Source organism: Plantibacter sp. VKM Ac-2880 (assembly GCF_015351235.1).
In the GTDB taxonomy this organism is placed as follows: Bacteria; Actinomycetota; Actinomycetes; order Actinomycetales; family Microbacteriaceae; genus Plantibacter.
In genome coordinates, this window is the sequence record NZ_JADKSJ010000002.1 from 966,554 (window position 1) to 1,191,178 (window position 224,625).

The window sequence follows — 224,625 nt, forward strand, 5'->3', positions numbered from 1 at the left end:
ACGAGACCTCGATCCGCGAGGTGACCTACCTGTTCCGCGGCCCGACCCGCCTCGCCCCGTAGAGAGGACGCCCATGAAGATCGTCATCCTCTACGGAACCGAGTCCGGCAACGCCGAACGGCTCGCCAACGACCTCGGCAAGGCCATCGGGTCGCAGCACGAGTGGCGCGTCGTCGACCTCGGCGACGTGTCCCCAGACGAACTCTCGGCCGACGAGATCCACATCTTCATCACCTCGACGTACGGCGACGGTCTGCTCGGTGAGACCGGTCAGATCTTCTACGAGGCGCTCGAGGAGTCGGGCACCGACCTCGACGGGATCCGCTACGCCATCTTCGGGCTCGGCGACAGCAGCTACGAGGACACCTACAACCAGGGCAGCTCCCTGCTCGACGCCCTGTTGACGGAGAACGGGGCCACCCGCTTCGGCGAGTTCGGGCTCCACGACGACGGTGGCTTCGAACGCAAGAAGGACGTCGCGCTCGCCTGGCTGCCCGGCGTGCTCGCGGCAGCCGAACAGCTCTGACCACAGCCGCGACGAGTCCGACGGTCCCGACCGTGACTCGGACACCGCCGGCCGGGTAACCTCGATCATCTGATCGAGGGGTGCGATGTGATGGGTGCAGCGACCGACGCCGTCGTCCGACGCTTGCGCGACGCGGGCTGCGTGTTCGCCGAAGACGAGGCGGCTCTGCTCCTCGCCGAGGCGAGTGACCCGCAGCAGCTCGAAGCGATGATCCGTGCTCGGGTCGACGGACGTCCGCTCGAACAGCTCCTGGGTTGGGTGGTGTTCCGCGGCCGTCGGCTCGTCGTCGACGAGGGGGTCTTCGTGCCGCGCCAGCGGACGGGTCTCCTGGTGGAGCTCGCGTCGGCGCGCCTGCACGAGGGCGCGACGGTGGTCGAACTCTGCTGCGGTGTCGCGCCGGTCGGCGCTGCGCTGCTCGCGGAGTGGCCGGGCCGCCTCGAGCTCTGGGCGTCGGACATCGATCCGACCGCAGTGCGGAGCGCCCGTCACAACCTGGAGCCGCTCGGCGGTGCCGTGGTGGTGGGCGACCTCTTCGGAGGCCTGCCGGACCACCTCCGCGGATCCATCGACGTCCTCGTCGCGAACGCTCCGTACGTGCCGAGCGCTTCGATCCCCCTGATGCCGAGGGAGGCTCGTGACCACGAGGCGGCGACCGCACTCGACGGCGGCACAGACGGCCTCGACGTTCAGCGACGACTCATCGCGGCATCGTCGGAGTGGCTCCCCGCAGGCGCCCACCTCATCGTCGAGACCAGCACGCGTCAAGCGGAGCGGACGGCGGGACTCATGGAGTCGGCGGGCTACTCGGCCGTCATCCGGCGCGACGAGGAGCTCGACGGCACAGCCGTCGAGGGGGTCCGTCGCTGACGACTCAGGGGCGCGCGAGCTCGAAGTCGACGGCGGACCGCTCGACGACGAGCTGACGCACGATCTGCACCACGCGGACGTGCTCCGGGTGCACCTGGTAGCGCTCCAGTGCCTCGAGGCTCGGGTAGTCGCCGACCAGGACGACGTCCCAGTTGCTCTCGGGGTACGCGATGTTGCGCCCGACCTGCAGGCTCTCGATGTCGTCCGGCATGACCGCGGCGAGGCCTTCCAGCTCGGCCTGCATCGTGGCGAAGGCGGCGTCGCGCTCGGTCTCGTCGGTGGCGGCCAGCTTCCAGCTGACGATGTGGCGGATGGTCACGGGGACTCCAATGGGTCGGGACGGTGGCGGCTGGTCCGACGACTCAGCCGGCGAGCAGGGCCGCCCGCAAGCGGTCGGGATCGATGCGCCAATAGTTGTGGACCTTGCCGTCGATGAGGACGACGGGGATCTCCTCCCAGTGGCGGTCGTGCAGGATCGGGTCGTCGACGATCGACAGCTCCTCCCGCTCGATCGCCGGGGCGTCGGCGGGAAGACCGGCGACGACTTCGTCGATCACGGCGCGCGCATCGTCGCAGAGGTGACAACCGGGCTTGCCGATGAGCGTGAGATGCAGAGAGGACACGCTTCCACTGTACGGGGTGGCCCACGGCCCGGCCGCGGTCCTCCGACGACATCTGTCGCTTTTCCGGCGGGTGTCTGCGACGATGCTCGGGTGCCACGTGACGAGACGGACAGCGACAGAAGCATTGATGCCGAAAGCATCGGTGCCAGACGCTCTGGCATCGGCCGGTCGAGGTCCGTTGTCATTGAGTGATGCCTGCACACTCTGAAGCCGCCACCATCCTCGGCGAGCGCCTCCGCGCCGCCCGCAACGAGCGCCAGCTGACCCTCGAGGACCTCGGCGTGCTCGCCGGCATGCACTGGACGAACATCGGCAAGATCGAGCGCGGGCAGGTGCACCCGAGCGTCGAGACCCTCGTCCGCCTGAGCACCGCTCTCGACCTCGACCCGGCGCAGTTCGTCACGGGTCTCGACGCCGACATGTACCCGGGCCGGACGCACAAGCTGACCGCGCGCGACCTGCTCGCGGCACGACGGGACCAGGAGCGCTGAGGCCTCACCCTGGGGACGCCCTTCAGAAGGTGATGGGCCACAGGTACTGGTGACCGCCAGGGCGGAACCACGACACCTGCACGCTGCTCGCCCGCGCGAGCGTGCTGCCGAGCACCTCGAACTCGAGCGCGCTGCCCGGCGTCAACCGGCACGGCTGCAGCGGCGACAGGAACCCCGGCCCGATCATCCGGAGGACGACCCAGTGGACGGTTTCGTCGCTGACGTTCCGCAGTCGGTAGCGCGGGGCGTCGTCCCGCTCGACGATGAGCGGCACCCGGTAGGCGGGTTCGCGACGGTTGCGGCGGGCGATGGGCGGGAGATCACGGGTCATGGGACGACGGTACGAAGGACCGCCGACGATCTCGGGCCGAGGGGCCGCGTGCCGCGACGTGCTGTGGACCGGTCGCTGCCTGGCTCGCTTGTGGAGGAGCGTCGTCGCCCTGAGCGCGAGCGTTGCCCGATCACCGCGCCAACGCCAGAAAGCGCCATGCCCTCGAGGGCCGGCGCTTCCGGTGGACGCGATGTCCTTGAGCGCTCCTGACGGAGCGGCCCGCTACTTCTTGTTGCGGCGCTGGTGACGGGTCTTGCGAAGCAGCTTGCGGTGCTTCTTCTTCGCCATACGCTTGCGGCGCTTCTTGATAACAGAACCCACGGATTTACCTCACAGAATTGGGGGGCTTGGCCGCAGGGATCGCGACCGAAGAGAACAAGTCTTGGTTCCAGTCTAGCCGATTGCGGCGCGCGTCGTTCACACGTCGTTCGCCTGCAGGCTGGTAGGAGCGGGAGACCGCTCAGCCGGCGTCGGCGACAGGACGCTGCCTGACCGCCTCGACCGCCGTCTCCGGAACCCGGAACGACTTCCCGAACCGGATGGCGGGGAGCTCCCCGGAATGCACGAGCCGGTACACGGTCATCTTGGACACGCGCATCATCTCGGCGACTTCGGCCACGGTGAGGAAGCGGACGTCTGCAGCATCCTGCGTCATCGAACCCCTCCGGTACGCCTGGGAACACTCTGGAACGGCGGTCCGAGGTCCGGATCGCCGCATGGCAACTCTAGAGGGACGACGACCACCTGTACATCCCCTGGGTGAACGGTATGGAACCGGTAGACCTACGGGCGCAGCTTCTTCGTGACCGACTGCACCGCGTGCGTGACGTCCGCCGCGACCTTTCCGACCGAGCCGGCGACCGCCTTCGCCTGCTCCGGGAGGGAGAGGGCGGCGAAGTCGACGTCGTCGTCCGCGTAGTCGACGCTGAGGAACGGGATGAGCCAGTCCTCGACGTCCTCGAGGGGCGCGTAGTCCAGGCTGTAGTAGCGGTGCTGGCCTTCCTCGCGGACCTCGACGAGCTCGGCTTCGCGGAGGACCTTCAAGTGCTTCGACACGGTGGGCTGGCTGAGGCCGAGCTGCGCGACGATCTCGGAGACACTCGTCCCCGCTCCGCCGTGCCGTTCGAGCAGCAGTGCGAGGATGTCCCGCCTGGTGGTGTCAGCGATCACGTCGAAAATGTCGGCCATGCTCCAACGATAGTGATCGAGCGCGCGGAGTACCATTGCCTCCGGCGCAGTCCAGAGGTGTTGAGGGGTCAGATGAGCGGCAATGCCATGGGTCGTCGTCCCGAGATCATCGTCCGGCACGGACTCGCACGGATCAGGGAGGCCGTCAGCGACTTCGCGGCGAAGTCCACCTCGCGATTCGCCATCCTCGTGTTCAGCTTCCTGATCTTCGTGTTCACGATGCTGTTCTCGCTCCCCATCGCGAGTGCCGACCGCCAGGTCACCCCGATCGCCGACGCCCTGTTCACCGCGGTGTCGGTCATCTGCGTCACTGGACTGTCCACCGTCGACATGGCGACGCACTGGTCCCTGTTCGGTCACGTCCTGGTGTTCATCGGCGTCCAGATCGGAGCCCTCGGCGTCCTGACGCTCGCCTCGATCCTCGGCTTCGTCATCGCACGACGACTCGGACTGCGCCAGAAGCTCATGGCCGCGAGCGACACCAACCCGCTGCGGTCCCATCACGGGCCGGTGGCCGAGGGCCAGGCCGTCCGCCTCGGTGAGATCGGCAACCTCCTCGTCACCGTCGCCGTCAGCGCCCTCGTGATCGAGGCGGCGCTGGCGGTCCTCCTGTTCCCGCGGATGCTGCTCGACGGCATCAACCCGTGGGACGCCGCTTGGAACAGCGTCTACTACGCCGCCATGGCGTTCACGAACACCGGCTTCACGCCGAACGCCGAGGGCCTCGCGGCCTTCGAGAACGACTACTGGTTCCTGAGCATCCTCATGCTCGGGGTCTTCCTCGGCAGCATCGGCTTCCCCGTCATCTACGCGTTGAGCCGCAACTTCCGGCGCCCGAGCCGCTGGTCGCTGCACGTCAAGCTGACCCTCGTGACCACGATCATCTTGTTCTTCGCCGGCGCGCTCGCCTTCATCCTGCTCGAGTTCAACAACCCCGAGACGTGGAACAAGTGGAACCTGTGGGACACGATCTTCCAAGGGTTCTTCCTCTCCGCGATGACGCGGTCGGGCGGGTTCTCGACCGTCGACATCGGTGACCTCAACGGCTCCACCCTGCTCGTCGCCGACATGCTCATGTTCATCGGCGGCGGCTCCGCCTCCACCGCCGGCGGGATCAAGGTGACGACCCTCGCCGTCCTGTTCCTGGCGGCGTTCGCGGAGGCCAGAGGCCGCGAAGGGGTCGAGGTCTTCCGGCGCCGGATCCCGCAGGACGTGCTCCGCGTCGCGGTCAGCGTCGTCCTCTGGGGTGCGACCATCGTCGCCCTGTCCACCATCGTCATCCTCCAGATGACCAAGGCACCGCTCGACCACGTGCTCTTCGACGTCATCTCGGCGTTCGCGACGGTCGGCCTCAGCACCGGCCTCGTGTCCGACCTCCCCGACGCCGGGGTGTACGTGCTCGCGGTCACCATGTTCCTCGGCCGCGTTGGTACAGTGACACTCGCTGCAGCCGTGGCCGCGAGCCAGAGCGGCCAGCTGTTCAAGCGACCCGAAGAGAGGCCCATCGTTGGTTGACCGCATCAAGCACGACGCCCCGGTCCTCGTCATCGGACTCGGACGGTTCGGCGCCGCCTGCGCCGGCGAGCTCGACCGGCTCGACCGCGAGGTGCTCGCGATCGACGACAACTCGGACCTCGTCCAGAAGTGGTCCGACCGGGTCACCCACACCGTGCAGGCCGACGCGAAGAACATCGAGGCCCTCCGCCAGATCGGTGCCCAGGACTTCTCGGTCGCCGTCGTGGCCGTCGGGTCCTCGATCGAGGCGAGCGTGCTCATCACCGCGAACCTCGTCGACCTGAAGATCCCGCAGATCTGGGCCAAGGCCGTCTCCCAGTCGCACGGCAAGATCCTCGCCCGCGTCGGCGCGAGCCATGTCATCTATCCCGAGCGAGAGGCCGGCGAGCGCGTGGCGCACCTCGTGTCCGGACGCATGCTCGACTTCATCCAGTTCGACGACGACTTCGCCCTCGTGAAGATGTACCCGCCGAAGCCCATCCGCGGCCTCAACCTGACGGAGTCGGGCGTCCGCACGAAGTACCGCATCACGGTCGTCGGCGTGAAGTCGCCCGGGAAGCCGTTCACCTACGCGACCGCGGACACCGTCGTGTCGAACCACGACCTGATCATCGTCTCGGGCACCTCCGCCGACATCGAGCGATTCGCGTCCCTCGAGGGCTGACGACTCAGTCGAGCCGACGCGCGTAGCAGCGCGACTGGGGTTCGTCGACGTAGGGCCCGAACGCGGGGATGGGCGCGTATCCCTCGCGCTCGTAGAACCGCATGGCGTCGGGTTGCGCGGTGCCCGTCTCGAGCAGCAGCTCCACGACGCCGAGCGATCCTGCTTCGGCTTCGAGCGCCCGGAGCACGGCGACGGCGACGCCGGTGCCACGCGCCCGCGGAGCCACGAACATGCGCTTGATCTCCGCAAGCTGCTCGCCGAGGAGCCGCAGTCCTCCGCAGCCGAGCGCAGTGCCCGCCTCGTCCCTCGCCACGAGGAAGACCGCGATGTCGGCCTCCGACGGCGGAGTTCCCGGCTCATGGTCGTCGCTGCCGTAGCGGGCGTCGAGCTCGGCACGCTGCGCTCGGCGGAGTTCGGTTCCAGCCTCGTCGGCCCAGTCGACCCGGTCGATCGTGATCGTCATCCCACATCCCTACTTTCCGTAACGTTCATTACGGTAACATCTGTAACGAGGTGAGGTGGACATGGCCAGAACGAAGGATCCTGCGGCGCAGGCGCGCATCTCCCACGCGGTCTGGGAGGTGCTCGGCGAGCATGGCCCACAGGGGTTGACCCTGCGCGCCGTCGCAGACCGGGCCGGGTGCACGACCGGTCTCGTCCTCCACCGCTTCCCGGACAAGCGGGCGCTGCTCCTCCACGCGCGGGACCTCCTCCACGACCGCACCGCTGCGCGCACGGCCCAGCTCGAAGCATCCGCCGACACCCCGCGACTCGCCCTGCGTGCCGTCCTCCGCCAAGCCCTCTCCCTCACCGAGGAGACCCGCCAGGAGGCCAGGGTGTGGCTGGGGTACCTCGCAGCGGCGCTCGACGACGACGTGCTCGCCGAACGGCATCGCGCAGGTCACGCGGTGTTCGTCGCCCGCACCCGGCGCCTCGTCGCCGAGATCCGGCCCGAGCTGAGCGCGGACGAGGTCGCGGCGACGGCCAGTGTCGTCGTCGGATTCATCGAGGGCGTGAGCACCCTGAGCACGGCCGACGACGACCACTACGACGCCACAGCCCAGCTCGCCGCGCTGGACCGACTGCTGCTCGTCCTCGGGCTCGACGAGACGAGCGGCGCATGATCGTCGTCCACCGATGGACGGAGGCGACCACTCACCACCGCGAACGGTTCGCCGAGCTCCTCGAGGAGTACCACCGGCGGACCGAGCACGAGAAACTCCTCGGCCGGGAGCCGCGTGCGGACGAGGCCCTCCCGACGACCGCGCTCCCCGCGCGCTACCGGGCCGAGATCACCGACCCGGGCACCGCCTTCGCCGCCGACGAGATCCTCTTGGCCGTCGAGGACGGTCGGGGGCTCGGCTGCGTCGTGCTGACGGCCGGCCCGTCGCCGGAGCTCAAGCGCCTCTGGGTCGACCCTCGCGCCCGCCGCCGGGGTGTGGCCGCGACCCTGCTCGAGGCTGCGACGACCGCCGCCAGGCGACGGGGCGACGACACCGTGCGCCTCTCCGTGTGGCGCTGGCGTGCCGCAGCGATCGCCCTCTACCGGCGGTCCGGCTTCGTCCCCGTCATCTCATGGGACGACAGACCCGGACTCGACTGCTTCGTGCGGTCGCTCGACTGATCAGGTCCTCGGCGGGTCAGGAAGCCGACAGCTCCTCGGCACGTGCGATCGCGGCGGCCGCGGCGCGGTCGAAGGTTTCACTGAAGCCCGCCTCGGCGAGGACCGCGAGCGCCCGCTCCGTCGTCCCTTTCGGGCTCGTGACGTTGATCCGCAGCTGCTCCGCGCTATCCCCCGTCGTCGCGAGCAACTCGGTCGCGCCCCGGAAGGTGCCGTTGACCATCAACGACGCCTGCTCCGACGTGAAGCCGAGGCCGATCGCCGTGCGGGTCAGCTCCTCGACGAGGTAGTAGACGTACGCGGGGCCGGACCCGGAGATGGCGCTCAGCGCGTCGATCTTCGACTCGGGGATGACGACGACCTGGCCGACCGTCTCGAAGAGCGCGGTGACCAGGGCGAGGTCCTCCTCGGAGGAGCGGGTGCCCGGGGCGAGCCCGGTGACCCCCAGGCCGACGTAGGACGGGGTGTTCGGCATGGACCGCAGCACGGACACCGACTCCGGCAGGGCGGCTTCGAACGCGGCTCCGCGGATGCCGGCGGCGAGGCTCACGACGATGGTCCCCGGCTGCAGCGCGTCTGCGACCTCCGCGAGGAGGTCGGCGACCAGGTAGGGCTTCACCCCGATGAGGACGATCTTCGCCGCGGCCGCCGCGCGGCGGTTACCGTCGGCATCCTGCTCGAGGGCGATCGACGTGACACCTGGTAGCTCGGCGAGCGCCTCGGCCTTCGCGATCGTCCGGTTCGTCACGGTGATACCACCGTCGACCTCGACACCCGGTTGGACGAGGCCACGCAGCACGGCCCCTCCCATCGAACCGGCTCCGAGGATGGCGATGCTGGGCAGGCTGATCGTTTCACTCACCCTGCGAGTCTAGGGACCCGTGTGCTCGTCGGCACCTGCCCGAGTCGGCTCAGTCGGCGAGACAGGCGCCCGACGGCACCGTCGACTGGAGGGAGGTCGCGAGCGCGACGACCGGCAGGACCTCGTCCATCGCCAAGGCGTAGCCGATCGGCGCGGAGTCCGCGTCCCGAGCGAAGATGACGCCCTCCACCTCGCCGGACTCGGTGAGGAGCGGACCGCCGGAGTTCCCCGGTTGCACCGTCCCCGAGAGCGTCACGACCTGCCGGCTCGTCGGGTTGGCTCCGGTGATGTCGGCGACGAGGCTCGGCCCCACGACGATGACCTGCGCGCCGCCCGCGGTGTACGGGCCGCCGAACGGGTAGCCGGCGACGACCGCCTTCGCCCCTGGCGCCGGGTTCGGGGCGAGTGGCAGCACCCGGGCGCCGAGCCCGTCGACGCGGATGACGGCGAGGTCGTCGACCGGATCGAAGTAGACGATCCGCCCCGGCTTGGGCATGGACCCCGGCACCTCGACGACCGGCTCGCTGACGCCGGCGAGGACGTGCGCGTTCGTCATGACCAGGTCGTCGGCGAAGACGAAGCCGCTGCCGGTGAGGCTCCGCGCGCAGGACTCGGCGGTGCCGCTGATGCGCACGACGGACTCGGACGCCGTCTGCAGCGCCGGCGTCGAGGTGTCGAGCTGCGGGGCCGCCGGAACGTCCGCCGTTCCACCGAAGGCCTCGATGACGCGCTGCGCACCGCCGTCGACCACCGTGGACCGCAGCTGCGCGAGCGTGCTCTTCACCTGGACGGGCGTGACGCGGTCGATCGTGCCGATCACGGCCGAGGACCCCACGGCCTGCGCGAGGAGCGGGATGCCGAGTGACCCGACCCCGAGCGCAGCGGTGACGAGGACGAGCGCGGTGACGACCAGGTTGAGGCCCGCGCCCAGGAGTCGCTCCAGCCCGCGCAGCGGGGTCTTCCGGACGACCGAACCGACGGCACCGCCGATGACGGCACCGATCGTGTACCCGATGCTCAAGAGGACGACGGCGGCGGCGACCGCGGCCCAGCCCCGCCAGGCCGCGTCGGGAACCCAGGAGGCGACGAGGGGGATCGCGAAGAACGCGCCCACGCCACCCGCCACGAGGCCGACCAGTCCGCCGAGGCTCCCGAGGAGCCCGGCGCGCCACCCGCGGATCACGAACACGATCAGGATGACGACGAGGACGATGTCGAGGATCACGCCGGGTTGCATCCTGCGATCCTGCCATCACCGACCGACAGTGGCCTCCGGAAGTGCTGGGAGCCCTTCGACAGGCTCAGGGACCGGAGGCGGTTCAGGGACCGGAGGCGGTTCAGGGACCGGATGTGGCTTGGGGACCGGAGGTGGCTTGGGGACCGGAGGCGGCTCAGGGAGTTGCGACGCCGCTCGGCCCGCGGAAGAAGTCGGTGAGGAGCGTCGAACAGCGCTCGGCCTCGACACCCGCGTAGACCTCCACGCGGTGCTGCAACCGCCGGTCGCGCAGGACGTCGTAGACCGATCCGACCGCCCCGGCCTTCTCGTCCCAGGCACCGAACACGACCCGCGGGATCCGGGCCGCCAGGATCGCTCCGGCGCACATCACGCACGGCTCGAGGGTGACGACGAGCGTGAGTTCCGTCAAGTGCCAGTCGCCGAGCGCGCTCGCGGCCGCGCGGATCGCGACGACCTCGGCGTGGGCCGTCGGGTCGGTGTGCAGCTCCCGCTCATTGCGACCCGTGGCGACGACGGACCCGTCCGGAGCGACGAGGACGGCGCCGACCGGGACGTCGTCGGTCTCGAGCGCCGCCTCCGCCTCGGAGAGCGCGAGGTCCATCCAGGCGACGAACTCGGCCGGTGCGTGCATCCGTCATCTCCCCGAAATCCTCGTCACCACGCGAGCGACTAGATTGATCGTATGCGAGTGCACGTAGCCGACCACCCTCTCATCACCCACAAGCTCACGGTGCTTCGCGACAAGACGACACCGTCGCCCGTGTTCCGGGCCCTCACCGAGGAACTCGTCACCCTGCTCGCCTACGAGGCGACCCGTGGCGTCACCGTCGAGGAGATCACGATCCAGACCCCGGTCACCGAGACCGTCGGTGTGAAGATCAGCGAGCCGCGTCCACTCGTCGTCCCGATCCTGCGCGCCGGACTCGGCATGCTCGAGGGCATGGTGAAGCTGCTCCCCACGGCCGAGGTCGGGTTCCTCGGCATGGTGCGCAACGAGGAGACGCTCGAGCCCACCACGTACGCCGAGCGGCTGCCTGACGACCTCTCCGACCGCCAGTGCTTCGTCCTCGACCCGATGCTCGCCACCGGCGGCTCGCTCGCTGCAGCGATCGACTTCCTCTTCCAGCGCGGAGCGGTGCACGTCACCGCGATCTGCCTGCTCGCCGCACCCGAGGGCCTCGAGCGCCTCGAGGCCGAGACCGCGGGCAAGGACGTCACCATCGTCCTCGGCGCCCTCGACGAACGCCTCGACGAGAACGGCTACATCGTGCCGGGCCTCGGCGACGCCGGTGACCGCCTCTACGGCGTCGTCTGAGCCGCGACCTCCCGCTCACCCGAGGCGGATCGGCGTCCTGACGGGCGGCGGTCCGCCTCGTACCGTTCCACGGGGACGCAACACCCCCACGCAACAATCCGTCATCTGACGCAGATACTTGACAGGATCCGGGCCGTTCCTGTTGTATTGCGGACTATGACGACCAACGCGCCCACCCTGACCTCCTTCGAGGCCCCTGGGGACGCCGGCATGATGATGCCCGGCCGCGCGGTCATGTGCTGCCGAATGTGTCGCTGATCCGACACCTCCAGCATCGGTAGCGGTCCAGAAGGATCCGCTCCACTGCTCCAGCACGACAGAGTCCGCCGCTCCCCCACCCGGTGAGCCGACTCCCGGACGCACCCCGTCCGTACCCGGCCGAAGCGCCACCCTCCCGGATCGCGGGACCGCCACTGCCCACCGGCAGGCGGGATCACCCCGAGCGCACCGCGCACGATCCGCCGCAGCATCATCACCCCGAGGACTTCCCACTCATGTCTCTTGTAGCCGTTCAGACCACCCGCCCCGGCCGCCAGCTCGCCGCCGTCGAAGACGCCCCTCGTGCCGCGACACCGCACGTCCGCGCCGTTCCGGCCGGTCCGGAAGCCCGCGGCTTCGTCCTCTACGTCGGACTCGACGAGGCGAAGGCCCAGGCCGCCGGCACGAGTCTCGGCGAGATCGTCGAAGCCATCAAGGCGCTGACCGCCCAGTTCGCCCCTGAGGCCGAGACGCATGCCGCCGTCGCCCTCGCACCACGCGGTGCCGGCGGACGCGACCTCGACGTCGTCCGCCTCGCCCTCCAGGACCCGTCGGCCCTCGCCGCCCACCGCGACGAGGTCGACGAGGAGGAGCAGGACGTCGCCCACGCCGGCGTCGTCGTCGACATCTCCCGCAAGCGCCTCGTGCTCGACAACGAGCCTGCGGCCCTCACCTACAAGGAGTTCGAGCTCCTGCAGTACCTCGTCCTCCGCGAGGGTCGCACCATCGAGCGTGCCGAGCTCATCTCGTCCCTGTGGCGGGCCGGCGACGACGAGGAAGTGCCCAACGAGCGGACCATCGACGTCCACGTGCGTCGCCTCCGTGCCAAGCTCGGCCGCTACGAGGACATCGTCCGCACCGTGCGCGGGGTCGGCTACCGTTTCGACCGCCACGCGGACGTCTCGATCCGGTACGCCAGCACGCCTTCGCCCGACCTCTTCTGAGCCGCAGCGGGGCAGCGCACACGAACGGGCCCGTGGGGTGGACATCCACCCGCCGGGCCCGTTCCCATGCCACCGGTCACTGCACGCGTGGGCGCTTCGGGGTCTCACCGGGAGCGGGCACCGGACGCATCGCGAGCTTCCAGACACCGAACACCGCGATCGCTCCGGCGACGACGAACAGGACGAGCGCGTACCAGGGGGCACTCGAGGCCTCGCCGAGCACCACGATGCCGATACCGACGGCGACCAGTGGATCGACGACGGTCAGGCCGGCGACCACCAGGTCGGGCTGACCGCTCTGGTGCGCCTTCTGGACGAAGAAGCCACCGAGCCCGGCTGCGACGAGCAGGGCGACGATGCCGACCACCGTGAGGCCCTCGAAGTTCTGCGTGATGACCCGGTTGATGACGACCTTCGCGAGCGTCACGACGAAGCCGTAGAGCACCCCGGCCGCGACGACGTAGAACACGGTGTGCAGCTTCCGGCGCCACAGCGCGTAGGCGCCGGCGAGCGCGAGCGTCACGACCGCGAGCATGATGAGGATGATGATCAGCTGCGGCTGGCGGATGGGTTCCTCGATCGCGTACAGGGCTGCGACGATCACGAAGAGCCCGATACCCGCAACGCAGAGCACCATGGCGCGGGTCTGCTCCTTCGTCACGCGGACCTTCGTCACCCTGGCGTTCAGGAGGGCGGTGATCACGAGGGCGATCGCGCCGAGCGGCTGGACCACGATGAGTGGTGCGAAGGCCAGGGCAACGAGCTGGAAGACGATCGCCAGTGCCAGCAACGCCGTGCCGATAAGCCACGACGGACGCCCGAGCAGCTGCGGCAACTGCTTCAGGCCGAAGTCCGAGGAGGCGGCCTCGACCTTGCCGACGCCACGGGACTGCAGCTGCGTCCCTACCGCGAGGAAGAACGCACCAACGAGCGCGATCGGGATACCGATGGCCTGGTACGGCGTGACGGAGATCGTCGGCAGGTCGAGGTCTCCGGCCGTCCGGAGGGACTCGGCCACGAGACCGGCGGAGCCCGAGAGCACCAGGACGCCGGCGGCGAGGGCCGGGAACGTCGCGATCCCCATCACTTGGCCGCCACACTCGTGCCGACGGCCGCCGTCTCGGCGTCTCCGAGCTTCTGCTCCGGGACGACCTTGGCGTCCTGGCTCGGGAAGACGACCTTCTGGACGATGATGATGATCGACGCGGCGACCGGGATCGCGACCAGCGCACCGAGGATGCCGCCGAGCGCGCCGCCACCGAACGCCGCGATGACCACGAGGGCGCCGGGCACGGCGACGGCCTTGTTCATGATGCGCGGGCTGAGGACGTACGCCTCGAGCTGCATGTAGATCAGGTAGTAGATGATCGCGATGAGCGCGGTCACCGGCGAGGCGAAGAGGCACAGTGCGCTGTTCACGATCGACGCGCTCAGCGTTCCGACGAGCGGGATCATCGATCCGATGAAGGCGAGGAGCGCGAGGAGCGGCGGGAACGGGGCCCCGATGATGCTGAGGAAGATGAAGCTCAGCACACCGTTGACGAGCGCGAGCCCGACCTGGCCGACGACGTATCGTCCGACGGCCTGGGTGATCTCCTCGAGCACCTGCGCGAAGCCCTCGCGGCGGTAGGCGGGGAGGAAGCGGTACGTGACCGCCTTCATCGAGCGGAGCGACGCGAGGAAGTACAGCGTCAGGATGAGGACGATGATCGCACCGGTGATGCCCGATGCGACGCCGGCGCCGACCGCGACGATGCCGCCGCCGATGTTCAGGAGGTTGTTCGGGTCCTTGAAGAACGCGAAGACGTCGTTCAGTGCGGAGTCGATGTCGAGGGTGTTGCCCACGGTGTTCTGGACCCAGCCGACGAAGTCGCTGTTCAGGAACTGCTGCGAGATCCGCGGGTAGTCGTTCACGAAGTTCGTGATCTGCGTGACGAGCAGCGGGACGATGGCGAAGATGATGCCGACGAAGGCACCGATCACCGCGAGGAAGACGACGGCGATCGCGAGGCCGCGGGGCAGCTTCTGTTCCAGCCACGACACGAGGGGGTCGAGGCCCAGGGCGATGAAGAGGGCGACGCCCACGTAGATCAGCGTGGTGCTCAGCTGGGTGACGATGCTGCCCAACACGAGCGCGACGAGCACCCCGATACCCCCGACGAGGCCGATGCGGAACGCGTTGATCCGGACGCTCGGTGCCGAGGGCTGCAGGGCGGCGACCACCGCGGCGGAGGGCGGCGAGGACGCCGCCGCCTTCGCGGCCCGTTCCTGCTTCGCCTGCTCGTGCTTGGCGCGCCTGGCTTCGCGCTCCTCCGGGGTGGAGGAGAACCCCGGCAACCGGAGCTTGGGGGTCTTCATCGTGCGGTCTCCTCGGTGGTGGTACGGGTTGGAGCTGGTCGGAAATGGTACATCCTGCGTCTCCTTCGTACGGCGGTCGCTCGGACCGCCGCTCTGTGCCTACAGTAGTGAGACGGAGCGTGGCCCGCTGATGTCACGCACCCTTCTGGGGAAAGCGGTCACACGATGTCGCGGGTCGGATCAGAGAGGTGGCTGCACGGTGGGAACTGAGCCTGCGCGGACACCCGTGAGCCTGCTCGACCAGGCGACGGACCGCACCCTCGTCGAGCGCTGCGTCGACGGCGACACCCGCGCCTTCCAGGTGCTCATCACCCGCTACGGCCGGATGATGAAGGCCTACGCCGTCCGACTCACCCGTTCCTCCGCTGACGGCGACGACGTCGTGCAGGAGGCGCTCATCTCGGCTTGGAAGCGCATCGACACGCTCGAGGACGGCGCGATGGTGAAGAGCTGGCTCATGCGCATCGTCAGCCGACGCGCGATCGACCTCATGCGGCAGCGCAAGGACACCGACTCGACCGACGACGCCATCATCGAGGCGCCGGAGCGCGACGGTCCGGAGCGGAAGGCCGAGGCGTCGTCACAGCTGGGAGCCCTGTCAGCCGCGCTCGACAGACTGCCGCACGGACAGCACCAGGCCTGGGTGCTCCGCGAGATCGGTGGGTACTCCTACGAGGAGATCGCCGAGCAGCTCGGGCAGAGTGTCGCCAGTGTGCGAGGGAGCCTCGCCAGGGCGAGAGCGAAACTGATGACGGAGATGGAGGGGTGGCGATGACCGACGGGACGCAGAGCGGCGGGCTCGAGCCGGGCGGGTGCGCGCACGGCATCGACGCCCTCACCGACTACCTCGAGCGGGACATGCTGCCCGCCGACCCCACGATCGACGACTCGCCCGAGTGCCAGCGGGTCCTCCGATCGTTGCGGCGGGTCCGCTCACTCGCGGCGCCGCTGCTCGAGGCCGACGAGGCCGCGGTCACGACGCTCGACCAGGACTGGATCCGCGGGATCATGGAGAACATCGGTCGCGAGGCCAAAGCAGGCCGCGACATTCCGTTCGCCGCGGCCGACGACGATGCGGCGCTCGTCATCACGGAGGGCACGGTCCGCGGCCTGGTCCGCGGCGCCGGCGACCGGACCCCCGGCGTCCTGGTGGGCCGATGCGTACTCGACGGTGACGTGACGGTGGCCGGAGAGCCGATCACCCTGCACGTCACGGTCAGCATCGGCTGGGGTCGATCGGTCGCGGAGGCGGTGGCGCAGTTCCGCGAGGAGGTCCGCGCGAGTCTCGTGCAGCACACCGACCTGGTGGTGGCCGGGCTCGACGTCGTCGTCGACGACCTGCACTTCGAGGCCGAGCAGCACGGAGAGGTGGGGGACGATGAGTGACCTGACGGACACGGGCGACGCGCTCGACACGCTTGCGATGGTCCTCGACGCGGCTGTCGAAGCGGTGCCGGGGGTCGTCCGACTCACGGCGGCCGAACCGACGCTGGTGCGCGCCGCGCGGGAGGGCGTCGGTGCGCTCTTCGGCGCGCCGGACCAGAGCGCGCGAGTGAGCGTCAAGCGGGTCCGCGGCGCCGTGGCCGTGCACGCGAACATCGCCGTCGCTGCGGAACACGCATCGCCCGCCGTCGCGCAGGCGGTGCACCACGCGATCGCGGAACTGCTCCCCTCGGCGGACGACGCTGCGGCTCCGTCCATCACGGTGCGCGTCGTCGACGTCGTGCCGAGCGGCTCGCAGGAGTGAGCCCGGGCGCTCCGCTCAGGTAGCGTCACTCGGGGAACTCCCAGTAAAAATAACAGTTCGATAACTACCGCTCGTTACCGATCCGTTATATGGTTTTGGAACGTCAGATGTTTGCTGTGGCAGCTGACGGAATGTGATTGCAGGACACTCTTGGTGCAAGGGAAAGAGACCCGGTCGTAGCCTCTGCGACCGGGTCTCGTCATGTCCGGGGTTCGACCGATGCGCAAGCACCCCGCTCCGACGTGCTCCTCATGCGCCGTCCAGGATAGATTCAGGTGGTGGATCGTCGGACAGCACCAGGAGACAGCATGGATGAGAGGCGACTCGCGATCGCCGCATGGGAATCGCTCTTCCGCGCCCAGGTCGAGGTCATGCGTCACATCTCGCACGACTTCCCGAGCCACGGCATCTCCCTGAACGAGTACGACGTCCTCCACACGATGTCGCGCGAGCCCGACCACCGCATCCGTTTGCGCGATCTCAACTCCAGCGTGCTGTTGTCGCAGCCGAGCATCAGCCGCCTCGTCGACCGGCTCGTCGCCCGCGGCCTCGTCGGCAAGTGCCCGGACCCGGACGACGGACGCGGCACGCTCGTCCGCATGACGGAGGCCGGCTACGACGTGTACCGCACCGTCGCCATCGCCCACGGCGCGACGATCGCGGAGCGCGTGACCACCTCGCTCAGCCCCGAGGAGATGACCACGCTCGCGACGCTCAGCGACAAGCTGCGCGGCGTCTGACCCCGTCGGGCGGCGAACCCACGCCGCCCCACTGCCGTGTCCGATTCCCGCTCGTCCGGGTCGGTGCCGCGTGTCAGACTCGGGTCATGAACGACACACGGCGCGCGGACTTCGCGGAACGCTACCGCGCGATCCAGGCTCGCGACCAACGCTTCGACGGGCAGTTCATCACGGCCGTCAGCTCCACCGGGATCTACTGCCGTCCGTCCTGCCCGGCGCGGACGCCGAAGCCCGAGAACGTCACCTTCTACGCCACGAGCGCTGCCGCGCACGAGGCCGGCTTCCGAGCGTGCAAGCGATGCCTGCCCGAGGCGGTGCCGGGGACTCCGGCCTGGAACCTCGGCAACGACGTCGCCGCTCGCAGCATGCGGCTCATCGCCGACGGGGTCGTCGAACGCGAGGGCGTCCCCGGACTCGCCTCGCGCCTCGGCTACTCGACCCGCCATCTGACGCGCATCCTCACCGCCGAGCTGGGCGCCGGCCCCCTTGCGCTCGCCCGCGCCCACCGTGCCCAGGGGGCACGCCAGCTCCTCACCGGCACCGACCTCCCCTTCGGTGACATCGCGTTCGCCGCCGGGTTCTCGAGCATCCGCCAGTTCAACGACACGATGCGCGAGGTGTTCGAGCTGACCCCGGGCGAACTCCGGGCGAAGCACCGCAGGATCGGCGAACCGGACCCCGGCTCCATCACCCTGTCGCTCCCGTTCCGACGCCCCTTCGACGCCGCAGGGGTCTTCGCCTGGCTCGCACCACGAGCCGTTCCGGGCGTCGAACTGGCCGGGCCCGACCATTACTCCCGGCTCCTCGCCCTCCCCGGCGGCACGGCGTGGTTCGAGGTCCGGCAGCTCGGCGACGAGCTCCGACTCACCGCCGAGGTGACCGACCTCGCCGACCTCCCAGTGCTCGTCTCGCGGGTCCGTCGGCTCTTCGACCTCGACGCGGACCCGACGTCCACCGACGCGGTGCTCTCCACCGACCCCCGGCTTGCTCCGTCGGTCGCGGCCACACCGGGCATCCGACTCCCCGGGGCGGTCGACCCGGAGGAGATGTTGGTCCGGGCGATGGTCGGCCAGCAGATCACCGTGGCCGCGGCGCGCACTCAACTCCGCCGTCTCGCGGACGAGGTGAGCACGACGGTCCCCGAACGGCACGGACTGCATCGCCTCTTCCCGACGGCGACGCAGATCGCGAGCGGCGGGGAGGCAGCACTCGTCGGGCCCCGAGCGCGGATCGACAGCCTGCTCGGTGTCACGCGGGCACTCGTCTCCGGGGAGCTGGCCATCGGGTTCGGCGACGACCGCGACGAGCTCCGGACCAGCCTGCTCGCCATGAAAGGGATCGGCCCCTGGACGGCCGACTACGTCAGCATGCGGGTGCTCGGGAACCCCGACGCGTTCCTGCCCGGCGACGTCGCCGTCCGCACCGGGGCCGGCCGGCTCGGGTTTCCCTCCGACGCCCGAACCCTCACCGCGGAGGCGGAGGCGTTCGCCCCGTGGCGCTCGTACCTCTGCCTCCACCTGTGGAAGGCGGCGTCCACACCGGCCTCCACGCCGGCGCCGACCGCCAGACCGTCAGCCCTCGAGAAAGGCCCAGCAGCATGACCACCATCATCTCCAGCACGAGCGTCCGCCGCGGCGACGGTCGGCCGTCCGGCGCGCAGCTCACCGCGACCAGCCAGACCGTCGACACCCCGGACGGTCCCTTCACCGTCCTGGCGAGGGAGGACGGCGCGGTGCTCTCCTCCGGGTGGTCCGACGACATCGGCGTGATGCTCGAACGGATCCGGCCCGCCGACCGGCCTGGCGAGACGGTGGCGGGGACCGTCGAGGCGATGGACGCCGTCCGCGCGTACTACGACGGCGACCTGACGGCGATCGACCTGGTGCCGGTCGCCCAGTTCGGCGGCCCGTTCCGCACCCACGCCTGGACGGTACTGCGCACGATCGCGGCAGGACACCCCGTGACCTACACGGAGTTCGCGGCAGCGAGTGGCCGGCCGTCGGCGGTACGCGCCGCGGCGAGCGCCTGCGCGACGAACGCACCCGCGCTCTTCGTCCCGTGCCACCGTGTGTTGCGGACGGACGGCTCGCTCGGCGGCTTCGCGTGGGGACTCGACGTCAAGCGGTCGTTGCTCGACCGCGAGGCCGCGCTGAGCTGAGCACGCACTTCGACAGCGGGGACCCGGTCCCTGAGCCTGTCGAAGAGCGGCGTCAACCCCGTGGGCACTTCGACAAGCTCAGTGACCGGAGGATGGGACAGTGACCGGAGGATGGGACAGCGACCGGAGGATGGGACAGCGACCGGAGGAGGGTCAGCGACCGGAACGCACGGGCGCGGTCAACCCTGCAGCTCGGAGGGGCGCGCCGCGTAGGCTGACGGGATGCCCGATGCCCCCACGATCGTATGGTTCCGTGACGACCTCCGCCTCGCGGACAATCCGGCGCTGCACGCCGCCGTGGAACTCGGCGCTCCCGTCCTGTGCCTGTTCGTCCTCGACGACAGCGAGGAGTTGCGGCCTCTCGGTGGCGCCTCCCGTTGGTGGTTGCATCACAGCCTCGAGGCGCTCGGTGAGGACATCCGCGGGCTCGGCGGTACGCTCCTCCTCCGTTCGGGGAGTGCGGCCACGATCGTCCCTGCCGTCGCCACCTCCCTCGGTGCCGGCGCGGTGCTCTGGAACCGTCGCTACGGTGCGGCGGAACGGGAGATCGACGCCGGGATCAAGACGGAGCTGAAGGACGCCGGTCTCGACGCGAGAAGCTTCGCCGCGAACCTCCTCGCCGAACCCTGGGAGATCGTCACCGGGCAGGGCCAGCCGTACTCGGTGTTCACCCCGTTCTGGAAGGCGTCGTTGCAACGTCACTCGGCGAACCCACCGAGGCATCCGCTCCCCGCTCCGAGCGAGCTGACCGGCGTCTCGGACGCGCCCGACGGTGACGAGCTCGGATCGTGGGACCTCCTGCCGACGAAGCCGGACTGGGCGAGTGGGCTCCGCGAGCACTGGACGCCGGGTGAGGCCGGAGCGGACGCCCGACTCGCGGACTTCCTCGACGGTGGGGTGACCGGGTACGCGGAGGATCGTGACTTCCCCGCCCAACCGTCGACCTCCGGGCTGTCGCCGCACCTGCGTTTCGGGGAGATCAGCTCACCGCAGATCTGGCATGCGGCTCGCGACCACCGACGGCACCTCGGCGACGACGGCGCCACGTTCCTCAAGGAACTCGGCTGGCGCGACTTCGCCTACCACTGCCTCTTCGCGTTCCCCGACCTCGCCACCCGCAACTGGCGTCAGGCCTTCGATCGGTTCCCCTGGCCGGACGTCGACCAGGATGCCTTCACCGCCTGGACCACCGGCCACACCGGCATCCCCCTCGTCGACGCCGGCATGCGCGAGCTGTGGACGACCGGCAGCATGCACAACCGGATCAGGATGGTCGTGGCATCGTTCCTGACGAAGAACCTCCTCATCCACTGGCGGCTCGGCGAGGAGTGGTTCTGGGACACCCTCGTGGACGCCGACCCGGCCTCCAACCCGTTCAACTGGCAGTGGGTCGCCGGCAGCGGCTTCGACGCGTCGCCGTACTTCCGGATCTTCAACCCCGAACGCCAGCGGGAACGGTTCGATCCCGACTACGCCTACATCAAGCGGTGGGTACCGGAGTTCGGGACGCCCGACTACCCGGAGCCGATCGTCGACCTCGGGGAGACGAGGCACGCGGCCCTGGCCGCGTACGAGCACGTCAAGGGCGCGTAGCCCGGCCCGTCGTCCTGTGGCACTTCGACAGGCTCAGTGACCGGATGCGGCTCAGTGACCGGATGCGGCTCAGTGACCGGATGCGGCTCAGTGACCGGATGTGGCTCAGTGACCGGGTGGGCAGCCGGGGACGCCGGTCGGATCGGTCCCTGAGCCTGTCGAAGGGCGCTCAGCGGGTGCGGAACAGGCCGGCGCGTTGGGCCGCTGCGATGGCGGCCGAACGGTTCGACACGTCGAGCTTCGTGTAGATGTGGGCGAGGTGCGACTTCACCGTCGTCTCCCCGACGTGGAGTCGTCCGGCGATCTCCAGGTTGGTGAGCCCCTCGGCGGCGCGCGCGAGCACCTCGATCTCGCGCGCGCTCAAGGCCTGCTGCGGCGCACTCACCCGTGCGACCAGGCGCGTGGCGACGGCCGGGCCGAGCACCGAATTCCCGCCTGCGGCCGAGCGGATGCCGTCCACGAGGTCCTCCGGTACGGCGTCCTTCAGGAGGTACCCGGCGGCGCCTGCCTCGATCGCACCGAGGATGTCGGCGTCGGAGTCGTAGTTCGTCAGCACGAGGACCGACGGCGGTACCGGCAACGCCCTGATCTCGCGCGTCGCGTCGATGCCGGTCGGGCCGTCGCCGAAGCTGAGGTCCATGAGCACCAGGTCGGCTCGAGGTGCCGCTGCGACCGCCTCGGCCGCGGTCGCAGCCGTCCCGACGACCTCGATGTCGTCGATCGGCGCCAGGACGGCCTGCAGACCGGCTCGGACGATCGGGTGGTCGTCGGCCACCAGGACCCGGATGACCACCCGGCCCCCGGGTTCACCCACGCCCTCAGACATCGGTCCCATTGTCGCGCATCGTCGCTGCCTCCCTGGTCGTGTCCGGTGCCGGCGTCGAGTCCGACGACGGTGTCGCTGTCGGTGCGGCGAACCGGACGGTGACCGTCGTCCCGGCGCCTGGCGCGCTGCGGACGTCGACCGCGCCGCCCAACTCGGTGATGCGACGACGCATGGACACCATGCCGAACGAGCCGCCCGCAGCCCGCTCGACGAGCGTCGCCGGATCGAAGCCAACGCCGTCGTCGTCGATGTCGAGGAGCACCTCGCCGTCGAGGTAGCTGAGGGTGACGTCCGCGCGGCTCGCCCCGGCATGACGCACGACGTTCGCGAGGCTGCTCTGCGCGGCCCGGAGGAGGGCGGTGGTCACCGGGGTTCCGAGGACGAATGCGTCGCCCGTGACGGTCGTCGAGACCGGTGTTCCGCTCTCCGCGGTCGTCGTCTCCGCAAGCCGACCCAGCGCGTCCGCGATCGTGGCACCCACGAGCGCCGGTGGGCTCAGCTCGTCGATGAGGCTGCGTGTCTCGGCGAGCGCGGTCGCGGCGGCGTCCCTCGCCAGGCCGATGTGGGAGCGCAGCTGTCCCGTGCCAGGCCCTTCGCCCGCGGAGCGTTCCGCGGCGTGCAGGAGCAGTTGGATGCTCGAGAGGGCCTGCGCGACCGTGTCGTGGAGTCCCGCGGCGAGGCGCTCCCGCTCCGCCAGCTTGCCGGCCTCCTGCCCCCTCCTGGCGAGCTCCTCACGAGCGGCGACGAGGTCGGCGATGAGTCGCTCACGCTCGGCCGCCTCCCTGGCCAGCGCCTCGTAGCCGAGGCCGATCGCCACGGCCACCGCCGCACCGACGAGCGGACCGACGACGCCTCCGACACTGAACCCGGCATGCAGACCGATCGCGACGATCGCCGAGCAGGTGGCGATCACGACGGCGGGGACCGCGACGGCCCGCGGAAGCAGGTGGAGGTAGAGGAAGAACAACGGGAAGACGAGGTAGGCCGCATCGGGGCTGAGCAGGACGAGGACCACCCACTCGACGCTGAGGAAGACCAACCAGGCGAGGACGAAGGAGCGACCTCGACGAGCCCCGGTCGCCGCGACACCGTGGTCGGTGGGCGCGGTGGCCGTCCGGCGGAGCCGACCACCGACGACGGCGCCGGCGGCGTAGGTGACGAGCATGACGACGGCGAACACGAGCGCCGCGGACATCGTCGGGCCACCGACCGAGACGGATCGCACGATCACGAGCGCGATGAGTGCGGTGACGAGGCCGTGGAGGCCGAGCTGCAGGCCGGTGAAGACGGGGCTGAGTGCCGAGTGCTTCATCCGCCCAGCGTACGGCGCGGGGCGTCGGGGCGAATCATCAGAAAGATGGAACGTCGCCTCCATCCGACCGCGCGCCGATACCCTCCCGTCCGACGATGCCGAGTGGCTCCGGCTCGACGACGCTGAGAGGGTGCCGCACCACGGAGACGCCGTCGGGCGGCCGACAAGGAGTCCCCATGTTCGTCGCCTGGCGCGACATGCGCTTCGCCACCGGTCGCTTCGTGCTGATCGGGGCGGTCGTCACCCTCATCACCCTGCTCGTCGGGTTCCTCAGCGGCCTGACGGCGGGCCTGGCGAACCAGAACATCTCCGCCATCACCGGGCTGGGTGCGTCGAGCATCGTCCTCGCCGGTCCGGCCGACGGCGGACCGGCGACGTACGCGGACTCGGCGATCGACGATGCCGCTGCGACCAGGTGGGCCGCGGTCCCCGGCGTGGACCACGTCCTCGAGCTCGGGATCAGCCAGACGCGCCTGACGACCGCCGAGGCGCGCACCGCGGTGGCGCTGTTCGGGACCGCCGATGTCACGGCGACCCGGAGCACGACAGACGCACCCGCCGACGGGACGGCCAGGCTCAGTCGGACCGCGGCGGAAGCCCTCCATGTGTCCCGCGGCGACACGGTCTCGATCGGTGCTGAGACGCTCACGGTCGGTGCGGTCGTCGACGACCAGTGGTACAGCCACACGCCGGTCGTCTGGACGAGCCTCGCGACCTGGCGGTCGGTCCAAGGGGCCTCTGGTGCCCCGACGGACGGTGCGACGGCCCTCGCCCTCTCCGGCACCCTGACCGCCGACGCCGTCACAGCTGCGGAGCACGCCACCGGCACGGTGTCGGAGGACGTCCTCTCCTCGCTGCTCGCGATCGGCTCGTTCCGCTCCGAGATCGGCTCCCTGCTGCTCATGGTCGGCATGCTGTTCGGCATCTCGGCGCTCGTGATCGGCGCGTTCTTCACGGTCTGGACCATGCAGCGCGCGGGTGACGTCGCGATCCTCAAGGCCCTCGGCGCGACCACCGGGCGGCTGGCGCTGGACGCGCTCGGTCAGGCGTCCGTCCTGCTGCTCCTCGGCGTGGGGCTCGGCATCGGGCTGACCGCAGTGCTGGGCTCCGCAGCCGGGAGCGCGCTGCCCTTCGTCCTCAGCCCGCTGACGACGCTCCTGCCCGGGGTCGTCATGATCGGCCTCGGGCTCGTCGGCGCCGCGTTCGCCCTGCGGTCGATCCTGTCGGCCGATCCGCTGACCGCGCTCGGCGGCAACCGGTGAACCCGGGCTCCACCACCGCGTCCGCTCCTGCACCAGCACCCACCCCCGTCACCATCGGAGTCCCCGCATGATCTCGCTCACCGACGTCTCCCTCACCTTCCCCGACGGCGACCACCGCGTCACCGCCGTCGACCACGCGACCCTCGTCGTCCCGGCCGGGACCGTCGCCGCACTCACCGGGCCGTCCGGCTCCGGCAAGTCGAGTGTCCTCGCCGTCGCGGCCGGGCTCATCCGCCCCGACAGCGGCACCGTCGAGGTCGCCGGGATCGACGTGACCTCACTCGACCGTCGAGCCGCCACCGACTTCCGCCGGACGAACCTCGGCATCGTCTTCCAACAGGCCAACCTCCTGCCGTCCCTCACCGCCCTCGAACAGCTGTGCGTGCTCGGGACCCTCGGCGGCCGCGCCTCACGGGCCGACCGGGCACGGACCCGTGATCGGGCCACGATGTTGCTCGCTGCGGTGGGACTCGCGGACCAGGCCGGCAAACGGCCGCACCAGCTCTCCGGTGGTCAGCGGCAGCGCGTCAACATCGCCCGGGCGCTCATGAACGAGCCGGATGCGCTCGTCGTGGACGAGCCGACCAGCGCGCTCGACCACGAGCGTGGTTCCGCCATCATCGAGCTCATCCTCGAACTCACCGCGTCATCGGGCGCAGCGACCCTGCTCGTCACCCACGATCGGAGTCACCTCGACCGCATGGACCAGGTGCTCGTCATGGAGGACGGGCGGCTCAGCAGCGCCGCGGACGCGCTGGCCCAGCGGTCCTGAGGCGCGTCGCTGCCCGACGGTAGGGTGAGGTCACGCCGAGAGAGGATCACCATGCGCAGCGCCACCCGAGGGCTCACCGTGATCGCGATCGTCGGGGCGCTCCTCGGCACCAGCGCATGCGCCGGCGGTTCGGACGAACCCTCCGACCAGGGCTCCGCGAGTGCCGCCGGCGTGATCGCACCCGTCATCGTCCAGCTCGTCGATCAGGACGGGCGCACCCTCTCCGTCGGCCTCGACAACGTGGTGGACCTCGTCGCCGTCGACCCGACCGTCTGGTCCGCCGAGATCGAGGACCCGTCGATCGCGGAGTACGTGCCCGGTGGTTCCCGGGGCGGCGCCTCCTTCAACCCCGGCCTGCAACCCCTCGCCGTCGGCAGCACCGAAGTCACGCTGACGAACCGCTCCGACGACTCGACCGTCGTCTTCACCCTCGAGGTCGTCGCAGGACCCTGAGCGGACGCTGCCCGTGAGCGGACCGGTCCCTGAGCAGACCCGGTCCCTGAGCCTGTCGAAGGGCAGCCGAACCCACCGGTCCCTGAGCCTGTCGACACTTCGACAAGCTCAGTGACCAAGGCGCTCCGGTCCCTGAGCCTGTCGAAGGGCAGCCGCTCAGCCGCTCAGATGTCCAGGTACCGGCAGAGGTAGGCGGTGGCGACCTCCACGTGGACCTGGAAGCTGCTGCTCCCCGGGACGCTGAACTGGGCGTCCGGGCCGAAGTCCTGCCAGGCGCTGGTGTTGGGCAACAGGACGCGGAGCCGGCCGGAGATGACGGACATCTCCTCGGCCTTCCCGGTGGTGAAGGTGTACTCCCCCGGCGCCATGACCCCGATGCTCGCCGACTCGGCTCCCGGCTCGTGCGTGGCGAAGCCGATCGACTTCACGTTGCCGTCGAAGTACTCGTTGCTCGTCAGCATCAGGGGCCTCCCTCGTGGTCCACGACCGCGGTGGCCGATCCGCCATTCATCGTATCGGCTCGGCGAAGAAGGCCTCCTCGTGTGCAGCAGAGGCCAGGAACGCCCGGCGCATCGCCCGCCGTCCCGTCGCGTCCGCGCGCTCCGCCGCCTCGGCGACGATCTCGATCGCGCGGGCGGTGGCGACCGCGAAGGCCGGGTCGGCGTAGGTGTCGAGCCACGCGGCGAACGGGTGCTCGGCATGCGACGCCTGGACGAGCCGCTCCCCCAGATCCTGATAGATCCAGTAGCAGGGCAGAACCGCGGCGATCACCCGACCGTAGTCGCCGTCGACACCCGCGGCGTGCAGGTGGTCGAGGTAGGCCGTCGTGGTCGACGACGGTTCCGCCTCCTCCCCGGCCGCGGCGGAGGCGTCGAGCCAGGTGCGGTGGAGTTCCATCTCGGCCTCGATCGAGCCGGCGGCGCCCGTCGCCCAGAACACCTGTTCCTCGGGGGTCGGGGCCAGCGCGCTCGCTCGCGCGAGCACCCGGGAGTAGGCGCGGAGGTAGATCGCATCCTGCTGCAGGTACCACGCGAACCGGGCCGGATCGAGGGTGCCGTCGGCGAGCGTGGCGACGAACGGCAACCGGTCGATCCGCGCCCGCAGCTCCGCGATCTCGTCCCACCATCCCGCGACGAGCTCAGCACCGTCTGCTGGGCGCACACCGAGGCCCGCCGACTCCCACAACGTGGCGAAGTGGTTGATGGGCCCGCTCCCCGCACCGACCTCGAGCGCGTCCGCCGCCTCCAGACTCGAGGTGAGCCACGCCTTGGCCGTGCCGAGCGCCTCCGACCAGGACCCGGTGCGTGCGAGGAGGGTCGCCATCGCGCTCGACAGGGAACAGCCGGTCCCGTGGGTGTTGGTCGTGGAGACCCGCGGTCCGTCGAACTCGATCAACGAGCGGCCGTCACCGAGACCGCCGCGGGCGTCGACGAGGGCGTCCGGGCAGTCCACCACCCCGGACAGGTGCCCGCCCTTCACGAGCACGATCACCCCGGCCCGTTCCGACACCCGCCGCGCCTGCGCGAGGGCGTCGGCCCAGCGCTCCGCCACCGGTTCGTCCGCGAGCACGGCGAGCTCGGGGAGGTTCGGGGTGACGAGGTCGACGAGCGGCAGGAGCGCGCGCATGGCGGCTTCCGCGTCCTGCCGGAGGAGGCGGTCACCGCTCGTCGCCACCATGACGGGGTCGAGGACGACGGGTCCGGTCGTCGTCTCGCGGAGCCACGTGGCGACGGTCTCGATGATCCGCGCGCCGCCCAGCATGCCGACCTTGACGGCGTCGATGACGACGTCGTCGGCCACGGCGTCCAGCTGCGCCCTCAGGAATCCGACGGGCGGGGTGTGCACGGAACGGACGCCGCGGGTGTTCTGCGCGACGAGCGCCGTCACGACCGCCATGCCGTATCCGCCGTTCGCGGCGATGCTCTTGAGGTCGGCCTGGACACCGGCGCCGCCGGTCGGGTCGGTGCCGGCGATGCTCAACACCCGCGGTGTGGTCCTCGTGACGAGCGGGCGTCGCCCGATCCCGGCATCGACGGACGAGCGGGCCGGGGCTGTCCTCAGCGAGTCGGTGGCGCTCACGCGGGCGCCTCGTCCCACGCGGCACGGAACGCGCGAGCCGCCGCGGCCGGGTCGTCGGCGGCGCAGATGGCGGACACCACCGCGAGCCCGGCGGCACCCGCCGATCGGAGGGCCGCGGTGTCGGCGAGGCCGACCCCGCCGATCGCGACGCAGGGCAACTCGGTCGCGGCGGCGATCGCGGCGAACCCGTCCACGCCGAGCGGCTCCGGGTGGTCCGGTTTCGTCGCGGTCGGGCGGATCACGCCGACGCCGAGGTAGTCGACGGTCCCCCCGGGCAGGGCGGCCACCGCGGCGAGGTGGGCGGGCGTGTTCGCCGTCAGCCCCACCACCGCCGCGTCACCCACGATCCGGCGGACCGCGTCGACCGGGAGGTCGCTCTGCCCGACGTGGACACCGTGGACGACGGCTCCGGCGGAACGGGCGGCGAGGAAGACGTCGACCCGGTCGTCGACGAGGAGCAGGGCTCGACCGGAGACGAGCTCGGCGGCACGGAGCGTGAGGTCGAACAGCTCGCGGGCCGTCGCGGTCTTCTCACGCAGTTGCACCGCGGTCACCCCGCCGTCGACGGCCCGGCGCACGACGTCGAGGACCCCCCGAGCACCGCTCGCCGAGGCGTCCGTGACGAGGTACGTCACCATGGCCCGGCGGACGAGGGCGGCGTGCGAACGGGCGGCGTCCACCCCGTCGGACACTGTCTCGGCGCTCACGCCACCACCGCCAGTCGGCGGACGGTCTCCGCGTCGAGGAGGTGGAGGTGGTCGAGGAAGGCCGGGGCGAACGACCCGGGCCCGCGGCTCTCCGCCGCGGCCAGCTGAGCGGCGACCGTGTACACGCTCGTGGCGGCCACCGTCGTCAACAGCCGGTCCTCGCCGAGCGAGGCGAACGCGGCGAACACGGCACCGAGCGCGCACCCGCCGCCCGTCACGAGGGTGAGCCACGGGTGTCCGTTCGAGCAGCGGACGATGCGCTCACCGTCGGTGATGACGTCCGTCGGTCCGGAGATCGCCACGACGGCTCCCGAAGTGCGCGCGATCGCGGTCGCCGCCTCGATCGCGCTGTCGACGGAGTCGGTGCTGTCGACACCACGACCGCCGGCGCCCAGGCCGGCGAGCGCGATGATCTCGCTCGCATTGCCCCGGACGATCGTCGGCCGGAGCGCCAAGAGCTCCGCGGCGAGCGCCGTCCGGACGGGGAGGGACCCGACCGCGACGGGGTCGAGCACCCACGGGGTGCCCACCTCGTTCGCGGCGGTCGCCGCTTCGATCATGGCCTCGCGCTGCTCCGCCTGGGGCGTCCCGAGGTTGAGGAGCACGCCGGAGGCGATGCGGGCGAACGGACCGGCCTCCGTGGGGATGTCGGTCATCGCCGGGGCGGCGCCGACGGCGAGGAGGACGTTCGCCGTGAAGTTCGTGACCACGGCGTTCGTGATCGATTGGACGAGCGGGGTGCGCTCGCGCAGCCGGTCGAGGAGGTCCCCCGCGGCGGTCGCGAACCCGCCGGCGGCGGACTCGTCGGTGGACGGGTGGACAGACTGCTGCGGTGTGCGAATGCTCATTCGCGACATCCCTTCGCTCGGACTAACGAGATCAGGTTCGACGGGTGTGTTCTCAGCCGGTCGTCTTGCGATCGGCACCCCGTGTCACTCGCGACCACCATAGCGGGTCGGTGCCGCTTCCCGTCCGTCGAGGCGACGAGGATGATGGGCGCATGGACTTCTTCGAGCTCGTCACCATCGTCTTCGAGGTCGCCGGTGTCGGGGCGATGGTCGTGGGGTTCGTGATCGCCGTCGCCCTCTCGGCCCGCCTGTGGCTCCGCACCCGCGACGGCGGGCGGGCCTTCCGGATGCTGCGGGAGACGATCGGCTCGGTGATCCTGCTCGGGCTCGAGATCCTCGTGGCCGCCGACCTCGTGAAGACGGTCACGTCGACCCCGTCGCTGACCGATGCGCTCGTGCTGGCGATCATCGTCGTCATCCGCACGCTGCTGAGCTTCTCCCTGCAGATCGAGATCGAGGGGACCCTGCCCTGGAGACGCCTCGCGACGACGGGACCGCAGGCGTTCGGCCAGGCCGTCGCGCGCGGCGGCGAGCGGCCACGGCGGTCCACCGAGGAGCAGCCCGTGACGGCGCCGGTCGCCGACCAAGCAACGCACATGCCGGATGACGACAGCCGGTTCCCGGAACTCCGCAGTCGCGGCTAGCGCGTCGCGGCGGTTTCCGCCCAGGTGTCGCGGATGAGGTCGGGCAGCTCACGCATGTCGTCGAAGACGTGGGTGCCGTCGCCGACGAGCCGCTCGGCCGGGGTCATGCCACCGGCGTAGGCGTACACGATCATTCCCGCGGCCCGGGCGGCGAGGACGCCGACGACGCTGTCCTCGACGACCGCGCACCGCTCGGGGGCGGTGTCGAAGTCGGCGGCCGCGTGCAGGAAGAGGTCCGGGGCCGGCTTACCGACGGCGACGTCGGTCGCGCTGAAGATCCGCCCGGCGAACCGGTCGTGGATGCCCACCTGGCCGAGGTTCCGGACGACGTCGTGGAGCATGCCGTTCGAGGCGACGCACAACGGCACCCCGGTCGCCGCGATGCCGTCGAGCGCGTCGACGACGCCGTCGACCGCTTCCAGCTCGCGCTCGCAGATGCCGCGGAACATGTCGCTCCAGCGTTGGATCCAGTCGGCCTCCAACGGCTTGCCGAGCCGTGCTTCGACGAGCGTCGCGTAGGTCTCGAGCGATGCGCCGACGAACAGTTCCCGCACCTCGGCCTCGGTGTAGTCGCCGCCGACCTCGTTGAGGAGCTGCAGGTTCACCCGCACCGAGATGCGTTCCGTGTCGACGAGGGTGCCGTCGCAGTCGAAGATGACGAGGTCCGGATAGTCGACTGGCATGCTCCGAGCCTAAACGACGCCGCCTGCGTCCACGCCGGGCGCGTCTCCGGGAAGCGGCCGGCATCGTGACCGACGGCGATCAGCGGGAGACGCCGACACCCTGCCGCTGCCAGGTGACGATCATGCGTCGCGCATACTGAGTCGCCGCGACGAAGTGCCCGACGAGCCCGAGGAGGATCGCGACGAACCCGATGCCGCCGAATACGCGGGACAGCGCCGACGCCGGATCACCACCGCCGAGGGCGAGCCCCGTGAGCAGCGCGAAGAAGCCGACGAAGAGGAACACCGTGCGGATCTTGCCGGCGAGGCTCACCGGCACCTCGGGTGTCCCGCGGAACGCGACGACCGCGATGAATGCGAGGAGGAGGTCGGGCACGATCATGACCACGAACACCTGCCACGGGATGATCTGCGCGACGGCGAAGGAGGCCGCGACCACGACGACGGTCAAGCGGTCGGCGACGCCGTCGAGCCAGGTGCCGAGCGCCGAGACGGTCCCCATCCGGCGCGCGATCTGCCCGTCGGCGACGTCACTCAGGAACACGACCGCCCCGACGACGAGCGCCGCCAGGGAGGAGCCGGTGATGACGAGGACTGCGAAGACGGGGAGCAGGAGGATGCGTCCCGCCGTGATCGCGTTGGGCAGGTTGCGCCAGTCGTCGTCCGCGAAGAGCTGGGTGCGGAGGCGCGCGATCGGCGTCTTCTCGTGCAGGGTCACCGGGATCATCGCCTCGTCGCCCGGGATCGCGAGTCCCCGGCGAGCTCGGACGATCGCGACGATCGACACCACGACGACGAGTGCGAGCAGAAGCACCCACCCGGCGGAACCGAGGTACTGACGGACTCCCTCGAGCACGGCGCGCACGAGCGAACCGACGCCGACGAAGACGGCGGACCACAGGAGCGACCCGAGCACCGACGCGAGGAGGAACGACCGGTACGGTACGCGGGCGACCCCGGCCGCGGCCGGCGTCAGGCACCGGAGCACGGGGACGAGCCGGGTGAGGAAGACGGCCTGGGCTCCGCGCCGCTCGAGCGCCTCGACCGCGCGGTCCCATCCGCCGACGCCGAGCCGCCGGACGACGGTCGTGTCGCGGAGACGCCCGCCGCTCCGACGACCGATGAGGAAGCCGAGGTGGTCTCCCAGCGATCCACCGAGGGCGACGGCGAGGAACAGGACGAGCGCGGCAGGGCCGGAGTCGAGCATCGCAGAGAGGAGGAGCACGACGGGCTCGCCAGGCACCAGCAGACCGAGCCAGAGCCCTGACTCCGCCACGGCGAAGAGGAGGCCGACCAGCCAGATCATCGGATCGGGCAACACCGTCGTGGCGCCGTCCACCCAGCCGATGACGTCCACGGGTCCCCGTTCACGAATACGATCCGCGCCCTGGTCGGAGCGCGGCTCGCCCAAGTCTACGGACGAGCCGGGTGCTCCGATCCCCTTCGGGACGACCGGGCGGCCGATCAGCGAGGCACGCCTGCCGACGGAGCACACCGGGATCTCCGGCGGCAGGGCTCAGCCACCCGTGGCACGTGCCCGTGGCACCGCCGACCCACGGACCGTGCATCAGGGGTGGTCCCGCAGGACGACGGAAGATCGGGCGCGCGGGCGATCCGCCACGGACCCGATCGGAGGAGGCTTGCAGCATCAACCGAAGAGCTCCGCAACCGCGGAGGAAGGAACGAAGCCCATGTCCGCCTCAGCCACCACCGAGTCCCCCACGACCTCGCCCGCCGAGGACGTGACCCTGGCCGACGCCCCGACCGAATCGTTCGGAACGGACCCGCTCGCCCAGACGACGCCCCTCCCGGATCCGACGACACCCGTCGAGACGGTCCCCACCAACCAGACCACCGCGCTCGCCGCCGTCCCACCGGTGCCACCCACCGCGGAGGCCGACCGCGAGAGCTCCACGCAGACGCTGTCGATCATCGCGTTCGCGCTGTCGATCGCGGCGATCGTGGCCCCCTCGTTCGTCCTCCTCCCGATCGCCTCGCTCGTCATGGGCATCATCGCCCTGGCCCGCAAACCGCGGTCGAAGGGCTTCGCGCTCACCGCCGTCATCATCTCGGGCACCATGCTCGCGTTGGCCCTGATCGTCGCCGCCGGTGCCGCCCTGCTGCTCGGCGTCTCGATGGTCGCCTCCATCAACTGATCCGACAACCCGACGGCGCCCGCCTCCTCCTCGAGTCGGCGGGCGTCGTCGCGCGCGGACCCCATACCTCGGGCGTTGATTGTTACACAATCCTCCGCCAGGCTGTCCTCATGACCCGATCGACGATCTCGGCCGACCTGAGCGCTCCAGCCCGGGCGCAGCGCCTCCCGGTCGCGGCCGCGATCCTCGCCGCCGTGTGCTTCGGCACGACGGGGACGGTGCACGCCCTCCTCCCCATCGAGGTCGACTCGGTCGCCTTCGGCGCCGCACGGATCGTGTTCGGTGGCGCTCTACTCGTCGTGGTGTGGGCCATTGCGGCGAAGCGGGCGTCGGCGGCCCACACCGGCTCACCTTCCTCGCCTCGTCCGCGGGTCACGGCACTCGGGCGGCCGGCGCTCATCGCGGCGATCGTCCTCGGCACCGTCGGCGTCGCCGCGTACCAACCGTTCTTCTTCCTCGGCGCGGAACGCAACGGCGTCGCGATCGGCACCCTCACCGCGCTCGGCTCGGCGCCCGCGATCACCGGACTCCTCGAATGGGCGATCCGTCGACGTCGCCCGAGCGCCCGCTGGTTCCTCGCGACCGCGGTCGCGGCCGCCGGCGTCGCCGTCCTGTCCGGCGTCACCGGCGGCGTCGGGGAGGTCACCGTGGACGGACTGCTCGCCTCCGTGGGCGCCGGTGCCTCGTACGCCCTCTACACGCTCTGCAGCAAGGCGCTCATCGACCACGGCTGGAGCCCCCTCGGCGCCATGGCGACCCTCTTCGGCTCGGCCGCGGTCGTCTCCCTGCCCGTGCTGCTCTCCACCGAGGTCGCCTGGATCGCCACCGTCCCCGGAGCGCTCGCGGTCGCCTGGCTCGCGCTCGTGAACACGCTCGCCGGATACCTCCTCTTCGGCTACGCGCTCGGCGGACTGCCCGCATCACGGGTCGCGACGCTGACCCTCTTCGAACCCATGACGGCCACCCTGCTGGGCATCCTGCTGCTCGGCGAGTCGTTCGGACCGACCACCGTCGTCGGTGCCGCGCTCCTGCTCGTCGGGCTGGCGATCCTCGTGACGCCGGCGCGCGGGAGCCGTCGCCCGGGCATCCGATGACCGCCGTCGAGACCGTTGCGCACGCGCTGCGAGAAGGCATCCTGGACGGCCGACCCGGCGCGGGTGAGCCCCTCCGGGAGGCCGCCCTCACCACCCGGTTCGGCGTCAACCGGCACACCGTCCGCGCGGCGCTCCAGATGCTCGCGGCCGAACGGCTCGTCACGTTCGAGGCCTACCGCGGCGCACGGGTGCGGTCGTTCAGCGACGCGGACGTCCTGGCCCTCATGGAATACCGCACGGCGATCGAGGTCGAGGCGCTCCGGCTGCTCCGGACGCGATCGGCGTCCGAACCGCGACCACCGGACGCGGTCATCGCGGCGAACGAGGCGCTCCGGCGGGCCTGCGCTGCACGACCCCACGACCAGCGCCGCATCGAACAGACCCACGCCGATCTGCACCACGCGATCGTGGCCGCCGCGGGCAGTCCGAGGTTGCTCGAAGCCCACGCCGGGCTGCTCGCCGAACTCGGGCTGTTCATGGTGCAGCTCCGCAGCGTCCTCCCACCGGAGGAACTCATCAGTCAGCACGACCGGCTCGTCGACGCACTGCTGAGGGACCACGCCGAGACGGAACTGCGCGCGCACCTGACGCACTCGGCCGAGCAACTCGTGGCGCTCCGCTGCACCGCCGGCTGAGGCCGCACCTCGACAAGCTCGGTGACCGGGGTGGGTGGGTCGGTGACCGGGCTGGGTGGGTCGGTGACCGGGTGGGGACGATGGTCCCCCGGCCCCTGAGCCTGTCGAAGGGCTGGGACGGGTCAGGGGCGGGCCGAGGAGACCTCGCCCGGGCGCACCGCGGCCGCGCCACCGGCCGACGACCGGACGGCCGGGTGCTCGTCGGACGGCCCCGACCACGGCAACGTCACCGTGAACGTGGTGCCGGCTGGCGAGGACGCGACCTCGATCGCCCCTTCGTGCCCTTCGGCGATCGACAGCGCGATCGCCAGGCCGAGTCCCGTGCTGCCTGCGGCCCGCGACCGGGACGAGTCCGCCCTCGCGAAGCGGTCGAACAGCTCCGGGAGGAACGACTCGTCGATGCCGGGGCCGTCGTCCGCGATCGTCAGGGCCGCGCGCTGCGGCTCGTCGACACTCTTCGGCGCGGCGATCCGCGTCACCACCGAGGTGCCCGCCGGGGTGTGGACCGCGGCGTTCGACAGCAGGTTGACGACCAGCTGGTGCAAGCGCTCGCGGTCGCCTCGGACGATGATCGCGCGCTCCGGCACGTCGACCGACCAGTGGTGCCCGGGAGCCGAGACGGCCGCGTCGCTCACCGCGGCGGCGACCAGGTCGCTCAGGTCCACGTCGTCGAGGTGGAGGTCCTGACCCTCGTCGAGCCGCGCGAGCAGGAGCAGCTCGCTCACGAGCGAACTCATGCGGGTCGCCTCCGACTCGATGCGGGCGAGGGCGTGCTCCGTCATCGGCGGGAGGTTCTCGCTGTCCTGGCGCGTGAGCTCCGCGTAGCCCTGGATCGCGGCCAGCGGCGTCCGCAGCTCATGGCTCGCGTCGGTGACGAAACGCCGCATGCGCTTGTCCGTGGCCGCGCGCACGGCGAGCGCCCGGTCGACGTGATCGATGAGGCCGTTGAGCGCCTCGCCGACCTTGCCGATCTCCGTCCGTGGGTCGGTGTCCGCCTGATCCACGCGCACGTCGATCCCCGTGTCCCCGCGCTCGAGTTGCAGCGTCGAGACCTCGGCTGCGGCTGCGGCGACGCGTGACAGCGGACGGAGCGCGAGTCGGACCACGATGATCGCCCCGACGATGGTGACGGCGAGGGCGAGGACGGCGAGGATCGCGATGACGATCGCCTCCTGCTGCACGGCCGCGCGAGGTGTCGCGAGGGAGACCCCGGCGACGAGGGTCTCGCCGTCGCCGTGGTCGAGGAACTCGAGCCGGTACCCGCCGAGCGACCCGAGGCCGATGTTCTGCCGTTCGGAACCCCCGGCGGCTGCGGCCTCCTCGATGAGCGCCTGCGTGCGGACATCGAGCGCCTTCGCGTTCGACTGGGTGAACCGTGCCGAGTCGACCACTTGGCCGTCGGCGATGAGGGCGATGAGGGTCCCCGGACCGTGACCGACGTAGTCGACGAACGGTTTCACGTAGCCGGGCTCGCCCCGCGTCGCGTCCGGGTCGGCGACGGCGCCGTCACGAGCCTGCTGGTCGTGGAACTTCACGACGGAGTGCTCGAAGGCTTCCATGGAACCGGTGAGCTGCGTGTCGACGACCTCGGTGACCGACGCCTCCACCGTGATGACGGTCAAGACACCGGAGACCGCGAGGACCGCGGCGATGACGGCGGCGATCCCGGTCACCAGGCGGCGCTGGAGGGTCCACGGGTGTCGCTGCTTCGGCGGGGACGTCGGGACGCCCGCAGTCGGAACCGCTCCGGTGCTCATTCGACGGGCCGCAGCACGTATCCGACACCGCGGACGGTGTGGATCATCGGCGCGCGGTCGGCGTCGATCTTCTTCCGCAGGTAGGAGACGTAGAGGTCGACGATGCTGGCCTTGCCCGCGAAGTCGTAGTTCCACACCCGGTCGAGGATCTGCGCGCGGCTCAGCACCCGCTTCGGGTTGCGCATGAAGTAGCGCAACAGTTCGAACTCGGTGGTGGTGAGCGCGACCGGCTCGCCGTCGCGGCTGACCTCGTAGCTGCGCTCGTCGAGGAAGAGGCCGCCGATCGTGATGCGCGAGTCGTCGTCGGACACGACGTGTGCGGTCCGGCGCAGCAGGCCGCGGAGGCGCGCGACGAGCTCCTCGAGCGAGAAGGGCTTCGTCATGTAGTCGTCGCCGCCGGCGGTGAGGCCCATGATGCGGTCGTCCACGGAGTCCCGCGCCGTGAGGAACAGCGTCGGCGTCCCAGACTCCGGCTCACCCTGCGAGAAGCTGCGGAGCTGGCGCAGCACGCTCAAGCCGTCCATGTCCGGCAGCATGATGTCGAGCACGACGACGTCGGGTCGCTCGGCGCGGTACCGCTGCACGGCCTCGCGACCGTTGGTGGCGACGTCCACGACCCACCCCTCGTAGCCGAGGGCGAGGCTCACGAGGTCGGTGAGGACCGCCTCGTCGTCGACGAGGAGGACACGGATCGGCGAGCCGTCGGCCCGGTACATCCGCGGAAGCTTGGCGAGGACCGCCCGGCGGCGCCCCGAGTCGACGATCTGCGTCGGCAGGTCGGAGGGCATGGTTCGATTATCCGTCGTCCGGTGGCGGGAACGCGCAGCGACCGGCGATTCATAGAGGGCTCATATCTTTTCAGGCCGAGCGCATGAGCGAGGTGCCTACCGTGGAGGGCATGACCCGAGCAGAGCCCCTGGGCACGCCGTACACCTCCCGCCCTCGCAGGCGGCTCGGTGACGCGCCGGGAGCCACGGAGCGCGTGCGGGTCACCCTCGGTGGGGCCGTGCGGGCACTCCGTCCGCTGATCCCTGCGGTGGTCTCGCGCCCCCGATTCCTGCGTGGCCCGCGGATCCAGGCGCCGGTCGATGCGCACCCGATCCGCACCGAACGCCTCGTCCTGCGTCGTCACCGCCTGGAGGACGCGGACGCCTGGTACCGCATCCAGTCCTCCCCCGAGGTCGTCGAGCACCTCCCGTGGCCGGTGCGCGACCGTCAGGCGTCCCTGGAGCACCTGCGTCATCGCATGGGGCACCGTCGCCTGTGGCAGTCCGGCGACTTCCTCGCACTGGCCGTGGAGCGGGACGGGTATCTCGTGGGTGACGTCTCCCTGCACCTGCGCGACGTGCAGCCGGCCGAGCGCTCGGTGGAGATCGGCTGGGTGTTCGACCCGGCGGCCGGCGGCCGTGGGTTCGCGAGCGAGGCCTCGGCCGCGATGCTCGACCTGGCGTTCACGGAGGTCAAGGCGAAGACGGTGACGGCGGTCATCGAACCCGGGAACACCCGGTCCATCGCCCTCGCGGAACGCCTCGGCTTCCTCCGGGAGGACGCACGGCGCCGCTCGTCGAGCATCACCTTCGCGATCACGCCGTCCCTGCTCGCCGCTCGCCGTGCCGAACGCGCCGCCGCCGGCATGCCGCAGGGGGACGACCGCGCGGCACGTCGCCCCTGACGCTCGCCGTCCCGATCGCCGAACCTGTCGGGGCCGTGTCTCCCCCACACTGGCCCCGGCAGGTTCAGCCATCGGGACGGCGATGCGTGTTCACAACGCAGGAGCGCCTCGGCGTGCCGCCGCAGACCGACGCCCGTCGTCGGCGACGCACCGGCGGCCTCCTGAGTTGCGCCCATAGGGTTCCGGTCGGTTCCAATATCCTATAGGATTATCGCGATGTACCGGCTGGTGCCGGATCGACGGACTCGATGACGAGGAGATGCAGATGACCAGGCTCTGGAACCGGCCGGCGGACTTCGCCGATGAGATGGTGGACGGGTTCGTCCGAGCCAACGGTCGTTGGGTGCGCAAGGTCTCCGGTGGCGTCTCCCGGTCCACGCGATCCGCCGAGCCCGAGGTCGCGCTCGTCATCGGCGGCGGGTCGGGGCACTACCCCGCGTTCGCCGGCCTGGTCGGCCCCGGCCTCGCCCACGGTGCGGCGATGGGCAACCTGTTCGCCTCCCCCTCGGCCCACCAGGTCGAGAGCGTCATCCGCGCGAGCGAACAGGGCGAAGGCGTCCTGCTCAGCTACGGCAACTACGCGGGAGACGTGCTGCACTTCACCGCCGCGCAGGACGCCGTGCGCGCCGACGGCATCGACTGCCGCACGGTCACCGTGACCGACGACATCTTCAGCGCCCCGCCGACGGAACTCCAGAAGCGCCGCGGGATCGCCGGCGACCTCACCGTCTTCAAGGTGGCGGGCGGGGCAGCCTCCAGCGGCTACCGCATCGACGACGTCGAGCGCGTCGCGATCCTCACGAACGCCCGCACCCGCTCGATGGGCGTCGCGTTCTCCGGGTGCACCCTGCCTGGTGCCGACGAGCCCCTGTTCTCCGTCCCGGAAGGGCGTATGGCCGTCGGGCTCGGCATCCACGGCGAGCCCGGCATCGACGAGACCGACATCCCGTCCGCCGACGGCCTCGCCGAGCTGTTCGTGCAGCACCTGCTCGACGACGCCGAGATCCCCGAGGGCGTCACGGTGGACGGCGCGCGCGTCGTCCCCATCCTCAACGGCCTCGGCTCGGTGAAGTCCGAGGAACTCTTCGTCGTCTACGACCGCGTCGCGACGCTGCTCGAGGACGCGGGCGTCACCCTCGTGGACCCGCAGGTCGGTGAATTCTGCACAAGCTTCGACATGGCCGGCGTCTCCCTGACGCTGCTGTGGGTCGATGAAGAGCTCGAACAGCTGTGGAGCGCGCCCGCCGACACCCCGGCCTACCGCACCGGCGCGGTGGACACCGGCGCCCTCGAGACCGTGACCGCCGAGGACACCGAAGCCGCCGAGTTCGTCGTTCCGGAGGCGTCCGCCGAGTCACAGGAGTCCGCAGCCGTCGTCGCCACGGCCATCACGGCCATCCACGAGCTGATCGCCGAGCACGCCGACGAACTCGGCCGACTCGACGCCATCGTCGGCGACGGCGACCACGGCATCGGGATGGACCGGGGGGCGACCGCAGCCGCCGAGGAGGCCGAACGTCTGCGAGCGGCCGGCGCCGGCGTCGCGACCGTGCTCGACCGAGCGGGCGACGCCTGGTCCGACCGGGCCGGCGGCACGTCCGGAGCCCTCTGGGGCGTCATGCTGCGCACCCTGGGCGAACGCCTCGGCGACACCGAGCGCCCGTCGGCCACCGCGGTCAGCGAGGGCGTCACCGCCGCGAAGGACGCCGTCATGCGCTACGGCAAGGCCTCCGTCGGCGACAAGACCCTCGTGGACGCCCTCGTGCCCTTCGCCGACACCCTCGCCGAACGGGTCACCGCGGGCGACGACCTCCCCACCGCCTGGGCCACGGCGGCCGCAGTGGCCACCACCGCCGCCCACGACACGGCCGGACTCATGCCCGGCATGGGCCGCGCCCGCTCGCACGGCTCGAAGGCCGTCGGCGTCGAGGACCCCGGAGCCGTCTCCCTCGCCCTCATCGTCGAACGCGTCGGCGCCCTGCTGTCCGACCACTGACCCGTCCCACCCACCGACCCTCGAACGGCATCCCCGGTCCCTGAATCGACACCCCGGTCCCTGAGCTTGTCGAAGGGCCACCCACGAAAGGCACACCATGACCCGCACCTGGCGAATCGTCATCGGCTCGGATGACGCCGGCTACGACTACAAGGAGATCCTCAAGCGTGACCTCGAGGCGAGCGACCTGGTCGCCTCCGTGGTCGACGTCGGGGTCGACGCCGACGGCCACACCAACTACCCGACCGTCGCCGTGACGGCCGCAGAGATCGTCGCCCGCGGCGAGGCCGACCGGGCCCTGCTCATCTGCGGCACGGGCCTCGGCGTCGCGATCGCGGCGAACAAGGTCCAGGGCATCCGGGCCGTCACCGCCCACGACGGCTTCTCCGTCGAACGCGCCGTGCTCTCCAACGACGCCCAGGTGCTCTGCATGGGCCAGCGCGTCGTCGGCATCGAGCTGGCCCGCCGCAACGTCCGCGAATGGCTCACCTACGAGTTCGACACCACCAGCGCGTCGAACGACAAGGTGCAGGAGATCAGCGCGTACGAAGCCTCCTGATGACCGACCACCCCCGCCCCATCCTCGTCGGCGTGAGTCTGAAGATGTACTTCGGCCACGTGCAGACGCTCGACTGGTGCTCGGCCGTCGCGGGGGTCACGGCCGAGCACCACGCCCTCCGGAGCGGCGCCGCCGAGCTGTTCGTCATCCCCGGTTACCTCTCGGTGACCGGAGCGGTCGAACGGCTCCGCGGCGTCGCGTCCGTCGGCGGTCAGGACCTCGCCACCGAGGACGCCGGTGCGTTCACGGGCGAGGTCAGCGGCGCGGCGCTCCGCGAGGTCGGCTGCGAGGTCGTCGAGGTCGGGCACGCCGAGCGTCGTCGACTGTTCGGCGAGACGCCCGACGTCGTCCGAGCGAAGACCACCGCCGCCCTCCGCAACGGGCTCGCTCCCGTGCTGTGCATCGGCGAGGCCACTCAGGAGGCCCCGGAGGACGCGGCCGCCTCATGCATCGACCAACTCGACGACGCCCTCGCCGGAGCGGTGGCCGCGGGGATCGTCGGGCGGGTCATCGTCGCCTACGAGCCGCACTGGGCCATCGGCGCCGCCGAGCCCGCCGCCCCCGACCACATCAGGACGGTGTGCGCACGGCTCCGCGGCCATCTCGACGCGCTCGCCGAGCAAAGAGCGGTCAGCGCGTCCTCGGCCGTCATCTACGGCGGCAGCGCCGGCCCCGGACTGTTGGCCACCATCGGCGACGCCGTGGACGGCCTCTTCCTCGGTCGCTTCGCCCACGACCCGGCGGCGCTCGCGCTCGTCCTCGATGAAGCGGCCGCCCTGCGGAGCACGGACGCCGACCTGCCGCGATGACGCCTGACGGCCCCGTAAACTGGACCTCGACGATCATCGCGGCAGCTCGACCGGGGGTCCCCCTCCGTGACGACGCCCCGAGCACACATTTCGGAGACCGCCGTGGTTGATGCCGTCTTCCCGCTCGGCGCCTCCTCCTCGCTCGAACGCCGCGGGCTCCGCGACCGGGTCTACGAGCTCGTGCTCGACATGCTCCTCAGCTCGGGCATCGAGCCCGGCGCCCGGCTGTCGATCGACGCCATCGCCCGCGACCTCGACGTCTCCCCGACGCCCGTCCGCGAAGCGCTCGTCCAGCTGGAGCGCACGGGCCTCGTCACCCGCGTCACGCACAAGGGCTACCGCGTCGCCCCGCCCCTCGCCGACGACCAGCTCGAGTCGCTGTTCGACGCACGCATCGTGCTCGAGAGCGGCGCGACCGCCCTCGCCGCAGCCCAGGCCGACGACCTCGTCCCAGCACTCGAGGTCGCCCTCGCCCGACACGTCGAGATGACCGCCAGGGTGCGGGCATCGGCGTCGACCGGCGAGATCCCTGTCGCCCTCCTGCGGGAGTACTTCGCGGTCGACTGGAACTTCCACCACCTCATCTTCGAAGGCACCCGCAACCCGTTCCTCCTCGACATGTCCGAGGGCATCTCGACCCGCGTGCACCGCATGCGCCAGACGGTGGAGACGGGCGTCACCGACGCCGACCAGGCCGTGGTCGAGCACCGGGCGATCCTCGACGCCTTCTCCGAGGGGCCGGAGGCCGCCGCGGCCGCCATGCGCTCCCACATCGAGCTCGTCCGGATGCGCGCCCGGAGCGACGCCGAGCACTGAGCCACCCTGCCCCGCCCGGTCCCTCAGCCACCCTGCCCCGCCCGGTCCCTGAGCCACCCTGCCCCGCCCGGTCCCTGAGCCACCCTGCCCCGGTCCCTGAGCTTGTCGAAGGGCGCGCGAAACGGGGCCGACCGCGTGAGCGATCGACCCCGTCCGGGTGCTGCCTCGTGACTAGTGCGTACGGTTCGCCGTCGTCTCGAGCAGATCGTCCGCCTTCGCCCCGCGGAAGTACCTCGTGCAGTACAGCATCGCCGCCGCGAGGAACGCGAACACACCGAGCGACACCACGCCCCACGCGCCGCTGTCGGTCGGGACGCTCTCGTTGATCCCGGTGCGCATGATCGGCGCCACGAAGCCGCCGAGGTTACCGAGCGAGTTGATGAGGCCGATGCCGGCCGCTGCAGCGGTTCCGGTGAGGAACGCCGTCGGGTAGGCCCACGTGATCGGCCCGACCGAGAGGAAGCTCGCCACGGCGATCGTGATGAACAGGATGCCGAGGAACGGCTGGTTGTTCGCGCCGGCCCAGGCCGAGGCCAGGATGAAGACACCGGTCGAGATGTAGAACATCGTTCCCCAGGTGCGGCGGCGGACGACGGTGTTCGCGTTGCGGCCCACGTAGTAGCACGCGAACAGACCCACGAGCCACGGGATGGCCGCCACGAGACCGACCTGCCAGCCGACGTCCTGACCGATGAGGTTGGAGACCTGCTGCGGCAGGTAGAAGGTCGTCCCGTAGACCGCGATCTGGAGGCAGAAGTAGATGATGGTGAAGTACCACACCTTCCAGCTCGTCATCGCCTTCACGATGCCGGTCGGGCCGTCCGACTGCCTCACGGTGTCCTCGCGTTCCATCGCGGCCGTCAACGAGTCCTTCTCCGACTGGTTCAGCCACTTCGCCTGTTGTGGCGAGTTGGTGAGGAAGTAGAGCGCCGCGAGTCCGGCGAGGACCGCGAGCATGCCCTCGGCGAAGAACATCACCTGCCAGCCGTGCCACGGGGTCAGGGCGTCCCCGAAGCTGATGAGGCCACCGCTGAGCGGGGCTCCGAGCATCTGCGAGAACGGCTGCGCCAGGTAGAAGATCGAGAACATCTGGACACGGACCTTGTTGGGGAACCACTCCGACAGGAACATGATGACGCCCGGGAAGAGACCGGCCTCGGTCACGCCCAACAGGAACCGCAGGATGATGAACATCGTGTCGCCCGTGGTGAACGCGAACAGGGCCGCCACGATGCCCCAGGTCACCGCGATGCGGGCGAGCCAGAAGCGGGCGCCGAACTTCTTCAGCAACAGGTTGCTGGGGATCTCGAAGATCGCGTAGCCGATGAAGAAGATGCCGGCACCGAGGGCGAAGGCGCCGTTGGAGATGCCTCGGTCGACGCTGAGCGCCTCTTCGGCGAATCCGACGTTCGTGCGGTCGAGGAACGCGACGAAGTACAGGATGACGAGCATGGGCATCAGGTGCTTCGACGCCTTGCGGATCGCCGACTTCAGGGCCGGATCGTTGGTCGATCCGATCGCCGGCGGATTGGGTGTGGACAAGACACTCTCCTTTGAGATGACTGGTGCGGGTGGGTGCTGCTGGTACTGCTGCTGCTGCGTGAGGTGGTCAGGAGACCAGTGACGGGATGATCATCCAGAGGCCGATGCCGACGAAGACGATGCCGAGACCGAGGAAGATCAGCCGAGACTTGGTCCACTGACCGGTGAGGTGCTGCATGGTGCTGCTCCGTTCGCTCGTGGTGCGGGGTGGTGCGTGCACCGGCCGCACCCGGGATCGGGGCGGCCGGCTCGGTGCGGGAGACGACTCAGTGCATGTAGAGGCCGCCGTCGACGTTCAGCGTCTGGCCGGTGACGAAGCCGGCGTCCTCACTGATGAGGTAGGCGATCGCGGCGGCGATGTCGCGCGGGGTGCCGATACGCGGGAGGACGCCGTCGGCGGCCATCGCCGTCTTGCGCTCCTCCGTCAGGGTGCCGCCCATGATGTCGGTGTCGATGGGGCCGGGCGAGATGGCGTTGACGGTGATGCCGTCGTGACCGAGTTCGCGCGCGACGCTGCGGGTGAAGCCGATGACGCCGGCCTTCGCCGCCGAGTAGGCCGTCTTGCTGAACGTGCCGCCGCCGCGCTGGGCGGAGACGGACGACAGGCTGACGACGCGCCCGACGCCGTTCGCCACCATCGACTCCACGGCACGACGGGTCGTGTAGTGGACGCCGTTGAGGTTGATGTCGATGACGCGCTTCCACTCGTCCGCGCTCACCTCGAGGTACGGCACTGGCGAGGCCACACCGGCGAGGTTGACGAGCGCGACGAGCTGCGGGAGGGCTGCCTCGAGGGCGTCGAACGCGGCACGCACCTGCGCCTCGTCGGCGACGTTCGCGCCGGCGCCGGCCGCCTGCACACCGTGCTGCTCCGCGATCTCCGCGGCGACGGCTTGCGCGGCCGCCTTGTCGAGGTCGATGATCCCGATGTTCCACCCCAGCTCGGCGAGGTGGTGGGCGGACGCGCGCCCGATGCCGCGCGGGGAAGCCGCCCCGGTGAGGACGACGGTCTTGGACTCGGGGAACGTGGTGGCGGTCATGGCCGGCCTTTCTGCGTGAGGGGGTCGAGGGCTGCGGTGTCCGGCTGGACCGGACGGCCTGCTCAGTGGATGGGGGCCGGCCCGAGCTCGTCCATGAGCTGCTTGATCGCGACGTAGGCCTTGTTGCGGTAGGCGATGAGTTCCGGCGTGCGGTCGGCGGGCACGTCGAGGTAGCCGGCTCCGGACTTGGTGCCGAACTTGCCGGCGTCGACGAGCTCCTTGAGGGAGTCCGGCGTGGCGAAGCGCTCGGGCCAGCGGGTCTGGAGCGAGGCGTAGCAGAACGAGTACACGTCGAGCCCGGCCATGTCGGCGATCGCGAACGGCCCGAAGACGGGCAGCCGGAAACCGAACGTCGTGCGCACGATGGTGTCGATGTCCTCCGCCGTCGCGACGCCTTCCTCGACGAGCTGCGTCGCCTCGTGGAACAGGGCGTACTGCAGGCGGTTGAGCACGAAGCCGGTGGAGTCCTTGACCCGGGCGGTCTCCTTGCCGGTGGCGGCGACGATCTCCTCGACGGTCGCGATCGCCGCGTCGGCGGTGGTCTCGTGGGGGATCAGCTCGACGCCCGGGATGAACGGTGCCGGGTTCGAGAAGTGGACGCCGAGGAACCGTTCCGGGTTCGTGACGGCCTCGGCGAGCGAGCCGATGAGGATGGTCGAGGTGTTCGAACCGATGATCGCGTCGGGCGAGGCAGCCGCACTGATGCGGCGGAGGGTCTCGTGCTTGATCTCGATCTTCTCTGGGACGGCCTCCTCGATGAAGTCGGCACCGGTCACGGCCTCCTCGATGGACGCGGCCGGCGAGACGTTCGCGCGGATCCGCTCGACGGCGTCGGCGGGGAAGAGGCCGTCGGCGACGAACTGCTCGGCCTCGGCGATGAGGCGGTCGTAGTTCTTGCGCGCGATCTCCTCAGAGATGTCGGCGATGCGGACGGTGGCGCCGGACAGTGCGAGCACCTGGGCGATGCCGCCGCCCATGTAACCCGATCCGACGACGGCGATGGTGTGTGCAGTCATGGGGTTGCTCCTGTGATCGTTTCGGTCAGGCCTGCGGCAGCAGGGTCCTGATGTACTTCTGGTTGGTGGAACACATGCCGAGGCTGTCGCCGCCGTAGTGCTCGGCCAGGATGATGCCGTTGAAGCCGAGTTCGACGGCGTCGCGGAAGACCTGGCGGTAGTTGATGAGGCCGGCCTCCATGGTGGAGGGGACGGACGTCGCCCAGCTGCCGTCGGCCGCCTCGTCACGCGTGTAGTTCTTCACGTGCATGTAGTTGGCGTACGGCAGGGTCTTGGCGAACAGCTCGCGCCAATCCTCGACGGGGCGGTGCAGGCGGATGAGGTTCGCGACGTCGGGGTTCAGGCCCACGTTGTCAAGGCCGACCTCCTCCACGAACCGGACCGCGCTGTCGGCGGTGCCGAGGTAGGTGTCCTCGTACAGCTCGAGGGCGAGGGGCAGCCCGACGTCCGCGGCGTGCTTGCCGAGCTCGCGGATGCGGCTGACGGCGGCGTTCCAGACCTCCGGGTCGTCGGGGTCCTTCGGCCCCTGCGCCGTCCAGAACCAGAGCGCCTTCCGCTGCGCCTCGCTGAAGGGCTGGTGCAGGCCGGTGGAGAAGACCCGCATGCCCCACTCCGCAGCGGCGTCGATGGTGCGGTGCGCGTACTCGAGGTTGCGCTCCTCGTGGCCGGGCATGATGACGCTCTGGCGCTGCAGGTGGACGGAGGGGACACCGACGCCGTGCGACTTCGCGATGGCGAGGAACTCGTCACGACGCGAGGGCTCGAGGTCGGCCGGGCGCACGTGGCTGTCCGGCAGCTCGGCGAGGGTGAAGCCGACGCCGGCGACCTGCGCGAAGAGGTCGTCCCAGGCTTCCGGCTCGGCGTCGTGCAGCGAGACGCCATTGCGGTCGACCGGCGGGATGCCGTGGAGGCAGGTGGCGATGGGCCAGGTCTCAGCGGTCCAGGTGGTCTTCGACGACGCCGGGTTCGGCGATGCGGTCGCGTTCGTATCCGTCATGATGCTCCATTGCGCTCAGGGATTGCTGCCCGGGGGTGATGCTCCCGGTGAAAAAGATCCTATAGGAAATAGTAAACCGTTTCCGGGAATACGCAAGAGCACCTCGACAGGCTCTGTGACCGGTCGTGCTGACGACCCCGCCGACCGCCGGGTTCCGGGGTCACCGAGCCCGAACCGGTCACCGAGCCCAACCCGGTCACCGAGCTTGTCGAGGTGCGGCCGCCTCAGCTGTCGAGGATGTCCCAGTCCTCGTCGTCCGCGTCGGCGATGCCGCCCGCGATGAACGCCTCGCCGGCCTCGGTCGCGCGATCGCGCACCGCGAGCAGCAACTCCTCGAGGGAGCCTGCCGAGAGGAACCGCATCTGGTCGAGCTCGCTCACGGGCGCGATGCCCGCGAGCTGCCATGACGACTCGAGCGGGTCGTCGGCGAGCTCGACCACCGAAGCCCACTGCTGCTCACTGAACTCACTCGCCACCGCGAGCGAGCGACGGACGGCCGCCTCGGTCTCGCCGCGCAGCGACTCGAACCGGTCGTCCCACTCCAGGTCGTCGAGCGTTCGGATCTCGGCACGTGGATACGGGTCGTCGGGCAACCAGTCGGTGACCTCGAAACGCTGACCACCCTCGGCGATCACCGCGACGAACCCCTCGCCGCCGTCGACCTCGACGATCTCGGCGACCGTGCCCGTCCGGAAGCGGTGTTCGCCGCCACCCGTCTCCCGGCCGCGCTCGATGAGCACCACGCCGAACGCCGGGTCCTCCGCTTCGAGGAGGTGGGCGAGCATCGTGAGGTAGCGCTCCTCGAACAGCCGGAGCGCGAGCGGCATGTGCGGGAACAGCACGGAGCCGAGCGGGAACATCGGGAGTTCGAGGACGGGGAGTCCTGAGGCCCAGGGCTCGGGACTGAGGGGGTCGGTCATGTCAGCGTCCCTTCGTCCCGTCGACCGGCGGCGCTGCCGGAGCTTCCCCGGCGTCCTGCCCGAATCGTCCTGCGATCATAGCCGCCGGACGCCGGAGCGGACTCAGGCGGCGAGGAGGGCACGTAGCGCCTGGTCGAAGCGGATGGCGCGGTCGACCTCGACGGCCGTGTCGTATTCGGTTCCGCGGAGGGCGACGTGGAGCGGCCCGTCGACGTCGATGAACCCGATGCGACGGTCGCCGATGAACACCCCGAAGCGGTCGGCCGCGAGCTGTTCGACCCACGCTCGTCGGAGGTCGGGGGTCGGCCCGTCGGCGGAGTCCATGGAACGCCCTCTCTCGACGGATGCGGGATCGGGACGAGACATGTGGTTCACGATACCTCGACTGTCTAGCTATCTCCGCCGGGGTTCATCATGACAGCCGAGCGCGGCTTGGACAACTCCCCCAGCCGGCGCCGGTCGAGGCCCCCGAGGACATCGTTGCGAGATCGTGGCGCGATGGTGCGCGGATCTTCAGGAACCGTCCGTAGGATGCTGATCGTGGGGTGGAAGTGGCCGTGGGGACGCAAGCGCATCGTCGATGCGCCGGTCGATGCCGGGTCCGATCCCTACCTCCAGTACCTGGAGTGGGTGCGTCTGGGCAAGCCGTCGCTCGCCTCTCCCGACGATCCGCCGCTGACCTTCGACCCCCGGTTCGCACCGAGGCTCGCCTCCGACGCGGTCAACTCCTCTCGAGCTGACGGCGTCTGACCCACCAGGCCTGGAGCACCCCGGGCACCGCACAGCGCCCGACACCAGTGGTGCCGGGCGCTGCGATGGAGACTACGCGGTGGCCTGCTCCGTGGCCGCCTCACGACGCGGGAGCTTCCAGCCCGGGCGCACGAAGTGGCAGGTGTAGCCCCACGGGATGCGCTCCAGGTAGTCCTGGTGCTCGGGCTCGGCCTCCCAGAACTCGGACACCGGCTCGACCTCGGTGACGACCTTGGCCGGCCACAGCCCGGAGGCGTCGACATCGGCGATGGTGTCGCGTGCGACGCGCTCCTGCTCGGGCGAGGTGAAGAAGATCGCCGAACGGTAGCTCAGACCGACGTCGTTGCCCTGACGGTTCTTCGTCGACGGGTCGTGGATCTGGAAGAAGAACTCCAGGAGCTCACGGAAGGACAGCCGGCTCGGGTCGAACACGACCTCGAGCGCCTCCGCGTGGGTGCCGTGGTTCCGGTAGGTGGCGTTCGGGACGTCGCCGCCGCTGTAGCCGACACGCGTTGAGATGACGCCGGGCATCTTGCGGACGAGGTCTTCCATGCCCCAGAAACATCCGCCGGCCAGGACGGCGCGCTCGGTGGTCCTGCCCTGCTCGTCTGCTGCACTCATCGTGACTCCTCCTTCGTGCCGAGCACCGTGCGGGGTCCCCGCGTGCTCCGGTCTTCGGCTCCATGGTATGCAACAGCAGGTGCTTCCGGACTGTTCCGCGCGGGGGTTGCACTCAGGAGTCCCCCAGGTGCGCGGAGGCGGCCGTTCTCAGAGGTTCGCCTTGCGACGAAGCTGCTTGATCGATTCGTGGATCTCGGGGGCCAGCGCAACGGCGCCCGCGCGCTCCGACTGTTCGAGCGTGACGGCCTGGGCCTCGTCGGCCGCGGCGAACCAGGAGGCGATGGTCACCCCGTGGCCGGGCTGCCGGACGATCTCGATCGCGTCGCCCGCCTGCACCGTCCCGCTCTTGACGACTTTGAGGTAGGCACCGGGCCGGGCGGCGTCGGCGAAGCGCTTCACCCAGCGCGGCTCGCGGAGCCGGCGCTGGAACGTGCCGCACGGGGTGCGCGGGCACGTCACCTCGACGACGAGGGTGTCGCCGATGCGCCAGCGTTCGCCGATCTCGGCGCCGTTCACATCGAGCCCCTGCGTGCGGAGGTTCTCGCCGAACAGCCCGGGGGTGATCTCACGACCGAGCTCGCCCTCCCAGAACCGCGCGTCCTCCTCGGCGTAGGCGTAGAGCGCCTTGGTGAGGCCGCCGTGGTGCTTGCGGTCGGCCTGCACGTCGCCGTAGAGCCCCATGGGCCGGACGTGGAGCGGCTCCTCGACCGCGCGCTTGTCGATGGCGGTGACGCCGATCGACCCGTCGTCCATGTGCAGGGCTTCGACACGGCAGAGGGCGAGGAGTTCAGGCATGGGACCAGTCTGCCGTGTCCTCGCCACCGGCAGCGGCACGGCGCCCGGCAGACCTCAGGCGGACTCGCGCACGACGAGCGAGACGCCCACCGTCCGCCGGACCGTCGGCCCCGTCAGCGGGAGCGCGCCGGACATCATGCCGTCGAGCAGCTCCAGGCTCAGTCGGGCGAGGTCGCGCTTGTCGACGGCGACGCTCGTCAGCTCCGGGGTGACGAATCGACCGAGATCGAGGCCGTCGATGCCGATCACCGCGACGTCCTCCGGCACGCGGACCCCGGCGCGCGCGAACCCCTTGAGCACCCCGACCGCCATGACGTCGTTGAAGACGAGGACCGCGTCGACCTCGGGGAAGGCGTCGCGACAGCGGAGGGCCGCGGCGACACCGCCCTGGTGGGTGTCGTCCGCCCACGTCTCCGAGGCCTCCGACCAGGGCAGGTCGTGCTCCGCGAGGAACGCCCGGTAGGCGAGGCGGCGCCCGGACGGCTCGGCCGAGGCGTCGATCATCGCGATGGAGCGCCGACCGGTGGCTGTGAAGTGGGCGATGGCCTGACGGATGCCGTCGTCGAAGTCGATGTCGACGCCGGCCACCGGTGCCGCAGCCGATTCCCCCGCCGCAGCGTGATCGTCGTGCTCACGGGCGCGCTGGTCGCCGAGGGACACGAAGGGGATGGCCGCGAACGCCCCCTGCAGGGCTCCGTGGTCGGCGCCGTTGCGTCCGACGACCGCGTCGACCTGTCTCGCGAGTTCGGCAAGCTGCGCGCGTTCGGCGTCGGGGAGCTCCGGCCCTCGATCCGCCGCGGCCGATCGCTCACCCGAGGCGACGCCCGCTCCCCCGACCTCGGCGACCAACACGGTCCACCCGCGCTCGGCGGCCTGCTGCACGAGCGCCGCGGCGAGTTCCGGGTAGTAGGGGTTCCGCAGGTCGTCGACGACGAGACCGAGGGTCGTCGTGCGCCCGCTGACGAGATGCTGCGCAGCCCGGTTCGGTCGGTAGTTGAGTGACGCCGCGACCTCGATGACGCGCTGCCTGGTGGCCTCGCTGACGTCGCGCATGCCGTTGAGCGACCGGGTCACGGTCTGCCTGGAGACCCCGGCGACCCGGGCGACGTCGATGATCGTCGCTCGCGCGGGAGCCTGATCGTCGCGGGGTCTGGTCATGGACACATCGTACTGATACCATCGCCGTGAACGTTCACGGTAGCGTTCACGAGGACCACAGAACCGCCGATCAACGTCGAGGAGCATCACCACATGGAACACGTCGCCTGGGGAATCATCGGACCCGGAACCATCGCGGAGCGCTTCGCGACGCAACTGCGCGAGAGTCGCACTGGGCGCCTCGCGGCCGTCGCCAGTCGCGATGCCGCACGCGCGCAGGACTTCGGCGATCGCTTCGGCGACGGTACGGCACCCGTCCGCGCCTACGGCTCCGTCGCCGAGCTCCTGGCAGACCCGGACGTCGACGCCGTGTACATCGCGACCCCGCACACCGAGCACGTCCGGCTCGTCATCGAAGCCGCCGAGGCCGGCAAGCACATCATCAGCGAGAAGCCGCTCTCGGTGAACCGCGCCGGAGCGATGCTCGCCGTGGAGACCGCCCGCCGCGCCGGGGTCTACCTCGCCGAGGCGTTCATGTACCGCTTCCACCCGCAGACGGCCAAGCTCATCGAGCTGGTGTCCTCGGGCACCATCGGCGAGGTCCAGCACGTCGAAGCCTCCTTCGCCTTCGCCGCGGACCTGCCCGCCGACCACCGACTCATGAACCCGGACCTCGCCGGCGGCGGCATCCTCGACGTCGGCGGGTACCCCGTCTCGATCGCGCGCCTCATCGCCGGTGCCGCCGTTGGCGCACCCTTCGCCGACCCGACGGAGGTCACCGGCACCGGGACCATCGGTTCGACCGGCGTCGACGAGTGGGCCAGCGCGTCCCTCGTCTTCCCCTCCGGCATCACCGCGCACGTCACGAGCGGTGTCCGCGTGCAGGACGACAACCGTGTCGTCGTCACGGGGTCGGCCGGTCAGCTCATCGTCGCCGACCCGTGGCTGCCCTCCGTCGAGGACGGCTCGACGATCGAGGTCCGCACCGTCACGGGCACCGAGTCGATCCTGATCCCCGGAGCGCCCCAGTACGCCATCCAGGCCGACGCTCTCGCCGAGTTCGCCGATGCCGGACAGGCGCCGCAGATGCGCTGGGCCGACTCGATCGGCAACGCCGCCACCCTCGATCGCTGGCGCGCCGCGATCGGCCTCGAGTACCCCTTCGAGTCGATCGAAACGGACGTCCCGACCGGCTCCGGCCGCCCGCTCACCGTGCGTGCCGAACTGCCGATGCCCACCGGTCGGATCGCCGGCATCGACCACGACATCTCGCGACTGGTCATGGGCGTCGACAACCAGGAGACCCTGCCGCAGGCCTCCGCGATGTTCGACGACTTCTTCGAGCGCGGCGGTAACGCCTTCGACACCGCCTGGCTCTACGGCGACGGCCTCCAGGAGCAGCTCCTCGGGCGGTGGCTCGCGAACCGTGGCGTCCGCGACGACGTCGTCGTGATCGGGAAGGGTGCGCACACGCCGTTCTGCGATCCCGAGTCGATCTCACGTCAGCTGTTCGAGAGCCTCGAGCGGCTCGGAACCGACCACCTCGACCTGTACCTCATGCACCGAGACAACCCGGAGGTGCCGGTCGGCGAGTTCGTCGACGTGCTGAACGAGCACGCCGAGGCCGGCCGCATCCGCGCCTTCGGCGGGTCGAACTGGTCGATCGAGCGGTTCGAGGAGGCGAACGCGTACGCCGCAGCACACGGGAAGCGCGGCTTCGCGGCGCTGAGCAACCACTTCGGTCTCGCTCGGGCGCTCGACGTGCCGTGGGCGGGTTGCGTGGAGGTGACCGACCCGACCAGCCGCGCCTGGCTCGAGGAGACGAAGACGCCGTTGCTGCCGTGGTCGTCGCAGGCTCGCGGGTTCTTCACGGGCCGTGCCGAGCCCGAGGACCTGTCCGATCCCGACCTCGTGCGCTGCTACTACAGCGACGACAACTTCGAGCGCTTGGCCCGTGCCCGTCAGCTCGGTTCGGAGCTCGGTGTCGCGCCGACGGCGATCGCCCTGGCGTACGTGCTGGCGCAGGACTTCCCGACCTTCGCGCTCATCGGGCCGCGGTCGATCGAGGAGACCCGCTCGTCGACCGATGCCCTGTCCTTGCAGCTGACGCCGGAGCAGGTCGCCTGGCTCGACCTCCGCGTCTGAGCGGGTCCCTCGGGTGGTGCCAGCGCGGTGCGCTGACGCGAGCGCGGGTCTGTGGCGGGGCGCCAGCGCGGTGCGCTGACGTCACCGCGGTTCATGGGCGTGAGCGCGGGTCTCCAGAGACCCGCGCTCAGTCGTGCGGGACGCGCCCACGCCGAGTCACTCCATCTCACGTCAGCGCACCGCGCTGATCCGAGCGCGGGGTGCGGGGCGCGACCACGCGTGACCCGGCGCCAGCGCGGCGCGCTGGGCCTCACCGCGGGTCGTGGGCGTGAGCGCGGGTCTCCGGAGACCCGCGCCCACGCGTGTGGGGTGCGCTCACGCCGAGTCGCGACGTGTCACGTCAGCGCACCGCGCTGGCCCGACCAACCACCCGAGCGAGACCCGGCGGACGTCAGGTGAGGGGTTTGCGGGCTCGATCGCGCGCGAGGAGGACACCGAGCAGCAGGATCAGGATGAGGACGACCCCGCGCGCGAGGCCCTGCCAGTAGAAGGACAGGCCGATGAGGTTCATCCCGTTCGTCAGCAACGCGAAGATGAGCACTCCGACGAGCGTGCCGAAGAGGTTCGGCCGCCCGGTCCGGCTGAGCGTCGTCCCGATGAACACCGCACCGATCGAGTCGAGCACGTAGAGCTGCCCGCTGTTCGCGACGAAGCCGTTGCTCCGCGCCGCGAGGATCAGTCCGGCGATCGCCGCGATCCCCGCCGCGAAGACGAACGCGGTCGCCATCGACGTCCCCGCCATCCGTCCGGCGATCCGCGTGGCGGTCGGCTGCTCCCCGGCGGCCGTCAGCACGCGCCCCCAACGACTCCGCTCGAGCGCCGCCCACACGATGAGGAGGACGATCACGGCGATGACGATGGGCGCGGCCACCCCGAGCACCGATCCGGCGCCCAGCCACGCGAACTCGTCCGGCACACTGCTGCGCGACAGGTAGATGGGCGAGCCGCCGTCGGTCGCGACCTGCTGCACCCCGCCACCGATGAACCAGACGCTCAACGTGGCGAGGAACGGCCGGATGCGCAGCACGACGACGAGGAACGCGTTCACCGCACCCACGAGGAGGCCGACGACCAGTCCGCCGACGATCGCGACCCAGGCGACGTAGTCGTCCGCGAGGAGCGCCGAGGCGGTCAGCGCCGCGAGGTCGATGGCGACCCCGATCGACAGGTCGATGCCGCCGGCCCGCACGACGACCGTCATCGCCACCGCCGCCAGCAGGAGCAGGGCGTTCTGGTTGAGCACGCCAAGGAGGTTGTCGGCGGTCAGGAACGACGGCGACAGGATCGCGAACACGATGAGGAGGACGGCGAGCACGGTCGGGGCGAGGGCCTGCGGGACGGCCGCCCCGAGTCCGCTGACCGTCAGCGTGGAGAGCGGACCGCCGGCCCGCTTGTCCGAGCCGCTCCCCCGGCGCCCCTGGGTGTCGCTCCGCCGGCGCCCGCCGGTGGTGGTGGACGAGTCGGCGGCGGGCGTCGCATCCTCCCGGGTGTCGATGCTCATCGCTTGACGCTCCGTTCACGGATCGCGGCGACCGCGAGGACCAGCAGGATCAGCACACCCTTGGTGATGCCGATCCACTGGCTCGGGACGCCGAGCTGACTGAACCCGTTCGTGAGGATCGCGACGAACACCGCACTGAAGAGCGTGCCCGTGATCGTCACGACCAGACGACGGGAGAAGGCGATCGAGAGGAAGGTCGCGAGCAGGATGTCGATCAACGACTGCTCCCCGATCCCCGGGAGGGCAGCGGAGAGCCGGCTCGTCATCAGCACACCGGCGATGCCCGCGAGCACGGCGGCGAGCACGTAGCTGCCGACGAGATGGCGGTTCACGCTGATCCCGGCGACCCGCGCGGCGGTGGGGTTCTGACCGACGGCCGCGTTCCGCACACCCCAGCTGGTGCGACCGGTGGCGAAGGCGACGATCGCGAAGACGATCACCAGCACCACGACCGCGGCAGGGAGCCCGAGCACGTGACCGCTGCGCAGCCAGACGAGTCCACCGTCGGACACGGGCACCTTCACGTTGTCGGTGATGACGATCGTGAGACTCGTGACGATGCTCATCATGGCGAGCGTGACGAGCAACGGCCGGATCCCGGCGACCACGACGAGCCCGTTCACGAGTCCGATGAGCGCGGTGGCACCGAGCCCGAGGAGCAGGGCGAGCGGTAGGCCGAGCTGGGCCTGCAGCAGGACCGCGACGAGTGCACCGGAGAAGCCCAGGACGGCGCCGATCGAGAGGTCGATGCCGCCACGCACGACATCCTCGCCACCCGTCACGACGACGACGGACAAGCCGAAGGCGGCGATGGCGTAGACCGCGGACTGGGTGAGGATCGTCGCGAGGTTCGCGGGATCGAGGAAGCCGGGCGACGCGACGGCGAAGACGACGATCTCGATCACGACGATCGCGTAGCCGATCAGCCCCAGCCGGGACACCGGTCGGCGCTTCGTCGTGGACTCCGCGGCCGCCGAGGGGGCGGCGGGCGGTGCGGACAGGGCGGTCATGCGGAGGCTCCTCGGGTGGGCGATGCTGCGTTCCGGGAGGTGGTCGAGTGCCCTTCGACAGGCTCAGGGACCGGGGTCGACTCAGGGACCGGGGTCGACTCAGGGACCGGGGTCGACTCAGGGACCGGAGTGGGCTCGGGAGCGTCGGAGACCGGGGCGAGCTCGGCGACGCCCGTCGACCACGCGAGGATCGTGTCGGCGGTCGCCTGCGCCCGCTGGAGTTCGGTACGGATCGTGCCGCGGTACAGCACGAGCACGCGGTCGGCGAGTCCGATGAGTTCCTCGAGGTCGACGCTCACGAGCAACACGCCGGCCCCCTGGGCGACGAGCGCGTCGATCTCCGCATAGATCTGCTGGCGCGAGCCGATGTCGACCCCGGAGGTGGGCTGATCGAGCACGAACACCGTCGATCCGGCGGCCAGCCAGCGACCGAGGACGACCTTCTGCTGGTTGCCGCCGGACAGACTGCCGGCGACGGCGGCGTCGTTCGCCGGTCGGATGTCGAGACGGTCGACGAGGTCGGCGGCGATCGCGCGCTCGCGTCGACCGCGCAGGATGCCTCCGAGGCCCGTGATGCGGTCGAGCGCGGCGAGCGTCAGGTTCTCCCGCACGGACTGCCGGTTGAGGATGCCGTCGCGGTGGCGGTTCGCCGGCACGTAGGCGCCGCCGGCACGGACGAAGGCGCGCGGCGAGCGGATCGTGCCGGCGGCGCCGAGGCGCACCGTTCCGCCGTGGGCGCGGAGGCCGACGACGGCGTCGGCGAGCTCCTCGAGCCCCGAGCCGACGAGCCCGGTGACCCCGACGATCTCGCCGGGCCGAACCGTGATCGAGACGCCGTGGAGGCGGTCCGGCACCATCAGCGCGTCGATCGCGAGGACCGGCTCGCTCCCGGCGTCCGCCGCGACGCGTTCCCCGTCGCCGAACTCCGCGACACTCCGGCCGACCATGAGCTGCACGATGGCGTCGAGCGTCGCGTCGGGTTCGGCGAGATCGAGCGCACCGACGCGTTCGCCGTTGCGGAGGACGACGACACGGGACGCGATGTCGCGCACCTCCTGGAGGTAGTGGGAGATGTAGATGACGGCGACGCCCTCGGCCTGCAACGCGCGGACGGTGCGGAACAAGCGCTCCACGTCCCCCGCGGCGAGCGGGGCCGTGGGCTCGTCGAGCACGAGGATGCGCGGGCGCGTGATCGTCGCGATCGCCAGCTGCAGGAGTTGCTGCTCGGCCACGCTGAGTTCGTCGACGAGGGTGCTGCCCGGGACGTCGAGTCCGACGAGGTCGAGGAGCTCCTGCTCCGCCCGGCGGTCGAGCTGCCGGCCGGTGAGGAACGCGGTGCGCGAGCCGAGGAACAGCTGCTCGGCGACGGTGAGTCGTCCGGCGAGGTGGCGGTCCTGGTGGATGACCCGGATGCCGAGGCGTTCGGCGTCGCCGGGGTTCCGGATGACGGCGGGTTCGCCGTCGATCTCGATGGATCCCTCGCTCGCCGTGTAGAGCCCGGTGAGGATCTTGATGAGCGTCGACTTGCCGGCGCCGTTCTCGCCGACGAGGGCGACGACCTCTCCCGGCAGCACCTCGAGGTCGACGTCGTGCAGCACGCGGACGCCGCCGAAGTCCTTCGCGATGCCCCGCATGGTCACCGCCGGCGCGGGTGAGCCGGAAGCAGCCGCGCCGGGTCGACCGTCCAGCGTGCGCTGGGCGGTCGACTCGTCGGTCGAGGTGCGGTCCGTCATTCCAGGCCGAGCCGCTTGCGCTCGTCGGCGACGTTCGCCTTGTCGATGAACACGGCGTCGAGATAGGTGCTCAGTGGCACCTCGTCCTGCTGTCCACCGAGGTACCGGGCGACGTTGTCCGCGCTCGTGGTGCCGAACAGGGTCGGCTGCTGCGCCACGGTGAACTGGTAGACCGAGGCGGGGTCCTCGATGAGGTCGAGCGCACCGGGCTCGGCGTCGACGCCGTACACCTTGATCTCGTTGCGACCCGCTGCGTCGATGGCCTGCGCGGCGCCGATCGCGGGGAGGTCCCAGCACGACCAGACGGCCGAGATCTCACCCTTGGGGTAGCGGGTCAGGGCGTCGTTCGTCTTCTGCTTGGCGTCCTCGATGGTGCCCTCGTAGACGTCCTGCAGCTCGGGCTCGATGACCTCGATGTTCGGGTAGTTCTTCAGCACCAGCTTGAACTCGTCGTAGCGGATCTGGCAGGGGGTGACGTCGTAGAAGCCGTTGAAGACGAGCACCTTGCCCTTCCCGCCGATGTCCTCGGCGAGCGTGCGGGCGAGCGTGGAACCGATCTGCCAGTTGTCGGAACCGATGTTGTTCACCGAGTTCTCGCTGGCGTGGTCGATGGTGAAGACGGGGATGTCGGCGTCCTTCGCCTGCTGCAGCGCCGGCGCGAGCGTCGTGGCGTCGCCGAGGATGACGACGATCGCGTCGACCTTCTGCGAGACGAGGTTCTCGACGTTGGCGAGGTGCTTGTCGTCCTGCGCGTCGGCCTGGGTCGCGACCACCTTCGCGCCGAGCTCCTCCAAGCGGTCCTGGACGCCCTGGTAGGTGAGGCGACCGAAGTCGCGCACGACGTCCTTCGCGGCCACGCCGACGGTCTTGCCCTCGAGCGAGGGGACGTCGGCGTCGGACGCCGCGGCGCTGGCGGCGGGTCCGCTCGTCGACCCGCCGGACGAGGACTGCTTCAACGAACAGCCGGTGGCGAGACCGGCCACGACGGCCAGCGAGATGATGGACAGCGCGAGGCGCGATCGACGACGCATGGGGACTCCAGAGGACGGTGGGGCGCGGGACGGTGCGGGGGGAGGGGGTGGGTCGGGGCCGCCGTCCGCTGTCGGTGCGGTGGTGACCTGCACCGGGACGTCGGGGTTGCAGTAACAGTAGGGACGGACGGGGAGGGCCGCGAGAGGGCGCTCAACCTGACGTAACACAACGCCTGGCGGGGACCAGCAGCGGGGCCCGCCCAACCGAAACGTCGGATGTATCATGGCGCGAGGCGGTGCGACCGACGACCGCCGCGCATGAGCAGGGGGTCTCCATGGCAGTCACCGACGAAGCGATCGCGAGGATCCAGGCGATGATCGTCTCGGGCGATCTCAAGCCGGGCCAACGGCTCCCGCCGGAGAAGGAACTCAGTGAGACGCTCGGGTTGTCGCGCAGCTCACTCCGCGAGGCCGTGAAGGCGCTGGAACTCATCCGCGTGCTCGATGTGCGTCGCGGCGACGGCACCTACGTCACGACGCTCGAACCGAGCCTGCTGCACGAGGCGATGTCGTTCGTCATCGACATGCACGCCGACGGCTCCCTCATCGAGATGTTCGAGGTGCGCCGGATCCTCGAACCGTCCGCGTCGGTCATGGCGATCCAGCACCTCGACGACGCGAAGATCGCCGAACTGCGCAGCATGGTGGACGAGGTGGACGAGTCGACCACGGTCGAGGACCTCGTCGCGCACGATCTCCAGTTCCACGCCCGCGTGATCGAGCTGAGCGGCAACGCCTACCTTGCGAGCCTGCTCGCCGCCCTCGGCAGCAAGACGGTCCGCGCCCGCATCTGGCGCGGCCTGACCGAGGAGAAGGCCGTCGCCCGAACGCTGCAGGAGCACCACGCGATCGTCGACGCCCTCGAGCGACGCGACATCGAACTCACCCGGGCCCTGGTGACGGTGCACGTGAGCGGCGTGGAGAGCTGGCTCCGCCGCTCGATGTGACCGAGGCCCGCGACCCGGGGCGGGTAGCGTGTGGGCATGGACGGCACGATCGACACCCGAGCGCTCATCGACCCCATCGACGGCGAGGCCATGGCGAAGGCGCCCGCATACCACCGCACGCCGTCCGCGCGGCTGTTCATCGGCCTGATCGCGGGCGTCATCGTGGTCGCCGTCGCCTGCCTCGTCCTGTTGGGGATGCTGTCGTCTTCCTCACGAGGCGGCTCCGGCCCGACGCCGCTGCTCGGGATCGGACTCCTCGCGGCCGCCGCCGTCGCGGTCGTCGCAGTCCTCTCCTGGCGCACGAGACGCATCAAGCGCTTCCGCCTCTCCCAGTTCGCCGCAGCCAACGGGATGACGTACACCTCCGACCTCAGCTACCCGCCGTTCCCCGGCATGATCTTCGGGATCGGATCGTCGCGGCAGGCCACCGACGTGCTGCGGGGCGGTCGTCCCCGCCCCGTGGAGTTCGGCAACTACCGGTACACGGTCCGCCACGGGAAGAGTTCGACGACGCACCACTGGGGGTACGTCGCGGTGAAGCTCGACGTGCCGCTGCCGAACATCGTGCTCGACGCGATCGGCAACAACGGCTTCGGCTCGAACCTCCCGGCGGCGTTCCAGCGTGCCCAGCGGCTGTCCCTCGAAGGCGACTTCGACCAGCACTTCACGCTCTACTGCCCTGCGGGCTACGAACGCGATGCCCTGTACCTGTTCACGCCGGACATCATGGCGCGGTTCATCGACCATGCCGCCGAGCTCGACGTCGAGATCATCGACGACTGGATGTTCCTGTACACGAAACGGGAGGTGTCGACGCTCGATCCCGACACCTGGGCCTGGCTGTTCAGCGTCGTCGACGCGCTGATGACGAAGTTGGACCAGTGGGCGCGGTGGCGAGACGACCGCCTCCTGCCGCCGTCACCAGGAGCGCTGGAGCAGCCGCCGGCATCGCGTGCTCGGAGCGGTTCCCCCGCGCTCGGACTCCTCAAGCCGCCGCCGGGGGTCGCTCCGTCCGGCCGCAGGTTGCGACGATCCGGCACGTGGATCCCGGTCGCCTTCGTCGTCGGAACGGTCATCGTCTGGATCGTCATGCGCATGAACTGACCCCCTGGTCCGCGCGCATGTCGAGGACGTCTGGTGATCGACAGACGAGGACGGAACAGCCCGGTTGCTGGGATGGCTGGGTGACCGACACCGGTCACTCGTCAGAAAGGACCATCCCATGCGCAGATCAGCCGCCCTCGGCTTCGCCGTCCCCGTCCTCGCCCTCATGCTGGGGCTCACCGCCTGCTCCGGGACGTCGGACGCGCCGTCCGGCGGTGGTGGGTCGCCGTCGACCGCCGACGCCTACGCCCAGGCGTTCGACGACTACACGATCTCCCTCGCGGGTTGCCTGCGCGACCACGGGGTCGACGTCACGGACCCGGAACCCGGCACGGCGACACGACCGACGGCAGCGACGCGATGAACCAGGCCTACGACGCCTGCACCACCGAACTCGGCACACCGCCAGTGAACCCCGATCAGCCCAGCAGGGCGGAGATCTCCGACGAACTGCGACTTCGCGCCCAGTGCCTGCGCGACCAGGGCTTCGACGTCCCCGACCCCGACGCGGACGGCGCCTGGGACCTGCCGGAGGACCTGTTCGACGAGGCCAGGGCCTGCGCCGTGCAGTGACGACCGCTCCGACCGGAACGGCCGACCGATCCGTTGATCGGTCGGCCGTCTCGTCGTTCCGGGGTCAGGCGTCGTCCGGCTCGGGAGCGTGCACGGCGGGCAGCAGCACGGTCACCTCGAGCCCGCCGGCAGGCAGCGGCGCGAGGCGCAGCGAACCTCCGTGCAGCTCGACGATCCGCGCACCGAGCGTCAGCCCGAGCCCGTTGCCCCGGTCGGCCCCGGCGGCGCGCGCGATCCTCGCGTCGTGGCGATCGAACGGCTCGACGAACCGAGCGACCTCGTCGTCGCCGAGGAGCGGTCCTGAGTTGCTGACGACCACGACCGCGCGGCCAGCCGCGGACGGGTCGGCGTGCGGATCCCCGCCCACCCACACCGAGACCCATCCGCCCGGACCGCTGTTGTACCGCACGGCGTTCGACAGCAGGTTCGTCAGCAGCTGCTGGAGGAGCACGCGATTGCCGAGCACGGCGGTGCTCCTGAGGGTCGAGGAGATCGTGACGCCGGCGTGGGCGACGTCCGGTGCGACGAGCTGCGACGCGTCGCGGGCCACCGCCGCCAGGTCGACGGGCGAGGTCACGAGCGGTCGGCGGTCGAGCTGGTTCAGCTGCAGCAGGGCTTCCACGATCGCGATCCCCCGCTCGTTCGTCTCGTGCAGTCGGCGGAGCGCGCGGTCGACGTCACGGCCCTCCGGGTCGGCCTGCGCCACCTCGATGAGCATCTTCATCGTCGCGAGCGGCGTACGCAGCTCGTGCGAGGCGTTGGCCGCGAAGCGCTTCTGCGTGAGGAACGACTGCTCCAGGCGCGCGAGCATGTCGTCGAAGCGGTCGGCGAGCTCACGGAACTCGTCGCGCGGACCCGTCATCGCGATGCGGTGGTCGAGCGAGCCCGCCGCGGCAGCCCGCACTGCGTCGTTGAGATCGCGCAGTGGTCGCAGGACCCGACCGGCGACGATCCAGCCGACACCGGTGCCGATCACGGCCATCGCGATGAGCGCGAGCATCGAGTAGTTGATGAGCGAATCACGGATCTCGCCACGGGTGATGCCGGACAACTGCTCCGGATCGCCGGCTGGCGCGATCGGGTAGTCGGGGAAGCGCCAGATGATGACGTTGATGACGATCAGTGCGACGAGACCCGTGACGACGGTGAAGGCGGCATACGTCGCAGTGAGCTTGACTCGGGCCGTGATGCGTGCCGGTCGGGACGAGACCGGGCGAGCTGGCGAATCGGTGGTCATTCGCCGTCCGCCCTCGTGAGCTCGTCCTCGCCCGGCGGGAGCACCCGGTACCCGACGCCCGGCACAGTATGGATGACCCACGGCTCGCCGAGGACCTTCCGCAGCGTCGACATCGTCACCCGCACGGCGTTCGTGAACGGGTCCGCGTGCTCGTCCCAGGCCCGTTCGAGCAGGTCTTCAGCACTCACGACACCCCCTCTGGCCGCGAGGAGGATCTCCAGCACGGCGAACTGCTTCTTCGCCAGGCGCACGTAGCGCCCGTCGCGGTACACCTCGCGGCGGAACGGGTCGAGCCGCACCCCGGCGTACTCGAGCACCGGCGGCAGGGAAGCGGCCGGCCGGCGAGCCAGCGAGCGCAGCCGGAGTACGAGCTCGCGCAGCTCGAAGGGTTTCGTCAGGTAGTCGTCGGCGCCGATCTCGAACCCGCTCTCCTTGTCGTCGAGCTCGGCGGCGGCGGTGAGCATGAGCACGCGGCAGGGCAGCTCCCGCGCGACGATCCAGCGGCAGACGTCGTCGCCGTGCGTGCCGGGGAGGTCTCGGTCGAGGACGACGACGTCGTAGGTGTTGACCGCGAGCCGTTCGAGCGCGGCGTCGCCGTCGAACACGAGGTCGGCGGCGAGCCCCTCGTGCTGCAGCCCCTCGAGGATGCTCTCGGCCAGGTACTGCTCGTCCTCGGCGATCAAGACACGCATGGAACCTCCGGTCGTCTGGGCGTGTGTCGATCGTAGGCGGCCGGATGTTTCGGAACCGTCTGGCGATCGCCCGACGCCCACGAGACCCCCGGGCGGCTGGACTGGGACCACGATCATCGGACGTCGACCCGCGACGATCCGTGGAGGAGGAACCATGCGACACCACGACCTCGACCGGCGGCGACAGCAGGCGACGCGACAGCCTGCGCCCGCCCGGCGCACCTCGAACCGGGCCGTCATCGTCCTCGCGGTCTCCGCCGTCGCCCTCGCCGCCGCGATCGCCCTGGTCGCGTGCTCCGGTGTCGCGCCCGCGATCACGCGTGCGATCACGTCCTCGGCCGGGCAGCCCGATCCGGACGACGGCGCTGGAAGCATGACCGACGGCCGGTTCGGGACTGCCGACGGCGTGCTCGACGAGAACCGCTTCACGGTGGACGACGTCGAGCTGCCCGGCATCGCGAACCTCGACCCGGACCTCCTCGAGGCCGTCCGTCAGGCGACCGAAGCCGCTGCCGACGACGACATCACGCTGTTCATCAGCTCGGGATGGCGGAGCACGGCCTACCAGCAGCATCTGCTCGACGAGGCGATCCTGCGGTACGGCAGCGAGGAGGCGGCACGGCAGGTCGTCGCCACCCCCGAAGGTTCCTCGCACACTCGCGGAGCCGCCGTCGACATCGGTGCGACCGACGCCGACTACTGGCTCATTGAGCACGGTTCCGCGTTCGGCCTCTGCCAGACCTACGCGAACGAGATCTGGCACTTCGAACTGGCGACCACCCCGGGCGGCGAATGCCCGGAGCTCCTCCCCGACGCCGGCTGAGCCTTCGTCAGGCCGGCCGGTCCAGCGACTCGGCGCGAGGCTCCGCGGGCACCGGCGCCAATCGGCTGACGAACTCGTCCACCCGGATCCGGAGGTCGCGGAACGCCTCGTCGAACGCCTCATCGGTGGCCGACAGGGCGGGGTCTGGGACGGACCAGTGCAGGTCGTCGTGCCCGGCGAGTTCCTCGTGCGCCCGGTTGCAGACGGTGATGATGAAGTCGTCCGGCTGGAGCACGTCCTGCGTCCCGCGCGGGTGCTGCGAACCGATCCGGACGCCGTGTCGCGCTGCCGCCCGCACTGCTCCCGGGTTCACCTCGTCGGCGGGGCGGCTGCCCGCCGAGGCGACGGGCACCGTGCTGCGGTCCAGCCACAGCGCCTCGGCCATCCGGGACCGCGCGGAGTTGGCCGTGCAGACGAAGACCACGCGGCTCGGGACGCTGATCGGTTCCGGTGCAAGGCGGTCGAAGGCGCCGGGGACGAGGCGGACGTAGTTGCGACGCCCGTCGGATTCCGAGCGCGACCGCGACAGGATCCCCGCCTTCTGCAGGACGCTCAGGTGATGGGCGACCAGGTTCGAGCTCATCCCGAGCACCGCCTGGATCTCTGTCGGCGACAGGTCGCCGAGCGCGAGGAGGTCCACGATGCGCAGGCGGGCTGGCTCGGCGAGCGCAGCGAACTTCGACGCCCTTACCGCCAGCGACTCCACCGACACAACCCCCGTTGACTCAACCACGATTGACTCAATAATAGGCTGAGGTACCCGTCGGTCACGCTCGAGCACACCCGCTCGACGCCCGGGTCACCTGGAGAAGGAGCTTGTCATGGGTATCGGAACCGGAATCGCCCTGATCGTCATCGGAGCCATTCTCGCCTTCGCCGTCGACGTCGACGTCCCCGCCGTGGACCTCACGCTCATCGGGTACATCCTCATGGCGGCCGGCGCCGTCGTGTTCCTCATCTCGCTCGTCCTCGTGCTGCGTCACCGCCAGGTGTCGTCTACGACGCGTTCCGCCGTCGACCCGAGCAGCGGCGAGCGCGTGACCCGCCGGAGCACCACCGACAACGACGGTCCCGTCCTCTGAGGACCGGGCGGACCGCAGCACCCATGGCCGAACCAGGCGTCGACGACCCGCGCACCGGCGACCTCCTCGACGGACGCTATCGCCTCGGAGGACGCATCGGTGCCGGTGGGATGGCGACCGTCCATCTGGCGACCGACGAGACGCTCGGACGCCAGGTCGCGGTGAAACTGTTCCGCCCCGGCACGACCGACGCGTCACTCGGGGCGCGGACCGCCTCGGAGACGCGTCTGCTCGCGTCGCTCAACCATCACGCCCTCGTCACCCTCTTCGACGCACGCGTCACCTCCGGCGACGGCTCCTACCTCGTCATGGAGTACGTCGACGGGCCGACGCTGTCGCAACGCATCAGCCGGTCGCCGCTGCCCGCTCATGAGGTCGCTGCGATGGCGGTCGATCTCGCGGAGGCGCTGCACACGGTCCACGCGGCCAGGGTCGTCCACCGCGACATCAAGCCGTCGAACGTGTTGTTGCGCCGATCGGTCCTCCCGCATCAGGAGTATCGGGCGAAGCTCGCCGACTTCGGCATCGCCCACCTCATCGACAGCACCCGCATGACCGCGCCCGGCTCCCTGATGGGCACCGTCGCCTACCTCAGCCCCGAGCTCGTCCGCGGCGCCGATCCGGCCACGCCCGCCGACGTGTACGCCCTCGGACTCGTCCTGCTCGAAGCCCTGACGGGCCGCCGCGCCTACCCGCAGACCAGCACCCACGAATCCCTCATGGCGCGCCTGAACGCGTCGCCGACGATCCCCGGTGCGCTCGGGTACCAGTGGAAGTCCCTGCTGACGGCGATGACCGCGTCGGATCCGGCCGCGCGCCCGACGGCACTCGAGGTCGCCATGGCCGCGCGCGACCTCGGCCCGCTGCTCGACCAGGCGACGGACCCGGCGACCGCGACGATGGCGATGTCGGCCGGGTCGGCGTCGCCGACGGACGCGACCACTCCTGCCACCGCGATGGCGTTGGCCCCGACGGCGACGACGGAACGGTTCGACGCGCCGGCCCCGACGGCGACGACGGAGCGGTTCGACGCGCCGGGCCCGCCCGTCGATCCCACACTGGTGCTCCCGATCGGGCCGCGCGGCGGTGAAGGGCTCGCCACGACGACCGTGCTCGATGACTCCCCACGCTCGACACATCGGGTCGACGAGCGCGCTCGACGCGCCGCCGTCGAGCGGCGTTCGCGAACGATCCGGGTCTGGGTGCTCCTCGGCGTGATCCTGCTCGTGGCGGCTGTCGCCCTCGTGTGGTTCCTCGTCTCGTCGGCGCAACCCTCCGTGCCGGCCCTGCCTGAGCTGCCGGATCCGCTGTCGACGCACCTGGACGAGCTGATGCGGGAGGTGACCCCGTGACGCGGCCGGGGAACCGCGCTCGGGTGCTGTTCGCAGCTCCCCTGCTCGTCGTGGCGCTGCTCGGCGGTTGCGCGTCGCCGGACGCCGGACTCGAGGCGGACACCGGTCGGGAGCTGCAACAGGGGGTCGTCCTGGTCGCCGATGCCGCCGCAGCCGGCGACATCACCGGTGCCATCGCGGCGTTGGACGCCCTCGAGGCGCGGCTGGCCGAGGCGGAGGCGGACGGTTCCGTCTCCGCGAGTCGGCTGACGGACATCCGCGCGGCCATCGCCGCCGTCAGGGCCGACCTCTCCCCCGTCGTCGAGACGCCCACGCCCACCCCGCAGCCCAGTTCGGTCGAACCGGCGGAGCCTGTCGCTCCGGTGGACGACGGCGCGGACGAGCCTGGAGACGACGACGACAAGGGGAACGGCGACGGGAACGACGGCGACAAGGGTGACAACGGCAAGAACGGTGACAAGGGCAACAACGGCAAGGGCAACGGGAACGGCAAGAAGGACAAATGAGACGACGAGGCATGTCAGCAGCGGCAGCGGACGACGAGCCCGGCACCGGGCCGGACGATGAACAGTCGGCGAAACGCGACCGCCGGGATAGCGACGGGGTGTCGACCGTGCAGCACAGCGTCGTCGTCGACCTCCCCATCGCCGCCGTCTACAAGCAGTGGGTCGACTTCGAGTCGTACCCGGAGTTCCTGCCGGCGGTGCGCGAGGTGACGACGACCGGCGAGGTCTACAGTCGCTGGACCGTCGCGATCAGCAAACTCTCGCGGCAGTTCCTCGTCGAGATCCTGGAGCAGCTTCCCGAGGAGCGTCTGGTCTGGCGCACCATCGAGGGCGACGTCTGGTTCAGTGGTGACGCCGCGTTCGAGGCGGTCGACAAGCAGCACACCCGCGTGGACGTCACGGTGCACTGGAAGCCGGTGACCGCGGTGGAGCGGACCGCGGCGGCGCTCGGGCTCGCCGGGCGGGCCGTCCGCGGGACGCTCGAGGCGTTCAAGACCTACATCGAGTCGACCGGGGGCCCCTCGGGTCACTCCCGGATCAAGGTCGTCTCCCCGAAGGGCTAGCCGTCCGCCGCACGACAGACGGCCCCGGGACCTGAGGTGCCGGGGCCGTCGTCATCCGACCGGTTGCGGCTATCGCTCGCGCGGCTCGGAGGCGGTGGTCGTCGACACCGAACCGTCGGCACCGCTCGACCGGTCCGTCGTCGTACCGCCGGCGGCGGACGCCGTCACCTTGCCGCGGGCTGCCGCTTCGAGGGACTCCGCCTCTTCGCCGCCGAGCGCCTCGCCGCGGGCGACGAGCCCGGCGACGTCGGAGAGCGGGATCTGCTTGAGCAACAGCGAGAGCAGGAACGCGGCACCGATGAACGGCAGCAGGTACCAGAACACCGGGGCGAGCGCGTCGGCGTACGCGGTCACGACACCGTCGCGGACGCCGGGCGGGAGCTGGCTGAGCGTCTGCGGGTCGATCGTCGACGCCGCGCTGGACGCCTCATCGGGGCTCGCCCCTGAACCGGCGAAGACGTCCCGCAGGTTCGAGGTCAGGCGCGTGGTGAAGATCGTGCCGAACACGGCGACCCCGAGCGATGCCCCGACCTCGCGGAAGTAGTTGTTCGTGCTCGTCGCCGTTCCGACCATCGACGCGTCCACCGAGTTCTGCGCCACGAGGACGACGACCTGCATGATCAGGCCGAGGCCGGCGCCGAAGAAGAACAGGAACACGCAGATGAGCCAGATCGGGGTGTCGGCCGTGAGCGTCGTGAAGGCGATCATGGACGCCGCCGTGACGAGCGTGCCGATGACCGGGAACATGCGGTAGCGACCGGTCTTGGTGATCAGGTTGCCGGACACGATCGACGTGCCGATGAGGCCGACCATCATCGGGATCATGAGCAGGCCGGACGCGGCTGCCGACGTGCCGGACGACATCTGGAGGAAGGTCGGAACGAAGCCGATCGCTGAGAACATGCCGAGCCCGAGGGTGAGGCCGATCGCGGTCGCGTTGATGAACGTCGGGTTCTTGAACAGCGACAGCGGGATGATCGGGTCCTTCGCGCGCGCCTCGGTGATGACGAAGAGCAGGGCGGCGACGAGCATGCCGATGCCGAACAACCAGGTCTCGATCGCACCCCACCCATGAGCCTCGTCGCCGCCGAAGTCGGTGAAGAAGATCAGGCAGGTGGTGAAGGCCGAGAGGAAGATCACGCCGAGGATGTCGATCGGGGCCGTGGCCTTCTTGTTCGGCAGCTTCAGCGTGAAGAACGCGATCGCGAAGGCGGCGATGCCGACCGGGATGTTGATGTAGAACGCCCACTGCCACGTGAGGTGGTCGACGAAGAAGCCGCCGAGGAGCGGGCCGCCCACGGCGGAGAGACCGAAGACAGCGCCGAGTGGACCGAGGTACTTGCCGCGCTCGGAGGCCGGGACGATGTCGGCGATGATCGCCTGCGACAGGATCATGAGCCCGCCGCCGCCGAGACCCTGGACGGCACGCCAGACGATGAGCTGGGTGAAGTCGCCGGCGAAGGCGCACCCGACGGACGCGATGGTGAACAGCGCGATCGCGACGAGGAACAGCCGACGACGGCCGAGGACGTCGCCGAACTTGCCGTACACGGGCATGACGACGGTGGTGGCCAGCAGGTAGGCGGTGGTGAGCCAGACCTGGTGGTCGACGCCACCCAGCTGTCCGACGATCGTCGGCATGGCGGTGGAGACGATCGTCTGGTCGAGGCTGGAGAGCAGCATGCCCGCGATGAGGGCGGCGAAGATGATCCAGATGCGGCGCTTGGTGAGCAGCATCGGGCCCTCGGTGGGCGCAGCGGTGGCGGCGGTCACGGGAGGTCCTTTCGGGGAGTGGGGTTGGTGTGGGGGTTCTGGGGGGTGTCTGTGTCGCCGTCGCCCTCGGCAGGCTCGAGTACGGCGCGATACGTCGCGAGGCAGTCGCGGATGGAGCCGACGATGTCGAACTCCCCGCCCTCGCCGAGGTCGGGGACGCCGCTGCCGAAGACACGCGCCATGGTCGTCTTGATCGCCATCCCGAAGAGATCGGCGCAGGCACGGGCACGCGGGTCGTCCGTCGGAACGCCTTCCCGCAGGGCGATGAGCTCGACGAGCATCTGCTCGCGCTCGCGGTTCAGGCCCATGAAGCGGACCAACAGCTTCGGTTCGCGCTCGAGGGCGGCGTGGAAGTCGACGTGCTCGGCGAGGCCGAACCCGGACCGCTCCGCATGGGAGGCCGCCATGAGCATGAAGTCGTCGAGCACGGCGCGCCACCCTCGCGAACCGAGGGCGAGGAACTCGGTGGCGAACCGCTCGCTCTCCTCCGACTCGTCGATGCCGAGGACCGCGTCCTCCTTGCTCGGGAAGTAGTTGAAGAAGGTGCGGCGGGAGACGCCGACCTCCTCGCAGAGTTCCTCGATGGTGAAGCCGTTGAGGCCCTGGGCCGCAGTGAGCCGTCGAGACACCGTCGTCAGGCGTGTGGCGGTCGCGGCCATCCGCTCGGACAGCCGATTCGTCGAAGTTGCACTCTGCATCACGAAGTGCAGTATTGCACTCTCTATTCCAGGGTGCAAGTCGACCCGATCGAGCCCACGACGAGCCCGCAGCGAGCCCGCAACGAAGCCCGCAGCGTCGCTCACTAGAGTGAACGGATGGACCCCCGCCAGGCTCGCACCCGCAGTGCCCTCCGCGATGCGATCCACACGCTCGCGACGGAGCGCCGCATCGACCAGGTGACGGTCGCCGACGTCGCTCGAGCAGCCGGCATCACCCGCGACACCTTCTACCGGCACGCGCCGACGCCCGTCCACCTGCTCGCCGACGTGCTCGGCGAGGAACTGGACGACACGCTCCGAGCACATGCGGACCTCCCGGCGAAGAGCGGCTCCGAACTGAGCGTCTTCGACGAGTCGGAGCGCGACCTCCTGCGGCACGTCGCCGAGCACGCGACGATCTACCGCAACGCGATGCAGCCCCGGCTCGTCGGTCCCCTCCGCGACGCGCTCACCGCACGGATCGAGGCGGCGCTCAGTCACCACCTCGACCGTCACCCGCAGATCGCTCCGCCGCGCGAGGAGGGCATCGACCCCGAACGACATGCACGCATGCTCGTCGCCTACGCCGGGGCGGGCACGGTCGCGGCGATCGAGGAGTGGCTCCGCACCGGCGAGCTGGACGACATCGATGCCGCCGCGCGTACCGTCATCGCCGCCTCCCCCGCCTGGTGGCTCGGGCGTCGCTAGACCGGTTTGAGCCGATGCCTCCCGGCACTCCCGAGACATATGTCGGTGTAGGCATATCTGCTCTGTGGATAACCCTGGGACGGGTTCCGGCCGCGCCTAGCGTCGAGGGATGCCAGTCACTCCACGTCCTCGCACCCACTCCGCCTTCGCCCTCGTGGCGGGCCTGCTCGCCCTGACGGCGTGCTCAGGCCCGGATCCCGCGCCGCCGCCGAGCAGCGCCCCTCCGGTCTTCGCGAGCGAGGAGGAGGCCCTCGCCGCGGTAACGGAGACGTACCAGGAATACATGCGGATCTCGAACACGATCCTTCTGGAGGGTGGCGTGGAGGTCCAACGAATCGACCTGATCGTTGGGGAGGAGCTCGCCGACTTCGAGCATGGAAGTCTCGTCGAACTTGCCACCGCAGGAAAGACAGTCGTCGGAGCACCGACCCTCGTCTCGACGAACCTTTCAGAGTGGTACTCCGGCCCGGATGCCCTGGGCGTCATTGCGAAGGCGAAGTCCTGCATCGATCTCAGCAATGTCGATGTTCTCGACGCGGCGGGCAACTCGACGGTGCGTCCTGACCGCCCGCGGACTCGAACCTGGGCTTACGACATAGGCATGGGTGGCAGGGATCAATCGGAACTCGTCCTCATCAACCACGTTGCAGTCGCCGAAGGAGAGACATGCGAAATCTGAGGTGCGCTTTCGTAGCTGCAACAGCCCTCGTCGTTGCACTCACGCTCGCACCCGCGAACGTGGCGATCGCCTCCTCCTGCGGATCGGAGGGCCAACTGGAAGGTGCTTGTATCGGGAGCGGCTCGATCGACATCGGTGGCAGTGTCGAGCGGCCCGGGTCCGGTGGGGGCGGTGCCGGCGGCTCTAGTGGTGGCGACAGCGGCGGCGGTTCGGTCGAGCTTCCGCCCGGCGTCACCGACGGGCCCAACGGCGAGCGCACCGTGTGCAGTCTCGTGCGTCCCGACGACTGCTACACCTTCACCCCGGGCGAGCTGATCCCCGGCTTCGAGCCGACGCCGGTCGCACAACCGGTCACCATCCGGGAGCTCGTCAGCTTCGCACCCGCCGCCCCGACCGTCACCACCGAACCGGGCGGCTGGGGTGTGCGCGGGCTGCACACGAACGTGATCGCCGGTGCGTCCGGCCACACCCGATCGGGCACCTTGCTCGGTCAGACGGCGGAGGTGAACTTCATCCCCGTGGGCTTCACCTTCGACTACGGCGACGGAACCACCGTCACCAGTCGTACCGGAGGCGGGAGCTGGGCGTCCCTCGGGCTCCCCGAGTTCTCCAAGACCCCGACCAGTCACCGCTACACGACCGTCGGCGCCAAGACGATCACGGTGGAGGTCGAGTACGCCGCCGAGTACCGCGTCGGCGACAGCGGCTGGCTCCCCGTCATCGGAACCCTGACCATCCCGACGGACACCCCGCACCCCATCCAGATCGTCAGGAACTCGACCGTCGGCGTCGACAAGCCCTGCCGACCCGGTAAGCCGACCGTCGGCTGCTGAATCCGGCACCCGATCACCGCCGTGAGCGTGCCCCCGGCGGCGTGAGCGCACCTCTCCGGAGGCCCGTGCTCACGTCGCCGGGGCACGCCCCCGTGCCCGCAGCACCGCGCTCGCACCAGCGCGCCGCGCCGACACTCCACGCTGACGCAGACCTCCGGAGGAAGACCGTCAGGAGTGGGTGAAGACCGAGACCCGCGCGATGCGCGGCTGCGCACGAGATGCGGTGATCGTGACGCGCAACTCGGTCGTCTCGACTGCGTCGAACCGGAGGATCCGCTGGGCGCCCACGGTCGCCGCCGAAGCGAGCACCCGCGGCACCCCGTCGGAGCCCCGCACCGAGACCTCGACCCCCTCGACCACCTGGCCGTGCGCGATCGCCTCCCGCACGCTCACTCCGGACACGAGCTGCGGTCGATCCCAACGGAACCGCAGGGTCGGCAGCGTGTCGTCGTCGGCCGGATGCCACGACACCGCGTCCAGCTGCGACCCGGTCCCCGTGATCGAGGCGGCCGGCACCGGAGCACTCGACATCGTGAGCAACGCGGAGCCCGCGACGTCGAGCCGCTCCAGGTCGTCGATCAGTCGGCCGAGACCGGCGAGGCTCTCGAGGTCGGGCTCCGCGATCAGGCCGTCGCGGGTCGGTGGCAGGTTGAGCAGGAACGTCGCGTTCCCGCCGACGCTGCGCTCGTAGATGTCGAACAGCTCCTCGGCCGAACGGACCATGCCGTCCTCCACAGGGTGGTGGAACCAGCCCGGACGGATCGAAGTGTTGACCTCGGCCGGGTACCAGACGAGCGGCTCCGTGGTCGCGAGGATCGCGGCGCGACTCCCGAGATCCTCCTCGTCGGACTGCACCGCCCGCGAGAAGAGCCCGTCGTCGACCTGCTGCGAGCGGTCGGCGGTGCGTTCCGCATCACGCAACGACGCCGGCACCACACTCCACTCGTCCGCTCGGGTGGAGCCGGCCTCGTTCCCGCACCAGCGCACGTCCGGCCCGCACACGCTGATCGCGGCGTTCGGCTGGAGTTCGCGGACGACGGCGTAGTAGCGGTCCCAGTCGTACAGCTGCTTCTTGCCGTTCGGCCCCTCGCCGTTGGCGCCGTCGAACCAGACCGAGAACAACTCGCCGTAGCCGGTGAGAAGTTCGGTGAGCTGGGCGACGAAGAAGTCGTCATAGGCCTCGCCCGAGCCGTAGCTCGGCTCGGCGCGGTCCCAGGGCGACAGGTAGACGCCGAACGCCAACCCTGCCGCGCGACACGCGTCCGCGACCTCGGCCACGAGGTCGCCTCCACCGTCGCGCCACGGGCTCGACGCGACGGAGTGGTCGCTCACGGCGGTCGGCCACAGCGCGAATCCGTCGTGGTGCTTGCACGTGAGGATGAGCCCGCGCATGCCGGCGCTCTTCGCCGCGGCGACCCACTGCTCGGCATCGACGCTGGACGGATCGAACACGGCGGGCGATTCGGTGCCGTCACCCCACTCGCGGTCGGTCATCGTGTTCACGCCGAAGTGGATGAAGCCGTACACCTCGAGGCGCTGCCAGGCGAGCTGCCGCGGCGACGGGACGACGGCGACCGCCTCCGCCAGGCGTGCGGTGGCGGCGGCATCCATTGGGCGTGACGAGGTCGACATGTCGCTCAGAGGAGTCCTTCGCGACCGCCCGACACCCAGTTCGGATCGGCGGAACGCGGGCCACTCACCTGCTCGGCGTAGGTGTCGATCTCGGCACGGATCTCGTCGGTCAGTTCGACGTCGAAGGCGGCGAGGTTCGCCCGCAGATGGGCGACGCTGCGGGTACCGGGGATGGAGACGACGCGGGCGCCGAGCTGCTGCCCGCGGTCGTGCACCCACGCGAGCGCGAGCGCCTCGGCGGTCGTCCCCAAGCGGTGGGCGAGGGTCCGGAACCGGGCGGCAAGTTCGAGGTTCGCCGCGAGGTGCTCCGGCTGGAACCGCGGGAAGTTGGCGCGCGTCCCACCGAGCGGCACGGTCTCGGCGGTGAAGTCCTCCGTGAACAGCCCGCGCGACAGCGGCGAGAACGCGACGACCGTGACGCCCAACTCGGCGGCCGTCGGCACCACGTAGGTCTCGATATCGCGGCTCACGATGCTCCACTCCGACTGGATCGCAGCGATCGGGTGCACGGCGTGGGCACGGCGGAGTTCGTCACCGGTCGCCTCCGACAGGCCGATGCGGAGCACCTTGCCGGCGGTCACGAGTTCGGCGAGCGCCCCCACGGTCTCCTCGATGGGGATGTTCGGGTCGACCCGGTGCTGGTAGTAGAGGTCGAGGTGGTCGGTGCCGAGTCGGGCGAGCGAGCGGTCGATCTGCTCGTGGAGGTGGGCGCGATCGCCGCGGACACCCCGCTTGCCGATGCCGCCACCGGTCACGATGCCGACCTTCGACGCGAGGAACACCTCGTCGCGACGCCCGGCCAGGTATCGGCCGAGGAGTTCCTCGCTCCGGCCGTCGCCGTAGACGTTCGCGGTGTCGATGAGGTTCGCCCCGCCCGCCAGGGTCGCGTCGAGGACCGCGGTGACGTCGGCTTCGGCGATCGCGCCGTAGGTGCCTGCGATCGACATCGCGCCGTAGCCGATGGCGCCGACCTCGGCGGCGTCACCGCCCGTCCCGATGGTCGTGGTGGGCAGGGCGGTCGTCGACGGTGCGGTCGTCAGGGGTGCTTCGCTCATGGACTCACCGTATTGGCTCACCGTCGCCGCGAGGCCCCGATCGTCATGCGCGGCAATCTCAGACGCGGGCTGCGGCGCGGGCCACGAGCGCCTGCAGGAGCGCGGCCGGTTCCTCGGGGTCGTCGATCGTGATCGCGAACTGCTTGCCGGAGGCGGTCGTGACCACGAGGCCGGGACCGGAGCGCAACACGACGGCCGAGCGGCCGGGCATGATCCGGTATCCCCAGCCACCCCAGTCCATCGGGCGGATGTCGGTCGCCTCGACGACGTCGACCTGGTCGAGCGGGATGCGCTTCATCGGGATGCCGAAGAGCGAGACGACACGGAGGCCGCGCCAGTCGACGCTGACGCGCAGACGGATGAACGAGGCGCAGAGGAGGGTCGCGAGGGTGAGGATCGACAGACCGAGCGTCGCGACACCCGACTCGCCACCCAGCAGGATCGGCGTGTACGCGACGGCACCGATCGCGACGAGGGCGAGGGTGAGCCACAGGAACAAGAGGGCCGTGACGCTCCGACTCCAGGCGCCGACCTCGGTCTCCCCGAGGTCCATCGGCGCCGGTCGTGCAGTTGCACCGGCGAGTAGCGGCTGGGCCGGCAGGATCGCCGCGGGGATGACTCCCCAGAGCGAGCATGCGGCGAGCGGGACGATCCACCAGCCGAGGACGGCACCGTCGACCGATCCCGCCTGGATGGTGAGCCATGTCGGGATGACCCAGACGGCGGCGGCCGATCCCGCGGCGATGCCGAGGATCAGGACGATCATGCGCTTGGTCCGCCTGGCGGGCCGCGGTAGGGCGAGCAGGATGATGGCTGCGATCGCGGCGACGGACGCGATGATCAACGTCACGACGAAGACACCCGCGGCGGGCTGGGAGTCGTCCGGTGCCCCGGTGCCCGACCAATGCGAGGCGACGTCGACCGGGAGCGCATCGCCCCAGACGAGCCGGGTGATGGCGATCGCGATCGCAGGGACAGCCATGGCGAGGGCGGCCAGAGCGGTGCGTCCGCGAGCTGGTGCTGCCGGTGGCGGTGTGGTGGTGTCGTGCATGTGCTCCCCCTGAGCTACTGCGGTGATCGGCGATGCTGCTGCGCGGACGGTCGGTGTCGCGTGGTGGATGGACCGGTCAGGTGCGTTCGATCATCCGGTTGAGGTCCTGGGGCGAGATCCCGAGCTTGCGGGCCTCGGCGACCAGTTGGGTGACGAGCTCCTCGACCCGCACGAGGCCGGGGACGGCGTCCTCCCGCACCCAAGCGCCTCGCCCCTGTCGCATCCCGATGAGTCCGGCGTCGCGGAGCTCCCCATAGGCGCGGAGGACCGTGTGCATGTTGATCTGCAGCGCCCGGGCGAGGTCGCGGGCGGGCGGCAGGCGCTCCCCCGGAGAGAGGTCGCCCGAGGCGATCCCCGACCGCACCTGCACCGCGATCTGCTCGGCGAGGGAGGTCGTCGAGGTCGGATCGATGCGGAACAACATGTTTGCAATGCTACTAGAACAATGCACTCCTTGCCAGTGACACCTGTCGGCTTGGAGGACGTCAGAGGGCGACGACGTGCACCGCGATGTCGGCCGCGGCCAGCCGCTCGAGTTCGGCAGGATCGGCCGAGGCATCCGTCACGAGATCGTGGATCTGCCCGAGGTCCGCCATGCGCGCGAGCGTGACGCGCCCGACCTTCGAGCCGTCGGCGACGACGATCACCCGTTGCGCGTGCGTCACCATCGCGAGGTTCGTCCGCGCCTCACGTTCGTCGTGGGTCGTCGCCCCGCCGGACGCACTGATGCCGTCGGTCCCGAGGATCGCGGTCCCCACGTTGATCGCACTGAAGGTGTTCTCGGCGAGCGCCCCGACGGCCTCGAACGACGAGGAGCGCACCAGACCGCCCGTCATGATGACCTGCAGGTTCGGCCTCGACGCGATCTCCGTCGCCGTCGTGAGCGAGTTCGTCACGATCGTGAGCTCGGAACGGTTGCTGAGCTCCTTGGCGACGGCCGCCGTCGTCGTCCCGCCACTCAAGGCGATGGCGTAGGGGCCGGCGGGGATCATGTCGGCGACCCGACGGGCGATACGACGCTTCGCATCCCGGAACTGGGTGTCGCGGAACCGGACCGGCACCTCGTCGCGTGCGTCGATCGCCCGGGCGCCTCCGTGGGTGCGGAGCACGAGACCGAGGTCGTCGAGGTCGGCGAGGTCGCGTCGGATCGTCGGAGCGGAGACGGCCAGCCGGGTCGTCAGCTCGTCGATCGAGACCACCGCGTCGGCGGCGGCCAGCTGCGCGAGGATGTCGCGCATCCGCTGACTGCGCTTCCCCGACGGCGCACGCTGCGACAACTCCGCCGCGGTGGGTCCCTGCATGGCTACTCCTCCGTCGTCCCGTCGCCCGGCGCACCCCGACGCTCAGCGAAAGTGATCACTTCAGGCAAAATCCGATCAACTTCTTGCTCGGTTCGATCACTGTAGTCGATGATCGCTCCATGACACGAGTGACTTTCATCGGAGCAGGCAGCGTCGTCTTCACCCGCCAGCTCATCGCCGACCTGCTGCGGTACCGCGAGCTCGCAGGGCTCGAGATCGTGCTGCACGACATCAACGCGGAACGTCTCGCCGTGGCGGAGGGCACCGCCCGTCAGGTGGACGAGCGTCTCGCCGGTCGCGCCACGATCACCGCCGAATCGGACCGCCGCCGGGCACTCGCCGGTGCCGACTTCGTGATCAACATGGTCCAGGTCGGCGGGATCGCTGCCACCTACTCCGACCTCGAGATCCCCGCCGCGCGCGGTCTCCTGCAGACCATCGGCGACACCACCGGCGTCGGCGGCGTCTTCCGAGCCCTCCGCACCTTCCCCCTGCTCTCGGCGCTGACCGCGGACATGCGGGAGATCTGCCCCGACGCCCACCTGCTCAACTACACGAACCCGATGGCGATGAACATCTGGTGGGCGTCGGTCGTCGCCCCCGACATCAGCGCGATCGGCCTCTGCCACAGCGTCTTCTGGACGGTGAACGACCTCTGCGAACTCGTCGGGGTCCCGATCGAGGGCACGACGTACCGCGCCGCCGGCGTCAACCACCAGTCCTGGCTGCTCGAGTGGACGCACGACGGCCGCGACCTGTACCCGCTGCTGCGTGAGCGCATCCGCAACGACCCCGAGCTCAGCCGTCGCGTGCGCGTCGAGATGTTCCGACGCATCGGCTTCTACCCGACGGAGACGAGCGAGCACTCCTCCGAGTACCTGTCGTGGTTCCTCCGCTCCCCCGAGCAGATCGAACGCTACCGACTCCAGCCGCTCGAGTACCTGGGCATCAGCGAGGAGAACGTCGCAGAGTTCGAGGCGACGAAGGCGGCACTCGCGTCCGGCACCCCGCTGACGCTCGAGGAGGAGGCCAGCGAGTACGCCCCGCAGCTCATCCACTCCCTCGTCACGGACACCCCGCGCCTCATCCACGGCAACGTCGTCAATCGCGGCCTCATCGACAACCTGCCGCAGGGCGCGGTCGTCGAGGTGCCCGTGCAGGTCGACGCGAACGGGATCGCTCCGCAGGCGATGGGCGCGCTGCCCGTGCAGTGCGCCGCGCTCAACCGCCCCTACGTCTCGGTCGCCGAACTCACGATCGAGGCCGCCCGCACCGGCAACCCGACGCTCATCCGTCAGGCGGTGCTCATGGACCCGAACGCCTCCTCGACCCTCACGCCCGAGCAGATCTGGGAGCTGTGCAACGACCTCGTCGCCGCACACGGTGACCTCCTGCCGGAGCCGCTGCGGGAGATCATCCCCGCCGACCGCATCTGACCGCACCGCCGACCCGCACCGTTCCCGAACGATCGACACAGGAGACGACCACCGATGTTCCCACCCCGTTCCACGATCCACGTCCCAGCCTCGCGTCACGCCCGCCGAGCACGCCGCCTCATCACGGCGACCGCCATCGTCGCCGCAGGAGCCCTCGCGCTCTCCGGCTGCGCCGGCGGCTCCTCCGGTGCGACGACCCTCGACAAGGAGGCGAAGGTCAAGCTCACGTTCTGGACGGGACAGGCCGACGCCGCCCAGCAGATCCTCACCGGTCTCGTCGACGAGTTCGAGGAGCTGCACCCGAACGTGACCATCGACGTGTCCTCCGGTGCGCCGTCGACGGAGGACCTCCTGCAGAAGCTCTCCGCGAGCTTCGCCGGCGGCAACTACCCGGACGTGTCCTACGCGTTCGGTTCGTGGGCGAGCCGCCTCGAGGCCTCCGGTCGCACCCTCGACATCACCGACCAGGTGGCGGAGCCCGACGTCAAGTGGGACGAGTTCTCCGAGGCCGCACGCCAGACCGTGCAGCCGACGGGCGAGAAGACCATCGGGTTCCCGGCGGTCGTCGACAACATCTCGCTGCTGTACAACACGACGGTGTTCGACGCCGCCGGTGTCGCCTACCCGACGGCCGACTGGACCTGGGACGACTTCCGCGAAGCGTCGAAGCAGCTGACCGACCCGGCGACGAACACCTACGGCTACGCGTACTCCGTCTCGGGCAGCGAGGAGACGACCTGGCAGTTCTGGCCGCACCTCTGGCAGAACGGCGGCTCGATCATCTCCGATGACGACAAGACCGCCGAGTTCGCCTCCGACGCCGGCGTCGACGCCCTCACCTTCCTCCGCGACATGGCGGTCGAGGACAAGAGCGTCTACCTCGACCAGACCGACACGAAGTTCGGCGACCTGTTCGCCAGCGACCGAATCGGCATGATCACCTCCGGCCCGTGGCAGCTCTCCACCCTGCAGACGAAGGGCACGAAGTACGGCGTCACGGTCCTGCCGGGCACCGACGGCGACCACCAGACGGTCTCCGGTCCGGACGTGTGGGCCCTGTTCGACCACAAGGACAAGAACCGCGAGTACTGGGCGTACGAGTTCACGAAGTGGCTCACGGACTCCGAGCAGGACCTCAAGTGGAACGTCGCCTACGGCAACCTGCCGCTGCGGTCGAGCGAGATCGACACCCCCGAGTTCCAGGCGCAGGTGGACAAGCTGCCGGGCCTCGACGTGATGGCCGAGAACGGCGTGAACGCCAAGCAGGCCCGGCCCACCGTCCCGGGCTACGTCGGACTCTCCGAGGCGATCGGCAAGGCGATCTCCGCGGTCCTGCAGGGGCAGGGTGAGCCGAAGCAGGCGTTGGAGGATGCCGCCAAGGCCGCGGACGCCGCGCTGGCGGACGACTGATGTCGACCACCGCGGAACGCGACACGAAGCGCACGGCGAAGCCGGAGCGGGGTGGACACACGCCCGCCGCGCCCCGGCCCGGCCGGCGACGCCTCCGCGACAACCTCACCGGCTGGGGCTTCGTCGCCCCGGCCATGCTCATCGTGCTCGGTCTGTCGATCTTCCCCGCGATCTGGGCGTTCTTCCTGTCGCTCCAGAAGTGGGACGGCTTCAGTGAGCCGGAGCAGGTCGGCCTCGAGAACTACGCCAGCATGATCGGCAACGACGAGCTGCAGGCGGCCGTCGTGCACACCGTCGTCTACACGCTCCTGTTCGTCCCGGCCTCGCTCGGCCTCGGACTCTTCCTCGCCGTCGCGCTCAACCGCCGGATCCGCTTCATCGGCGTCTACCGGACGGCGATCTTCGTCCCCTTCGTCGCCTCGGCCGCGGCCACCGGCATCCTCACCACCTACCTGTTCAACCCGCAGTTCGGCCTCCTCAACACCGTGTTCCGGTTCCTCGGGCTGCCGGCGCAGGGCTGGCTCGAGGACCAGGGGCAGGCGATGGTCGTCATCACGATCATGTCGCTCTGGGGGCAGGCGGCGTTCACCACCGTCATCTACCTGGCGGCACTCCAGGACATCCCCTCCGAGCTCCTCGAAGCCGCCCGGATCGACGGGGCGAACGCCTGGCAGTCGTTCTGGCGCATCACCTTCCCGCAGCTCGGGCCGGTCACCGTGTTCGTCGCGATCTGGCAGTTCATCCAGGCGATCCAGCTGTTCGACCTCGTGTACACCACCACCAGGGGCGGCCCACTCGGCGCCACCCAGACGATCGTGTTCTACCTGTGGGACGCGGCGTTCAAGCAGTTGCAGTTCGGGTACGGCTCCGCCGTGGCCTACGGCCTGTTCGCGGTGACCCTCGTCGCCACGATCGGTGTCGTCCTGTACTCCCGCCGGTCCAATGTGGAGGCATTCTGATGACCGTCCTGACCACCCCACCGCGTGGCGATGCCACCACCGGCAAGCCCTCGGTCACCGCACCGCCCGCCGAACGTCGCACCCGTCGGCGCTTCAGCCTCTGGCACCTCGTGCTCGCGCCGATCGCGATCATCTTCGCGATCCCGTTCGTGCAGATGTTCATCACCTCGGTGACGCCGGAGTCGGAGATCAACACCTTCCCGCCGCGGATCCTCCCGTCGCACATCACCTTCGACGGCTTCGCGAAGCTGTTCACGGAGTCGGGCATCCTGCTGTGGCTCGGCAACACGGTCATCGTGTCGGCCGTCGCCGTCGCCTCCCACCTCGTGCTCTGCTCGCTCGCAGGCTATGGCTTCGCCCGGTTGAAGTTCCGCGGGAAGACGATGGGCTTCCTGATGATCGTCGCCACGATCATGATCCCCACGCAGCTGCTGATGATCCCGACCTACATCCTGTTCTCGCGGCTCGGACTCATCGACAGCCTCGGTGCGGCGATCGTGCCGTGGCTCGCGTCCGCGTTCGGCATCTTCCTCATGCGGCAGTTCTTCCTCTCGCTGCCGGCGGAGCTCGAGGAGGCCGCCCTCATCGACGGCTGCACCCGCTTGCAGGTGTTCTTCCGGGTGATCCTGCCGCTCGCGAAACCGGCTCTGGCGACCCTCGCGATCTTCACCCTGCTGGGTTCGTGGAACGACCTCGTGTGGCCGCTCATCGCGATCAACAACGACCAGGTCTTCACCCTGCAGCTCGGCATCACGAACTTCCAAGGCGCGCGGCGCACCGACTGGGCGCTGCTCATGGCCGGGAACGTCGTCGCCACGCTGCCGCTCATCCTGTTCTTCATGGTCGCTCAGAAGCAGTTCGTCGCGACCATGACCTTCTCGGGCCTCAAGGGGTAGTCGCCCATCCCGGCGTGGCAGGATCACGTCCATCGCCGCGCCTGCAGCTCGGGCACGGCCATCGCAGCCCCACCGCAACCTCCCCACCACTTCGACCCATCCCAGGAGCCACCCGTGTCCATCACCACCATCGTCGGTTCGGAAGCCACCGTCCGCGAGATCACCCAGCAGCCCGACGTGTGGCTGGAGGCGTCGACGGGGATCGCCGCCCGTCACGACGAGATCGACGCGTTCCTCGCGCCGCTCCTCGCGCGGCCCGAGCTGCGCATCGTCCTGACCGGCGCGGGGACCTCGGCCTTCATCGGCGAGATCGCGGCGCCGGCCCTCACCCGGACGCTTCGTCGACGGATCGACGCGGTCGCGACCACCGACATCGTCTCCAACCCGCGGGAGGCGTTCGCGGAGGACGTCCCCCTGCTCCTCGTGTCCTTCGCGCGTTCGGGCAACAGCCCGGAGAGCGTTGCTGCGACCGAGCTCGCGGACCAGTCGCTCGCCGAGGTCCACCACCTGGTGATCACCTGCGACGAGAACGGCGAGCTGTACCGACGCCACAACGACCGCGCGTCGTCGCTCACCGTCCTCATGCCCCGGCGCTCCAACGACGAGGGCTTCGCGATGACGTCGAGCTTCAGCTCCATGCTGCTCTCGGTGCTGCTCATCCTCGGCGGCGCCGACGTGGCCGCCGTGCAGGCGATCGCGGCCGGCGCGACGACGATCCTCGACCAGCGCGAGGTGGACATCCGGGCACTCGCCAACGAGGGGTGCGATCGTGTCGTCTACATCGGTAGCGGCCCGCTCACCGGGCTGGCCCGTGAGTCGGCGCTCAAGCTGCTCGAGCTGACCGCCGGACGCATCGTCACCTACTACGACTCGGCGCTCGGCTTCCGTCACGGCCCGAAGGCGGTCGTCGACGACAGCACGCTGGTCGTCGTCTACCTGTCCTCCGATCCGTACACCCGGCGCTACGACCTCGACATCGTCGCCGAGCTGCGCGCGACGCTGACGCCGGAGCGCGTCATCGCGATCTCCTCCGAGCCGGTCGAGGGCGCCACGACCTCCGACTGGGTGCTGCCCGAACTCGCCGGTCTCGACGACGCGCAGCTCGCCGCCGGCTACGTGCTCGTGGCGCAGCTGCTCGGGCTGTCGTACTCGCTCCAGCTCGGCGCGACGCCCGACAACCCGTTCCCGAGCGGCACGGTGAACCGCGTCGTGCAGGGCGTCCGGATCCACCCGGTGGCCACCGACGCAGCGGGTGCCACCTCCGAGGAGCGGTAGGGGTGTCGCTCTTCCTCGGCGTGGACGGCGGTGGCTCGAAGACCGCGTTCGTCCTGCTCGACGACGACGGGCGCATCGTCGCCGAAGCGCAGACGGCCAGTTGCTACTACTTCGACGAGGGCATCGAGCTCGTCGGCAGGATCCTCTCCCAGGGCATCGCGGCGGTCACGTCATCAGCGGATGTCGAGGTGTCCGACATCGATCAGGCCTTCTTCGGCTTGCCCGGGTACGGCGAGGTCAGTTCCGACGTCGATCGGCTGAACGCGATCCCCGGCGAGGTGCTCGGCCACGGCCGGTACTCGTGCGACAACGACATGGTGTGCGGCTGGGCGGGCTCACTGGGCGCCGTCGACGGCATCAACGTGATCAGTGGCACGGGCTCGATGACGTACGGCGAGCGCCGGGGCCGCGGGCATCGCGTCGGCGGGTGGAGCGAGCTGTTCGGCGACGAGGGGTCGGCGTACTGGATCGCGGTGCGCGGGCTGAACGCCTTCACGCGGATGAGCGATGGCCGGCTGCCTCGAGGGCCGCTCGTCGAGCTGGTGCGGGCGCGGGTCGGGATCACGAGTGATCTCGACGTGATCGACGTCGTCATGAACCGGTGGAAGGGACAGCGCGGCCGCATCGCGGACCTCGCGAAGACGGTCGTCGCTGCGGCGGAGCAGGGTGACGATGTCGCCGCGGGCATCCTGGCCGATGCGAGCGAGGAGCTGGCGGAGATCGTCGAGGCGACCCGAGTGGAGCTCGGCTTCGGCGAGGACGAGGTCGTCCCGGTGTCGTACTCGGGCGGAGTGTTCTCCGCCGAGCCCGTGCGGACGGGTTTCGAACGGGCGGTCGCGGCGCTGCCCGCCCGCTACGACCTCCGGACCCCGCTGTTCGGTCCGGCGGTCGGCGCAGCCCTGTATGCGGCGAAGCGAGCCAGCGCACCGCTCTCCCCCGCCGCCCTCGAGGCCCTGCGCTCCCGGTAGTCCTCTCCCTGTCCGGCTGGTGCTTGGGCCAGCGCGGTGCGCTGACGTGAGCGCGGGTCTGACGCGTGAGCGCGGGTCTCCGGAGGGTCGCGCTCATGCGCACGGGGCGCGGTCACGCCGAGTGCGCAGCGCTCGTGCCCGGCGCGTAGCGGCCATGTCGGAGGGGCGCACTCGCGTCCCAGCACCGCGTTGGCAGCTCCCCGGTCGGAGGCACTTGACCCTCACGCGACGTGAGGCTTTAGCGTCGACACCATGACGATCACGATCCTCGACACCGCCCGCGGCATGCGTTCGGTCCTCGACGCACCGGAAGCCGAACGACCCGCGCGACTCCGCGACATGCTCGAGCCCGTCGCCGACATGTACCGGTACTTCCCCGGCGAGGTCGACCTGCTCGCCATGCACACGATGGGATCCGGGTTCCCGATCGATCGGAGCCGCGAACGTGTCGTCGACGGCCTCGACCGCCTCGTCGCCGCACACGCCTGGGCGCGGATCGAGCGGGCCCTCGATGAGGCGCTCGCGGTGCAGCTCGACGCGGTCCCCGACCTGGTGGTGCCCGACATCACCGTCCTGCTCGTCCTCGGCGACCCCGACGACGAGTACTTCATGGACGCCATCCGCGGGTTCATCGGCAACGGCAGTGCGACGGGGTTCATCTCGCTCATCCTCTGGCCGACGGAGGAGAACCTCAACCGGCTGGAGGCGGCGGCCGTCCACGAGCTCCACCACAACCTGCGATACGCACCGGGTGGGGTCGTCTGGAATCCGGCGACCGTCGTGGTCGGCGAGCAGGTGGTCTCGGAGGGACTGGCGGACGCGTTCGCCCGGCAGCTGCACGACGTGTCCGGCTACACGCCGATCGGTGTCGCGCACCTCGAGGACGACGCCGTGTTCGGTCGGGTGGTCGAGGGGCTCGACGTCGGAGGGATGCAGCACTTCGTCTCGTGGGTGCACGGCGACGAGGCCGCCCTGCGGTTCGGAGGAGAGCCGGTCGGGCTGCCGATGGGCGCCGGATACGCGGTCGGGAACCGCCTGGTGGACGCCTACCTGTCGGCGACCGGGACGACCGCGGCCGAGGCGCTGCACGTTCCGAGCGCGACGATCATCGAGGTCGCGCTGCGCGAACTGGGCCGAGCCGGCTGAACTGGCAGAGCTGGCCGCGCCGTCCGCGCCGGCCGCGCTGGCCTGCGGTCACTCCCAGACGGCGGTCTCCGGATCCACGCCGTGGGTGCGTGCGTTCGCGTCGATGAGGGTCGAGAGCCAAGCGGCGAGGCCGGGCTCGACCCGGTCGTAGGTGTCGGCCATGCCGGGCTCCGTCAGCGCGAGGCGACCGGTGATCACGTGCATGGCCGGCGTGCAGTGGAAGTACTCGCTGAGGGCCGCCCGATGCCGTTCGGCCAGGGCGTTCGCCCCCTCGGATCCGACGACGATCCCGGCCCGCTTGGCCTCGGCGAGTTCGTCGACGAGGTCCCGGAGCGGGCCGACGACCGCGCTCCAGTCCTCCGGCGTGCGCTCAGCTGACCGCTCGGCGTACTCGGCCCACTGCGCGGAGTCGCCCCAGCGGGCGCGCGCGGACTCCGCCATCGTCGGGTTCCAGTCGTCACCGAAGACGTCGCGGTGCTGGTCCTCCGGGACGAGCACACCGACCTCGTCCGCTTCGAGCAGGCGGTCGACGGAACGGGCGACGTCTTCGAGCCGGGCGATCGTGTCGGCGAGTTCGCGGCGCCGCTGCGTGAGTTCGGCGCGACGTTCCGCGGCCGGCGCGGTGAGGAGCGTGGGGATCCGGGCCAGCGGGACGCCGAGGTCGCGCAGCAGGAGGACGCGTCGGAGTCGAGCGACGTCGACGGGCAGGTAGGAGCGGTAGCCGCTGCTCGTCCTGCCGGAGGGCCGCGCGACGCCGAGCTCGTCCCAGTGGTGGAGGGTCCGGACACTGACCCCGATCTCGGCCGCCACCCTGCCGACCGTCATGCCGCCTTCGGTCGCTCCCCGTTCATCCATCGCCCCAGCATCGCACTCCTGCCCCGGGCGCGCTGGTGCGCTCCCGGGGCCGTCAGGTGTTGCGGAGGATCAGGCCGCTCGGCGACGCGTCCGCATCGCGACGAGGACGCCACCGAGCAGGAGCAGGAGCACGCCCGTGCCGATCGTTCCGATGGGCAGCTCCGTGCCGGTCCTGGCGAGCGACCCGCCAGCAGCCGCACCGTCGACGATCGTCCCGTCGGCTGCCACGACGCGCACCTCGGTCCACCCGATGAGCGAGCCGTCGGCTGCGTAGACCGCGACGCGGTGGTCACCCAGCGTCGCGTCGGCCGGGATCGTCGCCAGCAGGTCACCGGCGGAGTTCGTCGTGCCTGCGGCGATGCGCGCAGGCGTCGAGTACAGCCACACCTCGACGGCCGTGGCCGCGAACCGGTCCTCGAGCCCGACCGTGACGGTCTCGCCACGCCGCACGGTGTCGGCCAGCGTGATCGCACCGCGGTTGGCCTCGGTGAGGCTCGTCCCTGGCAGCGGTGTGACTCCACCGGTCGGCGGCGTCACGGGCGTGATCGTGCCGGGCAGCGACCCGAGACGCAGAGCCTCGGAAGCGAAGCCGTCGGCGAACCAGTACACGGGACGCTTCCCGTCGACCGACAGCGAGGCCGGCGCGGTCGCGAAGCCCTCGTTGTTGAGGTCAGGCAGGCCTGCGGGGCGGGCAACCTGGGCGATGCCGGGCTGCTCGGTCCCGTTCAAGGTGATCTGCGCACCGGTACCGGCGCAACCGTCGTCGCACACGGCCCACAGCACGCCGAGGGTCGTGTCGTAGTCGAGCGCCATGACCGCCGGGAGGCCCGGGTCGATCGTCGAGACCAACGTGGCGGAGCCGTCGGCGTTCAGCGCGAACGCGTACACGTCGCCGGTGTCCTCGACGCCGACGAAGAACAGCCCGTCACCGTGACCCGCATAGTCGGCCGGGTCGTACGTCGCCTTCGTGTTGTCGTCGAAGAGCTTGCCGACGAGGTCACCGTCGGCCACCCACTCGACCGCTTCGACACCGAGGTTCGCGCCGACCGTCGGCAGCAGGGCCGTGAGGTCCCACTCCTCGGACGCGACGACGTCCGGTCCGGGCGCGTTCGGGTCGACCTTGAGCACGGCGTTCAGCGTCGTGCCCTTCACGCTGTTGTCGCGCTCCACGCCGACATAGACGGAACCGGTGCCGTCGACCGTGATGCCCTCGGTGTCGGGGCCGGCCGCAGCGGGGTTCGACGCGTCCTTCTGGAAGCGTGCGCGCTTGCCGTTCTCCCAACCGTCGACGAACGAGACGGAACCGTCAGCGGCGATGGCGAGCTTCCAGAACGTGCCGGTGCCGTTGTCGACAGCCCAGAGGAACGCGCCGTCGGCGGTGACCTGGGTGTCGAGGCCCGAGCTGTCCTCGAGGAACGTCGGCGTCGTGTCGAGCACGGTGACGTCGGGCGAGCCGGGCCACGGGCCGACGGGGATCTCGCCGGCGCACACGTTGGCGGCGCCCTGGTCGACTCGCTGGTCGCGGCGAAGGCACCGGTGGCATCGGGGCAGCGACCCCAGGTGGTGGCCGGGTGTCCCTCGCCCCAGGTGGTGGAGTCGAGCAGTGCGTCGCCCTCGAAGAGGCGGACCGTGTCACCGCCGCCGAGACCGAAGCCGAGGGCCGCACGCTCGATGACGAGGTAGCCGCCGGCCGCGATCGTGGTGCCCGCGGGGATCGCGTAGGCGTGGGTGTCGTCGTCGTCCTTCACGACGATGCCGGAGACGTCGAGCGTGGTGGCGGTCGGGTTGACGAGTTCGATCCAGTCGTCGGGCGATCCGCCGTCGGACTCGACCTCGTTGATGCGCACCGGGTTGCCGCACGCGTTGCGGAGCCCCTTGGTGGAGATGGCGGCGTCGGCGAACTCACCGGTGCCGTCAGGGCAGCGGGCGAGGACACCCTCGGCGTGAGCGGCGTAGGCGTGCTGCGCGACGGTCGTGCCGGCCGCGTTGCGCACCGTGACGGTGTCGCCGTTGCCGAGCCCGAAGACGAAGTCCACGTTCTGGTCGAAGACGAAGTAGGCGCCCGGCTCGAGGATCGTGCCGGCGGGCAGCGGGGTCGTCTGGTCGGCGTGGCCCACCGGGTCGTCGTCCATGAGGGTCCAGCCGGAGAGGTCGACCGCGGTCGGCTCGAGGTTGACGACCTCGACCCAGTCGGTGGCGTCGCCGTTCGACTCGATCTCGTTGATGGCGAGGTTCGGGAGCACGCAGTCGTTCACCGCACCCTTGGTGATGTTGGCGAGCACGAACGGGCCTTCGCCGTCGGGGCAGCGGGCGAGGGTCGCTGCGAGCGAATCGCCGCCGATCACCGGGTGGCCGCTCCAGGTGCCGGAGCGGTCGATGAGTGTGCCGGCGTCGTCGAAGAGGCGGATCTCGTCGGCGCTGCCGATGCCGATCGGGTCGCGGAAGGCCGCTTCCACGCCGCCGACGAGGCCGATGGTCGACTCCTCGACGACGAGGAACTCGCCCGCGGCGATCGACGTGCCGGGCAGGAACTGCCAGCGGTGGTCGTCGGAATTGTCGCGGATCTCATAGCCGGAGATGTCCAGCGCCTCGGTGCCCGGGTTGAAGAACTCGACCCAGTCGGCCGGCTGTGAGTCGACCTCGTTGATGCGGATCTCGCCAGGCGTCTCGGGGACCTCGGGTGCCGTGAAGACGTTCGCGGCGCCCTTCGTCGACTCGGTGGTCTCGGCCCAGCCGGTGCGGTCGGCGGTGACGCCGTAGGTGTTCACGGCGTGGCCGGTCCACGAGTACTCGTCGGCGAGCGCCGCGGTGGGGTCGAACAGGCGGACCGAGTCCTCCTTGCCGAGGCCGAACCCGAGCTGCTCCTCCTCGACGACGAGGAACGCGCCGGGCTCGACGACGGTGCCGGCCGGGAACGCGTAGTTGCTGTCGTCCTTGTTGTCCTTCACGACCCAGCCGTCGAGCGTGATCGCGGTGGCGGCGGTGTTGGTGAACTCGATCCAGTCGCCGGGGACGCCCCCGGAGGACTCGACCTCGTTGATCTGGAGCCCCGGCGCTGGGGCGGCGGTGGCGACGGCGGGCGTCGCGATGAGGGCGGTTGCACCGATGGCGCACGCGGCGGTCATCGTCAACACGCGGTTGAGGCGGGGCATGGGTCTCCAGGGCACGAAGGGACGGGGATCTGCACCCATCCCATCGGCGTGGGGTTGCCGGATGGAGGAGCGACGGTGACCGGAAGGTGAACGGCGGGTGGCTTCCCAGGCGACACGTGCCAGGATCCGGCAGTTCGGGCGCGGCCCCGGGCTTACGCTCAGCCCATGACCGACCTCGACCACGCTCCGACCGGCGAACTCACCGGCTGGGTGCGGACCCCGTTCACCGGCGGTGGCGTCACGCACGACCGCTTCGAGCAAGGCTCGGGGCCGGGTGTCGTCCTCATCCCCGAGCTTCCGGGGCTGACGCCCGAGGTCCTCGGGCTGGCGGAGCACCTCGTCCAGGAGGGGTTCACCGTCTCGATCCCGTCGCCGTTCGGGACACCGGGGCGCGAGGGCACCCTCGGGTACACGCTCGCCAGCGTGTCGAAGGTGTGCGTGTCCGCCGAGTTCAAGGCGTTCGCGACCGGCGCGCACCGGCCCGTCGCCGACCACGTTCGCGCCCTGTCCGCCGACCTCGCCGCCCGCACACCAGGACCCGGTGTCGGCGTCATCGGCATGTGCTTCTCGGGCGGCTTCGCGCTCGCGGCTGCGGTCGACGAGCACGTGCTCGCCTCGGTGATGAGCCAACCGTCGACGCCGTTCCCCGTCAGTCGTGCGCGTCGGATCGATCCCGGCATGTCCGCAGCCGAGTTCGATGCGGTCGCTGCCCGCGCAGCGCAGGGATCGGTCTGCGCGCTCGGGCTGCGGTTCAGCGAGGACAAAGCGGTGCCGCGGGAGCGATTCGCGACCATCGCGGCGAAGCTCGGCGACGCGTTCGAGGTCATCGAGCTCGACTCCTCACCGGGCAACCCGGGCGGCTTCGCGAAGACCGCACACTCGGTGCTCACCGGTGAGGTCCGCGAGCGCGACGGTCATCCCGCGTTCGAGGCCCGCAAGCGCGTGGTCGCCTTCCTCCGCGAGCGCCTGGCGACACCGGCTTCGACGGGCTGACCTTCCCCGACGGCCGTCGCGCTGCGATCATCGATGCCATGACCGCGACCCAGCACGACCGCGCGACGCCGAACCTGCCGTCACGCAGCTTCGACGTCACCGAGGCCTTCTACTCGGCCTTCGGCTTCGAGCGGACCTTCCGCGATGAGGGGTGGCTGATCCTCGTCCGGGGCGGGTTGCAGCTCGAATTCTTCCCCACGCCGGGCCTCGACCCGGCGTCCAGCAGCTTCATGTGCTGCCTGCGCGTCGCCGAGGTCGACGAGCTGGCCGATGCGATCCGACGCTCGGGCGTCCCCGAACGGACGACCGGAGCACCGCGACTCCACCCGGTGCGCATGCAGGACTGGGGCTTCCGAGCCGGCTTCCTGATCGACCCCGACGGAACGCAACTCACCCTCATCGAGCAGCGCGACTGAGCTGCGAGCGAGCGGCCTCCACTGACCGCTCGCCCACGTGCTTCCCTAGAAGAAGGTGATCCCGTGCGGGGCGCGCGGCGTCTGCAGCATCGACCGCAGGAGCAGCGGCGCCTGCTCGCCGGCAGCGTGCAGCACCCCGCCGGCCGCGAGGGTCACCGGGGAGACCGCACCGAGCAGCAGGGCGCCGAGGTCGGCGACATCGAGGGCGATGTCCGCACCCGCGGTGTCGATCTCGTCGCTCAGCTTCGTCGCCGTGCCGCGACCACCTGTCACCTCGAGGCGGAACGTGCCCGCGGCGTAGCCGAGCGCGTCGGTCACCGCGATGGTGAGCGAGCCGTCGGCCGCATACGGACGAGAGGCGAGGACGGCCGGCAGGTCGAGGACTCGCAGCCAAACGTGGTCCTCTTCGTGCTCGATGTCGTAGGCCCGGTTGTCGCCGAGAGCGGCGACGATCGGGTCGTCGAGGCGGGCGCGGTTGTACTTCACGATGTCGTTGAGGTCGATCGAGAGCAGGAACTCCCACAGCGACAAGTAAGCCGCGTCCGTCGCGTAGACGAGGTCGATGATCTCGATGCCGGTCTGTCCACCGGGCTGCTCGACCATGCGCCACGTGACGTACCCGTCGACGTCTTGGCCGTCGGCCGGGCGGTGCACCGCGGCGCGGGTGTCCTTCGCGGGCTCACCATCGCGACCCAGCGTGCCGAGGACCAGCGGCCACGAACCGGTGTTGCGGACCATCGAACCGATCGAGCGCTCGTCGAAGCGGTCGAACACCTGACGCGCGACACCGTCCGCGAGGTACTCGGGGGTGACGACGGACACGATGCCGGTGGTCGATGCGAGGAACGGCAAGGCTTTCGCGCGCTTCACGACGACGTTGCGCTCGCGGATCGCGGAGCCGAACCCGAAGCGACGGTAGATGGTCCCCTCGCTGGCGGTGAGGGCCGCGATCGCATACCCGTCGGCGACGCCGCGCTCAAGTGCATGGGTCATCATGCGGCGGAGGATCCCGCGGCGGCGCTCCGTCGGGCGGACCGTGACATCGGACACCGCCTGCGTGTTGATCGACGTTCCGTCGCCCCAGCTGAGCGCCTTCGGGAACCAGGAGAACGTGCCGGCGGGCCAGGTCTCGTCGACCGAGCCGGGCTGCGGGTTGCGGACGTAGGCACCGAGGAGGACCGCTTCGTCGGCGATCAACTCGTTCACCTTGCGCTTGCGCGCCTCGGGCTTCGGGGTGGGCTCGTGGAAGCCGAACCCGATGGCGTCGAGCGCCGCCAGGCTCTCCGGGGTCGGTTCACCGTCGGTCCCGTTCGCGAACGGGAACTCACGGAGCTCGTAACGGGCGTCGAAATCTTTACTGTTGGCCACGACTCCAGCCTAACGACCCGCTCTGACAGCTCGACAGGTGTCGCCTGACCGCCGCATCACGGCAGGGTGATCGACACCTCGACCGCGTACTCGTCGGCGCTCTGGCCGAGCACCCGCTGCCGGAGCTCCGTGGTCGGCATCGTGATCCCGCGTTCCGCGATCGCGTCGAACAGGGCGACGACCGCCGGGTGCGTCGAGCCCTCCGGGAGCTCGACGCCGGGCTCGGCCCGCCAGACCGCAGCGAGCTCGGTGCGTTCCGGCAGCAGGTCGACGGCGGTCTCCGCGCCGCCCCAGCTCGCTTCGAGCAGTTCGGTGGTGGGCCAGCAGCAGACGATCTCGACCGCGCCCTGCTCCCCGGGTCGCAGGGTCGTCCAGAAGGTTCCTGACGGGCCGGCGCCGGCCTCTTGCACGGCGGCGTAGAGCTGCGAGAACTGCTCGTTCGCATCGTCGTCCGTCACGGCGTCCTCATCGCCGCGCGGCACGGTGAGCACCCGGCCGACATAGGGCTGGGGTGGGAGGGTCCGCTCGACGATCTCGACCGGGGCGGCGAGCGACGCGACGACCGATCGGGCCTGCGCGAACGCCAGGTCCTCCTGCTCCCGCTGCTCCACGACGAGGCGGTGGTGGACGTCGATGGCGGTCGACGGATCGGCACCCGCGACCGAGACGCCGACGGCGGCGAGCGGCACGCCGGCGTCGCGGAGCGCCTTGACGATCACGCCGGAGCGCACCTGTTCCTCGCCATACCGGCGGTAGCCGGAGTCGGGATCGACCTCGGCCGGAACCAGCACACCCTTCTCGTCGTAGTGCCGGAGCGCTTTCACGCTCAAGCCGGTCATGCCTGCGAACTCTCCGATGTGCAACATGCTTCAAGCATCCCGTCTCCCCCTACGGGAGAGTCAAATACGGGACTATTCTGGTGCCGACGACATCTCTGCGAGCGCCTTCCGCGGATGAAAATCTTCGTCGATGAGCACCCTTACTGAAGGTTAGGGAGCCAAACTTCACTAAGCAGGTCCCTTACTGAAGGCTAGGGAGCCAAACTTCACTAAGCAGGTCCCTTACTGAAGGCTAGGGAGCCATCCTTCAGTAACGAGGATCGTCAGTGAAGGTTGCGGTCGTCCTCACCGCCGCTCGGCACGACCGGCAGCCTGCGTGACTGCCCGGGCCCTCCAAGGAGCGACCCCCCGACTCTCCGGACGCACGACTTCGGTAGCCTTCACGGGTGAACCTCGATCCGACAGCTCTCATCGTCTTGACCGTCACCTCTTGGCTCCTCGGCTTCATCCTGTTCGTGCTGCTTTGGATCTTCATCATCCGGACCGCAGTCCTGTCCGCGCTTCGGAAGCATCACGCCGAAACGCAGGCAGAGCGCCGGGCCGCTGCCGGACGCGGCCTGCCGCAGTAGAGGCCGGTCAACCAATGCCAGTTCCCCACGAGACGGAGCACCTGCGGTTCCGGCGGATGACCCCGGCGGACCTCGACGAGATGGCCGCGCTCCTCGGTGACCCTTCCGTCATGGAGTTCTACCCGGCGCCGAAGACCCGCGAGCAAGCCGCAGCGTGGATCGCCTGGAACGAGGACAACTACGCAAAGGACGGCCTCGGCCTCTGGATCATCGAGACCCACGACGGCGACTTCGTCGGCGACTGCGGTCTGACCTGGCAGCGAGTGAACGACGAGCTGAAGCTCGAGGTCGGCTACCACGTGAGCCCCGCTTGGCAGGGTCGAGGGGTCGCGACCGAAGCCGCCGCTGCCAGCCGCGACTTCGCGCAGGAGCACACGGACTCGTCAGAGCTCATCGCGATCGTCCACCCCGACAACCGGGCGTCGGCGCGCGTCGCGGAGAAAATCGGCATGCGGCGCGTGAACGACGACCTCGGTGCAGACGGGTCGGTGCGTCACGTCTGGGGCATGCGCCTTCGACCGACGGCCGACCCCAGCGACGATCCCGCTCGCTGACCAGCCGCGCGGCACCTACCCCCGCGCCGCGACGAACGCGGCCACACAGTCCTCGATGTCCTGCTCGCTGTGCGCGGCACTGATCTGCACCCGGATGCGGGCCTCGCCGCGCGGCACCACGGGGAAGCTGAACGGGATCACATAGATGCCCTGCTCCAGCATCCGGCCAGCCACCTGGACGGCCTGCTGCTCGTCGTCGAACATCACGGGGATGATCGGGTGCGACCCCTCCAACAGCCGGAAGCCGGCCTCGGTCATGCGCGCACGGAACAGGTCCGCCTTCCGGAAGAGCCCCTCGCGGAGTTCGTCACCTGCGGCCGCGAGCTCCACGGCCCGACGTGCTCCGGCGACGAGCGACGGCGCCAGGCTGTTCGAGAACAGATACGGCCGGCCCGACTGCCGCAGCACGTCGACGATCTCCTGCTTCGCACTCACATACCCACCCGACGCACCGCCGAGCGCCTTGCCGAGGGTGCCGGTGAGGATGTCGACGCGGTCCTGCACGCCGAACAGCTCCGGCGTCCCGCGACCACCCGGGCCGACGAAACCGACCGCGTGCGAGTCGTCGACGAGCACGAGCGCGCCGTACCGGTCGGCAAGGTCGCAGATCTCGTCCAGGGGCGCATAGAAGCCGTCCATCGAGAACACGCCATCGGTGACGATCACCGTTCGACGCGCGTCGGCGGCGTTCATGAGCTGCTGCTCGAGGTCGGCCATGTTGCGGTTGCGGTAGCGCAGGCGGCGAGCCTTGCTCAGGCGGATGCCGTCGATGATCGAGGCGTGGTTGAGGGCGTCGGAGATGATCGCGTCGTCCTCGCCGAACAACGCACCGAAGACGGCTCCGTTCGCGTCGAAGCAGGAGGAGAACAGGATCGTGTCCTCCGTGCCGAGGAAAGCGCTCAACTCCTGTTCGAGGTCGCGGTGGATCTGCTGCGTGCCGCAGATGAAGCGGACGCTCGCGAGCCCGTAGCCCCACTCGTCGAGGGCCAGCTTGGCGGCGTCGACGATCGACGGCTCGTTCGCGAGACCCAGGTAGTTGTTCGCGCAGAAGTTCCGCACTTCACGACCGTCGATGGTGACGTGACTGCCCTGACGCGAGGTGATCGCGAACTCGTGCTTCGTGAGGTCGTCCGCCTCGATGCGGTCGAGCTGGTCGCGCAACTGGGTCTTGATGGTGCCGTACATGTCGTCTCCTCGGGGTCGAGTGGGCGGTTGGTCGGTTCTCGGTTGGGTGGGCGACGGGCGTCGGCTCAGGCTGCGGCGACCGCGCCGACCGTCTCCGGTACGTGTTCGTCGATGACCCCGGTGATGACGGCGTCGCGGGTGTCGGTCCAGTCGATGAGCACTTTGCCCGCCGCTCCCCCGCGTGCGGTGTCGAAGGCGTCCTGCCAGGAGGCGAGCGGGAAGCGGGCGGTGACGAGCGATTCGAGGGCGTGCCGGAGCTCTGGGCTGTGGTCGACCATCGCGCTCGCGTGGTGCCAGGTGTCGAACATCTCGCGGCCGTAGATGCCCTTGATGGTGATCATGCGGGTGATGACCTTGGTCCAGTCGATCTCGATGTTCGTCGACGGCAGCCCCAGCAGCGCAACCTTGCCGCCGGTGTTGAGGTTGTCGATGAGTTCGCTCGCGGCGGCGGCCTGGCCGGACATCTCCAAGCCGACGTCGAAGCCCTCCAGCATGCCGAGCGCGGCCTGGGCGTCGGCGACCCGTTCCTTCGAGACGTCCACGACCCGGTCGGCACCGACGGCGAGCGCCTTCTCGAGTCGGTCGGCGACGACGTCGGTCGCGACGATGTTGCGCGCGCCGGCGACCCGGCAGACGGCGATGGCCATGAGACCGATGGGGCCGCAACCGGTGATGAGGACGTCCTCGCCGAGGATCGGGAAGCTGAGGGCGGTGTGGACGGCGTTGCCGAGGGGGTCGAAGAGGGCGCCGAGGTCGGGGGTGACCTGGTCGCCGTGGACCCAGACGTTGGTGGCGGGGAGGACGACGTACTCGGCGAAGGCGCCGTCGAGGTTGACGCCGAGTCCGCGGGTGTGGCGGCAGAGGTGGCGGCGGCCGGAGCGGCAGTTGCGGCAGGTCCCGCAGACGAGGTGTCCTTCCCCGGAAACCGCTGCACCGACCGGGATCCCCGCGACGCGACTGCCGACCTCGACGACCTCGCCAGAGAACTCATGGCCCGGGACGAGCGGGGCGTCGACCGCGCCGGCCGCCCACGGGTCCCACGATTCGATGTGGAGATCGGTGCCGCAGATACCGGTGCGGTGGACGCGGATGAGGACGTCGTCGGAGCCCATGGCCGGCATCGCGCGCTCGACGAGTTCGAAACCGGCGGTGTCGGGTCGTTTCCAGAGGGCGAGCAACGGCGTTCCTTCCTGCGGGAGCGGCGACGGCCGGTGGTACTGGCTGTCGCGGACGGGCGTCTTTGCGCTGTCCTGGTGACCACGCTAGTCAGATCGACCCGTCATGAATATTGAGGGTTTCCACGTGACCAGTTAGCTTGAGCTGATGAATCTCTCCCAAATGCGGATCATGCGTGAGCTCGCCCAGCGCGGCACGATCGCCGCCGTCGCGCGACACCTGCACGTGACCGCTCCCGCGATCTCGCAGCAACTGGCCGCGCTGCATCGCGAGCTGGGCGTGCCGCTCACGTATCGCGTCGGGCGTGAGATCCGCTTGACCGAGGCCGGCATGGCACTGGCCGAGATGGCCGGGACCGTGCACACGCTCATCGACCGCGCGGCTGAGACGGTTCGCGAATACGGCGACGACACCGGTGCGCGGGTGCGGGTGGCGGCGTTCCAGAGCGCGGGGCAGGCACTGCTACCGGGGCTGCTGGCCGAGGGGGACGCGGACTCCGCCCCGGCTTTGGTGTTCGGCGAGCATGATGTCGCGCAGCCGGAGTTCGCCGAGCTCGTCGACCAGTACGACCTCGTCATCGCGCACCGCATGGATCACGATGAGCCGTGGCCGTCGGAGCAGTTGTCGGTGACGACGTTGTTGAGCGAGCCGTTCGACGTGGCGATGTCCGTGGACCATCCGCTCGCGGGGAGGTCGTCGGTGTCGGCTGCGGAACTCGCTGACGAGTCGTGGATCGCGGCGCATGCGGGCTTCGCGCCGGACGTCGCGCTCGGGGTGGTCGAGGCGACGGCGGGTGTCCGGTTCCAGCGAGCGCACCGGGTGAACGACTACCACCTGGCGGCGTCGCTCATCGTGGGCGGCGGGTTGCTGGCGTTGTTCCCGCGGTACACGGCGCCGCGGGCCGACCCGCGGTTGGTGCTCGTCCCGTTGGAGGACGTGCGGATCGCGCGCAACATCGACGTGCTCGCGCGGCCGCATGCGCTCGTGCGGGTCGCGGTGGCGGGGACGTTGGAGCGGTTGCGGGATGCGGTGGACGCCTTGCAGCGCACGCGGCCGTCGGCGCCGGTTGCGACTGGTGCCGGATTGCACCACGTCGAGGTGTGGTTGGCGGACGTGGCTGCGGAGCGGGCGAGCTGGGCGTGGTTGCTCGATCGCGTCGGCTTCACGATGGCGAGCGACTGGTCCGGTGGCGAGTCCTGGGAGGCCGGCGACACCTACCTGACCCTCACGGCGTCGCCGAACCTGAGCGCCGACTCGCACGACCGTCGCCGGCCGGGCGTGAATCACCTCGCGTTCCGAGCAGGGTCGCGCGAGGCGGTCGACACGCTCATGGCTGCGGCCCCCGAGCACGGCTGGCAGCCGTTGTACCAGGAGCGATACCCGCACGCCGGTGGCGAACAGCACTTCGCGGGCTGGCTGGAGAACGAGGCCGGGTTCAAGGTCGAGGTGGTGGCGGATCCCGATCAGTAGTCGGGCGCGTGACCCATTCTGGGACTGATGACCCCCGGCCCTCCCCCGCCAGACTGAGCTCGGCCCATTTCTCGGGTCCGCCACCTGCCGTCGATCTCACGACGCCGCTGCGGGTCGCGCTGACCCGATGCAAGGACCGTTCCCCATGAGCTCGACCACTCCGCCCTCAGTAACGCCCGCTGGTTGGTACCCCGATTACTCGAACCCCACGCAACAGCGCTACTGGGACGGAGCTGCCTGGACCAGTCACACCGCTCCGGCGGCGGTTGCTCCTCCACAGCAGGTGGTGGCCGCGCAGCTCGCCGGTCAGCCGCTCCAGTTGCAGAAGTCCGCGCCGCCCGCGTTTGCCGCTGCACCGGTTCCGTCGCCGTACGCAGCCCAGCCCGGTACTTCGACCGGCATGAGCGGCAAGGCGAAGGGCTGGATCATCGCTGGCGCCGTCGTCGGTTCACTGCTGCTCGTCGGTGGCGTCTCGAATGCGATCAACGGTGGGCGGACCGAGCCGGTCGCTGTCGCCCAGACCGCCACTCAGGTGCCGTCGGCTACTCCGACCGAGACGCCCGTTCCCTCATCGACCGTCGAGCCCATCGCCGAGCCGGCCGTACCCGCCGTCGTCGATGTCGCCGCCTTCCAGGCTGGAGCCAGCAAGCACACCGCCGACATCGACAAGGACCTCGACGACATGGCGGTCACGCTCGCCGAGGGTGGCACCTGGCGTCTTCTGTCCAACTCCGTCGAGATCAGCTTCAACCTCGGTCAGCTGCAGTCGCTCGATGTACCGGTCTCCGTCGCGGCCGAGTGGGCTCCTGCTCTCGTCGGGCTCGAGACGAACCTCGACGCACTGACGACCGCAGTCGCGGGTGGCGATCCGGCAACGATCCAGGGCGCGATGGACGGCGTCCGCGCGTCGGCCGCTGTGCTGCGCGATATCGGCGCTCGGGCCGTGTGACCAGCACTCCGCCGGACGAATGAGGCGCGGCTCTCGTTGGTTCGACCACGGAGATGAGCGCCATCACGCAACTCACCAGGCTCTCGTCACATCAGCCGGCCGCACTCATCTGCAATCAATCAAATGGAGTCAACTATGCCGAGCACACCGACCCTGTTGTTTCTCCACGGAGTAGGGAAAGGTGATCTGGACGGTGCCTGGAAAGTCCCGCTCAATGAAACTCTGTTAGGGCTCGGGTACCCAGGTTTGGACGCAGTCCGGGTCGTGGCGCCGCAATACTCTCACGCGCTGAAGGACTGGGATGAAAAGGAGCCGCTGCCCGGGGTGAAGGTCAAGCAGCCACCTCGCGAAGCAGCGAAACAGAATCGCCGAGACTTCGAACGACGCGTCGGAGCTGTTGAGTTCCGCCTTGGTCGCCATGATCGCGGCCACGTGACGCCCAGCATCGAAGGTCTTGTCGACGCGGCCGTCGGGGTAAGTCTCGTCCTGCCGCTACTCGAGCAAGCGCGCAAGTACATCTCCGACCTCCAGATTCGCGCACACATCCTGAACCGGATACTCGCGCAGCTTCCCGAATCCGGACCCATCGTCATCGTGGGCCACAGCCTCGGATCCGTGATCGCGGCCGACCTCCTCCGTCGCCTGCCCCAAGGCGTTGAAGTGACAGGCACGGTGACGATCGGAAGCCCTCTGGCACACGGTGGTTTCGACGTCGACAAGCTGCGCACCTCGATGGCGGAACCTCCAACGAACCTAGCGTGGTGGGTCAACTTCTGGAACTTCGGCGATCCCGTGGCCGCTCATCGGGGAGTGTCGTCCGTCTTCCCCTGGTTGATCGACCTCCGGATCAACACGAAGCAGCTCGGCATCCCCGCCCACGCTGCAGTCGCCTATCTCGCCGACCTGGTCGTCGCCGAAAGCATCGGGTTCGCGTTGTTCGGATCCCGGTCGACCGATGTCGAGGTGTTCGAAAACAGCCTCGACGTACCGTTGGACTACCCTGAGCTGCTCGCCCTAGTCGCCCTGCGCTACGCGAACCTCATGACGTCGAAGCTGGATGGCGACAAGAAGAATCGGTACACGGGCGCGCTTCGGCAAGTACAGGCGACGACGATCGACCTGATAGCGCAGCGGAACGCGAGCGAGAAGCGGCAAATACCAACGCCCATAGCGAGGCTCGCATTCGACGTGTCCGACCCGGACGCGAGTGTTCCAGAGCCGCTCCCTAGCTTCCACCTCCCGAAGGACGAAGCCGTCGTGCTGTTGACAGTACTTGCTTCGGAGAACGTCATCCGGCCGTTCGAGATCGAACTGTCCAGGAATCTATGGCGATCCGCGATGCAGGATCTCGCTGCCGAAATGGGGCTCGGCAGTCAGTTCGGCACCGATGTGTTCGAGGCCGGGAAGCGCGCGCATGAGGCCCTGGGCGGCCCGCGCGCAGTGAACTGGGTCAAGTGGGGAGCGATCGGCGTCGGAGCAGCTGCGATCGTCGCAGCGACCGGCGGCTTGGCCCTTGCGGCCGCGCCCGGTCTCGCAGGTGCGGCCGTCATCACCAGTGCGCTCGCGAGCTTCGGACCGGGTGGCATGATTGGCGGACTGCTCACGGCCGGCACACTCGCCACCGCAGGCGGCGGGGGAATCGCCTTCGGACTGGCGAGTGCAGGAACGTCAGCCGAGACCTTCGAAGCGGTGATCGAACGCCGGCTGACCGCGGAGATACTCCGCGAACTGCAACATCTCGATTCGGACCCCACTGTCTGGAGGGTGCTGGTCGAAACGGAAATGGAGGTGCGCCGCGAACACGAGCGACTTGATGAATTTTCGGACGAGAATTCGGCAGGCCTCAAGGAATTGAAGCGGAAGATCGAAGCTGTCGAGCGTGCTCTGAGATACCTGCGGGATCAGGGGCTTGAGCCGGGGACCATGCCCAGCACGCCGGATCCGTTCCTCGGGCGGATCACGGCGTTTGTGCGGGACGGGCGTTAGGAAGCTTCAGCCACTGGGCAACATGCCTCGTCCCGGGCGGCGATCCGTTGGCTCAGTAGCCCGCTACTCAGAAGTCGCGCCTGAGTTCTCGCGCACGAGCTGCCGACGGATCGCGTCCGTGTCCATATAGCTCGCCATCTCCCTCCATGCATCCTCGTCTTGGATTGACCAATCGATTCCGTACTCATCGTGCAACATCACGATATTCCGGGCCATCTCGATCAGATTCCAGCTCATGATCCTTTCGGCATCACTGACTCTGCGGGAATCCGAGGCAAGTCGGGACGGCGCTGTGTCCAGGGTGGTCCACGTGAATTTGTACGCGTGGAATACATTTCGCGCTCGTTGAACCGCCCAGATCAACTTGAAGTAGGCGGCAATCGACTCGCTTCGGCTCGGCCCGTCTTCGGCTGGCGAGTAAAACAGCGACCCCAGCAGGTCGCGCGCTTCGGCAGTCTCGCCTGTCGTTATGGAGAGGTGCAGCTCAGCGAGAGCGAGTCGGCGTTCACGCCTACGAAGGTGAACCCAGACGAAGATGAGGACGATACTTGAGCCAAGCGTGATCAGTACGGAAGCCCAACCGGCAAGATCTCCAGGTTCCAGACCCCAGAACAGGGTTGTCTGCAGCATCAGTGTCCTTCTCTCAGAATTCTTAGCCCAGAGAACGACCGACCTTCACGGCTCGTCCTCGCCGCAATGTCGCGACAGCTCCGCCCGATCTCAATCGCAGAGGTCGTCATCTGCCCGAGCGAACGCGATCACACAGTTATCGTTTGCGTCTCTGGCAGCTCATAGACCCTCGTAGTAACGCCGTATGTACGCGGCCATCAGGTGGCGTCGTGCCTCGAGGAACGCCGGGTATGACTCCGCGGTCGTCGAGCGAAGAACCTCAGGGATAGCGTTCGCTGCGAGGTTCTCCTGGAGCATTGCCGCGTCGGTGATCTCTCCGAGCCGCAATTGGCCGTCCTCGATCTGCGCGTCGACCCGTGCCAGGTAAGTTGTAGGAGCCTGGTCCTTGATCGCGATGTTGATCGGGGTCTCGGCGAGCGCGTAGTTCGCGATCTGGTTGTAGTCCCCGCGATCGGGCACGCCGTGCGTCGCCAGGTAATTGCGAGGGACGAGGTGATGAATGTCGCCCGCGCCCTCGATCATGTTGCTGACGGAAATGTGCTTTGACAGAAACCCCTTCGCGCCCAGGTGTGCCTGCGCCGCCTGGAACGTCAGGAAGTATGGGCTGCGAGGGCTCGACGTTTCCATGCTCATTGGGAGCGCCACCTCCCAGAAAGAGTCAGAGAGCACGGACCGTTCGACGTTGTCCAGCACTGTTGCGATGCCGAGTTCATCAATTCTCTTTATGTCGGCGTCGAACGCGGTCTCTACAGAGTTCGTGTAGCGACCGGTGAGAATGGACATCACGAACCACTTGCGAACGTAGTTCTTCACCTGGCTCTCGTTCAGCGTCTTCTCGCTTCTCAGATGCAAGTACAGCGCGTAGGCGAAGTTAAGGGCGTTGGTCGACGAGATCAACCGGGGAGCGATGAAGCCAGCGGACCGGATGGTCATGGTGAACTGTTGAAAGCTGTACTGGTTGACGATTTCAATCAGCGCTCTCTCGAGCCGATCGAACGCCTCCACGGCGATGTCTTCGTCGAAGCTCCGCGTCTCGAAGTCACGGCCCGAGAGGACACTCACGAGAGCCGCAACCTGCCCTCGCTTGAACTCCTTGATTCCTGCGATCCGGATAAGGTCGGTGTACGTGGGGTCGAAGAGGTCCGAGGAGTCGTCCTTGAGCCATGCGATTTTTTCCATGTAACCAGAGCGGGCGAACGCGGGGTCGTTTTGCGATATGTCGGCGAAGACGTGCGGCGCTACAGCAAGGTGACAGAAGTAGTCGATCAGTTTCCGGAGGTTTGACCCAAGTTCCCCGTGACTCGCGATCTTGCTCATTGCAAAGTCGGCGCTACTCAAGGGCACGCCCTTGGAATTGATTCGGATGAAGATCTCCGTCACCGTCTCGATGTCCAGATCCTCATTCAAGGTGATGATGCCGACCTGTGCGTTCTTGATCGCGCTCAGACGGTTGAGAGCACGCTCGACCTGACCGTGGTCGACCGCCGGGTTCGCCTCCATGTACTGCTTGGTCGCCGAGTACGCTGACTCAGCGCCCACGTACTCGGAGACGTCAGAGATCCACTCCGGGTCCTTGCTGAGGAATGGGGTGAGGGTCGCGAAGGCCTCAGTCACTGGGTTGAACGCGATCTTGATGCGCTTCTTCTTGTACCGTTTGTCGACTACCTCCTGTCCGACCAGTGCCGCAGTCATCGCCGTGATGCGTTGCTGCCCGTCGATCAGGATCTGCTTGAAGCTCGACCTCGAACCGTCCTTCAGACCGACGTCTGTGCTCTGCCAGGTGATCAGGTATCCGACGGGGAAGCCCTGGTACAGGGAGTCGAGAAGGTCCCGAACCTTCGTCGAATCCCAGACGAACGGTCGTTGCATCTCTGGGATGGCGACCTGGCCGGTTTTGACCCACGTCAGGATCGTGTCGACGGGCTGCTGCTGGACGGTGTACTTCGCCATTGGTCGATCCTTCATATCTCGTGCGTAGAGGCCAGGTTCAATGGCGCCCTCGCGCCTTACTCGGTCGCCCGCATTGTTGGCGTATCCATACGTACCCTAGCGATGGCCTGGGCATCGGCGGAGTATTCGCTCTTCCCCGAGGCGATCCGCATCCAAGCAGCGTTTGACGATGATTGGCGGCACGCCGACTTCTTCGAATAGTCCTAGCTGCCGAATGGAGTCAGCCCGGGACCGACATCTCCATCCGGCACTCGCAGCGGTCCTGAACAGCCCGCTTACTTGGGGACGATCGTGTCGGGACCACTGCGGTCCAGCCGCCCGGAAGACAGCCCGAACTCGAGGGCCTCGTCGAGGCGGGCACCGACCGCGGAGGTGACTCGCTTGCCGCCGAAGATCGCGAGGGTCTCGCGACGGAGTTCGTCGGGCGAGAGGCCGGCGGATTGCTCCGCGGCGATCGCCATCGCGTTCGCGATCTCCACCAAGGAGATGTGCTCGACCGCACGAGGCGCATCAGCCGAGGACCGACGCGCTCCTCGCCAGGTGAGCGGATCGATCTCCGTCGGCCAGGCGAAGGGCTCGTCGGAGCGACCGAGGAACTCGGCCGGAACCTTGTCGAGGATCGACTTGGCCCGCGAACCGGCCACCCGGTCGAGACCGAACGCACCCGCGACCAGCTTCGCCAGACGCGTCAGATGGATCGGCCCCTCGGCCTCCACCGCCGCACGGATCGCGCCCTGCACCGCGACGACAGACGGCCGACCCGGCAGACGATCGAGCACCTCTATCGACCCCAGCGTGGGCGCACCCCAGGGCTGGTACTCCGAGAGCTCGGGGTGCCGCCCAGACGTGTCCGCCACCGGCACCACCTCCACGGGCTGCGCCGCACCGACCTTGCGCTCACGAAACTCCGAGAGCGTCTCCAGCGACGCCAGCCGTTCCGACCACTCCCGAACGCGCGCACTCCGCACGGGCGGGACGGCATCCGAACCCCCGGCGGACTCGCCAACGGCCGCGTCGATGTCTCCAGCAGCCACCTCGGCCTGCTCCGACTCACCAGCAGCCGACACGTCCACCGCACGCCCCGCAGCAGCCCGCTGCCCCGCAGCCTCCACGGCCGCGACCAACCGGTCCAGCACCTCCTCGCGGTGGTGCAGCCACTCCGGCAGCCACACGCGCTCGACGCCCGGCCACCGCATCAGGCCGCTCAGCACCTCGATCGGCAGTCCGTCGCGATCGGCGACCGTCCGTCGCTCACGCCACGACGCCCCGTCGAGCAGCACGGCGACCAGCGGTCGGTCCGGCTCCGCCTCGGTCGCGATGCTGATGTCGACCCGGAAGTCCGACAACCCGACATCCGTCCGGACCGCGTGCCCGGCGTAGCGCAGCTCGTCGGCGATCTCGTCACGGTGGCGGTCGATGATCGCCTGACGACGACCGTCTTCCCCGGCCGCGTCGCTGCCCCGCTGAGCCAGCTCCAGATACGCCTTCAGGTGCTTGATGCCGATCGACGACGTCTGCTCCGCCCGCAGCTCCGACGGGTCGAAGCTCGCGAACAGCACCACCTGTCTCCGAGCTCGCGTCACCGCGACGTTCAACCGCCGCTCGCCACCAGCTCGCGTGAGCGGCCCGAAGTTCAGCGGGATCACGCCCTTCTCGTTCGCACTGAACGCGATCGAGAACAGGATCGTGTCGCGCTCGTCACCCTGCACGTTCTCCAGGTTCTTGACGAAGAGGCCGTCCTGCTCGTCGAGCGCCGTCGCGATCCGCGGGTCGGTGCTGTCGCGCAGCAGATCCTCGATGAGCGTCCGCTGCTGCGCGTTGAAGGTGATGACCCCGAGCGACGGCGTCTCATCCGGCGAAGCGGCGAAGCGGCGCGTGATCTCTTCGACGATCGCCTGCGCCTCCACCGGGTTCGTCCGCAGCGACTTGCCTCGGCCGCCACGCTCGAACTGCCCGTCGAGCCGCACGAACGCCAGCCCGTGACCCTCGACCCCGCCGTCGCCCGCACCCGCGAACGGCGCCGGGAACGACGACAACTGGCTGTCGTAGTAGTGGTGGTTCGAGAACGCGATGAGCGACTCGTCCTGGCTGCGGTAGTGCCACGACAGCCACTTGCTCGGCACCCGCGCCTGCACGCACTCGGAGAGGATCGACTCCTCGTCCTGCAACACCTCGCTCGTGTAGTCGGCCTCATCGTCGATCGTCGCGCCGGCCTCCGCGAACGTCGTCGGCGGCATCTGCTTGCTGTCGCCTACGACGACGACCGAGCGCGAACGCCCCATCGCGCCGATCGCGTCGGCGACCCGGATCTGCGACGCCTCGTCGAAGACGACGATGTCGAACAGCTCCGCGGCGGCCGGGAAGAACCGCGCGACCGACTCCGGGCTCGCGAGCGTGCACGGCATGATCTGCGTGATGAGCTCGCCGAAGTTCTCGAGCAACGCGCGCACACTCATGCCGCCGCGCTGGCGATCGATCTGGCGACGGAGCCCGCCGACCTGACCGCTCTCCGACTGCGAGCTGAACGTCCGCAGCCCGAGCACGGACGCCGGGATCGCCCGCGGCAGCTCCTCACGCACGGCCTTCACGCTCGTGGTGAAGCGGGTGACGCTGCGGTTGTGGGCAGTCGCGTCGAAGGCGTCGAGCGTGGTGGTGCGCTCGCGCTCGTCGATCGACGCCTGCGCGAGGCCCTTCTCGAACGCGAGCGTCGCGTCCTCGGTCTCGATGCGACCGGCGAGGATCGCGGCGCGGACGTCGTCGAGCCCGTGGGTGCGGAGCGGTTCGATGACCCGGACGAGGTCGAGCCAGCGTTCGAGGACGACGGGCTCGGCGGCGTCGAGGCGGCGGGCGTCGCGTGTCGACCACCAGGCCTGCAGGAAGCCCTCACCACCCGACCACGCCGACAGGCGCTCGGCAATGACGGACGCTGCCCGCAGGAACTCGCTCCACGTGCCCGCGAGCGTCGTCAGCGCCTGGGCGGTCTCCTGCGACGGTTGGGTCGTGGCGTAGTGGTCGCGGACGGCGGTGATGAACTCGTCGTCGGGCGTGCCCGGCAGGCGGAAGCCCTCCGACAGCCAGCGGTACCAGCCGAGGAGTTCGCGGACGGGCTGGGTCGGCTCGACGAGCGGGTTCCAGCGGTCTCCGACGAGCGGCAGGGCTGTCGAGCGGAGCGCGCCGCGCAGCTGGACGAGGCTGTCCTGCGCGGCTTTCGCCTCGGTGAGTTGCGGGACGAGCTGCTTCACCTTGAACGAGGTCGCGTCGACGGCAAGCACGTCGCTCAGCTGGGCAAGCACCGCTCGCAGCCGTTTCTTCCGACCGAAGAAGCTCGACGCCGCAGCCTGCTCGGCGGCGTGGAGCGGTCCGGCGATGTCGCGATCGAGGATGGCTGGCATGAAGGTCGAGCGCCACTCGGCCTGGGCGTCGCGGAGCTGCTCGGCGGCAGCGAGGGCCTCGTCGAGGCGAGAGAAGTCCTCGGGCCTGGTTCCGGCCATGAGCGCGCCGATCGGCAGGCGTGGAGCGGCGACCGCGGTCGACCAGAGGCCGAGGAGGTCGGGTCGCGACGCGAGACGCAGGGCGTCCATCGGGAGGCCGGCGTCGAGCGTCGAGGCCAGGGCGGCGTTCATCGCACGGGCGGCCTGCTGCACGGTCGCGGCGTCGAGCCCGGGAGCCGAGGGGCCGTCGAGGAACGCCCACGGGTGGGTCGTGCTCGGGCGCGCGAGGTCGGAGCGCTCGGGCAGCTCGCGGAACACCTGCCGCAGCTCCTCGAAGGCCTGGGGCGTGCCGGCTGCGACGAGCTGCTCGGGGATCGCCATGGGGACGAGGTCGTGGTCCATCGCGAGCAGGCGACTCCGTGCGGAGTACAGGGAGAAGCCGGCGGCGTTGACCTCGTGGAGGCGGTCGGCATAGCGGGTGAGGGTGCGGAGACCCGACTCGGACAGCTCCCGGTTGGTGCTCAGCGCGTCGATGTCGGCCTTCGTGCGGAGGTCGAGGCCGGTCTTGATCTGCGCGCGGACGACGTTGGGCCTGGCGCCCTTGTCGTGGAGGTCGAGGGAGAACGCGCCGAGTCCGACGTCTTCGAGTCGCTGCTTCACGACGTTGAGCGCCGCACGCTTCTCGGCGACGAAGAGGACCTTCTTGCCCTCGGCGAGCGAGCGGGCGAGGAGGTTGGTGATGGTCTGCGACTTGCCGGTTCCGGGAGGGCCTTCGAGCACGAAGGTGCGGCCGGCGACCGCTTCGGCGACGGCGTCGAGCTGGGAGGAGTCGGCGGCGACCGGGCAGTCGAGGCCGAGGCGGTCGAGGTCGGTGTCGGTCTGCGCGGGCGTGGGGTCGGCGTAGGCCTCGAGCGGCGAGTTGATGAGGTGGTCGACGAGGCTGTTGGAGGCGAGCGTCTCCCAGTTCTCGTCGAGGTCCTTCCACAGCCGGTACTTCGCGAACTGGAGGATCGACAGCGACGCCGTCTCCTCCACGCGGAACGGGAGGCCGGCGTCGACGATCGCCTGGCGCACGGCGGTGAACGCGGCCGGCAGGTCGATGCCGGAGCCGTCCTCGACGGGGTTGGCGAGTCCGGGGATCTCGAGGCCGAAGCTCAGCCGCAGCTTCTCGAGCAGGCAGTAGTTCGGGGTGGACGAGCCCGACTCGTCGAGGGTGAGACGGTAGGAGGAGCCGCGGCTCGTCGTCGTCAGCGTGACCGGCACGAGGACGAGCGGTGAGCGGAGATCGCGGTCGCCGAAACGCCAGCTCAGCATGCCGAACGCGAGGTAGAGGTTGTTGGCGCCGGTCTCCTCGACGATCGTCTTGGCCTTGTAGGCGAGGGCGCGGAGCTTCGTCGGGTAGGCGGCCTGGGTGACGTCGATGAAGGCGCTCTTCTTGTCGTCGAGGAAGGTGATGCGGTCGCTCTCGTCGAGGTCGCGGCCGAAGCGGATGCCGCGCTGCTGGTCGATCGTGGCGACGCTGTCGGAGGCGACGAGGGTGAGCGGGGTGCCGTGGTTGATGCTGTCCTCGAGGCGGCCGAGCGCCGGGCCGGGGACGGCGAGTTCGAAGCCGGAGCGGTCGGTGTAGTTGATGAGCTTGTTGCGGAGGCTGAGGTCGAGGAGGGCGTTCTTCCAGGTGGAGACGCGCTTGGGGACGTCGGGCCCGTGGCCGGCGGCGGTCGACTCGGTGGCGGCCGGGGCGTCCTGCGTGAGGGCGCGGGCTTCGGGTGCCTGGTAGAGGGTGACGACGGGTTCGCCCTCGGCGTTGATGCGGCGGCTGGGCAGCGGGTAGATCTTGCGGAGGCGGGCCTGGACGACGTCGGTGATGCCGATGAAGTCGTCGAGCGGGCCGGCGAGGTGTTCGGTGTGGGGCCGGCGGGAGGCGTCGGCGAAGGTGGCGGAGGTGCCGGTGAGCATGGTGGTCTCGACGACGCCGATGCGGCCGAGTTCGAGGGAGTTGACCGCTTCGGAGACGTCGGTGCTGGCGACGACGTCGAGGGTGGTCTGGACGCGCCAGTAGCCGAGGAAGATGTGGTCCTTGAGCAGCCAGAGGAGGGGGTGGATGCCGATGGCTTCGAGGACGGACGCGAGCAGGATGGTGGTGTCGAGGCAGGTGCCGAGGTGGCTGGTGAGGACTTCCTCGGGGGTGCGGACCTTCTGGCCGCTCTGGCCCCAGCTGGCGGGCGGTTCGGCGTAGCGGATGTCGCGGGCGCGGGCGGCGTCCCAAACGGCGGCGACGATGGCGTCGATGCGGGCAGGGTCGTCGAGTTGGTAGGTGGCGAGGGAGCTGTTGCCGGTCTGCTTGTCGAGAAGGTCGGAGACCTCGAGCATGAGCTCGCTGACGACGAGGGCGTTGGGTTGCACGTGGGCGGCGAGGAGTTCGAGGCCGAGCTGCACGGGTGCGGCGATCCACTGGTTGGACGCGAGCACGGTGACGGGGCTCTCGACCGTGCCGAGCTGGGTGCCTGCGGCGTCGCGCACGGTGACGCGGATGACGCCCGGGCGCTGTTCTTCGACGAGGAGCATGCGGCGTGGGTCGAGGAGGACCTCGGGGCTGCGGAGGAGGGTGGTGCGGTCTTCGCCGAGGTCGGCGAGGAGCACCTTGGTGTCGGCGAGGGGGCCGTCGGCGGTGACGACGTCGATCTCGACGGACGCCGCCCGGCGTTCCCCGCCGTGGTTCTCGAGGACGATCTCGTCGATCACCGCGATGCTGCAGTGCGCCATCGCGTAGCTGAGCGTCGGCGTCGCGCTGACGCGGATGGAGACGGAGGCGGGAGCTGCGGCGGATGCGGTGCCTTCGGCGCTCTGCCCATCTTCCGCTTCGCTTTCGCTGGCTTCTCCTGTCAACGCGACCCCCTCGGTCCCTGAGCCTGTCGAAGGGCCCATCTCGCCGACGCTTCCCGCTTCGGCCGACGCAACTCCATCGGTCCCTGAGCTTGTCGAAGGGCCAACCAAAACCCGCCCTTTCAACTCCCCCACAACCGCAGCCTGCTCCGCAGCTCCAATGCTCTCCAGCAACAACTGCATCGAATCCAACGCCCGATACGCCGACTGCTCTGTGAACCCGGTGTTGTGGGCCCAGGCGTTTCGAACCTCCCGAAGTTCACTGGCATACCCGCGAGCGCTCCGCGACAGCATGCGGTCGAACGGGTACCCCAGCTCCCCGATCCGCTCGGTCATCGCCCGGAGCATGAGTGACACGTCGGTCGCCGAGTACCGCCCGTGGCCGCTCCCGGCCGCGCGGTCCTTCTCCTCGATGATCCGAGTCCACTCGACACCGGGCACCGCCTCGGCGAACGCACCTTCGACGACGGGGCGAAGCCCCAACCCAAGCTGCTCCAGCCCCTGGCCGACGGCGGAGTTGAGTTCAGAAGCGTCCACGTGCGGGCCTTTCATCTGGTCGCGCGCGTTGCGATATCACGTTCGCCTGCGAGACGGAGTCGGCGGCCATTTCGGCATCCAACTTCCAACCGGCCTGCGTCCCAAAAAAATCTGGCCTCCACAGGCGCCTAGGTTCAGGTCGACTACACCGACCCTAACGAAGGGATGCGACATCTAGCTGTCGCCGTCTGCTCACGTGCTGATCCTCGGCGAGCACGACTTCGACATGGCGTTGTCAGCGGACCACCCGCTCGCGGCAGGGTCGTCGGTGTCGGCGGCCGAGCTCGCGGACGAGTCGTGGATCGCAGCGCACGCGGGCTTCGCGCCGGATGTCGCGCTCGGGTGGCCGAGGAGACCACCGGGGGGGGGGGGCGCGGTTCCATCGCGCGCATTGGGTGAAGGACTACCGCCTGGTGGCATCGCTGATCGTGGCCGGGAGCCGCTTCCTGGCTCCCCGCTCACAGATACTCCCACCCGGTAGTGTCTGAGACATCCGGAAAGTTAAGATTCAACTTGCATCGAGGAGTCCGCATGGCTGAAACCTGGTTCTCGACTGTTAGCAATGCACATGCCTTCGGCACAACTAAGGACACAAACCACACATCGATAGCCGATAGGGCAATGTTCAATCGCGAAGCCCGTCAACCCTGGAGTCTTCCGACAAGCGGCTTGGATGGACGAGTCCGTAACGTAGGCACGTTTGGCGAGGGAGCTTAGTCGTGCGGATCATCGATAACCTCAATGACTTACTCGGCGATGACCTTCGGGCATCGATCAAGCCCGGATCGAAGCTGCGCATCGCGGCGAGCACGTTCTCGATTTTCGCGTTCGAGGCGCTCAAGGAAGAACTACAGTCGGTCGGCGCGCTCGAGTTCATCTTCACGGCGCCGTCGTTCACGACCGCGAAGGCAACCAACAAGCCGGTACCCGAGAAGCGGCAGTTCTTCATACCGAGTGACACGAACCGTGACGCAACCCTCTACGGTTCGGACTTCGAGATCAGGCTTCGCAACAAGCTGACCCAGCGGGCAATCGCGCGGGAGTGTGCGGAGTGGGTGAGGCAGAAGGTGACGTTCCGCTCGAATCACACGGGCGCCCCAATGCAGTCTTTCGCTGTGGTCGATGACGCCGCGGCATACGCGCCGCTTCAAGGGTTTACGACTGCGGACCTCGGCTATGAGCGCAGTCCTGCTGTGTCGAACATGGTGCAGAAGATCGACGACGCCCCGTATACGCAGCAGTACATCCAACTCTTCGACCAGATCTGGCACAACCCCGCTCAGGTAGACGATGTAACCGAGACGGTGCGCGAGCATATTGCAAGCGTTTACGCGGAAAACTCGCCACAGCGGGTGTATTTCCTCATCTTGTACAACCTATTCAGCGAGTTCCTCGACGACATCAGCGAAGACGTCCTGCCGAACGACCTGACTGGCTACCAAGACACCGAGGTGTGGAAGGCACTGTACAACTTCCAGAAGGATGCGGCCACCGGCATCATTAACAAGCTCGAGACCTATAACGGTTGCATTCTTGCCGACAGCGTGGGCCTCGGCAAGACCTTCACTGCGCTGGCGGTAATCAAATACTACGAGTTGCGAAATAAAAAGGTGCTGGTGCTGGCACCGAAGAAGCTCGCCGACAACTGGACAAACTATAACTCCAACTACACGACAAATATCTTCGCCAAAGACCGCTTCAACTACGACGTCCTCGCGCACACCGACCTCTCCCGCGACGGCGGGGAGTCACTCGGCAAGCGTCTCGACCTCATCAACTGGGGCAACTACGACCTCGTCGTGATCGACGAGTCGCACAACTTCCGCAACGCCGACTACGTCGCCGAACGCGAGACGCGCTACCAGCGACTTATGCGCATGGTTATCCGCGAAGGTGTGAAGACGAAGGTCCTTATGCTGTCGGCCACCCCCGTCAATAACCGGTTCAACGATCTGCGCAACCAGCTCGCGCTTGCCTACGAAGGCGATTCGGAACAGCTGTCCGCGAAGCTGAACCTCTCGACGACCGTCGAGGAGGTGTTCCGGCAGGCACAGCGAGTGTTCAACGATTGGTCCGACCTCGATCCGGAGGAACGCACGGCGGATGCAATCCTCGCCCGGCTCGACTTCGACTTCTTCGAGCTGCTCGACGCCGTAACGATCGCGCGCTCCCGCAAGCACATCCAAGCGTTCTACGACACCGCCGACATCGGCGCGTTCCCGGAAAGACTCAAGCCGCGTTCGATCCGGCCGCCGCTGACCGACCTCAACGACGCTCCGACGTTCAACGAGATCTTCGAGCAGATCCAGCTGCTCACCCTCGCCGTGTATACGCCGATCTCCTACGTGTTCCCGAGCCGGCGAGAGAAGTACGAGCAGCTCTACGGTGCGGGCGCAGGAACGAACTACATGGGCGGGCAGACTGCCAATCTTGGTGCAGCCAGTCGCGAACAAGGCATCCGCAAGCTCATGACGGTAAACCTCCTGAAACGGTTGGAGAGCAGCGTCGAAGCGTTCCGGCTCACGCTCAGCCGTCTCGAGCACACCGTTGGCGAGGCGATCGAAGCCATCGATAACCACGCGGCGAACATCGCCGACATCTTGTCCTCATTCACCAACATCGATGCTGACGATGACGACTTCGACTTTCCGACCAGCGGCTCCGTCGGTAAGAAGGCGCAGATCAGCCTCGCCGACATAGATATCGATTCGTGGAACCGTGACCTGGTCAACGACGGCAAGGTCATCCAGCAGCTCCTCCACTGGATCAGCGGCATCACCCCCGACCACGACTCAAAACTCCTTGCGCTTCGAGACCTGATTAGCGACAAGTTCGCCGAACCGCTGAACGCCGGCAACCGGAAGGTGCTGATCTTCTCGGCCTTCGCTGACACCGCTGAGTACCTGTACAAGAACCTCGCGCCGACATTGAAGCAGTTCGGTCACGACACCGCGCTCGTCACAGGCCAGGGCAACCCGTCAACGACGTTGGGTAAGGGCTACGGCTTCCAGCAGGTCCTAACCATGTTCTCGCCACGGTCGAAGCAGCGAAGTGTAGTGATGCCGGAGGAGACAGGCGAGATCGATGTGCTGGTCGGAACCGATTGCATCAGCGAGGGCCAGAACCTCCAGGACTGCGACTTCCTCGTGAATTACGACATCCACTGGAACCCGGTGCGGATCATTCAGCGTTTCGGACGCATCGATCGAATAGGGTCGACCAACGCCCGCATCCAGCTCGTCAACTTCTGGCCCGATATCTCCCTTGATGAGTACATCAATCTGAAGGATCGTGTCGAGAACCGCATGGTCGCCGCCAACCTTGGCGGCACTGGCGATGACAATATTCTTGATCCGGACTCCGGCGACGCCGCCTTCCGCAAGGAGCAGCTCCGGAAGCTCCAGGACGAGGTGATCGAACTCGAAGACGTCCGCACCGGCGTATCAATCACCGACTTGGGCCTCAACGAGTTCCGGATGGATCTCCTTGGGTACGTCAAGGAGTACGGCGACCTCGTTGCCACACCCAAAGGCCTACATGCCGTCATACCCGCGCAGGCGGCGCTGGGGCTCAAGCCCGGTGCCCTCTTTGCGATGCGGAACATCAAGGCCGACGAACACCTCAACCGCGGGAACCGCCTGCACCCGTTCTACCTCGTCTACCTAGACGATGAGGGACAAGTGATCGCCGACCACACGGAGGTCAAGCGTTTGCTCGATCTCATTCGCGCCGGATGCCGCAACCGCGACGAGCCAGCGTGGGAGGTGTGTCGCGTCTTCAACGGTGCCACCCGCGACGGCGCCGACATGGGCAGGTACTCGCATCTGCTCACCGAAGCGATCCGCTCGATGATCGACGTCACCGAAGAGCGTGACCTCGACAGCCTCTTCAGCCCTGGCCACACCACCGCGCTCATGCAGGCCATCGACGGGCTCGATGACTTCGAGCTGATCGCATTCCTCGCCATCGTTAGGGAACCAGCGGATGCCTGAGCCCACGCTGTACCGGTGGCCAGCGAGTGCTGAAGTTGGCAAATCCGTACCGAAGACAAAGTTCTACGAACGTGGCGATGTCCCTGGGGCCCTGCGTGAGAAGTTCGTCGACGACGTCCATCGCATCACGTGGGCGTACAAGCTCGCCGATATCACCATCCACCTCGCGGGTAGCGGGGCGGTTCCCGAGATCCAGGTCTTCACCATCGAGACTAAGGGCAAGGATGTCGCAGACGACGTACTCGCCGCGATCGACAGGTCCATCCACTACCCAGTGATCTTTGAAATTGCCGGCCAAGAACGGGTACGCATGACTGCGGCGCAGAAGAGTCTCGGAGGCACGATGCCTCGGATCGGAACCTACCTCACGACCGGCTGGGCTCCCGTCGACTCGCCCCGCGACCCGCTGCCCACCGCGATCGACCTCGTCGGCCTCTACGAGGCGATCATCACCAAGCTGCTGCCCCTGCAGACCAGAGACGGTGAATCGGTGTCCGCCGCCACCGGCAGAATGAACGAGGCACACAAGCTCCGGCGCGAGATCACCGCTCTAGAGAAGAGGCTGCGCGCCGAGCCTCAACTGAACCGCAAAATCGACCTACGCAGGCAGCTCAAGGACCGTGAGGCGAGACTCGCGGAACTGACCGCCCATGCACCGAACACCAGAGGATGACCGTGGATAAGCTCAAGATGCACTCCTCCGACCTGACCGAAAAAAACGTCGATCTGATCGCCGAACTCTTCCCGACAACCGTCACCGAGTCCATGGACGCTGAAGGAATACCGCAGCGTGCGATCGACTTTGACGCGCTCCGGCAGGAGCTCTCCAGCGAGGTTGTCGTCGTCGAGGGCGCGCAGGAGCGCTACCAGCTCGACTGGCCAGGAAAGCGCGCCGCCGCATTCGCGGCCAACGCGCCGATCACGAAGACGCTCCGGCCGGTGCGGGAAGAATCTGTCGATTTCGACACGACGAAGAACCTCTTCATCGAGGGCGACAATCTCGAGGCGCTCAAACTTCTCCAGGAGTCCTACCTCGGCAAGATCCAGGCGATCTTTATTGATCCCCCCTACAACACGGGAAACGACTTCATCTATAACGACAGCTTTGGCGTGACGACGCGCGAGTACATGGAACGATCTGGCCAAATCGGAACTGATGGCGAGAGGTTTGTCACCAATACAGAATCATCAGGGAGGCTCCACTCCAATTGGCTAAGCATGATCTACTCGCGACTAAAGCTGTCGCGAAATCTCCTGCGCGCAACGGGCGTCCTGTTCGTCACCATCGGAGACGCCGAGTCCGCAAACCTTCGTCGCGTTCTCGACGAAATCTTCGGCGAGAAGAACTTCGTCGCGAACATCGTCTGGCAATCACGAACCTCTATCTCGGATGACCTAGAGGTGTCACCCAACCACAACCACGTCCTTGTCTACTCACGAGACCGAGACCATCTCGCCTTCTGGGGTGAGCCGCTGAGAGAGGATGAGTACACGAACCCCGATGGCGACCCGAGAGGGCCTTGGAAGCTGGTTCCCCTCGATGCCAATAAGCCCGGTGGAGACACACACTACGCGGTGGAGAACCCTGAAACGGGTCAGAGCTTCTGGCCACCGCAGGGCCGTTCTTGGGCGATAAACCCTCGTTCGATGCGTGCGCTGATGGACGATGGGCGGATCAAATTCGGGCTACGCGGCGACAGTGCTCCAAAACGCAAGCTCTTCCTCGCAGAACGGAACGAGCGCGGCGATACACGAACGCCTAGCTCGATCCTTATCGATGCCGGGACAACGAAAAGCGGCAGTGAAGAGGTCGCCAGACTCTTCGGTCAGAAGGGAGTGTTCGACTACCCCAAGCCCACAGCGCTCGTACGACGCCTCCTGAGTTATGCAACGTTAGGCACCAAAGACGCTATAGTGCTCGACTTCTTCGCCGGATCAGGTACTACCGCTCAGGCGGTTCTTGAGTTAAACCTGTTAGATCAGGGAACGCGTGCTTTTATCCTTGTCCAGATGCCGGAGACGACCGCGCCGGAGTCAGCGGCAGCAAAGCTAGGATATGCAACGATTCCTGCGGTCGCGCGGCAAAGAATTCGCCTTGCTAGCGATGTTCTAGCGTCGACTGTCGATAGCGCGGACGTCGACACAGGATTCCGCTCGCTCAGAATTGACACAACCAACATGGTCGACCTCCAGGTGGGCCCCGATGACCTGGTACAGGCATCACTCGCTGGTGCAGTCGGGAGCGTAAAGTCCGATCGAACAGATGAAGACCTGCTTTTCCAGGTTTTGCTCGATTGGGGCCTAGACCTCAGCGAGCCAATCACCGTCGAGGGAGCGGGTGATCACCGTGTGCTCGCTGTCGCCGACGATGCGCTCATCGCGTGCTTTACTGACGAGGTCTCGCCCGAAGTGGTCCGCGCGATCGCGGAACGGCACCCGCTTCGAGCCGTCTTTAAGGACGCAGGTTTCGCTTCCGATGCTGCGCGGATCAATGCCGAGCAGATCTTTCGGGAACTATCTCCCGAGACAGATCTGCGCACGATATAGATAGCCGGCCGATGACACCCACTGAATCTTCTGCAATTCTGGATTACCTCGTCACTGATTGGACGAACGAGGTCGTCGAGTTCAGAACGGCCAGCGCCAGGCACTCAACGGATAAACACGGCGAACCCTCCTCGTCGACGCAGAGCCGGCTGGCGCTGAAACAAGACGTGAAGCGGTCCATCGACCAGGGACTCACGCGCCGTGGAGTCCATGAGGGCGAGCACACGGCCTTGAGGGTTGTGCCCGCGGACATTCCAGCTGCACCAGCCAGGCGAGGTTTCATCGGTCGGCACACCGCCCGGATAGAGATAACTGAAGATCGGCGAACATGGATAATAATAGGGCATATCGCGCCACTCGCTGACAACGCGCATCATCCGAAACAACAGATGGGTAAGTACTGCTCAGCACCGTGGAGAAGTTTGGCGAGCCCTTGCTCCCGATGAGCTTAAGCTCCGTTCGTTTGGGTTATGTTCCATCCGAAACGTCTAGAATTACCCGAATCAAACCGAAGTGGCTAACTCGATGAAACTCCAATTCAAGCTCCAGCAGTATCAGACCGAAGCGGTCAACGCCGTCGTCGACGTCTTCGCCGGGCAGCCGTTCGCCGATGGCGTGAGGTACCGCGTCGACCCGGGTAGGGATATCGCACCGACCCTACTCGACGACGCAGGGCTGCGAAACACGGCGATCTCGATTCCTGCTCCGCAGTTGCTGAAGAACGTGCATGCAGTCCAAAAGGAGCGCGGGCTGCCCCTAGCAAAGACCCTTGTGGCCTCGCCGGCTGCGCCGATCAACCTAGACGTCGAGATGGAAACCGGCACCGGCAAGACGTACGTCTATATCAAGACGATCATGGAGCTGCACAAGCGGTACGGCTGGTCGAAGTACATCGTTGTCGTGCCGACCATCGCGATCCGGGAAGGCGTGAAGAAATCCTTCGACGTCACCGCCGACCACTTCCAGCAGCTTTACGGCACGAAGCCGCGAACGTTCGTCTACAATTCGTCTCGGCTGCACGAGCTGGAGCGATTCTCATCGAATGCCGGGGTGCAGGTGATGATCATCAACACTCAGGCGTTCAATGCGACCGGCAAAGACGCTCGCCGCATCTCCGCGGTGCTCGACGACTTCCAGTCCCGAAAGCCGATCGATGTCATCGCTGCGAACCGGCCGATCCTGATCGTCGATGAGCCTCAGAAGATCGAAGGCGACGGCAAGAAGGCATCGAAGTCCCTGACCGCGCTGGGCATGTTCAACGCACTCTTCGCAGTCCGGTACTCGGCCACGCACAAGATCGACCGCACGAAAGTGCACCGGCTGGACGCGCTCGATGCCTACAACCAGAAGCTCGTGAAGAAGATTGCTGTGCGCGGCATCACGGTGAAGGGACTCGCGGGTAGTACCGCCTACCTGTACGTCGACGGGCTCGAAATAGGCAACGGGGCTGACTTCCCGAAGGCGCGCGTAGAGCTCGAGGTGCAGACCGCGACGGGGATCCGGCGCCAGGTCAAGCGACTTTCGCAGGGCATGAACCTACACGACCTGTCGAACGGGATCGAGGCATACAAGGGCATTTTCGTCCGCGTCGTTGATGCTAACCAGGACATAATCGAGCTGAGCAACGGCGACGTTATAACGGCCGGTCAGATTACGCACGATGTCACGGACGATGCCAAGCGGCGCATCCAGATTCGAGAAGTGATCCGCGCGCACCTCGCCAAGGAGCGGGAGCTCTACGCGCAGGGTGTAAAGGTGCTTTCGTTGTTCTTCATCGACGAAGTGGCCAAATACCGCGACTACACGCGCGAAGACACGCTCGGGGAGTACGCACGCGTCTTCGAGGATGAGTATAGGGCACTGGTCGCCGACCAGCTCGAGCAGCTCGATCTTGAAGAGGGATCCGAGCGGTATCGCGCGCACCTCGAGTCGATCTCGGTCAGGGAGACTCACCAGGGTTACTTCTCCATCGACAAGAGGTCCGGGCATTCCATCGATGGTTCGGTGAAGAAGACCGGGGAGACCGCAGGGCAGTCGGACGATGTGGCCGCTTACGACCTCATTCTTAAAGACAAGGAACGGCTGCTGTCATTCGACGAGCCGGTGCGGTTCATCTGGTCGCACTCTGCCCTGCGCGAGGGCTGGGACAGCCCTAACGTCTTCGTTATGGGAATGCTCAAGAAGAGCGACAACACCACGACGAGGCGGCAGGAGATCGGTCGAGGGCTGCGTCTGTCGGTAGACCAGCACGGCGAGCGTATGGACAACCACGTGACTGTGCACGACATCAATGAGCTCACGGTTGTAACCGACGAGTCGTACACCGAGTTTGTTACCGCGCTGCAGAAGGAGATCGCTGCGTCGCTCAGCGCCCGGCCACGGAAAGCGACTCCTGAGTTCTTCGCGGGCAAGATTGTCGAGGATCCAACGACCGCGGAGAAGGTTCCGATCACCGAAGACCAAGCCAAGCAACTCCAGTTCTGGCTTACCACAAACGGCTTCATCGACTACGAACAGCACCTCACCGACAAGTGGGTCAACCGAGCCGACATCGAGATGCCCTCTATGCCCGCAGGGCTCGACGAGTACCATTATCAGGTCGCCGAGCTAATCGATTCGTTGCACCTCGATATTCCTGCACCGGTCGATGGACGGAAGCCGAAAAAGGTCCCGCTCAACGAAGCGAACTTTCACAAGCATGAGTTTCAGGAACTGTGGCGCCGCATCAACCACAAGGCCGTCTACCAGGTCGAGTTCGACTCGACAGAACTCATCGGCAAGTGCATTCACGCGCTTGATAAGGCGCTGAACGTCACCGTCATGCAATACGTGGTCCGAAAGGGCGTACAGCTCGCCGCCCTCGACGCTGGCCAGCTCGAGGCCGGCGACGGGTTCAAGGTCTCCACCACCAAGGTCGAGGAGTCTGCTCTATCAGCCGGCTCAACCGTGAAATATGACTTGCTCGGCGAGATCGCAGACAAGACCCACCTGACCCGACGCACGTGTGCAGCAATACTCACCGGGGCATCCCCAGAGACGTTCGCAAAGTTCAAGCAAAACCCTGAGCAGTTCATCACCGAGGCAGCCCGGATCATCAATGAGCAGAAGGCAACGGTGATAGTCGAACACCTCGCATACGATCCTCTCGACGACCGCTATGACGACTCGATATTCACCGAGAGTCAAACAGCGCAAGACCTGTCGAAGGCAGGCGACAAGCTGAACAAGAGCGTCTACGAGTACGTGGTTACGGACTCCAAAGTGGAACGGTCGTTCGTCACTGAACTCGACACGAGCGACGAAGTCGTCGTGTACTCAAAACTGCCGCGCGGGTTCTTCATCCCCACCCCGGTCGGTGACTACAACCCAGACTGGGCAATCGCCTTCCGCGAGGGAAGCGTCAAACACGTGTACTTCATCGCGGAGACGAAAGGCTCTATGTCGACGCTCCAGCTCAAGGGAATCGAGCAGGCCAAGGTCGAGTGTGCGAGGAGGTTCTTTGCCTCGATCAACTCCAGGCCCGACAATGCTGGCGTGAAGTACGACGTCGTTGACTCATACGATTCTCTCCTTCAGCTCGTCGGGGCCTGAAAGGGCGTCGTTTACAAGACCATTGTCCCAGGCAGCGCAGCCCGGACGCGCAAACCGCTCGTTTCGCAGCATGTAGGGGAGAACCTACCAGTCAGGCAGCGACCCATCCGACTCGTGGTCCGAATGCGACCCAGCATGCCGACCACATGGTGCCCGCGGCACCGAAACCCGACTATCGCCAGCGAGAATCGAGGACCCCAGCCTCATGCCTAGGTCGATTCCCTGAATCGCTCACCTCCGCTCCACATCCAACAACGCATCCACCGACCCGACCTCCGCAACGAGCGCATCCCACCCACGCTCCCCCGCGACCGCGGCCTCGCCGTCGGTGAGCAACCGCAGTGTCCGCACGTGCCCGACCACCTGGCCGGCCTCGTTCCGGATATCGTCGAACGACGCTCCCCAGCGCGACGGCGTCACCAGAAGCGCTGAGATCGCCGTCCCGTTGAGGAACGGTGTCCCGTTACGCCACGGCGCGAGCACCGGTGGCACCCGACGGTTGGTCGCGATCTCGTTGATCACGATGCGCAGCGCGACCATCGCGGCACCCTGCTGACCGTCGACGATCTCCACCGCGAGCTCGATCCGCTCACCGGAGTCGGTCTCCAGCCGAGACACGCCGGATGTGAGGATCGTCACAGGCCCGTCCTCAGGTCGCTTCTCGATCACCATCACCGACCCACCGATGCGGTCCTTGAACACCACCGGATCCAAGCCCAGGGCATCGAAAATGTGGAGCGGGAAGGCGTTTTCGCCCGGGACGAGAGGGACATCGTTGCTCATGCGGCGAGCCTAACGAAGCCAACGATTGTTGGGCAGGCCCCGTTTGCAGGCACGACACACAGCGTTGTGGGTGGGCACCATCGCATCGGGCGCCCGTCCACCCCTGCCCCTAGGCGCGCGCCGTCGGTACGGTGGAACCAACGCCGCAGAGAGGTCCCACGCGCATGTCGTCTTCGAACCAGCCGCCCGCCCAGAACCAGCCCTACCCGCTGCCCGTGCCAGGCCCGGCTCCCGTCAAGACCGGCAAGCGCGGCAACGGACTCGGCATCGCCGCCCTCATCGTCGGAGGGTTCGCGCTCATCGGGGCGTTCATCCCGATCCTCAACTACGTGGCAGGGTTCGTCGGGCTCGTCGGCCTCGTGCTCGGCATCGTCGCCCTGTGCCTGAAGAACCGGCAGAAGGGCTTCGCCGTCGCCGGCACGATCGTCTCGGCCATCGCGATCGTGCTGAGCATCATTCTCGCGATCACCTATACGGCCGGGTTCGCCGGGCTCGTCAGCGACGCTGTGAAGACCGCGAAAGCAGAGTCCTCCGAGGCCGCCAACAAGGAGGTGTCGGTCGTCTACGAGGTCAACGGCACCGCCACCGACGCCTCCATCGTCTACTCCACCTACACAGCGGGCACCAACGGGACCGAGCAGGCGACGGGCCAGGCGCTCCCCTTCATCAAGGAACTCACCGTCACAGCGGGGAGCGACACCGACTTCACGGCGTTCTCCCTCATCGCGACCAACGGCGCCGAGGACACCGGCTCCGTCAGCTGCAAGATCACCGTCGACGGCGATGTGGTCGCCGAGCAGACCTCGACGGGCGCGGACGCATCGGTGTCATGCTCCGCGTCCGGTGTGGATGGGCTGACGGAGAACAAGTAGCGCGGATGGCTACCCGCGCAGCACACCGGCCTGCTCGACAGCCGGCGCCGGCGGCCCGAGTCGAGGGCTCCCGCTGCCGGTGTCGCCTCCCCCGACCCGGTTGCTCCGTTCGGTGAGGCTGACCAGAGCGAGGTGCTGATCCGCCGTCCAACAGACCAACCTTCCCTTGTGGTCCTTGGTGCGGCCGAGGATGCCGGCCTCGGCGAGCTGCACCAGCGCTCGATGCGCCGCACCCGGAGACACCTCGTGCTGGACAGCCACCGTCTCGATGGTCAACACCGGGTCCGTCGCGAGCGCATCGAGGATCTTCAAGATCACGGCGTCGCTCCGCGGGACAGCCGGCTTGATTCCGCTGTCTTCACGGAAGCGGATCAGGTCCGCACGCACGCGGATGTCGAGCCGTTCGATGTCTTCCGAGAGACGCACGGCGTTGCCAGCGGCCAGCTCCGCAGCTTCCGCGAAGCCGACGATCCAGTCATCGAGGCGCGACGGGATGTCTCGATACGCCGTCAGCCCCGCGATGTAGCGATCAGTGTCGCCTGCGAACACCGTGCTGATCGGAATGAGGGTGTTCCGCAACGCATCGGCCCGACGAAGGACGGTGTGGATGAGCGCTCGACCGGTTCTTCCGTTGCCATCGATGAAGGGGTGGATCGTCTCGAACTGCGCGTGAGCGATCGCGGCGCGAACGACCGGGTTCCCCGAGGTCGCCGTGACGAATCGAGCGAGGTCATCGACCAGCCGACCGACCTCTTCCGGTGGCGGTGGCACGAACTCGGCACGCAGCGGACTCCAGCCTGGCCCACCCACCCAGTTCTGCTCGGCTCTCAAGCCAGGTCGTAGGCGCGGTTCGATGATGTGCTGCAGGCGCTCGATGCCTGAGGTGGTCACCGCGCGGCCCCGGTCGCCCAGCTCCGCGATCGCCTGCTCGGTGGCTCGCACGTTCGCGACGACGTCGAGCGCGACCCGGGTGCCCCGCTCGAGGAGCTCGGCGATGGCGAGCTTCTTCGGGGTCACACTGTTCCCCTCGATCCACGACGAGGAAATGCTCTCAGAACGGATCAACAGGTGGTTGAGGAATCGACCTCGTGGCCCGATTCGTTCGTCGGCGCGAGCCAACACCGCCAGAGCATCCTCGGCCGCCTGACGCGCCGCTGGGCCGATGTCGGGCAGCCCCTCGCCGAGCAGGCCGGGAACGAATGCCCGGTAGCGGCCCGGCGCGCGGTCCTTGCGCCCGAGATGGGAGCTGTCCTCCGGGTTCCAGAGCAGGTCGACGTAGTGCGCCATGCAGTGCCTCCTGACGTCGATGAACTCAAAACACGATCTCTCTTAGAGACCATAAAGTAAATATACCACCGTCCTCATCACCGCTAGGGGATACCCCCTCCTGAAACTTGGTGGCGTGCCCTACATTGGGACTGTTGTCCCCCACAGTGCGGACATCAGACTGAACACACAGGGGGCCTCACGGCGTGAACCTGACTTCGCCGCCTGCCCGCTGAACGTCCCGCCGGTGCAAGCCCTCTCCGAAAGCACCTCGATGACGCTTGTCCCCCAGCAGCCCGGGCACATCCCCGCCGGTTGGTACCCGAATCCGCAGCGCCCCGGCCAGCAGCAGTACTGGGACGGCGCCGCCTGGACGACGGCCGTCGCACCACTCGCTCCGACCGGGCCGATGCCCATGGTTCCCGCAACGCAGCAGTACGGAGCGCCCGCAGCCCCGAACGCCTACGCACCCATGCCGTACAACAACCAGCCGTACCCGGCACCGGTCCCGTACGCCCGTCCGCTCAAGGAGAGCGGAACCGGCTACCTGCTGGCGATCCTCCTCGGCGGCTTCGGCGCGCACCAGTTCTATCTGGGCAACGTCGGCGCCGGCATCGGGTTCATCGCCCTTTGGTGGGGCGGCTGGGCGTTGAGCGCGATCGGCATCGGCTTCATCGCGATCCTCGCCGCCTTCGTCTGGTGGATCGTCGACCTCTGCACCATGCAGTCCCAGGTCGACTCCGCCAACCGACGCCTCATCGCGTACCCGTACTGACCCGCGTCGGCGCCCGACTCGCGCCCAGCGCGCAGACGCGACGCCTCTCCGACTCCCTCCCCCAGCGCCACCGACCGACGCCAGCACGTCGGCCGTCCACACCGCAGAAAGGCACCACCACCATGTCCTACCCCGAGCAGCCTCCGTCGCCGCAGGAGCCCTACGGTCAGCAGCCGTACGGCCAGGCACCCCAGGGCCAGCAGCCCTACGGCCAGGCACCTTATGGCCAGCCCGGTTTCGGTCAGCAGACCCCGCCGCCCGCGAAGACCGGCAACGGCCTCGGCCTCGCCGCCCTCATCATCGGCGTCGTCGCGCTCGTCGGTGCGTTCATCCCCTTCGTCAACTTCGTCTCCGGTTTCATCGCCTTCGTAGGCCTCGTGCTCGGTGTCATCGCGCTCTTCCTGAAGAACAAGTCGAAGGGCCTCGCCATCGCGGGCACGGTCCTGTCCCTCGTCGCGATGATCCTCAGCATCGTCCTCGCCATCACCTACACCGCCGGGTTCGCCGGCGCCGTGAGCGAGGGCATCAAGACCGCGCAGGCCGAGTCGTCCGCCGAAGCCGACCGCGACGTCACCGTGGTCTACGAGGTGACCGGCACCTCGACCGCCGCCTCGATCACCTACATGACGTTCACCGATGAGAACAGCGGCACCGAGCAGGCCAACGACCAGGCGCTTCCCTTCACCAAGGAGTTCACCATCAAGGCCGGTGGCACCTTCGACTACAGCTCGTTCTACGTCCTCGCCATGAACGGCGCCGACGACGCGGGTGAGATCTCCTGCAAGATCACCGTCGACGGGAAGGTGCTCGCCGAGAACACCTCCACCGGTGCGTACGCGTCGGCCTCCTGCTCCGCCTCGAGCATGGACCTCAACGAGTAGCAGGCCCGATCACCGTTCTCCGAGACCCCATCGATCCGCTTCGGCCGATCGGTGGGGTCTCGTCGTCGAGCTGGTGCGCACGAGCGCGCGGAGGCCTCAGGCTTTGAAGACGCTGACCTCGACCGGCGTCGGGTTCTGGAGCAGGTCGAGGACGGGGCAGTGCGCGTCGACCGCGGCACGCAGCTCCTGGTAGCGGTCCTCGGTCTCAGGGCCGGTGATGGTGATGTTCAACCGGATCGTCGAGAACCCTGCCCGCACCTCGTCGGTGATCCCGAAGAGGTTGCGCACGTCGAGGTCACCCTCGGCATCGACGCTGATGTCGTCGACCTGGATGCCCAGCGCACTCGCGTAGAGGCGGTAGACCACGATCTGGCAGGAAATCAGCGCCCCGAGCGCGAACTCCACCGGGCTCGCCGCCACGTCGTCTCCCGCCAGCGCGGCCGGCTCGTCGACGAAGAAGCGGTGCTTGCCTGCGGTGATCGCACTCGCGACCGAACCCTCCCCTGTGCCCGAGACGCGGTAGGTGAGCGCTGCGCTCGACGGCGCGGAAGCGATCCGCTCGGACCAGGATGAGCCGGCAGCGGCCAGACGCTCGGCGCGCTCGCTTGCGGAGACGGTCGGGACGGCGGCGAGGTCGTTCGTGAGGAGAGTCATGCGGACAGTGTCGGCGGACTCGAGGCCGGCCACCAGCCCACATCGTCACAACTCGTCACGGAGGGCGCGGAGACCGTCCGCGACCGAGCGGACACGCTCACGCAGCGGCTCTCAGCCGAAGCAAGAACCGATCACAGCGCACCGAAGATCGCGTACCGGATCATGGCTGGGATCAGCAGAACGATCCCACCTGCGACCGCGCGCGCGAGACAGATACGGAAGACGACGTCGACGACACCGACACCGGCCAGCAGGAAGATCGTGCGGGTTCGGAACGGAGCCGGATACTCCGGCGCGTAGACCCGAGAGGTCGACAGTGGCGACGAGGCAGCGTGCGGCATGGAACTCCGATCCGTGAAGGCGATCGGGCCAGTGTGCCGCAGGACTGCAGATCTTCCTATCCTTCTCTCACCCAACCAAAATGACCCTGTCGGGCCTGTGAGCGGGTCGGAGTTTCATTCAGTACCGAGTCTCCAAAGCAGGGTTGAGCGAGAGGTGGAATCCGACCACCACGACGACGATCCCCGCAATCACGACCGCTACGAGCAGCATTCCTCTCACGCCCGATCGCGGGCGTGTTGCGCAGACACCTGCGGCGACCGCTACGGCCGCAAGGAGGAGCACCGTGAGGAGTAGGCCCGGCAGATCGAGCTCGAGAATCCGACAGTTCATCGGATAGGACTCTTGGCAACCGCCCTCGAAGGTCGACTCGAGCAGCAGGATGAGGGCGATGTAGAGGGCGGTCAGGCCGAGGACCGCCAAGACGGCGGGTTGTCGGACGGTGCGAGTCAGCGTGTGCATGCCTGCCCTTCGACAAGCTCAGGGACCGGGGACGGACCAGTCACGGGACTGCCCTTCGACCCACTCAGGGACCGGCAGCCGTCTCACATCGAGAGGCGGCGGACCAGTTCCTCGACGGTGGAGAACTCGATCGTCTCGCCACCCTCTTCGTCGTCGTCATCGTCGTCGTCCGCCTCGACCTCGACGGCCTCGAATGCGAGGTCGGCGTCGAGCTGCACGAGCACCGAGCTATCGGGGAACTGCTTCGGCGCGTCGAACGACAGCAGCACGGCGTCGATGAAGACGATCACGGAGCGCAGCACGAGGTCCTCGCGGAGCTCGGCGGTCTCGACGACCTCGTCCAGCTCGTCGGACTCCTCGATCTCCGACACCACGCGGTCGAGCAGCACCTTCCACTCCGCAGCCGGAATGGACAACACCCGCTGGGCCAGGTCGGCGAGCGCCGCCGGCTCCGGCTCGACTTCCTGCTCCTCGGGCTCGGGGTCGACGTTGAGCATGACCTCGGCGTCGATCGCGTCGAAGCGGGCGAGCCCGTAGACGAACGTGTCCTCCACCTCGGGCGAGGCGACGAGGCCCCGACGCGTGAGTTCTTCGGCCAGGGCAGTCAGCGATGCAGTCATGCGCGCCAGGCTATCGCGCCCGGGTGAACGGAGGTGGAACGGGTGTCACCGGCCCCTGCGATGATCGCGGTATGCCCTTCGCAGACGAGCTCCTCGGCGCCGCGGTCGCGCGCAACCTGACGCGCTCGTTGCGGGAGGCCGCTCCGGACCGTCCGTTCGACACTGTCGCCGACGCGGCCGAGCGCCTCGACGGCCTCGCCCTCCGCGAGCGCGCCGACCTGCTGCGCGACGCACTGCTCGCGGACGTCCCCGGCGACTACGCGACACTCGCCGGCGTCGTCCGCTCCGCCCAGGCTTCGAACCCCGTGTTCACCGGCTGGCTCATCTGGCCGGTGACGAGCGCGGTCGCGGTTCGCGGGGCCGAAGAGGGAACGTCCGAGGCCTTCGACGACGCCATGCGACTCCTCGCCGAACTCACCGAGCGCCTCAGCTCCGAGTTCGCCATCCGCACCCTGCTCCGCCACGACCTCGACCGTGCGCTCGCCATCGTCCTCGACTGGACCGCCTCCGACAACGACCACGTCCGCCGCCTCGCCAGCGAAGGCACCCGCCCCTACCTGCCGTGGGCCGTGCGCGTGCGAGAGATCGTCGCGAACCCGGGCATCACCGTGCCGATCCTCGGCGCCCTCTACCGCGACCCGAGCGAGTACGTGCGCCGGTCCGTCGCCAACCACCTCAACGACCTCAGCCGCGACGAGCCCGAGCTCGTCGTCGCGACCGCGAACCGCTGGCTCGCCGACCCTGACACCAACACTCCGGCGCTCGTCCGGCACGCGCTGCGCACCCTCGTGAAGCGCGGCGACCCGGGCGCACTGGGAGCCCTCGGCTTCGGTGCAGCAACGACCGAGGTGGAGGGGTTCGGGCTCGAGAGCGCACATGTTCCGTTCGGTGGAACCGTCAGCTTCGTCGCCACCGTTCGCAACACCGGCGCCGAGGCCGCCCGCCTCGCGATCGACTACGTCGTCCACCACCAGAAGGCGAACGGCTCGCAGACGACGAAGACGTTCAAACTCACGACGACCGAGTTGGCCCCCGGCGAGCACATCCTGCTCTCCCGCGAGCACTCGTTCCGCGCGATCACCACCCGCCGCTACCACCCGGGCGCCCACGGCATCGCGCTCCAGGTGAACGGGATCGCGACCGAGCCGCTGGCGTTCGAGCTGCTGCCTCCGGTGGAGTGAGGCGGCGGTCAAGGCAGCCGAGTCCATCGAACGACCGGACGACCGGACGACCGGACGACCGGCGCCGATCATCGCGGTTGAATGCCCGCTGGGAATCGCCGAGCGCAGGAATGCCCCACCCCGCCGGAACCGTTCCCCTGAACATGACAACCATCGGAATCATCGGTTCAGGAAACATCGGCTCTCAGCTCGCACGCCTCACGGTGGCGCAGGGTCACGACGTCATCGTGTCCAACTCGCGCGGACCGGAGACGCTCGCAAGCCTCGTCTCGGAGCTCGGCGAACACGCCACCGCAGGCACCGCCCTCGACGCGGCCGAGCGTGGCGACATCGTCATCGTCACCATCCCGCTGCACGCGATCGACACCGTCCCCGTCGCACCGCTCGTCGGCAAGGTCGTCATCGACACGAACAACTACTACCCCGAGCGCGACGGCCACATCGCCGAGCTCGACGAGGAGACGACCACCACGGCCGAGATGCTGCAGGCGCACCTTCCCGAGTCGAAGGTCGTGAAGGCGTTCAACCACATCTACGCCGCCGACCTCACCACCAAGGGCAAGCCGTCCGGCACCCCCAACCGCCGTGCCCTCGTCATCGCCGGTGACGACGCCGACGCGAAGGCCACCGTCGCCGCACTCATCGACTCCTTCGGCTTCGAGCCGCTCGACATCGGCGCTCTCTCCGAGGGATGGCGCATCCAGCGCGACACCCCCGGCTACGGCCCGGACGTCGACGCCGACAAGCTGCGCGAACTCGTCGCCGAGGCCAAGCGCTACCGCGACATGTAAGTCACGCCACATCGCGAATCGCCCTGACCCGCCCCGAGCTGCTGCTCGGATCGCGGATCAGGGCGATTCGTCGTTCAAGCCCAGTCCTGCGAGAGCAGGGCGTCGCCGACCGCCCACCCAGCCCCGAAGAGCACAGCAGTCCAGCCGGAGAGTGAGAGCGCGTCGCGCGAGCCATCGCTGAGCTTGTCCGCATCGCTACTCGCGTGGATGATCTGCAGCAGAGCGCCGACCAGCAGCAGCATCGGCGCGACTGCGGGCAGGACCTTCCATCCGTACACCACCGCGAGGCTCCCGATCACGAGGATGATCAACGTCGGCGCGCTCGTGAGCGCAAGGACGAGGAAGGCCCGACCCCGCCAGCTCGGCCGACGTGCGTAGTTCATGCTTCCGACGAGCACGACCACCACAGCGAGTGCGAGCAGGACGAACCAGATGAGTTCTTGAAGAGCCACCGTTGGAGGCTAGCGGGATCAGTCCGAGTCGGCCCGCCACTCGAGGAGGAGCGGCGCCTCCTCGAAGCCAGCACGGCGGTAGAGCGACGCGCCGGCCGCGTTCGAGCTGACGGAGACTCTGCCGATGTCGCGAGCGCGCGCCGCGTCGAGCAGGCCGTCGACCAGCCGGCTGGCGATGCCTCGGCCGCGGAACTCGGGGCGGACGAAGACGCTCTGGACATCGCCCGTGAGGCGGCGGAGCGCGCCGATGTTCGGGGCGCGGGAGAACACGACCAGCCACGCCATCCCGACGACCTGATCATCGATCACGGCCACCAGGCACACACGGGAGTCGGGGTCGACGGCGATCCACGAGACGAGATCATGGGCGAACAGGGCCCGCTCCCAGTCGGCGAGCGGGGCGTCGGGAGGCGACATCGCCAGCTTGAGCTCGGCCAGCCCGGCGGCATCGGCCGGCGTCGCGACGCGGATCTCGACCTCGGGTTCCATGCGACGAGTGTGGCATGGGCCGGTGTCATCGAAGGGGCGGCGGGTGGGCCGGGGGCGCCCTTCGACAGGCTCAGGGACCGAGGTGGTTGGGTTTCCGGCGCGGGTGGGCCGAGAGCGCGGACCCCCTTCGACAAGCTCAGGGGGCGAGGAGGGCGAACCGGTCCAGGGCCGCACGCAGCACGGCGCTCTCCTCCGCTCCACCGTGGCCCTCGGCCTCGACGATCGTCAGCTCGCTCGCCGGCCACCGCTGGTGGAGGCGCCAGGCCGTCACGGCAGGTCCGCTGATGTCGCGGCGGCCGTGAACCAGCGCTCCGGGAATGTCGACGATCCGCTCCATCCGAGCGAGCACCGCTTGGTCGCTGGTGAGGAAGCCGTCGCGACTCCAGAAGTGGGTGACAAGCGTCGCGAACGCCTCCCGCGTGCGGGCATCGGCGAAGAGCTGGCCGACACGTTCCGGGCTGTCGAGCGACACGTGCGCGCTCTCCCACCGGTCCCATGCGCTTGCGGCAGCGGCTCGCTCGGCCACATCACCCTCGCGCAACCGCCGCGCGTAGGCCTCGATGACGCGCTCGCCATCCCGACGCCCGCTGTCGCGCTCGAACCGCGCCCACTCCTCCGGGAACACGCGGCCGACACCCTCGGTGATCCAGTCGACCTCCTCACGGCTCGTCGTCGTCACCGCGACGAGCCCCAGCGCGATCACGCGGTCAGGATGCTCCTGCGCATACGCCAGCGCAAGGGTCGTGCCCCACGAGACACCCGCCACCACCCAGCGCTCCACCCCCATCGCCTCACGAACCTGCTCGATGTCGGCGATCAACCGCTGGGTCGTGTGCTCGTCGAGCCGATCGCGCGCATCGAGGATGTTCGGCAGGCTCTTGCCACTCCCCCGCTGGTCGATCCCGATCAGCCGGTAGCGCGACAGGTCGAAGTGCGAGCGATACCACCCGGAGCCGAGCGAACCGCCAGGGCCTCCGTGCAGCCAGAGGGCAGGAACGCCGTCGGGGACACCGGACTCCTCCCAGAAGATCGACGCGCCGCCCTCGACCTCGACGAATCCGGTGGCGTGCGGGCCGGGCTGCTCATCAGTCATCCGAGCCACGCTACACAGCTCGCGTGGCGAATACCGGGAAGCCCGTCGATCAGCGCAGCGACCGGAGCTCCGCGTGCGGAGAGAGCCCGTCCGTAGACTGGGCGCCCATGGGGGAGACGAACGAGATGACGCCAGGGTCCAAGCAGGTGTGGATCGTCGCCGGAGCACTGATGATCGGGTCGGTCCTGCTCGGCCCGCTCCTGCAGGTGGGGTCGTACCTCGGGCCGACCGGAAGCCTCCTCTCGACCCTGCTCATCGTCGTGTCGATGATCATGTTCGCGATCGGCTCGGAGCGTTCCACCAGCGTGACCGCGAGGCGACCGTTCGGCACCGCGGCGCTGATCGGCCTCGCCGTGTGGACGGCGGTCAGCACACCCGTGCTCGACGCCCTGGCCGCCCCGCCCGGCCGCGGCTCCATGATCGGGTTCGGATACGTCGACCTGGTCATCACGTTCGTGCTGGCCGCGATCGCCACCACGCAGATCGCCCGCGCCGGGATCGTGCCCCGCCCGTGGCACCTCGCACCCCTCTGGGTGCTCGTCGCTGCGGCTGCAGCGCGGGTCGTGCAGCTGGTCGTCGTCGTCGCGGCAGGGCCCGACGCGTCGCGGTTCGCACCGTTCCTCTCGATCCTCGACGGACTCGGCGGGGTCGTCGCCCCGGTCTTCCTCGGGATCATCGCGATCATGCTCGCGAGCCGGGACGTGGGCGTCGCAGCGGCCCGCAGGGAGCGGGAGTCGTAGGCTGTCGGGAATCGACCTCGGGGGACGTCACATGCATCGACGCATTGCCGCTGGAATCGCAGCGGTGACCTTGGCCGTCGGGCTCAGCGCGTGCGCGGCCTCGGGTCAGAGCTACGCGGACCTGGAACGCGACCAGACCGATCAGGACCGACTCCCGGCGAGCACGCCCGGCGGCGGAAGCGACGATCCACTCGTGATCGACGTCGATTCGACGCGGCTCGTCGCGGTGCAGGGCGACACGGAGATCTTCCTGGCGTCGGCGACCGAGCAGGGGCAACCCCGCATCTGCATCATCGTGTTCGCCGCGACCGAGCCGTTCCGCGCCTGCGGCGACGGCGACCAAGTGACCATGAGCGACAGCGTCAACAGTTACACGGTGCTCTCCGATGCCGTCGTCGACACGCAGCTCGACCCCGATGAAGGGTGGACGAAGATCAGCGAGAACGTCTTCACCCACCCGGTCGAACCGACGACGAGCGACACGCAGTAGCGGGGGCGGCGGGCGGTAATCGCGGGGCGCCCTTCGACAAGCTCAGGGACCGACGGGGCGAGTTGGTCGGGCACGCTTCGTTCACACGGGGCGCCCTTCGACAAGCTCAGGGACCGAGGGGGCGGCGTGGTCGGATGGAGCCGGGCCCAGAGGTGGGCCCTTCGACAAGCTCAGGGACCGAGGGGGCGGGGTGGTCGGATGCAGCCGGGCCCAGAGGTGGGCCCTTCGACAAGCTCAGGGACCGACGGGGCGAGTTGGTCGGGCACCGTCGCGTTCGAGCAGAGCGACCCTCGACAAGCGGGCGACGCTAGGAGACGAGACGCTCGCGCAGACGGTCGCCGGCGGGGGTTGGACTGATCGTCGCCCAGACCTCGTCGAGGGAGAGGTCGAGCACCTCGGCGATCGCGGCGATCGTCGAGAAGGCCGGCGTCGCGACGCGACCGGACTCGATCTTCCGCAGCGTCTCCGGCGAGAGCCCGGCGTCGAGCGCGATGTCGAGCATCGACCGCTCGCCACGGGCCTCACGCAGAAGCGCACCGAGGCGCTGACCGCGTTCGACGTCGGTGGGGGTGAGCGGGAGGCGGACCATGCGCCCAGTGTAGTACGGGATAGTTTGACCGGTATAGTTATTGGTCGGGTGCCGTGAGTGGCACGAACACCGCCGCACCGCACACGCAGCACACCGATGGAAGGGCCCCGCATGATCGAGATCTTCACCCCCACCGAGGTCGCGAAGGCCCGTCGCACCGGCGAACTCGTCGCGAACATCCTCCACACGCTGAAGCACCGCGTCACGATCGGTACGAACCTCCTTGAGATCGACCGCTGGGCGAAGGCGATGATCCTCGAGGCCGGCGCTGTCTCCTGCTACGTCGACTACGCACCATCCTTCGGGCGCGGACCCTTCGGCCACTACATCTGCACCGCCGTGAACGACGCCGTCCTGCACGGCCTCCCCCGCGACTACGCGCTCGCCGACGGTGACCTCCTCACCCTCGACCTCGCCGTCCTCCTCGACGGCATCGCCGCGGACTCCGCGATCAGCTTCGTCGTCGGCACCGCGAAGCCGGAGGACCTCTCGCTCATCGAGACCACCGAGCGCGCCCTCGCCGCCGGCATCGCCGCCGCCAAGCCGGGTGCGAAGATCGGCGACATCTCCTTCGCGATCGGCACCGTGCTGAGCGGCGCCGGTTACCCGATCAACATGGACTTCGGCGGACACGGCATCGGCACGACCATGCACCAGGACCCGCACGTCTCGAACGACGGTCGCGCCGGCCGCGGCTACAAGCTGCGCCCCGGTCTGCTCCTCGCGATCGAGCCGTGGGTGATGGTCGACACCGACAAGCTCGTCACCGACGCCGACGGCTGGACGCTCCGCAGCGTCACCGGCAGCCGCACCGCCCACAGCGAGCACACCATCGCGATCACCGAGGACGGCGCCGAGATCATGACGCTGCCGACCGTCACGTTCTGAGCACCTCAAGGTCTGCCGAGCGCGCTCGACCGGCCCGGCGGACCGTGTTTAGGCTGGTGGAATGACCGACGATCGCCGCACAGTCCTCCGGGGCCGGTACCTGAGCCTCGGCTTCGGGGAGCTGTTCGCTGCCGTCGTGTTCATCGGCGTCGCATTCGTCTCGGTACTGCCGTTGCTCGAACGCCCGAGCGATGCGCTCGCGTTCTGGTCGGCGCTCGTCCCCCTGTTGGTGATCCTCGTGCAGGCCGGCGTCTACTGGCTGCTCGCCCGGCGGTGGGTCAAGCAGGGCACGATGCCTCGCGGGTTGGCCTCCGTCTATCGCGGGTTCCGCGTGCTCGACGCCGTCCTCCTGCTGGCAGGGCTCGTCGGCATCGTCGTCTGGTTCCCCGCCCACCCCTTCGCGGCGATCGGCATCCCGTTCGTCTGGCTGCTGGGCGTCATCGAGTACCTGAACTACTTCGTCGTCCGCCTCGCCTACCCGCCGTCCGTTTGGTTCCAGCGGATCGGCGAGTGGCGCACGCCCCGACTCATGCAGGATGTGCGGGCCGCACACGCGAGCTGACGATCACCGAGCCTGGCGAAGCCCGTCGACCCACTGGGCGAAGGTCTGCACGCCGCGCTGGGCGTCGGGTCCGGCGAGGGTCGTGCCGTCGCGCATCGCCTTGCCGAAGCCGCCCGGCAACGGGATCTCGACGACCGGGCCGCGCACGCCCTGTGCTGCCGTGTACGCCTTGACCATCGCGGACATGCGGAGCTCTTCCGGGCCGGCGAGGTCGGCCGGACGACCCTGAGGCTCCCCCTCCGCCAGCTCCACCAGGCGACCGGCGACTTCGCGCGCGGCGACCGGCTGCGACGTCATCGTCGGCACCATCGTGACCGGCCCGAACCGGAACCGCTCGACCATCTGTTGCGCGAACTCGTGGAACTGCGTCGCCCGGAGGATCGTCCACGGGATCCGCCCCGTGCTCACCAGCTCCTCCTGCACGGCCTTGCCGGCGTAGTAACCGAACGGAGCGCGATCGCTCCCGACGATCGACAGCGCCACGTGATGCGGCACACCGACCGCACCCTCGGCGTCGAGCAGAGTGCGGGTGACCCCACCGAAGAACTCGCGGGACTTCGCTGCGGACTGGGTGGCCGTCGACGTCACGTCGATGACGACGTCAGCCGCTTCCAGCTGCTGGGCGAGCCCTGCCCCGGACACGAGATCGACGCCCGTCGCACGAGACAGGCTGACCACCCGATGTCCGCGCTCCTCGGCCACGGCTACGACGTGCCGCCCGACCATCCCGTTGCCCCCGGCGACGACGATCTTCATCCGACTCTCCCCTGTATTCGACGGATGTCACTCTATCGGCGGGAGGAAACAGCCGTTCTCGACCGTGATCCGCAGTCGGTCCCCGCCCTCCCCCGCCTCGCGCTCGACGATGATGGCGTCGTCCTGCACCTGTGTCGACAACCGCATCTGCCCCGACGGCGGTTCGCGCAGCTCCGCCCTGAACTCGTCGGAGCTGTCCGAGAGGGCGAGCGGCGGGGCATAGGTGTGGACGATGTCCTGGAACACGGCACGACTCGTGCCGGCCGGCAGCTCGAGTACGGCACTCATGCGCGCGAGCTTCGTCGGACGTCCGGAGGGCGACAGGCTCGTGCAGGGCGCCTCCGACGCCTCGGGCGAGAACGCAAGCGGCAGACCACCGGTCGCGAGCTGGGCGACACGCCCCAGGGCCATGCCGGCTGCCTGAAACACCGCGTCCCTTGTGGGGAGCTGGTCATCGAATCGGGGCTCCCGCGGATCGACCTGCAGGCCCGGTGTGCCTGAGGTGGGCGGGGCTGCGGTCGGCAACTGCCGGACCGTTCCCACCCATCCGGCACAGGAGACGAAGAGGAACACCATCACTCCGAGCTGCACCACCACGGCCACGACGATCGCGATGACCGGACGGCGCCCGAGCCGGGCCCGTCCGCCCGCTATCGGCGGTCCGCCCGGGATGTCGCTCGTCGTCTCGTCGGGGGTCATGTCCACGCGTGCTCCTGTCGCCGGCTCCGCACCTCGACGAAGCCCGTCGTGATGCTGCAGGCGACGGTAGTGACGGTGGTCGATCCGGGCTGCCGACACCCGTCGGTCACCCGATCGCACCGAACCTCGGGCGGCCTGTGGAGCAGGCTCGAGGTCGACGGACCAGAGCACCGCCGGCGCTATCCCGCGATCAACCCGGCCGCCACGTTCGCGACGGCGTGGACGATGGCACCCGGGACGAAGCTGCCGGTCTTGTGGCGGAGCCAGCCCAGCAACCAGCCGGCAGCGAACTGCACGGGGATGACCGGCCAGGTGCGGAGGTCGACCGCCAGCAGCAGGAGGTGCGGCAGGATGAACAGCGTCGCCTGGAGCAGGTTGCCCCACCAGAACCCGAGCCGTCTCATGAAGACACCGCCCAGCAGGCCGCGGAACAGCACCTCCTCGCCCACCGCGCGGAGGACCACACCCACGCCCACCGCGACCGAGGTGAGCCGGGCGACGGACACCCCTGGCGTGTCGAGCACCTCCGCCGGGATCGCCACGATCGCCAACCAGCCCGCGACCAGCAGCGGCACCAGCAGGACCGCAGCCCACGCGTACCCGGAGGGAGCGCCCCACACGACACCGAGCCGCTGTCGCGCCATGGCGAAGGAGCTTCCCGCTCGGCGCGACTGCACGATCAGGTAGATGACGGCCGGGATGCAGAAGACCACGAACTCGACCATGGTTCGACCCTAACGAACGATCACCAGGAACACAGGTGATCGCCCGGATCTCCTAGAAGTGCGTCCGCAGGAAGGGCGCCTGCTCGGTCGCGAACGCGAGATCCAGTGCGCGCACGGCCTCCGGCGAGCCGGTGATGAGTCCAGCTTCGGCGAGCGCCGACACCCGCGGGCCACCGAGGAGGACGGCCGAGAGTTCGTTGATCGTGAGTCGTACCGAGTCGGTGTCAGTGTCGCCGCCCGATTCCGGGACGTCGCCGAGGCGCTCGACGACCGCAGCCCCGCGCTCGTCGATGCGGAGGACGAAGCGCCCGCCCGTGAGGTCGAGCGGGTCGACGACGTCGAGCACGTGCTCGCGCGGCGTCGACGGTCCGGGCACGGTGAAGCGACGAGCGCCGAGGACGGTTGGCACGTCCACGATGCGGAGCCACAGGGAATCGGCTCGCGCCGTGGTCTTGACGGCCCGACGGTCGACCAGTCGCCACGGCATTGCCTCGTCGGCCGGCGACTGCTGGAAGGTGACCTTCGTCGTGAGACTGATCCCCGTGAGGTGCCGCCACAGCGCGTAGCGGGCTTCAGGCGTGGTGGCGACGAGGTCGTCGACGACGATCGTCCCCCACTCCTCGCCCACGCGGTACAGCGCATAGCCCTGCGGTTCGCCGTCGGCATCGTCATAGCGGAGCGCGAGCGTGTCGCCCTCGCCATGGCTGAAGTGCCGGATGGTCACCTCGCGCAGGGCCTGCTTCCACCAGGCGACGCCGCGGTCGATGTCGCCGGCGCCACGCGAGCGTTCGAAGAGCTCGGGGGCGACGATCGCGAGCGAGCGCGGGTCAAGGGTGTGGACGCGGCCGGTGGGCGGTGCGCTCCGCCACGCGACGCGCTTCGGGTCGACCTCGTGCGTGAACTCCCACGTCGCCGGCGCGAAACCGTAGCGACCGTAGATGGTGGCCTCGCTCGCCGTGAGTGCGACGACCGCGGCACCCGTCGCCTGCGCGTGGTGGAGGCGGTTCTCCATGAGCGACCGGGCGATACCGCGGCGCTCGTGGGACGTGGAGACGGTGACCTCCGTGATCGCCAGCGCACGGACGGTGCCGTCGGGGATGGAGAGCGCGGTCGGGAAGGACCCGAGCGTGGCGACGGGGACCAGCGGTTCGGCCGCGGTGTCGTCGTAGACGCCGATGATGGAGCTGCCGACGAGGAGCCCACGACGCTCGGCGCGCACCGCGACGTCGGTTTCGGGCTTCGAGAGGAAGCCACGGGAGGCCGCGCCCCACCACAGGTCGAGGGCAGCGTGGTCCGTGTGGTCGAGCTCGACGGTGCGCAGGTTCATGCGACCAGCCTATGGGGAGGGGTCCGCCCTTCGACAGGCTCAGGGACCGGGGTGGCGGGGCTCAGGGACCGGGATGGCGGGGCTCAGAGATCGGCATGAGGAATCGGGTGGGGCCCTTCGACAAGCTCAGGGACCGGGGTGGAGGGGCTCAGGGACCGGGGTGGCGGGGCTCAGGGACCGGGCGGGGTCGGCTCAGGCGACGTAGACCTTGCGGAGGGTCTCGCGGACCGTCCAGGTGGTGCGGGTGCCAGCGGCGAGGCGGACGATGGAACCGGCGCGGAGCTCCAGCGACGGGGTCCCGTCCGCGAAGTCGACGGTCGCCTCACCGGAGAGCACCACGAACACCTCGTCGACCTCCGTGTCCTGCACCACGCCGACGCCGAGCTCCCAGACGCCCACCTCGGCGCCACCGACGGCCGCGAGCGACGCGATCCCGCTCCGCGGCGAGCCCGAGACGACGTCCTCCGGCGCGAGCGGATTGTCGGCGAGCGCCACCTCGGCGCCCTGGAGCACGGTGTTCGGGGCGAGCAGGTGGTCGGTCATGAGGGCCTTTCAGAGCTGGACGGAGACAGAGGGACGGGGAGCAGCCCGACTCCCTACCCGACGCCCCAACCGTAGGCGAGCTTGTGCGCCTCGAGCACGAAGAACGTCTCCGTGGAGCGGACGCCCGGCGTCGGCTGCAGGGTGTCGAGAAGGAACGTCTTGTAGTGGTCCATGTCGCGGCACACGGCTTCGACCATCACGTCGAAGCCGCCGCTCGTGAGCACCACGTAACTCGTCTCCACGTGCTTCGACAGTTCCTGGCACACGCCACGCGCCATGCCGGGTTCGCAGCGGATGCCGATGAGCGCGAGGTGGTCGAAGCCGATCGACAGCGGGTTCGCGATACCGACGATCTGCAGGATGCCCGTGTCCTCGAGCCGCTGGATCCGGTAGCGGACAGACGATGCCGGCAACCCGGTCTCGGTGGCGATCTCGGAGAACGCCTTCCGTCCGTCCTGCTGCAGGATCGCGATCAGCCGACGATCGATGTCGTCAAGGTCGTTCATGGGGCTCCTCCGGCAGCTGGCGGACGGTCATCGGTCAAGCGTAGCGAGGGGAACCTGACGGCCCGGGTGCGGTGTCCGCCCCACCCGAGCCGCGAACCCCGGTCGACCGACCGACCCGAACGCGGGCGGTCGACCGGGGTGACGCCGATCGACGCAGCCGAGGGAGGCCGCGTCGACCGGCGGGCCCGGTCAGCGGATGTGGATCGCGCCGGTGCGGAGGTCGGTCATGTCGTGCAGCGTGTACATGCCGCCGATGCGACCCCAACCGGTGCCCTTGCCGCCCGCACCACCGAACGGCATGTTGATGTCCCACCAGCCGTTGGAGTCGTTCACGATCACCTGGCCGGTCTCGAGCTCCTCCATGAACCGGTACGCCTTCGAGAGGCTGTCGGTGAACACCGCGGACTGCAGGCCGAGCGCGTCGGCGTTGGCGATGCGCAGGATGTCGTCGTCGTCCTTGGCCGTGAGGATCGGGAGCACCGGGCCGAACGACTCCTCACGCGAGAGCAGGCTGTCCTCGGAGACGCCGTCGACGATCGTGAAGTCGTAGTAGAGGTCCGTCGGGTGGCCGGCGGCACGACCGCCGCCGAGCAGGATGTCGAAGCCGAGCGAGCGCGCCTCGTCGAGGTGGCGGTCCATCTTCGCGGCGACACCCTCGTTGTTGAGCGGGCCGAGGTTGATCCCCTCGTCGAAGGGGTTGCCGAGTCGGACGTTCGCGGTGGCGTAGGCGAGGGCCGCCTCGACGAAGACGTCGTGGACGTTCTGGTGCACGATGAGCCGCTCGGTCGCGCAGCACACCTGGCCGCCGCTGTAGAAGGCGGAGTCGACGGCGGCCTTCGCGGCGCGCTCGATGTTCGCGTCCTCGAGGACGACGATCGGACCGTTGCCCGAACACTCCATGAGCGAACGCTTGAGGCCGGCGGTGCGGACGATCTTCGCGCCGGTCGCCGACGAGCCGATGAAGCCGATCGCGTCGATGCCGTCGTGGGAGACGAGCTCGGAACCGAACGCGCCGTCACCGGGGAGGACGCTCACGAGCCCGGCGGGCACACCGGCCTCCACGAGGCAGTCCATCGCGGCGAGCACGGCGAGCGGCGTGTTGCTCGGCGGCTTGACGATGCAGGCGTTGCCGGTGGCGAGGCCCGGGGCGACGAACTCGCTGAACATGAGGAGCGGGAAGTTCCAGGGCGTGATGATGCCCCAGACACCGACCGGTGCGCGCCAGGTGAACATGCGCTTGTCGATGTCGCTCGACGGCAGCGTCTCGCCGTAGAGCCGGAGGGCGTCCTCGGCGTGGAGGTGGAACAGCTGGGCGGCCTCGGCGATGTCGGCGATGGACTCGGCGAGCGGCTTGCCCTGCTCCAGCGTCTGCAGGCGGGCGAGCTCCTCGACGCGGGCGTTGATCGCGTCGCCGACCCGGTGGCAGATCTCGGCACGCTTGAACACGCCGAGCTTCCGCCACTCCCGCTGCGCCTCGTGCGCCCGGCGCACCGCCTCGTCCAGTTCGGCGGTGCCGGCGACGGGGATCGACGCGACGACGTCACCGGTGACGGGGCTGATCACCTCCGTGCGCTCCGAGCTGGTTCCGTCGGTGAACTCGCCGGCGATGAAGAGCTGGGTGCGAGTGGGTGTCGGCAACGTGGTCATTCCGGACCTCCTGGTGTCGTGGCTGGCCGACGACGCCGAACAGCGTCGTGCGGATGTCGTCGGGAGAATGTGGGATCAGCCTAGGACCTTGCGATTCCTCGAACAAGCAGTATTGTTTCGTCAAAGTTACGATTACAACAACTGAAACGACCCGATCTTGTCGTAGCGACAATCTTTCGGCACATTGAGTGCATCAGTAGCGAGACAGCGACGTCTCGTCCCCCACGAATCGAGAAGAGCCCATGTCCACCGAACACGTCACCAGCACCGACGAGACCACGCACCTGCCGAAACGGATGCGCTGGTTCGACGGTTTCGCCATGGCGATGACCATGCCCGCCGCCCTCATCGCGACCCTCGGCGCCTCCATCACCGGCCTCGGCGGCTGGGGGGCCGCCGTGCTCTGGGCGATCTCCATGATCCTCGCCATGGGCGTCAACTGGATCTACACCGAGCTCGCGACCATGTTCCCCAACTCCTCCGGCGGCATCGCGCACTACGCGGCCGAAGCCTGGAAGTCGCGCGCACCCTGGGTCGCACCGATCACCGGCGTCGGCTACTGGCTCCCCTGGGGCACGAACCTCGCCACCTACGGCGCGGTGACCGGTGCGCTCATCCAGGCGCAGTGGTTCCCGAACGAGGACTGGGTGATCCAGCTCGGCCCGATCTCCATCACCTTCCCCATCCTCATCGGCCTGGGCGTCATCGGCGTCATGTACCTCATCAACGTCATCGGCGTCCGCGTCACCATGGCGTTCGTCTACATCACGGCCGGCATCCTGCTCATCCCACTGTTCGTGTTCATCGTGTTCCCGCTGTTCAGCGCCGACTGGGCGCCGCTCGACCTCACCTGGAAGCTCGAGGGCATCGAGGGTCTCCACACCGCGATCGTCTGGCTGTACATCATGGCCTGGACCACCTTCGGCATCGAGGTCTGCGCGACCTTCGCCCCGGAGTACCGCGACTCGGTGAAGGACACGACGAAGGCGATCAAGGCGTCCGTCCTCTTCTGCCTCGGTGTCTTCTTCGTCATCCCGCTGACGCTCGGTGGCTACGCGGGTGAAGCGGCGATCGCCGAGAACCCGGCCACCTTCTTCGTCGCCAGCTTCGCCTCCCTCGTCGGTGGCGCCGCGGACGTCATGGTGCTCTGCCTCATCGCCTCGCTGCTGCTCATCATGACCACCTCGGTGGCCGATGCCTCCCGCGTGCTGTTCAACATGGGCAAGGAGCGGGTCACCGTCCCGTCGCTCGGTGTGCTGAACCGTCGCGGCGTGCCGTTCCGCTCGCTCAACGTGATGCTCGTGATGAACGTCGTCATCCTGGTGGTGCTGCAGAACCCGCTGGCGATCATCGTGACCGGCAACCTCGGCTACATCCTCACGCACTTCTTCGCCGTCTCCGGCTTCTTCCTGCTGCGGAAGGACCGTCCCGACGCCGTCCGCCCCATCCGCCTGCCGCGCTTCTTCGTGCCGCTGTCGGTCGTGCTCTCGGTGCTCCTCGCGATCATCCTCATCGTCGGCGCCACCGGCTTCTCCACCACCGGCTACGGCGGCTTCCTCGAACTCGGCATCGCGCTCGGCCTCCTCGCCCTCGGCGTCGTCATCTGGCTGTTCGTCCAGCGGAGCACCAAGCGCGACGCGGCAGCCGCGGCGAGCGGAACCGGCGATCCGAAGGTCTCGTCTGAACGGACCGACCAGGCACGCACCGAGTAGCGCACCACCTGCCCCGCAGCACCACGCACCGAGCACCACAAGGGACACCACACCATGAGAACCACCTACGAACTGGCCGAAGAGCTCGCCGACACCGCACGCCTGCGGGAACAGCTGGCAGCGGCCGACCCGGAGCCGTACTGGCTCGACGACCCGACCCGGCCGGCCCCGCTCCCCCGATTGGAAGCCGACATCGAGACGGACCTGGCGATCGTCGGTGGCGGGTACTCGGGGCTGTGGACGGCGCTCCTCGCGAAGGAGCGCGACCCGGACCGCAGGGTCGTGCTCCTCGAGGGGCGGCGGATCGCGTGGGCGGCGTCGGGGCGCAACGGCGGGTTCTGCGAGCCGAGCCTCACCCACGGGTCCTCGAACGGCAAGAGCCGCCTGCCGCACGAGTTCGACCGCCTGGAGGAGCTGGGGCGCGAGAACCTGCGCGAGATCGGCGAGACGATCGCCCGGTATGGCATGGACTGCGACTGGGAGGAGACGGGGCTGCTGCAGGCGGCGACCGCACCGCACCACGTCGAGTGGCTGCGGGAGAGCGCCGAGGAGCACGGCGCCCGCTTCCTCGACCGCGAGGCGATGCAGGCGGAGGTCCACTCGCCGATCTTCCAGGCAGGCCTGTTCGAGCCGACGGGCGCCGCGCTCGTCAACCCGGCGAAGCTGGCCTGGGAGCTGCGCCGGGTCTGTCTCGAGCTCGGGGTGGAGATCCACGAGTACACGCATGTCCGCTCCATCGCCTCCGATGCGACGTCCGTCGCCCTCACGACCACGCACGGCTCGGTCGTCGCGAAGCGCGTCGCCCTCGGCACCAACGTGTTCAAGGCGCTCATCCCGAGTGCCCGCAAGTACACGGTGCCGGTCTACGACTACGCGCTCATGACGAACCCGCTCTCCCCCGAGCAGCTCGACGCCCTGGGCTGGTCGGGCCGGCAGGGCATCTCGGACCTCGACAACCGCTTCCACTACTCGCGCCTCACGACCGACGCGAACGGGTCGACCCGGATCCTCTACGGCGGCTACGACGCGGTCTACAACTACGGCGGACGGGTCGAGCCGCGGTTCGACCAGCGCGAGGAGTCCTTCCTCAAGCTCGCCGCGCACTTCGCGCACACCTACCCGCAGCTCGCCGACCTCGGGTTCTCCCACAAGTGGGGCGGCGCGATCGACACCTGCGGTCGGTTCTTCTCCTTCTTCGAGACCGCGCACGGCGGCAAGGTGGCGCACGCCGCCGGCTTCACCGGCCTCGGCGTCGGCGCGACCCGGTACGGCGCCAACGTCATGCTCGACCTCCTCAGCGGCACCCCCACGGAGCGCACGACCATGGACTTCGTCACCAAGAAGCCGACGCCGTTCCCTCCCGACCCGCTCGCCTTCATCGGTGCTCGCATCTCGCTCTCGGAGATGGCCCGCGCCGACCGGAACGGCGGCAAGCGTGGCCTGTGGCTGCGCACGATGGACGCTGTGGGTCTGGGCTTCGACTCCTGAAGCGGCTTCAACTCCTGACAGGCAGGGCCTGGTTCGATACGGTGCAGGTGGTGCTCCGCATTCGAGTCCGACCCGCCCCGACGGCGTCGACCCGAGCCGGGCACCGTGCCAGCACCAGCAGCACCTCAGACAAAGGAGCACACCAGTGAGCGACTACGCCGTCGTCAACCCCGCGACCGGAGAAACCCTCCGCGACTACCCGACGATCACGGACGAGGAGCTGCAGCAGGCGATCACCGCCGCATCCGCCGCTCACGAGGAGTGGTCACGCAAGGCTCCCGTCGCCGAACGTGCTGCGCTCATCGCCCGCGTCGCCGCCCTCCACACCGAACGCCGCGAGCAGCTGGCCGAGATCGCCGTCCGCGAGATGGGGAAGACCTACGAGCAGGCGCTCGGCGAGGTCGACTTCGCCGCCGCGATCTACCAGTACTACGCCGACAACGGTGAAGCCTTCTCCGCCGACGAACCCATCGAACTCTCCGACGGCACCGGTTCCGCGTTCATCCGCCGCGCCCCGCTGGGCGTGCTGCTGGGCATCATGCCGTGGAACTTCCCCTACTACCAGGTCGCCCGCTTCGTCGGCCCGAACGTCGTCAACGGCAACACCATCCTCCTCAAGCACGCCCCGCAGTGCCCCGAGTCCGCGCTCGCGATCGCGCAGATCTTCGACGACGCCGAAGCCGAACTCGGCGCCCACGACTCCGTGTACGTGAACATCTTCGCCACGAACGAGCAGATCGCGACCGTCATCGCCGACCCGCGCGTCCAGGGCGTCTCCGTCACCGGCTCAGAGCGTGCCGGTTCCGCCGTCGCCGAGCTGGCCGGCAAGCACCTGAAGAAGGTCGTGCTGGAACTCGGCGGCTCCGACCCGTTCATCCTGCTGTCGACCGACGACCTCGACGCCGCCGTCCAGGACGCCGTGAACGCGCGCATCGACAACAACGGACAGTCCTGCAACGCCGCCAAGCGGTTCATCATCATCGACGACCTGTTCGACGACTTCGCCGCGAAGTTCACCACCGTGTTCACCGGCAACGCACCGGCCGACCCGATGGCGGAGAACACGCAGCTCGGCCCGCTCTCGTCGTCCGCCGCGACCGAACGCCTCAGCGAGCAGCTGGGGCGCGCGAAGTCGCAGGGCGCGACGATCCTGGCCTCGGGCGAGCCGGACGGGAACTTCTTCCCGCCCGCGGTCCTCACCGACGTGACGCCTGAGATGGACGCGTTCCACGAGGAGTTCTTCGGCCCCGTCGCCGCGCTCTACCGCGTCGCGTCGGAGGAGGAGGCCGTACGCCTCGCGAACGACACCCCGTTCGGTCTCGGCTCGTACGTCTACACGACCGACCAGGAGCAGGCACTGCGCGTCGCGGACGGGATCGACGCCGGCATGGTGTGGATCAACCTCGTCCTCGGTGACGCCGCAGAGCTCCCCTTCGGTGGTGTGAAGCGCTCCGGCACCGGCCGCGAGATGGGCAAGCCCGCGATGGACGAGTTCGTCAACAAGAAGCTCATCCGCATCGCGTAGTCGGTCACTGAGCGCCCCGGTCACTGAGACCCCCAACCCGGTCACTGAGACCCCCAACCCGGTCACTGAGCCTGTCGAAGTGCGGCCCCCCCTTCGACAAGCTCAGGGACCGAGGGGTAGCGCCCCAGGGACCGGCGGCCGGTCCCGACACCCGACCACCTCCGGTCACTGAGCCTGTCGAAGTGCGGCCCGTCCTCGGCACTGCCCTTCGACAAGCTCAGGGACCGATTGGGCAGCGCACCAGGGTCCCGCGGCCGGTCTCAAGACCCAGCCACCTCCGGTCACTGAGCCTGTCGAAGGGCAGCGTCAGCGCTCGGTGAGTAGGAGCGCGCTCCACAGCTCGGCGCGGTCGGCGAAGCGCGAGAGGTCGAGGTCGAGCAGCCGCTCGAGCGTCGCGATGCGCGCACGCAGCGTCTGCCGGTGGACACCCAGGCGGCCGGCGGCCTGGTCGGTCACACAGTTCGCCTCCAACCACACGCGGGCCGTCTCGAGGTGCGTCGCGCGCGCGTCCTCGCCCAGCTGCCCGAGCGGTTCGAGCAACCGGTTCGCGAGCACCGACCCGCCCGAGACGCTCAGCAGCCCGAGCAGCCCCTGGTCCGCGAGCGCCTCGTACCGCACGAGCCGCGGCGTCTCGCCGGCAGAGGCCCGAGCGCGCGTCGCCTCGGCGAGTCCGTCGCTCACCGCCGCCCACGTGGTCACCGCCGAGACTCCACCGGTCAGCCCGTGTCTGCCGACGACCCCGCTCCACAGGCCGGTGTCCGCATCACTCGACACGATGACGATGCGTGCGTCCTGCTCGGCGAAGAACAGCTTGCCCCCGTGGGCGGCGGCCTGGACGTCGAGTTCGGAGAGGAACCCGAGCTCCCCCGGCGGGATGTCGACCACGGCGACACGGATCGGATCGGGCGGGAGCGGTCCCCAGAGCCGCGCGGCCGTGCGCTCGGCGACGGCATGGTCGCCGGAGAGCAGCAGCTCGAGCAGGCCGGAGCGCAGCTGACGGCGGGCGAGGTCGAGGGCACTGTGCTGTTCCAGGGCGATGCTCGCCAGGCCGATGACGCTCGACACGAGGTCGTGCTCGGCGTTGTCGAGCGGTACGCGCGAGCCGACGGCGAGGATGCCCCGCAGCTCGCCGCGTCGGCCCAGCGTGAGCAGGGTCGCGCCGTCCGCCCCCTCACCGAGGTGCAGGCCCGCGCGCGACCCGCGTCGGAGCACGTCCGCCACCGCGGCCTCGACGCCCTCGGGCACTGGCTCGCGCGTCTTCGTCACCACCCGGTTGCCGAGCGCATCGTAGAGGGCGACCCAGCAGTCGAGCTGCTGCCCGAGTTCCTCCAGGATCGCGGTGAGTCCGTCGGGCCGGAGCGCCGCCCGCGCGACCGCACGCTGGGCGGCGAGCGACCACTCCAACGATGCGACCCGAGCGGCCGCGACCGCATCGGCGACGAAGCGGATGATCCCGATGAACGGCGTCCGCTCGCCCACCTCGAGCAGCGTGAACCGGTGCCGGATGCAGGCGTCGATGAGGCGCTGCGGCACGTCGGCGTGGATGATCCCCGTCGCGAATCCGAGCGCGACGACCCCTCGCGCCACCAGGCGTCGGACGTACTCGTCGGTGCGGCGGTCGGCCAGCTCCTCGCTCATCGACCCGGCGAACTGGGCGCCGTCGGTGAGCAGGAGTTGCTCGGCCTCGAGCCACGGCGTCGGGTCGCCGAGGTCGGAGTTGTGGACCCAGGCGATCTCACGGTCGAGGTCGGCCGCGTCGCCCTCGACGAGCAGCGTGAGCTTGAACACGGGCTGAGCCATGAGGGTGCGCAGCGTGACGCCGGTGTGGACGCGACCGGCCTCGCCGCCGATCACGGGTTGCGTGGACATGAGCCGAACCTATCACCGGATCCGACATGTACACGGGCGTCGACGGTTGCCAGGCTGCAGGGGTGATCAACGACTTCCTCGCAGGCCTCGACAACGCCACCGTGCGCGACGCCGACACCCAGCGCGTCCTCCACTCCTGGTCCGCCCAGAGCACGCTCAACCCGCTCCCCATCGCGGGCGGACTCGGCAGCACCGTCTGGGACCACGACGGCCGACGGTACCTCGACTTCTCCAGCCAGCTCGTCAACGTGAACCTCGGCTACCAGCACCCGAAGGTGGTCGCGGCCATCCAGGAGCAGGCCGCCCAGCTCACGACGATCGCCCCCGCGGCCGCCAACGCGACCCGTGCCGAGGCCGCTCGGCTCATCCTCGACCGGGCGCCCGACGGCTTCGAGAAGGTCTTCTTCACCAACGGCGGTGCCGACGCCAACGAGAACGCGATCCGCATGGCCCGCATCGCGACCGGCCGAGACAAGGTCATCTCGACCTACCGCTCGTATCACGGCAACACCGGTGCGGCCATCGTCGCGACGGGCGACTGGCGCCGCATCCCCAACGAGTACGCACGCGGTCACGTGCACGTGTTCGGCCCCTACCTCTACCGCACCGAGTTCTGGGCGACGACGCCTGAGGAGGAGTCGGAGCGGGCCCTGCGCCACCTCGAACGGACCGTGCAGGCCGAGGGGCCCGGCTCGATCGCCGCGATCCTCCTTGAGACGATCCCCGGCACGGCCGGTGTCCTCACCCCGCCGCCCGGCTACCTCGCGGGCGTCCGCGCGATCGCCGATCGCTACGGCATCATGCTCATCCTCGACGAGGTCATGGCCGGCTTCGCCCGCACCGGCGAGTGGTTCGCGTTCGACGCCTTCGACGTGCGACCGGACCTCATCACCTTCGCGAAGGGCGTCAACTCCGGCTACGTCCCGCTCGGTGGCGTGATCGTGTCGGCGGAGATCGCGCACCGCTTCGACGAGCAGGTGTTCCCCGGTGGCCTCACCTACTCCGGTCACCCGCTCGCGTCGGCGAGTGTCGTCGCGACCCTCACTGCGATGGCCGAGGAGGGCGTCGTCGAGCACGCGAAGACGATCGGCACCGACCACCTCGGGCCGGCCCTGCACGCCCTCGCCGAGCGACACGACGTCATCGGCGAGGTCCGCGGCAGCGGGGTGTTCTGGGCGGTGGAGCTCGTCGAGGACCCCGAGACGCGTGCGCCGCTCGCCGCCGCCGACATGGGCCGGTTCAAGTCCTCGCTCATGGACGCGGGCCTCCTGCCGTTCATCAGCGAGAACCGGATCCACGTCGTGCCGCCCGCGGTCGTGACCGCGGACGAGGTCGTCACCGGCGTCGCGATCATCGACACCGCACTCGCGGAGCTGCGCGCATGACCGGCGAGCCGGAACCGTTCTGGGACTCGGTGTCGGGACTCCCCGCGCCGACCCCCGTCCCCCACGACGCCCCCACCGCTGCACCCCACGATCCTCAGGAGCACTCCGCATGACCACCACCGCCACCACCGAGGCAATGCCCACCGAGTCCGGCTCGCTGCCGGTCGTCCCGCACTGGATCGACGGCGCCGAGGCCCCGTCCGACTCAGGCCGGACCGCCCCCGTCTACGACCCCGCACTCGGTGTCGCGACGAAGTACGTCGCGCTCGCGAACCAGGCGGAGATCGACCGTGCCGTCGCGTCCGCGGCCGCAGCCTTCCCGGCCTGGCGCGACCTGCCGCTCGCCAAGCGTCAGCAGATCGTCTTCAAGTTCCGGGAGCTGCTCGAGGCGAAGAAGGGTGAGCTGGCGGAGATCATCACCGCCGAGCACGGCAAGGTCGTCTCGGACGCGCTGGGCGAGATCACCCGCGGGCAGGAGGTCGTGGAGTTCGCGACCGGGCTCGCCCACCACCTCAAGGGCGAGTTCTCCGAGCAGGTCTCGACCGGCGTCGACGTGTACTCCACGAAGCAGCCGCTCGGGGTCGTCGGCATCATCTCGCCGTTCAACTTCCCCGCGATGGTGCCGATGTGGTTCTTCCCCATCGCGATCGCCGCCGGGAACACGGTCGTGCTGAAGCCGAGCGAGAAGGACCCGTCCGCGGCGATCTGGCTCGCGAAGCTCTGGAAGGAAGCCGGGCTCCCCGACGGCGTGTTCACCGTGCTGAACGGTGACAAGGAGGCCGTCGACGGACTCCTCACCCACCCGGACGTCCGGGCGATCTCCTTCGTCGGCTCGACGCCCATCGCGAAGTACGTGTACGAGACCGGCACCGCGCACGGTAAGCGGGTCCAGGCGCTCGGCGGGGCGAAGAACCACATGCTCGTCCTGCCCGACGCGGACCTCGACCTCGTCGCGGACTCCGCCATCAACGCTGGTTTCGGCTCCGCGGGCGAACGGTGCATGGCGATCTCGGTGGTCGTGGCCGTGGAGCCGGTCGCTGACGAGCTGATCGCGAAGATCGCCGAGCGTGCAGCGACGCTGCGCATCGGTGACGGCCGCCGGAACTGCGACATGGGACCGCTCGTGACGAAGGTGCACCGCGACAAGGTCGCCTCCTACCTCGACATCGCCGAAGCCGACGGTGCGACGATCGTCGTCGACGGCCGCAACACGCCCATCGACGGTGACCCGAACGGGTTCTGGCTCGGCCCCACCCTCATCGACAACGTCCCCACGACGTCGAAGGTCTACACGGAGGAGATCTTCGGACCCGTCCTCGCCGTCGTGCGCGTGCAGTCCTACGAGGAGGGCGTCGCGCTCATCAACGGCGGCGCGTTCGGCAACGGGACCGCGATCTTCACCAACGACGGCGGCGCTGCACGTCGGTTCCAGAACGAGATCCAGGTCGGCATGATCGGCATCAACGTGCCCATCCCCGTCCCGGTCGCCACGTTCTCCTTCGGCGGCTGGAAGGACTCCCTGTTCGGCGACACCAAGGCTCACGGCGCCGAGGGTGTGCGGTTCTTCACGCAGCAGAAGGCCATCACCGCCCGCTGGCTCGACCCCTCCCACGGCGGCATCAACCTCGGCTTCCCCCAGAACTGAGGCACCCGGCCCCTCGGCAGCGCTCACCACGAGCCTGCCGAGGGGTCGAGCGTTTTCCGGAGGCACGTCGACAAGCGGTTCCCGTGCTTGCCTGGAGTGCGCGAGAGCCGCGACAATGGCCGGGTCACCAGGAGCGGGGAGCACCACCGATGGCCATCGAACCGACCGAGCTCGACCACACCTTCACCGCGCCGATCGGCGTCCACGTGAAGGGTGACGTCTGGTCGTGCGTCGAGATGCCGGGCTCGGCCGAGTTCTTCGGCACCGGCAAGACCGTGCGTGTGGACGCGACCGTCGATGGCATCGAGGTCCCGAACGTCGGCCTCATGCCCACCGGCACCGGCGGGCACATGCTCTCCGTCAGCGCCAAGCTGCGCAAGCGGCTCGGCAAGGAGATCGGCGACACGGTCGAGGTACGCCTCACCCGCCGCCTGAGCTGACCGCAGGAGATCCGCGGGACAGCAGGAGATTCCGAGGGAGAACCTCCTGCTGCCGCGCGGATCTCCTGCGATCAGTTGCCGGTCACCCGCCCGATGAGGTCCTGGATGAAGGGCCCGATGTCGGACGCCTGATCCACGCCGGCGATGGCGACCGCGAGCAGCGGCCAGAGCGACACGACCAGCGCCGAGATCACCGCGGCCACGGCCAGCACCCACGACAGGGCGCCGTTGCGGCTGCGGACACAGCCGAGGAGCAGCAGCAGCGCCAGGATGTAGCCGACGAGGAGTGCGGCGATGATGCTCCCGACGGGGACGTTGAGCGCGCCGACCGTCGCACCGTCGGCGGCGCCGATGAGGCCGAGGATCGGGAGGAGCACCCCGACGACCACGAGCACCACGAGGACGACACCCGTGATGGCGGCGGCCCAGACGGCGCGCGGACGCGGGCGGCTGACGCCGTCAGAGCGGGTGCGACTGAAGAGGGGCATGACGGTTCTCCGTTCCGGTCAGTGCTGGGCGGAGCCGGAGGAGTGCTCCGGGTCGGTCGTCGATTCAATGTCGTGGGCGGCGGTGACGGTGCCGTCGGCGTCGGCGTCGGCAGCCGGGTCGAACGGGCCGTGCACGTCGGTGACGGTGATGTCGATGTCGACCGGCCCTGCGTGACGCGCTTCCAGCACCGAGGCGATGTCGGCACGGACCGTGTCCGCGACCTCCTCGACACTCGCCGGGTACTCGGCGACCAGTGAGACCTCGACGTTCAGCACGTCATCGTCGGCCAGCACGCTGACGCCCGGGACGGAGGTGCGGCCGAGCAGCCGGGTCCTGGCGCTGTCGACGGCACGAGCCGTCGGGGACCCGAGCGCGTGGACGCCGGGGACCGTCTCCGCGGTGGCGGCGATGACCTGCGCGAGCTCATCCTGCTCCTGCTCGCGCCGGCGACCGGAGTCGATCTCGACGACCGGTGCAGCCGACTCGACCGGCTCCGAAGACTCGACCGGCTCCACGGGCGGTGCCGTCTCGACGGGCTCGGTCACCTCGACCTCGGGCACCGCCACAGGCACGACCGCCGGCTCGGACACCGACGTGGAAGCTGCAGCGCGCTTCGCCGCCACCGCCACGGGAGGCTCACCGTCGTGCGACTCGATGCGGCGCACCTCGTCGTCACCGTGGGCGGGCACGAGCACCGTCGGGTGCTCGGCACGGACCTCGGCCGGTGTGGGGATGTGCTGCTGATCCGGGTGCTTCGTGTCGTCGCTCATGCGATCCTCCTCGCGCCGCGTCGGCGGCGCATCGGTCCTGCGGTCATGCTGCTGTCGGTTCGGGCTGCCACGGCGGTGCCGCGGAGCGGTGGGTCAGACGACCCTGTTGGTGCTCGCGAGGCGGGTGCGGAGTCCGCTGACGATCTGGACGACCACCGGAGTGGACGTCCCGAGGGCGGCGTCCCACTCGTGGATCGCGGCCTCGATGTCGCGGCGCAGCTCCATCGGCGAGGCACCACGGCGGGCGTGGACGGTGAGCCGCAGGGCGGTCTGCTTGCGGATCCGGAAGCCGGTCACGTCCACCGCGACGACGTCGGGGTTCCGCCCGATGGCCTCCTCGAGGACCTGCTCGGCGAGCTTCACGTCGAGGATGACGCGACCGCCCGTCGGGGTGCCCTTGGTGGGCTGCTCATCGACCTGCAGGAGCGTGCCGGTGTGGCCACGGCCCTGGCGGAGCACGAACCACAGCAGGATGACGATGAGCACCACCGCGGCCACCGCGGCGACCAAGAGGATCCACGGCTGGGCGTCCATCGTGTCGGTGGTCGGGCCGACGGCACGTTCGGCGTTCTCGCTGATCGTGCGCTGCACGTCCGGCAGGAGTGCACCGACGGAGAGTGCCGCGCCTGCCGCGAGGACGACGAGTCCGACGACGAGGATGAAGAATCGGTTGAGGAAGCGGTTCGTCGAGTTCATCAGGCCACCGTTCCCTGTTCATTGAGCTTGACCTTCGCCCGGAGGGCGGGCCGGAAGTCGTAGGACGCGACCTCCGCGTCCACCGCCTGCTGGATCTCCCGCTGGTCGACGCGTCGACCGCTCGTCGGCGTCACGTCGACGCGGGCGCTGCTGGCACCGACGCTGACGTTCACCTGCGCGGGGTCGATGTCGCCGGCGTAGGAGGCGGCGCGGGCGAGCGACTGGGCGATCACGCGGTCGTCCACGACGGTCGCGGTGCGCTCGGCGATCGATCCACGACGGCCCTGGCGGGCGGGTGCCAGCGACAGGACGATGAGGATGAACCCGACGATCGCCGCGACGACACCGATGGCGACGAGCAGTGGGGCCGGAGCCGTCGCCGCCGTCAGCACCGCGGTGACGGTGTCCTTCGGCGCGACGAGGAGCGGTGGCTGCCCGATCGCGGCCAGCACCGACTCGGTGCCGAGCCAGGCGAGGACGAGCGCGAGCACGATGGCGATCGTGATCGCGAGGGCGGACCTCGGCGAGTGCGTCTCGCGACGCACCGCGCGGCGGTACAGGGCTTGGGTGCTCACAACACCCTCCTTCGTTCTTCGAGCTTCGCGCCCGTGATGTGGAGATCGACGCGCCCGATGGTCGATCCGGTCAGGCTCAGGCACCGCTCACGGATGCTGGTCTGTGCGCGTGCCAGGCGTTCGAGCACCGTTCCCGAGGTGCGGGCGTCGGTGCCGAGCGGCGACACGTGGATAGGCGTGCTCGCGGTGACCGTGAGGGCACCGTGGGCGTCGGAGAGCTCGACCGAGACCTCCGACGCCCGCACACCGAGTTCCTCCGCGGTGACGGCAGACACGACGCGACGCACGGCGCGGGAGCTGATCGTGTTGCGACCATGCACGGCCTGTTCGGCCGCCACCGCCGCGGTCACGACGACCGCCGCCCGCGGAGCGCGTCGGCGACGCCGCGCAGGTCCAGCTTGCCCTCGAGCACGCGTCCGATGCCGAAACCGATCAGCATGAACAGGGCGACGAGGATCATCGCCCAGAAGCCGAAGGCGACGGCTGCGAGCGCGAGGACGGCACCGACGAGGATGCCACGGTCGGTCGTGCTCACTGGACGCGGCTCTCGTCGGCGTCGTTGTCGTCGTCGGACGGGATGTGGACGTCGGAGACGGTCACGTTGACCTCGGTGACGTCCATGCCCACGACGTTCGAGATCGCGTCGGTGACGCTGCGACGGACGTCGTCGGCGACACGCTGGAGGTCGACGGGGTACTCGGCGACGATCACGATGTCGGCAGCGACCTGCTTCTCGCCGACCTCGACGTTGACGCCCTGGCCGCGGTCCTGCGCGTTGATCGCGTTGCGGATCGCGCCGATGGCACGGGCGGCTCCGCCACCGAGGTCGTGCACGCCGGGGACCTCACGGGCGGCGATGCCGGCGACCTTCTGGACGACGCCGTCGGCGATGACGTTCTTGCCGGTGGAGGTGGTGGTGGCGGCGTGGGTGGCGGTGTCGGTGGTGTTCGACATGGTGTTGCTCCTTCGAGGCTGGTGGTGCGGTTTCGTGGTCCGGGGGTCCGGCCGCGGTGCCCGTGTGCCGGGCGACATCAATGAGACAGTCCGTCACGCCCGAACCTCACGGTCGCGGGCGATTTCCGAGCGAAGCACTCATTTTCTGGATATTGAGGCGGGGAGCGACGGGGTCAGCCGCGGAGGGTCTGGCTCGGGCTCTCGCCGAAGCGCGTCCGGTAGGCCGAGGAGAAGCGCCCGAGGTGGGAGAAGCCCCACTTCCGGGCCACCTCACCGACGGTCGTCTCCTGCGGGGCGCTCGCAGCCAGCTCACTCCTCGTCCGGCCGAGCCGGATGTCCCGCAGGTAGGCGGTCGGCGACACGCCGAGTTCCCGGCGGCAGTGCAGCTGCAGGGTGCGGGTGTGGAGGCCCGCGGCCCTCGCGGCGTCGGCGGGCGTGATCGGCTCCGCCGCGTGGTGGTGCAGGTATTCGACGGCGAGTCGGGTGCGCGCCATGGAGGGCTCGCGGAGCGTCTCGGGCAGGTCGAACACCACCCACGGGGCGAGTTGCAGGAGGGCGAGCGCGAGGGGTCGCTGCGCGTTCATCCGCAACAGCGGCGGTGCCGCCTCATCCGTGAGCACGGGCGTGGAGGCGTTCAGCGCCGTCCGCCAGCGTTCGATCGCCGCGGACGTCGGCGTCGCCTCGAGGTCGAAGGCGAGCTGCTGACTCTGGCCCGCGTGGATCTCGGTCGCGAGGTCCTCCAGGTAGTCGGGGGCGAAGAGCACGGAGTTCTGCCGGTGCGGGGTGAGATGCACCGTGTACGGCCGATGGAACGGGAGGACGAACGGGGATCGCGGGATCTCCATCCGCTGCCCGTCACGACGCACGATCCAGCCGCCGCCCGTCTGGACCCAGGAGACCACGTAGTTGGTCAGCCCAGGGGTCTCACCCGTGACGTGACCCGTCATCGTCGCGGTGCGGAGCGAGACGCGGTCGTCGCCGATCGACACCCACTGGAACGAGAACGGCTCCGTGCCGCGGGTGACGGTGAAGCGGCTGCCGTCGTAGGCGCGCTCGTAGTTCTGACGTGCGGTCGCGGGGTCGTCGCCGCTGACGGTCACCTTGCGGATCGGAACCGTCGACACCGAGCTGCTCGTGCTGCCGAGCATGGTGCCGGTGATGTCGGATTCGCGCTCCGGGTCTGCTTCTGGTGCGAGGAAGGAGTGCTGCATGGTCGTCCTTGTGCGTGTTGGGGGTCTCTTCGCCGCGGGACGGGCCCCAAGGCCCCGCCGGTGTTCCGCGTCAGTGGAGAGACGGACCGTGAGAAGGGAATCTCACGGTTCACACAGCTGTTCGTCAGACAACGCTGTTCCGGATGCCCTGCAGAACGTGTTCCGGTGAAAAACCAGTAGCCGAGACCTCCCGGTGACAACGCGAATCCGCCCTCCGGCGTGGTGGCCGGAGGGCGGATCGGGTGGTGCAGGCGACTGACCGCTCTCGCTCAGGAGCGGCCGCGGCCAGGGCGACTACGCGGCGTCGAGGTAGCCGTTCGGGTTGAGCACGTACTTCTGCGCGGCTCCCGCGTCGAACTCCGCGTACCCGCGCGGGGCGTCCTCGAGGGTGATCGCGGTGGCGTTCACGTTCTTCGCGATGTGCACCTTGTCGTGGAGGATCGCCATCATCAGGCCGCGGTTGTACTTCATGACCGGGCACTGGCCGGTGGTGAACGACAGCGACTTCGCCCAGCCCGTGCCGAGGCTCAGGGAGAGCGCACCCTTCTTCGCGGCCTCGTCGATGCCGCCCGGGTCGCCGGTCACGTAGAGTCCGGGGATGCCGAGCGCTCCACCGGCCGCCGTGATGTCCATGAGCGAGTTGAGCACGGTGGCCGGGGCTTCATGGCCTGCGTCACCACCGTGCCCGCGAGCCTCGAAGCCGACGGCATCGACCGCACAGTCGACCTCGGGGACGCCCAGGATCTGTTCGATCTGCTCCGCCGGTTCGCCCTTGGTGAGGTCGACGGTCTCGCAGCCGAAGCTGCGTGCCTGGGCCAAGCGGTCGGCGTTCATGTCGCCGACGATGACGGCTGCGGCACCGAGCAGCATCGCACCGGTCGCCGCTGCGAGACCGACGGGGCCGGCCCCAGCCACGTAGACGGTCGATCCGACGCCGACGCCCGCGGTCACCGCGCCGTGGAAGCCGGTCGGGAAGATGTCGGACAGCATGGTGAGGTCCATGATCTTCTCGAGCGCCTGGTCGCGGTCGGGGAACTTCAGGAGGTTCCAGTCCGCGTAGGGCACGAGCACGAACTCGGCCTGGCCGCCGACCCAGCCGCCCATGTCGACGTAGCCGTAGGCACTGCCGGGGCGGTCGGGGTTCACGTTGAGGCAGATGCCGGTCTTGCGTTCCTTGCAGTTGCGACAGCGGCCGCAGGCGATGTTGAACGGCACGGAGACGATGTCGCCGACCTTGATGAACTCCACGTCGGGCCCGACCTCGACCACCTCACCGGTGATCTCGTGGCCGAGGACGAGGTCCGGCGGTGCGGTGGTGCGACCGCGGACCATGTGCTGGTCCGATCCGCAGATGTTCGTCGCGACCGTTCGCAGGATCGCACCGTGCGGGACCTTCCGACCGACGTTGGCCGGGTTCACCCCCGGTCCGTCCTTCAATTCGAAAGTGGGGTAGTCGATGTCGATGACCTCGACGACTCCGGCAGCTTTGTAGGCGACGGCTCTGTTACCTGACACGTGATCCTCCTTGATCGTGGGCGCCCGGTGTGGGCTCCCAGTGTCTGTCCGACCCTATCCCGCTCTCGCCCGCAGCGGCAGGCCCCCCGGTCCCTGAGCTTGTCGAAGGGCGCCACCCCGGTCCCTGAGCTTGTCGAAGGGCGCGACACCGGTCCCTGAGCCTGTCGAAGGGCGCCCGGTCCCCCGGTCCCTGAGCCTGTCGAAGGGCGCCCACCCCTGGATCCCGGCCCCGGTCCCGGTCCCTGAGCTTGTCGAAGGGCGCTCACCTCTCGGTGTCAGCACCCACCTCTACGCTGAGAAGGCGCAACCCCGAGGAGAACACCCAGCATGAAGAAGACTCCTGTGGCGTTGCTCGTCGCCCTGCTAACGGCCGTCGTGGTCCTCGTGGCCACGCAGCTCGGCGGCGGGACGGTGTTCGGCGGTGTCGCGTCCCCGTCGCCCTCTTCCGTGACGCCCACCCCTGCGCCTGTCAGCCCGAGCGCCCGCGCCTCCCTCGAGGCGGCGGGCTTCGCGGTCGTCGACGCGTCCGGGCAGCTGGTGGTCTCGGGTTCGGCGGTCGAGGATGCGCTGGCCGACGTCGAGACCGCTTCCCGGGTGGCGACCGGTTACGACCGGGACCTGTTCGGTCAGCGCTGGGCCGACGTCGACCGCAACGGCTGCGACACCCGCAACGACGTGCTCGCGCGGGACCTCGTCGGGGTCACGTTCAAGCCGGGCACGCGCGACTGCGTCGTCCTCACGGGTGTCCTGCACGACCTGTACACGGGGACGACGATCGACTTCCAGCGTGGTGAGCGGTCGAGCCAGCTGGTCCAGATCGATCACGTCGTGCCGTTGGCGTGGGGCTGGCGGCATGGCGGGAACGCGTGGACGCCGGAGCAGCGGGAGCAGTTCGCGAACGACCCGATCAACCTGCAGGCCGTGGACGGTGCCACGAACTCGTCGAAGTCGGACTCCGGCCCTGGCGACTGGATGCCGCCGGCGGCCGCCTCGCACTGCGAGTACGCGGCCAGGTTCGTGCTCGTGCTGATGGCGTACGACCTCACGCTCGACGACGCCGACCGCCGGGAGCTCACCAGCACGTTGGGCACCTGCGACGCGTAGCCGCACCCGCCCGCGGTGCGAGAGCAGGACAAATGCACGAGAGCCGGACGCTTCTCGCGATTCCGTCCGGTTCTCGTGCAGACATCCTGCTGTCACGCGGCACGAAAAAAGCGGCCCACAGAAGTGGACCGCTTTTCACAACGTGCGCCCGAAGGGATTCGAACCCCCAACCTTCTGATCCGTAGTCAGATGCTCTATCCGTTGAGCTACGGGCGCATTGCTTGCTGAGAGAAGAGAACTTCGGCTCGGCAGGCCGAAGTAGAGCCTACAACACGGAGGCCTCAGACGCCAATCGAGCCTGGGCGGGGGCAGGGAGCTGGGGCGGGTGGCCCTTCGACAGGCTCAGGGACCGGAGTGGATGGGTTCGCGGAACGGATTGCGGACCGGAGCGGCGTGGCCCTTCGACAGGCTCAGGGACCGGGGACAAGCTCAGGGACCGGTCACCGACTCAGGGACCGGTCACCGACTCAGGGACCGGCCATGCTCGACACGAACGACACCGACATGGAACAGTCGATGCGACCACCCGTTGGAGGAGACACGTGCACGCAGCATCAGGACCGACCGTCGACGGCTACACGATCATCGGCCGTCCTCCGGTCCGGTCGAACCTCGTCCTCATCCTGGTTCTGTCCGGCATCCTCGCCGCCGTCCTCGGGTGGATCACCGGGAGCGTCGTCGACAGCATCTTCGACATTGCACCCACGGCACTCGTCACCATTCCGGTCTTCTTCGTCATCACCGCCGGCATCTGCCTGCTCTACCTCGCGAGCGCCTTCCGCCCGGTCGGCGTCGACGCCGTCCGCGGCACCGCCCTGCTCGGCGGCCAGGCGGTACCACTCCGGTCGATCGTGAGCGGCGAACTCCTCACCCGCAATCCCGCCGCGACCACCCCGGTCCTCAGCCTCCGCATCACGACCGACACTGGCGCGCGGGCACGCATCATCATGAACGGCGGATGGCTCCGCAGCCTCCCCACCTCCGACCTCGTCCCACTCGTCGCTCTCATCGCCGGCAGCGGCATCCCCGACGACACCGGCCAGGATCCGCTCGACGTCGGCCGAGAACGCATCTCCCGCTCGCTCGCAGGGAAGGGCTCGAACGTCACGATCGGTCGACGCGGGTTCATCGCCGACTGCATCACGGCGGCGGAGGCTTCGGGCGACGTGAAGCTGCTGGAAGCCGTAGTGCAGGCCGCCGGGCCGCTCGGCCGGAGCACCCGAGAGGAAGCGACGCGGATCGCGCAGGGCCAGACGATCGACGTGGCCCACGACGATGCGGATGCCTCGCCGATGACGCCTAAGGCCCCGAATTCAGACCCGGCCCCGTTCGTCCCGCCCGCTCCGCAATACGGCTCGGTCGTCGAAGACGAGTCCGACCCGATGGAGGCCGAGGACGACACCAGCGACGACGACCGGTTCCGACGACCGGACGACCCCGCCCGACTGGCCACGGAACAGGTCGTCGGCCAGGTGCGCCTCGACAAGCTCGGTGACCGGGGTGGGGCGCTCGGCGACCGGAACGGATCATTCGGCAATCGGGATGCGGAGCGCTTCGATCAGGACGACGAGCGCGAGCTCCCGTCCTGGGTCCCTCCGAAGGACCGGGGCCGGATGCGGTCGTGGCTCGCCGACGATGACGACGTCGTCCACCTGCAGCCCATCCCGGCGACGCTCGGCGCGCGCACCCTCCGGAAGGTCTGCGACCGGATCCTCTTCGGCCTCGCCGGTGTCGCCCTACTCGCGATCTTCGGGGCGGCCATCGCGGAGGGCTTCCTCGACCGTCTGCCGAGCGACGCGAACGCCTTCGTCGCGGTCGCGGAGGTCGGGTCGGCGCTCCTCGCGTTCGTCGCGTGGATCGTCGGCGGCATCGCTCGCGCCCGCGAGATCAGCGTCGCCCAGCGGTTCTCGCTCGAGTGGCTCGACAGCCGCGGACCGGAACAACGCCGTCGAGGCCTGCCACCTGTGCTGCTGCAGCACTTCCTCGGGCCGATCCCCGCGGCGCGCCTGTTCGCGGCGGGAGCCTACGCCGGCACCTGCCTCGGCGGGGTCGGGATCCTCGCCGGCGCGCTGCTGTCCGTCGACCCGGAGGAGCTCGGGGCCACCGGACCGATCATGCTCGGCGTCAGCCTCGGGCTCGCGGCCATCGGGACGGCGCTGTTCATCGTGCGGTGGCGGCGTGTGACGCGGCAGCGGGCGCTCGCGGTCGAGCTCGGCGGCGAGCGCCTGGCGTACCTCGGGAACCTGTAGCGAGCCGGAACGAGCCCTTCGACAAGCTCAGGGACCGGACTGAGGCCGTTGGCCCTACGCGACGACCTTGGTGAGCACCCAGTGGCCGTGGTCGAGGCTGTTGGCGGGCGCGGGCTGGTACTGGAAGGTGCGGGCACCACGCTGGACGGAGACGCCCTGCGCCGTCGCGGCCGCCTCCAGCTGAGCGGCGAACTTCTGCCACCCGTCGAGGCCCTGCGGGAACCCGAAGTGCTCCTCGAGCGAGGTGACGAGCACCTCGGATCCGGATCCCACCGGCCACACCTCGATGACGGCGTCCTCCTTCGAGATCTGGTTCAGCCCCCAGACCCCAGGACGCAGCGACTTCAAGCGGCTCTTCGGCAGACCCTCGACGAGCGCGACGGCACTCGCGGCGTCGGTACCGAGGACGACGGACCGGCCGAACTCCTGCAGCGTCGCGGGGATCCTGGCCTGCTTGTTCTCGCCGGCCTCCCGGATCTTCCGACGCCCGAGCCCCTTCAACACCCCCAACCCGACGATCGCGAGCAGGACGAGAATGGCGATGATCGCGAGTGTGTTGCTGTCCACAGGAGCCCCCCAAAGGCTGTCGGTTGCGGGCTGTTCCACCCACGACGAGGATGGCGCAGACCGGCCAGCGACTCAATGGGTAGGGGTCCCCACCCGTGCACGACCGCGCTCGGGCCGAACCGCTCAGGCCGGCCGCACGACGTCCCGCCACATCGCGGCCGGCGCCACGCCCGGGATGCCCGTGATCGACCCGATGCTCCGGAATCCGCTCCGCCGATACAAGGCGCGGTTGCGCTCGTTCGACGACTCCAGATACGTGGGGAGCGCGGCGGCGTCGATGGCACGCAGCCGCGATTCGAGCAGCGCACCCCCGACACCGGCTCCGCGAGCGCCGTCGCCCACGCCGATCTGTGCGAGGTACCAGTGCGGTTCGGCCGGGCGGTGCTGTGCGAGCGTCCGCTGCAGGCGCAGGGCTCGGGGCAGTCCGCCCAGCCCCAGCGCACGGACGAACATCGGCAACTGCCGCGCCTGGTCGAGGACGGAGTGACGGGAGTCCGGCGTCTCCCAGACGGCGACACCGAGCACGACGCCGTCGGTGTCACGGCGGGCCAGATCGACGCGGCTACTCGACGCCGCACTCGAGCGCAGCATCGCCTGGAACAGGAGGGCGAGCCGTCGCCCGCGGTCGGAACCGGAGACGAGCGTGGACGTGACCGTGTCCTGTCGGAAGGCGGTCGCGAGGACGGCCGCGGCCTCCTCCAGGTCGGCGGGTGAGGCGGGGGCGATGGTGAACATGGGACTCCGTTCGGGTGGGAGGGCTGTGGAGCGACGAGCGGTGCGGGTCAGTGGGCCTGCGATCCGAGTTCGATGACGAGCACGCCGACGGCGATGAGGCCGATGCCGACGATCATGCGCGGGGTGAGCTTCTCCTTGAACAGCACGCGCGCACCGATCGCGGTGAGCGCGACACCGCAGGCGGCCCAGATGCCGTACGCGATGCCGACGGGCATCCCGTTCGCGAGGGCGATCGTCAGGAGCCCGAAGGCCGTGAGGTAGGACAGGACGACTGGCGCGATCCAGCGCTTCTTCCGCAAGCCCTCGGAGGCGCGGAGGGAGAGCGTCGCGGTGACCTCGGTGACGATGGCACCGGCCAGGAGCAACCAGATCATGCGCCGACCTCCTCGGTCGATGCGGCGGGTTTCGCGGCTTCAGGCCCGTGGCCCGTCTCCACGAGCACCACCCCGGCGATCACGATCGCGATGCCGATCCCGATCGGGAGGGTGAACTGCTCACCGAACACGACGGAGGCGAGCACCGCGGTGAGCGCGACGCCGGCGGCCGCCCAGATGCCGTAGACGACCCCGATCGGCACCCCCATGCGGAGCAGTAGGGACAGCGCGATGAAGGAACCGGAGTAGCCGATCACCGCGAGGATCACCCACCGCGGGTCGTCGATCGCGCCACGCAGCGAGAGCGTCGCCATGACCTCCAGCAGGATGGCGCCGGAGAGGATGAGCCATTTTTTCATCGGGAACCACCTCCCGCGAGCGCGAGCAGCCGGGAGACGAGGTCGGCACGCTGTTCACGTCCGATCTCGAGGATGCCGGTCGCTTCGGCGAGCCACAGTCCGTTGGCCGAGAGCCAGACGAGCAGGAGCGTGGTGGCGTCGGTGTCCTCGCCGAAGCCGAACCAGGTGCGGAGGTATTCGAGCCAGGGTGCCGCGAGTTCCGGCCGACGGACGGCTTCGGCGAACACGACGAACTCCCCCTGCGTCGCGCCGCCCTCTCCGGCGAAGGTGACGAACGCCCGCACCCGCTCCTCGAGGGTGGACTCCTCGAGCGGCGTTCCGAGCTCCTCGACGAGTTCCCGCTGCCAGCGGCCGACGACGTGCTCGATGACCGCGATCATCATCGCGTCGCGTGAGGGGAAGTGGTACCGCAGGCCGGCCTTCGTCAGGCCGACCTCCTGGGCGACCGCCTCGTAGGTGATGTTCGCCTCGCCTGAGGCGTCGACGACGCGGACGGCCGCGTCGAGGATCTCGTTCCGTGCACTGGGTCTCATGCAAGTTACTTTAGCGCACGTAAGGTAAAGTAATGCTGAGAAGCAGCCGAGTGCCGCGACGGCTCGGGCGCACCATGTGACGCTCTGTTTCGGGGCCCTCGCGAGCTTCGGAGCCCGCGAGTACCGTCGTGCTGGACGGCGCCGTGACCGGCCGCCGGACCCAGCCTCGACGAGACGACCCGGTGGTATCCCTGTGAGCAAGCGCATCATCCTCAACGCGTTCGACATGAGCTGCGTGACCCATCAGGCCCCGGGCCTGTGGAAGCACCCGGCCAACGACGCCCACCGCTACAACGACATCGACTACTGGATCGACCTCGCCAAACTGCTCGAGCGCGGCACCTTCGACGCCCTGTTCATCGCCGACGTCGTCGGGATCTACGACGTCTACCGGCACTCCTCCGCGCCCGCACTCATCGACTCCGCGCAGCTCCCCGTCGGCGACCCGGTCATCCAGGTGTCCGCCATGGCCAAGGCGACCGAGCACCTCGGTTTCGGCGTCACGGTCGCGTCCACCTACGAACTGCCCTATGCGCTCGCCCGCCGGTTCTCGACGCTCGACCACTTCACGAAGGGGCGCATCGGCTGGAACGTCGTCACCTCCTACCTCGACTCGGCGGCCCGCAACCTCGGGCTGACCCAGCAGATCGGGCACGACGACCGCTACGGCATCGGCGAGGAGTTCCTCGACGTCACCTACAAGCTGTGGGAGGGGTCGTGGGAGGACGGCGCCGTCGTCATCGACCGCGAGAACGGTGTCTACACCGACCCGACGAAGGTCCACCCGATCGACCACCGGGGCGAGCACTTCCAGGTGCCCGGCATCCACCTCTCCGAGCCGTCGCCGCAGCGCACGCCCGTCATCTTCCAGGCCGGCGCCTCCGCCCGCGGCCGCCAGTTCGCCGCGACCCACGGCGAAGCCGTCTTCATCAACGGGCTCGTCCCCGAGCTGACGCGCAAGACGACCGACGACATCCGCGACCGCGCCGAAGCCCTCGGTCGGCCCCGCGACAGCGTCAAGATCCTCACCCTCGCCACCGCGATCGTCGCCGAGACCGACGAGGAGGCGCAGGCGAAATACGAGGAGTACCAGCAGTACGTCTCCCTCGACGGCGCACTTACGCTCTACGGCGGCTGGTCCGGCCTCGACCTCTCCTCCTTCGACCCGGACAAGCCGCTCAAGTACGTCGACACCGACGCCGCCCGGTCCGCGCTCGCGATCTTCACACTCGCCGACCCGGACCGCGAGTGGACCCCGCGTGACATCGCCCACTACATCGGCATCGGCGGCATCGGCCCGGTGTTCGTCGGCAGCGCGGCGACGGTCGCCGACGAGATCGAGCGCTGGATCGACGTGGCCGGAACCGACGGGTTCAACCTCGCCTACGTCATCACGCCGGGCACGTTCGAGGCCGTCGTCGATCTCCTCGTGCCCGAACTCCGTCGCCGCGGCCGGGTGTGGGACGAGTACCCGGAGGGCACCCTCCGTGGGCGCCTCAACGGCACCGGCTCACCGGTCGTGCCCGAGTGGCACCCGGCCCACCGGTACCGCGGTGCGTACGTCGGGCAGCCGTCCGCCGCTGACGACACCGCACCTTCCCTCTTCGACACCGACAACGCCGACGCCGCAGACGACAACGCCTACGCCACCGAAGGAGCCTCAGCATGAGCATCGACACGATCAGCACTTCGACAGGCTCAGTGACCGGGGATCACGGCACCGAGCCGCCCACCGGCTCGGCCCCTGAGGGGCGCACGTACTGGTCGGGCAACGCCGACGAGGCCGAGCTCGCGCACTGGGACGCCGTCGCCACCGAGGTCGCCACCCGGCTCGCCGTCGACGTCCTCGAGCGCGACCGCGCCAACCTCGACCCCACGAACGAACTCGACCTCCTCCGCGACGCCGGGCTCGTCAACCTCCTCGATCCGGCCGAGTTCGGTGGCGGCGGCGGGCACTGGGAGAGCGCCTTCCGGGTCATCCGCATCCTCTCCCGGGTGGACGCCTCGATCGGCCAGCTGCTCGCGTACCACTACATCAACGCGGGCAACATCGGCTTCACCGCGGACCCGGCCACGCAGGCCGAGTGGCACCGGAAGACCGTCGCGGGTCGCTGGATCTGGGGCGACTCGGTCAACCCGACCGATCCCGACCTCTCGCTCACGCAGGACGGCGACGCCTTCCGCCTCAACGGCCTCAAGCGCTTCTCCACGGGCGCCTCGGCGGGCGACGTCATCCTCGTCAACGCCGTGGTCCGCGGCGGCGACCACGACGGCACGATCTTCCAGTTCGTCCTCGACCACGACCGCGACGGCATCGCCTACCTCGGCGACTGGGACGCGCTCGGCCAGCGTCTGTCGGCGTCCGGCTCGGTGCGCTTCGAGGACGTCCTCGTCGAGCAGGCCGACATCCTCGGCACCGTCGGCGACGAACCGTTCTCCTCGCTCGTGACGCCCGGCATCCAGCTCGCCTTCGGCAACCTCTACCTCGGCATCGCGGAGGGGGCGCTGGCGCAGGGCACCGAGCTCGTCCGCGCCCGCAAGAACGCCTGGTTCCTCAGCCACGCCGAGACCTACCGCGACGACCCGTTCGTGCAGCGCGTCGTCGGCGAGTTCGTCTCCTCGATCGCGGCCGTCGAAGCACTCGCAGACCGCACCAACGCCCGGTTCGACCGCATCATCGCTCGCGGTGCCGAGGTGACGGCGGCCGACCGTGGCGCGATCGCCATCGAGATCGCGAAGCTGAAGGTCGTGTCGACCGAGCTCGGCATCGAGGTCTCGAACCGCATTTTCGAGGTGACCGGCTCCAGCTCGGCGAAGGCGTCCGTCGGCCTCGACCTGTTCTGGCGCAACGTGCGCACGCACTCCCTCCACGACCCGGTCGACTACAAGAAGCTCGAGGTCGGGGCCAACCACCTGAACGGCGAGCTGCAGCCCATCTCGCTGTACACCTAGGTCGCCCACCCCTGCCCTGCCCTTCGACAGGCTCAGGGACCGGGTCGGTGGTCCACCCGTCGACAGGCTCAGGGACCGCGTCCATCGTCCGCCCTTCGACAGGCTCAGGGACCGCGGTCCCTGAGCACCACACCCGGTCCCTGAGCTTGTCGAAGGGCCACCAGCCACCAACGGAACGGAACCAGATGTCCTCCGCACCCACCACTTCCACCGCCCGCCCGGTCGGCTTCGCGGCCGCCCGCGAGCGCCTCCTGCCGTTGTTCGCGGAGATCCAGGCGGGTGCCGTCGAGCGCGAGCTCGAGCACCGGCTCCCGCGAGAGGAGGTGCGGCAGCTCGCCGCCGCCGGCTTCGGCGCACTTCGCGTCCCCACCGAGTTCGGCGGCTCGGGCCTCACCTTCCCCGAGTTCACCGAGCTGCTCATCGAACTCGCCGCCGCCGACTCGAACCTGCCGCAGATCTTCCGCGGTCACATCGCCCTCGTCGAGGACCAGCTGGTCGCCGCGCCGAGCGACCGGCGCAGGGCCTGGCTCGAACGTTTCGTCGCCGGTGAGATCGTCGGGAACGCTTGGAGCGAGGTCGGTTCCGGCGCGCTGGGCGTGTCCGGCACGGTCGTCACCGAGCGCGACGGCGGCTACGTCGTGAACGGCCGCAAGTTCTACACGACGGGCAGCATCTACGCCGACTGGACGGACGCGACCGCGCGTCTCGTCGTCGAGGGGCAGGCAGACACCGAGGTCACCGTGCTCGTGCGCACCGACCAGCCGGGCGTCTCGATCGCCGACGACTGGGACGGCTTCGGCCAGCAGCTCACCGGAACCGGCACGATCGTGTTCGAGGACGCCGTCGTCGACGCCGACCAGGTGCACGCGTTCAGCGACCGCTTCCGGTACCAGACGGCGCTGTACCAGCACGTGCTCATCGCGGTGCACGCGGGTATCGCGGCCGCAGTGGAGCGGGAGGCGGGCGAGCAGATCCGGGCCCGCACTCGCGTCTACAGCCACGGGCTCGCGCCGCTCGTGAAGGACGACGGCCAGATCCAGGCCGTCGTCGGCGAGATCTCGTCGATCGCGTTCGTCGCGAAGCAGACGGTCCTCGGGGTCGCCGCGGCCATCGAGCGCGCATCGATCACCGCCGCCGAGCGCGACTCCGCGGACGACCTGCACGCGAACATCGAGGCCGAGATCCGTTCGGCGCAGGCGCAGGTGGTGCTGTCGGAGCTCGTCCCCCGCTCGGCGACGCTGCTCTTCAACACGCTGGGTGCCTCCGCGGTCAGCCGCACGAACGCCCTCGACCGGCACTGGCGGAACGCGCGCACGGTCGCCTCCCACAACCCCGTGATCTACAAGACGCGGATCGTCGGCGACTGGTCGATCAACGGCACCCCGCCGCCCTTCGTCTGGGCGGTCGGCACCGCGAAGGCGGACGCGCCCGCCGCACCCTGACCCGCGGTCACCCGGCCTCCGGAGCCCAAGCCACCCGGTCCCTGAGCCCAGACCACCCGGTCCCTGAACCCAACCCTCCCGGTCCCTGAGCCTGTCGAAGGGCCCACCTGGCGGACCGCCGCCCTGCCTCCAAACCCAAGCCACCCGGTCCCTGAGCCTGTCGAAGGACCCCTCCGGCCTCAGCGCCCGGCGAACGCCCCGCGATACGCGCGCAGCGGGTGGGTCTCGGGCAGCGTCGGCTCGGCGCCGAACAGCTTCTCCCGGAGCGTCCCCGGGGCGTACTCGCGCTGCGCGAGCCCACGCTCCTGCAGCACCGGCATGACCTCGTCGACGAAGACCTCGTAGCTCGACGGGATCATCCAGTTGGCGACGTTGATGCCGTCGATCCCCGCGGCCCGCCATTCCGCGAGGTGGTCGGCGATCTGCTCGGGCGTCCCCACGACGCGTCCGCGGAGCTTCGCCGTGAGCTTCGCGAGGTCGCGCACCGTCGGTTCGCGATCGGGTGACAGGGCCTTGAGCGCTTCGAGCATGCTGTGGCCGCCCTGCGTCTCGACGTCCTTCAGCGGCGTCTCGGGGTCGATCGGCTTCCCCGTCGCCTGGTCCGTTCCGAGGTTGGAGTGGGCGAGGAACGCGTCGGCCGAGAGGTACTCTTCGTACTCGGCTTCGATGCGCTTCGCCTCCTCCTCGGTGCTCCCGACGATGAACGACATCGCCTGCCAGAACTTCACGTCGCGCGGGTCGCGGCCGGTCGACGCGACGAGGGCGCGCGTGGACTCCGCCGACGCCCGGGCGGCCTCGATGCTCGGCGCCATCATGAACTGCACCTCGGCCACCTTCGCGGCGAACGCCTTGCCGGCACCCGACGAGCCCGCCTGGAACAGCAACGGCGAGCGCTGCGGCGACGGCGACGACAGGTGCGGACCTTCGACGCGGTACCGTTCGCCGACGTGGTCGATGCGGTGCACCTTCGTCGGGTCCGCGAAGACGCCGCTGGCCTTGTCGGCGAGGAGCGCGCCGTCGTCCCAGGACCCCTCCCACAGCTTGCCGACGACCTCGACGTACTCCTCCGCCCACGCGTACCGCTCGTCGTGGTCGACGAGGCGGTCGAGGCCGTAGTTGCGTGCCGCGTTCTCGAGGAAACTCGTGACGATGTTCCAGCCGACGCGACCGCCGGACGCGTGGTCGATCGTCGAGATCTTCCGCGCGAAGGTGAACGGGTGCTCCTGCAGGATCGACGAGGTGAAGGCGAGTCCGAGGTGCTCGGTGCTGATCGCGAGCGCCGACAGCAGCATCGACGGATCGTTGCTCGGCAGCTGCATGCCCTCGCGGGCGTTCACGTCGAACGACGCACCGGCCCCGCCGTAGACGCCGACGACGTCGGCGAAGAAGATCGTGTCGAAACGTCCGCGCTCGAGCGTCTTCGCGAGGTCGACCCAGAGCTGCACGTCATCGAAGGTGTGCTGCCGGGCGTCCGGATGCCGCCACAGACCGTGCTGCATGTGCGACCCCGTGTCCATCACGAAGGCGCCGAACTGGAGACGGGTGGGCTGCTCGGAGGTCATCCCCTCACGCTACCGGCAGGCCGTCAGCCGAAGGTGCCCTCGAGGTACACGTCGCCGTCAGGGCCGATCGTGTGGATCTGGTACTCGGCGGGATACCCGGAGGGGCTCGTCCCGGCGAGGGCCGGGTCCCGGAGGATCGCGTCGATCGCGGCTGCGGCCTCGGGGGTCACGTGGTTCACGTAGAGCTTCGGCTGTGCGGTGAGTTCGAACTCCGCGTTCGGGTTCGCGACGACGACCCCGACGATCGCGTCGACCATCGCCGGGCTCAGGTCGAGCGGGTCGTAGACCATCGAGAACCGCTCCGGGACCGAGACGTAGGCTCCGTCGGGGGCGATCTCGGCCAAGGTGGCGACGACGCCCGGCAACGCGGCGATCGAGGGGACGGTGATCGCCGGCCGATCGCCCGTGATGACCATCTGGATCCCGAGCGCCTCCGCCCGCAGCACCCGATCCACCTGGGTGGGCAGGGTGTCTGCCGGGAACTCGGAGGGGACGAGCTGCAACCGCCAGGGCGCCGCTTGCGGGTCGTCGACGGCCTGATCGGTGCCGCTCGACTCGCGGGCCAGGACGACCATGACGATGGCGGGCTGGACCTCGGCGGCCTGTGCTGCGGCGGCCTGCTCCTCCGAGACCTGACGCGCGGCCAGGGCGGCGGCGAGCACCTCGTCGGCACCGGCGCCGGCGGCCATGAGGACCGTGGCCCCCGCGCCGACGACGTCGACGGACGCCACGCCGTCGAGGGGTTCGAGGGCCTGCGTGAACGCCGCAGCCTCCCCGCCGACGGGTGGCCCTGTCACCGGCTGGAGCGGGGGCGGGCGGAGGAACCCGAGTGATCCGGCGATGACCGCGATCGCGAGGACAGCACCGAGGACGAGCAGGAACCGACGCCGCCTCCCGCGGTCGGCGAGCTTCGCGAGGCCGACGATCGCCGCGACGACGAGCAGGATCGGCAGCCCGTAGACCACCGCCAACCACACGACGGTCCCGAAGGAGGTCCAACCCACGAGCCAACCGGGCGAATTGCTCCCGTCGATCCTGACCGCTGCGATGACGCAGATCGCGAGGCCGACGACGGCCACCGGGACGAGTCCGAAGAACGCACCGAATCCGCGGGACCTGGCCCAGCGTCCGCCGAGCTCGGTCGCCGGTTGCACGAGCAGGAGCACGACCGCGAGGGCGAACCACAGGGAGGTGCCGATGGTGCCGAGGACGCTGTACCACTCGCCCGCCGGTGAGAAGGAGACGGCGTCGGACCACGTCGCAGGGTTGCCACCTCCCGTGATCCGGTACCCGTCGCGGTAGTCCATCTGCCGGTCGAGGATCCCCCACGCGGCGATGACACCGACGACCACGGAGACCACGACGGTCGTCGCTGCGGCGAGCACGGCGCTGCGTCGCAGGTAAGCGCTCATGCGCGAGAGCCCCACGGTGAGGCTTCCGGCCCCTGCTCGACCGGCCGGCGTCGGACTGCCGGACGACGCCGCGTCAGGCTCGGGATCGGCGATCCGCGTCCCGGATCCGTCGTCGCTCACAGCTCCCCGTCCTCGAACCGCAGCGCACGGCTCCCCCGGTCGTCAGTCTGGCACGCCGTCACCCGGCGGAGCGAGGTCGTCTTCGCCGTCGGCGGGCGTCGAGCGGGCGTCGGGCACGCTTGAGGGCGACCTGCCGGTACGAGGTGTCGATGAGTTCGGCGACGGGCGTCGCGCGACAGCGGTCATCGGATGCGGTGACCGGGGTGCGCCGCGTCGTACGCCGCGCGTGACGCCGTGATCGCCGGCCGCTGCTCGAGCGACCAGTCGGCGAGCGTCTTGACGAGGTGGGAGAGGGCTGCGCCAGAAGAGGTGAGCGCGTAGGACACCTGCGCCGGCACCGTCGGGAACACGGTCCGCTCGACGAGGCCGTCCCGTTCGAGTCGACGAAGGGTCAGCGTCAGCATCCGCTGGGAGATCCCGTCGATCGCGCGCTGCAGCTCACGGAACCGCCGCTCGCCCGACGCGAGTTCCACGACGACGAGCACCGACCAGGTGTCGCCGATGCGGTCGAGGACGTCGCGGATGCCGCAGTCCGGGTGCCCCTCCTTGCCGCAGGGTTCGAGGTCGGCGGTTACCGCGGTGTGCGTGAGTGACATGCAAGTGCCTTCTTGTGGGTGTCGGGCCGGGATCGCAGACTCGTCCCAGTCATCATCCTGAACACCGAAACGCCCTGAAATGATCCTCGTCACCGGAACCACCGGCCAACTCGGCAGCGCCATCCTCGACGCACTCACCGCTCGGGGCGCCGCACCCCTGGCGAGCAACCGCAGCGGGCGAGCCGATGCCCGACGGATCGACTTCGACGACCCCGGCAGCGTCTCCTTCCTGGGTATCGACACGCTCGTGCTCGTCTCGGCCGGCGAGGCCGAAGACGACGTCGTGATCGCCCGCCACGAGACGGCGATCGCCGCGGCCGAACGCGACGGGGTCCGGCACCTCGTCTACACGAGCCTCACCACGGCCGGCGACCACCTCGCGTTCGCGCTCGCGCACCGGTGGACGGAGCGGCGGTTGGAACGCAGCCGGCTCTCCTGGACGGTCCTCCGGAACGGCCTGTATGCGGAGCTCTTCGGTTCGTTGCTGGAGTGGTCCGGCGGATCACTCCGCTCGGCGTTCGGTGACGGGGCGCTCGCCGCCGTCACCCGAGCCGACCTCGCCGAGGCCGCTGCCGTCGTCGCAATGACGCCCGGCGACCACGTCGGACGCCGGTACGACCTCGTCGGCGACCCCATCACCGCCGGTCAGGTGGCCGATCACCTGGGCGTCGGATTCCACTCGACCTCGCTCGCCGAACGCCGGGAGGCGCTCAAGCACGTTCCGCTCAAACCGTTCCAACCGCCGATGCTGCTGTCGATCTTCAGTGCGGTCCGCCATGGGTTCCTCGCGGGAACGGGCGACGATCTCCGTGACCTCCTCGGTCGCGAACCGGCCGACACCGTGCCGGTGGCAGCGGCCTCCGTCGCGGTGCCCACGCCGTGACCACCGATCCCCGGGAGGCCAACGCGGGGATGCGCCTCAGACGAGCGCGGGCTTCCGAAACGGGACCACGCGACGCCAGGTCGCCATCCGCCAGAGCCATTCGATCGGACCGTACTGGAACCGGCGCAGCCAGAGGCGGCTGATCACGGACTGGATCGCGATGAGGACGAGCGCGCCGAGGCTGACGAGCGCGAGGTCGTCGAACTCGCGGAAGGGCACGATCAGTGCGACGAGGGCGAGGACGACGGAGGCACCGAGGTAGTTGCTGAGCGCCATCCGCCCGAGCGGTTCGAAGACGAGGGCGAGTGCGCGACGGACCGGCGTCTGCCAGAGCAGGGCGAACCCGGTCACGTACACGACCGCGAGGACACCGCCCGCGATGCCGCCGGCGTTCGTGAAGCGGGGGTCGCCCGGCTGGGTCGTCTGCCACCACAGCGCGGGGACGGCGAGCGCCACTGCGGCGGCGAACGCGATCCACACCGGGCGCCCGCCCGCGTCGAGCAGTTTGGGCAGCCCGTAGGCGGCCGCGCCGGCACCGGCGAGGAGGAGACCGGGAAGCGAGGCGAGCCCGCCACCGGTGAGGGCGTAGGCGGCGACCGTGAGGGTGATACCGGCACCGAGGGTCACCCAGCGGGGCGCCCACAGGACGATCGGGAGCATGAGCAGACCGCAGATCGCGTACTCGCGGAGGATCTCGCCCGGGTAGACGTAGGCGTGCGCGAACCCGATCGCGAACAGCGCGAGGTAGCGGAGCAGCATCGGGAGGAGGGGGTGCACACCGCGTCTGCGCGCACCCTGGATCACGAACATGGCGCTCATGCCGAAGAGGAATGCGAAGATCGGGACGAACCGGGTCTGCACGGCGAACTCGAGGACGAGGTCCATGGTGGTCGTGTGCCGCTGGTCGAAGGGGATGTCCTGACCGAGTCGGGTGATGTCGGGGACGTTGACGAACAGGATGCCCGCGAGCGCGAAGCCGCGGAGTGCGTCGACGAGCTGCCACCGACGAGCAGGCGAGACCGTCGCAGTCGCGGATGGACTGGGCATGGTGGGGCTACCAGGAGCAGTATGAGGCATATCAGTAGTACAGCAGGTCGCCCGGGAAGGCGCATGCGACCGGAGGATGATTTCAGTCCATCCGGAGGGACGGACGTCAGGCAGCTGGCGACTTGGGGCAGTGCAGCTGCGTGCGCGGGCCGGTGGTGCGGTCGACGATGTGCTCGGACATGGCGTGCCCGCAGATCGGGCACCCGGATTGCGCCGACGGCGGCAGGGGCTCCTCGTTGTACGGGCCGAGCGGCGGTGGCCCGAGAACCTTCCACATCCGCCCGTTCACCCAGCCGTACAGGCCGCCCGCCTCTCGGACGGACTCCCGGAAGGATCGCTTCTCACTCATATTGGTAAGTGTACTAATCATTTGGGTACGATGGGACCGTGACCGCCATCGAATCCACCGCCACGACGACCGACGACCTCCTCCAACTCGAGAACCAGGTCTGCTTCGCCCTCGCCGTCGCGTCACGAAGCGTCATCTCGCTCTACCGTCCGATCCTCGAGCCCCTCGGGCTCACCCACCCGCAATACCTGGTGATGCTCGCGCTGTGGCAGCACAGCCCGCGGTCGGTCAAAGACCTCGGCGGCGCACTGCAGCTCGAGCCGGCCACGCTGTCGCCGCTCCTCAAGCGACTCGAGGCGGCCGGGCTCGTCCGTCGCGACCGCAGTCGACTGGACGAGCGCGTCCTCGACGTCTCCCTCACGACCGCCGGCCGCGAGCTCCGCGTACAGGCGGAGGCCATCCCGCACCGGGTGATGCAGGAACTGCGGATGGACGCCGACCATCTGACCCAGCTCCGCGAGATGCTCCACGCGGTCATCGGTGCGGCGACCACGGCCCCGGCCGTCACGGGGACCACCGTCGAACCGAATTGATCGGCCGGTGTCAGGCCGAGGGGGTCGACGCAGCTTCCGCAGCGGCCTTGGGGTTCCGGATGCCGACGAACGAGACCAGGCCGCCCACGAACATGAAGACGGCCGTGGCCAGCACCACCCGCGAGAATCCACCGACGCCGAGCGCACCACCGGCGATGATGCCGACGAGCGCGATCGTCACCAGTCCGGCCACCCGCGACACCGCGTTGTTCACGGCCGAGCCGATGCCGGCATGGGCCGGGTCGATCGACCCGAGGATGCCCGAGGTGAGCGGCGCGACCGTGATCGCGAGCCCCAGGCCGACGAGGAGGATGCCGGGGAACAGCTGCAGCCAGTAGTCGAGCTCCTGCTGGGCCCCCATCATGAGGAGGAACCCGACGCCCGCGACGATCGGCCCGAGGGTCATGAACAGGCGCGGTCCATGCGTGCCGGCAAGCTTGCCGAACCACGAGGACAGCGCGAGCATGACGAGCGTCGGCGGCAGCGTCGCGATCCCCGCGAGGGTCGCACTGAAGCCGGCCGTCTGCTGGATGAACACGGCGATCGCGAAGAACCCGAGCGACAACGCACCGTAGATGAAGACCGTCGCGATGTTGCCGAAACCGAAGTTGCGCACGCGGAACAACGACAGCGGCAGCATCGGATCGGGGTGCCGGCGCTCCCACCACAGGAAGGCGATGAACGAGAGGACACCGACGATGAGCGGCACGAGGAGCATGGGGCTGTCCCAGCTGTAGCGCTCCTGCTCGATGAGGGCGAACACCGGACCACCGAGCCCGACCGCCCCGAGCACGGCGCCGACGACGTCGATGCGCGGACGCCGCTCGGGCTCCGGCACCCGGTCGGCGCGCATCATGAGGAACAGCGTGACGAGGATCGGGATGATGTTGATCGCGAAGATGAGCCGCCACGACAGGGTGTCGACGAGCACCCCGCCGAGCAGCGGACCGGTGATGCCGGCGGCCCCCGTCCACGCCGTCCAGGTGCCGATCGCCTTGCCCTGCGCGACGCCGCTGAAGGTGGAGATGATGATGGCGAGCGAGCTCGGCACGAGCAGGGCCGCCGCACCACCCTGGAGGAGGCGGGCGATGATGAGCACCTCGGCGGACGGCGCGAGCGCGCAGAGGATCGACGTCACGCCGAAGCCGATGAGCCCGATGCGGAGGATGCGGATGCGCCCGAACGCGTCCGAGAGGGACCCCGCGAGGAGGATCAGCGAGCCGAGGGTGATGAGGTATGCGTCGACGACCCACTGCTGCACGATGAGTCCGCCGCCGAGCTCCTTCGTCATCGCGGGCAGCGCGACGTTCACGACCGAGCCGTCGAGGAACGCGACGAACGAGGAGAGGATCGCGATCGTGAGCACGAGGCGCTGCTGGCGGGTCATGGCCTCAGCGTAGACCCGGGTTCCGACGCTCCAGGCGCCGGGGCGAGGAAGCTCGACAGGCGTCGGAACGACCCGCACGGCCCGCCGTTCGCAGCGCCCCCTCCCAGCCCATCCTCCGCCCCGCGTTCGTAGACTGGAGACCATGGACGACCTGTGGTGGCTCCCCTCGCTGATCGTCTTCGGCGGCGTCGGCATCATCGTCTGGCTCCTCCTCGCCTTCCTGCGCCGACGGAACCCGAAGACCCCGATCGCGTCGATCGACGACCTCCACCGACGGGCCGGGATCGCGCTCGTCCGCACCGACGACGCGGTCCGCGAGGCCGAGGACGAGGTCGGGTTCGCCGAGGCCGAGTTCGGACGCGAGGCCGCACGCGGATACGCCGCCGACGTCGCCTCGGCGCGGGCTGCACTCGGCGAGGCATTCCGACTGCGCCAGCTGCTCGAGGACGAGATCGCCGACACCGAGAGGCAGCGGCGCGAGTGGAACGAACGCATCGTCCACCTCTGCGAGGACGTCGAACGCACCCTCACCGCCCGCCTGCGCGGCTTCGCCGAGCGACGTGGTGCCGAGCGCTCCGCCCCCGAGCTCCTCGGAGACCTCGAGCGACGCATCGACCGAGCGCGCGAACGGCTGACCACGACCGGGCTCGCGATCGCTTCGGCCGCCGAACGGTACGCGGCGAGCGCCGTCGAGGACGCCCGGGTGCTCCGTCGCACCGCACAGACGACGGTCGACCAGGCGGCGGAGGACGCGCGGCACGCGGCCGAGCGGATCACGGACGGGCGCCCGACCGCTGCGGCACTCCACGGCCTCGGTCGGGAGCTGCAGCAGGCGGAGGACCGGCTCGACGCCGTCGAACGTGCACTCGCGGGCATCGGTGCCGCGGAGGCCGAGCTCGCTGCGGCGGCCCGAGAGCTCCGGACGGTCGTCGCCGAGGCGACGGAGCTCCGCGAGTCGGCGGAGCGACCGGAGACCGCCGACGTCATGGCCGGAGCGATCGACCGCGCGAACCGTGCCCTCCTCGAGGCCGAGTCGGCGACGTCGCCGGACGGCGAGCGCATCCTGCCGGATCCCGCTCGACGCCTCGAGACGGTGCGCGCCGCCGACATCGAGCTGGACGCCGCCCTCGCGACGGCTCGGAGTGAACGACGGCGCCTCGACAACGCCCGTGAGGCGATGCGTGGGGCGATGTTCACCGCCGAGAGCAACCTCCGTATCGCGGCCGACGTCATCTCGGCGCACCGCGACCGGGTGGGTGCCGACGCCAGGACCCGGCTCGCCGAGGCGAAGCGCCAACTCGCGCTGGCCGAAGCGGCCGCGGCCGACGATCCGGTCGAGGCGCTCGACGCCGCCCGCCGGGCGTCGCGGATCGCCCAGGACGCGGACGCCCTCGCACGGTACGACCTCGGCTGAGTACGCCCGCAGCCGACGGAGCCGGGTCGCCGGAAGCCGCCGCCGTCGGGCTCGTCGACGCGCCGCAGTGTAGGTCGTTCCGTCGTCGAGCGCCCGGCGTTTACGTTTCATCTCGAACTGTGACCCACCCTCGGTAACGTGACGAGCGTCGTCTCGAACACCTGTGGAGACTGTCCCCGTGCACGCACCAGTGCACCCACAGACAGATTCGAGGACCACTCATGACCGAGCACACCGGACCAGGACCGAGCGAGTTGCGGGAGTCGATCGCCGCCGGCAAACGGAAGCGTCGCACCATCCTGATCGGCGGGATCGCGGCCGTCGCCGTCGCCGCCATCGCGATCGCCGTCTCGGTCGTCATCGGTGGCCAGAACGGCGCCGCCGACGCTGCGACCGGATCCGGCGCATCCGCCGAACGACTCAGCGTGAAGATCGCCGTCTCCGAGGACACCCAGTTCCAGGACGCCGTGAAGGAGGTCGCCGCCGAGAAGGGGCTCGACGTCGAGTGGGTCAATGTGAAGGACTGGGTGCTCCCGAACACCGAGCTCGTCGCCGGCACCGTCGACGCGAACGCGTTCCAGCACATCCTCTACCTCTCAGCGTTCAACGCGGAGAACGACGCCGACCTCACGCCGGTGTTCTCGACGGTCATCACGCAGTGGGGCATCTTCTCGAAGACGCTCGGCGACGTGCAGGACCTCGCCGACGGTGCCCGGGTCGCGATCCCGGACGACCCGTCGAACGGTGGGCGCGCACTGAACATCCTCGCTGCGGCCGGCCTCATCGAGATCGCCGCTGACGCCGGCAACTTCCCGACCGTCGAGGACGTCACCGTCAACGACAAGAACCTCCAGTTCGTGCCGCTGCCGGCGACGAGCATCCCGCAGCAGTTCGACGACCCGTCGCTCGCCGCCGTCGTCGTCGGTACCTCGTACTTCGACCCCAGCCAGAACATCACGAAGGACGACGCGCTCTTCCTCGACGACTCGCTCTCCGAGAAGAACCTGCCCTACGTCAACGTCGTCGCCACCCGTGAGGACGACAAGGACAACCCGGCCTGGAAGATCCTCGAGGAGACCTACGCCGACCCGCGCGTCGCCGAGGCCCTCGACGACGAGTTCGCCGGGAACTCGATCCTCGTCCAGGTACCGGTGAAGGAGCTCCGCGACAAGCTCGCCGAGCTCCAGACCGAAGCCGGATAGGACGACCAGGCAGCGGCCGCCCGGGTCTCCCGGGCGGCCCTCCCGTGAGAGGAGCAACTATGAGTACCGCGATCACCTTCGAGGACGTCAGCAAGACGTTCGAGGTACAGGGCCGCGCCTTCGAGGCGCTTCGGAACGTCGACCTGACGGTCGAGCGAGGTGAGATCTTCGGCATCGTCGGCTACTCCGGTGCCGGCAAGTCGACGCTCCTGCGCACCGTCAACGCCCTCGAGCGCCCGACGACCGGACGGGTGGTCGTCGAAGGACTCGAGATCTCGGCGCTCACGGGATCGGCGCTCTACACGGCACGTCAACGGATCGGCATGATCTTCCAGCAGTTCAACCTCCTGGAGTCACGCACCGTCTACAAGAACATCGCCTACCCGCTGAAGCTCGCGAAGGTGCCGGAGGCCGAGATCCTCGACCGCGTGGAAGAACTCCTGGCGTTCGTCGGATTGAGCGACAAGGCGCTCGCCTACCCCTCGCAGCTCTCGGGTGGGCAGAAGCAGCGCGTCGGCATCGCGCGTGCCCTCGCCACGCGCCCGGAGATCCTCATCTCCGACGAGGCGACCAGCGCCCTCGACCCGCAGACGACCGGTGAAGTCCTCGAGCTGCTCCGACGGGTGAACGCCGAGTACGGGGTGACGATCCTGCTGGTGACCCACGAGATCGACGTCATCCGCGAACTCGCCGACCGGGTGGCCGTCATGGAGGACGGCCAGGTGGTCGAGCAGGGCAGCGTCTACGAGGTGTTCTCAGCACCTCGCACGGCGACCGCACGCCGGTTCGTCTCCTCCGTCCTGCACCACATCCCCTCCGAGGAGGTGCTTACGAAGATCCGGGCCGTGCACCACGGTCGGCTCGTGCAGCTGCACGTCGAGGACCGCGACACCAACCACCCGTTCCTCTCGCGGGTGGCGCGCGACAACGACATCGACTTCAACGTCGTGTTCGGCGGGGTCGACGAGCTCCAGGGCCGACTGTTCGGCAGCCTCACGGTCGAACTCCTCGGCCCGGACGACCGCGTCGACGCCGCCATCGACGGGCTCCGTGCCACGGCGACCGTCACCGCCATCGACCCGGGGCCGACGCCGCACTCCTCGGTCCCTGCCGCCCGCACCCCGGTCCCTGACGCCCGCCCCTCGGTCCCTGACGCCCACACCCCGGTCCCTGACGCCCACACCCCGGTCCCTGACGCCCAGAGCCCGGTCCCTGAGCCTGTCGAAGGGCACGCCGAGCACCCCACCATCCTGAAGGAGCACACCCATGCGTGACTTCGACCCGGAGGCGTTCTTCCCCCGTCTCCTCAAGGCCATCGGCGAGACGGGGCTGATGGTCTCCGTGGCCTTCGCCGTCGCGACCGTCATCGGAATCCTGCTGGGCCTGCTCCTCTACGCGAGCCGTCCCGGCAACCTGCTGCAGAACCGCCTCGTGTTCGGTGTCCTCAACTTCATCATCAACGTGATCCGACCGGTGCCGTTCCTCATCGTCGCGATCGCGCTCATCCCGCTGACGCGGCTCGTGTTCGGCACCGGGCTCGGGCCGCTGCCGGCGACGATCCCGCTCATCCTCGTCGCGAGCGTCGCGATCGGGCGCGTCTCCGAGTCGAACCTCGTCGCCGTCTCGCCGGGCGCCATCGAGGCCGGCGCCGCCATGGGGGCGAGCCCCGCGCGGGTGCTCTTCACGATCGTCGTCCCCGAGGCGCTCGGGCCGCTCATCCTCGGCCTCACGTACATCCTGGTCGCCCTCGTCGACGCCACCGCCGTGGCCGGTGTGCTCGGTGGCGGTGGGCTCGGCGACCTCGCCATGACCTACGGCTACCAGCGGTTCGACTGGATCGTCGTCGGCCTCGTCGTCATCACCCTCGTCGTCCTCGTGCAGCTCGCGCAACTGCTCGGCAACGTCCTCGCGAAGCGGGTGCTGCACCGATGAACGACACCGACTTCGACGCGTTCCTTGCCCGACTCTGCGGCGGCGCCGTGGCGCGCGAGACCGACCGACGCCTCCTGTTCGACGAAGTCGCCGAGCTCCGGCGGCTCGGCTTCGCCGCCGTCCGGGTCCCGCGGGAGTCCGGTGGTGCGGGGCTCACCGTCGAGCAGTTGTTCATCCGGCTCATCGCCCTGTCCGCCGCGGATTCGAGCCTCGGGCACGTCTGGCGCGGGCACATCCTGTTCGTCGAGTCGTTGCTCGCCTCGCCCGACACCGCCTACCGCGAACTCTGGTTCGCCCGACTGCGCGACGGCGACCTCGTCGGGAACGCGCAGTCCGAGCGCCATGCGACGGCCCACCTCGAGACCGTCCTCGACCGCGACGGCGACACCCTGACGATCACGGGCACCAAGTACTACACGACCGGCAGCATCTACGCCGACTGGATCCACCTGTCCGCCCTCGACGGCCCAGACCGGGTCGCAGCGACCGTCTCGGCGCACGACCCTGGAACCCGCTCGGTGGATGACTGGGACGGCTTCGGCCAACCGTTGACCGGGAGCGGCACGACCACGTTCGACCGGGTGCCGGTGGACCCTCGCGACCTCGTCGTCCACCGCGGCGACGCGGCGGCATGGCACCGCACCGGCGCGCTGCAGCAGCTCATCCTGCTCGGCGTGGTCGCCGGGATCGCGCAGCGCGCGCTCGAGGACACCGTCGACTATGTGCGGGCCCGGCGTCGCACGGTCGGGCACGCTGGCGAGCACCTTCCCAGCCAGGATCCGCTCGTGCAGGCGATCGTCGGTCAGCTGACCAGCGTCGTCCACACCGCCCGCGCACTCGTCCTCGCCGCCGCCAGGACCCTCGGCGAGCCGGACGGCGGTCCGGACGCCGCCCGCGAGACGCTGCTCGAGGTCTTCCGTGTCCAGCAGATCGTCCTCCCGCTCGTCCTCGACGCGCTCAGCCGACTCTTCGAGGTCGGCGGGGCCTCCGCCGTCGGTCGGGCGTCGGCGCTCGACCGGCACTGGCGGAACGTCCGCACGATCGCCTCGCACAACCCGGCCGTCCAACGGGCGGCTGCCCTCGGGCAGTTCGAACTGCTCGGCACCCTGCCCGAGTGGGAGGCCCCTGGCGCCCGGTCGGACGTGGAACCGGCGTCGGTCGCCGTGGACGGAGAGGCGTCGTGAGCGCGACGGCGATCGACCGGGATCTGGTCGCCCGCTTCGCTCCGCTCTTCGACGAACTCGGGCGTGACGCGGTCGAGCGGGAGCGCGAGCGCCGCCTGCCGTATGCCGAGGTCGAAGCGCTTCGTGCGGCCGGCTTCACCCGGGTGACCCTGCCGCATGAACACGGCGGTGAGGGTGCCACGCACGGCGAATTCTTCGAGCTGCTCGCGGAACTGGCCAGACGCGACCCGAACCTCGCGCAGCTGTTCCGCTCCCACTTCTCCTACATCGACCGCACGCTCCATGCGCCGGCCTCCGACGACCGGGAGGCACGCCTCGCCCGCCTCGCCGACGGAGCCATCGTCGGCAACGCGAGCCATGAGCGTTCGACCGCCAAGGTCGGGTCGCTCGCAACGCGACTCACCCGGACGCCGCAGGGACTGCGGCTGAACGGGACGAAGTTCTACAGCACCGGCACGCTGTTCGCCGACCTCGTCGGCGTCGCGGCCGAGGAGGACGGCGAGTTCGTCTCGGTGCTCGTGGACACGGGTGCCCCCGGCGTCGATCGGATCGACGACTGGACCGGATTCGGACAACGCCTGACGGGCAGCGGCACGACGGTGTTCACGGATGTCGCTGTCGATCCCTCGACCGTGATGAGACGCGAACCGGACCGGCCGTCACATGGTGGCGCGTTCGTGCAGCTGGTCCTGCTCGCCGCGGTCACCGGCATCGGGCGAGCGATCGTCGACGACGCCGCCGCGTTCGTCCGCGCACGGACGAGGACGTACAGCCACGGAGCTGCCGCCACCGCTCAGGGTGACCCGATCGTGCAGGAGGTCGTCGGCGAGCTGTCGGCGAAGTCCTTCGCGGCCGACGCGGCGCTGGCCGCGGCGACGACCGCGCTCGACCGTTCGAGCCGGGCGATCCTCGTTGGAGACCCGGAACGGGCCCGGGTGCAGCTCGCCGCCGTCGAGCTCGCCACGGCCCGAGCACAACTCGTGATCCTGCCCGCGGTGCTCGACGCGGCGACCGCCCTGTTCGACGTGGGTGGCGCCAGCGCCGTCGAGACGCACCTCGCGCTCGATCGGCACTGGCGGAACGCGCGCACGATCGCCTCGCACAACCCGGCCCGGTTCAAGGCGAGGGCGATCGGCGACCACCTCGTCAACGGCACGCCGATCGCCTCCTGGTGGAGCACCGGCGAGGCCTGACGCCAGTTGGTCCCTGAGCCTGTCGAAGGGCGGTCCCTGAGCCTGTCGAAGGGTGGTCCCTGAGCCTATCGAAGGGCGGTCCCTGAGCCTGTCGAAGGGCGGTCCCTGAGCCTGTCGAAGGGCGGCTCTCGCCTCCGACGAGCTCAGGGACCGGGGGCGGACTACTTCAGTCCGGAGAACGCGAGCCCGTCGATGACCCGGCGCTGCAGCACGATGAACAGGATCAGTACCGGCGCCATGGCGAGGATCGACGCCGCCATCATCACCGGGTAGTCCGTCGTCTTGTCGCTCGAGAGCGTCGCGAGGCCGGCGGCGAGCGGCATCGAGTTGGCGTACGTGGAGACCACGAGCGGCCAGAGGAGCTCGTTCCACGACCACAGCACCGTCGTGATCGCGAGCACACTGATGCTCGGCTTCGCGAGCGGGAGCATGATCTTCCAGAAGATCTGGAACGGTCCGGCCCCGTCGATCCGGGCGGCCTCCTCGAGTTCCGTCGGCAGGTTCAGGAACGCCGTCCGCATGAGGAAGGTGCCGAACGCGCTGAAGAGCCCGGGTGCGACGATGCCGAGCGTGGTGTTCAACCAGCCGAAGCCCTGCACGATCTGGTACTGCGAGATGAGGTACGCCTGCGACGGCACCATGAGGATCGACAGCGTCACGGCGAGCAGGATCGTGCGCCCCCGGAACCGCATGCGGGCGAACGCGTACCCGGCCATGGTGCAGAGGACGATCTGCGCAATGGTCCGGATGACCGTGATGAGGATCGACGTGCGCAGCTGATCGAGGAACGGGAGCCGTTCGAACACGGCGGCGTAGTTCTGCCACTGCAGTTCCGCCGGCCAGAACGTGGGGACCACGCTCTGCACCTCCGCGTTCGTCGAGAGCGACATGATGATCTGCCAGATGAACGGGAACGCCATGATGAGGCCGCCGACGCCGAGCACGATGTGGGCCACGACGTGGGACCCGCGCCGTTGGCCGGGACGACCGGCGTCGCGGCGGCGGGCGGAGGCAGCGGTCGGTCGGCCGGATCCCGGGACGGTGACGGCGCGAGTGGTGAGCGGCGCCGTCGCGGTGAGTTGCTCAGTCATGGTTCACCCATCGTTTCTGGAGCCGGAACTGCAGGAGCGTGACCAGTCCGATGATCAGGAAGATCACGATCGCGATGGCTGAGGCGTACCCCTTGTCGTTCTGGACGAAGCCCTGGTCGTAGAAGAAGTAGACGAGCGACATGCTCTTCGGGAGCACCGGGTTCGTGCTGCCGAGGATCGCGTACAGCAGGTCGAAGAGCTGGAAGCTCGAGATGACCGTGATGATCGTGACGAAGAAGATGCTCGGGGTGAGCAACGGCACGGTGATGGAGCGGAACTGACGCCACCGGGTCGCCCCGTCGAGCTCGGCCGCCTCGTACAGTTCGGGCGCGATGTTCTTGAGGCCGGAGGCCAGGATGATCATCGAGAAACCGAGCGAGGACCAGAGGCCGACGATGGCGACGGCGAACATCGCGGTGCCCGGGGTGCTGATCCAGTACGGACCATCGACGCCGACGAGCGACAGCGTGTAGTTGAGGATGCCGAAGTCGCCGTTGAAGATGATGCGCCACACGATCGCGACGGCGGTCGGCATCGCCACGTACGGCAGGAAGAAGAGCACCCGGTAGAAGCTCGCGAAGCGGAGGCCCGGAAGGTTCAGCAGGCTGGCGAGGTACACGGCGATCGGGATGCCGAGGAGGACGACGGCCGTGTAGATGAGGGTGTTGCCGAGCGAGGCGTAGAGCCGTGGGTCGGCGAACAGTCGCACGTAGTTCTCGACGCCGGTGAACGTGGTCCCGCCGAAGACGCCCCACTCGGTGAACGAGTAGTAGGCGGTCTGGATCATCGGCCAGATGAAGAAGACGCCGATGCCGGTGAGGAGCGGGAGGACGAACGCCCACGGCCAGGCACCGTCGCCGCGGGCGGCACCCCGCCGGGCCGCTCTCGATGAGGAGAGCGGCGCCGACGGGGTGCGCATCACGGTCTGACCGGTCACTTCTTGGCCAGGGCGGCGTTCATCTGCTCGGCGATGTCCTTCGCCACGTCGGAGACGGGCCTGTCGCCGCTGAACGCCTCGGGCAGGAGTTCGACCTCGAGCGCGTTCCAGGCTGCGGTGTTCTCCGAGACCGGCAGCGGCTTGGCGTAGTCGAGGGCGTCGAGGAAGACCTGCAGGTTCATCGTGGGGTAGGAGTCGACGAAGGACTGCTGGGTGCCGGTGAACGCGGGGATGACGGCACCGAGGTCGCCCTGCTGCTGCTGGGCCTCCTCGCTCGCGAGGAAGACCTGCAACGCCTGGGCTGCCTGCTTGTTCTTGCTGGCGGAGGCCACGACGTTGGAGACGCCGTGGATGACCGTCGCCTGCTCCTTGCCGATCGGCAACGGGAAGGCCTGCGTGGTGGCGGCGACGTCGGACTCGCCGATGAGTGGCCGCAGCCAGCTGCCGCCCCAGTACATGGCGACCTTGCCGGAGGTGAACCACTGGTCGGCCGGGGTGTCCGTCAGCTGCTGCATGTTGGGCGAGGAGCCGTTCGCGATGAGGTCCGTCCAGAACTGGAGCCCGGCCTGTGCCTCAGGGCTGTCGTACTCGGACTCGGTCTGGTCGGCGTTGATGACCTCGCCACCCGCCTGCAGGATCGTGTTGTAGTACGTGGTCTGGCCGTCCATACCGCCGGCGGCCCCGTAGACGCCCTGGTCCTTCAGGTTCGTCGAGATCGTCTGTGCTGCGGTGTCGAAGTCGTCCCAGGTCCAGTCGTCGGCGGGCAGGGCCACGCCGGCCTGCTCGAACAGGGCCGTGTTGACCCAGACGCCCACGGTGTCGAAGTCCTTCGGCACGCCGTACTGCGTGTCGTCGAGCGAGTACAGCTCGTTCAGGGCCTCGGGGTAGTTCTTCGGGTCGATGTCCCCCGCCTTCACGGCGCCGGTGATCGGCTCGATCTTGCCGTTGGCCGCGTAGACCTGGAAGTTCGGGCCGTTCAACCAGAAGAGGTCGGGGAGCGTGTCGCTCGAGGCCTGCGTCTGGAGCTTCGACCAGTAGGACGCCCACGGCGTGACGTTCACATTGACGGTGATGTCGGGGTAGACCTCGTTGAACGCCTCGATGTTGGCGTCGATCGCCGCGACCTGGGCCTGATCCCACACGCCGTAGGTGATCTCGGCCTTGAGGTCTTTCGGGGCTGCGGCGTACTCGCCGCCGGTCGCGCCGCCGCCCCCGGTGCTGCATCCGGCGGTGAGGGCTGCGGCGGCCAGCAGGCCGATGCCGCTGACGACGGCTCGGCGACGGGCGCGGCCACCGGGTGATGAGGTGCGGTTCGTGAAGAACGAAGGCATGACGGGAGTCCTTTCGAGGTGCGCTACCGGGTGGCGGCGTCGAGGGAGTGCGGTGCAGTGCGGGAAGGCGTCGCGGTGCTGGTGGTGAGGGAGGAGAAGTACTCGACGAGCGTCGGGTCGAGGGGAGGCACGTCGAGCGGGATCGAACCGTTCCGGAGCGAGTGCGCGGCGAGCGCACCGGCGGCGACCGCCTGCCGTGCGGCGACCGGGGACAGCGTCGTCGGGGTCCCGTCGGCCACGAAGGCGAGGAACTCGTTCATGGTGTCGACGTCGGCGTCGGCGTGCCCTTCCTCGACGCCCGCGATCGGGTACTCGGCGTCACCCTCGGTGCTCCAGGTGCGTCGACGGTTCCAGACCTTGACCGTCCCTCCGGCGGTGTCACCGATGTTCTCGAGCCGGCCGTGCGTGCCGATGACGGTGTAGTTCCGCCAGTAGTCGGGGGTGAAATGGCACTGCTCGTAGCTGGCGGTGATCCCACCCTCGAGCGTCATGAGCATCATCGAGACGTCCTCGACGTCGACCACCGGGTTGAGTCCGCGCTGTGCCTCGGGCGGCCAGTTGTCGTAGGAGAACCAGTCGGCCATGGTCTGGCCGCTGCGGTCTTCGCGGTCCTCGACGTCGCCGTACACGGCGAGGTCGCCCATCGCGACGACGCGTCGGGTGTAGGCCCCCGCGAGGAAGTGCACCACGTCGATGTCGTGGCTCGCCTTCTGCAGGAGGAGGGTGTTCACGCGCGAGCGGTCGGCGTGCCAGTCCTTGAAGTAGTAGTCGCCGCCGTTGCCCACGAAGTGGCGTACCCACACGGACTTGACCGCCCCGATGTCGCCCCGCTCGATGATCTCGTGCATGAGCCGGACGACCGCCGCGTGCCGGAAGTTGTGTCCGACGTAGAGCGGTGTCCGCGACTCGTAGGCGGCCTGGAGCACGGCATCGGCGTCGTCCAGCGTGATCGCGAGCGGCTTCTCGAGGTACACGGCGATACCGGCGCGCAGCAGGTCGACCGCGATCTCCTTGTGGGTCCAGTCGGGGGTCGTGACGATCGCGGCGTCGACGCCGCCCTGCGCGATGAGCGCCTGGTGGGAGTCGAAGACGTCGAGGTCGTCGCCGAACATCTGCCGCGCGCGGCTGCGGCCGATCTCGGTGGTGTCGACCGCTGCGACGATCGCCGCCGGCGTCGGGCTCGCGGCCACGTGTTCCGCGATGTACGCGCGCTGACCGGTGCCGATGACGGCGACCCGGAGCCCGGTGGGGGTGGTGGCTGGTGCGTTGCTCACTCGATCACATCCGCTTCCTTGCGTGAAGTTGATTCATATGATGCCAAAACGATCATGAAATGACAATAGGCGATCACAGCGATCACGCAAGGGGCTCGGCGGATGCGGTGCAGAGGTTTTACCGCGCCGAAACATGTGGAGCGGGGTCGCACTTCGACAGGCTCAGTGACCAGGAGGGGATCGCTCGGTGGTCGGAAGGAGGCTCGGCGACCGGAGGGGCCCGGGAAGCCGCGGGATCCGGGAACGGGCAGACCGCCCGCGGTCAGTCGGCGATGATGAGTTCGACGCCGGCCGTGGCGAGTGCCTCGGCCAGGGCCGGATCCACCGCCGCATCGGTGACGAGCACGTCGATGCGGTCGAGCGGGCAGATGCGGGCGAAGGTCGCCTTCGTCATCTTGGTGCTGTCGGCCACGACGATGACCCGCTTCGCCACCTTCACGAACTCCTGGCTGACCGCGGCCTCGCCCTCGTGCAGGGTGGTGGCGCCGAACTGCGCGCTCAGTCCGTCGACGCCGAGGATCGCCACGTCCAGGGCGATCTCCGCGAGCGCACCGGCGACGAGCGAGCCCACGAGTTCATACGATTGCCGACGGGCGACACCACCCGTGACGACGATCTTCACGTGCGACCGGACGGAGAGCTCGTAGGCGATGTTCAGCGCGTTCGTGACGATCGTGACGGACGCGTCGCCGTCGGAACGGACGAGGTGCTCGCTCCGACCGATCACCCGCGCGACCTCGCTCGTCGTGGTGCCACCGTTCAGTCCCACGGCGTCGCCCACGTTGATGAGGGTGGCCGCCGCCTTCGCGATGGCCCGCTTCGCGTCGGCCTGCCGCGCGATCTTGTACTGCAGCGGCAGCTCGTAGCCGGTGCCGAGCGCCGCGGCGCCGCCGTGGGTCCTGGTGACGAGGCGCTGCTCGGCGAGTGCCGTGAGGTCGCGTCTCGCGGTCGCGGCGGAGATGCCGAGCGCTTCACCGATCTCGGCGATCGTCACGTTGCCGCGTTCGCTCACGAGCTCGAGCAGGGCGTTGAGTCGCTGTTGCTGCGTCATCTGTCCTGCATTCCGGATCGAGTCGGGCGTACTGTGACCATCATATGGGCGCTCGGCGAGCACCTGTGTGATCGATTCTGATGATTTGCTCTGGTATCGATCAGATTCGATCCGGTATGGTTACTTCCAACGCATCGCCCCGTCGCGATCGCGTCCCTCCACGCGAAAGGCACTTCATGCCCGACACCTTCGTCGCCGCCGAATTGGCGTCGCAGCCCGCATCCTGGCGCACCGCAGCCGCCCTCATCCCGGAGACCTCCCCCGTGCTGCCGCAGCCGGGCGAGCGCGTCGCGGTCGTCGGGTGTGGCACCAGCTGGTTCATCGCGATGAGCTACGCCGTGCTCCGCGAGCAGGCCGGGTTCGGCATCACCGACGCGTTCGCCGGTTCCGAGTTCCCCGGCGTACGCGACTACGACCGCATCGTCGCCATCTCGCGCTCCGGCACGACGACGGAGATCGTGCAGCTGCTCGAGGCGGTGGGCGAGTCGGTGACCACGGTCCTCATCACGGCCGTCGACGACTCCCCGGCGACCGTCCCGGCGGCCCACGTGGTCGCGCTCCCCTTCGCCGACGAACGCTCGGTCGTGCAGACCCGCTTCGCGACGACGACGCTCGCGCTCCTCCGCGGCTCGCTCGGTCACGACGTCGAGGCCCTCGCCATCGAGGCCGAACAGGCCCTGACGATCCCGATCGACGACTACCTCTCGGCAGACCAGGTGTCGTTCATCGGGCTCGGGCACGCGGTCGGCCTCACCTACGAGGCCGCCCTCAAGACACGCGAGGCGGCCCAGTTCTGGGCGGAGTCCTACCCGGCGATGGACTACCGCCACGGCCCCATCGCCATCGCGCAGCCCGGCCGGCTCGTCTGGTCGCTCGGCCCCACCCCCGCCGGCCTGCCCGACGACGTCGCGGCCACCGGCGCGACGTTCGTCCAGCACGACCTCGACCCCATCGCAGGACTCGTGGTCGCCCAGCGGTTCGCGATCGCCCTGGCGGAGGCCCGAGGCCTCGACGCCGACCGCCCCCGTTCGCTCACACGCTCCGTCATCCTGACACCGTGACCGCCGGAGCGGTCCTCGGAGTCGACGTCGGTGGGACGGGCGTCAAGGCCGCACTGACGGCGGCCGACGGCACCATCCTCGGACGCTGGCGCGAGGCGACCCCGGTCGACGACCCGTCCGGCAGCCGGACGAGGGACGTCGTCCTCCGCTTGGTGGACGCGGCGCGCGCCGTCTCGCCGCCGGTCGCGCTCGGCGTGGTCGTCCCCGGCGTGGTCGACGAGGAACAGGGCGTCTGCATCCACGCCGTCAACCTGGGCTGGCGCGACCTCGCCTTCCCGGAGCTGCTCCGCCCGTCGCTCGACGTCCCGCTCGCATTCGGTCAGGACGTCCGCGCCGGCGCCCTCGCCGAAGCGGTGTCCGGGGCCGCGGCCGGGATCGACGGCACCATCGCGTTCGTCCCCGTCGGCACCGGCCTGGCCTCGGCACTCGTCATCGGCGGCGCCCCCTTCGCCGGCGGCGGCTGGGCGGGCGAGATCGGGCAGCGCGTGATCCAGGACGGACCGCACCGCGGACTCCGCGTCGAGGAGCTCGCATCGGCCGGCGGTATCGCGCGACGCGCGGGTGCCCGTGACGCCAAGACCGTCGCGGATGCGGCCGCTCGTGGCGAGGCTCCGGCCGTCGCGATCTGGAACGACGCCGTCGAGGCGCTCGCGGAGGCGCTGGCGGGCATCACCGTCGTCGCAGCACCCGCCGCCATCGTGGTCGGCGGCGGACTCGCCCTCGCCGGCGCAGCCCTCTTCGACCCGCTCGAACACGCCCTGCGGGAACGCCTCGCGATCGTCCGCGTGCCTGCCGTCCTTCCCGCCCGTCATGGCGACGAGGCGGCGACGGTCGGCGCGGGGATCCTCGCCCGACGCCTGGTGTCGGCACGATGACGGCGCTGAGCCGCGAAGGCGGTCAGGTCGTCGTCGTGACGCCGAACCCCGCCGTGGACATCACGTACGAGGTCACTCAGCAGGAGATCGGCGTCACGCAGCGCGTGCTCTCCGTCGTCCGACGCGCCGGCGGGAAGGGCGTCAACGTCGCTCGGGTGCTCGGCGCGCTGGGCGTCCCCACCGTGCAGGTGCTCCCCCTCGGTGGCCCGTCCGGCTCGTGGCTCCGGACCGCCCTCGAGACGGACGGCCTCCCCACCCGCGTCGTCGAACTCGCCGGTGAGACGCGTTCGACGGTCGCAGTGGTCGACGGCCAGCATCACCCCACGCTGTTCGCGGAAGCCGGGCCGGCGGTGACGCTCGAGGAGTGGGCCGCGGTGACGACCGAACTCGCGCACGCGGTCCAGGGTGCGAGCATGCTCGTCCTGTCCGGCTCCCTACCGCCGAACACCCCCGACACCGTCGTCGAGTCGATCGTGCGGGTGGGTGTGGATGCGGGAGTCCCCGTCGTCGTCGACGTCAGCGGGCCGGCACTGCTCGCCGCGGCGAGAGCGGGCGCGACGATCCTCAAGCCCAACCTCGAGGAGTCAGTCGAAGCGACCGGTACCTCCAGTCTCTCCGATGCGCGCGCGGCGCTCCTGGCGCTCGGCGCCGGCACCGTGGTCATCTCGCGCGGCGCCGACGGCCTCACCGCCGGCGACGCGACGGCCGAGCATGAGGTGCCGGCCGTCCCCGGCGTGAGCGGCAATCCGACCGGAGCCGGTGATGCCGCGACCGCCGGACTCGTCGCAGCACTCCGCGCCGGGGACACCCTCCCCGAGGCACTCCGGACCGCCGCCGCCGCCGGAGCAGCGGCCGTGCTGGAGCCCGTCGCCGGTTCGATCGACCTCGACGCGTTCCGCAGCTTCCTCGCCCCACCCACCCGTTCCACCACCGGACCGTCCGCGGTGCCGACACCGTCGTCCACCACACCGTCCGAATCCGCCTCAGACCATCCGGGAGTGACCCCATGACCACCGCCATCGACTTCACCACCCTCCTCGGCCACGCATCGACGTCGAACGCGGGGATCGCGGCGTGCAACGTCGTGCTGCTCGAGCACGCCGAGGCCATCGTCGCCGGAGCCGAGGAAGCGGGGCTGCCGGTCATCCTGCAGATCAGCGAGAACTGCGTGCGGTACCACGGCTCCCTCGCCCCCATCACCCTCGCCTCGCTGGCGATCGCGCGGGCGGCGACCGTGCCGGTCCTCGTCCACCTCGACCACGTCGAGTCGGCGCAGCTCATTCGCGAAGGAGTCGAGCTCGGCGTCGACAGCGTCATGTTCGACGCCTCGACCCTCCCCTACGAGGACAACGTGCGGGCCACCAAGGAGATGGTCGACTTCTGCCACGAGCGTGGCGTCGCCGTCGAGGCCGAGCTCGGAGAGGTCGGCGGGAAGGACGGCGTACACGCGCCCGGTGCCCGCACGGTCCCGGCCGAGGCGACCGCGTTCGTGGCCGCGACCGGCGTCGACGCCCTCGCGGTGGCCGTCGGGACGTCGCACGCCATGACGAGCCGAGAGGCGGCCGTCGACCACGACCTCATCCGTCGACTCCGCGAGTCGGTCTCCGTGCCGCTCGTCCTGCACGGCTCGTCCGGCCTCCCCGACGACGAGCTTCGTGCCGCCGTGCGGTCCGGGATGACGAAGATCAACCTGTCCACACATCTGAACGGTCTCTTCACGCGGGCCGTCCGAGGCGTCCTCGACGAGCGGCCGGATCTCGTCGACCCGCGCACCTATGTCCGAGCCGGACGCTCCGCAGTGGCCGCCGAGACTGCTCGGATCCTGCGTCTCCTCGCGTCCGACTGAGGCTCCCAGCGAACGCACAGCACAGTGCGCTGCTGAGCTGTTAATATATCTGCTGTTGGAGTTCTTCCAACGGCCCGCCGGTAACTGGTCGACCCCCCGCGATCACCCTCCGGCCTCCCGAGCTCGATACCCTTTCGAGCGCGCGGGAGATAGGGTCACCCCTTCCCCTAGGTTCGGTGACCCGAAGCTCTGCGACACCGTCGGTCGCCTGTCGATGCCCGAGTCCGGGCTCGGGCATCGACACCGGCACCCTCCCGGAATCCACGCTCGCAGCTCTTTCACAGCTTCAAGCCGTATTGTCCTTCCTTGAGTGCCGATGTCACAACCGGCTTCCGTGTGCAGAGTCCACACCTCCACGGATCCGCCGATGCTCCCGACATCTACACCAACTGCCGCTTCCCAGAACGGCGAACAACGATCCACCGGACGGCCCCAGCCGACCAGCACGGCCGCATGACGGCCCAGCTGCACTCCGGACGGTCTCGTCGCTTCATCCATGCGACCAGCCGCGATCGTCGTCGCATTCCCCTTCTGGATCCGGCTCATCCATCATCCGCAACATCAGAATCGAGATCCACCATGTCCATCACCCAGACTCGGACCCCCGCGTCCTCCAACCGTTCCTCGAGCACCGGCGTCCACGGCCGCGGTCACTCGACCGACAAGCTCACCTACCGCTTCGGCCTCCGCACGCCTGAGACCGGCTCCAAGTCGCGCACCTCGAGCAGCGCCTCGAACCGTCGCGGCTGAGCCGCCGCGCCGCTTCACCCGACGCCCCCGCCCGGCTTGACCGTGCGGGGGCGTCGTCGTGTCCCCGGCAGTGCTGCCGACACCGGCACGAGTCCGGACGATCGGACGGGTCCTGACGGGCCACCAGGTGGGAGAATCCCCACATGGATCCGGTCGCCCTCATCTCGTGGATCGTCGTGTTCGTCGTCGTCACCGTCACGGTGTCGGGTCTGTCCGGCCGAGCCGGCGTCTCCGCCCCGATCGCCCTGGTGCTCGTCGGCGGCGTCGCGTCGTTCATCCCCGCCGTCCCGACCGTCGAGATCGAACCGGACCTCATCCTCTACGGCCTGCTGCCGCCGCTCCTGTTCGCCTCCGCGATCCGCATCTCGTTCATCGACATCCGAGCCCGCAACGACGGCATCATCCTGCTCTCCGTCGGCGCCGTCGCCTTCACCGTCGTCTCGGTCGGGTTCGCGAGCTGGCTGCTGATCCCCTCGATCACCCTGGCCGCCGCCTTCGCGTTCGCGGCGGTCATCGCCCCGACCGACGCCGTCGCCGTGAGCGCGATCGCCGGCCGTCTCGGACTCCCCCGACGGGTGCTCACCATCCTCGAGGGCGAGAGCCTGCTGAACGACGCCACCGCGCTCGTCGCGCTCAACGCCTCGATCCTGGCGATCACGAGCGTCGTCAACCCGGTGATGATCGCCGGTGAGTTCGTCATCGAGGTCGTCGCCGGTGTCGGCGTGGGGCTCGCCGTCGGCTGGGTCCTCTCGCAGGTCCGCCGACGCCTGCGTGCCCCAGTGCTCGACACCTGTCTGTCGCTGATCACCCCGTTCCTCGCGTTCCTCCTGGCCCAGGCGATCCACGGTTCCGGCGTGCTCGCCGTCGTCTCGGCAGGTCTGCTCCTCGGCTACCGGGCGCCCATCGTGCAGTCGGCCGAAGCACGCATCGCCGAGTCGCTCAACTGGCGCACCATCCAGTTCCTGCTCGAGAACGCCGTCTTCCTCTTCATCGGCCTCAACCTGGCGGGGATCCTCGAGGGCGCGATCCAGACCGGGCCGGGCCTCTGGCCGACCGTGTTCATCAGTGTCGGGGTGCTCGCGGCGCTCATCGTCTCCCGCTTCGTGTGGGAGATGACGGTCACGGCGATCTACCGCCTCGGGCCGAGACGACTGCGTGAGCGGAGCTGGTCGTGGGGCAACGGGATCGCCGTCTCCGCTGCCGGGGTGCGCGGCGTCGTCACCCTCGCCGCCGTGTTCCTGCTGCCGGAGGACACCCCGTCCCGCGAGTTCCTGCAGTTCCTGGCGTTCGTCGTGGTCGTCGGCACCCTCCTCTCGGGACTCGCGCTACCGGCGATCATCCGGGCGCTCCACCTCCCGCCGCCCAACCACAGCCAGGAGCGCGTCGAGCAGCTGATGCTCATGGCGGAAGTCCAGACGGCCGGTCTGTCGCGCCTCGACGAGCTGACCACGGAGGACGACGAGGAACAGGTCCTCACCCGCCTGCGGACCAACGCGAGCTTCGTGGCCAACGCGCTCGAGCAGTACACCGGAGACGGCTCGGAACTCCGCACCATCGCGTTCGCCCGCCTCCGACGACAGATGATCGCCGCCGAACGGGAGGCGCTGCTCGCCGCGCGCGCGGAGGGCCGCTACCAGGAACCGGCCGTCGCCGCAGTCCTGGCGGCCATCGACGCCGAGGAGGCGACCCTCAAGGCGATGACGCCGAAACCACCGCGATCGTAGCGGTCGACGCGATCGGACACCGGGGGTCGGGTCCCGACCGGCGCTCGGGCAGGATGAGGACATGATCCTGTTGCTCCCGGCCGTCGTCTTCGCCGTGCTCTACCTCGCGAGTCGACGGCGCGACGCACGCCGATTGCGCAACGGGGTCTTCCTCGTCGCGGCCATCGCCTGCGCACTGGGCGCCCTCCTCACGGAGGCCGCCCGCACGATTCCGTTCACCGTCCTGCTGGCCACGTTCGGGGCGGTCGTGCTGGTGGGCGTCCTCGCCGTGCTCCTCGTCGGGAACGGCATCACCATGATCCGACTCGAGGGACGGAGTCTCGGCAACCTGCTCTCCCTCTTCGCCGGCGTCGCGATCCTCGTCCTCCCGGTGCTCGCCGTCCTGCTCGTCCTCGGACTCGATCTGAGTCCCCTGCCGTCCTGGGCAGCGATCCTCCTCGTCGCGGTGGGGGTCCTCCTCGGCTTCGCCTGTCTGTACGCGGCGGCGACCTTCGCGGCGTTCGGCGTGTACTCGCTGGTCTACAGCCGTTTCCGACACACCGTCGTGCCCGACGTGGTCGTCATCCTCGGCTCGGGCCTGATCGACGGACAGGTCCCGCCGCTGCTGCGCAGCCGTCTGGACCTCGCGCTCCGCATCCACCGCTCAGCGCGTCCGGGCACGCGCCGACCACTGCTGATCCCCTCCGGGGGTCAGGGGGACGACGAGCCGAGGCCCGAGGGTGTCGCCATGGCGGAGTACCTCATCGCGAACGGCGCCGAGCCGACGGACGTGCTCCCCGAGACCGAGTCGACGAGCACCCGTGAGAACCTGCTCCGCTCGCGCGAACTGCAGGAGTCGAGCGGCCGGACCGGTGACACCCTGGTCGTCACGAACAACTACCACGTGCTCCGGGCCGCCCTCCTGGCGCGCTCCACCGGCAGCGACGCGCAGGTGATCGGGTCGCCGACGGCCGCGTACTACGTACCGAGTGCATTCCTGCGCGAGTACATCGCGATCATGGTGGAGCACCGCATGCTCAACGCGCTGGCGATCGCCGGGGTCGCCGGCCTCGTCGCACTCGCCGTCGTCTGGTCGCTGCTCCCGATCTGAGCGGAGACCCCTGCGGGGAGCGCCCGCTCACGCAGTACCGGACGCCCGCGACGAGCTCCCGACACGACACGACGGGCCTCCGTCGTGCAGTCGCACGAGGACGGCCCGTCGGGCGTCGTTCCGGTGATCGCTCAGTCGGGAGCGGTGTCGTAGACCTCACGCGCGTCATCGGTGACCTCGGAGGCCGGCCCCGAGTCGGGCTGGTGATCGGTCGAACCGTCGGCGTCGGCGTCGCCCAGCGGCTCGTCGAGTTCGGTCGACGGTTCCGGGGTCTCGACGGCCTCTTCGGTCGCCTGCTCCTCGGCGGGAGCGGCATCCTCGGAGCCCGTGCCGTCGACGGTCTGGCTCGAGCCGTCCGAGCCCGAGCCGGCGGTCGTCTGGTCTGAGCTCACGAGCTCCGCCGTGTCGATGTCGGCGCCCTCCCAAGCCTCCTGGTCGGCTCCGGCCTCACCGGTCGCGAGGTCGTCGTCTGAACGCTGGTCCTGCTGATCCGTCATGATGCACTCCTCTCCGCGGAGCGCGTCGCGCCCCGTGTCCCGTGACTCTACGTGGGGACCCTCAACGGTTTCCCGGGGTTGACAGTGGACCCCGGGCATCGGAGATGCTCGCGCTAGCGTGGAGGCATGACCCTTCCCACCTCGGACACGCGCGTCACCTACCCGGCAGGAGCCCTCGTCTCGACCGGCACGGTGCTGCACGTCGAACCCGTGGGCGACCGCCTCGCCGTCGTGCTCGACGAGACGGCCTGCCACCCCGTGGACGCCGCGTGGCCCGACCAGCCCGCCGACCAGGCGACCATCCGGTTCGGCGACGGCGACGACGTCAGGGAGGTCGCGGTGCTCGACTGCGTGGTGGGCGCGACGGACGGCACCGAGCTGTACCTCGGCGACGCCGTCCCCGTGAAGAAGGGCACGGAGGGCTGGGCCTTCCTCGTCGTGCACCTGGTGGCCGGCGATGCTGCAGCCGCGGCGGTGGAGGGCGCGACGGCACGCGTCGAGGTCGATGCCGCCACCCGTCACGCCTTGTCGGCCGGACACACCGGCTGCCACCTCGCCTCCCTCGCCTTGAACACTGCGCTCGCCGACGCCTGGCGGAAGGAGGTCCCCCTCGACACCCTGGGCGCACCGGACTTCGACGCGCTCGCCTGCGAGTCCTCCAGGATCGCGCCGCACGCGTCGACAGACCGCTACCGCATCGGCAAGTCCCTCCGGCGGAAGGGCTTCGACCCGGCCGCCCTGGACGATCTCGAGGCGCTCGGCTCACGCATCCGCGAGACCCTCGACGGCTGGCTGGACAGCGGTGCGACGGTCCGGATCGACCGCGACGGCGACGGGCTCACGGATCGCCGACGGTGGCACTGCGAGCTGCCGGGCGGGCCTGCGGTCCTCGCGTGCGGCGGGACGCACGCCGCCTCGCTCACCGAGTTCTCGAGCATCGCGGTCTGGCTCGAACGCGAAGAGGTCGACGGCGCCGTGGTGCTCTCGATGGTCAGCACGGTCGTCCCCGCCGGCTGACCGCGCCGCCGACCGGAGCGGTCCCGCTACGCGCTGATGCCGGTCGAGGCAGCGCCGCCGACACCGGCGAGCAGGCCACCGATGACGAACACCCAGAGCACGACGAGCGCCGCCCACCCGAGGAGGAACAGTCCGTTGAGGACGACACCCGTGATCGCCATGGCCCGACCGGTCGGCTCCCGCTTGAGCGCCATGAGTCCGAGCACGAACCCGACGACGGGGAGCACGAAGGTGAACCCGAAGAACAGCGAGACCAGGCCGATCACCATGCTGGAGATGCTCAGGCCACGCGGCGGTGACTGCGGGTAGGGGTAGGGAGCCGGATACATCGGCTGCGCATACGGCTGCTGCGCGTACGGCTGCACCGGGTACTGCTGCACCGGGTACTGCTGGGCGTACGGCTGCACCGGGTACGGCTGGACGTACGGCTGCACGGCGCCGGATTGTGGCGGAGCGGGCTGCTGCGGGTACGCCTCGTGCGGTGCAGGGGGTTGCGGCTTCCATCCGTCCGGTGCGCTCATGCCCGCCAGCCTACCGATCAGCCGCGCGCGCGGTCCGATCCCGCGTCAGGGTGCACCCGTCAGCTCTCTGGGAGCTTCGCCTCCAGGGACGGCGAGGCGCTGGAAAGCGACTACCGTATTCGTGCGGTCCTCGCAGGGAACCCGGAACACGGACCGCGCCACACCCAGAAGGAGCACCGTGCAGAACGACGCGATCGCCGAGGAACAGGACCACCTCGATCGGCTGCACGACGTGATCCGGACGCAGTCCGACCTCGAGGAACGGCGCTCCGAGCTCGCCCTCCGGGCCTTCGACGGCGACGACGACTCCAGCTTCTCGGAACGCGACGCCCTGGTCGCCCATCACCGTCAGCGGATGGTCGAGCTGCGGTCGTCCAGCTACGGTCTGCTGTTCGGCCTGCTCGAACGCGAGACCGAGGAACGTCACCACATCGGACGCATCGGCCTGCGCGACCCGGAGAGCGGTGACCAGCTGCTGCTCGACTGGCGCGCCCCGGCCTCGCGACCGTTCTACACCGCGACGCCCCTGCGTCCCGAGGGGCTGCGCCTCCGCCGGCGCATCGGGACGGCCGGTCGCCGCGTCACCGAGGTGCACGACGAAGTCCTCGACACCACGCTGCTCAGCGAGGACGAGCCGAGCGGCATCGGCGAGTCCGGCGCGTTGCTCGCCGCCCTCGGTCGCGCACGGACCAAGCACATGGCCGACATCGTCGACACCATCCAGGCGGAGCAGGACGCGATCATCCGCGCACCCCTGCCCGGGACCCTCCTCGTGCAGGGCGGGCCGGGTACGGGCAAGACCGCTGTCGCCCTCCACCGCGCCGCCTACCTCCTCTACGAGCACCGCGAGCGCCTCATGCGGAGCGTCGTGCTCATCGTCGGGCCGAACTCGACCTTCCTCGACTACATCAGCCGGGTGCTGCCCTCGCTCGGTGAGACGGCCGTCGTGCTCGTCACGCCGGCCACGCTCGTCCCCGGCCTCGACGCACACGCCGAGGACTCGCTCGACGTCGCGGAGCTCAAGGGCCAGCTGCGCATGGCCGATGTGGTCGCCCGCGCCGTCCGCGAACGACAGGTGCCGCTCGACGAAGCGGTGACCATCCGCATCGCCGGCGACGGACCGCTGCGGGTGACTCCGGGGGTCCTCCGCCGGATCAAGGCCGGGATCGAACGCTCCGGCACGCCGCACAACGAGGCGAAGCTGCGATTCGACCGGGCCGTCCTGACGCACCTCATCGGCCTCGAGGCGAAGCGCGACGGCTTCGAGCCCCGCACGGGCGAGGACGCCGACGAACGCCGACAGGAGCTGAGCGAGGAGCCCGAGGTCGAGGAGCTGCTCGACACGATGTGGCCGATCCTCGACCCGGCCGAGGTCGTCGACCGTCTCCTCACCGATGCCGAGCTGCTGGCTCGCGTGACGCCGGACCACACGGACGAGGAGCGTCGGCTCCTGCTCCGTGCGCCCGCCGACCCCGACACCACAGGCGAGACCGCCTGGGCCGACCGCCTCACCCCCGGCGACATCGCCCTCGTCGACGAGGCGGCCGAACTCATCGGGGAAGACCAGCGGCCCGAGCTGGAACGCCAGCGTCGAGCCGCCTACGAGCGCCGCCACGACGTGGAGTACGCGCGCAGCGTGCTCGAGATGATCGGCGACATCAGCATCGACGACGAGGCCCAAGACGACGACTACCTGCGTTCCGCGCAGGACCTCGCCGACCGGCAGACCATCGAGGACGACCGGAGCCCGGCGGAGCGCGCGGCCTCCGACCGCACCTGGGTCTACGGCCACGTCATCATCGACGAGGCGCAGGAACTGACCCCGATGCTCCTGCGCGCGATCCTGCGTCGCGGACCGAACCGGTCCATGACGCTCGTCGGCGACATCAACCAGCAGAGCACCTCGGCCACGCGTTCCAGCTGGCAGGAGCTGCTCGGTCCGCAGCTCCCCCGGTGGACGCAGGAGCTCCTCACGGTCAACTACCGGACGCCCGAGCAGATCATGGAGCTCGCCGACCCGGTCCGCCTCGAACTCGACCCGGAGTCCCCCGCCCCCGTGTCGATCCGTCGCGGCGAGGAGGAGCCCGTGCAGCTCACCGTCAGCCCCGACGAGCTCGCAGCGACGGCCGTGCAGGCAGCGGTCGACGCGATCACCGCGCACGTCGGGATCGCGGGCGTCATCGCCCCCCGCCCGCTGGTGGCGGACATCGACGCACTGCTCGCCGACGCGGGAGCCGACCGCAGCCGGGTGTGGAGCGGGACCGCTCGCGAGAGCAAGGGGCTCGAGTTCGACAGCGTCGTCCTCGTCCAGCCGGAGCAGTTGGGCGGCTCGGGTCGGTCGGCGTTGTCGCTGCGCTACGTCGCGCTCACCCGCGCCACCCAACGACTCACGGTCGTCGACACCCCCTCCTGACCGCCCTCGTCCGGCGACGCACCGTCGTCCGGGCCCGTCCAGAGCGTCCGACGGCGGTGAGGACCGTAGTCTTGAGCTCTGCCAACAGAATGTGAGGCTGGGATGAAGGTCATCAGCTACAACCTCCGCAAGAACAAGGCCAGCGGCGAACTCGTCGCACTCACCGAAGAGTTCAGGCCGGACGTCCTCGCGTTGCAGGAGGCGGACACCCTGCAGCTCCCGGCCGAGCTCGGTAGCCTGCACCTCGCGGACAGCACCCACCGCAACCGGCTGGGCCTCGCGATCTACTACCGCCGCGACCGGTTCACCGCCGAGTCGACGCAGACCTTCGCGTTGAAGAAGTCGCTCCACGACATGGTGCTGGCGCCCGCGCACGAGCGGCTCATCGGCACGCGCCTCACCGATGTCGAGGCCGGCCGCGAACTCATCGTCGCCTCCTTCCACGCCGCGCCCCTCACCGCGCTCAACTCGCTGCGGCGCCACCAGATCAAGGCGGCGCACGAGCAGCTGCACGCCATGGGCGACGTCCCGACGCTCATGGTCGGCGACTACAACTACCCCCTCTTCCAGAAGGGGCTCGGCACGAAGATGCAGGAGAGCGGCTACGACCTCAGCCTGAGCGACCGCAGCACCTACACGCGCTACAAGATGTTCCGCGGGCACTTCGACTTCGCGACGTCCGTCGGCCTGAAGATCGACCGGGTGCAGACGCTGCGTCGCGGGATCTCCGACCACCTGCCGATCCTCGTCGACGCGAGCTACGGCTTCGCCGTGCCCGAGGACGACGGCGCGCCGGAGTCCGCCGCCCGCTGACCTGATTCGTTCGCCCATTCTTGGGCGAACGGGTGTCCCCTCGCCCAAGAATGGGCGAACGAACGGCGCACCGGGTGATCAGATCAGGCTGCGGAGCAGGTCCTCGACGCTCGTGCCGGCCTCGCGGGCGCGGCGCACGAGACGCTCGTGCTCGTCGGCGGTGACCTCCAGGGTCAGCGTGTGCCACGTCGGTTCGACGTCGAGCGAGAACAGTGCACCGTCGTCCTCGGCGTCGAACACCGGTGCCGTCCGCGGCTCGTCGACCTCGACCACGGTCGGCGTCACCGCTGCGGGTTCGGCTCGCTCAGGCTCAGACGCGGTCTCGCTCGGTGCCTCAGCCGAGCCGCCATGGGTCCACCCTGGCCCTTCTGGGACGGTCGTCTTGCGCTGGTAGGCCTCGGCGGCGGTCCGGGCACGGATGTCGGCGGCCTCGTTGAGCCGGTGACCGACGTGTCCCTTGACCCACTCGAACCGGTACCGCCGGCCGGCGATGGCGGCGTCGATCTCCTGCATGAGCTCGAGGTTCATGACCGGCTTGCCGTCACCCTTCTTCCAACCCTTCTTCTTCCAGCCCGGCATCCACTTCGTGATCGAGTCGATGACGTACTTGCTGTCGCAGAGGATGTGGAGGTCGTCGTCGACGTGCTCCGTCGCCCGGAACAGTTCGAGGACGGCGCGCAGCTCGCCCATGTTGTTCGTGCCGTGCGGCCATCCGCCGGCCGCCCAGCAGTCGTCGTCGACATACCAGGCCCAGCCTGCGGGTCCGGGGTTGCCGAGGGCGGAGCCGTCTGCGGCAGCGGTGATCGTCATGAGCGCCTTTCGATGAGTGCCCTCCATCGTATCGACGCACCACCGACGGCCCGGCCGCCTGCCTCTGCCGCGACGTCAGGCAGGGGCGAAGACGCTCACGGTGACGGCGACGGTGACGCGGGTGAACCCGGGCAGGTCGGCGATGGCCTGTTCGAAGACGTCGTCGTCGAGGTGGTGGGCGCTCGGGCCCATCTGGACCTCGTCGCGCACTTCTTCGGGCATCAACTCGACCGCGTAGTCGAGGGTCTCGCGGGAGCGCAGCTCGAAGCCCTCCAGCTGGGCGTCGAGGCGGGCGTCCTTCCGCTCGGCGATCCCGATCATGCCGAGGCGGTCGCGCAGTTCGGCCAGGTGGCCAGGCTGCGGTGTCACGACGGTGAGCAGTCCGTCGGGCCGCAACACGCGGCGCATCTCAGCACCGTTGCGTGGACCGAAGATGCTGAGCAGGTGATCGACCGACGCCGTCTGCAGGGGGAACGGAGCCCACGCGTCAGCCGTCGCGGCGGCGGCCCGTCCGTGAGCGCGCGCGGCCCGGCGAGCGGCGAGGGGCGAGAGGTCGAATCCGAACCCGCGCCAGGCGGGCCGGGCGTCGAGGATGCGACCGAGGTAGTAGCCGGTCCCTCCCGCGATGTCCACGACGAGCGGGACGCTGTCGTCATCGACGGAGCCGTCCGGGAGGAAGCGGGCCAGCGGCAGCGTCCTGGCGACGTGGTCGGCGATCGGCTCGTAGTGCTCCGCCTCGAGGAAGGCGGCGCGGGCGGCGACCATCTCCTGCGTGTCGCCGGTCTTGGGCGTCCGGCCACCGACGACGAGCGACGCATACCCCTGGCGCGCGATGTCGAAACTGTGCCCGGCCGGGCAGCGCAGCACGCGGTCGCCGAGGGCGAGCGCGGCGGAGCAGATCGTGCACGCGAGATCCGGTGCGACGAGGGTCAGGCGATCGTGCTGCTGCACGTCCCCGAGGACCGGCATCCGCTCGGAACGCTCCGCTTCCAACTGCTGTGTCCCTTGCTGCCAGACGGCTTCCGGTTGTCGCACTTCACCCACACGGTGAGTCTAGGCGCGTGCCGGGTGTCCGTGGTCGCCGGGAAGTCGCGGTGCGGGAGACGCTTCCCGGCGGACCACCGAGGGTCGGCCGGCCGGAGCCCGGCAGGGGTCACTCGTCGAGTGCGGCACGGAGGCGGTCTGCCTCCTCGCGGGCGGCATCCAGGGAACGCTGCGCGCGATCGGCCTCGCGCTGCCGGCGAGCCAGTTCGCGAGCGGCGTCGGTGAGGTCGGCATCCAGCTCGTCCAGCCGGCGGGCGAGGTCTTCGCGATCCCGGAGCAGGTCGGCGCGGCGGACCGCGGCGTCGTCGAGGAGCGAGTTCGCCTCCTCGCTCGCGCCCTCCGCGGTGCCCGCCTCGCGCTCGGCCACGTCGAGGCGGGCGAGGAGCCGTCGGCGGCGGTCATCGGCCTCCGCCGGGTCATCCTGCGTCTGCCGATCGCGCTCCGATGTCGCCTCGGCGTCGTCGTGTCGGACGCCTGGCCCGCCGACGACGCCACCCCATCCCGACCCGCTCGCGGTCGGAGCGTCGGTCAGCCGTCCGGTCGAGAGCTGCGCGACCAACTCCGCATCGGCGCTCGCGGCCTGCAGGCTCTGGCGCACCGTCTCGACGACCGTCGACGAGAGCGTCGCCCCCTCCTCGGCGGCCGCGGCGACGGTGATGTCGACGAGTCGCGAGACGAGGGCACGCCGTTCGACGCCGAGTGAACGGAGTGCCGCTCCGTCGCCGGCGCTCTGGGCGGTGGCGAGCGCCGCACCGAGCTGCTCGAGCTCGTCCAGGGCCGTCGGCTGGTGGGCGGCCAGTACGTTGAGCGCCCAGGCGGCGACCGACGGTTTCCGGAGCGCGAGGATCGCGGTGGCGAGGTCGGTGTCGCCGTGCTCGCGCGCTGCGGTGGCGAGGCGCTTCCGTTCGGCGACGAAGGTCGGGAGCGGTCGACGCAGGAGGGCGACCGCGGCGGCTACGAGGTCGGTCGGGGGCGTCGTCGCATGGTCGCGATCCTCAGGCATGGCGCGGCTCCCTCCCATCATTTCACGTCAGGCTAGCGCCCTCTCGCGCCAGAACCGAGCCGCGCTGTCGCCTTTTCGGGGGGCCATGCAGACAATGTGGACATGGATGCCAGACCTTACCCAGACACGGTGGACACCCCCGAAACAGCGGTGTGCGCCGACTTGAAGACCCTCCTCAGGAGCGTGGACTTCCCGATCTCACGACGCGAACTCCACTCCCTCGCCGTCCGTTCCGGACTGGATCGCGGGACCATCGCCGCACTCGGTACGCTCACCGACGAGCACTACGAATGCTCCTTCAGCATCCTCCGCGAACTCCGCCACCACGGCGAACTCCGTCATACCGCCTGACGCCCACCCGGCACATGCCGTGTCCGCCAGCGCGGTGCGCTGACGTGAGCGGGGGTCGCACGCGCGACCGCGGGTCTCCGGAGGGGCGCGCTCACGCGCCAGGGGCGCGGTGACGCCAGCGCACCGCGCTGGCGACTCCGACATGCTCCGTGCAACGCAGAAACCCCCGCCGAGGCGAGGGTTTCGAGCTGAAGATCTAGCGCGGAGACGGCGGGATTTGAACCCGCGGTCCCCTTACGGGGACTCCACCTTAGCAGGGTGGTGCACTAGGCCGAACTATGCGACGTCTCCATGTGCGCTCGCGAACGGACGCACGACGACCAGCATAACCGGAGATGGGCGCGGAGACGAATCCCCCGGCTCGATCGGCGCGGGACGCCCTTCGACAAGCTCAGGGACCGGAGTCAGCTCAGGGACCGGAGTCAGCTCATGGACCGGAGCCAGCTCATGGACCGGGTGTCTGCGCGGGCTACTGATTCTCGAGGGTGCGACCGCGCGAGCAGGTCCGCTGGTCGGCGGTCTGCCCCTGCACGGACGAGGGCAGCACGACGGCACCGGCCGAGGTGTCTGCCGCATCCGCGGGCGGAGCCGTCGCCGCCGGATCGGCGCCGGCATCGGCGCCCTCCGCCGGGCCTGCGGGAGCAGGGTCGGCCGGGTTCGCGACCGCGCCCGCACCCGTGGCGCCCGTGAGCTGGATGGGCTGGTCGTTGGCGAGCGCAGCGAACAGGGCGGTCGCGGCGTCGTCGATCGGCTCGACACCACCCTCGACGGCCTCGTTCGGATACTGCACGAACGCGATGTTCGACAGGTCGACCTCGCGCAGCGTCATGGCGATCGCGATCATCGTGTCGAGGCTCGTCAGGCTATCCGACAGCTGCATGTTCTGCGCCGCCGCCTTGGCCAGCGAGTAGAGGATGGCGGGGTTCGTCAGCGTCTCGGCGCTCTTCACCTGCTGCATCATCGCCGACAGGAACACCTGCTGGTTGCTGATCCGGCTGAGGTCGCTGCCATCGCCGACGCCGTGACGGGTCCGGAGGAACTGCAGGGCCTCGTAGCCCTCGAGCGTGTGCTCGCCGGCCGACAGGAAGGTGTTCGTGTACTCGTCCTCGATGGGGTCGGCGACGCACACCGTCACCCCGCCGAGCGCGGTCGACATCGCCATCACCCCACTGAACTGCACCTCGGCGGCGAACGGGATCTCGAGGCCGGTGAGCTGCGACACCGTCAGCGCGGTGCAGGCGAGGCCGCCGTAGCTGAGCGAGGTGTTGATCTTCTGCCGACTCATCGAGTCGAACGAACCGCCGGTCGGGTCGGGGCAGGAGGGGATGGACACGAACATGTCGCGCGGGAAACTGACGACGGTCGCGTTGCTGTGGTCCTCGGAGATGTGGACGAGCATGGTGACGTCGTTGAGGTTGCCGGTCTCCTCCTCGGCGTCGCCGAAGACCGGGTCCTGGCCTGCACGGGAGTCGCTGCCGACGATGAGGAGGTTCACGCCGCCCGGGTACGCGCCGATCGCGGGGAGGTCGGTGACCGTCTCACCCTGCGCGTCGACGAGCGCGACACCAGGCTTCACCGTCGCGGCGACGTCCCACAGCGCGATGCCAGCGACGATGCCACCACTCACGAGGGCGACGGCGAGGGTCGAGGCGAGGATCTTCAGGCCCGTCGCCACCGGGCTCGAGCGCTTCAGACGGCCGTGTCTGGCGATGGTCGCGAGCTTCTTCGGGCGTGGCCCACGAGCTGCCTTGCGTCGAGCCGCGGGTTCGCCGGCGGGCTCGTCGATGTCGGGCGAATGCGGGGGCATTGGTCGATTCAACCACGGGAGCGTGTGCAGCGCACAGCCGGATGCCCCGGAGCCACGGTGAGGCCACCCGATCCGGGTGTGGAAGACGGTGCGGAACGGTGTGGTGAACAGTGCGGAGGGCGTGGGATTCGCACCCCGCGACGCGCCAGCGTTGCGCCGCCAGGCCCAGCCGGCCATCTTGAGTACGTGCGGAGGGCGTGGGATTCGAACCCACGAGACATTTCTGCCCACCAGTTTTCAAGACTGGCTCCATCGGCCGCTCGGACAGCCCTCCTGATGGTCGATCGCCCGCGATGACGCTGCGGCCGACCAGGATCGAGTGTATCGGATGGGGCCAGCGGCGAAGCGGCCCCATCCGATCACCCGGTGGCTACTGGTCTTCCTCGGGACGACCGGCCGTGCAGGTGTTCTGAGCCGCGTTCTGGCCGGTGATCGTGTCGGGCAGCGCCACCGCGCCACCGGCGGCAGGGTCTACCGGCGCCGACGGGTCGACCGGCGCAGCGGGATCGGCAGCCGCATCGGTCGCCGCGGGATCGGGCGTGACGGGGGCGTTCGGGTCGGTCACGACGTACTTGCCGGTCGCCGACAGCGCGACCGCCTGGTCGCTCTGGAGTGCCGTCCACAGGACGTCGGCATCGGAGGTCGCCTCGACGCCGCCCTCGACCGTGGCGGTCGGCGTCTGGACGAACGCCACCCGGTCGAGCGGGATGTCCTTCAGCGCGGCCGCGATCGACACCATCGTGTCGATGTTGTTCAGGCTGTTCGACAGGGTCACGTTCTTCAGCGCGGCCCGGGCGATCGAGTAGAGCTTGATCGGGTCGGACAGCGTCTCGCTGCTCTTCAGCGTGCGGACGAGCGAGGACAGGAAGACCTGCTGGTTCGAGATGCGCGACAGGTCGCTGCCGTCGCCGACGCCGTGACGCGAGCGGAGGAAGGCGAGCGCGGACGCGCCGGAGAGGTCGTGGGTGCCGACGTCGAGGTTGATGCCGCTCCAGGCGTCGTTCAACGGCTCGGTGACGCACACCGGGACACCGCCGACGGCGTTCGACATCGAGATGACGCCGTCGAAGCCGATCTGTGCGGCGAAGGGGATGGAGAGGCCGGTGATGCCCTCGACGGTGGACACTGCGCAGGCCAGCCCGCCGTCCGCCCCGCCGTACATGAGGGCCGTGTTCATCTTGTCGCGGCCGTTGCCGCCGTTCGCGCAGTCGCCGATCGGCACGTACATGTCGCGCGGGAAGCTGACGACCGTCGCGCTCGAGTGGTCGGCGGAGATGTGCATGAGGATCGTGACGTCGTTGAGGTTCTCGTCACGTTCGCCGTACGCCTCGTTGCCGTCGCCCGAGTCGCTGCCGACGAGGAGGAGGTTGACGCCACCCTCGATCGCGCCGATGTTGGGCGGCGGGGCACCGGGCGTCTCGTTGTCGAGGTGCGCGACCGGCTTCACGCTGTTCGCGAGGTCGAGCGCGGCCACGCCGGCGACCGCGATGCCGCTCACACCCACGACGGCGGCCGTCGCGGCGATCACCTTCGCGACGGTGGCGAACGGGTTGGACTTGCGGAGCCTGCCGTGACGGACGGCGGCGCGCGCTTTGGACGCGTCGGCGTGGCGGGTCATGGATCTCGCTCTCATCTCAGGAACAGGGCTGGCTCCAACCCGGGCGGACCGGGCTGCAGCGACGCGGGAGGCGACCGATGGAACCGGCACGACCCGACGCCCCGTGCGCACCGGAAACGACGTGCAGGCACAGAGCTTTGGACGATGTTAACCCGAAATGCTCCTCAGGAGCTGAGAGAGACCGTCGTCGGTCACGGTGCCGGTGACCTCGGATGCGACGGCGAGCACTTCCTCGGGTGCCTGGCCCATGGCGACACCACGGCCGCCGTCGGCCGCCCAGCCGAGCATGTCGACGTCGTTGCGGCCGTCTCCGACCGCGACCATCTGCGAACGCTCGAAGCCCAGCCACTGCCGGACCCGCTCGAGTGCGGTCGCCTTGTTGACGCCCTTCGGGGCGATGTCGAGCCAGGCCGTCCACCCGATCGCGTAGCTCACCTGGCTGAGTCCGATGCGGTCGACGATGCGGAGGAACTCCTCCTCGTCGTGACTCGGCGACACCACGACGACGCGGGTGACCGGGCTCGTCACGAGCTCCTCGAACGGCACCTCGACGGCGTTCTCGAGGTTCCAGTCCTCCATGCCGACCGTGTACTTGCGGAAGCCGTCGGGGTACTCGACCATGTAGCTGCCCTCGGACAGGTGCGGCTGGATGAGGCCGAGCACCTCCGTCGGGTCGAAGGTCTCCATGAAGAACCGCTCGTAGGCGTCTGGCTTCGACTCGTCGCGCTTCATGATGAGCGCACCGTTCGCGCAGACGACGTACTGCGGCGTCAACTCCAGGTCTTCGAGGACGGGGCGGGTGCTCTCCCAACTCCGACCGGTGGCGAGGGTGACGACGTGGCCGAGGGCGACCACGCGGCGGACCTCGTCGGCGACGGACAGGCTGAGCGAGCCGTCCTCGTGCAGGACGGTGCCGTCGATGTCGAGCGCGACGAGGAGCCGGGGCGAGGTCGCGGCCGGCTGCTCCGGCGTCGTCTCGGACGTCATCGGATCGGCCGTGCCACGTCGAGCCCACCCAGGTAGGGCCGGAGCACCTCGGGGATGACGACGCTGCCGTCCTCCTGCTGGTGCGTCTCGAGGATCGCGACGATCCACCGCGTCGTCGCGAGCGTGCCGTTGAGCGTCGCGACCGGCGTCGTCTTGCCCGACTCCGTGCGGTACCGGGTGTCGAGGCGACGGGCCTGGTACGTGGTGCAGTTGGAGGTGCTGGTGAGCTCGCGGAACGCGTCCTGCGTCGGCACCCAGGCCTCGACGTCGAACTTGCGGGCGGCGCTCGAACCGAGGTCGCCGGCGGCCGTGTCGATGACCCGGTAGCTGAGGCCGAGCGACTGCAGCATGGCCTCCTGGTAGGACAGCAGGCGCTCGTGCTCCGCCGCCGCGTCCTCCGGCTTGGTGTAGACGAACATCTCCAGCTTGTTGAACTGGTGCACGCGGATGATGCCGCGGGTGTCGCGGCCGTAGGAGCCGGCCTCCTTGCGGTAGCAGGTGGACCAGCCGGCGTAGCGGAGCGCACCCTGCTCGAGGTCGAGGATCTCGTCGGAGTGGTACCCGGCGAGCGCCACCTCGCTCGTGCCGGTGAGGAAGAGGTCTTCGCCGGCGATCTGGTACACCTCGTCGGCGTGCTCGCCGAGGAATCCGGTGCCCTTCATGATCTCGGGGCGCACGAGCGTCGGGGTGATGAGCGGGACGAAGCCGGCCTCGATCGCGCGGTCGAGTGCGAGGTTCATGAGGGCGATCTCGAGACGCGCGCCGATGCCGCGGAGGAAGTAGAACCGCGAGCCGCTGACCTTGGTGCCGCGCTGCATGTCGATGGCGCCGAGGAGCTCGCCGAGTTCGAGGTGGTCGCGCGGGGTGAAGTCGAAGGTGGGGCGTTCGCCGACCTCGCGGAGCGTGATGAAGTCGGCCTCTCCACCGGCGGGCACGCCGTCGAGGACGGGGTTCTGGATGCGTCCGGCGACATCGGCGAAGTAGGCCTCGGCCTCGGTCGCGACCTGCTGGGCCTCCTTCACCCGGGCGGAGAGCTGCTGCGCCTGGGCGACGAGTGCCGCCTTCTCCTCCTTGGGCGCCTTGGCGACCTGCTTGCCGAAGGCGTTCTGCTCGGCGCGGAGCTCCTCGAACCCGGTGATCGCGGACCGGCGTGCGGTGTCGGCGTCGATGGCCTGATCGACGAGGTCGACGGAGGACCCTCGCTTCAGCTGCGACGCTCGGAGGACTTCTGGCTGTTCGCGGAGGAGTACGGGATCGATCACCCGGCAAGTCTAGCGATCGAGGTCGGCGCCAGGGCCCCGGGACAGTACCGTTGGGCCATGCCGACTCCCCCGCACGCAGCGCTCGTGTACAACCCGGTGAAGGTCGACGCCACCCGGTTGCGGAGCGCTCTCGAGGCCCGCTCGCAGGAGGCGGGGTGGGCGGCTCCGCACCTCTACGAGACGAGTGTCGAGGATCCCGGCGTCGGGCAGGCGCGACGCGCGGTCCTCGACGGAGCACGGGTCGTACTCGCGGCCGGTGGCGACGGGACGGTGCGCGCCGTCGCGGAGGGACTGCGCGGGAGCGGGGTGCCGCTGACCCTCATCCCCTCGGGCACCGGCAACCTGCTGGCACGGAACCTCAAGCTGCCGCTCGGCGACCAGGCGGCCGCGATCGGGACCGCCTTCACGGGCGAGACCCGGCCCATCGACATCGGCGTGGCCATGATCACGCGCCCCGACGGCTCCGAGGAGGAGCACGCGTTCGTCGTGATGGCCGGCATGGGGGTCGACGCGATGATGATCTCCACCGCCAACCCGGACCTGAAGAAGTCGCTCGGCTGGCTCGCCTACGTCGAGTCCGGCCTCCGCTCCATCATCACCGCGGCGCCGTTCCGCATCCACTACCAGCTGCGCGGGCACCGGCGGCATGCGGCGACGGTGAGCTCCGTGCTCGTCGGCAACTGCGGCACGCTCCAGGGCGGGGTGCAGCTCATGCCGGACGCCGAACTCGACGACGGCTTCCTCGACGTGGCGGTGCTGCAGCCGAAGGGCGCGTTCGGCTGGTTGCTCGTGTGGCGGAAGGTGACGTGGGAGAACCGGGTGCTGCGACGGACAGCGGTCGGGCGTCGGATGATCCGGTTCACCGAGGGTCGCGGGGCGAACACGGTGACGAACCTGCGGGCGGAGGCGCTGACGCTCCGGGTGGAGGAGGCGCAGGACATCGAACTCGACGGTGACGCGTTCGGGATGGCGACCATGGTCGCGTTCGACGCGCACCGCGGCGGGCTGCTCGTCACCCTGCCGTAGCGGCCACCCCTGGCCCGCCCGGCGGCGGCCCGATGTCTGGTCCCCCAGACACCTCGTCGTCGACGGACCTCGCCGGGCGACCCCCGGCGGAGTGGACTGAGGGCATGACCGACTCGGCACACACCACCCGGACCATCCGCGCCGCACGCGGCACCACCCTCACCGCCAAGAGCTGGCAGACCGAGGGCCCGCTCCGGATGCTCATGAACAACCTCGACCCCGAGGTCGCCGAGCACCCGGAGGACCTCGTCGTCTACGGCGGCACCGGCAAGGCGGCCCGCAACTGGGAGGCCTACGACGCGATCGTCCGCACCCTCGAAGGGCTGGAGTCCGACGAGACCCTGCTCGTGCAGTCCGGCAAGCCCGTCGGCGTCTTCCGCACGCACGAGTGGGCACCGCGCGTCCTCATCGCGAACTCCAACCTCGTCGGCGACTGGGCGACGTGGCCCGAGTTCCGCAAGCTCGAGGCCGAGGGCCTCACGATGTACGGACAGATGACCGCCGGCTCGTGGATCTACATCGGCACGCAGGGCATCCTCCAGGGCACCTACGAGACGTTCGCCGCGATCGCCGACAAGCGGTTCGGCGGGACCCTCGCCGGCACCCTCACCCTCACGGGCGGCGCCGGCGGCATGGGCGGCGCACAGCCGCTCGCCGTCACGCTCAACGAGGGCGTCGTCCTCATCGTCGACGTCGACCCGTCCCGGTTGCAGCGCCGCGTCGACCACCGCTACCTCGACGAGATGACCGACGACCTCGACGACGCCGTCGCCCGGGTGCTCGCCGCCAAGGCCGAACGCCGTCCGCTGTCCGTCGGCCTCGTCGGCAACGCGGCGACCGTGTTCCCGGAGCTCCTGCGTCGCGGCGTCGCGATCGACATCGTCACCGACCAGACGAGCGCACACGACCCGCTCGCCTACCTCCCCGAGGACACGGCGCTTGCCGACTGGCAGAGCGAGTCCACCACCGACGCCGCCGACTTCACGACCCGCTCCCGCCTCGCCATGGCGAAGCAGGTCGAGGCGATGGTCGGCTTCCAGGACGCCGGCGCCGAGGTCTTCGACTACGGCAACTCGATCCGTGCGGAGGCGAAGCTCGGCGGCTACGCGCGCGCCTTCGACTTCCCCGGCTTCGTCCCGGCGTACATCCGGCCTCTCTTCGCGGAGGGCAAGGGGCCCTTCCGCTGGGCCGCGCTCTCCGGCGACCCGGCCGACATCGCCGCGACCGACCGCGCCATCCTCGAGCTGTTCCCCGAGGACGAGAAGCTCCGCCGCTGGATCACCTCCGCCGGCGAGAGGATCGCCTTCGAGGGTCTGCCGGCGCGCATCTGCTGGCTCGGCTACCAGGAGCGCCACCTCGCCGGCCTGAAGTTCAACGAGATGGTCGCCTCTGGCGAACTGAGCGCGCCCGTCGTCATCGGCCGCGACCACCTCGACTCCGGTTCCGTCGCCTCGCCCTACCGGGAGACGGAGGCGATGGCCGACGGTTCGGACGCGATCGCCGACTGGCCGCTGCTCAACGCCCTGCTCAACACGGCGTCCGGCGCGACCTGGGTGTCGATCCACCACGGCGGCGGGGTCGGCATCGGCCGTTCCATCCACGCCGGCCAGGTGATCGTCGCCGACGGCACTCCACTCGCGGCCGAGAAGATCGCGCGCGTGCTCGTGAACGACCCGGGCACCGGCGTCATGCGACATGTCGACGCCGGGTACGAGCGGGCGGCAGAGGTCGCCCGCGAACGCGGCCTGCGGGTGCCGATGTGGGAGGGCGAGTGACCGAGGGCCTGCTCGCCCACGGCCGACTCGCAGGGCTCGACGAGATCGCCGGTGTCGGGACCGACCCGGCACGCGGTGGGTACTCCCGGCACGTGTGGACGCCGGCCGAGTTCGAGCTGCGCGAGTGGTTCACGGCCCGAGCCGCCCGGCTCGGGCTCGACGTCGAGACGGACCGCAACGGCAACCTCTGGGCGTGGTGGGGCACCCCGGGGCCTGACGCGGTCGTCACCGGCAGCCACCTCGACTCCGTGCCCGGCGGCGGCGCGTTCGACGGTCCGCTCGGCGTCGTCTCCGCCCTAGACGCCGTGGCACGCCTGCAGGCCACCGGCTTCCAGCCGTCCCGTCCCGTCGCCGTCGTGGTGTTCGCCGAGGAGGAGGGATCGCGGTTCGGGGTCGCCTGCCTCGGATCCCGGCTCCTGTCCGGGGCGATCACTGCGGACGCCGCCCGGGCGCTGACGGACGCCGACGGGATCACCGTGGCCGAGGCGGCAGCCGCCGCCGGGCTCGCGCCCGAGCACCTCGGACGTGACGACGAGGCCCTCGCCCGCATCGGACTCTTCATCGAGTTGCACGTGGAACAGGGACGCGGCCTCATCGACCTCGACTCGCCGACCGCGGTCGCTTCGTCGATCCTCGCCCACGGACGGTGGCGGCTCCGCGTGAGCGGCCAGGGCAACCACGCCGGCGCGACGGGCATGCGTGAGCGCCGTGACCCGGTGATCGCCGCAGCCCGCGCGATCCTCGCGGTCGAGCAGGCCGCGCTCGGGACGGACGACGCCCGCGCCACCGTGGGCCGGATGCGCATCGTGCCCGGCGGTACCAACGTCATCGCCTCGGAGGTCGACGTCTGGGTGGACGCCCGCGCGGCCACCGACGCCGAGACACGCGCCCTCGTCGCGGACATCGGCGCCCGCGTGCAGGAGGCCGTCGCCGATTCCGGGTGTGCGGCGGAGTTGATCGAGGAATCGTGGTCGGGCGTCGTCGAGTTCGACCCCGCGCTCGCCGCCCGGCTCGCCGGCACGCTCGGCGGGGTGCCGCTGCTGCCGACGGGAGCCGGTCACGACGCCGGCGTCCTGAACGGTGCGGTGCCGACGGCGATGGTCTTCGTCCGGAACCCGACGGGCGTCTCGCACTCGCCGGAGGAGTTCGCCGAGACAGCCGACTGCGTCGCCGGGGTCGAAGCGCTGGAGACCCTGCTGCGGAGCGTCCTGTGAGCATCACGGGCGGTACCGCCGTCCCCTCGGACGTCCGAGCTCCCGTCTGGGCCGCGACCGCGATCGTCGACGGCCGACCGATCGACCGCGTCCGGTTCACCGCCGACGACGCAGGACGCATCGCCACCGTCGAGCGGGGCGTCGACCCGCAGGCGGACGACCGGCGCCTCGGAACCGTGGTCCCCGGCATGGGCAACGCCCACTCCCACGCGTTCCACCGGCTGCTGCGCGGGCGCACCCACGCCGACGGCGGCGACTTCTGGCAGTGGCGTGAGGCGATGTACGCGGCGGCCGCGAGCCTCGACCCGGAGCACTACGGGCGTGTGGCCAGGGCCGTGTTCGGCGAGATGCTCGTGTGCGGCTGGACGGCAGTCGGCGAGTTCCACTACGTGCACCACCAGGCCGACGGCACCCCGTACCCGACCGCACACGCGATGGAACTCGCGGTCGCCGAGGCCGCCGCCGAGATCGGCATCCGGCTCACCCTCCTCGACACGGCCTACCTCGCGAGCGGTCTCGGACCCGCCGGTGGTCCGGCCACGCCGCTGCTCGCGGAACAGCTCGCGTTCGGCGACGGCGACGCCACCGGCTGGCTCGACCGCTGGCACGGACTGCGCGCAGCGCTCTCTGCCTCGCTCGACACGACCGGTCTGGTGACCCTCGGCGCCGCCCTGCACTCCGTGCGCGCCGTGCCCGTCGAGGCCATGCGCACCATCCTCACCGGACTGCCGGAGGACGTCCCCCTGCACGTGCACCTCTCGGAGCAACCGCAGGAGAACCTCGACACCCTCGCGAAGACGGGCAGGACGCCGACGGGCGTGCTGGCCGCCCTCGGGGCGCTCGACCCCCGCATCAGCCTCGTCCACGCGACGCATCTGACCGACGCCGACATCACGGCGATCGGGCGGTCGGGCGCGACCGTCGTGATGTGCCCGACGACCGAGGCCGACCTCGGCGACGGCATCGGACCGGCACGCCGCCTCGCGGACACCGGCGCCCGGATCGCCGTGGGGTCCGACCAGAACGCCGTCGTCGACCCCCTGCTCGAACTGCGCGGCCTCGAGGCCGGTGAGCGGCTCGCCTCCGGCCGACGGGGCCGGTTCTCGCCCGCAGAGCTGCTCGAGGCCGGAACCGCCGGCGGCTACCGCTCGCTCGGACTCGGGCGGCACACGCTCGCCGTCGGTGACCCGCTCGACCTCGTCGAGGTGTCGACGTCGAGTCTGCGGACCACCGGCGCCGACCCGGCCCAGCTCGCCCTCGTCGCGACCGCGTCCGACGTCGAGCGGGTGATCGTCGGCGGGCGACTCGTGGCCGAACACGGCCGGCTCCTCGCGACGCCGCAGGAGACCACACCGGAACAGCTCCTCGCGGTCGCGCTCACCGAGCTGGCGGGCTCTCGCGGTGCCGACCGGCCCGCTCCGACTCAGACCGCCGACCACCCCGCGCAGGAGACCCAGCCATGACCACGGAACTCATCACCGGCATCGCCGAACTCACGACCAACGCGGGTTCCGGGCCGGGCGACACCGACGGCAACCGGATCACCGACGCCGCCCTCGTCATCGAGGACGGTCGGATCGCCTGGTTGGGTTCGGCGTCCGACGCACCCGACGCCGACGTCCGGACCGACGTGGGCGGACGCGCCGTGCTGCCCGGGTGGGTCGACACCCACACGCACCTCGTCTTCGCTGGCGACCGATCGGCGGAGTTCGAGACCCGGATGGCCGGCGGGCGGTACGCGGCGGGTGGGATCGCCACGACCGTCGCCGCCACCCGCGCCGCCTCGGAGGAGCAGCTCGTCGCGGGCGCGAAGCGGCTGCGGGCGGAGGCGCTCGCCCAGGGGACGACCTTCCTGGAGGCGAAGACGGGGTACGCGCTGGACGTCGAGGGCGAGGCGCGGTCCGCTCGCGCAGCGGCCGAGGTCGCCGACGTCGTCACCTTCCTCGGCGCCCACCTCGTGCCGGCCGGCGTCGATCGCCGCGACTACCTCGACCTCGTCACGGGCCCGATGCTCGACGCCGTCGTGCCGTTCGCGTCGTACATCGACGCGTTCTGCGAGGTCGGTGCATTCGATGTCGAGGAGTCACGCGAAGTATTGCTCGCCGGTCGCGCGGCGGGCCTCGGGGTCCGCGTGCACGGCAACCAGCTCGGCGAGAGCGGCGGGGTGCGGCTCGCGGTCGAGTTGGGGGCCGCGAGCGTCGACCACTGCAACCACCTGTCCGACGCCGACGTCGACCTCCTGGCCGGCTCGTCGACGGTGGCGACCCTGCTGCCCGCCTGCGACCTGTCGACCCGCGAGCCGTTCCCCCCGGCACGCGCGCTCGTCGACGCCGGTGCCGCGATCGCCCTCGCCACCAACTGCAACCCCGGCACCTCGTACACGACCTCGCTGGCGTACTGCGTGGCGACCGCCGTGCTGCAGATGCGCCTCACGATCGCCGAGGCGGTCTGGGCGGCGACACGGGGTGCCGCGGTGGCGGTCGGTCGTGAGCACGGTGTCGACGCCGTCGGATCGCTCCGGGTGGGCGGTCGTGCCGATCTGCAGGTCCTCGACGCGCCCTCGGTCTCGCACCTCGCCTACCGACCCGGTGTGCCGTTGACGGTCGGTGTGTGGCAACGCGGTGAACGCGTCGCGTCGGGTGCCAGCGCGGTGCGCTGACGCGAGCGCGCCCCCCAGCCGCGAGCGCGGGTCTCCGGAGGGGCGCGCCCACCTCACAGACCCGCACTCAAGCCGATTCGACAGGTCTCACGTCAGCGCACCGCGCTGACGGGCGGGTGGCGGACTACTTCGTGCGGTCGAGGACGGCGAAGCGGAAGACGTAGGTCGCGTCGAGCGTGTCCTCGAGCCCCGTCACGTTCTTCTGCGCGATGACCGTCTCCGTGCCCTGCAGCAGCGGAATGATCGGTGCCGCCTCCGCGGTCAGCGCCTGGATCTGCTCGATCGCCGCGATGCGGGCTGCCGGATCCGTCGCCGTGGCCTCAGTGTCGATGAGCGCGTCGACGGCCGGGTCGGAGTACCCGTTGGCGACGGACGCGCCGGTCGTCGAGTAGGCCGACCGGATGAAGTTGTCGGGGTCCGGGTAGTCGGGGAAGAACCCGAGCTGATAGGCGGGGTAGCCGGACTCCGGGTTGAGCTCCTTCACGTAGCTCGTCCACTCGGTCGACTGCAGATCGACGGAGAACAAACCCGACTCCTCCAGCTGCGACTTGATGAGCGCGTACTCCTGATCGGAGTCGGGGCCGTAGTGGTCGCTCGTGTACTGGATCGGCAGGGCGACCGGGGTGCTGACCCCGGCTGCCGCGAGGATGGCGGCGGCCTTCGACCGGTCCGGGGCGTCGCCGTAGGCGGTCTGGAACGCGGGCGTCGCGCCCGTCTGGCCGTCGAGCACCACCGAGTAGGCGGGCGCGTAGGTGCCCTTGTAGACCTGGTCGGCGATCTCCTTCCGGTCGACGAGCGAGGCGACCGCCTGCCGGATCGCGAGCTTCTGCGCGTCGTCCGCCCCGGGCTGGGTGTTCAGGTTGAAGGTGAGGAAACGCACCGAACCACCAGGACCGTCGACGACCTGCAGATCGGAATCACCGCGCAGATCGGCCACGTCCGTCGCGGTCAACGAGCGGTAGGCGATGTCGATGTCGCCCTTCTCCAGGTCGAGTCGCAGGTTCGACGCCGTCGTGTACGGCTTGAGCACCACGTGCTGCGTCTTCGCCCGGTCGCCGGCGTAGCGCGCGTTGGCCTCGAGCGACAGCAGCCCGCCCGACTGGTAGCTGTCGACCTCGTAGGGCCCCGAGCCGATCACGTCGTCATCGCTCAACAGCTTGTCCGCGGGGAAGACCTCCTCGTCGACGATCGGTCCGGCCATGCTCGTCAGGACGTACGGCCAGGTCTGGTCGTTCGGGACCTTGAGCGTGAAGACCACCTGGTCGTCGTCACCCTCCTCGACGCTCTCCAGGTTCGCGAGCAGCGGCGACGGGCCGTTGTCGGCGGCGATCTCCCGGACGCGGGTGAAGGAGAAGACGACGTCGGAGGCCGTGAGCGCGTGCCCGTTGGAGAACGTCAGGCCCTCCTTGACCGTGCAGACGTAAGTGGTCGCCTCGGTGAAGTCGCAGGACTCCGCAGCGTCGGGCGCCGGCACCACGTCGCCCTCGTCATAGCTCAGGAGGTGCTGGTAGATCTGGTTCTGGGGGGTGAACGATCCACGGTCCCATGCGCCGGCGGGGTCGAGGGAGACGATCTGGTCGGTCGTCCCGATGACGAGCGCGGTCGTGGTCGTCGTGCCGCCCTGGGCCGCACAACCGGCGAGGGCTGCGACGACGCCGAGGCTCACGGCGACGGCCGCGAATCGGGTGGATCGGTTCATGGGAGGGTCCTTCGGGTGGCTGCGGGTGCGGGTGCTGATCCGGGCGGGTGGCGCCGGTGCTGTGGCGCTGGGCGGGAGGTCCGCCCGTGGGAGGCGGCGTTAACCGCGCGGGTCGGGTGGGGTGTGGGCTGCGAGGGCGAATCGCGGGTGCGGGGCGTCGCCGTCGACGAGATCGGTGACGAGGCGTCCGAGGACGGGCCCGAACTTGAACCCGTGACCGGAGAATCCCGTCGTGACGATGATCCGGCCGATCCGGTCGATCACGAAATCCTCGCTCGGGCTCAGGTCGTAGAGGCAACTGATGGTATGCGGTGCCGACGCGTCGACCCCTGGCACCCATTCGGCGACGTAGGCGGTGAGGCGCGCGAGCTCCTCCGGTTCGGCCAGGCCGTCGCGCTCGTCGGGGTGCACGTGCACCGCACCACCGTGCAGACCGACCTTCACGCCCTCGCCGGGGGTGAGGAGGCCGTAGACGCTCGAGCCGTCGTCCGGGTAGTGGACGAAGCTCGGCCAAGCCTCCGCGGCGAGCGTGGTCGGGAAGTGGGCGGGCTGCACCTGGGTGACGACGATCTCGGGGAGCGGGCGGCCGACGTTCGCGGCGAGCTCTCCGACGAGGTCCGGCGTCCATGATCCGGCGGCGACGACGACGTGGCCGGCTGCGACGTCTCCCAGCTCGGTGCGGACGACGGCACCGGCCGGGTTGGTGCCGGTCGTCGTGATCGGCTCGACCCCCGTGACCCGGACGCCGAACCGGAGCGTCGCGCCGGCCACGACGGCGAGGTCGAGGAACGCCTCGATCGCCTCCGCTGATGACAGTCGCCCGCCGGTCGAGTGATGGAGGACCTCCTGCTCGAACCGGAGACCGGGCCAACGTTCCGCCGCCTGTTCCGGGGAGAGCCGCTCCGAGGTGATCCCACCTCGGGTCATCGCGGCCTCGATCCCGTGCAGCATCTCCGGACGCCCGTGGTCGAGGGCGCCCGTCAGTTCGAGCAGGGTCCGGCCGCTCCGCTCCTCGAGCTCGCGCCAGCCTGCGAGGGCCTCCGAGGTGAGGGCGACGTAGTCGTCGACGTCGTACCCCTGGCGGAAGATGCGGGTCGCGCCGTGGGAGGAACCGCGCTCGTGGCCGCGCTCGAAGCGTTCTACGAGCAGCACCTCATGGCCGCGCTCGGCGAGCGCACGGGCGGCGGCGGCACCGACGACGCCGGCTCCGATGACGACGACCTCGACCCGCTCGGGCAGGGGTGCCGGTCCGGTCGTGGGCGAGGGGTCGCTCATCGGGCCTGCTCCGCCCGGGCTCGGGCGTCGACTGCCCGGCGTGCCGGCATGGCAGCCGCCACCGCCGCCTCGTCGGCGAACGGTCGGGCCGGGAAGCGATCGGGCGCGTAGCGCGACGCGTCGACGAAGGGGCTCTCGCCGGTGACGATGAGTTCGGCGATCATGCGGCCGAGGCCGGGACCGTGGGTGACGCCCGACTCGTTGTCGCCGGCGACGACGAACAGCCCGGCGAGTTCGGGGACCGGACCGGCGATGAACCGTCGGTCGGCCGTGTACGACACGATGCCCTGGACGGCCTCAGCGGCGTCGAGGACGGGGGCGGCGGCGGGGATCAGCTCGGTGACGATCGGCGTCAGGTGCTCGTGCATCGTCTCGATGAGGTCCGGGCGGTCTGGTCGGCGGTCAGCCGGGCTGTCACGCACCGCGAGCGCCTCGTAACCGACGCCGTTGCCGTAGGTGAGGCCGCCGAGATGCTCCCTGATCCAGAGGCCGCCGAGCTCCGGGATCATCAGGGTCGGCAGCTCGTCGAGGCCGAAGGGCGCGGTGGTGAGTCGGCTCGCGATCACGCGGGCGAACGGCAGCTCGCGCCCGGTCGTGCTGAGCAGCTCGTTCGTCCAGGAGCCTGCGGCCAGGACGACCTCGTCGCCGAGCACCCGGTCGCCCGCTGCGGTCAGCACGCCGACGGCCCGGCCGTCCTCGACGATGAGCTCGACGACCGGTGTGTGTTCGACGATCTCGACGCCCTCCGCCCTGGCGAGGTCCGCGAGCGCGATTCCGGCGTCCGGCGCGCTGATCTGGATGCCGTCCGGGTGGATGAAGGCGCCGACGATCGCCTCCGGGTCGAGCCCCGGCACGAGTTCGGCGGTCTCCACGGCGGTGAGGAGTCGGGCGTCCTCGGGACGGAGCGGGTGCTCGGCGAACGGCAGCAGGTGATCCAGCACGGCCTGTTCGGTGAGGGCGAGCCAGACGTTGCCGGTATCGCGGAGGGCGATGTCGTACCCGGCGGCGTCGAGGCCGCGGTAGAAGTCGATGCCGGCCTGCTCGAGGGCCAGCTCCGACTCGTTCCAGTACCAGGCGTACCCGGCGGCCCAGAGTCCGACGAAGCCGGCTCCCGCGGCGGTGGTCGCGTCGGCAGCCGCGCCCGATTCGAGGACCGTCACGCGTCGTCCGGCACGGGCGAGGTGGACGGCGGTCGACAGGCCGAACAGGCCGGCACCGACGATGACAGTGGTCGCAGGACGGGAGTCGGTCATCATTCGAGGCTACTCACTCCTCACCCGCGGACCGACCACGCCGTAACGGTCCGACACCCGTCTCGCACCTTCGGCCGACTCGTCGCTCCCGTTCGTGCTCCACCGTTCAGGACCGGGTCGGTGTGTCGACGCGGGAAGCCACCGGTGCTGCTCGACGCACCGGCGGCCTCCTGCATCGTGAACCGGTCGCGGAGCGGGGCGGGACTAGATGACGCCCTGGGCGAGCATCGCGTCCGCGACCTTCACGAACGCGGCGGTGTTCGCCCCGACGACATAGTCGCCCGGCCGGCCGTAGCGTTCGGCGGCCTCGTAGGCGGCGCGGTGCACGCCGTGCATGATGCCGCGCAGCTTCACCTCGCTGTCGTCGAAGGACCATCGCTGCCGAGCCGCGTTCTGGCTCATCTCGAGCGCCGAGGTCGCCACGCCACCGGCGTTCGCCGCCTTCCCGGGGCCGAAGAGGACGCCGGCCTGCTGGAACACCCGCACGGCCTCGGGCGTCGACGGCATGTTCGCGCCCTCCGCGACCGCGACGACGCCGTGCTTCACGAGGGCGATCGCGTCGCGTTCGTGCAGCTCGTTCTGCGTCGCGCTCGGCAGTGCGATCTCCCCCGGGACGTCCCACACGCTGCCCCCGGCGACGAAGTGGGCGCCCCGGCGGCGGGCGGCGTACTCGGAGATCCTGCCGCGCTCGACCTCCTTGATCTGCTTGAGGAGCTCGAGGTCGATGCCGGCGTCGTCGACCACGTACCCGGAGGAGTCCGATGCGGTGACGGCGGTCCCGCCGAGCTGGTGGACCTTCTCGATCGCGTACGTCGCGACATTCCCGGAACCCGACACGATGACGCGCTTGCCCTCGACCCCGCGGCCGTCGACCGCGAGCATCTCGTCCACGAAGAACACCGTCCCGTACCCGGTGGCCTCGGTGCGCACCTCGGCGCCGCCCCAGCCGACGCCCTTGCCGGTGAACATGCCCGACTCGTGACGGTTGGTGATCTTCCGGTACTGGCCGAAGAGGAAGCCGATCTCGCGCGCGCCGACACCGATGTCGCCGGCCGGGACGTCGGTGTGCTCGCCGAGGTGGCGGTAGAGCTCGTTCATGAAGCTCTGGCAGAAGCGCATGATCTCGGCGTCCGATCGCCCGTGCGGGTCGAAGTCGCTCCCGCCCTTCGCGCCGCCGATGCCCTGCGCGGTGAGGGCGTTCTTGAAGATCTGCTCGAACCCGAGGAACTTCACGATCGACAGGTTCACGCTCGGGTGGAAGCGCAACCCGCCCTTGTACGGGCCGAGCGCCGAGTTGAACTGGACGCGGAAGCCGCGGTTCACCTGCACCCGGTTGCGGTCGTCGGTCCACGGCACGCGGAAGACGACCTGCCGTTCGGGCTCGACGAGGCGTTCGAGGATGCCCGCCTCGAGGTACTCCGGGTGTTCGTCGAGCGCAGGGCGGATGGACTCGAGGACTTCGAGGAGCGCCTGGTGGAACTCGGGTTCGCCCGCGTTGCGCCGCAGGGCGGCCTCCGCGACGGCGTGGACGGGGTCGGTGGACGTGGTGGTGCCGGTCACTGTGGTGCTTTCTGATCGGCCGACCAGGCGTCTCCGACTGTCGCTCGACGGTGGTCGGAGGCAGTGGAGCGCGACCCGCCGGCGGGGAGGTACACGGGCCGTCGTGAGGCCTCGGCAAGCCTGGCAGCCGTGATAGATATCCGTCAAACGTCGACTAGACGAGCCGACCGAGCCGGGAGCACGACGGGCTAGAGGTGGTCGTGCTCCGCGGCCTCGCTCGGAATGATCGGGATCGCGACCACCGGCAGCACTGCGACGACCAGGAAGGCGACGGGATACCCGACGAGGCCGATGAGCGCGCCGACCGCCGGACCGACGACGGACGCGGCGATGAACTGTCCGGTGTTCTGCGCCCCGAGCGCACGGCCGGCCCAGGCGGGACCGGCCATCTCCGCGACGGAGGTGAAGGCGAGCCCGTTGTCGGCGACCGTCACCGTGCTGGCCACCACGAGCGCCACGGCCACCGCGACCGGCCACTGCAGGAACCCGGCCGCGGCGAGGAGCAGCATGACGACGACCGCGGACACGGCGACCCAGCGCAGCGGACGCACCCGGCTGCCGACCCGGTCGCTGAGCACGCCGACGCCGATCCGCCCGACCGCCCCGACGAACTGCGAGACGCCGACGAGGACACCCGCGGCGAGCGCGTTCCAGCCCTGATCGGAGACCAACCAGACGAGGGCGAAGGTCGTCAGGGTGAACTGCGGTACGACGAGCAGGATCGACACGGCGTGGATGCGCCAGAGGAAGGCGTCGCCGCGATACGGGTTGCGCGTTCGTGCGGCGATCGGGTTCGGCGTCGTCCCGGTCGGCACGGGCGTCGGAGCGACGGTCCGTGGCGGGTTGCGGAGCCCGATGACGCAGGCCACCGCGAGGACGCCCGTCGCGACGAGCGAGATCGTGAGCGCCGCGGAGATGCCCGACGCCGCCGCGACCGACGGCACCGTCACCGCGGCCACGGTGACCCCGAGCGGCTGGGACATCTGCCGGATCCCCATCGCGAGTCCTCGACGATCCTTCGGGAACCAGCCGACGACGATCCGACCGCTCGCCGAGTTCGTGCTCGCCGACGCCGCTCCGCCGAGGAGCAGCAGGATCCCGAGCGGCCCGTAGCCGAGCGAAGGGATGACCCCGTCCGCCGCGATCGCTCCAGCGGCCGCCAGCGCGGTGAGGGCGAGGCCGCCGGCGATGACGACCCGTTCACCGATGCGGTCGGCCAGCCAGCCCCAGGCGATGAGCGTCAGCACCATGCCGAGGGTGGGCGCTGCGGCGAGGACGCCGGCCTCGGCGAGCGACATGCCCCGCTCGGCGTGCAGGAGCGGGATGAGGAACGCCGGTGTGCTGACGAAGAGCGTCCCGGCGGTCTGGGCTGCCACACCGAGCCCGAGGACCGCCCAGGCGCGGCCGGCGTTCGGCATCGGCGGGCGGCGTCCACGGGTGGCCGCACGGGCCGTCGTGGGCGGGGTCGTTCCGGTCATCGAACCGCTTCCTGCAACCGGTCCATCCGGCTGCTAGCATGACGGTACACCATTTTGGTATACCAAAGCAGTCGACGAGAACAGGGCATGGATGAGCACCCCGACGCAGACGACCCAGCTCTACGACCGCCTCCGAGCGGCCATCCTCACGCTCGACCTCGCGCCCGGTCAGTCACTCACCGAGCGAGGCCTGGAGCAACGCTTCGCCGCCTCCCGCACGCCGGTGCGGGCGGCACTCACCCGGCTCGAGTCCGAGGGCCTCGTGAAGCGCGACGGTCGCGGTTGGATCGTCGCCCCCATCGACCTCGAGGAGATCGGCCTCATCGCCGAGTACCGCGAGGCACTCGAGACGGCGACGGTGCGACTCGCGACCGAGCGCGCCACCGAGGCGCAGCTCGCCGCCGTCCGCGCGCTCCTCGACGAGCCTCGCCCCGACGACGAGCGCACCGTCCTGCGGGTCGGCGGCGACTTCCACGAGGAGCTCGCGGCGCTCTCGGGCAACCGCATGCTCGCGGAGGGTGTGCACGGGGCGATGGTCAGACTCGCCCGCACCCGCTGGCTTGAGGTCCGCACCCCGGAGGCCCGCGACCAGGCCTCCCGGGAGCACCACGCCATCCTCGATGCGGTCGTCGCCGGCGACGCGACGCGCGCGGCCGAGCTCGTCGCCGACCACATCCGCGGCACGAACGAACGACTCATCGCCTCACTGACCGCCGAGCAGCGTCGCCTCCGCGGTCACGGCGTCGACATCGTCGCCTGAGCGACCGCCACGGTTCAGTCCTCGAGCGGCTCCGCCGAGAGCAACCCGCGCAGCCAGTCGCGCGCCTCGATGAACACCTCGTCGTTGTACCGCGAGTGGTAGTCGACGGCGGTGCGGTCGGCGCTCGGGTAGGAGCCCAGGAAGATCACGTTCGGGCTGAACCGGCGGAGCCCGAGCAGCGCGTCGGCCATCCGCTCGTCCTCGATGTGCCCGAGGGCGTCGATCACGAAGCGGTAGCGCCCGAGGGCGTCGCCGATGGGCCTCGACTCGATGAGGCTCAGGTTCACGCCACGGGTGGAGAACTGCTCCAGCATGTCGAGGAGCGAGCCGGCCTGGTCGTTCGGGAGCTCCACGATGAGGCTCGTCTTGTCGGCACCCGTCCGCGCCGGGATCTCGCGGGAGCGGCTGACGACGACGAAGCGCGTCACGGCGTTCGGGTTGTCGCCGATGTTCTCCGCGAGGACGTCGAGCTCGTAGTGGTCGACGATGCCGGGCGGGGCGACGGCGGCGTCCGCGGTCGAGGTGCCGTCGAGCAGCGACGCCGCGGCCGCCACGTTGCTCGACGCCGGGATGTGCCCATGCGAGGGCAGCTTGGCGTCGAGCCACAGGTGGCACTGCCCGTAGGCGACGGGGTGCGCGTTCACGATCGCGACGTCCTCGAGGCGGGTTCCGGGGCGGGCGACGAGGAAGAAGTTGACGGGGACGAGGACCTCGCCGACGATGCGCAGACCGGGCATCGTGGCCAGTGCATCCTGCGCCACGGACACCCCGCCGTCGACGGAGTTCTCGATGGCGATGACGGCGGCCGTACTGCGCCCGTCGAGCACGTCGCCGAGGGCTTCGCCGACGTTGCTGACCGGCTTCCAGATCTGGCCTCTCGCCTCCTCGACCTGGCCGAGCGCGACCTCGGTGAAGGTCCCGCTCGGACCGAGAAAACTGTAGCTCCGACGGGCGTCTTCGGGGGGTGCGGCAGACATGCCTCCGAGCGTACCGCGTGGCTCGCGACAGACCTCCGGCGTCGTGTTGACTCCCATCCAGGTCACATCCGGCTGATATTCAGGAAAAACGGGCCGTTTCGGCCCGGATACCCCCCGTTTTGAGCTATTCAAAACACGCCAATACCCGTCACAA

The 224,625-nt window shown here is 69.5% G+C and carries 218 protein-coding genes, 3 tRNA genes, 3 pseudogenes and 1 riboswitch (1 of these 225 running past the window's edge); of the genes and pseudogenes, 107 read left to right on the forward strand and 117 right to left on the reverse strand.

Going from position 1 to position 224,625, the window contains the following annotated elements; all coding sequences use genetic code 11:
• From aspS to ITJ57_RS16560, 3 genes are all read left to right on the forward strand, one after another.
• A protein-coding gene (gene aspS, locus ITJ57_RS16550; protein WP_194671109.1) for an aspartate--tRNA(Asn) ligase crosses the window boundary here: on the forward strand, positions 1–62 show its 3' portion. The gene continues 1,279 nt to the left of window position 1, outside the view; 62 of the gene's 1,341 nt are visible here — the last part of the coding sequence; the start codon falls outside the window, past its left edge; the stop codon is at positions 60–62.
• 11 nt (positions 63–73) lie between these two features.
• Positions 74–526: a flavodoxin domain-containing protein gene (locus ITJ57_RS16555; protein ID WP_056013909.1), complete on the forward strand. Its 453-nt coding sequence runs from the start codon at positions 74–76 to the stop codon at positions 524–526.
• 90 nt (positions 527–616) lie between these two features.
• Positions 617–1,393, forward strand: coding sequence for a putative protein N(5)-glutamine methyltransferase (locus tag ITJ57_RS16560; RefSeq protein ID WP_194671110.1), 777 nt, complete (start codon positions 617–619; stop codon positions 1,391–1,393).
• A gap of 4 nt (positions 1,394–1,397) precedes the next feature.
• On the opposite strand, the gene ITJ57_RS16565 is transcribed toward ITJ57_RS16560, so the two are convergent.
• Together ITJ57_RS16565 and ITJ57_RS16570 are read right to left on the reverse strand one after the other, a co-directional pair.
• A complete protein-coding gene (locus ITJ57_RS16565; protein WP_194671111.1) occupies positions 1,398–1,712 on the reverse strand; it encodes a Dabb family protein in 315 nt (104 codons plus the stop codon).
• 43 nt (positions 1,713–1,755) lie between these two features.
• Complete coding sequence (locus ITJ57_RS16570; RefSeq protein WP_194671112.1) at positions 1,756–2,016, reverse strand: glutaredoxin family protein; 261 nt, start codon at positions 2,014–2,016, stop codon at positions 1,756–1,758.
• 191 nt (positions 2,017–2,207) lie between these two features.
• Between ITJ57_RS16570 and ITJ57_RS16575 the strand changes: the two genes are divergently transcribed.
• Positions 2,208–2,507 carry a helix-turn-helix domain-containing protein gene (locus tag ITJ57_RS16575; RefSeq protein WP_056013896.1) on the forward strand — a complete coding sequence of 100 codons (300 nt, stop codon included), beginning with the start codon at positions 2,208–2,210 and terminating at the stop codon, positions 2,505–2,507.
• A 22-nt stretch (positions 2,508–2,529) separates the two neighbouring features.
• Here the strand turns inward: ITJ57_RS16575 and ITJ57_RS16580 are convergent, their stop codons facing one another.
• From ITJ57_RS16580 to ITJ57_RS16595, 4 genes are all read right to left on the reverse strand, one after another.
• Positions 2,530–2,838, reverse strand: a complete 309-nt coding sequence (locus ITJ57_RS16580) for a hypothetical protein (RefSeq protein WP_194671113.1) — start codon at positions 2,836–2,838, stop codon at positions 2,530–2,532.
• Between the two features lie 222 nt (positions 2,839–3,060).
• Complete coding sequence (locus ITJ57_RS16585) at positions 3,061–3,159, reverse strand: 30S ribosomal protein bS22 (RefSeq protein WP_003792170.1); 99 nt, start codon at positions 3,157–3,159, stop codon at positions 3,061–3,063.
• A 139-nt stretch (positions 3,160–3,298) separates the two neighbouring features.
• Complete coding sequence (locus tag ITJ57_RS16590; RefSeq protein ID WP_194671114.1) at positions 3,299–3,493, reverse strand: helix-turn-helix domain-containing protein; 195 nt, start codon at positions 3,491–3,493, stop codon at positions 3,299–3,301.
• A gap of 128 nt (positions 3,494–3,621) precedes the next feature.
• Complete coding sequence (locus ITJ57_RS16595) at positions 3,622–4,026, reverse strand: helix-turn-helix transcriptional regulator (RefSeq protein WP_056014679.1); 405 nt, start codon at positions 4,024–4,026, stop codon at positions 3,622–3,624.
• Between the two features lie 72 nt (positions 4,027–4,098).
• Here ITJ57_RS16595 and ITJ57_RS16600 point away from each other — a divergent pair, with 72 nt between their 5' ends.
• Positions 4,099–5,541: a TrkH family potassium uptake protein gene (locus tag ITJ57_RS16600; protein ID WP_194671115.1), complete on the forward strand. Its 1,443-nt coding sequence runs from the start codon at positions 4,099–4,101 to the stop codon at positions 5,539–5,541.
• Positions 5,534–6,205 carry a TrkA family potassium uptake protein gene (locus ITJ57_RS16605; RefSeq protein ID WP_056013885.1) on the forward strand — a complete coding sequence of 224 codons (672 nt, stop codon included), beginning with the start codon at positions 5,534–5,536 and terminating at the stop codon, positions 6,203–6,205. The genes ITJ57_RS16600 and ITJ57_RS16605 overlap by 8 nt, the downstream gene beginning before the upstream one ends.
• Before the next feature lie 4 nt (positions 6,206–6,209).
• Here the strand turns inward: ITJ57_RS16605 and ITJ57_RS16610 are convergent, their stop codons facing one another.
• Positions 6,210–6,668 (reverse strand): GNAT family N-acetyltransferase, encoded by a 459-nt coding sequence (locus ITJ57_RS16610; protein WP_194671116.1) that lies wholly within the window; start codon positions 6,666–6,668, stop codon positions 6,210–6,212.
• 61 nt (positions 6,669–6,729) lie between these two features.
• Between ITJ57_RS16610 and ITJ57_RS16615 the strand changes: the two genes are divergently transcribed.
• Both ITJ57_RS16615 and ITJ57_RS16620 read left to right on the forward strand, forming a co-directional pair.
• On the forward strand, positions 6,730–7,329 hold the full coding sequence (locus ITJ57_RS16615; RefSeq protein WP_194671117.1) for a TetR/AcrR family transcriptional regulator: 600 nt from the start codon (positions 6,730–6,732) through the stop codon (positions 7,327–7,329).
• Entirely contained in the window at positions 7,326–7,829 is a 504-nt protein-coding gene (locus ITJ57_RS16620; protein WP_228507311.1) for a GNAT family N-acetyltransferase, read from the forward strand. Before ITJ57_RS16615 ends, ITJ57_RS16620 begins: the two co-directional genes overlap by 4 nt.
• A gap of 16 nt (positions 7,830–7,845) precedes the next feature.
• Here ITJ57_RS16620 and proC read toward each other — a convergent pair whose 3' ends face one another.
• The 3 genes from proC to tadA form a co-directional block, all read right to left on the reverse strand.
• Complete coding sequence (gene proC, locus ITJ57_RS16625; protein ID WP_194671118.1) at positions 7,846–8,688, reverse strand: pyrroline-5-carboxylate reductase; 843 nt, start codon at positions 8,686–8,688, stop codon at positions 7,846–7,848.
• Between the two features lie 49 nt (positions 8,689–8,737).
• Complete coding sequence (locus ITJ57_RS16630; RefSeq protein WP_194671119.1) at positions 8,738–9,925, reverse strand: MarP family serine protease; 1,188 nt, start codon at positions 9,923–9,925, stop codon at positions 8,738–8,740.
• Positions 9,926–10,079: 154 nt separating this feature from the next.
• Complete coding sequence (gene tadA, locus ITJ57_RS16635) at positions 10,080–10,556, reverse strand: tRNA adenosine(34) deaminase TadA (protein WP_194671120.1); 477 nt, start codon at positions 10,554–10,556, stop codon at positions 10,080–10,082.
• A gap of 51 nt (positions 10,557–10,607) precedes the next feature.
• On the opposite strand from tadA, the gene upp reads away from it, so the two are divergent.
• Together upp and ITJ57_RS16645 are read left to right on the forward strand one after the other, a co-directional pair.
• Complete coding sequence (upp, locus tag ITJ57_RS16640; protein ID WP_056013869.1) at positions 10,608–11,240, forward strand: uracil phosphoribosyltransferase; 633 nt, start codon at positions 10,608–10,610, stop codon at positions 11,238–11,240.
• A 494-nt stretch (positions 11,241–11,734) separates the two neighbouring features.
• Positions 11,735–12,442: a winged helix-turn-helix domain-containing protein gene (locus ITJ57_RS16645; protein WP_194671121.1), complete on the forward strand. Its 708-nt coding sequence runs from the start codon at positions 11,735–11,737 to the stop codon at positions 12,440–12,442.
• 76 nt (positions 12,443–12,518) lie between these two features.
• On the opposite strand, the gene ITJ57_RS16650 is transcribed toward ITJ57_RS16645, so the two are convergent.
• Together ITJ57_RS16650 and ITJ57_RS16655 are read right to left on the reverse strand one after the other, a co-directional pair.
• Positions 12,519–13,526, reverse strand: a complete 1,008-nt coding sequence (locus ITJ57_RS16650; protein WP_194671122.1) for a DMT family transporter — start codon at positions 13,524–13,526, stop codon at positions 12,519–12,521.
• Complete coding sequence (locus ITJ57_RS16655) at positions 13,526–14,800, reverse strand: AI-2E family transporter (RefSeq protein WP_194671123.1); 1,275 nt, start codon at positions 14,798–14,800, stop codon at positions 13,526–13,528. The genes ITJ57_RS16650 and ITJ57_RS16655 overlap by 1 nt, the downstream gene beginning before the upstream one ends.
• Positions 14,801–14,999: 199 nt before the next feature.
• Here ITJ57_RS16655 and ITJ57_RS16660 point away from each other — a divergent pair, with 199 nt between their 5' ends.
• The 7 genes from ITJ57_RS16660 (at position 15,000) to ITJ57_RS16690 (ending at position 21,038) form a co-directional block, all read left to right on the forward strand.
• Positions 15,000–15,575, forward strand: a complete 576-nt coding sequence (locus tag ITJ57_RS16660) for an RNA polymerase sigma factor (protein WP_370582465.1) — start codon at positions 15,000–15,002, stop codon at positions 15,573–15,575.
• Complete coding sequence (locus tag ITJ57_RS16665; protein ID WP_194671125.1) at positions 15,572–16,186, forward strand: Asp23/Gls24 family envelope stress response protein; 615 nt, start codon at positions 15,572–15,574, stop codon at positions 16,184–16,186. Before ITJ57_RS16660 ends, ITJ57_RS16665 begins: the two co-directional genes overlap by 4 nt.
• The gene (locus tag ITJ57_RS16670; protein WP_194671126.1) at positions 16,179–16,547 is read left to right on the forward strand and encodes an Asp23/Gls24 family envelope stress response protein; all 369 of its coding nucleotides are present in this window, start codon (positions 16,179–16,181) and stop codon (positions 16,545–16,547) included. Before ITJ57_RS16665 ends, ITJ57_RS16670 begins: the two co-directional genes overlap by 8 nt.
• A 308-nt stretch (positions 16,548–16,855) precedes the next feature.
• On the forward strand, positions 16,856–17,287 hold the full coding sequence (locus ITJ57_RS16675; protein WP_194671127.1) for a MarR family winged helix-turn-helix transcriptional regulator: 432 nt from the start codon (positions 16,856–16,858) through the stop codon (positions 17,285–17,287).
• Positions 17,288–17,373: 86 nt separating this feature from the next.
• Positions 17,374–18,888 carry a DNA-3-methyladenine glycosylase 2 gene (locus tag ITJ57_RS16680; protein WP_194671128.1) on the forward strand — a complete coding sequence of 505 codons (1,515 nt, stop codon included), beginning with the start codon at positions 17,374–17,376 and terminating at the stop codon, positions 18,886–18,888.
• Positions 18,885–19,445, forward strand: a complete 561-nt coding sequence (locus tag ITJ57_RS16685) for a methylated-DNA--[protein]-cysteine S-methyltransferase (RefSeq protein WP_194671129.1) — start codon at positions 18,885–18,887, stop codon at positions 19,443–19,445. Before ITJ57_RS16680 ends, ITJ57_RS16685 begins: the two co-directional genes overlap by 4 nt.
• A 222-nt stretch (positions 19,446–19,667) precedes the next feature.
• Positions 19,668–21,038 (forward strand): deoxyribodipyrimidine photo-lyase, encoded by a 1,371-nt coding sequence (locus tag ITJ57_RS16690; RefSeq protein ID WP_194671130.1) that lies wholly within the window; start codon positions 19,668–19,670, stop codon positions 21,036–21,038.
• Positions 21,039–21,207: 169 nt separating this feature from the next.
• On the opposite strand, the gene ITJ57_RS16695 is transcribed toward ITJ57_RS16690, so the two are convergent.
• Positions 21,208–21,864 carry a response regulator transcription factor gene (locus tag ITJ57_RS16695; RefSeq protein WP_194671131.1) on the reverse strand — a complete coding sequence of 219 codons (657 nt, stop codon included), beginning with the start codon at positions 21,862–21,864 and terminating at the stop codon, positions 21,208–21,210.
• Complete coding sequence (locus ITJ57_RS16700; protein ID WP_194671132.1) at positions 21,857–23,176, reverse strand: sensor histidine kinase; 1,320 nt, start codon at positions 23,174–23,176, stop codon at positions 21,857–21,859. The genes ITJ57_RS16695 and ITJ57_RS16700 overlap by 8 nt, the downstream gene beginning before the upstream one ends.
• A gap of 176 nt (positions 23,177–23,352) precedes the next feature.
• Here ITJ57_RS16700 and ITJ57_RS16705 point away from each other — a divergent pair, with 176 nt between their 5' ends.
• The 3 genes from ITJ57_RS16705 (at position 23,353) to ITJ57_RS16715 (ending at position 25,663) form a co-directional block, all read left to right on the forward strand.
• A complete protein-coding gene (locus tag ITJ57_RS16705; RefSeq protein WP_194671133.1) occupies positions 23,353–24,438 on the forward strand; it encodes an ABC transporter permease in 1,086 nt (361 codons plus the stop codon).
• 67 nt (positions 24,439–24,505) lie between these two features.
• The gene (locus tag ITJ57_RS16710) at positions 24,506–25,210 is read left to right on the forward strand and encodes an ABC transporter ATP-binding protein (RefSeq protein WP_194671134.1); all 705 of its coding nucleotides are present in this window, start codon (positions 24,506–24,508) and stop codon (positions 25,208–25,210) included.
• A 51-nt stretch (positions 25,211–25,261) separates the two neighbouring features.
• Positions 25,262–25,663, forward strand: coding sequence for a hypothetical protein (locus ITJ57_RS16715; protein WP_194671135.1), 402 nt, complete (start codon positions 25,262–25,264; stop codon positions 25,661–25,663).
• A 164-nt stretch (positions 25,664–25,827) separates the two neighbouring features.
• Here the strand turns inward: ITJ57_RS16715 and ITJ57_RS16720 are convergent, their stop codons facing one another.
• The 4 genes from ITJ57_RS16720 to thiM all read right to left on the reverse strand — a co-directional run bounded on the left by ITJ57_RS16720 (position 25,828) and on the right by thiM (position 29,297).
• Positions 25,828–26,124: a pyrimidine/purine nucleoside phosphorylase gene (locus ITJ57_RS16720; protein ID WP_194671136.1), complete on the reverse strand. Its 297-nt coding sequence runs from the start codon at positions 26,122–26,124 to the stop codon at positions 25,828–25,830.
• A 46-nt stretch (positions 26,125–26,170) separates the two neighbouring features.
• Positions 26,171–27,742, reverse strand: a complete 1,572-nt coding sequence (locus ITJ57_RS16725; protein ID WP_370582466.1) for a bifunctional hydroxymethylpyrimidine kinase/phosphomethylpyrimidine kinase — start codon at positions 27,740–27,742, stop codon at positions 26,171–26,173.
• A complete protein-coding gene (gene thiE, locus ITJ57_RS16730) occupies positions 27,739–28,449 on the reverse strand; it encodes a thiamine phosphate synthase (protein ID WP_370582467.1) in 711 nt (236 codons plus the stop codon). Before thiE ends, ITJ57_RS16725 begins: the two co-directional genes overlap by 4 nt.
• The gene (thiM, locus tag ITJ57_RS16735; RefSeq protein WP_194671137.1) at positions 28,446–29,297 is read right to left on the reverse strand and encodes a hydroxyethylthiazole kinase; all 852 of its coding nucleotides are present in this window, start codon (positions 29,295–29,297) and stop codon (positions 28,446–28,448) included. Before thiM ends, thiE begins: the two co-directional genes overlap by 4 nt.
• A riboswitch (TPP riboswitch) is annotated at positions 29,289–29,389 on the reverse strand. (Overlaps the previous gene by 9 nt.)
• Before the next feature lie 60 nt (positions 29,390–29,449).
• Between thiM and ITJ57_RS16740 the strand changes: the two genes are divergently transcribed.
• A complete protein-coding gene (locus tag ITJ57_RS16740) occupies positions 29,450–29,941 on the forward strand; it encodes a DUF1622 domain-containing protein (protein WP_194671138.1) in 492 nt (163 codons plus the stop codon).
• Here ITJ57_RS16740 and ITJ57_RS16745 read toward each other — a convergent pair.
• Both ITJ57_RS16745 and ITJ57_RS16750 read right to left on the reverse strand, forming a co-directional pair.
• Complete coding sequence (locus ITJ57_RS16745; RefSeq protein ID WP_194671139.1) at positions 29,938–30,624, reverse strand: HAD family phosphatase; 687 nt, start codon at positions 30,622–30,624, stop codon at positions 29,938–29,940. The two genes, ITJ57_RS16740 and ITJ57_RS16745, sit on opposite strands and share 4 nt — an antisense overlap.
• A gap of 79 nt (positions 30,625–30,703) precedes the next feature.
• Entirely contained in the window at positions 30,704–31,981 is a 1,278-nt protein-coding gene (locus tag ITJ57_RS16750; RefSeq protein WP_194671140.1) for a CDP-alcohol phosphatidyltransferase family protein, read from the reverse strand.
• A 334-nt stretch (positions 31,982–32,315) separates the two neighbouring features.
• Between ITJ57_RS16750 and ITJ57_RS16755 the strand changes: the two genes are divergently transcribed.
• The 3 genes from ITJ57_RS16755 (at position 32,316) to ITJ57_RS16765 (ending at position 34,509) form a co-directional block, all read left to right on the forward strand.
• The gene (locus tag ITJ57_RS16755; protein WP_194671141.1) at positions 32,316–32,780 is read left to right on the forward strand and encodes a DUF4190 domain-containing protein; all 465 of its coding nucleotides are present in this window, start codon (positions 32,316–32,318) and stop codon (positions 32,778–32,780) included.
• A 110-nt stretch (positions 32,781–32,890) separates the two neighbouring features.
• Positions 32,891–33,874 (forward strand): DMT family transporter, encoded by a 984-nt coding sequence (locus tag ITJ57_RS16760; RefSeq protein WP_194671142.1) that lies wholly within the window; start codon positions 32,891–32,893, stop codon positions 33,872–33,874.
• A complete protein-coding gene (locus ITJ57_RS16765) occupies positions 33,871–34,509 on the forward strand; it encodes a GntR family transcriptional regulator (protein WP_194671143.1) in 639 nt (212 codons plus the stop codon). Before ITJ57_RS16760 ends, ITJ57_RS16765 begins: the two co-directional genes overlap by 4 nt.
• A gap of 122 nt (positions 34,510–34,631) precedes the next feature.
• On the opposite strand, the gene ITJ57_RS16770 is transcribed toward ITJ57_RS16765, so the two are convergent.
• Both ITJ57_RS16770 and ITJ57_RS16775 read right to left on the reverse strand, forming a co-directional pair.
• A complete protein-coding gene (locus ITJ57_RS16770) occupies positions 34,632–36,266 on the reverse strand; it encodes a cell wall metabolism sensor histidine kinase WalK (RefSeq protein WP_194671144.1) in 1,635 nt (544 codons plus the stop codon).
• Positions 36,263–37,054 carry a response regulator transcription factor gene (locus ITJ57_RS16775; protein WP_370582468.1) on the reverse strand — a complete coding sequence of 264 codons (792 nt, stop codon included), beginning with the start codon at positions 37,052–37,054 and terminating at the stop codon, positions 36,263–36,265. Before ITJ57_RS16775 ends, ITJ57_RS16770 begins: the two co-directional genes overlap by 4 nt.
• Positions 37,055–37,164: 110 nt before the next feature.
• On the opposite strand from ITJ57_RS16775, the gene ITJ57_RS16780 reads away from it, so the two are divergent.
• From ITJ57_RS16780 to ITJ57_RS19880, 5 genes are all read left to right on the forward strand, one after another.
• On the forward strand, positions 37,165–37,938 hold the full coding sequence (locus ITJ57_RS16780; RefSeq protein WP_194671145.1) for a GNAT family N-acetyltransferase: 774 nt from the start codon (positions 37,165–37,167) through the stop codon (positions 37,936–37,938).
• Positions 37,939–38,203: 265 nt separating this feature from the next.
• On the forward strand, positions 38,204–39,934 hold the full coding sequence (locus ITJ57_RS16785) for a dihydroxyacetone kinase family protein (protein ID WP_194671146.1): 1,731 nt from the start codon (positions 38,204–38,206) through the stop codon (positions 39,932–39,934).
• Positions 39,935–40,031: 97 nt separating this feature from the next.
• Entirely contained in the window at positions 40,032–40,493 is a 462-nt protein-coding gene (locus ITJ57_RS16790) for a ribose-5-phosphate isomerase (protein WP_056013815.1), read from the forward strand.
• Positions 40,493–41,302, forward strand: a complete 810-nt coding sequence (locus ITJ57_RS16795; RefSeq protein WP_194671147.1) for a triose-phosphate isomerase family protein — start codon at positions 40,493–40,495, stop codon at positions 41,300–41,302. Before ITJ57_RS16790 ends, ITJ57_RS16795 begins: the two co-directional genes overlap by 1 nt.
• 102 nt (positions 41,303–41,404) lie before the next feature.
• On the forward strand, positions 41,405–42,118 hold the full coding sequence (locus tag ITJ57_RS19880; protein WP_370582469.1) for a GntR family transcriptional regulator: 714 nt from the start codon (positions 41,405–41,407) through the stop codon (positions 42,116–42,118).
• Positions 42,119–42,289: 171 nt separating this feature from the next.
• Here ITJ57_RS19880 and ITJ57_RS16805 read toward each other — a convergent pair whose 3' ends face one another.
• The 6 genes from ITJ57_RS16805 to ITJ57_RS16830 form a co-directional block, all read right to left on the reverse strand.
• Positions 42,290–43,660, reverse strand: coding sequence for an MFS transporter (locus tag ITJ57_RS16805; protein WP_228507313.1), 1,371 nt, complete (start codon positions 43,658–43,660; stop codon positions 42,290–42,292).
• Positions 43,661–43,926: 266 nt separating this feature from the next.
• Positions 43,927–44,700 (reverse strand): SDR family NAD(P)-dependent oxidoreductase, encoded by a 774-nt coding sequence (locus ITJ57_RS16810; protein ID WP_194671148.1) that lies wholly within the window; start codon positions 44,698–44,700, stop codon positions 43,927–43,929.
• A 62-nt stretch (positions 44,701–44,762) separates the two neighbouring features.
• The gene (locus tag ITJ57_RS16815) at positions 44,763–45,716 is read right to left on the reverse strand and encodes a 3-hydroxyacyl-CoA dehydrogenase family protein (protein ID WP_056776820.1); all 954 of its coding nucleotides are present in this window, start codon (positions 45,714–45,716) and stop codon (positions 44,763–44,765) included.
• Positions 45,717–45,741: 25 nt separating this feature from the next.
• Positions 45,742–46,713 (reverse strand): sugar phosphate isomerase/epimerase, encoded by a 972-nt coding sequence (locus tag ITJ57_RS16820; protein ID WP_194671149.1) that lies wholly within the window; start codon positions 46,711–46,713, stop codon positions 45,742–45,744.
• A gap of 224 nt (positions 46,714–46,937) precedes the next feature.
• Positions 46,938–47,633: an LON peptidase substrate-binding domain-containing protein gene (locus ITJ57_RS16825; protein ID WP_228507315.1), complete on the reverse strand. Its 696-nt coding sequence runs from the start codon at positions 47,631–47,633 to the stop codon at positions 46,938–46,940.
• 102 nt (positions 47,634–47,735) lie between these two features.
• On the reverse strand, positions 47,736–47,957 hold the full coding sequence (locus ITJ57_RS16830) for a hypothetical protein (RefSeq protein ID WP_194671150.1): 222 nt from the start codon (positions 47,955–47,957) through the stop codon (positions 47,736–47,738).
• A gap of 207 nt (positions 47,958–48,164) precedes the next feature.
• Between ITJ57_RS16830 and ITJ57_RS16835 the strand changes: the two genes are divergently transcribed.
• Complete coding sequence (locus tag ITJ57_RS16835) at positions 48,165–48,383, forward strand: hypothetical protein (RefSeq protein WP_194671151.1); 219 nt, start codon at positions 48,165–48,167, stop codon at positions 48,381–48,383.
• Between the two features lie 72 nt (positions 48,384–48,455).
• On the opposite strand, the gene msrA is transcribed toward ITJ57_RS16835, so the two are convergent.
• From msrA to ITJ57_RS16850, 3 genes are all read right to left on the reverse strand, one after another.
• Entirely contained in the window at positions 48,456–49,004 is a 549-nt protein-coding gene (msrA, locus tag ITJ57_RS16840) for a peptide-methionine (S)-S-oxide reductase MsrA (protein ID WP_194671152.1), read from the reverse strand.
• Between the two features lie 147 nt (positions 49,005–49,151).
• On the reverse strand, positions 49,152–49,799 hold the full coding sequence (locus tag ITJ57_RS16845; RefSeq protein ID WP_194671153.1) for an MOSC domain-containing protein: 648 nt from the start codon (positions 49,797–49,799) through the stop codon (positions 49,152–49,154).
• Positions 49,800–49,853: 54 nt separating this feature from the next.
• A complete protein-coding gene (locus tag ITJ57_RS16850) occupies positions 49,854–50,957 on the reverse strand; it encodes a LacI family DNA-binding transcriptional regulator (protein WP_194671154.1) in 1,104 nt (367 codons plus the stop codon).
• Between the two features lie 93 nt (positions 50,958–51,050).
• Here ITJ57_RS16850 and ITJ57_RS16855 point away from each other — a divergent pair, with 93 nt between their 5' ends.
• Positions 51,051–53,042 carry an aldo/keto reductase gene (locus ITJ57_RS16855; RefSeq protein WP_194671155.1) on the forward strand — a complete coding sequence of 664 codons (1,992 nt, stop codon included), beginning with the start codon at positions 51,051–51,053 and terminating at the stop codon, positions 53,040–53,042.
• A gap of 391 nt (positions 53,043–53,433) precedes the next feature.
• Here the strand turns inward: ITJ57_RS16855 and ITJ57_RS16860 are convergent, their stop codons facing one another.
• From ITJ57_RS16860 to ITJ57_RS16875, 4 genes are read right to left on the reverse strand one after another with little or no spacing between them, the layout of a single operon-like run.
• Positions 53,434–54,543 carry an ABC transporter permease gene (locus tag ITJ57_RS16860; protein ID WP_194671156.1) on the reverse strand — a complete coding sequence of 370 codons (1,110 nt, stop codon included), beginning with the start codon at positions 54,541–54,543 and terminating at the stop codon, positions 53,434–53,436.
• Positions 54,540–55,553 carry an ABC transporter permease gene (locus ITJ57_RS16865; protein WP_194671157.1) on the reverse strand — a complete coding sequence of 338 codons (1,014 nt, stop codon included), beginning with the start codon at positions 55,551–55,553 and terminating at the stop codon, positions 54,540–54,542. Before ITJ57_RS16865 ends, ITJ57_RS16860 begins: the two co-directional genes overlap by 4 nt.
• Positions 55,550–57,286, reverse strand: coding sequence for an ATP-binding cassette domain-containing protein (locus ITJ57_RS16870; RefSeq protein ID WP_194671158.1), 1,737 nt, complete (start codon positions 57,284–57,286; stop codon positions 55,550–55,552). Before ITJ57_RS16870 ends, ITJ57_RS16865 begins: the two co-directional genes overlap by 4 nt.
• Entirely contained in the window at positions 57,283–58,317 is a 1,035-nt protein-coding gene (locus ITJ57_RS16875) for a sugar ABC transporter substrate-binding protein (RefSeq protein ID WP_194671159.1), read from the reverse strand. The genes ITJ57_RS16870 and ITJ57_RS16875 overlap by 4 nt, the downstream gene beginning before the upstream one ends.
• A 275-nt stretch (positions 58,318–58,592) precedes the next feature.
• On the opposite strand from ITJ57_RS16875, the gene ITJ57_RS16880 reads away from it, so the two are divergent.
• From ITJ57_RS16880 to ITJ57_RS16895, 4 genes are all read left to right on the forward strand, one after another.
• A complete protein-coding gene (locus tag ITJ57_RS16880; protein ID WP_194671160.1) occupies positions 58,593–59,264 on the forward strand; it encodes a FadR/GntR family transcriptional regulator in 672 nt (223 codons plus the stop codon).
• A 36-nt stretch (positions 59,265–59,300) separates the two neighbouring features.
• On the forward strand, positions 59,301–60,368 hold the full coding sequence (locus ITJ57_RS16885; protein WP_194671161.1) for a hypothetical protein: 1,068 nt from the start codon (positions 59,301–59,303) through the stop codon (positions 60,366–60,368).
• A gap of 118 nt (positions 60,369–60,486) precedes the next feature.
• The gene (locus ITJ57_RS16890; RefSeq protein ID WP_194671162.1) at positions 60,487–60,732 is read left to right on the forward strand and encodes a hypothetical protein; all 246 of its coding nucleotides are present in this window, start codon (positions 60,487–60,489) and stop codon (positions 60,730–60,732) included.
• Positions 60,729–60,941 carry a hypothetical protein gene (locus tag ITJ57_RS16895; protein WP_194671163.1) on the forward strand — a complete coding sequence of 71 codons (213 nt, stop codon included), beginning with the start codon at positions 60,729–60,731 and terminating at the stop codon, positions 60,939–60,941. Before ITJ57_RS16890 ends, ITJ57_RS16895 begins: the two co-directional genes overlap by 4 nt.
• Before the next feature lie 64 nt (positions 60,942–61,005).
• Here the strand turns inward: ITJ57_RS16895 and ITJ57_RS16900 are convergent, their stop codons facing one another.
• Positions 61,006–62,178: a HAMP domain-containing sensor histidine kinase gene (locus ITJ57_RS16900; protein ID WP_194671164.1), complete on the reverse strand. Its 1,173-nt coding sequence runs from the start codon at positions 62,176–62,178 to the stop codon at positions 61,006–61,008.
• Positions 62,175–62,870 carry a response regulator transcription factor gene (locus tag ITJ57_RS16905; protein WP_194671165.1) on the reverse strand — a complete coding sequence of 232 codons (696 nt, stop codon included), beginning with the start codon at positions 62,868–62,870 and terminating at the stop codon, positions 62,175–62,177. Before ITJ57_RS16905 ends, ITJ57_RS16900 begins: the two co-directional genes overlap by 4 nt.
• 154 nt (positions 62,871–63,024) lie before the next feature.
• Here ITJ57_RS16905 and ITJ57_RS16910 point away from each other — a divergent pair, with 154 nt between their 5' ends.
• Positions 63,025–63,693, forward strand: a complete 669-nt coding sequence (locus ITJ57_RS16910) for a M15 family metallopeptidase (protein WP_194671166.1) — start codon at positions 63,025–63,027, stop codon at positions 63,691–63,693.
• A gap of 7 nt (positions 63,694–63,700) precedes the next feature.
• On the opposite strand, the gene ITJ57_RS16915 is transcribed toward ITJ57_RS16910, so the two are convergent.
• Positions 63,701–64,426, reverse strand: coding sequence for a metalloregulator ArsR/SmtB family transcription factor (locus ITJ57_RS16915; RefSeq protein ID WP_370582470.1), 726 nt, complete (start codon positions 64,424–64,426; stop codon positions 63,701–63,703).
• A gap of 88 nt (positions 64,427–64,514) precedes the next feature.
• On the opposite strand from ITJ57_RS16915, the gene ITJ57_RS16920 reads away from it, so the two are divergent.
• From ITJ57_RS16920 to ITJ57_RS16935, 4 genes are read left to right on the forward strand one after another with little or no spacing between them, the layout of a single operon-like run.
• Positions 64,515–64,775 (forward strand): DUF6458 family protein, encoded by a 261-nt coding sequence (locus ITJ57_RS16920; protein ID WP_194671167.1) that lies wholly within the window; start codon positions 64,515–64,517, stop codon positions 64,773–64,775.
• Positions 64,776–64,798: 23 nt separating this feature from the next.
• Positions 64,799–66,127 (forward strand): serine/threonine-protein kinase, encoded by a 1,329-nt coding sequence (locus ITJ57_RS16925; protein WP_194671168.1) that lies wholly within the window; start codon positions 64,799–64,801, stop codon positions 66,125–66,127.
• The gene (locus ITJ57_RS16930) at positions 66,124–66,633 is read left to right on the forward strand and encodes a hypothetical protein (protein ID WP_194671169.1); all 510 of its coding nucleotides are present in this window, start codon (positions 66,124–66,126) and stop codon (positions 66,631–66,633) included. The genes ITJ57_RS16925 and ITJ57_RS16930 overlap by 4 nt, the downstream gene beginning before the upstream one ends.
• Positions 66,634–66,644: 11 nt before the next feature.
• Positions 66,645–67,196, forward strand: a complete 552-nt coding sequence (locus ITJ57_RS16935; RefSeq protein WP_194671170.1) for an SRPBCC family protein — start codon at positions 66,645–66,647, stop codon at positions 67,194–67,196.
• Positions 67,197–67,265: 69 nt separating this feature from the next.
• Here the strand turns inward: ITJ57_RS16935 and ITJ57_RS16940 are convergent, their stop codons facing one another.
• Entirely contained in the window at positions 67,266–68,933 is a 1,668-nt protein-coding gene (locus tag ITJ57_RS16940; RefSeq protein ID WP_194671521.1) for an MDR family MFS transporter, read from the reverse strand.
• 32 nt (positions 68,934–68,965) lie between these two features.
• Positions 68,966–69,667, reverse strand: coding sequence for a TetR/AcrR family transcriptional regulator (locus tag ITJ57_RS16945; RefSeq protein ID WP_194671171.1), 702 nt, complete (start codon positions 69,665–69,667; stop codon positions 68,966–68,968).
• Positions 69,668–69,784: 117 nt separating this feature from the next.
• On the opposite strand from ITJ57_RS16945, the gene ITJ57_RS16950 reads away from it, so the two are divergent.
• From ITJ57_RS16950 to ITJ57_RS16960, 3 genes are all read left to right on the forward strand, one after another.
• Complete coding sequence (locus tag ITJ57_RS16950) at positions 69,785–70,375, forward strand: TetR/AcrR family transcriptional regulator (RefSeq protein ID WP_194671172.1); 591 nt, start codon at positions 69,785–69,787, stop codon at positions 70,373–70,375.
• Positions 70,376–70,484: 109 nt separating this feature from the next.
• Positions 70,485–71,054: a hypothetical protein gene (locus tag ITJ57_RS16955; RefSeq protein ID WP_194671173.1), complete on the forward strand. Its 570-nt coding sequence runs from the start codon at positions 70,485–70,487 to the stop codon at positions 71,052–71,054.
• The gene (locus ITJ57_RS16960) at positions 71,042–71,887 is read left to right on the forward strand and encodes a hypothetical protein (protein ID WP_194671174.1); all 846 of its coding nucleotides are present in this window, start codon (positions 71,042–71,044) and stop codon (positions 71,885–71,887) included. Before ITJ57_RS16955 ends, ITJ57_RS16960 begins: the two co-directional genes overlap by 13 nt.
• Positions 71,888–72,055: 168 nt before the next feature.
• On the opposite strand, the gene ITJ57_RS16965 is transcribed toward ITJ57_RS16960, so the two are convergent.
• The 5 genes from ITJ57_RS16965 to ITJ57_RS16985 form a co-directional block, all read right to left on the reverse strand.
• On the reverse strand, positions 72,056–73,519 hold the full coding sequence (locus ITJ57_RS16965; protein WP_228507317.1) for an alpha-L-fucosidase: 1,464 nt from the start codon (positions 73,517–73,519) through the stop codon (positions 72,056–72,058).
• Positions 73,520–73,524: 5 nt separating this feature from the next.
• Complete coding sequence (locus ITJ57_RS16970) at positions 73,525–74,574, reverse strand: aldo/keto reductase (protein ID WP_194671175.1); 1,050 nt, start codon at positions 74,572–74,574, stop codon at positions 73,525–73,527.
• A gap of 58 nt (positions 74,575–74,632) precedes the next feature.
• Complete coding sequence (locus tag ITJ57_RS16975) at positions 74,633–75,625, reverse strand: hypothetical protein (protein ID WP_194671176.1); 993 nt, start codon at positions 75,623–75,625, stop codon at positions 74,633–74,635.
• A 76-nt stretch (positions 75,626–75,701) separates the two neighbouring features.
• Positions 75,702–76,049: a GntR family transcriptional regulator gene (locus tag ITJ57_RS16980; RefSeq protein ID WP_194671177.1), complete on the reverse strand. Its 348-nt coding sequence runs from the start codon at positions 76,047–76,049 to the stop codon at positions 75,702–75,704.
• A gap of 61 nt (positions 76,050–76,110) precedes the next feature.
• Entirely contained in the window at positions 76,111–76,926 is an 816-nt protein-coding gene (locus ITJ57_RS16985) for a DeoR/GlpR family DNA-binding transcription regulator (protein WP_194671178.1), read from the reverse strand.
• A 119-nt stretch (positions 76,927–77,045) separates the two neighbouring features.
• Here ITJ57_RS16985 and ITJ57_RS16990 point away from each other — a divergent pair, with 119 nt between their 5' ends.
• The 7 genes from ITJ57_RS16990 (at position 77,046) to ITJ57_RS17020 (ending at position 85,016) form a co-directional block, all read left to right on the forward strand.
• Positions 77,046–78,362 carry an alpha-glucosidase/alpha-galactosidase gene (locus ITJ57_RS16990; RefSeq protein ID WP_194671179.1) on the forward strand — a complete coding sequence of 439 codons (1,317 nt, stop codon included), beginning with the start codon at positions 77,046–77,048 and terminating at the stop codon, positions 78,360–78,362.
• A gap of 54 nt (positions 78,363–78,416) precedes the next feature.
• Complete coding sequence (locus ITJ57_RS16995) at positions 78,417–79,772, forward strand: ABC transporter substrate-binding protein (protein WP_194671180.1); 1,356 nt, start codon at positions 78,417–78,419, stop codon at positions 79,770–79,772.
• Positions 79,772–80,731, forward strand: a complete 960-nt coding sequence (locus tag ITJ57_RS17000) for a carbohydrate ABC transporter permease (RefSeq protein ID WP_194671181.1) — start codon at positions 79,772–79,774, stop codon at positions 80,729–80,731. Before ITJ57_RS16995 ends, ITJ57_RS17000 begins: the two co-directional genes overlap by 1 nt.
• Complete coding sequence (locus ITJ57_RS17005; protein ID WP_194671182.1) at positions 80,731–81,627, forward strand: carbohydrate ABC transporter permease; 897 nt, start codon at positions 80,731–80,733, stop codon at positions 81,625–81,627. The genes ITJ57_RS17000 and ITJ57_RS17005 overlap by 1 nt, the downstream gene beginning before the upstream one ends.
• Before the next feature lie 114 nt (positions 81,628–81,741).
• A complete protein-coding gene (locus ITJ57_RS19885; protein WP_194671183.1) occupies positions 81,742–82,902 on the forward strand; it encodes an SIS domain-containing protein in 1,161 nt (386 codons plus the stop codon).
• A gap of 2 nt (positions 82,903–82,904) precedes the next feature.
• Positions 82,905–83,870 carry a BadF/BadG/BcrA/BcrD ATPase family protein gene (locus tag ITJ57_RS17015; protein WP_194671184.1) on the forward strand — a complete coding sequence of 322 codons (966 nt, stop codon included), beginning with the start codon at positions 82,905–82,907 and terminating at the stop codon, positions 83,868–83,870.
• A 252-nt stretch (positions 83,871–84,122) separates the two neighbouring features.
• Positions 84,123–85,016, forward strand: a complete 894-nt coding sequence (locus tag ITJ57_RS17020; protein WP_194671185.1) for a DUF2268 domain-containing protein — start codon at positions 84,123–84,125, stop codon at positions 85,014–85,016.
• Positions 85,017–85,064: 48 nt separating this feature from the next.
• Here the strand turns inward: ITJ57_RS17020 and ITJ57_RS17025 are convergent, their stop codons facing one another.
• The 3 genes and pseudogenes from ITJ57_RS17025 to ITJ57_RS19520 form a co-directional block, all read right to left on the reverse strand.
• On the reverse strand, positions 85,065–85,871 hold the full coding sequence (locus ITJ57_RS17025) for a TipAS antibiotic-recognition domain-containing protein (RefSeq protein ID WP_194671186.1): 807 nt from the start codon (positions 85,869–85,871) through the stop codon (positions 85,065–85,067).
• A 69-nt stretch (positions 85,872–85,940) separates the two neighbouring features.
• Entirely contained in the window at positions 85,941–87,362 is a 1,422-nt protein-coding gene (locus tag ITJ57_RS19515; protein WP_370582472.1) for an esterase-like activity of phytase family protein, read from the reverse strand.
• Positions 87,363–87,511: 149 nt separating this feature from the next.
• Positions 87,512–89,062, reverse strand: a pseudogene (locus ITJ57_RS19520) (lamin tail domain-containing protein); the annotation flags it as partial.
• A 126-nt stretch (positions 89,063–89,188) separates the two neighbouring features.
• On the opposite strand from ITJ57_RS19520, the gene ITJ57_RS17035 reads away from it, so the two are divergent.
• Both ITJ57_RS17035 and ITJ57_RS17040 read left to right on the forward strand, forming a co-directional pair.
• Positions 89,189–90,016: a dienelactone hydrolase family protein gene (locus tag ITJ57_RS17035; RefSeq protein ID WP_194671187.1), complete on the forward strand. Its 828-nt coding sequence runs from the start codon at positions 89,189–89,191 to the stop codon at positions 90,014–90,016.
• A gap of 38 nt (positions 90,017–90,054) precedes the next feature.
• Positions 90,055–90,432, forward strand: coding sequence for a bleomycin resistance protein (locus ITJ57_RS17040; RefSeq protein ID WP_194671188.1), 378 nt, complete (start codon positions 90,055–90,057; stop codon positions 90,430–90,432).
• A gap of 45 nt (positions 90,433–90,477) precedes the next feature.
• On the opposite strand, the gene ITJ57_RS17045 is transcribed toward ITJ57_RS17040, so the two are convergent.
• Both ITJ57_RS17045 and ITJ57_RS17050 read right to left on the reverse strand, forming a co-directional pair.
• A complete protein-coding gene (locus ITJ57_RS17045) occupies positions 90,478–91,800 on the reverse strand; it encodes a GNAT family N-acetyltransferase (protein ID WP_194671189.1) in 1,323 nt (440 codons plus the stop codon).
• 56 nt (positions 91,801–91,856) lie between these two features.
• Positions 91,857–92,666 carry a MerR family DNA-binding transcriptional regulator gene (locus ITJ57_RS17050; RefSeq protein WP_194671190.1) on the reverse strand — a complete coding sequence of 270 codons (810 nt, stop codon included), beginning with the start codon at positions 92,664–92,666 and terminating at the stop codon, positions 91,857–91,859.
• Positions 92,667–93,025: 359 nt separating this feature from the next.
• On the opposite strand from ITJ57_RS17050, the gene ITJ57_RS17055 reads away from it, so the two are divergent.
• Both ITJ57_RS17055 and ITJ57_RS17060 read left to right on the forward strand, forming a co-directional pair.
• The gene (locus ITJ57_RS17055; RefSeq protein ID WP_194671191.1) at positions 93,026–93,208 is read left to right on the forward strand and encodes a hypothetical protein; all 183 of its coding nucleotides are present in this window, start codon (positions 93,026–93,028) and stop codon (positions 93,206–93,208) included.
• Positions 93,209–93,222: 14 nt separating this feature from the next.
• Positions 93,223–93,762 (forward strand): GNAT family N-acetyltransferase, encoded by a 540-nt coding sequence (locus ITJ57_RS17060; RefSeq protein WP_194671192.1) that lies wholly within the window; start codon positions 93,223–93,225, stop codon positions 93,760–93,762.
• Between the two features lie 15 nt (positions 93,763–93,777).
• Here ITJ57_RS17060 and ITJ57_RS17065 read toward each other — a convergent pair whose 3' ends face one another.
• Both ITJ57_RS17065 and tdh read right to left on the reverse strand, forming a co-directional pair.
• Positions 93,778–94,947: a glycine C-acetyltransferase gene (locus ITJ57_RS17065; RefSeq protein WP_194671193.1), complete on the reverse strand. Its 1,170-nt coding sequence runs from the start codon at positions 94,945–94,947 to the stop codon at positions 93,778–93,780.
• A gap of 65 nt (positions 94,948–95,012) precedes the next feature.
• The gene (tdh, locus tag ITJ57_RS17070; RefSeq protein ID WP_194671194.1) at positions 95,013–96,125 is read right to left on the reverse strand and encodes an L-threonine 3-dehydrogenase; all 1,113 of its coding nucleotides are present in this window, start codon (positions 96,123–96,125) and stop codon (positions 95,013–95,015) included.
• Between the two features lie 160 nt (positions 96,126–96,285).
• Between tdh and ITJ57_RS19525 the strand changes: the two are divergent.
• The 4 genes and pseudogenes from ITJ57_RS19525 to ITJ57_RS17085 form a co-directional block, all read left to right on the forward strand.
• Positions 96,286–97,140: pseudogene (locus ITJ57_RS19525) on the forward strand (LysR family transcriptional regulator); the annotation flags it as partial.
• 21 nt (positions 97,141–97,161) lie between these two features.
• The gene (locus tag ITJ57_RS19530; RefSeq protein ID WP_228507549.1) at positions 97,162–97,593 is read left to right on the forward strand and encodes a VOC family protein; all 432 of its coding nucleotides are present in this window, start codon (positions 97,162–97,164) and stop codon (positions 97,591–97,593) included.
• Positions 97,594–97,738: 145 nt separating this feature from the next.
• Positions 97,739–98,542: a DUF2510 domain-containing protein gene (locus ITJ57_RS17080; RefSeq protein WP_194671196.1), complete on the forward strand. Its 804-nt coding sequence runs from the start codon at positions 97,739–97,741 to the stop codon at positions 98,540–98,542.
• Between the two features lie 135 nt (positions 98,543–98,677).
• Positions 98,678–100,528 (forward strand): hypothetical protein, encoded by a 1,851-nt coding sequence (locus ITJ57_RS17085; RefSeq protein WP_194671197.1) that lies wholly within the window; start codon positions 98,678–98,680, stop codon positions 100,526–100,528.
• A 63-nt stretch (positions 100,529–100,591) separates the two neighbouring features.
• On the opposite strand, the gene ITJ57_RS17090 is transcribed toward ITJ57_RS17085, so the two are convergent.
• The 4 genes and pseudogenes from ITJ57_RS17090 to ITJ57_RS19890 form a co-directional block, all read right to left on the reverse strand.
• Positions 100,592–101,158: a hypothetical protein gene (locus tag ITJ57_RS17090; protein ID WP_194671198.1), complete on the reverse strand. Its 567-nt coding sequence runs from the start codon at positions 101,156–101,158 to the stop codon at positions 100,592–100,594.
• 159 nt (positions 101,159–101,317) lie between these two features.
• Positions 101,318–103,108, reverse strand: a complete 1,791-nt coding sequence (locus ITJ57_RS17095; RefSeq protein ID WP_194671199.1) for a DUF262 domain-containing protein — start codon at positions 103,106–103,108, stop codon at positions 101,318–101,320.
• A gap of 275 nt (positions 103,109–103,383) precedes the next feature.
• Positions 103,384–109,425: a DUF3320 domain-containing protein gene (locus ITJ57_RS17100; protein WP_228507319.1), complete on the reverse strand. Its 6,042-nt coding sequence runs from the start codon at positions 109,423–109,425 to the stop codon at positions 103,384–103,386.
• Between the two features lie 165 nt (positions 109,426–109,590).
• Positions 109,591–109,974, reverse strand: a pseudogene (locus ITJ57_RS19890) (Swt1 family HEPN domain-containing protein); the annotation flags it as partial.
• A gap of 704 nt (positions 109,975–110,678) precedes the next feature.
• On the opposite strand from ITJ57_RS19890, the gene ITJ57_RS17105 reads away from it, so the two are divergent.
• From ITJ57_RS17105 to ITJ57_RS17120, 4 genes are all read left to right on the forward strand, one after another.
• Positions 110,679–113,951, forward strand: coding sequence for a helicase-related protein (locus ITJ57_RS17105; RefSeq protein ID WP_194671201.1), 3,273 nt, complete (start codon positions 110,679–110,681; stop codon positions 113,949–113,951).
• The gene (locus tag ITJ57_RS17110; protein WP_194671202.1) at positions 113,944–114,624 is read left to right on the forward strand and encodes a DUF4391 domain-containing protein; all 681 of its coding nucleotides are present in this window, start codon (positions 113,944–113,946) and stop codon (positions 114,622–114,624) included. The genes ITJ57_RS17105 and ITJ57_RS17110 overlap by 8 nt, the downstream gene beginning before the upstream one ends.
• 2 nt (positions 114,625–114,626) lie before the next feature.
• Positions 114,627–116,498, forward strand: a complete 1,872-nt coding sequence (locus ITJ57_RS17115; RefSeq protein WP_370582473.1) for a site-specific DNA-methyltransferase — start codon at positions 114,627–114,629, stop codon at positions 116,496–116,498.
• 525 nt (positions 116,499–117,023) lie between these two features.
• Positions 117,024–120,089, forward strand: coding sequence for a type III restriction-modification system endonuclease (locus ITJ57_RS17120; RefSeq protein ID WP_194671203.1), 3,066 nt, complete (start codon positions 117,024–117,026; stop codon positions 120,087–120,089).
• Between the two features lie 231 nt (positions 120,090–120,320).
• On the opposite strand, the gene ITJ57_RS17125 is transcribed toward ITJ57_RS17120, so the two are convergent.
• Positions 120,321–120,872, reverse strand: coding sequence for a suppressor of fused domain protein (locus ITJ57_RS17125; protein WP_194671204.1), 552 nt, complete (start codon positions 120,870–120,872; stop codon positions 120,321–120,323).
• A 164-nt stretch (positions 120,873–121,036) separates the two neighbouring features.
• On the opposite strand from ITJ57_RS17125, the gene ITJ57_RS17130 reads away from it, so the two are divergent.
• Positions 121,037–121,744, forward strand: a complete 708-nt coding sequence (locus tag ITJ57_RS17130; protein WP_194671205.1) for an MmpS family transport accessory protein — start codon at positions 121,037–121,039, stop codon at positions 121,742–121,744.
• Positions 121,745–121,753: 9 nt separating this feature from the next.
• On the opposite strand, the gene ITJ57_RS17135 is transcribed toward ITJ57_RS17130, so the two are convergent.
• Positions 121,754–123,031 (reverse strand): Fic family protein, encoded by a 1,278-nt coding sequence (locus tag ITJ57_RS17135; RefSeq protein WP_194671206.1) that lies wholly within the window; start codon positions 123,029–123,031, stop codon positions 121,754–121,756.
• A 253-nt stretch (positions 123,032–123,284) separates the two neighbouring features.
• On the opposite strand from ITJ57_RS17135, the gene ITJ57_RS17140 reads away from it, so the two are divergent.
• Both ITJ57_RS17140 and ITJ57_RS17145 read left to right on the forward strand, forming a co-directional pair.
• The gene (locus tag ITJ57_RS17140) at positions 123,285–123,785 is read left to right on the forward strand and encodes a DUF2510 domain-containing protein (RefSeq protein ID WP_194671207.1); all 501 of its coding nucleotides are present in this window, start codon (positions 123,285–123,287) and stop codon (positions 123,783–123,785) included.
• Positions 123,786–123,907: 122 nt separating this feature from the next.
• Positions 123,908–124,666 (forward strand): MmpS family transport accessory protein, encoded by a 759-nt coding sequence (locus ITJ57_RS17145; protein WP_194671208.1) that lies wholly within the window; start codon positions 123,908–123,910, stop codon positions 124,664–124,666.
• Between the two features lie 96 nt (positions 124,667–124,762).
• Here the strand turns inward: ITJ57_RS17145 and ITJ57_RS17150 are convergent, their stop codons facing one another.
• The 4 genes from ITJ57_RS17150 to ITJ57_RS17165 all read right to left on the reverse strand — a co-directional run bounded on the left by ITJ57_RS17150 (position 124,763) and on the right by ITJ57_RS17165 (position 126,741).
• Positions 124,763–125,320: an OsmC family protein gene (locus ITJ57_RS17150; RefSeq protein WP_194671209.1), complete on the reverse strand. Its 558-nt coding sequence runs from the start codon at positions 125,318–125,320 to the stop codon at positions 124,763–124,765.
• Positions 125,321–125,451: 131 nt separating this feature from the next.
• Positions 125,452–125,661 carry a hypothetical protein gene (locus ITJ57_RS17155; RefSeq protein ID WP_194671210.1) on the reverse strand — a complete coding sequence of 70 codons (210 nt, stop codon included), beginning with the start codon at positions 125,659–125,661 and terminating at the stop codon, positions 125,452–125,454.
• A gap of 118 nt (positions 125,662–125,779) precedes the next feature.
• Positions 125,780–126,121 carry a hypothetical protein gene (locus ITJ57_RS17160; RefSeq protein WP_194671211.1) on the reverse strand — a complete coding sequence of 114 codons (342 nt, stop codon included), beginning with the start codon at positions 126,119–126,121 and terminating at the stop codon, positions 125,780–125,782.
• Between the two features lie 83 nt (positions 126,122–126,204).
• Entirely contained in the window at positions 126,205–126,741 is a 537-nt protein-coding gene (locus ITJ57_RS17165; protein WP_194671212.1) for a cytochrome C5, read from the reverse strand.
• Positions 126,742–126,812: 71 nt separating this feature from the next.
• Here ITJ57_RS17165 and ITJ57_RS17170 point away from each other — a divergent pair, with 71 nt between their 5' ends.
• Together ITJ57_RS17170 and ITJ57_RS17175 are read left to right on the forward strand one after the other, a co-directional pair.
• Complete coding sequence (locus tag ITJ57_RS17170) at positions 126,813–127,922, forward strand: DNA alkylation repair protein (protein ID WP_194671213.1); 1,110 nt, start codon at positions 126,813–126,815, stop codon at positions 127,920–127,922.
• 143 nt (positions 127,923–128,065) lie between these two features.
• Positions 128,066–128,713, forward strand: coding sequence for an NADPH-dependent F420 reductase (locus ITJ57_RS17175; RefSeq protein ID WP_194671214.1), 648 nt, complete (start codon positions 128,066–128,068; stop codon positions 128,711–128,713).
• 74 nt (positions 128,714–128,787) lie between these two features.
• Here ITJ57_RS17175 and ITJ57_RS17180 read toward each other — a convergent pair whose 3' ends face one another.
• The 3 genes from ITJ57_RS17180 to ITJ57_RS17190 all read right to left on the reverse strand — a co-directional run bounded on the left by ITJ57_RS17180 (position 128,788) and on the right by ITJ57_RS17190 (position 130,747).
• Complete coding sequence (locus tag ITJ57_RS17180; protein WP_194671215.1) at positions 128,788–129,165, reverse strand: hypothetical protein; 378 nt, start codon at positions 129,163–129,165, stop codon at positions 128,788–128,790.
• Positions 129,166–129,183: 18 nt separating this feature from the next.
• Positions 129,184–129,654 (reverse strand): GNAT family N-acetyltransferase, encoded by a 471-nt coding sequence (locus ITJ57_RS17185; RefSeq protein ID WP_194671216.1) that lies wholly within the window; start codon positions 129,652–129,654, stop codon positions 129,184–129,186.
• A 136-nt stretch (positions 129,655–129,790) separates the two neighbouring features.
• Positions 129,791–130,747, reverse strand: coding sequence for an alpha/beta fold hydrolase (locus ITJ57_RS17190; RefSeq protein ID WP_194671217.1), 957 nt, complete (start codon positions 130,745–130,747; stop codon positions 129,791–129,793).
• Between the two features lie 107 nt (positions 130,748–130,854).
• Between ITJ57_RS17190 and ITJ57_RS17195 the strand changes: the two genes are divergently transcribed.
• Positions 130,855–131,487, forward strand: a complete 633-nt coding sequence (locus ITJ57_RS17195) for a hypothetical protein (protein ID WP_194671218.1) — start codon at positions 130,855–130,857, stop codon at positions 131,485–131,487.
• Between the two features lie 64 nt (positions 131,488–131,551).
• Positions 131,552–131,977, forward strand: a complete 426-nt coding sequence (locus tag ITJ57_RS17200; RefSeq protein ID WP_194671219.1) for a hypothetical protein — start codon at positions 131,552–131,554, stop codon at positions 131,975–131,977.
• 307 nt (positions 131,978–132,284) lie between these two features.
• Here the strand turns inward: ITJ57_RS17200 and ITJ57_RS17205 are convergent, their stop codons facing one another.
• Positions 132,285–132,566, reverse strand: coding sequence for a helix-turn-helix domain-containing protein (locus tag ITJ57_RS17205; protein WP_194671220.1), 282 nt, complete (start codon positions 132,564–132,566; stop codon positions 132,285–132,287).
• A gap of 111 nt (positions 132,567–132,677) precedes the next feature.
• On the opposite strand from ITJ57_RS17205, the gene map reads away from it, so the two are divergent.
• Together map and ITJ57_RS17215 are read left to right on the forward strand one after the other, a co-directional pair.
• Entirely contained in the window at positions 132,678–133,454 is a 777-nt protein-coding gene (gene map / locus ITJ57_RS17210; RefSeq protein ID WP_194671221.1) for a type I methionyl aminopeptidase, read from the forward strand.
• A gap of 61 nt (positions 133,455–133,515) precedes the next feature.
• Positions 133,516–134,016 carry a hypothetical protein gene (locus tag ITJ57_RS17215; protein ID WP_194671222.1) on the forward strand — a complete coding sequence of 167 codons (501 nt, stop codon included), beginning with the start codon at positions 133,516–133,518 and terminating at the stop codon, positions 134,014–134,016.
• Between the two features lie 3 nt (positions 134,017–134,019).
• Here the strand turns inward: ITJ57_RS17215 and ITJ57_RS17220 are convergent, their stop codons facing one another.
• The 7 genes from ITJ57_RS17220 to ITJ57_RS17250 all read right to left on the reverse strand — a co-directional run bounded on the left by ITJ57_RS17220 (position 134,020) and on the right by ITJ57_RS17250 (position 140,219).
• Positions 134,020–134,772, reverse strand: coding sequence for an SDR family oxidoreductase (locus tag ITJ57_RS17220; protein WP_194671223.1), 753 nt, complete (start codon positions 134,770–134,772; stop codon positions 134,020–134,022).
• 27 nt (positions 134,773–134,799) lie between these two features.
• On the reverse strand, positions 134,800–135,477 hold the full coding sequence (locus tag ITJ57_RS17225) for a hypothetical protein (protein ID WP_194671224.1): 678 nt from the start codon (positions 135,475–135,477) through the stop codon (positions 134,800–134,802).
• A 173-nt stretch (positions 135,478–135,650) separates the two neighbouring features.
• Positions 135,651–136,196: a CPBP family intramembrane glutamic endopeptidase gene (locus tag ITJ57_RS17230; RefSeq protein WP_194671225.1), complete on the reverse strand. Its 546-nt coding sequence runs from the start codon at positions 136,194–136,196 to the stop codon at positions 135,651–135,653.
• Between the two features lie 52 nt (positions 136,197–136,248).
• A complete protein-coding gene (locus tag ITJ57_RS17235) occupies positions 136,249–137,523 on the reverse strand; it encodes a GNAT family N-acetyltransferase (protein WP_194671226.1) in 1,275 nt (424 codons plus the stop codon).
• Between the two features lie 192 nt (positions 137,524–137,715).
• On the reverse strand, positions 137,716–138,066 hold the full coding sequence (locus ITJ57_RS17240) for a cupin domain-containing protein (protein ID WP_194671227.1): 351 nt from the start codon (positions 138,064–138,066) through the stop codon (positions 137,716–137,718).
• Between the two features lie 53 nt (positions 138,067–138,119).
• Positions 138,120–138,572, reverse strand: a complete 453-nt coding sequence (locus tag ITJ57_RS17245) for an Lrp/AsnC family transcriptional regulator (protein WP_194671228.1) — start codon at positions 138,570–138,572, stop codon at positions 138,120–138,122.
• A gap of 189 nt (positions 138,573–138,761) precedes the next feature.
• Complete coding sequence (locus ITJ57_RS17250; protein WP_056013552.1) at positions 138,762–140,219, reverse strand: aldehyde dehydrogenase; 1,458 nt, start codon at positions 140,217–140,219, stop codon at positions 138,762–138,764.
• Positions 140,220–140,461: 242 nt separating this feature from the next.
• On the opposite strand from ITJ57_RS17250, the gene ITJ57_RS17255 reads away from it, so the two are divergent.
• The 3 genes from ITJ57_RS17255 (at position 140,462) to ITJ57_RS17265 (ending at position 144,944) form a co-directional block, all read left to right on the forward strand.
• On the forward strand, positions 140,462–141,931 hold the full coding sequence (locus tag ITJ57_RS17255) for an APC family permease (protein WP_194671229.1): 1,470 nt from the start codon (positions 140,462–140,464) through the stop codon (positions 141,929–141,931).
• Between the two features lie 54 nt (positions 141,932–141,985).
• The gene (locus tag ITJ57_RS17260) at positions 141,986–143,419 is read left to right on the forward strand and encodes an FAD-binding oxidoreductase (protein ID WP_194671230.1); all 1,434 of its coding nucleotides are present in this window, start codon (positions 141,986–141,988) and stop codon (positions 143,417–143,419) included.
• 145 nt (positions 143,420–143,564) lie between these two features.
• Positions 143,565–144,944, forward strand: a complete 1,380-nt coding sequence (locus tag ITJ57_RS17265) for an NAD-dependent succinate-semialdehyde dehydrogenase (RefSeq protein ID WP_194671231.1) — start codon at positions 143,565–143,567, stop codon at positions 144,942–144,944.
• 306 nt (positions 144,945–145,250) lie between these two features.
• Here the strand turns inward: ITJ57_RS17265 and ITJ57_RS17270 are convergent, their stop codons facing one another.
• Positions 145,251–146,813, reverse strand: coding sequence for a PucR family transcriptional regulator (locus ITJ57_RS17270; protein ID WP_194671232.1), 1,563 nt, complete (start codon positions 146,811–146,813; stop codon positions 145,251–145,253).
• A gap of 26 nt (positions 146,814–146,839) precedes the next feature.
• Between ITJ57_RS17270 and ITJ57_RS17275 the strand changes: the two genes are divergently transcribed.
• From ITJ57_RS17275 to ITJ57_RS17285, 3 genes are all read left to right on the forward strand, one after another.
• Positions 146,840–148,198: an aspartate aminotransferase family protein gene (locus ITJ57_RS17275; protein WP_194671233.1), complete on the forward strand. Its 1,359-nt coding sequence runs from the start codon at positions 146,840–146,842 to the stop codon at positions 148,196–148,198.
• A 109-nt stretch (positions 148,199–148,307) separates the two neighbouring features.
• The gene (locus tag ITJ57_RS17280) at positions 148,308–149,843 is read left to right on the forward strand and encodes a CoA-acylating methylmalonate-semialdehyde dehydrogenase (protein WP_194671234.1); all 1,536 of its coding nucleotides are present in this window, start codon (positions 148,308–148,310) and stop codon (positions 149,841–149,843) included.
• A gap of 149 nt (positions 149,844–149,992) precedes the next feature.
• Positions 149,993–150,283 carry a DUF1905 domain-containing protein gene (locus ITJ57_RS17285; protein ID WP_194671235.1) on the forward strand — a complete coding sequence of 97 codons (291 nt, stop codon included), beginning with the start codon at positions 149,993–149,995 and terminating at the stop codon, positions 150,281–150,283.
• Positions 150,284–150,354: 71 nt separating this feature from the next.
• Here ITJ57_RS17285 and ITJ57_RS17290 read toward each other — a convergent pair whose 3' ends face one another.
• The 9 genes from ITJ57_RS17290 to fdhA form a co-directional block, all read right to left on the reverse strand.
• Positions 150,355–150,771, reverse strand: a complete 417-nt coding sequence (locus ITJ57_RS17290) for a hypothetical protein (RefSeq protein WP_194671236.1) — start codon at positions 150,769–150,771, stop codon at positions 150,355–150,357.
• An 18-nt stretch (positions 150,772–150,789) separates the two neighbouring features.
• Complete coding sequence (locus ITJ57_RS17295) at positions 150,790–151,542, reverse strand: Asp23/Gls24 family envelope stress response protein (protein WP_194671237.1); 753 nt, start codon at positions 151,540–151,542, stop codon at positions 150,790–150,792.
• A gap of 93 nt (positions 151,543–151,635) precedes the next feature.
• Positions 151,636–152,238 (reverse strand): hypothetical protein, encoded by a 603-nt coding sequence (locus tag ITJ57_RS17300; RefSeq protein ID WP_194671238.1) that lies wholly within the window; start codon positions 152,236–152,238, stop codon positions 151,636–151,638.
• Positions 152,238–152,813, reverse strand: coding sequence for a DUF6286 domain-containing protein (locus ITJ57_RS17305; RefSeq protein WP_194671239.1), 576 nt, complete (start codon positions 152,811–152,813; stop codon positions 152,238–152,240). Before ITJ57_RS17305 ends, ITJ57_RS17300 begins: the two co-directional genes overlap by 1 nt.
• The gene (locus ITJ57_RS17310; protein ID WP_056011066.1) at positions 152,810–153,163 is read right to left on the reverse strand and encodes a hypothetical protein; all 354 of its coding nucleotides are present in this window, start codon (positions 153,161–153,163) and stop codon (positions 152,810–152,812) included. The genes ITJ57_RS17305 and ITJ57_RS17310 overlap by 4 nt, the downstream gene beginning before the upstream one ends.
• The gene (locus ITJ57_RS17315; RefSeq protein ID WP_056011063.1) at positions 153,160–153,348 is read right to left on the reverse strand and encodes a DUF2273 domain-containing protein; all 189 of its coding nucleotides are present in this window, start codon (positions 153,346–153,348) and stop codon (positions 153,160–153,162) included. The genes ITJ57_RS17310 and ITJ57_RS17315 overlap by 4 nt, the downstream gene beginning before the upstream one ends.
• Entirely contained in the window at positions 153,345–153,767 is a 423-nt protein-coding gene (locus ITJ57_RS17320) for an Asp23/Gls24 family envelope stress response protein (protein ID WP_194671240.1), read from the reverse strand. The genes ITJ57_RS17315 and ITJ57_RS17320 overlap by 4 nt, the downstream gene beginning before the upstream one ends.
• Positions 153,768–153,940: 173 nt before the next feature.
• Complete coding sequence (locus tag ITJ57_RS17325; RefSeq protein ID WP_194671241.1) at positions 153,941–154,978, reverse strand: helix-turn-helix transcriptional regulator; 1,038 nt, start codon at positions 154,976–154,978, stop codon at positions 153,941–153,943.
• Positions 154,979–155,272: 294 nt separating this feature from the next.
• Positions 155,273–156,493 carry a formaldehyde dehydrogenase, glutathione-independent gene (gene fdhA, locus ITJ57_RS17330; RefSeq protein WP_194671242.1) on the reverse strand — a complete coding sequence of 407 codons (1,221 nt, stop codon included), beginning with the start codon at positions 156,491–156,493 and terminating at the stop codon, positions 155,273–155,275.
• A gap of 327 nt (positions 156,494–156,820) precedes the next feature.
• Between fdhA and ITJ57_RS17335 the strand changes: the two genes are divergently transcribed.
• The gene (locus ITJ57_RS17335) at positions 156,821–157,597 is read left to right on the forward strand and encodes an HNH endonuclease family protein (RefSeq protein WP_194671243.1); all 777 of its coding nucleotides are present in this window, start codon (positions 156,821–156,823) and stop codon (positions 157,595–157,597) included.
• Between the two features lie 143 nt (positions 157,598–157,740).
• Here the strand turns inward: ITJ57_RS17335 and ITJ57_RS17340 are convergent.
• Positions 157,741–157,813 (reverse strand) — tRNA-Arg (locus ITJ57_RS17340).
• Positions 157,814–158,139: 326 nt separating this feature from the next.
• On the opposite strand from ITJ57_RS17340, the gene ITJ57_RS17345 reads away from it, so the two are divergent.
• Positions 158,140–159,846 carry a hypothetical protein gene (locus ITJ57_RS17345; RefSeq protein WP_194671244.1) on the forward strand — a complete coding sequence of 569 codons (1,707 nt, stop codon included), beginning with the start codon at positions 158,140–158,142 and terminating at the stop codon, positions 159,844–159,846.
• Positions 159,847–159,900: 54 nt separating this feature from the next.
• Here ITJ57_RS17345 and ITJ57_RS17350 read toward each other — a convergent pair whose 3' ends face one another.
• From ITJ57_RS17350 to ITJ57_RS17370, 5 genes are all read right to left on the reverse strand, one after another.
• Entirely contained in the window at positions 159,901–160,413 is a 513-nt protein-coding gene (locus ITJ57_RS17350; RefSeq protein ID WP_194671245.1) for a hypothetical protein, read from the reverse strand.
• Positions 160,414–160,536: 123 nt separating this feature from the next.
• Positions 160,537–161,148 (reverse strand): GNAT family N-acetyltransferase, encoded by a 612-nt coding sequence (locus ITJ57_RS17355; RefSeq protein WP_194671246.1) that lies wholly within the window; start codon positions 161,146–161,148, stop codon positions 160,537–160,539.
• Between the two features lie 47 nt (positions 161,149–161,195).
• Entirely contained in the window at positions 161,196–161,522 is a 327-nt protein-coding gene (locus tag ITJ57_RS17360) for a multidrug efflux SMR transporter (RefSeq protein ID WP_194671247.1), read from the reverse strand.
• Positions 161,519–161,881 carry a multidrug efflux SMR transporter gene (locus tag ITJ57_RS17365; protein ID WP_194671248.1) on the reverse strand — a complete coding sequence of 121 codons (363 nt, stop codon included), beginning with the start codon at positions 161,879–161,881 and terminating at the stop codon, positions 161,519–161,521. Before ITJ57_RS17365 ends, ITJ57_RS17360 begins: the two co-directional genes overlap by 4 nt.
• Complete coding sequence (locus tag ITJ57_RS17370) at positions 161,878–162,414, reverse strand: TetR/AcrR family transcriptional regulator (protein ID WP_194671249.1); 537 nt, start codon at positions 162,412–162,414, stop codon at positions 161,878–161,880. Before ITJ57_RS17370 ends, ITJ57_RS17365 begins: the two co-directional genes overlap by 4 nt.
• A 193-nt stretch (positions 162,415–162,607) precedes the next feature.
• On the opposite strand from ITJ57_RS17370, the gene ITJ57_RS17375 reads away from it, so the two are divergent.
• The 3 genes from ITJ57_RS17375 to ITJ57_RS17385 all read left to right on the forward strand — a co-directional run bounded on the left by ITJ57_RS17375 (position 162,608) and on the right by ITJ57_RS17385 (position 166,808).
• On the forward strand, positions 162,608–164,083 hold the full coding sequence (locus ITJ57_RS17375) for an LLM class flavin-dependent oxidoreductase (protein WP_194671250.1): 1,476 nt from the start codon (positions 162,608–162,610) through the stop codon (positions 164,081–164,083).
• On the forward strand, positions 164,080–165,366 hold the full coding sequence (locus ITJ57_RS17380) for an acyl-CoA dehydrogenase family protein (protein WP_194671251.1): 1,287 nt from the start codon (positions 164,080–164,082) through the stop codon (positions 165,364–165,366). The genes ITJ57_RS17375 and ITJ57_RS17380 overlap by 4 nt, the downstream gene beginning before the upstream one ends.
• Positions 165,367–165,551: 185 nt before the next feature.
• Entirely contained in the window at positions 165,552–166,808 is a 1,257-nt protein-coding gene (locus tag ITJ57_RS17385) for an acyl-CoA dehydrogenase family protein (protein WP_194671252.1), read from the forward strand.
• 179 nt (positions 166,809–166,987) lie between these two features.
• On the opposite strand, the gene ITJ57_RS17390 is transcribed toward ITJ57_RS17385, so the two are convergent.
• The 3 genes from ITJ57_RS17390 to ITJ57_RS17400 all read right to left on the reverse strand — a co-directional run bounded on the left by ITJ57_RS17390 (position 166,988) and on the right by ITJ57_RS17400 (position 170,498).
• Positions 166,988–168,370 carry an LLM class flavin-dependent oxidoreductase gene (locus ITJ57_RS17390; protein ID WP_194671253.1) on the reverse strand — a complete coding sequence of 461 codons (1,383 nt, stop codon included), beginning with the start codon at positions 168,368–168,370 and terminating at the stop codon, positions 166,988–166,990.
• A gap of 23 nt (positions 168,371–168,393) precedes the next feature.
• Positions 168,394–169,902, reverse strand: a complete 1,509-nt coding sequence (locus ITJ57_RS17395; RefSeq protein WP_194671254.1) for a hypothetical protein — start codon at positions 169,900–169,902, stop codon at positions 168,394–168,396.
• A gap of 182 nt (positions 169,903–170,084) precedes the next feature.
• On the reverse strand, positions 170,085–170,498 hold the full coding sequence (locus ITJ57_RS17400) for a helix-turn-helix domain-containing protein (protein ID WP_194671255.1): 414 nt from the start codon (positions 170,496–170,498) through the stop codon (positions 170,085–170,087).
• 79 nt (positions 170,499–170,577) lie between these two features.
• Here ITJ57_RS17400 and ITJ57_RS17405 point away from each other — a divergent pair, with 79 nt between their 5' ends.
• Positions 170,578–171,381 (forward strand): NAD(P)H-binding protein, encoded by an 804-nt coding sequence (locus ITJ57_RS17405; RefSeq protein WP_194671256.1) that lies wholly within the window; start codon positions 170,578–170,580, stop codon positions 171,379–171,381.
• Positions 171,382–171,417: 36 nt separating this feature from the next.
• On the opposite strand, the gene ITJ57_RS17410 is transcribed toward ITJ57_RS17405, so the two are convergent.
• Together ITJ57_RS17410 and ITJ57_RS17415 are read right to left on the reverse strand one after the other, a co-directional pair.
• Positions 171,418–172,428, reverse strand: a complete 1,011-nt coding sequence (locus tag ITJ57_RS17410) for a DUF418 domain-containing protein (protein ID WP_194671257.1) — start codon at positions 172,426–172,428, stop codon at positions 171,418–171,420.
• Positions 172,429–172,534: 106 nt separating this feature from the next.
• Positions 172,535–172,777, reverse strand: coding sequence for a hypothetical protein (locus tag ITJ57_RS17415; protein ID WP_194671258.1), 243 nt, complete (start codon positions 172,775–172,777; stop codon positions 172,535–172,537).
• A gap of 47 nt (positions 172,778–172,824) precedes the next feature.
• Between ITJ57_RS17415 and ITJ57_RS17420 the strand changes: the two genes are divergently transcribed.
• Positions 172,825–173,310 carry a MarR family transcriptional regulator gene (locus tag ITJ57_RS17420; RefSeq protein WP_194671524.1) on the forward strand — a complete coding sequence of 162 codons (486 nt, stop codon included), beginning with the start codon at positions 172,825–172,827 and terminating at the stop codon, positions 173,308–173,310.
• 10 nt (positions 173,311–173,320) lie between these two features.
• On the opposite strand, the gene ITJ57_RS17425 is transcribed toward ITJ57_RS17420, so the two are convergent.
• Positions 173,321–174,697, reverse strand: a complete 1,377-nt coding sequence (locus ITJ57_RS17425; protein ID WP_194671259.1) for an MFS transporter — start codon at positions 174,695–174,697, stop codon at positions 173,321–173,323.
• 142 nt (positions 174,698–174,839) lie between these two features.
• Between ITJ57_RS17425 and ITJ57_RS17430 the strand changes: the two genes are divergently transcribed.
• The 6 genes from ITJ57_RS17430 (at position 174,840) to ITJ57_RS17455 (ending at position 181,622) form a co-directional block, all read left to right on the forward strand.
• Positions 174,840–176,111, forward strand: coding sequence for a hypothetical protein (locus ITJ57_RS17430; protein ID WP_194671260.1), 1,272 nt, complete (start codon positions 174,840–174,842; stop codon positions 176,109–176,111).
• Between the two features lie 221 nt (positions 176,112–176,332).
• Positions 176,333–177,313: a MetQ/NlpA family ABC transporter substrate-binding protein gene (locus tag ITJ57_RS17435; protein WP_194671261.1), complete on the forward strand. Its 981-nt coding sequence runs from the start codon at positions 176,333–176,335 to the stop codon at positions 177,311–177,313.
• 59 nt (positions 177,314–177,372) lie between these two features.
• Positions 177,373–178,587 (forward strand): methionine ABC transporter ATP-binding protein, encoded by a 1,215-nt coding sequence (locus ITJ57_RS17440; protein WP_194671262.1) that lies wholly within the window; start codon positions 177,373–177,375, stop codon positions 178,585–178,587.
• Positions 178,580–179,245 carry a methionine ABC transporter permease gene (locus ITJ57_RS17445; protein ID WP_056011000.1) on the forward strand — a complete coding sequence of 222 codons (666 nt, stop codon included), beginning with the start codon at positions 178,580–178,582 and terminating at the stop codon, positions 179,243–179,245. Before ITJ57_RS17440 ends, ITJ57_RS17445 begins: the two co-directional genes overlap by 8 nt.
• Positions 179,242–180,429: an acyl-CoA dehydrogenase family protein gene (locus ITJ57_RS17450; RefSeq protein ID WP_194671263.1), complete on the forward strand. Its 1,188-nt coding sequence runs from the start codon at positions 179,242–179,244 to the stop codon at positions 180,427–180,429. The genes ITJ57_RS17445 and ITJ57_RS17450 overlap by 4 nt, the downstream gene beginning before the upstream one ends.
• Positions 180,426–181,622: an acyl-CoA dehydrogenase family protein gene (locus tag ITJ57_RS17455; RefSeq protein WP_370582477.1), complete on the forward strand. Its 1,197-nt coding sequence runs from the start codon at positions 180,426–180,428 to the stop codon at positions 181,620–181,622. The genes ITJ57_RS17450 and ITJ57_RS17455 overlap by 4 nt, the downstream gene beginning before the upstream one ends.
• A gap of 161 nt (positions 181,623–181,783) precedes the next feature.
• On the opposite strand, the gene ITJ57_RS17460 is transcribed toward ITJ57_RS17455, so the two are convergent.
• From ITJ57_RS17460 to ITJ57_RS17480, 5 genes are all read right to left on the reverse strand, one after another.
• Entirely contained in the window at positions 181,784–182,713 is a 930-nt protein-coding gene (locus tag ITJ57_RS17460) for a carbohydrate ABC transporter permease (protein ID WP_194671264.1), read from the reverse strand.
• Positions 182,706–183,650, reverse strand: coding sequence for a carbohydrate ABC transporter permease (locus tag ITJ57_RS17465; RefSeq protein ID WP_370582478.1), 945 nt, complete (start codon positions 183,648–183,650; stop codon positions 182,706–182,708). The genes ITJ57_RS17460 and ITJ57_RS17465 overlap by 8 nt, the downstream gene beginning before the upstream one ends.
• A complete protein-coding gene (locus tag ITJ57_RS17470) occupies positions 183,647–184,981 on the reverse strand; it encodes a sugar ABC transporter substrate-binding protein (protein ID WP_194671265.1) in 1,335 nt (444 codons plus the stop codon). The genes ITJ57_RS17465 and ITJ57_RS17470 overlap by 4 nt, the downstream gene beginning before the upstream one ends.
• Positions 184,982–185,004: 23 nt before the next feature.
• A complete protein-coding gene (locus ITJ57_RS17475) occupies positions 185,005–186,255 on the reverse strand; it encodes a Gfo/Idh/MocA family protein (RefSeq protein ID WP_194671266.1) in 1,251 nt (416 codons plus the stop codon).
• 262 nt (positions 186,256–186,517) lie between these two features.
• A complete protein-coding gene (locus tag ITJ57_RS17480; protein WP_056010991.1) occupies positions 186,518–187,306 on the reverse strand; it encodes a DeoR/GlpR family DNA-binding transcription regulator in 789 nt (262 codons plus the stop codon).
• A 176-nt stretch (positions 187,307–187,482) separates the two neighbouring features.
• Here ITJ57_RS17480 and ITJ57_RS17485 point away from each other — a divergent pair, with 176 nt between their 5' ends.
• The 7 genes from ITJ57_RS17485 (at position 187,483) to ITJ57_RS17515 (ending at position 194,652) form a co-directional block, all read left to right on the forward strand.
• Entirely contained in the window at positions 187,483–188,367 is an 885-nt protein-coding gene (locus ITJ57_RS17485; RefSeq protein ID WP_194671267.1) for an SIS domain-containing protein, read from the forward strand.
• Positions 188,364–189,242 carry an ROK family protein gene (locus ITJ57_RS17490; protein WP_194671268.1) on the forward strand — a complete coding sequence of 293 codons (879 nt, stop codon included), beginning with the start codon at positions 188,364–188,366 and terminating at the stop codon, positions 189,240–189,242. Before ITJ57_RS17485 ends, ITJ57_RS17490 begins: the two co-directional genes overlap by 4 nt.
• Positions 189,239–190,252 carry a 1-phosphofructokinase family hexose kinase gene (locus ITJ57_RS17495; RefSeq protein ID WP_194671269.1) on the forward strand — a complete coding sequence of 338 codons (1,014 nt, stop codon included), beginning with the start codon at positions 189,239–189,241 and terminating at the stop codon, positions 190,250–190,252. The genes ITJ57_RS17490 and ITJ57_RS17495 overlap by 4 nt, the downstream gene beginning before the upstream one ends.
• Entirely contained in the window at positions 190,249–191,088 is an 840-nt protein-coding gene (locus tag ITJ57_RS17500) for a class II fructose-bisphosphate aldolase (protein WP_194671270.1), read from the forward strand. Before ITJ57_RS17495 ends, ITJ57_RS17500 begins: the two co-directional genes overlap by 4 nt.
• A 579-nt stretch (positions 191,089–191,667) precedes the next feature.
• Positions 191,668–191,838, forward strand: coding sequence for a hypothetical protein (locus tag ITJ57_RS17505; RefSeq protein WP_194671271.1), 171 nt, complete (start codon positions 191,668–191,670; stop codon positions 191,836–191,838).
• 143 nt (positions 191,839–191,981) lie between these two features.
• The gene (locus ITJ57_RS17510) at positions 191,982–193,562 is read left to right on the forward strand and encodes a Na+/H+ antiporter (protein ID WP_194671272.1); all 1,581 of its coding nucleotides are present in this window, start codon (positions 191,982–191,984) and stop codon (positions 193,560–193,562) included.
• A gap of 61 nt (positions 193,563–193,623) precedes the next feature.
• Positions 193,624–194,652 carry a YdcF family protein gene (locus tag ITJ57_RS17515; RefSeq protein ID WP_194671273.1) on the forward strand — a complete coding sequence of 343 codons (1,029 nt, stop codon included), beginning with the start codon at positions 193,624–193,626 and terminating at the stop codon, positions 194,650–194,652.
• 131 nt (positions 194,653–194,783) lie between these two features.
• Here ITJ57_RS17515 and ITJ57_RS17520 read toward each other — a convergent pair whose 3' ends face one another.
• Complete coding sequence (locus ITJ57_RS17520) at positions 194,784–195,149, reverse strand: hypothetical protein (protein ID WP_194671274.1); 366 nt, start codon at positions 195,147–195,149, stop codon at positions 194,784–194,786.
• A gap of 126 nt (positions 195,150–195,275) precedes the next feature.
• Here ITJ57_RS17520 and ITJ57_RS17525 point away from each other — a divergent pair, with 126 nt between their 5' ends.
• Complete coding sequence (locus ITJ57_RS17525; protein WP_194671275.1) at positions 195,276–196,166, forward strand: metal-dependent hydrolase; 891 nt, start codon at positions 195,276–195,278, stop codon at positions 196,164–196,166.
• Between the two features lie 26 nt (positions 196,167–196,192).
• On the opposite strand, the gene ITJ57_RS17530 is transcribed toward ITJ57_RS17525, so the two are convergent.
• Entirely contained in the window at positions 196,193–196,687 is a 495-nt protein-coding gene (locus ITJ57_RS17530; protein WP_194671276.1) for a DUF4190 domain-containing protein, read from the reverse strand.
• Between the two features lie 178 nt (positions 196,688–196,865).
• Between ITJ57_RS17530 and ITJ57_RS17535 the strand changes: the two genes are divergently transcribed.
• Together ITJ57_RS17535 and ITJ57_RS17540 are read left to right on the forward strand one after the other, a co-directional pair.
• On the forward strand, positions 196,866–199,100 hold the full coding sequence (locus ITJ57_RS17535) for a UvrD-helicase domain-containing protein (protein WP_194671277.1): 2,235 nt from the start codon (positions 196,866–196,868) through the stop codon (positions 199,098–199,100).
• Positions 199,101–199,202: 102 nt separating this feature from the next.
• Positions 199,203–199,913, forward strand: coding sequence for an endonuclease/exonuclease/phosphatase family protein (locus ITJ57_RS17540; protein WP_194671278.1), 711 nt, complete (start codon positions 199,203–199,205; stop codon positions 199,911–199,913).
• A gap of 78 nt (positions 199,914–199,991) precedes the next feature.
• Here ITJ57_RS17540 and ITJ57_RS17545 read toward each other — a convergent pair whose 3' ends face one another.
• The 3 genes from ITJ57_RS17545 to ITJ57_RS17555 form a co-directional block, all read right to left on the reverse strand.
• Positions 199,992–200,723 carry an RNase H family protein gene (locus ITJ57_RS17545; RefSeq protein WP_194671279.1) on the reverse strand — a complete coding sequence of 244 codons (732 nt, stop codon included), beginning with the start codon at positions 200,721–200,723 and terminating at the stop codon, positions 199,992–199,994.
• Positions 200,724–200,798: 75 nt separating this feature from the next.
• Positions 200,799–201,767 (reverse strand): putative RNA methyltransferase, encoded by a 969-nt coding sequence (locus ITJ57_RS17550; protein WP_194671280.1) that lies wholly within the window; start codon positions 201,765–201,767, stop codon positions 200,799–200,801.
• 109 nt (positions 201,768–201,876) lie between these two features.
• A complete protein-coding gene (locus tag ITJ57_RS17555) occupies positions 201,877–202,770 on the reverse strand; it encodes a hypothetical protein (protein WP_194671281.1) in 894 nt (297 codons plus the stop codon).
• 102 nt (positions 202,771–202,872) lie between these two features.
• On the opposite strand from ITJ57_RS17555, the gene ITJ57_RS17560 reads away from it, so the two are divergent.
• Complete coding sequence (locus ITJ57_RS17560; protein WP_194671282.1) at positions 202,873–203,121, forward strand: DUF2795 domain-containing protein; 249 nt, start codon at positions 202,873–202,875, stop codon at positions 203,119–203,121.
• 202 nt (positions 203,122–203,323) lie between these two features.
• On the opposite strand, the gene ITJ57_RS17565 is transcribed toward ITJ57_RS17560, so the two are convergent.
• The 6 genes from ITJ57_RS17565 to serS all read right to left on the reverse strand — a co-directional run bounded on the left by ITJ57_RS17565 (position 203,324) and on the right by serS (position 208,795).
• Positions 203,324–203,412: transfer RNA gene (locus tag ITJ57_RS17565), tRNA-Ser, on the reverse strand.
• Positions 203,413–203,590: 178 nt separating this feature from the next.
• Positions 203,591–204,928 carry an LCP family protein gene (locus ITJ57_RS17570; RefSeq protein WP_194671283.1) on the reverse strand — a complete coding sequence of 446 codons (1,338 nt, stop codon included), beginning with the start codon at positions 204,926–204,928 and terminating at the stop codon, positions 203,591–203,593.
• A gap of 189 nt (positions 204,929–205,117) precedes the next feature.
• A tRNA-Ser gene (locus ITJ57_RS17575) sits at positions 205,118–205,202 on the reverse strand.
• Positions 205,203–205,298: 96 nt separating this feature from the next.
• The gene (locus tag ITJ57_RS17580) at positions 205,299–206,546 is read right to left on the reverse strand and encodes an LCP family protein (RefSeq protein ID WP_228507321.1); all 1,248 of its coding nucleotides are present in this window, start codon (positions 206,544–206,546) and stop codon (positions 205,299–205,301) included.
• A gap of 147 nt (positions 206,547–206,693) precedes the next feature.
• Complete coding sequence (locus ITJ57_RS17585; RefSeq protein WP_194671285.1) at positions 206,694–207,533, reverse strand: HAD family hydrolase; 840 nt, start codon at positions 207,531–207,533, stop codon at positions 206,694–206,696.
• Entirely contained in the window at positions 207,530–208,795 is a 1,266-nt protein-coding gene (gene serS / locus ITJ57_RS17590; protein ID WP_194671286.1) for a serine--tRNA ligase, read from the reverse strand. The genes ITJ57_RS17585 and serS overlap by 4 nt, the downstream gene beginning before the upstream one ends.
• 57 nt (positions 208,796–208,852) lie before the next feature.
• Here serS and ITJ57_RS17595 point away from each other — a divergent pair, with 57 nt between their 5' ends.
• The 5 genes from ITJ57_RS17595 to hutI all read left to right on the forward strand — a co-directional run bounded on the left by ITJ57_RS17595 (position 208,853) and on the right by hutI (position 215,469).
• Positions 208,853–209,821: a diacylglycerol kinase family protein gene (locus ITJ57_RS17595; protein ID WP_194671287.1), complete on the forward strand. Its 969-nt coding sequence runs from the start codon at positions 208,853–208,855 to the stop codon at positions 209,819–209,821.
• Positions 209,822–209,925: 104 nt separating this feature from the next.
• Positions 209,926–211,596 (forward strand): urocanate hydratase, encoded by a 1,671-nt coding sequence (gene hutU / locus ITJ57_RS17600; RefSeq protein ID WP_194671288.1) that lies wholly within the window; start codon positions 209,926–209,928, stop codon positions 211,594–211,596.
• Positions 211,593–212,810 carry an allantoate amidohydrolase gene (locus ITJ57_RS17605; RefSeq protein WP_194671289.1) on the forward strand — a complete coding sequence of 406 codons (1,218 nt, stop codon included), beginning with the start codon at positions 211,593–211,595 and terminating at the stop codon, positions 212,808–212,810. Before hutU ends, ITJ57_RS17605 begins: the two co-directional genes overlap by 4 nt.
• Complete coding sequence (locus ITJ57_RS17610) at positions 212,807–214,273, forward strand: formimidoylglutamate deiminase (RefSeq protein ID WP_370582480.1); 1,467 nt, start codon at positions 212,807–212,809, stop codon at positions 214,271–214,273. The genes ITJ57_RS17605 and ITJ57_RS17610 overlap by 4 nt, the downstream gene beginning before the upstream one ends.
• Positions 214,270–215,469 carry an imidazolonepropionase gene (gene hutI, locus ITJ57_RS17615; protein ID WP_194671290.1) on the forward strand — a complete coding sequence of 400 codons (1,200 nt, stop codon included), beginning with the start codon at positions 214,270–214,272 and terminating at the stop codon, positions 215,467–215,469. Before ITJ57_RS17610 ends, hutI begins: the two co-directional genes overlap by 4 nt.
• Positions 215,470–215,593: 124 nt before the next feature.
• On the opposite strand, the gene ITJ57_RS17620 is transcribed toward hutI, so the two are convergent.
• The 5 genes from ITJ57_RS17620 to ITJ57_RS17640 all read right to left on the reverse strand — a co-directional run bounded on the left by ITJ57_RS17620 (position 215,594) and on the right by ITJ57_RS17640 (position 222,674).
• Entirely contained in the window at positions 215,594–217,168 is a 1,575-nt protein-coding gene (locus tag ITJ57_RS17620) for an ABC transporter substrate-binding protein (RefSeq protein WP_194671291.1), read from the reverse strand.
• Positions 217,169–217,267: 99 nt separating this feature from the next.
• Positions 217,268–218,443, reverse strand: a complete 1,176-nt coding sequence (locus ITJ57_RS17625) for an FAD-dependent oxidoreductase (RefSeq protein WP_194671292.1) — start codon at positions 218,441–218,443, stop codon at positions 217,268–217,270.
• Positions 218,440–219,696 carry an FAD-binding oxidoreductase gene (locus tag ITJ57_RS17630; protein ID WP_194671293.1) on the reverse strand — a complete coding sequence of 419 codons (1,257 nt, stop codon included), beginning with the start codon at positions 219,694–219,696 and terminating at the stop codon, positions 218,440–218,442. Before ITJ57_RS17630 ends, ITJ57_RS17625 begins: the two co-directional genes overlap by 4 nt.
• A gap of 204 nt (positions 219,697–219,900) precedes the next feature.
• On the reverse strand, positions 219,901–221,256 hold the full coding sequence (gene gdhA / locus ITJ57_RS17635; RefSeq protein WP_194671294.1) for an NADP-specific glutamate dehydrogenase: 1,356 nt from the start codon (positions 221,254–221,256) through the stop codon (positions 219,901–219,903).
• 188 nt (positions 221,257–221,444) lie between these two features.
• Positions 221,445–222,674, reverse strand: coding sequence for an MFS transporter (locus tag ITJ57_RS17640; RefSeq protein WP_194671528.1), 1,230 nt, complete (start codon positions 222,672–222,674; stop codon positions 221,445–221,447).
• Between the two features lie 151 nt (positions 222,675–222,825).
• Between ITJ57_RS17640 and ITJ57_RS17645 the strand changes: the two genes are divergently transcribed.
• A complete protein-coding gene (locus ITJ57_RS17645) occupies positions 222,826–223,494 on the forward strand; it encodes a GntR family transcriptional regulator (RefSeq protein WP_194671295.1) in 669 nt (222 codons plus the stop codon).
• A 14-nt stretch (positions 223,495–223,508) separates the two neighbouring features.
• On the opposite strand, the gene pheA is transcribed toward ITJ57_RS17645, so the two are convergent.
• On the reverse strand, positions 223,509–224,471 hold the full coding sequence (pheA, locus tag ITJ57_RS17650) for a prephenate dehydratase (RefSeq protein WP_056782137.1): 963 nt from the start codon (positions 224,469–224,471) through the stop codon (positions 223,509–223,511).
• Positions 224,472–224,625 lie beyond the last annotated feature (154 nt).

Bases quoted from the DNA above. Each gene is read 5' to 3' on its own strand.
- ITJ57_RS16555 (WP_056013909.1), top strand. From the start codon at position 74: ATGAAGATCGTCATCCTCTACGGAACCGAGTCCGGCAACGCCGAACGG.
- ITJ57_RS16560 (WP_194671110.1), top strand. From the start codon at position 617: ATGGGTGCAGCGACCGACGCCGTCGTCCGACGCTTGCGCGACGCGGGC.
- ITJ57_RS16575 (WP_056013896.1), top strand. From the start codon at position 2,208: ATGCCTGCACACTCTGAAGCCGCCACCATCCTCGGCGAGCGCCTCCGC.
- ITJ57_RS16580 (WP_194671113.1), bottom strand. From the start codon at position 2,838: ATGACCCGTGATCTCCCGCCCATCGCCCGCCGCAACCGTCGCGAACCC.
- ITJ57_RS16590 (WP_194671114.1), bottom strand. From the start codon at position 3,493: ATGACGCAGGATGCTGCAGACGTCCGCTTCCTCACCGTGGCCGAAGTC.
- ITJ57_RS16595 (WP_056014679.1), bottom strand. From the start codon at position 4,026: ATGGCCGACATTTTCGACGTGATCGCTGACACCACCAGGCGGGACATC.
- ITJ57_RS16600 (WP_194671115.1), top strand. From the start codon at position 4,099: ATGAGCGGCAATGCCATGGGTCGTCGTCCCGAGATCATCGTCCGGCAC.
- ITJ57_RS16610 (WP_194671116.1), bottom strand. From the start codon at position 6,668: ATGACGATCACGATCGACCGGGTCGACTGGGCCGACGAGGCTGGAACC.
- ITJ57_RS16615 (WP_194671117.1), top strand. From the start codon at position 6,730: ATGGCCAGAACGAAGGATCCTGCGGCGCAGGCGCGCATCTCCCACGCG.
- ITJ57_RS16620 (WP_228507311.1), top strand. From the start codon at position 7,326: ATGATCGTCGTCCACCGATGGACGGAGGCGACCACTCACCACCGCGAA.
- ITJ57_RS16630 (WP_194671119.1), bottom strand. From the start codon at position 9,925: ATGCAACCCGGCGTGATCCTCGACATCGTCCTCGTCGTCATCCTGATC.
- tadA (WP_194671120.1), bottom strand. From the start codon at position 10,556: ATGCACGCACCGGCCGAGTTCGTCGCCTGGATGGACCTCGCGCTCTCC.
- upp (WP_056013869.1), top strand. From the start codon at position 10,608: ATGCGAGTGCACGTAGCCGACCACCCTCTCATCACCCACAAGCTCACG.
- ITJ57_RS16645 (WP_194671121.1), top strand. From the start codon at position 11,735: ATGTCTCTTGTAGCCGTTCAGACCACCCGCCCCGGCCGCCAGCTCGCC.
- ITJ57_RS16650 (WP_194671122.1), bottom strand. From the start codon at position 13,526: ATGGGGATCGCGACGTTCCCGGCCCTCGCCGCCGGCGTCCTGGTGCTC.
- ITJ57_RS16655 (WP_194671123.1), bottom strand. From the start codon at position 14,800: ATGAAGACCCCCAAGCTCCGGTTGCCGGGGTTCTCCTCCACCCCGGAG.
- ITJ57_RS16665 (WP_194671125.1), top strand. From the start codon at position 15,572: ATGACCGACGGGACGCAGAGCGGCGGGCTCGAGCCGGGCGGGTGCGCG.
- ITJ57_RS16670 (WP_194671126.1), top strand. From the start codon at position 16,179: ATGAGTGACCTGACGGACACGGGCGACGCGCTCGACACGCTTGCGATG.
- ITJ57_RS16675 (WP_194671127.1), top strand. From the start codon at position 16,856: ATGGATGAGAGGCGACTCGCGATCGCCGCATGGGAATCGCTCTTCCGC.
- ITJ57_RS16680 (WP_194671128.1), top strand. From the start codon at position 17,374: ATGAACGACACACGGCGCGCGGACTTCGCGGAACGCTACCGCGCGATC.
- ITJ57_RS16685 (WP_194671129.1), top strand. From the start codon at position 18,885: ATGACCACCATCATCTCCAGCACGAGCGTCCGCCGCGGCGACGGTCGG.
- ITJ57_RS16690 (WP_194671130.1), top strand. From the start codon at position 19,668: ATGCCCGATGCCCCCACGATCGTATGGTTCCGTGACGACCTCCGCCTC.
- ITJ57_RS16695 (WP_194671131.1), bottom strand. From the start codon at position 21,864: ATGTCTGAGGGCGTGGGTGAACCCGGGGGCCGGGTGGTCATCCGGGTC.
- ITJ57_RS16700 (WP_194671132.1), bottom strand. From the start codon at position 23,176: ATGAAGCACTCGGCACTCAGCCCCGTCTTCACCGGCCTGCAGCTCGGC.
- ITJ57_RS16705 (WP_194671133.1), top strand. From the start codon at position 23,353: ATGTTCGTCGCCTGGCGCGACATGCGCTTCGCCACCGGTCGCTTCGTG.
- ITJ57_RS16710 (WP_194671134.1), top strand. From the start codon at position 24,506: ATGATCTCGCTCACCGACGTCTCCCTCACCTTCCCCGACGGCGACCAC.
- ITJ57_RS16715 (WP_194671135.1), top strand. From the start codon at position 25,262: ATGCGCAGCGCCACCCGAGGGCTCACCGTGATCGCGATCGTCGGGGCG.
- ITJ57_RS16720 (WP_194671136.1), bottom strand. From the start codon at position 26,124: ATGCTGACGAGCAACGAGTACTTCGACGGCAACGTGAAGTCGATCGGC.
- thiM (WP_194671137.1), bottom strand. From the start codon at position 29,297: ATGAGCATTCGCACACCGCAGCAGTCTGTCCACCCGTCCACCGACGAG.
- ITJ57_RS16740 (WP_194671138.1), top strand. From the start codon at position 29,450: ATGGACTTCTTCGAGCTCGTCACCATCGTCTTCGAGGTCGCCGGTGTC.
- ITJ57_RS16745 (WP_194671139.1), bottom strand. From the start codon at position 30,624: ATGCCAGTCGACTATCCGGACCTCGTCATCTTCGACTGCGACGGCACC.
- ITJ57_RS16755 (WP_194671141.1), top strand. From the start codon at position 32,316: ATGTCCGCCTCAGCCACCACCGAGTCCCCCACGACCTCGCCCGCCGAG.
- ITJ57_RS16760 (WP_194671142.1), top strand. From the start codon at position 32,891: ATGACCCGATCGACGATCTCGGCCGACCTGAGCGCTCCAGCCCGGGCG.
- ITJ57_RS16765 (WP_194671143.1), top strand. From the start codon at position 33,871: ATGACCGCCGTCGAGACCGTTGCGCACGCGCTGCGAGAAGGCATCCTG.
- ITJ57_RS16770 (WP_194671144.1), bottom strand. From the start codon at position 36,266: ATGAGCACCGGAGCGGTTCCGACTGCGGGCGTCCCGACGTCCCCGCCG.
- ITJ57_RS16775 (WP_370582468.1), bottom strand. From the start codon at position 37,054: ATGCCCTCCGACCTGCCGACGCAGATCGTCGACTCGGGGCGCCGCCGG.
- ITJ57_RS16780 (WP_194671145.1), top strand. From the start codon at position 37,165: ATGACCCGAGCAGAGCCCCTGGGCACGCCGTACACCTCCCGCCCTCGC.
- ITJ57_RS16785 (WP_194671146.1), top strand. From the start codon at position 38,204: ATGACCAGGCTCTGGAACCGGCCGGCGGACTTCGCCGATGAGATGGTG.
- ITJ57_RS16790 (WP_056013815.1), top strand. From the start codon at position 40,032: ATGACCCGCACCTGGCGAATCGTCATCGGCTCGGATGACGCCGGCTAC.
- ITJ57_RS16795 (WP_194671147.1), top strand. From the start codon at position 40,493: ATGACCGACCACCCCCGCCCCATCCTCGTCGGCGTGAGTCTGAAGATG.
- ITJ57_RS16810 (WP_194671148.1), bottom strand. From the start codon at position 44,700: ATGACCGCCACCACGTTCCCCGAGTCCAAGACCGTCGTCCTCACCGGG.
- ITJ57_RS16815 (WP_056776820.1), bottom strand. From the start codon at position 45,716: ATGACTGCACACACCATCGCCGTCGTCGGATCGGGTTACATGGGCGGC.
- ITJ57_RS16820 (WP_194671149.1), bottom strand. From the start codon at position 46,713: ATGACGGATACGAACGCGACCGCATCGCCGAACCCGGCGTCGTCGAAG.
- ITJ57_RS16825 (WP_228507315.1), bottom strand. From the start codon at position 47,633: ATGACCGACCCCCTCAGTCCCGAGCCCTGGGCCTCAGGACTCCCCGTC.
- ITJ57_RS16830 (WP_194671150.1), bottom strand. From the start codon at position 47,957: ATGGACTCCGCCGACGGGCCGACCCCCGACCTCCGACGAGCGTGGGTC.
- ITJ57_RS16835 (WP_194671151.1), top strand. From the start codon at position 48,165: ATGCTGATCGTGGGGTGGAAGTGGCCGTGGGGACGCAAGCGCATCGTC.
- msrA (WP_194671152.1), bottom strand. From the start codon at position 49,004: ATGAGTGCAGCAGACGAGCAGGGCAGGACCACCGAGCGCGCCGTCCTG.
- ITJ57_RS16845 (WP_194671153.1), bottom strand. From the start codon at position 49,799: ATGCCTGAACTCCTCGCCCTCTGCCGTGTCGAAGCCCTGCACATGGAC.
- ITJ57_RS16850 (WP_194671154.1), bottom strand. From the start codon at position 50,957: ATGACCAGACCCCGCGACGATCAGGCTCCCGCGCGAGCGACGATCATC.
- ITJ57_RS16855 (WP_194671155.1), top strand. From the start codon at position 51,051: ATGGAACACGTCGCCTGGGGAATCATCGGACCCGGAACCATCGCGGAG.
- ITJ57_RS16860 (WP_194671156.1), bottom strand. From the start codon at position 54,543: ATGAGCATCGACACCCGGGAGGATGCGACGCCCGCCGCCGACTCGTCC.
- ITJ57_RS16865 (WP_194671157.1), bottom strand. From the start codon at position 55,553: ATGACCGCCCTGTCCGCACCGCCCGCCGCCCCCTCGGCGGCCGCGGAG.
- ITJ57_RS16870 (WP_194671158.1), bottom strand. From the start codon at position 57,286: ATGACGGACCGCACCTCGACCGACGAGTCGACCGCCCAGCGCACGCTG.
- ITJ57_RS16875 (WP_194671159.1), bottom strand. From the start codon at position 58,317: ATGCGTCGTCGATCGCGCCTCGCGCTGTCCATCATCTCGCTGGCCGTC.
- ITJ57_RS16880 (WP_194671160.1), top strand. From the start codon at position 58,593: ATGGCAGTCACCGACGAAGCGATCGCGAGGATCCAGGCGATGATCGTC.
- ITJ57_RS16885 (WP_194671161.1), top strand. From the start codon at position 59,301: ATGGACGGCACGATCGACACCCGAGCGCTCATCGACCCCATCGACGGC.
- ITJ57_RS16890 (WP_194671162.1), top strand. From the start codon at position 60,487: ATGCGCAGATCAGCCGCCCTCGGCTTCGCCGTCCCCGTCCTCGCCCTC.
- ITJ57_RS16895 (WP_194671163.1), top strand. From the start codon at position 60,729: ATGAACCAGGCCTACGACGCCTGCACCACCGAACTCGGCACACCGCCA.
- ITJ57_RS16900 (WP_194671164.1), bottom strand. From the start codon at position 62,178: ATGACCACCGATTCGCCAGCTCGCCCGGTCTCGTCCCGACCGGCACGC.
- ITJ57_RS16905 (WP_194671165.1), bottom strand. From the start codon at position 62,870: ATGCGTGTCTTGATCGCCGAGGACGAGCAGTACCTGGCCGAGAGCATC.
- ITJ57_RS16910 (WP_194671166.1), top strand. From the start codon at position 63,025: ATGCGACACCACGACCTCGACCGGCGGCGACAGCAGGCGACGCGACAG.
- ITJ57_RS16920 (WP_194671167.1), top strand. From the start codon at position 64,515: ATGGGTATCGGAACCGGAATCGCCCTGATCGTCATCGGAGCCATTCTC.
- ITJ57_RS16925 (WP_194671168.1), top strand. From the start codon at position 64,799: ATGGCCGAACCAGGCGTCGACGACCCGCGCACCGGCGACCTCCTCGAC.
- ITJ57_RS16935 (WP_194671170.1), top strand. From the start codon at position 66,645: ATGTCAGCAGCGGCAGCGGACGACGAGCCCGGCACCGGGCCGGACGAT.
- ITJ57_RS16940 (WP_194671521.1), bottom strand. From the start codon at position 68,933: ATGCTGCTCACCAAGCGCCGCATCTGGATCATCTTCGCCGCCCTCATC.
- ITJ57_RS16945 (WP_194671171.1), bottom strand. From the start codon at position 69,667: ATGCAGAGTGCAACTTCGACGAATCGGCTGTCCGAGCGGATGGCCGCG.
- ITJ57_RS16950 (WP_194671172.1), top strand. From the start codon at position 69,785: ATGGACCCCCGCCAGGCTCGCACCCGCAGTGCCCTCCGCGATGCGATC.
- ITJ57_RS16955 (WP_194671173.1), top strand. From the start codon at position 70,485: ATGCCAGTCACTCCACGTCCTCGCACCCACTCCGCCTTCGCCCTCGTG.
- ITJ57_RS16960 (WP_194671174.1), top strand. From the start codon at position 71,042: ATGCGAAATCTGAGGTGCGCTTTCGTAGCTGCAACAGCCCTCGTCGTT.
- ITJ57_RS16965 (WP_228507317.1), bottom strand. From the start codon at position 73,519: ATGTCGACCTCGTCACGCCCAATGGATGCCGCCGCCACCGCACGCCTG.
- ITJ57_RS16970 (WP_194671175.1), bottom strand. From the start codon at position 74,574: ATGAGCGAAGCACCCCTGACGACCGCACCGTCGACGACCGCCCTGCCC.
- ITJ57_RS16975 (WP_194671176.1), bottom strand. From the start codon at position 75,625: ATGCACGACACCACCACACCGCCACCGGCAGCACCAGCTCGCGGACGC.
- ITJ57_RS16980 (WP_194671177.1), bottom strand. From the start codon at position 76,049: ATGTTGTTCCGCATCGATCCGACCTCGACGACCTCCCTCGCCGAGCAG.
- ITJ57_RS16985 (WP_194671178.1), bottom strand. From the start codon at position 76,926: ATGCAGGGACCCACCGCGGCGGAGTTGTCGCAGCGTGCGCCGTCGGGG.
- ITJ57_RS16990 (WP_194671179.1), top strand. From the start codon at position 77,046: ATGACACGAGTGACTTTCATCGGAGCAGGCAGCGTCGTCTTCACCCGC.
- ITJ57_RS16995 (WP_194671180.1), top strand. From the start codon at position 78,417: ATGTTCCCACCCCGTTCCACGATCCACGTCCCAGCCTCGCGTCACGCC.
- ITJ57_RS17000 (WP_194671181.1), top strand. From the start codon at position 79,772: ATGTCGACCACCGCGGAACGCGACACGAAGCGCACGGCGAAGCCGGAG.
- ITJ57_RS17005 (WP_194671182.1), top strand. From the start codon at position 80,731: ATGACCGTCCTGACCACCCCACCGCGTGGCGATGCCACCACCGGCAAG.
- ITJ57_RS17020 (WP_194671185.1), top strand. From the start codon at position 84,123: ATGACGATCACGATCCTCGACACCGCCCGCGGCATGCGTTCGGTCCTC.
- ITJ57_RS17025 (WP_194671186.1), bottom strand. From the start codon at position 85,871: ATGGATGAACGGGGAGCGACCGAAGGCGGCATGACGGTCGGCAGGGTG.
- ITJ57_RS17035 (WP_194671187.1), top strand. From the start codon at position 89,189: ATGACCGACCTCGACCACGCTCCGACCGGCGAACTCACCGGCTGGGTG.
- ITJ57_RS17040 (WP_194671188.1), top strand. From the start codon at position 90,055: ATGACCGCGACCCAGCACGACCGCGCGACGCCGAACCTGCCGTCACGC.
- ITJ57_RS17050 (WP_194671190.1), bottom strand. From the start codon at position 92,666: ATGTTGCACATCGGAGAGTTCGCAGGCATGACCGGCTTGAGCGTGAAA.
- ITJ57_RS17060 (WP_194671192.1), top strand. From the start codon at position 93,223: ATGCCAGTTCCCCACGAGACGGAGCACCTGCGGTTCCGGCGGATGACC.
- ITJ57_RS17065 (WP_194671193.1), bottom strand. From the start codon at position 94,947: ATGTACGGCACCATCAAGACCCAGTTGCGCGACCAGCTCGACCGCATC.
- ITJ57_RS17080 (WP_194671196.1), top strand. From the start codon at position 97,739: ATGAGCTCGACCACTCCGCCCTCAGTAACGCCCGCTGGTTGGTACCCC.
- ITJ57_RS17085 (WP_194671197.1), top strand. From the start codon at position 98,678: ATGCCGAGCACACCGACCCTGTTGTTTCTCCACGGAGTAGGGAAAGGT.
- ITJ57_RS17090 (WP_194671198.1), bottom strand. From the start codon at position 101,158: ATGCTGCAGACAACCCTGTTCTGGGGTCTGGAACCTGGAGATCTTGCC.
- ITJ57_RS17095 (WP_194671199.1), bottom strand. From the start codon at position 103,108: ATGGCGAAGTACACCGTCCAGCAGCAGCCCGTCGACACGATCCTGACG.
- ITJ57_RS17110 (WP_194671202.1), top strand. From the start codon at position 113,944: ATGCCTGAGCCCACGCTGTACCGGTGGCCAGCGAGTGCTGAAGTTGGC.
- ITJ57_RS17120 (WP_194671203.1), top strand. From the start codon at position 117,024: ATGAAACTCCAATTCAAGCTCCAGCAGTATCAGACCGAAGCGGTCAAC.
- ITJ57_RS17125 (WP_194671204.1), bottom strand. From the start codon at position 120,872: ATGAGCAACGATGTCCCTCTCGTCCCGGGCGAAAACGCCTTCCCGCTC.
- ITJ57_RS17130 (WP_194671205.1), top strand. From the start codon at position 121,037: ATGTCGTCTTCGAACCAGCCGCCCGCCCAGAACCAGCCCTACCCGCTG.
- ITJ57_RS17135 (WP_194671206.1), bottom strand. From the start codon at position 123,031: ATGGCGCACTACGTCGACCTGCTCTGGAACCCGGAGGACAGCTCCCAT.
- ITJ57_RS17140 (WP_194671207.1), top strand. From the start codon at position 123,285: ATGACGCTTGTCCCCCAGCAGCCCGGGCACATCCCCGCCGGTTGGTAC.
- ITJ57_RS17145 (WP_194671208.1), top strand. From the start codon at position 123,908: ATGTCCTACCCCGAGCAGCCTCCGTCGCCGCAGGAGCCCTACGGTCAG.
- ITJ57_RS17150 (WP_194671209.1), bottom strand. From the start codon at position 125,320: ATGACTCTCCTCACGAACGACCTCGCCGCCGTCCCGACCGTCTCCGCA.
- ITJ57_RS17155 (WP_194671210.1), bottom strand. From the start codon at position 125,661: ATGCCGCACGCTGCCTCGTCGCCACTGTCGACCTCTCGGGTCTACGCG.
- ITJ57_RS17160 (WP_194671211.1), bottom strand. From the start codon at position 126,121: ATGCACACGCTGACTCGCACCGTCCGACAACCCGCCGTCTTGGCGGTC.
- ITJ57_RS17165 (WP_194671212.1), bottom strand. From the start codon at position 126,741: ATGACTGCATCGCTGACTGCCCTGGCCGAAGAACTCACGCGTCGGGGC.
- ITJ57_RS17170 (WP_194671213.1), top strand. From the start codon at position 126,813: ATGCCCTTCGCAGACGAGCTCCTCGGCGCCGCGGTCGCGCGCAACCTG.
- ITJ57_RS17175 (WP_194671214.1), top strand. From the start codon at position 128,066: ATGACAACCATCGGAATCATCGGTTCAGGAAACATCGGCTCTCAGCTC.
- ITJ57_RS17185 (WP_194671216.1), bottom strand. From the start codon at position 129,654: ATGGAACCCGAGGTCGAGATCCGCGTCGCGACGCCGGCCGATGCCGCC.
- ITJ57_RS17190 (WP_194671217.1), bottom strand. From the start codon at position 130,747: ATGACTGATGAGCAGCCCGGCCCGCACGCCACCGGATTCGTCGAGGTC.
- ITJ57_RS17195 (WP_194671218.1), top strand. From the start codon at position 130,855: ATGGGGGAGACGAACGAGATGACGCCAGGGTCCAAGCAGGTGTGGATC.
- ITJ57_RS17205 (WP_194671220.1), bottom strand. From the start codon at position 132,566: ATGGTCCGCCTCCCGCTCACCCCCACCGACGTCGAACGCGGTCAGCGC.
- map (WP_194671221.1), top strand. From the start codon at position 132,678: ATGATCGAGATCTTCACCCCCACCGAGGTCGCGAAGGCCCGTCGCACC.
- ITJ57_RS17215 (WP_194671222.1), top strand. From the start codon at position 133,516: ATGACCGACGATCGCCGCACAGTCCTCCGGGGCCGGTACCTGAGCCTC.
- ITJ57_RS17220 (WP_194671223.1), bottom strand. From the start codon at position 134,772: ATGAAGATCGTCGTCGCCGGGGGCAACGGGATGGTCGGGCGGCACGTC.
- ITJ57_RS17230 (WP_194671225.1), bottom strand. From the start codon at position 136,196: ATGGTCGAGTTCGTGGTCTTCTGCATCCCGGCCGTCATCTACCTGATC.
- ITJ57_RS17235 (WP_194671226.1), bottom strand. From the start codon at position 137,523: ATGAACCTGCGCACCGTCGAGCTCGACCACACGGACCACGCTGCCCTC.
- ITJ57_RS17240 (WP_194671227.1), bottom strand. From the start codon at position 138,066: ATGACCGACCACCTGCTCGCCCCGAACACCGTGCTCCAGGGCGCCGAG.
- ITJ57_RS17245 (WP_194671228.1), bottom strand. From the start codon at position 138,572: ATGAACGACCTTGACGACATCGATCGTCGGCTGATCGCGATCCTGCAG.
- ITJ57_RS17250 (WP_056013552.1), bottom strand. From the start codon at position 140,219: ATGACCACGTTGCCGACACCCACTCGCACCCAGCTCTTCATCGCCGGC.
- ITJ57_RS17255 (WP_194671229.1), top strand. From the start codon at position 140,462: ATGTCCACCGAACACGTCACCAGCACCGACGAGACCACGCACCTGCCG.
- ITJ57_RS17260 (WP_194671230.1), top strand. From the start codon at position 141,986: ATGAGAACCACCTACGAACTGGCCGAAGAGCTCGCCGACACCGCACGC.
- ITJ57_RS17270 (WP_194671232.1), bottom strand. From the start codon at position 146,813: ATGTCCACGCAACCCGTGATCGGCGGCGAGGCCGGTCGCGTCCACACC.
- ITJ57_RS17275 (WP_194671233.1), top strand. From the start codon at position 146,840: ATGTACACGGGCGTCGACGGTTGCCAGGCTGCAGGGGTGATCAACGAC.
- ITJ57_RS17280 (WP_194671234.1), top strand. From the start codon at position 148,308: ATGACCACCACCGCCACCACCGAGGCAATGCCCACCGAGTCCGGCTCG.
- ITJ57_RS17285 (WP_194671235.1), top strand. From the start codon at position 149,993: ATGGCCATCGAACCGACCGAGCTCGACCACACCTTCACCGCGCCGATC.
- ITJ57_RS17290 (WP_194671236.1), bottom strand. From the start codon at position 150,771: ATGCCCCTCTTCAGTCGCACCCGCTCTGACGGCGTCAGCCGCCCGCGT.
- ITJ57_RS17295 (WP_194671237.1), bottom strand. From the start codon at position 151,542: ATGAGCGACGACACGAAGCACCCGGATCAGCAGCACATCCCCACACCG.
- ITJ57_RS17300 (WP_194671238.1), bottom strand. From the start codon at position 152,238: ATGAACTCGACGAACCGCTTCCTCAACCGATTCTTCATCCTCGTCGTC.
- ITJ57_RS17320 (WP_194671240.1), bottom strand. From the start codon at position 153,767: ATGTCGAACACCACCGACACCGCCACCCACGCCGCCACCACCACCTCC.
- ITJ57_RS17325 (WP_194671241.1), bottom strand. From the start codon at position 154,978: ATGCAGCACTCCTTCCTCGCACCAGAAGCAGACCCGGAGCGCGAATCC.
- ITJ57_RS17335 (WP_194671243.1), top strand. From the start codon at position 156,821: ATGAAGAAGACTCCTGTGGCGTTGCTCGTCGCCCTGCTAACGGCCGTC.
- ITJ57_RS17355 (WP_194671246.1), bottom strand. From the start codon at position 161,148: ATGTTCACCATCGCCCCCGCCTCACCCGCCGACCTGGAGGAGGCCGCG.
- ITJ57_RS17360 (WP_194671247.1), bottom strand. From the start codon at position 161,522: ATGATCTGGTTGCTCCTGGCCGGTGCCATCGTCACCGAGGTCACCGCG.
- ITJ57_RS17365 (WP_194671248.1), bottom strand. From the start codon at position 161,881: ATGAAAAAATGGCTCATCCTCTCCGGCGCCATCCTGCTGGAGGTCATG.
- ITJ57_RS17370 (WP_194671249.1), bottom strand. From the start codon at position 162,414: ATGAGACCCAGTGCACGGAACGAGATCCTCGACGCGGCCGTCCGCGTC.
- ITJ57_RS17380 (WP_194671251.1), top strand. From the start codon at position 164,080: ATGAGCATCGACACGATCAGCACTTCGACAGGCTCAGTGACCGGGGAT.
- ITJ57_RS17385 (WP_194671252.1), top strand. From the start codon at position 165,552: ATGTCCTCCGCACCCACCACTTCCACCGCCCGCCCGGTCGGCTTCGCG.
- ITJ57_RS17390 (WP_194671253.1), bottom strand. From the start codon at position 168,370: ATGACCTCCGAGCAGCCCACCCGTCTCCAGTTCGGCGCCTTCGTGATG.
- ITJ57_RS17400 (WP_194671255.1), bottom strand. From the start codon at position 170,498: ATGTCACTCACGCACACCGCGGTAACCGCCGACCTCGAACCCTGCGGC.
- ITJ57_RS17405 (WP_194671256.1), top strand. From the start codon at position 170,578: ATGATCCTCGTCACCGGAACCACCGGCCAACTCGGCAGCGCCATCCTC.
- ITJ57_RS17410 (WP_194671257.1), bottom strand. From the start codon at position 172,428: ATGCCCAGTCCATCCGCGACTGCGACGGTCTCGCCTGCTCGTCGGTGG.
- ITJ57_RS17415 (WP_194671258.1), bottom strand. From the start codon at position 172,777: ATGAGTGAGAAGCGATCCTTCCGGGAGTCCGTCCGAGAGGCGGGCGGC.
- ITJ57_RS17425 (WP_194671259.1), bottom strand. From the start codon at position 174,697: ATGACCCGCCAGCAGCGCCTCGTGCTCACGATCGCGATCCTCTCCTCG.
- ITJ57_RS17430 (WP_194671260.1), top strand. From the start codon at position 174,840: ATGGACGACCTGTGGTGGCTCCCCTCGCTGATCGTCTTCGGCGGCGTC.
- ITJ57_RS17435 (WP_194671261.1), top strand. From the start codon at position 176,333: ATGACCGAGCACACCGGACCAGGACCGAGCGAGTTGCGGGAGTCGATC.
- ITJ57_RS17440 (WP_194671262.1), top strand. From the start codon at position 177,373: ATGAGTACCGCGATCACCTTCGAGGACGTCAGCAAGACGTTCGAGGTA.
- ITJ57_RS17445 (WP_056011000.1), top strand. From the start codon at position 178,580: ATGCGTGACTTCGACCCGGAGGCGTTCTTCCCCCGTCTCCTCAAGGCC.
- ITJ57_RS17450 (WP_194671263.1), top strand. From the start codon at position 179,242: ATGAACGACACCGACTTCGACGCGTTCCTTGCCCGACTCTGCGGCGGC.
- ITJ57_RS17460 (WP_194671264.1), bottom strand. From the start codon at position 182,713: ATGACTGAGCAACTCACCGCGACGGCGCCGCTCACCACTCGCGCCGTC.
- ITJ57_RS17470 (WP_194671265.1), bottom strand. From the start codon at position 184,981: ATGCCTTCGTTCTTCACGAACCGCACCTCATCACCCGGTGGCCGCGCC.
- ITJ57_RS17480 (WP_056010991.1), bottom strand. From the start codon at position 187,306: ATGACGCAGCAACAGCGACTCAACGCCCTGCTCGAGCTCGTGAGCGAA.
- ITJ57_RS17485 (WP_194671267.1), top strand. From the start codon at position 187,483: ATGCCCGACACCTTCGTCGCCGCCGAATTGGCGTCGCAGCCCGCATCC.
- ITJ57_RS17495 (WP_194671269.1), top strand. From the start codon at position 189,239: ATGACGGCGCTGAGCCGCGAAGGCGGTCAGGTCGTCGTCGTGACGCCG.
- ITJ57_RS17500 (WP_194671270.1), top strand. From the start codon at position 190,249: ATGACCACCGCCATCGACTTCACCACCCTCCTCGGCCACGCATCGACG.
- ITJ57_RS17505 (WP_194671271.1), top strand. From the start codon at position 191,668: ATGTCCATCACCCAGACTCGGACCCCCGCGTCCTCCAACCGTTCCTCG.
- ITJ57_RS17510 (WP_194671272.1), top strand. From the start codon at position 191,982: ATGGATCCGGTCGCCCTCATCTCGTGGATCGTCGTGTTCGTCGTCGTC.
- ITJ57_RS17515 (WP_194671273.1), top strand. From the start codon at position 193,624: ATGATCCTGTTGCTCCCGGCCGTCGTCTTCGCCGTGCTCTACCTCGCG.
- ITJ57_RS17520 (WP_194671274.1), bottom strand. From the start codon at position 195,149: ATGACGGATCAGCAGGACCAGCGTTCAGACGACGACCTCGCGACCGGT.
- ITJ57_RS17525 (WP_194671275.1), top strand. From the start codon at position 195,276: ATGACCCTTCCCACCTCGGACACGCGCGTCACCTACCCGGCAGGAGCC.
- ITJ57_RS17530 (WP_194671276.1), bottom strand. From the start codon at position 196,687: ATGAGCGCACCGGACGGATGGAAGCCGCAACCCCCTGCACCGCACGAG.
- ITJ57_RS17540 (WP_194671278.1), top strand. From the start codon at position 199,203: ATGAAGGTCATCAGCTACAACCTCCGCAAGAACAAGGCCAGCGGCGAA.
- ITJ57_RS17545 (WP_194671279.1), bottom strand. From the start codon at position 200,723: ATGACGATCACCGCTGCCGCAGACGGCTCCGCCCTCGGCAACCCCGGA.
- ITJ57_RS17555 (WP_194671281.1), bottom strand. From the start codon at position 202,770: ATGCCTGAGGATCGCGACCATGCGACGACGCCCCCGACCGACCTCGTA.
- ITJ57_RS17560 (WP_194671282.1), top strand. From the start codon at position 202,873: ATGGATGCCAGACCTTACCCAGACACGGTGGACACCCCCGAAACAGCG.
- ITJ57_RS17570 (WP_194671283.1), bottom strand. From the start codon at position 204,928: ATGCCCCCGCATTCGCCCGACATCGACGAGCCCGCCGGCGAACCCGCG.
- ITJ57_RS17580 (WP_228507321.1), bottom strand. From the start codon at position 206,546: ATGACCCGCCACGCCGACGCGTCCAAAGCGCGCGCCGCCGTCCGTCAC.
- ITJ57_RS17585 (WP_194671285.1), bottom strand. From the start codon at position 207,533: ATGACGTCCGAGACGACGCCGGAGCAGCCGGCCGCGACCTCGCCCCGG.
- ITJ57_RS17595 (WP_194671287.1), top strand. From the start codon at position 208,853: ATGCCGACTCCCCCGCACGCAGCGCTCGTGTACAACCCGGTGAAGGTC.
- hutU (WP_194671288.1), top strand. From the start codon at position 209,926: ATGACCGACTCGGCACACACCACCCGGACCATCCGCGCCGCACGCGGC.
- hutI (WP_194671290.1), top strand. From the start codon at position 214,270: ATGACCACGGAACTCATCACCGGCATCGCCGAACTCACGACCAACGCG.
- ITJ57_RS17620 (WP_194671291.1), bottom strand. From the start codon at position 217,168: ATGAACCGATCCACCCGATTCGCGGCCGTCGCCGTGAGCCTCGGCGTC.
- ITJ57_RS17625 (WP_194671292.1), bottom strand. From the start codon at position 218,443: ATGAGCGACCCCTCGCCCACGACCGGACCGGCACCCCTGCCCGAGCGG.
- ITJ57_RS17630 (WP_194671293.1), bottom strand. From the start codon at position 219,696: ATGACCGACTCCCGTCCTGCGACCACTGTCATCGTCGGTGCCGGCCTG.
- ITJ57_RS17640 (WP_194671528.1), bottom strand. From the start codon at position 222,674: ATGCCGAACGCCGGCCGCGCCTGGGCGGTCCTCGGGCTCGGTGTGGCA.
- ITJ57_RS17645 (WP_194671295.1), top strand. From the start codon at position 222,826: ATGAGCACCCCGACGCAGACGACCCAGCTCTACGACCGCCTCCGAGCG.
- pheA (WP_056782137.1), bottom strand. From the start codon at position 224,471: ATGTCTGCCGCACCCCCCGAAGACGCCCGTCGGAGCTACAGTTTTCTC.